This is a genomic window from Phytobacter palmae (genome assembly GCF_039409775.1).
GTDB lineage: Bacteria > Pseudomonadota > Gammaproteobacteria > Enterobacterales > Enterobacteriaceae > Phytobacter > Phytobacter palmae.
Genome location: NZ_JBCIVJ010000011.1, coordinates 1 through 187,614, shown reverse-complemented (window position 1 = coordinate 187,614; position 187,614 = coordinate 1). Strand labels below are relative to the sequence as shown.

177 protein-coding genes, 3 tRNA genes, 1 other RNA gene and 4 pseudogenes are annotated in these 187,614 nt (G+C 52.0%); 82 read left to right on the top strand and 103 right to left on the bottom strand.

All coding sequences use genetic code 11. The features are described 5' to 3' along the window. Positions 1-139 precede the first annotated feature (139 nt). From AAIG39_RS15165 to AAIG39_RS15125, 9 genes and pseudogenes are all read right to left on the bottom strand, one after another. Positions 140-1,630, bottom strand: a complete 1,491-nt coding sequence (locus AAIG39_RS15165; protein ID WP_343194196.1) for a glycosyltransferase family 2 protein — start codon at positions 1,628-1,630, stop codon at positions 140-142. Positions 1,631-1,645: 15 nt separating this feature from the next. Continuing rightward, entirely contained in the window at positions 1,646-2,815 is a 1,170-nt protein-coding gene (locus tag AAIG39_RS15160) for a nucleotide sugar dehydrogenase (RefSeq protein ID WP_343194195.1), read from the bottom strand. 555 nt (positions 2,816-3,370) lie between these two features. After that, positions 3,371-4,468, bottom strand: a complete 1,098-nt coding sequence (gene glf / locus AAIG39_RS15155; protein ID WP_343194194.1) for a UDP-galactopyranose mutase — start codon at positions 4,466-4,468, stop codon at positions 3,371-3,373. A 20-nt stretch (positions 4,469-4,488) separates the two neighbouring features. Then, complete coding sequence (locus tag AAIG39_RS15150) at positions 4,489-6,501, bottom strand: glycosyltransferase family 2 protein (protein ID WP_343194193.1); 2,013 nt, start codon at positions 6,499-6,501, stop codon at positions 4,489-4,491. Between the two features lie 48 nt (positions 6,502-6,549). Next, positions 6,550-8,325 (bottom strand): O-methyltransferase, encoded by a 1,776-nt coding sequence (locus AAIG39_RS15145; RefSeq protein WP_343194192.1) that lies wholly within the window; start codon positions 8,323-8,325, stop codon positions 6,550-6,552. A 3-nt stretch (positions 8,326-8,328) separates the two neighbouring features. After that, positions 8,329-9,942: a hypothetical protein gene (locus AAIG39_RS15140; protein WP_343194191.1), complete on the bottom strand. Its 1,614-nt coding sequence runs from the start codon at positions 9,940-9,942 to the stop codon at positions 8,329-8,331. A 407-nt stretch (positions 9,943-10,349) separates the two neighbouring features. Then, a complete protein-coding gene (locus tag AAIG39_RS15135; protein ID WP_343194190.1) occupies positions 10,350-11,015 on the bottom strand; it encodes an ABC transporter ATP-binding protein in 666 nt (221 codons plus the stop codon). After that, positions 11,012-11,788 (bottom strand): ABC transporter permease, encoded by a 777-nt coding sequence (locus AAIG39_RS15130; RefSeq protein WP_343194199.1) that lies wholly within the window; start codon positions 11,786-11,788, stop codon positions 11,012-11,014. Before AAIG39_RS15130 ends, AAIG39_RS15135 begins: the two co-directional genes overlap by 4 nt. An 853-nt stretch (positions 11,789-12,641) precedes the next feature. Further along, positions 12,642-12,821: pseudogene (locus AAIG39_RS15125) on the bottom strand (uracil-DNA glycosylase family protein); the annotation flags it as partial. Positions 12,822-12,947: 126 nt separating this feature from the next. On the opposite strand from AAIG39_RS15125, the gene AAIG39_RS15120 reads away from it, so the two are divergent. Continuing rightward, positions 12,948-13,023, top strand: a tRNA-Ile gene (locus AAIG39_RS15120). 331 nt (positions 13,024-13,354) lie between these two features. Here AAIG39_RS15120 and AAIG39_RS15115 read toward each other — a convergent pair. The 4 genes and pseudogenes from AAIG39_RS15115 to AAIG39_RS15100 all read right to left on the bottom strand — a co-directional run bounded on the left by AAIG39_RS15115 (position 13,355) and on the right by AAIG39_RS15100 (position 14,509). Next, positions 13,355-13,543 (bottom strand): hypothetical protein, encoded by a 189-nt coding sequence (locus AAIG39_RS15115; protein WP_343194189.1) that lies wholly within the window; start codon positions 13,541-13,543, stop codon positions 13,355-13,357. A gap of 13 nt (positions 13,544-13,556) precedes the next feature. After that, positions 13,557-14,036, bottom strand: a pseudogene (locus AAIG39_RS15110) (phage tail protein); the annotation flags it as partial. Continuing rightward, a pseudogene (locus AAIG39_RS15105) lies at positions 14,030-14,218 on the bottom strand (hypothetical protein); the annotation flags it as partial. The pseudogenes AAIG39_RS15110 and AAIG39_RS15105, both read right to left, overlap by 7 nt. 135 nt (positions 14,219-14,353) lie before the next feature. Beyond that, on the bottom strand, positions 14,354-14,509 hold the full coding sequence (locus AAIG39_RS15100) for a hypothetical protein (protein WP_343194188.1): 156 nt from the start codon (positions 14,507-14,509) through the stop codon (positions 14,354-14,356). A gap of 142 nt (positions 14,510-14,651) precedes the next feature. Between AAIG39_RS15100 and ygjG the strand changes: the two genes are divergently transcribed. Continuing rightward, positions 14,652-16,031, top strand: a complete 1,380-nt coding sequence (gene ygjG / locus AAIG39_RS15095; RefSeq protein ID WP_249572810.1) for a putrescine aminotransferase — start codon at positions 14,652-14,654, stop codon at positions 16,029-16,031. 1,054 nt (positions 16,032-17,085) lie between these two features. Here the strand turns inward: ygjG and lsrG are convergent. The 6 genes from lsrG to lsrA are packed head-to-tail and all read right to left on the bottom strand — an operon-like array spanning position 17,086 to position 22,805. Then, the gene (lsrG, locus tag AAIG39_RS15090) at positions 17,086-17,379 is read right to left on the bottom strand and encodes a (4S)-4-hydroxy-5-phosphonooxypentane-2,3-dione isomerase (protein ID WP_103278185.1); all 294 of its coding nucleotides are present in this window, start codon (positions 17,377-17,379) and stop codon (positions 17,086-17,088) included. After that, positions 17,376-18,263: a 3-hydroxy-5-phosphonooxypentane-2,4-dione thiolase gene (lsrF, locus tag AAIG39_RS15085; RefSeq protein WP_047373046.1), complete on the bottom strand. Its 888-nt coding sequence runs from the start codon at positions 18,261-18,263 to the stop codon at positions 17,376-17,378. The genes lsrG and lsrF overlap by 4 nt, the downstream gene beginning before the upstream one ends. Before the next feature lie 12 nt (positions 18,264-18,275). Then, positions 18,276-19,289 (bottom strand): autoinducer 2 ABC transporter substrate-binding protein LsrB, encoded by a 1,014-nt coding sequence (lsrB, locus tag AAIG39_RS15080; RefSeq protein ID WP_283776165.1) that lies wholly within the window; start codon positions 19,287-19,289, stop codon positions 18,276-18,278. 16 nt (positions 19,290-19,305) lie between these two features. Continuing rightward, entirely contained in the window at positions 19,306-20,283 is a 978-nt protein-coding gene (lsrD, locus tag AAIG39_RS15075) for an autoinducer 2 ABC transporter permease LsrD (protein ID WP_249572811.1), read from the bottom strand. Continuing rightward, positions 20,284-21,318 (bottom strand): autoinducer 2 ABC transporter permease LsrC, encoded by a 1,035-nt coding sequence (gene lsrC / locus AAIG39_RS15070; protein ID WP_343194187.1) that lies wholly within the window; start codon positions 21,316-21,318, stop codon positions 20,284-20,286. Beyond that, positions 21,315-22,805 carry an autoinducer 2 ABC transporter ATP-binding protein LsrA gene (gene lsrA / locus AAIG39_RS15065; RefSeq protein ID WP_103278189.1) on the bottom strand — a complete coding sequence of 497 codons (1,491 nt, stop codon included), beginning with the start codon at positions 22,803-22,805 and terminating at the stop codon, positions 21,315-21,317. Before lsrA ends, lsrC begins: the two co-directional genes overlap by 4 nt. A 216-nt stretch (positions 22,806-23,021) precedes the next feature. Between lsrA and lsrR the strand changes: the two genes are divergently transcribed. From lsrR to AAIG39_RS15050, 3 genes are all read left to right on the top strand, one after another. After that, positions 23,022-23,993 (top strand): transcriptional regulator LsrR, encoded by a 972-nt coding sequence (lsrR, locus tag AAIG39_RS15060; protein WP_249572813.1) that lies wholly within the window; start codon positions 23,022-23,024, stop codon positions 23,991-23,993. Between the two features lie 43 nt (positions 23,994-24,036). Then, entirely contained in the window at positions 24,037-25,623 is a 1,587-nt protein-coding gene (gene lsrK / locus AAIG39_RS15055; protein WP_343194186.1) for an autoinducer-2 kinase, read from the top strand. Positions 25,624-25,912: 289 nt separating this feature from the next. Beyond that, entirely contained in the window at positions 25,913-27,934 is a 2,022-nt protein-coding gene (locus AAIG39_RS15050) for an oxidoreductase (protein WP_343194185.1), read from the top strand. Positions 27,935-28,048: 114 nt separating this feature from the next. Here AAIG39_RS15050 and rlmG read toward each other — a convergent pair whose 3' ends face one another. Then, a complete protein-coding gene (gene rlmG, locus AAIG39_RS15045) occupies positions 28,049-29,179 on the bottom strand; it encodes a 23S rRNA (guanine(1835)-N(2))-methyltransferase RlmG (RefSeq protein WP_249572816.1) in 1,131 nt (376 codons plus the stop codon). Positions 29,180-29,248: 69 nt separating this feature from the next. Here rlmG and AAIG39_RS15040 point away from each other — a divergent pair, with 69 nt between their 5' ends. Next, positions 29,249-29,746 carry a M48 metallopeptidase family protein gene (locus tag AAIG39_RS15040; RefSeq protein WP_343194184.1) on the top strand — a complete coding sequence of 166 codons (498 nt, stop codon included), beginning with the start codon at positions 29,249-29,251 and terminating at the stop codon, positions 29,744-29,746. A 451-nt stretch (positions 29,747-30,197) separates the two neighbouring features. On the opposite strand, the gene AAIG39_RS15035 is transcribed toward AAIG39_RS15040, so the two are convergent. Both AAIG39_RS15035 and AAIG39_RS15030 read right to left on the bottom strand, forming a co-directional pair. Beyond that, positions 30,198-31,382, bottom strand: a complete 1,185-nt coding sequence (locus tag AAIG39_RS15035) for an aminotransferase-like domain-containing protein (RefSeq protein WP_047373036.1) — start codon at positions 31,380-31,382, stop codon at positions 30,198-30,200. Positions 31,383-31,939: 557 nt separating this feature from the next. Next, on the bottom strand, positions 31,940-33,319 hold the full coding sequence (locus tag AAIG39_RS15030; protein ID WP_343194183.1) for an amino acid permease: 1,380 nt from the start codon (positions 33,317-33,319) through the stop codon (positions 31,940-31,942). A gap of 335 nt (positions 33,320-33,654) precedes the next feature. On the opposite strand from AAIG39_RS15030, the gene AAIG39_RS15025 reads away from it, so the two are divergent. From AAIG39_RS15025 to AAIG39_RS15015, 3 genes are all read left to right on the top strand, one after another. Further along, positions 33,655-34,134 carry an Lrp/AsnC family transcriptional regulator gene (locus tag AAIG39_RS15025; RefSeq protein WP_047373024.1) on the top strand — a complete coding sequence of 160 codons (480 nt, stop codon included), beginning with the start codon at positions 33,655-33,657 and terminating at the stop codon, positions 34,132-34,134. 251 nt (positions 34,135-34,385) lie between these two features. Next, on the top strand, positions 34,386-35,000 hold the full coding sequence (locus AAIG39_RS15020; RefSeq protein WP_249572819.1) for a YitT family protein: 615 nt from the start codon (positions 34,386-34,388) through the stop codon (positions 34,998-35,000). 38 nt (positions 35,001-35,038) lie between these two features. Further along, complete coding sequence (locus tag AAIG39_RS15015; protein ID WP_249572820.1) at positions 35,039-36,232, top strand: amino acid aminotransferase; 1,194 nt, start codon at positions 35,039-35,041, stop codon at positions 36,230-36,232. Positions 36,233-36,236: 4 nt separating this feature from the next. Here AAIG39_RS15015 and AAIG39_RS15010 read toward each other — a convergent pair whose 3' ends face one another. The 6 genes from AAIG39_RS15010 to AAIG39_RS14985 all read right to left on the bottom strand — a co-directional run bounded on the left by AAIG39_RS15010 (position 36,237) and on the right by AAIG39_RS14985 (position 42,462). After that, the gene (locus tag AAIG39_RS15010) at positions 36,237-38,561 is read right to left on the bottom strand and encodes a molybdopterin-dependent oxidoreductase (protein WP_343194182.1); all 2,325 of its coding nucleotides are present in this window, start codon (positions 38,559-38,561) and stop codon (positions 36,237-36,239) included. 159 nt (positions 38,562-38,720) lie between these two features. Next, positions 38,721-39,482, bottom strand: a complete 762-nt coding sequence (locus AAIG39_RS15005) for an SDR family NAD(P)-dependent oxidoreductase (RefSeq protein WP_249572822.1) — start codon at positions 39,480-39,482, stop codon at positions 38,721-38,723. A gap of 3 nt (positions 39,483-39,485) precedes the next feature. Next, the gene (locus AAIG39_RS15000; protein WP_343194181.1) at positions 39,486-39,941 is read right to left on the bottom strand and encodes an S-ribosylhomocysteine lyase; all 456 of its coding nucleotides are present in this window, start codon (positions 39,939-39,941) and stop codon (positions 39,486-39,488) included. A gap of 31 nt (positions 39,942-39,972) precedes the next feature. Then, positions 39,973-40,641, bottom strand: a complete 669-nt coding sequence (locus tag AAIG39_RS14995) for a methionine ABC transporter permease (RefSeq protein ID WP_249572823.1) — start codon at positions 40,639-40,641, stop codon at positions 39,973-39,975. After that, a complete protein-coding gene (locus AAIG39_RS14990) occupies positions 40,634-41,647 on the bottom strand; it encodes a methionine ABC transporter ATP-binding protein (protein WP_249572824.1) in 1,014 nt (337 codons plus the stop codon). The genes AAIG39_RS14995 and AAIG39_RS14990 overlap by 8 nt, the downstream gene beginning before the upstream one ends. 8 nt (positions 41,648-41,655) lie before the next feature. Further along, the gene (locus AAIG39_RS14985) at positions 41,656-42,462 is read right to left on the bottom strand and encodes a MetQ/NlpA family ABC transporter substrate-binding protein (RefSeq protein ID WP_343194180.1); all 807 of its coding nucleotides are present in this window, start codon (positions 42,460-42,462) and stop codon (positions 41,656-41,658) included. Positions 42,463-42,682: 220 nt separating this feature from the next. On the opposite strand from AAIG39_RS14985, the gene AAIG39_RS14980 reads away from it, so the two are divergent. The 4 genes from AAIG39_RS14980 to sstT all read left to right on the top strand — a co-directional run bounded on the left by AAIG39_RS14980 (position 42,683) and on the right by sstT (position 47,759). Continuing rightward, a complete protein-coding gene (locus AAIG39_RS14980) occupies positions 42,683-43,858 on the top strand; it encodes an aminotransferase class I/II-fold pyridoxal phosphate-dependent enzyme (protein ID WP_343194179.1) in 1,176 nt (391 codons plus the stop codon). A 110-nt stretch (positions 43,859-43,968) separates the two neighbouring features. Then, complete coding sequence (locus AAIG39_RS14975; RefSeq protein ID WP_343194178.1) at positions 43,969-44,967, top strand: Gfo/Idh/MocA family protein; 999 nt, start codon at positions 43,969-43,971, stop codon at positions 44,965-44,967. Between the two features lie 401 nt (positions 44,968-45,368). Next, positions 45,369-46,337 (top strand): TerC family protein, encoded by a 969-nt coding sequence (locus tag AAIG39_RS14970; RefSeq protein WP_090083158.1) that lies wholly within the window; start codon positions 45,369-45,371, stop codon positions 46,335-46,337. 177 nt (positions 46,338-46,514) lie between these two features. Next, positions 46,515-47,759 (top strand): serine/threonine transporter SstT, encoded by a 1,245-nt coding sequence (gene sstT, locus AAIG39_RS14965; protein ID WP_343194177.1) that lies wholly within the window; start codon positions 46,515-46,517, stop codon positions 47,757-47,759. Here sstT and AAIG39_RS14960 read toward each other — a convergent pair. The 3 genes from AAIG39_RS14960 to uxaC form a co-directional block, all read right to left on the bottom strand. Next, the gene (locus AAIG39_RS14960; RefSeq protein ID WP_090083155.1) at positions 47,756-48,310 is read right to left on the bottom strand and encodes a YgjV family protein; all 555 of its coding nucleotides are present in this window, start codon (positions 48,308-48,310) and stop codon (positions 47,756-47,758) included. The genes sstT and AAIG39_RS14960 overlap by 4 nt on opposite strands. An 88-nt stretch (positions 48,311-48,398) precedes the next feature. Then, positions 48,399-49,886: a UxaA family hydrolase gene (locus AAIG39_RS14955; protein ID WP_090083153.1), complete on the bottom strand. Its 1,488-nt coding sequence runs from the start codon at positions 49,884-49,886 to the stop codon at positions 48,399-48,401. 17 nt (positions 49,887-49,903) lie between these two features. After that, positions 49,904-51,316, bottom strand: a complete 1,413-nt coding sequence (gene uxaC, locus AAIG39_RS14950) for a glucuronate isomerase (RefSeq protein ID WP_090083151.1) — start codon at positions 51,314-51,316, stop codon at positions 49,904-49,906. A gap of 456 nt (positions 51,317-51,772) precedes the next feature. Between uxaC and AAIG39_RS14945 the strand changes: the two genes are divergently transcribed. After that, complete coding sequence (locus tag AAIG39_RS14945) at positions 51,773-53,074, top strand: MFS transporter (RefSeq protein ID WP_343194176.1); 1,302 nt, start codon at positions 51,773-51,775, stop codon at positions 53,072-53,074. Positions 53,075-53,210: 136 nt separating this feature from the next. Next, complete coding sequence (gene exuR / locus AAIG39_RS14940) at positions 53,211-53,987, top strand: transcriptional regulator ExuR (RefSeq protein ID WP_047373008.1); 777 nt, start codon at positions 53,211-53,213, stop codon at positions 53,985-53,987. A 209-nt stretch (positions 53,988-54,196) separates the two neighbouring features. On the opposite strand, the gene AAIG39_RS14935 is transcribed toward exuR, so the two are convergent. After that, on the bottom strand, positions 54,197-54,325 hold the full coding sequence (locus AAIG39_RS14935) for a hypothetical protein (RefSeq protein ID WP_283776166.1): 129 nt from the start codon (positions 54,323-54,325) through the stop codon (positions 54,197-54,199). 3 nt (positions 54,326-54,328) lie between these two features. On the opposite strand from AAIG39_RS14935, the gene yqjA reads away from it, so the two are divergent. The 9 genes from yqjA to AAIG39_RS14890 all read left to right on the top strand — a co-directional run bounded on the left by yqjA (position 54,329) and on the right by AAIG39_RS14890 (position 59,065). Then, positions 54,329-54,994, top strand: coding sequence for a DedA family general envelope maintenance protein YqjA (gene yqjA, locus AAIG39_RS14930; RefSeq protein WP_090083148.1), 666 nt, complete (start codon positions 54,329-54,331; stop codon positions 54,992-54,994). Then, the gene (mzrA, locus tag AAIG39_RS14925; protein ID WP_249572831.1) at positions 54,994-55,377 is read left to right on the top strand and encodes an EnvZ/OmpR regulon moderator MzrA; all 384 of its coding nucleotides are present in this window, start codon (positions 54,994-54,996) and stop codon (positions 55,375-55,377) included. Before yqjA ends, mzrA begins: the two co-directional genes overlap by 1 nt. 145 nt (positions 55,378-55,522) lie before the next feature. Further along, positions 55,523-55,891, top strand: a complete 369-nt coding sequence (locus tag AAIG39_RS14920; protein ID WP_090083145.1) for a DUF1090 domain-containing protein — start codon at positions 55,523-55,525, stop codon at positions 55,889-55,891. A gap of 39 nt (positions 55,892-55,930) precedes the next feature. Next, positions 55,931-56,236, top strand: a complete 306-nt coding sequence (locus AAIG39_RS14915) for an ElaB/YgaM/YqjD family protein (RefSeq protein ID WP_039077519.1) — start codon at positions 55,931-55,933, stop codon at positions 56,234-56,236. A gap of 2 nt (positions 56,237-56,238) precedes the next feature. Beyond that, complete coding sequence (locus AAIG39_RS14910) at positions 56,239-56,637, top strand: phage holin family protein (RefSeq protein WP_090083143.1); 399 nt, start codon at positions 56,239-56,241, stop codon at positions 56,635-56,637. After that, positions 56,634-56,924 carry a YqjK-like family protein gene (locus AAIG39_RS14905; RefSeq protein ID WP_090083142.1) on the top strand — a complete coding sequence of 97 codons (291 nt, stop codon included), beginning with the start codon at positions 56,634-56,636 and terminating at the stop codon, positions 56,922-56,924. The genes AAIG39_RS14910 and AAIG39_RS14905 overlap by 4 nt, the downstream gene beginning before the upstream one ends. 211 nt (positions 56,925-57,135) lie before the next feature. Then, positions 57,136-57,528, top strand: coding sequence for a DoxX family protein (locus AAIG39_RS14900; protein ID WP_090083141.1), 393 nt, complete (start codon positions 57,136-57,138; stop codon positions 57,526-57,528). 73 nt (positions 57,529-57,601) lie between these two features. Then, complete coding sequence (locus AAIG39_RS14895; protein ID WP_090083139.1) at positions 57,602-58,588, top strand: glutathione S-transferase family protein; 987 nt, start codon at positions 57,602-57,604, stop codon at positions 58,586-58,588. 114 nt (positions 58,589-58,702) lie between these two features. Next, positions 58,703-59,065, top strand: a complete 363-nt coding sequence (locus AAIG39_RS14890) for a DUF805 domain-containing protein (RefSeq protein ID WP_090083137.1) — start codon at positions 58,703-58,705, stop codon at positions 59,063-59,065. A gap of 15 nt (positions 59,066-59,080) precedes the next feature. On the opposite strand, the gene yhaJ is transcribed toward AAIG39_RS14890, so the two are convergent. Next, positions 59,081-59,977, bottom strand: a complete 897-nt coding sequence (gene yhaJ, locus AAIG39_RS14885) for a DNA-binding transcriptional regulator YhaJ (protein WP_039077513.1) — start codon at positions 59,975-59,977, stop codon at positions 59,081-59,083. 106 nt (positions 59,978-60,083) lie between these two features. Between yhaJ and AAIG39_RS14880 the strand changes: the two genes are divergently transcribed. Together AAIG39_RS14880 and AAIG39_RS14875 are read left to right on the top strand one after the other, a co-directional pair. Then, positions 60,084-60,785 carry a pirin family protein gene (locus AAIG39_RS14880; RefSeq protein ID WP_090083134.1) on the top strand — a complete coding sequence of 234 codons (702 nt, stop codon included), beginning with the start codon at positions 60,084-60,086 and terminating at the stop codon, positions 60,783-60,785. A 27-nt stretch (positions 60,786-60,812) separates the two neighbouring features. Beyond that, positions 60,813-60,980, top strand: a complete 168-nt coding sequence (locus tag AAIG39_RS14875; protein WP_425503325.1) for a hypothetical protein — start codon at positions 60,813-60,815, stop codon at positions 60,978-60,980. 52 nt (positions 60,981-61,032) lie between these two features. Here AAIG39_RS14875 and AAIG39_RS14870 read toward each other — a convergent pair whose 3' ends face one another. The 6 genes from AAIG39_RS14870 to AAIG39_RS14845 form a co-directional block, all read right to left on the bottom strand. Next, a complete protein-coding gene (locus tag AAIG39_RS14870; protein WP_090083132.1) occupies positions 61,033-61,443 on the bottom strand; it encodes a YybH family protein in 411 nt (136 codons plus the stop codon). Positions 61,444-61,600: 157 nt separating this feature from the next. After that, positions 61,601-61,982: RNase P RNA component class A (rnpB, locus tag AAIG39_RS14865), an RNA gene on the bottom strand. Positions 61,983-62,014: 32 nt separating this feature from the next. Beyond that, positions 62,015-63,160: a glycerate 2-kinase gene (gene garK, locus AAIG39_RS14860; RefSeq protein ID WP_249569751.1), complete on the bottom strand. Its 1,146-nt coding sequence runs from the start codon at positions 63,158-63,160 to the stop codon at positions 62,015-62,017. Positions 63,161-63,289: 129 nt separating this feature from the next. Beyond that, entirely contained in the window at positions 63,290-64,180 is an 891-nt protein-coding gene (gene garR, locus AAIG39_RS14855; protein ID WP_090083129.1) for a 2-hydroxy-3-oxopropionate reductase, read from the bottom strand. A gap of 35 nt (positions 64,181-64,215) precedes the next feature. Further along, on the bottom strand, positions 64,216-64,986 hold the full coding sequence (garL, locus tag AAIG39_RS14850; RefSeq protein ID WP_090083127.1) for a 2-dehydro-3-deoxyglucarate aldolase: 771 nt from the start codon (positions 64,984-64,986) through the stop codon (positions 64,216-64,218). Between the two features lie 29 nt (positions 64,987-65,015). Continuing rightward, positions 65,016-66,350 carry an MFS transporter gene (locus AAIG39_RS14845; protein WP_090083125.1) on the bottom strand — a complete coding sequence of 445 codons (1,335 nt, stop codon included), beginning with the start codon at positions 66,348-66,350 and terminating at the stop codon, positions 65,016-65,018. 423 nt (positions 66,351-66,773) lie between these two features. Here AAIG39_RS14845 and garD point away from each other — a divergent pair, with 423 nt between their 5' ends. Both garD and AAIG39_RS14835 read left to right on the top strand, forming a co-directional pair. Further along, complete coding sequence (gene garD / locus AAIG39_RS14840) at positions 66,774-68,345, top strand: galactarate dehydratase (protein ID WP_090083123.1); 1,572 nt, start codon at positions 66,774-66,776, stop codon at positions 68,343-68,345. Between the two features lie 132 nt (positions 68,346-68,477). Then, entirely contained in the window at positions 68,478-68,660 is a 183-nt protein-coding gene (locus AAIG39_RS14835; protein WP_343194175.1) for a class II fructose-bisphosphate aldolase, read from the top strand. 312 nt (positions 68,661-68,972) lie between these two features. Here AAIG39_RS14835 and rsmI read toward each other — a convergent pair whose 3' ends face one another. Then, positions 68,973-69,839 carry a 16S rRNA (cytidine(1402)-2'-O)-methyltransferase gene (gene rsmI, locus AAIG39_RS14830; RefSeq protein ID WP_343194174.1) on the bottom strand — a complete coding sequence of 289 codons (867 nt, stop codon included), beginning with the start codon at positions 69,837-69,839 and terminating at the stop codon, positions 68,973-68,975. A 62-nt stretch (positions 69,840-69,901) separates the two neighbouring features. Here rsmI and AAIG39_RS14825 point away from each other — a divergent pair, with 62 nt between their 5' ends. The 4 genes from AAIG39_RS14825 to dolP are packed head-to-tail and all read left to right on the top strand — an operon-like array spanning position 69,902 to position 73,595. Then, a complete protein-coding gene (locus tag AAIG39_RS14825) occupies positions 69,902-72,043 on the top strand; it encodes a penicillin-binding protein activator (RefSeq protein ID WP_343194173.1) in 2,142 nt (713 codons plus the stop codon). Beyond that, a complete protein-coding gene (locus AAIG39_RS14820) occupies positions 72,001-72,396 on the top strand; it encodes a YraN family protein (protein ID WP_090083116.1) in 396 nt (131 codons plus the stop codon). The genes AAIG39_RS14825 and AAIG39_RS14820 overlap by 43 nt, the downstream gene beginning before the upstream one ends. 23 nt (positions 72,397-72,419) lie before the next feature. Beyond that, complete coding sequence (gene diaA / locus AAIG39_RS14815) at positions 72,420-73,010, top strand: DnaA initiator-associating protein DiaA (RefSeq protein ID WP_039077495.1); 591 nt, start codon at positions 72,420-72,422, stop codon at positions 73,008-73,010. Between the two features lie 9 nt (positions 73,011-73,019). Continuing rightward, positions 73,020-73,595, top strand: coding sequence for a division/outer membrane stress-associated lipid-binding lipoprotein (gene dolP / locus AAIG39_RS14810; RefSeq protein ID WP_047372980.1), 576 nt, complete (start codon positions 73,020-73,022; stop codon positions 73,593-73,595). Positions 73,596-73,655: 60 nt separating this feature from the next. Here dolP and AAIG39_RS14805 read toward each other — a convergent pair whose 3' ends face one another. Both AAIG39_RS14805 and AAIG39_RS14800 read right to left on the bottom strand, forming a co-directional pair. Next, a complete protein-coding gene (locus AAIG39_RS14805; RefSeq protein WP_090083114.1) occupies positions 73,656-74,693 on the bottom strand; it encodes a permease in 1,038 nt (345 codons plus the stop codon). Between the two features lie 74 nt (positions 74,694-74,767). After that, on the bottom strand, positions 74,768-75,406 hold the full coding sequence (locus tag AAIG39_RS14800) for an NAD(P)H-binding protein (protein WP_090083113.1): 639 nt from the start codon (positions 75,404-75,406) through the stop codon (positions 74,768-74,770). 118 nt (positions 75,407-75,524) lie between these two features. On the opposite strand from AAIG39_RS14800, the gene AAIG39_RS14795 reads away from it, so the two are divergent. Continuing rightward, complete coding sequence (locus tag AAIG39_RS14795) at positions 75,525-76,043, top strand: type 1 glutamine amidotransferase domain-containing protein (protein WP_343194172.1); 519 nt, start codon at positions 75,525-75,527, stop codon at positions 76,041-76,043. Here AAIG39_RS14795 and AAIG39_RS14790 read toward each other — a convergent pair. Further along, the gene (locus AAIG39_RS14790; RefSeq protein WP_343194171.1) at positions 76,023-76,466 is read right to left on the bottom strand and encodes a YhbP family protein; all 444 of its coding nucleotides are present in this window, start codon (positions 76,464-76,466) and stop codon (positions 76,023-76,025) included. The genes AAIG39_RS14795 and AAIG39_RS14790 overlap by 21 nt on opposite strands. 53 nt (positions 76,467-76,519) lie before the next feature. Between AAIG39_RS14790 and AAIG39_RS14785 the strand changes: the two genes are divergently transcribed. Then, positions 76,520-76,822 carry a GIY-YIG nuclease family protein gene (locus tag AAIG39_RS14785; RefSeq protein ID WP_249569757.1) on the top strand — a complete coding sequence of 101 codons (303 nt, stop codon included), beginning with the start codon at positions 76,520-76,522 and terminating at the stop codon, positions 76,820-76,822. Here AAIG39_RS14785 and AAIG39_RS14780 read toward each other — a convergent pair. Continuing rightward, positions 76,809-77,312 (bottom strand): GNAT family N-acetyltransferase, encoded by a 504-nt coding sequence (locus tag AAIG39_RS14780; RefSeq protein ID WP_090083106.1) that lies wholly within the window; start codon positions 77,310-77,312, stop codon positions 76,809-76,811. The genes AAIG39_RS14785 and AAIG39_RS14780 overlap by 14 nt on opposite strands. Further along, positions 77,306-77,830, bottom strand: a complete 525-nt coding sequence (gene ubiT / locus AAIG39_RS14775; protein WP_343194170.1) for a ubiquinone anaerobic biosynthesis accessory factor UbiT — start codon at positions 77,828-77,830, stop codon at positions 77,306-77,308. The genes AAIG39_RS14780 and ubiT overlap by 7 nt, the downstream gene beginning before the upstream one ends. Before the next feature lie 240 nt (positions 77,831-78,070). Between ubiT and ubiU the strand changes: the two genes are divergently transcribed. The 3 genes from ubiU (at position 78,071) to AAIG39_RS14760 (ending at position 81,104) form a co-directional block, all read left to right on the top strand. Next, positions 78,071-79,066, top strand: a complete 996-nt coding sequence (gene ubiU / locus AAIG39_RS14770; protein WP_343194169.1) for a ubiquinone anaerobic biosynthesis protein UbiU — start codon at positions 78,071-78,073, stop codon at positions 79,064-79,066. A gap of 8 nt (positions 79,067-79,074) precedes the next feature. After that, positions 79,075-79,953, top strand: coding sequence for a U32 family peptidase (locus tag AAIG39_RS14765; RefSeq protein WP_249569758.1), 879 nt, complete (start codon positions 79,075-79,077; stop codon positions 79,951-79,953). Positions 79,954-80,096: 143 nt separating this feature from the next. Further along, positions 80,097-81,104: a luciferase-like monooxygenase gene (locus tag AAIG39_RS14760; protein WP_090083100.1), complete on the top strand. Its 1,008-nt coding sequence runs from the start codon at positions 80,097-80,099 to the stop codon at positions 81,102-81,104. Positions 81,105-81,193: 89 nt separating this feature from the next. On the opposite strand, the gene mtr is transcribed toward AAIG39_RS14760, so the two are convergent. The 12 genes from mtr to AAIG39_RS14700 form a co-directional block, all read right to left on the bottom strand. After that, the gene (mtr, locus tag AAIG39_RS14755; RefSeq protein ID WP_343194168.1) at positions 81,194-82,438 is read right to left on the bottom strand and encodes a tryptophan permease; all 1,245 of its coding nucleotides are present in this window, start codon (positions 82,436-82,438) and stop codon (positions 81,194-81,196) included. 136 nt (positions 82,439-82,574) lie between these two features. Further along, entirely contained in the window at positions 82,575-84,494 is a 1,920-nt protein-coding gene (locus AAIG39_RS14750; RefSeq protein ID WP_090083096.1) for a DEAD/DEAH family ATP-dependent RNA helicase, read from the bottom strand. Then, positions 84,487-84,567, bottom strand: a complete 81-nt coding sequence (yrbN, locus tag AAIG39_RS14745) for a protein YrbN (RefSeq protein WP_139223035.1) — start codon at positions 84,565-84,567, stop codon at positions 84,487-84,489. The genes AAIG39_RS14750 and yrbN overlap by 8 nt, the downstream gene beginning before the upstream one ends. A gap of 107 nt (positions 84,568-84,674) precedes the next feature. After that, positions 84,675-85,559: a lipoprotein NlpI gene (gene nlpI, locus AAIG39_RS14740; protein WP_039077482.1), complete on the bottom strand. Its 885-nt coding sequence runs from the start codon at positions 85,557-85,559 to the stop codon at positions 84,675-84,677. Between the two features lie 108 nt (positions 85,560-85,667). After that, complete coding sequence (gene pnp, locus AAIG39_RS14735) at positions 85,668-87,803, bottom strand: polyribonucleotide nucleotidyltransferase (RefSeq protein WP_249569760.1); 2,136 nt, start codon at positions 87,801-87,803, stop codon at positions 85,668-85,670. 250 nt (positions 87,804-88,053) lie between these two features. After that, positions 88,054-88,323, bottom strand: a complete 270-nt coding sequence (gene rpsO, locus AAIG39_RS14730) for a 30S ribosomal protein S15 (protein ID WP_004385056.1) — start codon at positions 88,321-88,323, stop codon at positions 88,054-88,056. Positions 88,324-88,467: 144 nt separating this feature from the next. Then, positions 88,468-89,415: a tRNA pseudouridine(55) synthase TruB gene (gene truB, locus AAIG39_RS14725; RefSeq protein WP_343194167.1), complete on the bottom strand. Its 948-nt coding sequence runs from the start codon at positions 89,413-89,415 to the stop codon at positions 88,468-88,470. Further along, positions 89,415-89,816 (bottom strand): 30S ribosome-binding factor RbfA, encoded by a 402-nt coding sequence (gene rbfA, locus AAIG39_RS14720; RefSeq protein WP_047372964.1) that lies wholly within the window; start codon positions 89,814-89,816, stop codon positions 89,415-89,417. Before rbfA ends, truB begins: the two co-directional genes overlap by 1 nt. Before the next feature lie 102 nt (positions 89,817-89,918). Beyond that, positions 89,919-92,633: a translation initiation factor IF-2 gene (gene infB, locus AAIG39_RS14715; protein ID WP_090083091.1), complete on the bottom strand. Its 2,715-nt coding sequence runs from the start codon at positions 92,631-92,633 to the stop codon at positions 89,919-89,921. Between the two features lie 24 nt (positions 92,634-92,657). After that, positions 92,658-94,145 (bottom strand): transcription termination factor NusA, encoded by a 1,488-nt coding sequence (nusA, locus tag AAIG39_RS14710; protein ID WP_090083090.1) that lies wholly within the window; start codon positions 94,143-94,145, stop codon positions 92,658-92,660. Positions 94,146-94,173: 28 nt separating this feature from the next. After that, a complete protein-coding gene (gene rimP, locus AAIG39_RS14705) occupies positions 94,174-94,626 on the bottom strand; it encodes a ribosome maturation factor RimP (RefSeq protein ID WP_047373469.1) in 453 nt (150 codons plus the stop codon). Positions 94,627-94,834: 208 nt separating this feature from the next. Further along, positions 94,835-94,911: transfer RNA gene (locus tag AAIG39_RS14700), tRNA-Met, on the bottom strand. A 379-nt stretch (positions 94,912-95,290) separates the two neighbouring features. On the opposite strand from AAIG39_RS14700, the gene argG reads away from it, so the two are divergent. Continuing rightward, a complete protein-coding gene (argG, locus tag AAIG39_RS14695; protein WP_039077476.1) occupies positions 95,291-96,634 on the top strand; it encodes an argininosuccinate synthase in 1,344 nt (447 codons plus the stop codon). A gap of 177 nt (positions 96,635-96,811) precedes the next feature. Here argG and AAIG39_RS14690 read toward each other — a convergent pair. The 6 genes from AAIG39_RS14690 to rlmE form a co-directional block, all read right to left on the bottom strand. Continuing rightward, positions 96,812-96,898 (bottom strand) — tRNA-Leu (locus AAIG39_RS14690). A gap of 11 nt (positions 96,899-96,909) precedes the next feature. Beyond that, positions 96,910-97,242: a preprotein translocase subunit SecG gene (gene secG / locus AAIG39_RS14685; protein WP_047372960.1), complete on the bottom strand. Its 333-nt coding sequence runs from the start codon at positions 97,240-97,242 to the stop codon at positions 96,910-96,912. Positions 97,243-97,468: 226 nt separating this feature from the next. Beyond that, complete coding sequence (glmM, locus tag AAIG39_RS14680) at positions 97,469-98,806, bottom strand: phosphoglucosamine mutase (RefSeq protein WP_047372959.1); 1,338 nt, start codon at positions 98,804-98,806, stop codon at positions 97,469-97,471. Further along, positions 98,799-99,653, bottom strand: a complete 855-nt coding sequence (gene folP / locus AAIG39_RS14675) for a dihydropteroate synthase (protein WP_090083087.1) — start codon at positions 99,651-99,653, stop codon at positions 98,799-98,801. The genes glmM and folP overlap by 8 nt, the downstream gene beginning before the upstream one ends. A gap of 100 nt (positions 99,654-99,753) precedes the next feature. Beyond that, on the bottom strand, positions 99,754-101,685 hold the full coding sequence (ftsH, locus tag AAIG39_RS14670) for an ATP-dependent zinc metalloprotease FtsH (RefSeq protein ID WP_343194166.1): 1,932 nt from the start codon (positions 101,683-101,685) through the stop codon (positions 99,754-99,756). Between the two features lie 55 nt (positions 101,686-101,740). Next, positions 101,741-102,370: a 23S rRNA (uridine(2552)-2'-O)-methyltransferase RlmE gene (rlmE, locus tag AAIG39_RS14665; protein ID WP_039077471.1), complete on the bottom strand. Its 630-nt coding sequence runs from the start codon at positions 102,368-102,370 to the stop codon at positions 101,741-101,743. Between the two features lie 121 nt (positions 102,371-102,491). Here rlmE and yhbY point away from each other — a divergent pair, with 121 nt between their 5' ends. After that, on the top strand, positions 102,492-102,785 hold the full coding sequence (gene yhbY / locus AAIG39_RS14660) for a ribosome assembly RNA-binding protein YhbY (RefSeq protein WP_090083086.1): 294 nt from the start codon (positions 102,492-102,494) through the stop codon (positions 102,783-102,785). Between the two features lie 153 nt (positions 102,786-102,938). Here yhbY and greA read toward each other — a convergent pair whose 3' ends face one another. Next, complete coding sequence (gene greA, locus AAIG39_RS14655; RefSeq protein WP_047372956.1) at positions 102,939-103,415, bottom strand: transcription elongation factor GreA; 477 nt, start codon at positions 103,413-103,415, stop codon at positions 102,939-102,941. A 249-nt stretch (positions 103,416-103,664) separates the two neighbouring features. Here greA and dacB point away from each other — a divergent pair, with 249 nt between their 5' ends. Then, positions 103,665-105,098 (top strand): serine-type D-Ala-D-Ala carboxypeptidase, encoded by a 1,434-nt coding sequence (gene dacB / locus AAIG39_RS14650; RefSeq protein ID WP_343194165.1) that lies wholly within the window; start codon positions 103,665-103,667, stop codon positions 105,096-105,098. Positions 105,099-105,183: 85 nt separating this feature from the next. Here dacB and cgtA read toward each other — a convergent pair whose 3' ends face one another. From cgtA to rplU, 4 genes are all read right to left on the bottom strand, one after another. Continuing rightward, positions 105,184-106,350: an Obg family GTPase CgtA gene (gene cgtA, locus AAIG39_RS14645; protein ID WP_090083081.1), complete on the bottom strand. Its 1,167-nt coding sequence runs from the start codon at positions 106,348-106,350 to the stop codon at positions 105,184-105,186. A gap of 15 nt (positions 106,351-106,365) precedes the next feature. Beyond that, positions 106,366-107,331, bottom strand: a complete 966-nt coding sequence (locus AAIG39_RS14640; protein ID WP_343194164.1) for a DMT family transporter — start codon at positions 107,329-107,331, stop codon at positions 106,366-106,368. A 95-nt stretch (positions 107,332-107,426) separates the two neighbouring features. Beyond that, positions 107,427-107,684, bottom strand: coding sequence for a 50S ribosomal protein L27 (gene rpmA / locus AAIG39_RS14635; protein WP_003861831.1), 258 nt, complete (start codon positions 107,682-107,684; stop codon positions 107,427-107,429). A 20-nt stretch (positions 107,685-107,704) separates the two neighbouring features. Next, entirely contained in the window at positions 107,705-108,016 is a 312-nt protein-coding gene (gene rplU, locus AAIG39_RS14630; protein WP_003025032.1) for a 50S ribosomal protein L21, read from the bottom strand. A gap of 258 nt (positions 108,017-108,274) precedes the next feature. Between rplU and ispB the strand changes: the two genes are divergently transcribed. Continuing rightward, a complete protein-coding gene (ispB, locus tag AAIG39_RS14625; RefSeq protein ID WP_047372952.1) occupies positions 108,275-109,246 on the top strand; it encodes an octaprenyl diphosphate synthase in 972 nt (323 codons plus the stop codon). A gap of 209 nt (positions 109,247-109,455) precedes the next feature. After that, positions 109,456-109,728 (top strand): DNA-binding transcriptional regulator SfsB, encoded by a 273-nt coding sequence (gene sfsB, locus AAIG39_RS14620; RefSeq protein ID WP_090083077.1) that lies wholly within the window; start codon positions 109,456-109,458, stop codon positions 109,726-109,728. A 54-nt stretch (positions 109,729-109,782) separates the two neighbouring features. Here the strand turns inward: sfsB and murA are convergent, their stop codons facing one another. The 7 genes from murA to mlaF form a co-directional block, all read right to left on the bottom strand. Further along, a complete protein-coding gene (murA, locus tag AAIG39_RS14615) occupies positions 109,783-111,042 on the bottom strand; it encodes a UDP-N-acetylglucosamine 1-carboxyvinyltransferase (protein WP_343194163.1) in 1,260 nt (419 codons plus the stop codon). Between the two features lie 53 nt (positions 111,043-111,095). Beyond that, positions 111,096-111,350 carry a BolA family iron metabolism protein IbaG gene (ibaG, locus tag AAIG39_RS14610; protein ID WP_090083072.1) on the bottom strand — a complete coding sequence of 85 codons (255 nt, stop codon included), beginning with the start codon at positions 111,348-111,350 and terminating at the stop codon, positions 111,096-111,098. Positions 111,351-111,476: 126 nt separating this feature from the next. After that, positions 111,477-111,770: a lipid asymmetry maintenance protein MlaB gene (gene mlaB / locus AAIG39_RS14605; RefSeq protein WP_343194162.1), complete on the bottom strand. Its 294-nt coding sequence runs from the start codon at positions 111,768-111,770 to the stop codon at positions 111,477-111,479. Next, a complete protein-coding gene (gene mlaC / locus AAIG39_RS14600; protein ID WP_090083066.1) occupies positions 111,770-112,405 on the bottom strand; it encodes a phospholipid-binding protein MlaC in 636 nt (211 codons plus the stop codon). Before mlaC ends, mlaB begins: the two co-directional genes overlap by 1 nt. Before the next feature lie 16 nt (positions 112,406-112,421). Next, positions 112,422-112,973, bottom strand: a complete 552-nt coding sequence (gene mlaD, locus AAIG39_RS14595; RefSeq protein WP_090083063.1) for an outer membrane lipid asymmetry maintenance protein MlaD — start codon at positions 112,971-112,973, stop codon at positions 112,422-112,424. A 4-nt stretch (positions 112,974-112,977) separates the two neighbouring features. Next, a complete protein-coding gene (gene mlaE, locus AAIG39_RS14590) occupies positions 112,978-113,760 on the bottom strand; it encodes a lipid asymmetry maintenance ABC transporter permease subunit MlaE (protein ID WP_039077458.1) in 783 nt (260 codons plus the stop codon). Between the two features lie 7 nt (positions 113,761-113,767). Continuing rightward, the gene (gene mlaF / locus AAIG39_RS14585) at positions 113,768-114,580 is read right to left on the bottom strand and encodes a phospholipid ABC transporter ATP-binding protein MlaF (protein ID WP_090083060.1); all 813 of its coding nucleotides are present in this window, start codon (positions 114,578-114,580) and stop codon (positions 113,768-113,770) included. A gap of 232 nt (positions 114,581-114,812) precedes the next feature. On the opposite strand from mlaF, the gene AAIG39_RS14580 reads away from it, so the two are divergent. The 11 genes from AAIG39_RS14580 to npr all read left to right on the top strand — a co-directional run bounded on the left by AAIG39_RS14580 (position 114,813) and on the right by npr (position 122,738). Continuing rightward, the gene (locus AAIG39_RS14580; protein ID WP_090083058.1) at positions 114,813-115,790 is read left to right on the top strand and encodes a calcium/sodium antiporter; all 978 of its coding nucleotides are present in this window, start codon (positions 114,813-114,815) and stop codon (positions 115,788-115,790) included. Positions 115,791-115,804: 14 nt separating this feature from the next. Then, the gene (kdsD, locus tag AAIG39_RS14575; protein WP_047372942.1) at positions 115,805-116,791 is read left to right on the top strand and encodes an arabinose-5-phosphate isomerase KdsD; all 987 of its coding nucleotides are present in this window, start codon (positions 115,805-115,807) and stop codon (positions 116,789-116,791) included. Between the two features lie 14 nt (positions 116,792-116,805). After that, positions 116,806-117,372 (top strand): 3-deoxy-manno-octulosonate-8-phosphatase KdsC, encoded by a 567-nt coding sequence (gene kdsC / locus AAIG39_RS14570; protein ID WP_090083056.1) that lies wholly within the window; start codon positions 116,806-116,808, stop codon positions 117,370-117,372. Next, positions 117,369-117,944 (top strand): LPS export ABC transporter periplasmic protein LptC, encoded by a 576-nt coding sequence (gene lptC, locus AAIG39_RS14565; protein WP_090083055.1) that lies wholly within the window; start codon positions 117,369-117,371, stop codon positions 117,942-117,944. Before kdsC ends, lptC begins: the two co-directional genes overlap by 4 nt. Next, a complete protein-coding gene (gene lptA, locus AAIG39_RS14560) occupies positions 117,913-118,473 on the top strand; it encodes a lipopolysaccharide ABC transporter substrate-binding protein LptA (RefSeq protein WP_090083053.1) in 561 nt (186 codons plus the stop codon). Before lptC ends, lptA begins: the two co-directional genes overlap by 32 nt. 6 nt (positions 118,474-118,479) lie before the next feature. Next, the gene (gene lptB, locus AAIG39_RS14555; protein WP_039077451.1) at positions 118,480-119,205 is read left to right on the top strand and encodes an LPS export ABC transporter ATP-binding protein; all 726 of its coding nucleotides are present in this window, start codon (positions 118,480-118,482) and stop codon (positions 119,203-119,205) included. Between the two features lie 48 nt (positions 119,206-119,253). Further along, a complete protein-coding gene (gene rpoN / locus AAIG39_RS14550) occupies positions 119,254-120,687 on the top strand; it encodes an RNA polymerase factor sigma-54 (RefSeq protein ID WP_090083052.1) in 1,434 nt (477 codons plus the stop codon). 22 nt (positions 120,688-120,709) lie between these two features. After that, positions 120,710-120,997 (top strand): ribosome hibernation promoting factor, encoded by a 288-nt coding sequence (gene hpf, locus AAIG39_RS14545; protein WP_039077449.1) that lies wholly within the window; start codon positions 120,710-120,712, stop codon positions 120,995-120,997. A gap of 80 nt (positions 120,998-121,077) precedes the next feature. Further along, positions 121,078-121,569, top strand: coding sequence for a PTS IIA-like nitrogen regulatory protein PtsN (ptsN, locus tag AAIG39_RS14540; RefSeq protein ID WP_039077448.1), 492 nt, complete (start codon positions 121,078-121,080; stop codon positions 121,567-121,569). Positions 121,570-121,614: 45 nt separating this feature from the next. Continuing rightward, positions 121,615-122,469, top strand: a complete 855-nt coding sequence (rapZ, locus tag AAIG39_RS14535) for an RNase adapter RapZ (RefSeq protein ID WP_039077447.1) — start codon at positions 121,615-121,617, stop codon at positions 122,467-122,469. Beyond that, positions 122,466-122,738: a PTS phosphocarrier protein NPr gene (gene npr / locus AAIG39_RS14530; protein ID WP_039077446.1), complete on the top strand. Its 273-nt coding sequence runs from the start codon at positions 122,466-122,468 to the stop codon at positions 122,736-122,738. Before rapZ ends, npr begins: the two co-directional genes overlap by 4 nt. Positions 122,739-122,781: 43 nt before the next feature. Here npr and mtgA read toward each other — a convergent pair whose 3' ends face one another. The 4 genes from mtgA to mnmL form a co-directional block, all read right to left on the bottom strand. Then, positions 122,782-123,486 carry a monofunctional biosynthetic peptidoglycan transglycosylase gene (gene mtgA, locus AAIG39_RS14525; protein ID WP_425503331.1) on the bottom strand — a complete coding sequence of 235 codons (705 nt, stop codon included), beginning with the start codon at positions 123,484-123,486 and terminating at the stop codon, positions 122,782-122,784. Between the two features lie 20 nt (positions 123,487-123,506). Beyond that, entirely contained in the window at positions 123,507-124,160 is a 654-nt protein-coding gene (elbB, locus tag AAIG39_RS14520; RefSeq protein WP_343194161.1) for an isoprenoid biosynthesis glyoxalase ElbB, read from the bottom strand. A 228-nt stretch (positions 124,161-124,388) separates the two neighbouring features. Further along, positions 124,389-126,728 carry an aerobic respiration two-component sensor histidine kinase ArcB gene (gene arcB, locus AAIG39_RS14515; RefSeq protein WP_343194160.1) on the bottom strand — a complete coding sequence of 780 codons (2,340 nt, stop codon included), beginning with the start codon at positions 126,726-126,728 and terminating at the stop codon, positions 124,389-124,391. Between the two features lie 88 nt (positions 126,729-126,816). Continuing rightward, complete coding sequence (gene mnmL, locus AAIG39_RS14510) at positions 126,817-127,740, bottom strand: tRNA modification radical SAM protein MnmL/YtqA (protein ID WP_343194159.1); 924 nt, start codon at positions 127,738-127,740, stop codon at positions 126,817-126,819. A gap of 677 nt (positions 127,741-128,417) precedes the next feature. On the opposite strand from mnmL, the gene gltB reads away from it, so the two are divergent. Together gltB and gltD are read left to right on the top strand one after the other, a co-directional pair. Continuing rightward, positions 128,418-132,878 carry a glutamate synthase large subunit gene (gltB, locus tag AAIG39_RS14505; RefSeq protein WP_139223027.1) on the top strand — a complete coding sequence of 1,487 codons (4,461 nt, stop codon included), beginning with the start codon at positions 128,418-128,420 and terminating at the stop codon, positions 132,876-132,878. A gap of 9 nt (positions 132,879-132,887) precedes the next feature. Continuing rightward, positions 132,888-134,306: a glutamate synthase subunit GltD gene (gene gltD, locus AAIG39_RS14500; protein WP_090083045.1), complete on the top strand. Its 1,419-nt coding sequence runs from the start codon at positions 132,888-132,890 to the stop codon at positions 134,304-134,306. Between the two features lie 100 nt (positions 134,307-134,406). Here the strand turns inward: gltD and AAIG39_RS14495 are convergent, their stop codons facing one another. Genes AAIG39_RS14495 through AAIG39_RS14475 form a run of 5 tightly spaced genes read right to left on the bottom strand, consistent with a single transcriptional unit; the run spans position 134,407 to position 140,564 of the window. Continuing rightward, positions 134,407-136,473, bottom strand: coding sequence for an FAD-binding protein (locus AAIG39_RS14495; protein WP_343194158.1), 2,067 nt, complete (start codon positions 136,471-136,473; stop codon positions 134,407-134,409). A gap of 11 nt (positions 136,474-136,484) precedes the next feature. Then, on the bottom strand, positions 136,485-137,708 hold the full coding sequence (locus AAIG39_RS14490) for an MFS transporter (protein WP_090083042.1): 1,224 nt from the start codon (positions 137,706-137,708) through the stop codon (positions 136,485-136,487). A gap of 57 nt (positions 137,709-137,765) precedes the next feature. Further along, complete coding sequence (locus AAIG39_RS14485; protein WP_343194157.1) at positions 137,766-138,599, bottom strand: sugar phosphate isomerase/epimerase family protein; 834 nt, start codon at positions 138,597-138,599, stop codon at positions 137,766-137,768. A 9-nt stretch (positions 138,600-138,608) separates the two neighbouring features. Further along, positions 138,609-139,760 (bottom strand): Gfo/Idh/MocA family protein, encoded by a 1,152-nt coding sequence (locus AAIG39_RS14480; RefSeq protein ID WP_090083039.1) that lies wholly within the window; start codon positions 139,758-139,760, stop codon positions 138,609-138,611. A gap of 15 nt (positions 139,761-139,775) precedes the next feature. Next, positions 139,776-140,564: a 3-ketoacyl-ACP reductase gene (locus AAIG39_RS14475; RefSeq protein ID WP_343194156.1), complete on the bottom strand. Its 789-nt coding sequence runs from the start codon at positions 140,562-140,564 to the stop codon at positions 139,776-139,778. Between the two features lie 165 nt (positions 140,565-140,729). Between AAIG39_RS14475 and AAIG39_RS14470 the strand changes: the two genes are divergently transcribed. Then, a complete protein-coding gene (locus AAIG39_RS14470) occupies positions 140,730-141,380 on the top strand; it encodes a TetR/AcrR family transcriptional regulator (RefSeq protein ID WP_090083036.1) in 651 nt (216 codons plus the stop codon). Between the two features lie 32 nt (positions 141,381-141,412). Here the strand turns inward: AAIG39_RS14470 and sspB are convergent, their stop codons facing one another. The 5 genes from sspB to zapE all read right to left on the bottom strand — a co-directional run bounded on the left by sspB (position 141,413) and on the right by zapE (position 145,110). Then, a complete protein-coding gene (gene sspB / locus AAIG39_RS14465; protein WP_090083035.1) occupies positions 141,413-141,910 on the bottom strand; it encodes a ClpXP protease specificity-enhancing factor in 498 nt (165 codons plus the stop codon). A 4-nt stretch (positions 141,911-141,914) separates the two neighbouring features. Beyond that, entirely contained in the window at positions 141,915-142,553 is a 639-nt protein-coding gene (gene sspA / locus AAIG39_RS14460) for a stringent starvation protein SspA (protein WP_039077427.1), read from the bottom strand. A 313-nt stretch (positions 142,554-142,866) separates the two neighbouring features. Beyond that, positions 142,867-143,259, bottom strand: coding sequence for a 30S ribosomal protein S9 (gene rpsI / locus AAIG39_RS14455; protein ID WP_002437466.1), 393 nt, complete (start codon positions 143,257-143,259; stop codon positions 142,867-142,869). 15 nt (positions 143,260-143,274) lie between these two features. Continuing rightward, complete coding sequence (gene rplM / locus AAIG39_RS14450) at positions 143,275-143,703, bottom strand: 50S ribosomal protein L13 (protein WP_013364512.1); 429 nt, start codon at positions 143,701-143,703, stop codon at positions 143,275-143,277. Between the two features lie 282 nt (positions 143,704-143,985). Next, positions 143,986-145,110: a cell division protein ZapE gene (zapE, locus tag AAIG39_RS14445; RefSeq protein WP_343194155.1), complete on the bottom strand. Its 1,125-nt coding sequence runs from the start codon at positions 145,108-145,110 to the stop codon at positions 143,986-143,988. Positions 145,111-145,299: 189 nt separating this feature from the next. On the opposite strand from zapE, the gene zapG reads away from it, so the two are divergent. The 3 genes from zapG (at position 145,300) to degS (ending at position 148,397) form a co-directional block, all read left to right on the top strand. Beyond that, a complete protein-coding gene (gene zapG / locus AAIG39_RS14440; protein WP_039077425.1) occupies positions 145,300-145,698 on the top strand; it encodes a Z-ring associated protein ZapG in 399 nt (132 codons plus the stop codon). A gap of 170 nt (positions 145,699-145,868) precedes the next feature. Continuing rightward, complete coding sequence (gene degQ / locus AAIG39_RS14435; RefSeq protein ID WP_090083030.1) at positions 145,869-147,239, top strand: serine endoprotease DegQ; 1,371 nt, start codon at positions 145,869-145,871, stop codon at positions 147,237-147,239. A gap of 90 nt (positions 147,240-147,329) precedes the next feature. Next, complete coding sequence (gene degS, locus AAIG39_RS14430; RefSeq protein ID WP_090083537.1) at positions 147,330-148,397, top strand: outer membrane-stress sensor serine endopeptidase DegS; 1,068 nt, start codon at positions 147,330-147,332, stop codon at positions 148,395-148,397. A gap of 86 nt (positions 148,398-148,483) precedes the next feature. Here degS and mdh read toward each other — a convergent pair whose 3' ends face one another. Continuing rightward, positions 148,484-149,422, bottom strand: coding sequence for a malate dehydrogenase (mdh, locus tag AAIG39_RS14425; protein WP_343194198.1), 939 nt, complete (start codon positions 149,420-149,422; stop codon positions 148,484-148,486). Positions 149,423-149,827: 405 nt separating this feature from the next. On the opposite strand from mdh, the gene argR reads away from it, so the two are divergent. The 3 genes from argR (at position 149,828) to yhcN (AAIG39_RS14410) (ending at position 151,281) form a co-directional block, all read left to right on the top strand. After that, a complete protein-coding gene (gene argR / locus AAIG39_RS14420) occupies positions 149,828-150,298 on the top strand; it encodes a transcriptional regulator ArgR (RefSeq protein WP_039077422.1) in 471 nt (156 codons plus the stop codon). Positions 150,299-150,658: 360 nt separating this feature from the next. Next, entirely contained in the window at positions 150,659-150,922 is a 264-nt protein-coding gene (yhcN, locus tag AAIG39_RS14415) for a peroxide/acid stress response protein YhcN (protein WP_090083027.1), read from the top strand. A 95-nt stretch (positions 150,923-151,017) separates the two neighbouring features. Beyond that, positions 151,018-151,281 carry a peroxide/acid stress response protein YhcN gene (gene yhcN, locus AAIG39_RS14410; protein ID WP_090083025.1) on the top strand — a complete coding sequence of 88 codons (264 nt, stop codon included), beginning with the start codon at positions 151,018-151,020 and terminating at the stop codon, positions 151,279-151,281. A gap of 61 nt (positions 151,282-151,342) precedes the next feature. On the opposite strand, the gene AAIG39_RS14405 is transcribed toward yhcN (AAIG39_RS14410), so the two are convergent. From AAIG39_RS14405 to aaeX, 5 genes are all read right to left on the bottom strand, one after another. Further along, positions 151,343-151,609 carry a barstar family protein gene (locus AAIG39_RS14405; RefSeq protein WP_090083023.1) on the bottom strand — a complete coding sequence of 89 codons (267 nt, stop codon included), beginning with the start codon at positions 151,607-151,609 and terminating at the stop codon, positions 151,343-151,345. Between the two features lie 45 nt (positions 151,610-151,654). After that, on the bottom strand, positions 151,655-153,109 hold the full coding sequence (locus tag AAIG39_RS14400; protein WP_090083022.1) for an NAD-dependent succinate-semialdehyde dehydrogenase: 1,455 nt from the start codon (positions 153,107-153,109) through the stop codon (positions 151,655-151,657). 83 nt (positions 153,110-153,192) lie between these two features. Beyond that, positions 153,193-155,160, bottom strand: a complete 1,968-nt coding sequence (gene aaeB, locus AAIG39_RS14395; protein ID WP_343194154.1) for a p-hydroxybenzoic acid efflux pump subunit AaeB — start codon at positions 155,158-155,160, stop codon at positions 153,193-153,195. A 5-nt stretch (positions 155,161-155,165) separates the two neighbouring features. Beyond that, a complete protein-coding gene (gene aaeA / locus AAIG39_RS14390; RefSeq protein ID WP_343194153.1) occupies positions 155,166-156,098 on the bottom strand; it encodes a p-hydroxybenzoic acid efflux pump subunit AaeA in 933 nt (310 codons plus the stop codon). Between the two features lie 7 nt (positions 156,099-156,105). Continuing rightward, on the bottom strand, positions 156,106-156,309 hold the full coding sequence (gene aaeX / locus AAIG39_RS14385; RefSeq protein WP_039077415.1) for a p-hydroxybenzoic acid efflux pump operon protein AaeX: 204 nt from the start codon (positions 156,307-156,309) through the stop codon (positions 156,106-156,108). Between the two features lie 173 nt (positions 156,310-156,482). Between aaeX and aaeR the strand changes: the two genes are divergently transcribed. Further along, a complete protein-coding gene (aaeR, locus tag AAIG39_RS14380; RefSeq protein ID WP_090083017.1) occupies positions 156,483-157,406 on the top strand; it encodes an HTH-type transcriptional activator AaeR in 924 nt (307 codons plus the stop codon). 84 nt (positions 157,407-157,490) lie between these two features. On the opposite strand, the gene tldD is transcribed toward aaeR, so the two are convergent. From tldD to csrD, 8 genes are all read right to left on the bottom strand, one after another. Next, a complete protein-coding gene (gene tldD, locus AAIG39_RS14375) occupies positions 157,491-158,936 on the bottom strand; it encodes a metalloprotease TldD (protein WP_090083015.1) in 1,446 nt (481 codons plus the stop codon). An 85-nt stretch (positions 158,937-159,021) separates the two neighbouring features. Continuing rightward, entirely contained in the window at positions 159,022-162,831 is a 3,810-nt protein-coding gene (gene yhdP / locus AAIG39_RS14370) for an AsmA2 domain-containing protein YhdP (protein ID WP_343194152.1), read from the bottom strand. Positions 162,832-162,872: 41 nt separating this feature from the next. Then, the gene (gene rng, locus AAIG39_RS14365; RefSeq protein WP_047372905.1) at positions 162,873-164,342 is read right to left on the bottom strand and encodes a ribonuclease G; all 1,470 of its coding nucleotides are present in this window, start codon (positions 164,340-164,342) and stop codon (positions 162,873-162,875) included. Next, the gene (locus tag AAIG39_RS14360) at positions 164,332-164,925 is read right to left on the bottom strand and encodes a Maf family protein (protein WP_343194151.1); all 594 of its coding nucleotides are present in this window, start codon (positions 164,923-164,925) and stop codon (positions 164,332-164,334) included. Before AAIG39_RS14360 ends, rng begins: the two co-directional genes overlap by 11 nt. 8 nt (positions 164,926-164,933) lie before the next feature. Continuing rightward, entirely contained in the window at positions 164,934-165,422 is a 489-nt protein-coding gene (mreD, locus tag AAIG39_RS14355; RefSeq protein WP_039077409.1) for a rod shape-determining protein MreD, read from the bottom strand. Further along, the gene (gene mreC / locus AAIG39_RS14350) at positions 165,422-166,426 is read right to left on the bottom strand and encodes a rod shape-determining protein MreC (protein WP_047372903.1); all 1,005 of its coding nucleotides are present in this window, start codon (positions 166,424-166,426) and stop codon (positions 165,422-165,424) included. The genes mreD and mreC overlap by 1 nt, the downstream gene beginning before the upstream one ends. Positions 166,427-166,491: 65 nt before the next feature. After that, complete coding sequence (gene mreB, locus AAIG39_RS14345) at positions 166,492-167,535, bottom strand: rod shape-determining protein MreB (RefSeq protein WP_000913396.1); 1,044 nt, start codon at positions 167,533-167,535, stop codon at positions 166,492-166,494. Between the two features lie 309 nt (positions 167,536-167,844). Further along, positions 167,845-169,785, bottom strand: coding sequence for an RNase E specificity factor CsrD (gene csrD, locus AAIG39_RS14340; protein ID WP_343194150.1), 1,941 nt, complete (start codon positions 169,783-169,785; stop codon positions 167,845-167,847). Between the two features lie 281 nt (positions 169,786-170,066). On the opposite strand from csrD, the gene msrP reads away from it, so the two are divergent. The 19 genes and pseudogenes from msrP (at position 170,067) to AAIG39_RS14245 (ending at position 187,455) form a co-directional block, all read left to right on the top strand. Next, positions 170,067-171,068 carry a protein-methionine-sulfoxide reductase catalytic subunit MsrP gene (gene msrP / locus AAIG39_RS14335; RefSeq protein WP_343194149.1) on the top strand — a complete coding sequence of 334 codons (1,002 nt, stop codon included), beginning with the start codon at positions 170,067-170,069 and terminating at the stop codon, positions 171,066-171,068. Then, positions 171,069-171,668: a protein-methionine-sulfoxide reductase heme-binding subunit MsrQ gene (gene msrQ / locus AAIG39_RS14330; RefSeq protein WP_090083005.1), complete on the top strand. Its 600-nt coding sequence runs from the start codon at positions 171,069-171,071 to the stop codon at positions 171,666-171,668. Between the two features lie 235 nt (positions 171,669-171,903). Beyond that, positions 171,904-172,153 (top strand): annotated as a pseudogene (locus AAIG39_RS14325) (type II 3-dehydroquinate dehydratase). 21 nt (positions 172,154-172,174) lie between these two features. Beyond that, the gene (gene accB, locus AAIG39_RS14320) at positions 172,175-172,651 is read left to right on the top strand and encodes an acetyl-CoA carboxylase biotin carboxyl carrier protein (protein WP_039077404.1); all 477 of its coding nucleotides are present in this window, start codon (positions 172,175-172,177) and stop codon (positions 172,649-172,651) included. Positions 172,652-172,661: 10 nt separating this feature from the next. Further along, the gene (accC, locus tag AAIG39_RS14315; RefSeq protein ID WP_090083004.1) at positions 172,662-174,011 is read left to right on the top strand and encodes an acetyl-CoA carboxylase biotin carboxylase subunit; all 1,350 of its coding nucleotides are present in this window, start codon (positions 172,662-172,664) and stop codon (positions 174,009-174,011) included. A gap of 114 nt (positions 174,012-174,125) precedes the next feature. Beyond that, positions 174,126-174,368, top strand: a complete 243-nt coding sequence (locus AAIG39_RS14310) for a YhdT family protein (protein WP_249569788.1) — start codon at positions 174,126-174,128, stop codon at positions 174,366-174,368. Beyond that, positions 174,358-175,809: a sodium/pantothenate symporter gene (gene panF, locus AAIG39_RS14305; RefSeq protein ID WP_343194148.1), complete on the top strand. Its 1,452-nt coding sequence runs from the start codon at positions 174,358-174,360 to the stop codon at positions 175,807-175,809. The genes AAIG39_RS14310 and panF overlap by 11 nt, the downstream gene beginning before the upstream one ends. An 11-nt stretch (positions 175,810-175,820) precedes the next feature. Then, positions 175,821-176,702 carry a 50S ribosomal protein L11 methyltransferase gene (gene prmA / locus AAIG39_RS14300; protein WP_343194147.1) on the top strand — a complete coding sequence of 294 codons (882 nt, stop codon included), beginning with the start codon at positions 175,821-175,823 and terminating at the stop codon, positions 176,700-176,702. 358 nt (positions 176,703-177,060) lie between these two features. Further along, positions 177,061-178,026, top strand: a complete 966-nt coding sequence (gene dusB / locus AAIG39_RS14295; protein WP_090082998.1) for a tRNA dihydrouridine synthase DusB — start codon at positions 177,061-177,063, stop codon at positions 178,024-178,026. Positions 178,027-178,049: 23 nt separating this feature from the next. Then, positions 178,050-178,346: a DNA-binding transcriptional regulator Fis gene (gene fis / locus AAIG39_RS14290; RefSeq protein WP_000462905.1), complete on the top strand. Its 297-nt coding sequence runs from the start codon at positions 178,050-178,052 to the stop codon at positions 178,344-178,346. A gap of 254 nt (positions 178,347-178,600) precedes the next feature. After that, a complete protein-coding gene (locus AAIG39_RS14285; protein ID WP_343194197.1) occupies positions 178,601-178,858 on the top strand; it encodes a BPSL0067 family protein in 258 nt (85 codons plus the stop codon). Next, positions 178,845-179,213 (top strand): STY0301 family protein, encoded by a 369-nt coding sequence (locus tag AAIG39_RS14280; protein ID WP_343194146.1) that lies wholly within the window; start codon positions 178,845-178,847, stop codon positions 179,211-179,213. Before AAIG39_RS14285 ends, AAIG39_RS14280 begins: the two co-directional genes overlap by 14 nt. A gap of 632 nt (positions 179,214-179,845) precedes the next feature. Continuing rightward, complete coding sequence (locus tag AAIG39_RS14275; RefSeq protein WP_039077398.1) at positions 179,846-180,010, top strand: DUF2556 family protein; 165 nt, start codon at positions 179,846-179,848, stop codon at positions 180,008-180,010. A gap of 142 nt (positions 180,011-180,152) precedes the next feature. Next, positions 180,153-182,231 (top strand): putative bifunctional diguanylate cyclase/phosphodiesterase, encoded by a 2,079-nt coding sequence (locus tag AAIG39_RS14270; protein ID WP_343194145.1) that lies wholly within the window; start codon positions 180,153-180,155, stop codon positions 182,229-182,231. 368 nt (positions 182,232-182,599) lie between these two features. Further along, complete coding sequence (locus tag AAIG39_RS14265) at positions 182,600-182,821, top strand: putative periplasmic lipoprotein (protein WP_085005561.1); 222 nt, start codon at positions 182,600-182,602, stop codon at positions 182,819-182,821. A gap of 477 nt (positions 182,822-183,298) precedes the next feature. Next, on the top strand, positions 183,299-184,324 hold the full coding sequence (locus AAIG39_RS14260; RefSeq protein WP_039077394.1) for an amino acid ABC transporter substrate-binding protein: 1,026 nt from the start codon (positions 183,299-183,301) through the stop codon (positions 184,322-184,324). A gap of 70 nt (positions 184,325-184,394) precedes the next feature. Further along, positions 184,395-185,576, top strand: coding sequence for an amino acid ABC transporter permease (locus tag AAIG39_RS14255; protein WP_343194144.1), 1,182 nt, complete (start codon positions 184,395-184,397; stop codon positions 185,574-185,576). A gap of 9 nt (positions 185,577-185,585) precedes the next feature. Beyond that, entirely contained in the window at positions 185,586-186,689 is a 1,104-nt protein-coding gene (locus tag AAIG39_RS14250; RefSeq protein ID WP_090082992.1) for an amino acid ABC transporter permease, read from the top strand. Between the two features lie 7 nt (positions 186,690-186,696). Continuing rightward, positions 186,697-187,455: an amino acid ABC transporter ATP-binding protein gene (locus tag AAIG39_RS14245; RefSeq protein ID WP_039077391.1), complete on the top strand. Its 759-nt coding sequence runs from the start codon at positions 186,697-186,699 to the stop codon at positions 187,453-187,455. The last annotated feature ends 159 nt before the right edge of the window (positions 187,456-187,614 follow it).

Genomic DNA, 187,614 nt, shown 5'->3' with positions numbered 1-187,614 from the left:
ACACCCAAATAAGGTGTGAGATTTTTCAAATAACAGTGCTGAGTGGGTAACCAGAGTCTTCATTAGCAGAAATGTCTCTCGATCTCTTTCCAATATCGGTACCGAGTGAAATCAGAGATCCGGGCCTTTTGATTTGGCGTCAAACTTTTTCACAATCAGACAAACTGCAACATTCACTGAGTTCCAGTACTTGTTGGCAATCACCTAGCGCAACGGGATCAACTTGTAAGTTTATCGGCACGTCAAAGGGGCGGGGTACAATAAACGGCATAGAGATATCAATATATGGCCTATCGCCAGAAGCAAGACAATCAATGTGCCACTGTGACCATGCTTCCCAATATTTCTGCCGCTGTGGTGAAATCCCGGTTTGCATATAACCAGTTGAGGCAGCTGTCATTAAAGAGTCAGAACGATGGCTACCAAGAGTCAGAGGCTCATTGACCTTCTTAATCGCATTGGCGCCGAATATCAACTTCAAACGAGCCAAAAATTCACTATCGGCTCCGGTTTTAACACAATCCCATGCTCCTGCCTCACGTATTACCACTTCTCGCCGGAAGAGAGGAGAGGATGGGTTAAGACGTGCCAGTGGATAAATTTGACGCGCATAGTAAACACCATCATCCTGCATACGAACCCAATTGGAGACGGTACAGATGATCGTTGAATCAGCCAGCAAAGGGGCCAGTTGCCGACTTAATTTTTCAGGATGTGACCAGTCGTCTGAATCGTGGCAAGTGACAAACTCTCCTTGAGCATGCATCAGTCCAATTCGCTTGGCAGCGTAGGTCCCCACATTCCGCGGTAATCTCAACAGCCTAATACGGTTATCTTGTCGAGCTAGCTTCTCCAGTCTCTCAAAAGTGTCATCATTACTTGCATCGTCCACAATAATTAATTCTAACGACTTATAGCTCTGAGCCAACAATGAAGCAATAGCAGCTTCAGCCCGCTTCCCAGTGTTGAAAGTAGTCATCAACACAGATATCAGTGGACCCGTTTGGCTCTCTGACTCCTCGGCAACCCGAACATTGAGGGGGGAAGGTGCAAATAAGGGATCATTTAAGCTCAAAGGAGGAAGATCAAACGCTGCCAGATAAATATTAAGCCGCTGTAGCTGAATTCCTGAATCTCCGCCAAAAGCATTGGCTTGTAGTAGCAGTAACTCAGGCTCATGCTTAATAACATTGACTGGGAGCGACTCAATCAGGCTACGAGCCTGAGCAATGTGCCCATCTCGTAAAAGTAGAGCCACATGCAATGCTGGAGAGACATCCGGAAAGTCATCGATTAACATTAACGCGGTTTGCGGCATAAATGGAGCCAATCCATTTATCAGTGCCTTTCTTTGCTGAGCCTGTATGTATTGACTCTGGAAGGAAGTCACTACCGACTGAGCTGCATCAATTTCACCAGTGGCAGCAAGTGATACTGCTTTGGCTAACGTGGATTGCCAGCATGAGGGCTTCACTGGCAGTTGACTCACTGATTGGTACATGCCTAATCGATACATAGCTATTAATTTTTTATCGATTTCTAGCCTGAATTTCCGATGGGCTACCCATGCAAGCGCATGAACATAACGTTTCTGTCGATAGCACCTCAAAAATCGAAGGTAATTCAGCATGATAGCCACCTCATCTTAAGCGTCAGTACCAAAAAGATCACGAGTGTAGACTTTTGCCTGAACGTCTTTCAGATCGGGAAAAATACGATTGGTCACAATCACATCAGCCTGTTGTTTGAAAGCATCTACATCACATACTATTCGAGAACCAAAGAAACATTCTTCCTTTAATGCAGGCTCATACACAATGACTTCAATGCCTTTAGCCTTGAGACGCTTCATCACCCCCTGGATACTGCTGGCACGGAAATTATCGCTACCTGCTTTCATGATCAGGCGGTAAATACCCACGATTTTGGGGTTTCTACGCAATATATCATCAGCCACAAAATCTTTGCGCGTCGAATTGGCGTCCACGATTGCACGAATTAAACTCTGTGGAACTTCACGATAATTCGCCAATAATTGCTTAGTATCTTTTGGCAGGCAGTAGCCACCATAACCGAAGGAAGGATTATTATAGTGCTTACCAATGCGAGGATCCAAACCTACACCCTCGATGATCTGACGAGTATCTAAGCCATGGATAGCAGCGTAAGTATCTAATTCATTAAAATAGGCGACCCGCATAGCGAGGTAGGTATTAGCAAAAAGTTTAATAGCTTCAGCTTCGGTGCTATTAGTGAGCAGCACCGGAATATCCTTCCGAACAGCTCCTTCACATAACAGATCAGAAAAAACTTTAGCCCTTTCACTTTTTTCGCCAACAACAATACGTGATGGATAAAGATTGTCATGTAGTGCCTTGCCTTCTCGCAGAAATTCTGGCGAAAACATTAAATTCTCGCATCCAAGTTCTTGTTTGAGACGTTCTGTAAAACCTACTGGCACGGTAGATTTAATAACCATAACAGCATTAGGATTGATATTCATCACATCACGAACAACTGCTTCTACCGAGCGAGTGTTAAAATAATTCGTGACTGGATCATAATCAGTGGGTGTTGCAATAATGACAAAATCAGCATTCTGATACGCTTCATACTTATCAAGCGTAGCTCGCAAATTTAGTGGTCGGTGGGTAAGGTATTCTTGAATTTCAGCATCGACAATAGGAGAAACTCTATCATTAATTAACCGCACCTTTTCCTTGTCAATATCCAATGCCGTTACATAATGATTTTGCGCAAGGAGAACAGAATTCGAGAGACCAACATAACCTGTACCAGCAATAGCAATATTCATAATTATAAAACTCACTGATTTTACTTGAAAACTTCTGATAAAGTAACAATCACTAAAAAACCTTTGTCAGAAAACATTTATTCCATTCAAAAAGATATATACCATCCCAGTCGACACCAATTTCAATAACAGAGGCCAGTATTTCTATAATTAAATAAAATTACCCAATGTACTTTCTTGATAAAATAAAACCAGTTCAAAAAGTAGTATTATTTAATAATCTTATATTATTGTAAATTTATTTGCACCACTCCAGACATGGTTGACTATGGCAATAGATTTATTTAAAAATCACCATCTTATAACAATGAGAGTATTCCAACATTAGAATTTTTCATGTGCTTCCTTCTATTTTTCACACTTAGATTATTATCAATTCACTATCGAAAGATTATATCTTCATAAATTTCCACAACACCGCCCTGGGTTCCTTTGAACTCCACTTCTAGGCCATCAATTTGAGGATTTAAAATCTCTTCACCATTACTGCACAAAAGCTTATAGATAAAGTTACCCAAGGCTATCTCCTGTTAAATATTACTAATAATATTTTTATTAAATTTGATTTTCAAATTTGTTGAAGGCAGAGTTAATGACTTGATGCATATCATAGTAACGATATTCAGCCAAACGACCGCCAAAAATAACATTAGTTTCGAGTTTAGCCATATCTTCATACTTCTTGAAGATAGCCATATTGACTTCATCACCAATAGGGTAATAAGGTGTTTTTTCTCTTGACCAGGTATCAGGAATTTCTTTAGTAACTATAGTCACATTTTGATCTGCGCTATTTTGATCGAAATGTTTGTGCTCAATTATTCTTGTCCAGGGTACATCAGCAGAGTTGTAGTTAACAACAGCATTACCTTGATAGTTATCACGTTGTATAGTTTCTGTTTCAAATCTTAACGAACGGTATTCGAGTTCACCATGTTGGAAACCATAGTATTCGTCAATCTTTCCGGTAAACACAACTTTCTCAGCTAAAGAGTCCCAATATTCTTTATCTGCAAAATAATCAACATTAGTCTTCACCTCTATACCTTCCAGCATATTTTCGAACATAGCCGTATAACCGCCGATCGGAATACCCTGATACTTATCATAAAAGTAATTATTGTCCCATGACATTCTTACAGGCAAGCGTTTGATTATTGTTGGAGGCAATTCTTTAGGATCTTTTTGCCATTGTTTTTTTGTATAGTCACGTATCAGCGTATTATAAATATCCTCACCGACCAACGTAAGGGCCTGTTCTTCAAGATTCAACGGCTCCCTATCTAATTTCAATCGTTGGGATTCTATTTTTTCAATAGCTTCTTCCGGAGTAGTTACCCCCCACATTGCATTAAATGTGTACATGCTAAATGGCAAAGAAAATGCTTTTCCGTTGTTAATAGCGATAGGGCGATTTACAAAGTTATTAAACTGAGCAAAACGATTAACAAACTGCCATATATTTTCATCATTGCAATGAAAAATATGTGGACCAAATACATGTTTATGAATGCCATTAGTGTTTTCAGTATAGCAGTTACCCGCTATATGGGCGCGCTTATCAATAATAAGACATTTTTTTCCCGCATCAGTAGCCAACCGCGCGAAAGTACTACCGAATAAACCTGCACCGACAATCAAATAATTGTACATCAAAATGTTCCTTTTCTTACTTACTTTGAAAGATTAGCTAAAAATTCTTTTTTATATTTTAAAAACACTTCTTGGTGTTCATCAGGAATTTTATCCTTAGCCCACTCAATTAATCCTGTACTAAATTCCTCCCACTGCATTTTAATTTCAGAGAACTCAGGATACTGCATAATCCTTTCTTGTGTATAACGAAGAGCTTCAAACACCATGAGACGCCGACTATCAGAAATATTTGTAATTTGGTCACGTTTTGAGAATTTTCTATGAGTACAGACTTCCTGGTCGCTATAGGAAATATTTTTTGCCGCAATAATACTATGCCAATGATATGGGATATCATTATGAACAACTGTTGGGCCAAAAAATATGTTTTCATCATGCAGCAAATCTGTTTTAACTATCCTATTCCATGGGTAATTTATCAAAGCCGCAACCCGGCTTTTGAGCGACGCTCCGCTATCACTTTGTGAGAATGAATCCCATAGTTTAGCATCAGCATTGAACATGCCACGTGATGAGTTTTCTTCAAAGAACTCGATACGGTATCGCATAAAGAATAAATCTGCATTCTTAGCCGTAGCTTTTTTCACTGCGGCTTCTAATGCACTCGCATCAATAACATCATCGGCATCAAGGAAGAATGTGTAACGGCCAGTACAAAGAGGGATAACAGAGTTACGTGCACGTCCCGCACCTTTGTTTCCCTGTTTATAGAATTGGATATTATTGTGTTTTTTAGCATAACTCTGGCAAATTTCTGCCGTCTTATCGCTAGAACCATCATCAATGATGAGAATATCGAAACTTAATCCTGTGATTTTTAACACCGAATTGATGCTATCCGCAATAAGATCTTCGCAGTTATAAACAGGTATTACGATAGTTAAATCAAGGTGTGGATAACATTGATTGTATTCATTAAATCTTTTGGTAAAATTACTTCTAAGATTAACCGGAGATAGCACGTTACTTGTTTTGCAGTAAATATCATAAAGCCTACGCTTGATAATATTTTTCGTCATCAAATCCGGTTGATTATCGGCAATCCAACCCGTCCTATAACAATAATCATAGAACTCGTCGAAAACCGATTGCGTTTTGATAGTCTTCTGCATTAAAAAGTTTGCAGTAGTATTAAGGTGAGACGAAATTGCTGCTAGTTTGTAGGAGGAAGAACCCATAGTTTGTCCTTCCCTGGCCATTCGATGGTAGCTAATTACATGATCTATAACAACTACACGTTCAGCTTCTGATAGAACGAACCAGTGTAACGGATTATCTTCGTAAAAATAATCGCCTTCAGGATATCTAATATTTTTACCACGGATAAAACTAGTGAGATACAGTTTTCGCCATGGAACCGGGGACATTTTAAAAAGTTCAGGACAGGATGAACCCGACGTTATCTCATCTAACGGTATATTAGCCCATTTACTTTTATCATATGAAGGGCTAACAACTCGGTTATTTTCGTCGAAGGTTTTAAAATCACCAATAACTAATTCAGCATTTAGTTTCTCTGCTGCTGAAACTAATTTTTCAAAAGCATCATTAACAACCCAGTCATCACTGTCAACAAATCCAATGTATTTGCCTTTAGCTGCATCAATACCAATATTACTTGGGATCCCAGCTCCACCGAGCGTATTGAAATTCAAGTCAATAAACTTAATTCGTTGGTCAACGCCTTGATACATCTCAATAATATTTTTACCATTATCGGTCGAGGCATCGTTAACTATGATTAACTCAAAATCGTCCATCGTCTGAGATAACACAGAAAGAATGCTAGCATCTAAATAAGGGCCAACATTAAAAACAGGCATAACTATTGAGAGTAATGGTTGCTTATTATCTTTAAGCGATTTTTTTTCAGCCAAATTATCAAAAGTAACACCAAGTTTTTCGATTCGTTCAATATTAAATTTGGCGTGTGCGTAAAGAGGGCTGTCATGAGGTATTTTATTATATTCAAGCAAAGCCAACTTGTAATTGCCGTTTTTAAAATACTTATTCCCGTTAGATAAACTCACTTTTCTTCCTTCGTAAATTCTGATAATTGCGATATACTATTAAGACTATTAACTGTTTGTAATTAAATAAAACATTCCTTTTTCATTTTTAATAAATTCGTCGACAAAAGAAATGCCGTTCTGGTTCCAAAGGTCTATCCATAATTTAGCTGATTCCATTTCCTCAGGTCTGTATGCATCATCTAAAACCCAATGAATCTCATGCTGCTTAGTAAGATCAATCAAGAATGTTGCAACTGGATATCGAGCGTGTGCACAAGTATCACCCGGAGGCCCGTCAACTAAGACAAGGATTTTTTTCTTTTCACCATGCAATACTTGTGCTAGCTGTTTAATATTAGCAGCGCAGTCGTAATAGAAATAATCGCCTGTAGTATCACTCCATTCTTTAATTGGCGTCAGGCAGAGCTCGACTAAATTATCGACGTTGTGAATAGATAACTGTCTCTGTGTTCTCAAAAAATAGTCTTCGTGGTGTTCAAATGTAATAATACGCTTAGAATCATTACTATTATTTATATTTAGCGCCTTCAACGCTTTAGCCATCAAAAGCGTTGAAGTGCCGCTACCAAACTCAATAATAGCATCATATTGCTGCTCTTTTATTTTTTCCAAAAGGAACAATCCAATGTCGGCACTTATCGGCCATCCGTGAAAACCCGCAATCCCTTCACCCGTTGTCAAATAACTTTGAATAGTGATAAAAGATTCTATTTGCCGAACAGTATTTCCGAGTCTATTAATAAGTTCTCTTTTCAAAACGTTCGGCCATTCTTTATGACGTTGTTCTTGTTGTCGAGATTGCTCACCTATTGCAGCTTGTACTTTCTCTACTAATTGATATTGTTTCTCTTGCTCAGAAATAATTTTTGATATCAAATCATTAATATCATTTTGATGGTTTAGTTTTTCAAGTGACGCGATGATCTGCTCAATACTCGATTGCTGTTTATTTCGAGCGGTCTCATTCAATGTTTCTATTTTCGACAACGTCAGAGTCTGCTTCGCACACTCTTCTTTCAGTTGTTGGATTTCTTGTTGCTGGATCTGAGACTTAATGCTAGCTAGTTTTAATGCATACTCCTCAGTCAGTGACTTCATCTCATTTTTTGTATGAAGTAACTGAAGATTAAGCTGTTTAATTTCGTGATCCTGCGCAGAACGTTTACCAGCGTGATCTCTGACATAAATCGCATATGCCAGGCTCGGATGACGCTCTGGTAGGAGCTGCAGGCGTCGCATACCAGCTCCTTGCATAATTAAATCGACCTGAGCAACACTTGCAGACACGGGTTCATCCTGGAGCAGTACTCGTACAACTGCCATGTCTAACTGATCAATTTCATTCTTAGCATTTTTAAGCAACAGTGCTGCTGGCAAACAATCTATCACTAACCAGTTAACAGCAGAGCTACTTGCCTGAAAAAGGTCTTTAAGCGTAACACCATCGTTCACTGGCTCAGTGTAGGTACTATACAGATTTGGCCACACTGACTTAAGTTGAGTGGGCTCCAGTAACCCACTCTCCCATGGGTTACTGGCCTGGTAAAAATGAGAAGATACTTCATCATCTGAGACAACAATCCCTTTATGGAGATGCCATCCATTATTTAAAGAAACGTTTTTCTGTAAATGTTGAAATTGTTTCTCTTCACCTTCCCACAACCAAATTGGCCGAATTTCTCGTTGAGCAAGCCATTCGACCCATGGGCCTTGACCAGTACCGGCACCAATAACAATGGCACCAGTGACAGGATATTCGGTATTAAGTACATCTAACCACGTAGAGGCCGGAAATTGATTTTCTAAGTTTAGGCTTTTCATTAATTATCCCCTACGTTGATGTCTGTATTGCCGCACTGAACGATACAAGGCAAATGGCAACTTTATCCATCTGAAAAGCGAACCTTCACTGGAAATAAGATCTTGTCCAAGTCGATATGAAAGATGATTTTTTACACGTTCAGCCTCATGGGCATCGCGGTAAACAGATATTGGAGGGAGATTATTCTCTGGCTGAGTAGTGTTTTGCTGATGCCATGCTTTACGCTCTGTAGCTAACGCTTGAGGCATTCCTAACCAGCCAGTCAAAGAGCGGGAGCGTTTTATCATAATGGCGCCTAACCGGTAACCAAGCTCCTGTTTGATGCGCTCAGCAGCACCATAATATACTGGGGCTTGCTGCTTTTTGAGTTTCTGGTTTTCAAGGAAAAAACGTTCTAATTCTTCCTGCACCTGATGTACTTGTGTCAGAAGTTGCTTATTCTCTTGTTGAAGTTTATCAATTTTTTTTCCCTGCTCATCAATTTTTTTACGCTGTGTTGCGTTGAAAGCTTTGGCCTCTGATAATTGTTGAATATTAAGGCTCTCTAACTCCTGTCTTTGAAGATACTGACTCTCAAGCTCCTCTTGAACCTGGTGTAATTGCGATAACATCAATTCACCTTCATTCAACTGCTTAGTTATAGAGAGTCCCAACGTTTCGTTAATACATAAATAGGCTTGATGCAGACCCGAGGCCAACTCAGCATTCATCTGGCGCTGTTGAATCATTTTTTCCAGGACCTTGCCAGGATTCAATGCTTCATTAAATTCTTCCTGCATAGGGAGATTGGCCACAGACTGTAATTCTGCATAGAGGTGCTGACATGCCGGATAATCAGAAAGCAATTGTTCTAATAAGTAATTCTCAACATCATTTCCCTCCAGAATTTGTTGAGTTTCTTTAGTATCTAAACCAGCCAGGCTAGTGAGTTCTGTCAAGTTTTGTAATGAAAAATTTGGATTATTGCTTAATGCTAAATATGAATTTTCACTATCTGCAACGACATCACCAACGTCTTCAATGTCACTCCCAGAAGTTGATAATAACTGCGCAGTTAATAAAGGTTGAAGCTGTTGCAAACACGCATCTGCGTTTCGTTTTACCTGCTGAGCATTAACCAAAACGCAACGATTTCGGTTTCGCAGGAAAAATGCTAAAAGAGCCCCATTGTACGCTTTCCAATTATTAATATGATGTTCAATAGTTGTACTGGAGAGAGTATTTCTTTTCACTGTCGCGTTGAAAAGCGCTTGTTTAGGCTCATCGTATACGAGAACGAAAGTCAGCCCATCATCTAGTTGGCGCCAATATTCTAAAGAATAAATTGACTGGGGATCCGACCAGCCCCATAACTTCTGTTCCAAATTACCCAGCATCAAATCTAAAGCCATCCCGTGCCAAACAGGAGCAACCCGCATAGGTTTGATTTCATCTTCTAACGTTATGCTCAAAATATCAGGCACCTGATGAATTTTACATAAAGTTGCGGTGATATCCTGTGGAGATAATGCTTCACGTCGGGAAGGTTGTGGAGATGCCATTCCTCTTTCTTGCAAAATGTTTTCCACTTCCTGATAACCCGAATTTGGGTGTCCCACAATAAGTATACGATTCACTGAGGCTCCTAAATCAACGTGTAGCAATGCTGTATTCTGTTTAAGGTGAAAGAGTCATCTTATTGACTCTTATAATTTTTTACGCGTAAATGAAATATAAATATTAGCGATAGCAGTATAAAATATTTGGTGGCTCAGAAAGGAAGGTTTTGGTATATTTGCAAAAGTATAAAACAATGATTCGGCTCAGACAGTTATTATATGATAATATTTATATCTAAAACGAAGCATATGAAATACTCCATTATCATAAACCCCAGATTGTTATAAGAACACCGTTAATACTGATAAAAACATTGAATAAATAACACCCATACGCAAATCAGTATTCAGTAGTTAAAGAAACATACTATATACAAATTGCATAGGTAGAGAAGGATCTAATGTCTACATACATACCAATTTAACTAAAGGCATTCATCTGACTTATAACATTTAATTGCTTCCGTTACCGATTCAAAACACCTCACGATGTTCCCCCTACCAACAAAAAGGGCATAGTCACAATATTTTTCCAAAGAACTAAGATTGTGTGAGACCATAAGGAAATTTGATTCTTCATGCCGTGCGTTAAATAGATCCTCACATTTTTTCTTGAATTTAGCATCCCCAACTGCAGTAATTTCGTCCACTAAATAATAATCAAATTTAAATGCCATGCTCAACCCAAAACCTAACCTTGATTTCATACCCGAGGAGTAGGTTTTTATCGGCATATCAAAATATTTTCCCAGCTCAGCAAACTCCTCGACGAAGGCAACTTTTTCTTTAATCTCATTTCTGTTTGCATAAAGCCTGGCAACAAACTTAACATTCTCCCGCCCAGTAAGACTCCCTTGAAAGCCACCGGCTAACCCCACTGGCCACGAGATAGTTTTATCTGTTGTGATACTGCCACTATCGGGCCTATCAATTCCGCCTATCATTCTTAGCAAAGTTGATTTTCCTGCCCCATTGCGGCCAATCAGTGCAACACTTTTTCCGGAGGGTAATTCAACATTGAGATTTTTGAATACATAGTGCCGCCCTTGAGGCGTACGATAGGACTTAGTAATGTTATTTATTTTTATCATGAAGTTAGCATTGCCTCCTCACGATTGCGGTATAAAGCTAAGCCAATAAAAAAAACGATAAGAGTAATCATCGCTAAGTAATTTAGGCTCACGCCTTTACTCTCATACCCCTGAAAAACTGCTTCCCGACTTAATTCAACAGCATGAACAAGGGGGTTCCAAAGTAAATATGGCCAATAGTCTTTAGGAATCGAGTGAAGAGGAAACATAATGCAAGAAATAAAATACAAAGGTTTTATCATAATGGGCAAAAACTTTTCCGTCTCCGGAAAAATTTTACCTAAGACCATAAAAATCAAACCAATTCCACATGACAGAATAACGAGTAACAACCAACATACAACCAGTGTAATAAACCCGTTAATACTAAAGTTTTCTCCTGCCAACCCTACACCAGTCATTAACAAAATATATACAACAACGCAAATTAACGTTTCAAGTATAGCGCGGGCAATAATGGTATCGATTGGTTTAACAGGTCTGTAATTAAATAAACCCTGATTTGCCTCAATAGCACCAACAGACCGAGTTGCAATATTACTAAAAAGGAAATACGGGATTATACCATTTAGCAGAAAAACAGGATAAGAAATATCAGGCATTGTACGATGCATAATAAATCCAAAAATCGTCAATAAAATCAACAAATGCGCTGCTGGCTCCAGTATCGCCCACAGGTACCCCAAACGGTACTTGCCAAAGCGAGTCTTAATCTCACGCAGGAACAGGGCTTTCACAGCCGCTTGCTGTACTTCTAAACCACTTCTGGCCATTGGTGATGTCACCTTGATGTCATGAGGCACGCTACCGCCCCTGGCTCTAGCTACCAGAATGCTCGGGCGTACCATATGAGACAAGCCATACAATTAGCTTGCTAATAGTTTTAGCGGGCGACAAATCGCCTTTCGGGTTTGAATTTGTTTGTAGGAAGGTAAAGAAGAAAAATGTAAATATTATGGGTATCTTCCTGATGCAAACTTCCTGAAACTCCAAATCGGCTATAAATGTAGCGGTCTATCAAGACAAATCCTACAAGTTAAAATCTATCAATGTGAAGATATTAATTTATAAACTCTATGGCTAGAATTATCTTGTTACCCCATCATTTAAAACAACACTATATCAGCCGATTAGATACGTTTTGTGTTGTTAGACTTGAATGCAGGTCCACCCTGTATTAGTGCTGTTTGTATTATTTATATGCGAAATACTTTGTATCATTCCTTCCTTTTTTTTTCAATGTGGAAGCATTTATACTCCAAAAACAGGTAGTGCTCAGGCTAGAAGACAAACACTGTTAACATCCTATTTTCAAAGACAATTAGCCGATTTATTCAACGATTAGCGCCCGTATTTCTCTTTCTCTGGATTATCCAGAACAATCTTTATTCATTAATACCAGTGATGTTTTACGACAAAATTCACGCTATAGCACCTCATCATTAGCACGCCATCCAGCCCACTCTACATTTTCACGAACTTCTCAGAGGTTGCTCTGCCCATCCCGCCGAGGGCTTGGAAGTCCCCCTGACTTACGTCGCTTCAATGGTGAAATTTTGTCTCCCTCACAGAGCCCGAACATACTAAATGTTTGCCAAAAGACGTTTTTGCCTAAAATGGCAGTGCTAATAAATGGCGCTCTTCATCAGGACGCAATAACCGGTCAGTAAAGCCCGCCTGGTGAATGACTTTCCAGAACCGGTTTCCCGGATGTGCAAAGAGGAAACCAGTATGTGCAGAAGACTTGCCCGGATTAATGCTGCAGAAAACGACGGGTAATGCTGGTGCGAGAATGTCGTGGATCATCTCTTTCCCCTGATGCTGGATGTGAGACTTAAGTATAAAGGATTGAAAATGCGTTGTTTATAAAACAGGCAGATGAAATGTTGATGCTGGATTGCCTGGACAAGTTACTTTATAATTCCCCGCCACGGCCCCTTAGCTCAGTGGTTAGAGCAGGCGACTCATAATCGCTTGGTCGCTGGTTCAAACCCAGCAGGGGCCACCAAATTCAAGGACTTACGTTAATAGCGTAAGTCCTTTCTTTTTGGGGGTCCCGTGGGGGTCCGATGAGGAAGTAATCTCAGGTATGAGATCGTTTGGTCCTTCTCATCTAAAAAAAATACGCTGATAACGGATTATTGACGTGCTGTACAGGGGGTGTGCGCCACTGGCGCAGTGAGTTGCAAATTAGCAACACGGTTATTTGAGCACGCCAAAACGGGCGGCGCAAAATTGCGCCGGGGTGCGATACCCAATATCCGGGTGACGGTAGCGACATCTCCCCAAAGATGGGGGGGGGAGCTATCTACGGGGGCACTATGCCCCCAGAGAATGGCTTATCGGCGGGGTGGTGGCTTGCGCCAGTGGTATTCGGGTGCGGTCATTCGCTGGCGGTACCGTTCTTTAGCAGACAGAGCGCTGTTAAGGCGAGTACGGATGATTAATTGCTCCTGTCCGTTCAATGCATAGCCCTGCTGACGCGCCATTTCGATAAGAACTGTTTCTGCAATCTGCCGTTTGAGCATATCCCTACCCTTATCAACGCATGCGTTTGATTTCTACTGCCAGTTGCCTTTTCAGGGCTTCCCTCATCTCCCGCGGCATGTTCTGTTCCATCTGCCGGGAAAGCTGATCACGAAAAGCTGTAGTGAGCGGCGTAGCCAGGGGAATACTCACTACCTCTACAGGGTAACGGCTCTTTGCGGTTCTGCGTAGCACGTGCCAGCGACCATTCTTAAGCTGCTGAATGAAAGCACCAGGAAAGCGGAAAGGCCCGATTTGAAGCACGCTATTTGCGCCTTTGACGTCCCGCTTACGCCGGGACATACGCACACTGGCCACGCCAAGCTTGATAGCAGGGAGATTGCCGCGATTGACCTGAATACGGGCCTTTGGGTTTGCCGCCGTCGCGTTTTTGATCCGCACGCGCTGTTTCACCAGTTTGCGAGGTACACGAGTATCTTTTGCTACAGTGGAAATTGCTTTGCTTGCTGCCCTCGCCGCAACCCGGTTTTCGGCATATCCGGGTGGCGTACCAGGTTGTGCGGCTGGCCGATCAGCTCGTCCAGATCAAAGCCGCTTACCTGCGAGAAGGTGTCATTAGCGTGGGTGATATAGCTTTGCAAATCGGTGGTCGACATCAGAGTGGTGTCAGCGTCAAGGGGATATTCCCGTTGCGTGACAAACGGCGGAGCAGACATGATTAGCATCCTTTGCAAGTTATTCGACTGTTAAAAATTTTATCGAATGTTATTTCGGCGATAATGAATTTATCTTTAGTTGTTAAATTTGATTTAGATCGCAATTTGCGATTAAACCGCACTATTTGTATGTTTTTAAGTTGCTGATTTATATAGTAACCAACTGAAACTACCAAGAATTCCTGATTTATCACTGCGCAAAAATGAGGCAATAAGCGCACCACCACGGTGCATTTTGCATAAATAATGCTCAACGCCTGTTTTCTTTTCCTCTATTTCAGAACGTAACAAAGGGTAAGTTCCGGGATCTAATCTCGTAGAACTGCGTTTTTCCCTGGCGTTTATCCCGATTTTCGTTTGCGGCTTCGATGTGGCGCAATCCCTGCAATACTTAAATCAGTATCATGTGATACGCGAGCCCCGGGAGCATATTTTGAACAGATTACCTTCCAGCGCATCGGCTCTGGCCTGCAGCGCACACGCACTGAACCTCATAGAGAAACGAAAGCTTGATCATGAGGAGATGAAAGAACTTAACCGAGAGGTACGGGAATACTTTAAAGAGCATGTAAATCCGGGGTTTTTAGAGTATCGAAAATCTGTTACTGCCGGCGGGGATTACGGAGCCGTAGAATGGCAAGCGGGAAGTCTGAATACGCTTGTCGACACCCAGGGACAGGAGTTTTTAGATTGTCTGGGTGGGTTTGGTATCTTCAATGTGGGGCACCGTAATCCAGTAGTGGTTTCCGCCGTACAGAATCAACTCGCAAAACAACCTCTGCATAGCCAGGAGCTTCTCGACCCACTGCGGGCGATGCTGGCAAAAACACTGGCGGCATTAGCCCCAGGCAAACTCAAATACAGCTTCTTTAGCAACAGCGGCACGGAATCCGTCGAAGCGGCGTTAAAGCTCGCCAAAGCGTATCAGTCGCCACGTGGCAAATTCACTTTTGTCGCTACCAGCGGCGCGTTCCACGGTAAATCCCTGGGGGCGTTATCTGCGACGGCGAAATCGACCTTCCGTAAGCCGTTTATGCCGTTACTGCCGGGCTTCCGTCATGTGCCGTTTGGCGATATCGAGGCCATGCGTACCCTGCTTAGCGAATGTCATAAAACAGGCGATGATGTCGCGGCGGTGATCCTTGAGCCTATTCAGGGTGAAGGCGGCGTGATCCTGCCACCGCTGGGCTATCTGCCAGCCGTGCGTAAGCTATGTGATGAATTTGGCGCGCTGCTTATCTTTGATGAAGTGCAGACCGGGATGGGGCGTACGGGCAAAATGTTCGCCTGCGAACATGAGAACGTCCAGCCGGACATTTTGTGTCTGGCGAAAGCCCTCGGCGGCGGCGTGATGCCGATCGGTGCTACGATCGCTACCGAAGAGGTCTTCTCTGTCCTGTTTGATAATCCTTTCCTGCATACCACCACATTTGGCGGTAACCCGCTGGCCTGTGCGGCCGCGCTGGCAACCATCAATGTGCTGCTGGAAGAGAACCTCCCGGCACAGGCTGAGCAGAAAGGTGACATGCTGCTGGACGGCTTCCGCCTGCTGGCGCGGGAATACCCGGATCTGGTACAGGATGCGCGCGGCAGAGGGATGCTGATGGCTATTGAGTTTGTGGATAACGAAATCGGCTACACGTTTGCGAGCGAAATGTTCCGCCAGCGTGTACTGGTTGCCGGGACACTCAATAATTCGAAAACCATTCGTATCGAACCACCGCTTACGCTGACAATTGAGCAGTGCGAACAGGTGCTCACAGCCGCTCGCACCGCGCTGGCAGCGATGCGCGTGGCGGTGGAAGAAGCGTAAAAGCAGACTGTGCCGCCTTCTCCCCCTCACCCTTGCCCTCTCCCTCCAGGGAGAGGGTAAAAAGCAGCCCCAGCCCGCTCGCTCGATTCCCTCGCCCCTCTGGGGAGAGGGGAAAAGCTGCCCCAGCCCGCTTGCTCGATTCCTTCGCCCCTCCAGGGAGAGGGTGAAAAGCAGCCCCAGCCCGCTCGCTCGATTCCTTCGCCCCTCAAGGGAGAGGGGAAAAGCTGCCCCAGCCCGCTTGCTCGATTCCCTCGCCTCTCAAGGGAGAGGGGTAAAAGCTACCCCAGCCCGCTCGATCAATTCCCTCGCCCCTCTGGGGAGAGGGTTAGGGTGAGGGGAAACAGGCGGCAGCGAGGCTTGTTCCGTTCACCTCCAGTCCTGCTGAACATGCCGAATCCGTCACTCGTGAACGTGCTAAGGGGGCTTGCCGCCGCCCCCTTAGCCATCCCCGCGGCCCCGCACGGAAATCGGTGCTTCGCACTGCGCTCACCTCCCGACCCTCAGCCTGCGGTCGGTTTGACTCGCCGTCCTGGCTCGACAAACCTCTGCCCGCCCTCCCTGGCGGCCAGCCCTTGTCTTCCGGCCTCCGGCTCGCCGATTTCAGCGGGGACACACCCCTCGCTGAAAGTCCGGAACAAAATGAAAAAAGGAATGGCTGTAGGGTTTCTTTCAGGAAGCAGCAGGGGCGTTTCATATTTAATGCACTTTCTGGCAGCGAGGGTTTTCTGGTCCGGCTGAAAATAGATGAGGCGTTGACGGCTGACCGGGGCCGCCCGCAGGGACGCGGGCGGAGGGGATAGCCTGCAAGGACGCAGGCGGGTCCCCGACCCGACAGTCAGACGACATAAGCATCATGGACCGCGCCAGCGGCGATTTTCCTTGCCGGGAGCCTGGGTTGCAAGGGAGGCGGCGGCGAGCCTCCCTTGCACGTTCACGGGTGATGAAAATGCAGAGATCCAGCGAATTTAAGGTGAACGGAACAATCTCCTCACGTCACATATTCCCCCCTCAGCCCTTTGGGTTGAAGGGGAACAATGCGCACCACCCCAAACCGCTACTCCGGCATTAGCCCCACAAACGTCCGTTTTTTACGCGGCTCCGACATCAGATCCTCCAGTTTCTCCACGCAGGCCAGGTAATGTGGCGTCTTTTTGTGTGCCAGCACGGCGGCCTCGTCCTTATAAGCTTCGTAGATAAAAAACCGCGTCTTCACTTTCGGATCCTGCAACACATCAAAACGCAGATTTCCCGGCTCCTTCACTGCCCCCTCGTGATTGGCGCGAAATACCTCAAGAAACTCATCAATCTTGTCCGGCTTGATGTTAATCTCCACCAGCGTCACATTCATTGTTGCTCTCCCTGTTTCTCTTCCTGCCAGAACTGATACGCCTCACGGGCGCTCATATTCTCGTGTACCACTTTTTTTACCGCTTTGAGCATAGCGAGCGGTGCGCTGGACTGGAAAATATTGCGCCCCATGTCCACGCCGGACGCCCCCTGGTCGATGGCGCGAAAACACATCTCTAATGCCTCCAGTTCAGGCAATTTCTTACCACCGGCAATCACAATCGGCACCGGGCAACTGGCGGTCACTTTCTCAAACCCCTCTTCGACAAAGTAGGTTTTGACGAACTGCGCCCCCATCTCGGCGGCAATACGGCTGGCCAGTGAAAAATAGCGCGCATCCCGCGCCATCTCTTTACCGACGCCGGTGACCGCAAGCGTAGGTACACCGTATCGGTTCCCGGCATCCACCAGTTTAATGATGTTATTGATCGACTGATGTTCATGCTCGCTGCCGATATAGACCTGGGCCGCCACCGCACAGACATTGAGGCGCAGGGCATCCTCCATCGCTACCGCCACGCACTCGTTCGACAGCTCGGTCAGAATGGAATTACCACCTGACGCTCTCAGCACCACCGGTTTATTCGTGGCGGGCGGCACCTGGCTTCGCAGCACCCCACGGGTACACATCAGCACATCCGTTTCGCCAAACAACGGCGCAATGGATAAATCAATGCGCTCAAGCCCGGTGGTCGGCCCCTGAAAGTAGCCGTGGTCAAACGCCAGCATCACCGTGCGGTTGCTTTTCGGGTTAAAAATCCGTGAGAGCCGCGACTGCATTCCCCAGTCCAGCGCCCCACAACCTTTGAGCGTAAACGGCACATTTTTTTGCGGCCGGTCGAGGCCAAAATCTTTGCCATCTTTAATGTCATCTAAATCCGCCATCGTTTCCTCCCGTCAGAAGTCGTATTTACCAATGTTCTCTTTGGTGAACACCACGCGTTCCGGCAGCAGCACGATCCCGTTGCCTTTCGCTTCATACTGATAACCCTGCACGCTGTTTGGCTCGACTTTAAGCGTGCCGATATCTTTCACGTCGACGCTGTCGCCAATATTAAGATCGCCTTTTTTCAGCAGATGTTCGGCGACATTCACCGAAATTTTCCCTTGTTGCACCACATCCCACAGGCCAAAGGCTTTCACCGTGCCACGCTCCACATACGGGCGCATGACGTTCGGCGTACTAAAGCCGACAATCGCCACCCCTTCCCGTTTCAGGTTCTCCGCCGCCTGCGCTGCCGCTGGTAGGGCATTGGCATCCGGTGCGATGATCGCGTCCAGATCCGGGTACGCTTTTAAAATCCCTTCGGCGGTTTGCAGGGATTTGGTCGCATCGTTATAGCCAAACTGAGTGGTGACGATTTGCCACTGGGGATGATCTTTCTCGATTTTGGCTTTCGCCTCTTTCACCCACTGGTTCTGGTCAGTGACGGTGGGGCTGGAATAGAAGAACGCCACTTTGGCATTCGGTTTGGTCACCTGCTTGCCCGCCATATCCACCAACAGGCCACCCAGTTGCTCCGGCGTCCCCTGATTGATGTAGATGCTGCGACACTCAGGCTTGGTATCAGAATCCCAGGTCAGCACTTTCACACCGCGCTGCATCGCGCGTTTCAGCGCCGGGCATAACCCGTCCGGCGAAACGGCGGAGACAATAATGGCCTTATAGCCCTGGTTGACGAAGTTATTGATGAGCTGAACCTGGCCTGACACGCTCGGTTCGGTCGGACCGTCATAGGTCACCTCCACCCCCAGGTCTTTGCCCGCCTCTTTCGCGCCGTTGCCGCCGCTGGTAAAGAAGCCCACCCCAACCAGTTTGGGAATAAAAGCGATACGGTCAGCCGCCTGTGCGGCCATGACGCTACCCACCAGCGCCAGCGCGCTCAGTTGCACTATCAGTTTTGTCTTCATCTCATGCTCCAAAAGATTAACGCGAGAGAACCCGACGCCAGGTCATACGCACCCATTCCCGGTGCAGACTCAGCGAACGCCCCATCACCACCACCACCAACAGCGCCCCTGACAACGCGCTCGACACCTGGTTGGGGATGCCGACCATCTGTAACCCCTGCTGTAAATACCCCACCAGCAACGCTGCCAGTGCAGTACCCAACACCGAACCTGAACCGCCATAAATATTGGCGCCGCCCAGTACTGCGGCGGTAAGCGCAGGCATCAGCAAATCGCGCCCCAAATCAGAACGCGCTGAACCGTAATAAGAGACCAGCACCACGGCGGCAATGGCTGATGCCACCCCGACCAGCCCGTAAAGGGCGTAAGGCATTCCGTTCACCGACAGCGCTGCATACCGTGCTGCGCGCGGGTTCTGCCCCAGGAGAAAGAGATGGCGGCCAAAACGCGCCCGGTGCGTAATCAGCCAGAAAAACAGGGTGATCAGCGCAAACAGCACCAGCGGTACGGGTAGCCCCAGCAAAGTGAGATTGGCAAAGGCGGTAAAGCTATCCGGGAAACCGCTGATGCCTTCATAACCCGTCGCGCCTGCCATGCCAGAAAGCAACAGCGCGCCGCCGCCATAGAGGTACAGCGTGCCGAGTGTGATGACCAACGGGCTGATGCCGGTGTAGTGAATCAGCGCTGCGTTGACCAGCCCGCACAGCAACCCCAACAGCAGGGTCAGCACAATGGCGATGCTCATCGGCCAGCCCGCCTGCATCATCACCCCCAGCGCAATGGCGCACAGACCGATGGTCGAACCAAGCGAGATATCGATGCCGCCGCTGATGATCACCAGCGTCAACGGCAGGGCCACAATGCCGATGCAGATAAAGTCACTGGTGCTGAACAGCAGCATATTGACGTCCAGCATCCGCGGGTTCAGCGCGCCAAAAAGCAGGATCTCCAGCACCAGTAACAGCAGCAGCGCAAATTCCCAGTTGAGCTTCATTTACGCCACCTCTTTGTTTTTACGTTTGGGAAAGGGAGCCACGTTTTTGCTCCCCTTATTGCCGGGCATAAAGCGGCTGTATTTCAGTTGCCGTTGATGGCGGGCCAGCGCCTGGCGTAAACGTCCATCCAGCACCAGCACACCGAGCAACACCAGGCCGGCGATAAAGTCATTCCACCAGGCCGGGAGCTTAAAGAGCACCAGCACGGTGTCGATTTGGGTGAGGAAAAAGGCCCCCAGGAAAGCACCAATAAGCGTCCCCGTCCCGCCGAGCAACGAAATACCGCCGAGCACACAGGCGGCGATGGCTTTCATCTCCAGCCCGCTGCCGGTCTGGTTCGGCACAAAGCCAATCTGCGAGGCAAAGACAATCCCGGCGCAGGCCGCCAGTACGCCGTTCAGGGTGAACGCCAGCATCCGCGTGCGGTTTACCGCCACGCCGAGCTGGCGGGCGGCGGCGAGATTATCCCCCACCGCATAGAAGTCGCGGCCAAACGCCGTGCGTGCCAGCATCCAGGTTCCTGCGCCGAGCATCAGCAGCACCAGCCAGCCTAAGGGTGACACCCCGGTCGCCCCCGCCACAGAGAGGGATTTCAGGCTGGCGGGTAACCCTTCAATCCATTTGCCGCCCGTCCACAGCAGCATCGCCCCGCGATACAGCCCGAGCGTACCCAGCGTTGCCACAATCGCCGGAATTTTCAGCCCTACCACAAGCAGGCCGTTAAAGGCGCCGGCCAGGGCGCCAATCGCCAGGGAGAAAAGCATGGCGACAGGCAGACTGTAGCTGCTGTTCAGCGCCACCCCGACGGCAATGGCGCACAGCCCCACTGTAGAGCCCACCGACACATCAATATTGCGGGTCAGCATCACCAGCGTTGCGCCGAGCGCCAGCAACATCAGGATCTGGCTACTGGCGAAAATCATCCCCACCGTTTGCAGGCTGAAAAAGGAAGGGTTCAGCGCCACCAGCACCACAAACAGCGCCAGGATAGCCAGAAACGCGCTGAGCTCACGATTTTTCAGTAACGTTTTCATGCCTGTCCTCCGCCGAAAGCCAGCGTCATCATGCGATCCACACTCACCGCGTGACGCGGCAGTTCCCCGCTAAGTCGCCCCTGGTGCATCACCAGCACCCTGTCGGCCAGCCCCGGAAACTCATCCAGATCGCTTGAGATCATCAGCACCGCCACGTTTTGTGCCGCCACGCTTTTGATCAATTGATAGATATCCGCCCGCGCCGCTACATCCACGCCGCGCGTCGGCTCATCGACAATCAGCAACAGCGGGTTAGCCTCCATACAGCGCGCCAGCAATACTTTTTGCTGATTCCCGCCGGAAAGGGTGCGGACAATCTGATCCGCATGATTCAGCTTGATGCCCAGCGCCCGGTGATAACGCTCTACCACCGCCGCTTCACGTTTGCGCTGCTGCCAGAGCGAGGGTTCATTCAGGGCGACCGTGTTCCAGCGTACCGGGGCATCCAGGAACAACCCCGAGACCTGGCGGTCCTCCGGCAGATAGACCAGCCCACGCGCCAGGCGAGCGCGGGTAGAATCGCCATTGATTTCACGATTCTCCAGCCAGATGCGTCCGGCACGCACCGGGCGCAGGCCGTAAAGGGTTTCGGCAAATTCAGTACGCCCGGAGCCGACCAGCCCTGCCAGACCGACGATCTCCCCGGCGTGGATCTCAAGGCTGAGATCGATAAACCCTTCCCCCGTCAGCGCATCTACCCGCAGTACGGGGAAATCCTGCGGCTGAGTGCGACGATTACCCGGCAGCGCCAGCCACAATTTTTGCGTATCGCTTAAGTTTTTTTCGCGGCTCGCGGGCGTCATGGCGGTAATCAGGGCGTTGTCATCGAGACTGGCGATTTCGCCGCTCAGCACCACCGCTCCGTCGCGCATTACCGAGACATGGCTTGCCAGAGCACGGATTTCCGGCAATTTATGGGAGATAAAAACAATACCGACACCCAGCTCTTGCAGGGCGCGGATCTGGCGAAACAGGCGATCGGTTTCGCCCGGCGTAAGAGAGGCGGTGGGTTCATCAAGGATCAGGATCTTCGCATCGCGCATCAGGCCGCGTAAGATCTCCACCATTTGCTGGTCGGCGACTTCCAGCGTACTGGCGGCCGCCTGCAGGTTAAGCTGGCAGTTAAGCTGCTGCAGTTTCTCTGTCAGTTGCGCGTCGTGTTGCGCGCTGCGCGGCAGACGAAACAGGATATTCTCCCGCACGCTCAGGTTGGGAAACAGCATCGGTTCCTGCGGGACCAGATAAATACCAAGCTGATGCGCCTGATTCGGCTTAAGGCGCGCAAACGCCTTGCCGCAAACGAAAAGTTCACCGCTGTCTGGCGTTTCCACCCCGGCGATAATTTTCATCAGCGTTGATTTTCCCGCGCCATTCCCCCCCATCAGCGCATGGACCTGGCCTGAATATAGCGTGAAATCAATACCTTTCAGGACCGTTACGCCTGAAAATTGTTTATTGATGCCTCGCGCTTCAATCAGTGGATTCATTGCAGCCCCGCTATTGAACAAATGATTTTTTATTTCAATAATGTTCAAAAGCGTAGACGGTGAACTATATTTACAACCGTGCAATGATCACACTTTTATGTATTTGGATCTCTCTATTCCAACAGCGACATCAAAAGATCTGTTTTGCCAGGCGGCTCACACTTTCACCCCAGGCAAGCACGAACATATGATCTAAATTTTTATAAGAGTTCAGATATGAGCGAAAAAAGAATATCAGAAGAAGGACGCTTTGCAGGTCTGGCGCTGGCAGAAGAAGAACTGGTGGCCCGTGTGGCCTGGTGTTACTACCACGACGGCCTGACGCAGAACGATATCGGAGAGCGCCTGGGTTTACCGCGCCTCAAAATTTCTCGCCTGCTGGAGAAGGGGCGTCAGTCCGGGGTGATCCGCGTACAGATTAACTCCCGCTATGAAGGGTGCCTGGCGCTGGAAACGGAGCTGCAACGGCAGTTTGGCTTACGTCTGACCCGTGTGCTGCCTGCATTGAATACCCCGCCAATGAGCGTGCGGCTCGGGATTGGCGCCGCACAGTCATTGATGGGGGTCCTGGAGCCAGGCCAGCTTCTGGCGGTGGGATTTGGCGAAACCACGATGAGTTGTCTGCAGCATCTGAGCGGGTTTATCAGTTCGCAGCAAATTCGCCTGGTGACGTTATCCGGCGGCGTCGGCCCCTATATGACCGGGATTGGTCAACTTGATGCCGCCTGTAGCGTCAGCATGATCCCCGCGCCACTGCGCGTCTCGTCGCCGGAGGTGGCGGAGATCCTGAAACGGGAATCGAGCGTACGGGACGTGATCCTCGCCGCCACCGCCGCCGACGTTGCCGTGGTGGGTATCGGGTCAGTAAATCAGAAACGCGACGCCACGATCCTGCGCTCGGGCTATATCAGCGAAGGTGAACAGTTGATGTTTGCCCGCAAAGGCGCAGTGGGCGACATCCTCGGCTACTTCTTACAGGCCAACGGTGAGCGGGTCGAAGGGCTGGAGATTCACCGGGAATTACTTGGCGTCACCCTGGATGAGCTGGCGCAATTGCCGACCATCATCGGTGCCGCCGGAGGCGTGGAAAAGGCAGACGCGATTTATGCCGCACTCAAAGGTCGTCGTATCAATGGCCTGGTGACGGAAGAAACAACAGCACGCGCGGTTCTGGCACTGGCGCAATAACGCGCCGCTTGCCGCGCTGCGCTGATAACAGCGAGGCAAGCCCATGAGTTACCTTTTAGCGTTAGATGCAGGGACCGGCAGCATACGTGCAGTGATCTTCGATTTAACCGGAAGACAGGTCGCCGTCGGCCAGGCGGAATGGAAACACCTGAGCGTGGAAAACGTGCCGGGCTCCATGGAGTTCGATCTCGCGACCAACTGGCAACTGGCCTGCCAGTGCATTCGCCAGGCGCTGGAGCGCGCGGGTCTTTCCGGTGCGAATATCAAATCCATCGCCTGCTGTTCCATGCGCGAAGGCATCGTGCTGTACGACCAGTACGGTGACGCCATCTGGGCCTGCGCTAACGTCGACGCCCGCGCCAGCCGGGAAGTCGCCGAACTCAAAGAGATCCACAATGATCAGTTTGAATCCGAAGTCTATGACGTCTCCGGGCAGACGCTGGCCCTGAGCGCCATGCCACGCCTGCTGTGGCTGGCGCATCATCGCCCGGATATCTATCGCAACGCGGCCACGATCACCATGATCAGCGACTGGCTGGCGGCGCGCCTTTCCGGCTGGCTGGCGGTCGATCCTTCCAACGCTGGCACGACCGGCATGCTCGATCTGTTTACCCGTGACTGGCGGCCGTCCCTGTTGGATATGGCCGGACTGCGCGCCGATATTCTCTCGCCGGTCAAAGAGACCGGCAGCGTGCTGGGCGAAGTGACCAAAGAGGCGGCGCAGGAAAGCGGCTTGCGCGAGGGCACCCCTGTCATTATGGGCGGCGGCGATGTGCAACTGGGTTGTCTTGGGCTCGGGGTGGTCCGCCCCGGGCAGACGGCGGTGCTGGGCGGGACATTCTGGCAACAGGTGGTCAACTTGCCACAGGTGCGAACCGACCCGGAGATGAATATTCGCGTGAACCCGCATGTGATCCCTGGCATGGCGCAGGCGGAGTCGATCAGTTTCTTTACCGGCTTAACCATGCGCTGGTTCCGTGACGCCTTCTGCGCGGAAGAAAAATTGATTGCCGAGCGTATGGGCATGGACACGTATAGCCTGCTGGAAGAGATGGCTGCTCGCGTCCCGGCGGGCTCCCACGGCGTGATGCCGATCTTTTCCGATGCGATGCATTTCAAACAGTGGTACCACGCGGCGCCGTCGTTTATTAACCTCTCCATCGACCCGGAAAAATGCAATAAAGCAACGTTGTTCCGCGCGCTGGAAGAGAATGCCGCCATTGTCTCAGCCTGTAACCTGGCACAGATTTCCCGCTTTTCCGGCGTGAAGTTCGACAGTCTGGTGTTTGCGGGCGGCGGTTCAAAAGGGGCGCTGTGGAGCCAGATTTTAAGCGACGTCACAGGCCTGCCTGTACGCGTGCCGGAAGTCAAAGAGGCCACCGCGCTGGGCTGCGCCATTGCCGCAGGCGTCGGGGCAGGTCTGTACGACGATATGGCAGCGACCGGTGAGCGGTTGGTGAAATGGAGCCGGGAGTTCACGCCGAACCCGCAGCACCGTGAGCTGTATGACGAGATGATGCAGAAATGGCAGGCCGTGTATGCCGATCAGCTCGGCCTGGTGGACAGCGGACTGACAACGTCCATGTGGCAGGCTCCGGGGTTGGTACGCGACACTCGCCCCTCACCCTAACCCTCTCCCCATAGGGGAGAGGGGACTGCTCCGTGCGGCCTTTCCCCCCCTCGCCCCTGTGGGGAGAGGGGACTGCTCCGTGCGGCCTTTCCCCCTCGCCCCTTTGGGGAGAGGGGGACTGCTCCGTGCGGCCTTTCCCCCTCGCCCCTTTGGGGAGAGGGCCGGGGTGAGGGGAAACCAATCTTTGAATCCCATCACAATCATCGCATTCCCGTTTTCCACTTTCCCCCGCAACGGCTAAATTACAACTCATCCGACCACATAACAAAAAATTAACACTGGAAGCAATATGAGCCATTACCCCTCGTTGTTTGCCCCCCTGGAGCTGGGTTTTACCACGTTAAAGAACCGCGTTTTAATGGGATCAATGCACACCGGCCTGGAAGAGCGCCCCGACGGCGCGGACAGGCTGGCGGCCTTCTATGCCGAACGCGCGCGTCATGGCGTGGCGCTGATTGTCACCGGCGGCGTAGCGCCGGCGCTCTCAGGGGTAACGATGCAGGGCGGCGCAGTGCTTAATGATGAGAATCAGCTTCCTCATCACCGCCTGATAACCGATGCCGTGCATCAGGAAGGGGGCAAAATCGCCCTGCAAATTTTGCATACCGGGCGTTACAGCTATCAGCCGAATCTGGTGGCGCCGTCCGCCATTCAGGCGCCGATTAACCGTTTTACCCCGCACGCTTTACGCCACGATGAAATCCTCGCCCTGATTGACGACTTCGCCCGCTGCGCGCATCTGGCACAGCAGGCAGGCTATGACGGCGTCGAAGTGATGGGCTCAGAAGGCTATCTGATTAACGAGTTTCTCGCCGCGCGTACCAACCAGCGGGAAGACGAATGGGGCGGCGATTACGCCCGGCGGATGCGCTTCGCCGTGGAAGTGGTCAGGGCGGTGCGTGAACGGGTTGGCCGGGAGTTTATTATTATCTATCGCCTGTCGATGCTCGATCTTGTAGAAGGTGGCGGCATTTTCGCGGAAACCGTCCAACTGGCGAGGGCCATTGAAGCGGCGGGCGCGACTCTCATCAACACCGGTATCGGCTGGCACGAAGCCCGTGTCCCGACCATTGCCACTCCGGTGCCGCGCGCGGCATTCAGTTGGGTCACCCGCAAGCTGAAAGGCAAAGTCGGCATCCCGCTGGTTACCACCAACCGCATTAACGATCCGCAGGTAGCAGACGATATTCTCTCCCGGGGCGATGCTGATATGGTGTCCATGGCACGCCCGTTCCTTGCCGATGCAGAGATCCTCTCCAAAGCGCAAAACGGCCGGGCCGATGAGATCAACACCTGCATCGGCTGCAATCAGGCCTGCCTCGATCAGATTTTCGTGGGCAAAGTGACCTCTTGCCTGGTGAACCCGCGGGCCTGCCACGAAACAAAAATGCCGCTCACCCCTGCCACCCGCCCAAAAACGCTGGCCGTGATTGGCGCCGGTCCTGCCGGACTGGCCTTTGCCGTCAACGCCGCTGCGCGTGGTCATCGCGTGACGCTGTTTGATGCGGCCGCCGAGATTGGCGGTCAGTTCAATATCGCCAAACAGATCCCCGGCAAAGAGGAGTTTTACGAAACCCTGCGCTACTACCGCAAAATGATCGACATTACCGGCGTAACGCTGCGGCTCAATCAGTTTGTGCAGCCCACCATGCTGGACGCCTTTAACGAGGTGATCCTCGCCAGCGGCATTGTGCCGCGCACGCCTGAGATCGAGGGGATCGCCCATCCGAAAGTGCTGAGCTACCTGGACGTTTTACGCGATAAAGTGCCGGTCGGCGAGAAGGTGGCAATTATCGGTTGTGGGGGAATTGGTTTTGATACTGCGATGTATCTCAGCCAGCCGGGCGAGTCCACCAGCCAGAATATCGCGGAATTTTGCGTGGAATGGGGGATCGATACCAGCCTCAACCAGGTGGGCGGCCTGCGCCCGGAAGGGCCACAGTTGCCGAAAAGCCCGCGTAAGATCGTGATGCTTCAGCGTAAAGCCAGCAAACCGGGTGAAGGTCTGGGTAAAACCACCGGCTGGATCCACCGGGCTACCCTGCTGGCGCGCGGGGTGAAAATGATCCCGTCAGTCAGTTATCAGAAGATCGACGATGAGGGTCTGCATGTATTGATCGGCGACGAACCGCAATTGCTGGCGGTGGACAATGTGATCCTCTGTGCGGGTCAGGAGCCGCGACGCGAGCTGGCGGAGCCGCTACGAGCAGCGGGAAAAACGGTGCATTTGATTGGCGGCTGTGATGTGGCAATGGAACTTGATGCCCGTCGGGCGATAGCCCAGGGCACGACGTTAGCGCTGACGATTTGATGTGTTATGACGACCCGGATGGCGGCGCAAGCGCCTTATCCGGGCCAGGGGTTGTTTTCCGGTATTCGGGCGCGCTTTTGTAGCCCCGGTAAGCGCAGCGCCACCGGGGGAAAATCAGCGCTGTTTGCGCAATTTCACTGCTTTTAGCACCACGAACTTACCGTTAGATGCCACGTTGCTGCAGTTACTAAAAATCTTCTTAAGCTTACGGAAGTAATCAAGATGACGGTTGCCGACCACGATTAATTCGCCGCCGTATTTCAGGCTGCGGCGCGCATCGTGGAACATCTGCCAGGCGATATGATCGGTGATGGCGCTTTGCTGATGGAACGGCGGGTTGCACAACACCACATCAAAACGGTCCGGCTCAATACCGGACAGCCCGTTATTGACCATAAACTCACTGCGCGCCAGCGCGTCCGGCATGTTACGTTCCACATTCAGGCGGCTGGAGGCCACGGCCATATGGGATTCGTCGGTAAACAGCACGCGCGCCTGCGGGTTCTGCGCCAGCAGTTGCAGACCAATCACGCCGTTACCACAGCCGAGATCGACCATCTCCCCTTCCACGTTTTCCGGCAAATGCTTGAGGAAAAGACGCGCGCCAATGTCCAGCCCGCTGCGTGAAAAGACATTCGCATGGTTATGGATGGTCCAGTCCGTTCCCTCTAATTGCCAGTCATAGGTCTGCGGCGCATCGGCCACAGCCGGGGCAGTAAAGGTACAGTAGATCAGGCGTGCTTTCTTCCACGCCAGCGACGTGGTGGTCGGGCCGAGGTATTTTTCAAACAACGCCATGGTGGAGTTATGAATATCACGCGCTTTGGCACCGGCGATAATCTGCGTTTGCGGGGTCACGACGCGGCGCAACGCGCAAAGCTGTTGCTCCAGCAGCGCAAGCTGTTTGGGTACTTTAATCAGCACACGCGCAGGGGCAGCCGGCAGTTCGCTCAGGCTATCCAGGAAAGTCACGGCGTCATCGTCCATCCCGTTCAGACGCAGGTTATGGCGGGTAGCCTGCTCCGCGATAAACGAGTCATTCACGCTGACAGGACGATATTCCGCCAGGGCACAGGCCAACGCGCCGAAGCTATCGTTAAAGATGAGCGTCGTGCCTTCGGTCTCATTTACCTGATTTAGCAGATATTCATCTGCCGCATCCCACGCCTGTAACGACGCTTCTTCGGCATTGGGTGGGAAACGCTCTAATGCAAATGACTGTCCAATTAACTCAACCTGGCCCATCGACCCTCCGGGGTGCTAGAATTCGCGCGTTTTATCGCTTAATTATCCGGAGTTGTAAACCCCTTAAACATGACAACACTCACTTATTTGCAGGGTTACTCCGAAACACTGCTGGCGCAGGTACAAACACTGATTACGCAAAACCGACTGGGCGAGGTTTTACGCAAGCGCTACCCCGATACACACGACATCACGACCGATAAAGCGCTCTATGTTTATACGCAGGATTTTAAAAATCAGTTTTTGCGTAACGCACCACAAATCAACAAAGTCGCTTATGACAGCAAAATCCACGTCCTGAAAAACGCATTAGGGCTGCATACCGCCGTGTCGCGCGTGCAGGGAGGTAAGCTTAAAGCAAAAGCAGAAATCCGCGTCGCTACCGTTTTTCGCCAGGCGCCGGAAGCCTTTCTGCGAATGATTGTGGTGCACGAACTGGCACACCTGAAAGAGAAAGAACATAACAAAGCGTTTTATCAATTATGTTGTCATATGGAACCTCAGTACCATCAACTGGAATTTGATATGCGTTTGTGGCTTTTATGTAAAGACGAAGGGTGGCTTTGAGATGAGATTAAATAAACCATCAACAATGAATAAATAATTCCAGTGATTTATTCTACATTTATTAATGTGCGATCCCAGTCACTAATAGCGCAATGAATTTATCTTTAAACAACCACATAAAGATATGCGTAACTAACGGCAATATAAGTCTTTATTTAGAATAAGTTGCATGTTCACTCGCCAGAAGGCATTCGGATAAACATCCAGAACGTTATTTATTTTGATTTTGAATCATATGATTCAACATTTGAATTTGACGCAGAGGCACAATAAAATCATTATGCAGAAATACTTTTACAGCTTGTTGTAGAAGTATTCTCGAAGCATTTAGATGATTGGTTTAATACATATTCGCACTCAGGCACATGAATCATTTGTCAGTGGATATGGACATAAACCCTTTACTCACCATGTATCCCTTGTGGGATACATGGTTTTTTTATGTCTGAACTTATTCAAGAGAGGCTTTAAGGCGGGCAACGGCTTTTCTCAGGTTTTCATCTGCCACTGACACGTAAGACATACGCAACGTCGACGCATCCGGGTTATCCGCATAGAAGAACTCGCCCGGCACATAGACCACGCCGTTTGCCAGCGTCTTTTTCAGCCAGTCAGTGGTGTTCTTTTGATATTTAAATTTAGCCCACAGGAACATCCCACCCTGCGGACGGTGAAAGGTCAAATGCTCGCCTAACTCGCGTTCAATCTCTTCACATAACACCTGACATTTATCTTTATAAGAGGCACGGATAATTTTTAACTGATCTGGCAGGCGCCCCGTCTGCAAATAGTGATAAGCCAGCGACTGCGAGAGTGAACTGGTATGCAAATCCGTGGCCTGTTTCAGGGTCACAATCTGTTTCTTAATCCACTCTGGCGCGACAACCCAACCCACGCGCGCACCCGGCGCCAGGATTTTAGAGAACGTCGAGGTGTAAATAACGTTTTCGCTGTTATCGATCTCTTTCGCCCATGCGGTTAATGGCTTGAACAGTTTGTCAGTGAAATTAATTTCGCTATAAGGATCATCTTCGATAATGACAAAGTTATAGCGTTTGGACAGTTCAACCAGCTTTTTGCGACGCTCATCAGAAAGTGTGACTCCGCCAGGATTGCCGAAGGTCGGCACAATATAAACGGCTTTGATGGTGGTGGTTTTAACCAGCTCTTCCAGCTCATCAACCTTCATGCCTTCACCGTCTGTGCCCACAGACGCAAGCTGCGCTTCCGCCAAATGGAAGACCTGCAATGCGGCCAGGTAGGTGGGTCTTTCCACAACAATGACATCACCCGGGTTAATCAGTACGCGGGCGAGCATATCCAGAGACTGCTGAGAACCCGAGGTAATCACGACGTCGTCAGGGTGGCAGGTAATCAGACGCTGTTTCAGAAGCTGGCAGATCGCCTCACGCAAATCCGGGCTGCCTTCGCTCAGACCGTATTGAAAAGCATCTTTCCAGGAAACAGATAACACTTTATCCATCGCCATCTGGAGCCCTTCGCGATCGAAGAGATCAGGGTTAGGAATGCCCCCGCCAAGAGAGATAACCCCTTCCATTTTGCTGTGTTTTAATAATTCGCGGATGGCAGATGACTGCACGTTTTTGACTTTCTCGGAGATTCTCTCGTCTGACATTACCTTAACCTTTGTTTTGCCGTTCGTTCTTATTATGGTGCGATAGTTTTCATGCTAAGCAATTCCGTTATACAGCAATAAAAACAGGCCGTAAACGGAGCCGCCCGCTCGCTCGTTTCATTTATACTATGCCAGTATTTTTATTTTTTCTGGTTTAATGTTCCGAACATGACGCTAAATATTAATTAAACAGATATCTATGACCGGCAAGTGTCCATAATTTCCTCTGATCATCGTGCGATGATTTTAAAACAATGCAGAAGGCTCATCTGCGATAAACCATCCCCCCAGCATTATTATTTGAATTACGGCCCATCTCTTGTGATGGCGGAGTAACTGTTTTTATACACAGTTAATGTACACACAAGGTCGAGACAAATGAAAAGAGGAAGATACTGCCTTTCTGTTGCGGTTTTTATCCTGCTCAGGAAAGGCAATCAGAGAGGTATGTTCCAACGCACGGGCACAGGGTGGATAGAGGGTTATTCCAAATACGGCTGGTGACGCTTCTCACCCCATTTCGTCTCATCGCCGGAGCATTGCTCCGGCGCGATGGTTTAGCCCTGATTGACTTCCGCTACCAGAACGGCGGCGCGTTTTTTCTTCCACATATAGCCTGCGCCAAGCACCAGCAGCCATGCCGGGATCAGACATACGGAGATGCGGATCCCCGACGTCATAAACATCACCACCAGGATCGCCGCCAGAAACAACAGACAAAGAACGTTAGTCAGCGGATAACCCAGGCTTTGAAAGGCAGTGGTTTTCCCGGCTTTCTGCATGGCGAGACGGAATTTCAGATGGGTGATACAGATCATCGCCCAGTTGATCACCAATGCAGCAACCACTAATGCCATCAGCAATTCAAAGGCTTTGCCCGGCATCACATAGTTGATCAATACACACAGCGCCGTGGCCACAGCGGAAACGCCCAGTGCGGTCAGCGGGATCCCCCGGCGGTTTACCTTGAGCAGCGAACGTGGTGCGTTACCCTGCTGCGCCAGGCCAAACAGCATGCGGCTATTGCAGTAAACACAGCTGTTATAAACCGACAGCGCGGCGGAGAGCACGACGAGGTTGAGGGCGTTAGCGACGATGTTGCTGTCCAGCGCATGGAAGATCAGGACAAACGGGCTACCCCCTTCCACGACATTTTTCCATGGATAGAGGGACAGCAAAACGGCCAGCGACCCCACATAAAACAGCAGAATACGGTAGATGACCTGATTGGTGGCTTTGGGAATGCTTGTTTGCGGATCGTCGGCCTCTGCCGCGGTGATGCCCACCAGCTCCAGACCGCCAAAGGAGAACATGATCACCGCCATTGCCATGACCAGACCACTGATGCCATTCGGGAAGAATCCGCCATCCTGCCATAGATTCGCCACCGATGCGTCCGGACCACCGTTGCCGCTAAACAGCAGATAACCGCCAAAAACAATCATACTGATGATGGCGGCGACTTTAATAATGGAGAACCAGAACTCCATCTCGCCGTACACTTTGACGTTCGTCAGGTTGATGGCGTTAATCGCCACAAAGAAAATGGCCGCCGACACCCACGTGGGCACATCCGGCCACCAGTACTGAATATAAATCCCGACCGCCGTCAGTTCCGCCATGCTCACCAGCACATACAGCACCCAGTAATTCCAGCCGGACATAAACCCGGCAAAAGGCCCCCAGTAGCGATTGGCAAAATGGCTGAAAGACCCCGCCACCGGCTCCTCAACTACCATTTCGCCGAGCTGGCGCATGATGAAAAAGGCAATCAGCCCGGCAATCGCATACCCCAATAGTACGGACGGCCCGGCCATGCGAATCGTCTGTGCAATGCCCAAAAACAGCCCGGTGCCTACGGCCCCGCCGAGCGCAATCAACTGGATGTGGCGGTTTTTTAACCCGCGTTTTAATTCGTTATCGTGTTGTGCTGCCATCTCTGACCTCTCCCCTGTCTGTAAAAGTCACCACCGGCCTGAGCAACTTTCAGGCCAGCCAGTGGGGAGAGAACGACAATCGCAGGCTAACTCACTGAATAAGCGAACAATATAAATTTTCATGCAGATTCACACTTTGTGAGAATCGGTTGAATGTTCAGCAGTTTCGCGCATTAACGATGCCAATCACGCACGACTTATGAGAAAAGTGACTTTCGCATGCATGAAAACGAACCGTTTTAGTGCAATGGGAAAAAGCGCAGCGCCGTCAGGCTTCCCGCCATCAAAAAAGCTGTTAGTCTGGTAGCCACTCTTTCGTTCCGGTATTGGCGCACATGTATAACATCGACGACTTTGATCTGAAAATCCTCACCCTGTTACAGGCCAATGGCCGTTTAACCAACCAGGAACTGAGCGATCTCATCGGCCTTTCTGCTTCTCAGTGTTCACGGCGTCGTATCGCGCTGGAGCAGGCGCAACTGATTCTCGGTTACCATGCGCGGCTCGCGCCGGACGCCGCCGGACGTGAAATGCTGGGGCTGATTGAAGTGCGTCTTTTAAACCACACGCAGGAGTATGTAGAAAGTTTCCACCAGATGATAAGCGAAGTGGACGCGATTCTCGATGCCTGGAAAACCACCGGTGACGCCGATTACCTGCTCCGGGTTGCCGTGCCGGATTTGCCAGGCCTGAGTCATTTAATCAGCCATATTCTGGCGCAAAACAAAGGGGTTGCGCATTTGAAGACCTCCGTTGTCCTTAACCGCCTGAAAGAAAATGGCCAGTTGATGCCTGACAGCGGTTTGCTGCCCTGATACAGGGCAGCGCGCCTTATTTTGGTGCAACCAACCGGTTGATTAATGTATAGAATGAGAAAATATCACACACATCACCCGCACATCGGCATATAAACGCACAAAATACGCACGCTTCTCTTTTCGCCATATCAATATGTTAGGGATATGGCCGCCTGTTTTTTCCCCATTCAGTTATGCCGTAAAGCGGATCTGGTGTGGTTTTTGCAGGATATTTCTTATCTTTAGCAATGGTTGAATCGTACTTTCTTATGGATAACGTCCTGACTCCCAATAAACTTGCTCATACCTGGCTGGAAGATGCGCTGGCGCTGCTGTTCGGTACGCTAATGATCTCTTTTGGCGTGATTATGTTTCGCCAGGCGGGCGCGCTCACTGGCGGTACGGCGGGTATCGCTTTTCTGATCCATTACGCGACTCACCTGCCGTTTGGCGTGGCGTTCTTTTTGATCAACCTGCCGTTTTACTGGCTCTCTGTTCGCCGGATGGGGATGCAGTTCACGCTGAAAACCTTCTGCGCCGTGGCGCTGGTGTCGTTGTTCTCGGATCTGCACGGGCGCTTTATCCATTTCGATCAGCTTAACCCCTACTACGCCACACTCTTTGGCAACATCATGGTCGGCATCGGCTTTGTGGTGCTGTTCCGCCATAAAGCGAGCCTCGGCGGCGTAAATATTCTGGCGCTCTATCTGCAGGATAAAAGCGGCATCCGCGCCGGTAAATTCCAGATGGTGGTCGATGCCTGCATCGTGACCGCATCGCTGTTCTTCGTGAGCCTGCCGATGCTGGCGGCCTCCATTGCGGGTGCCGTGATTCTGAATTCCATTATTGCCATGAACCACCGCCCGGGACGCTATGCGGTGTAATGGATTGACCTCTGACAGTAATTTCAGGAGTAGTGACTGTGTTCCAGAACGTTGACGCCTACGCGGGCGACCCTATCCTGTCGTTGATGGAGACTTTCCATCAGGACAAACGCGCTGACAAAGTGAATCTCAGCATCGGGCTGTATTATGACGAGCAGGCCATCATTCCTTGCCTTAAGGCCGTTCAGGAAGCTGAGACCCGCCTGCAGAGTCAGCCACACAAAGCCAGCCTCTATCTGCCGATGGAAGGTTTTGCGCCTTATCGCAGCGCCATTCAGACACTGCTGTTTGGCAACAACCATCCGGCGCTGAACGCCGGGCGTATCGCCACTATCCAGACGCTGGGCGGTTCCGGTGCGCTGAAAGTGGGCGCCGATTTCCTGAAACGCTACTTCCCGGACTCCGACGTATGGGTCAGCGATCCGACCTGGGAAAACCACATCGCTATTTTTGCCGGTGCCGGATTTAACGTACACACTTACCCGTATTTCGATAACGCCACGCGTGGTGTCGATTTCAGCGGCATGCTCAGCACCTTAAAACAGCTACCGCCGCGCAGTATCGTGCTGCTGCACCCGTGCTGTCATAACCCGACGGGTGCGGATCTGACGAATGGGCAGTGGGATGAAGTGATTGAAGTCCTGATTTCCCGCGAACTGATCCCGTTCCTCGACATCGCCTATCAGGGCTTTGGCGCGGGCCTGGAAGATGACGCCTACGCCATTCGCGCGATTGCCAGCACCGGCCTGCCTGCGCTGGTCAGCAATTCATTTTCTAAAATCTTCTCCCTGTACGGTGAGCGCGTAGGCGGGCTGTCCGTGGTGTGTGAAGATGCCGATGCCGCCGGACGCGTGCTGGGCCAGTTAAAAGCCACCGTACGTCGCAACTACTCCAGCCCGCCGAACTTTGGCGCGCAGGTGGTTTCTATGGTGCTCAACGATCCAGAGCTGAACGCCCTGTGGCGTGCCGAAGTGGACGCCATGCGCACCCGCATCAGCGAAATGCGCCAGGCCCTTGTGGATGTGCTTAAAAACGCTCTGCCGGATCACGACTTTATCTACCTGCTGACCCAGCGCGGCATGTTCAGCTACACCGGGTTCAGCGCCGAACAGGTGGATAAACTGCGTGAAGCCTTTGGGGTCTACCTGATTGCCAGCGGCCGTGTCTGCGTGGCGGGCCTTAACCACAGCAATATCGCACGCGTAGCCTCAGCCTTCGCCGCCGTGCAGTAAGGTATCACGCCTGTTTTTGTTGCCCGAGCGTGACAAAAACAGGCGGTTCCCAGGCCGTTACCGCTGGCAACCTCCCCTCAAATTTCGCAATCTCCACCCGGCAACTCTGCGCGCTACATCCCTGTCCCAGACGCGAACTGCCGCGATCCTCGGTTAACACATTGGGATTACCGTGTTTATCCAGTGGCTGCTCATCTTCTGTATTCTCTGGATCATACCAGGCGCCGGTGGACATCTGCACCACGCCGGGCCGTATAGCCTCACTCAATTTCACCCCGGCCAGTAATGCGCCTCGCGTATTGAACACTTTCACCACATCGCCATCGTGAATACCGCGCGCGGCAGCATCGCGCGGATGCATCCACAGTGGCTCACGTCCGTCAATTTTGCTCTCGTGACTTACGCTACCGTGGTCGTACTGGCTGTGCAGGCGGGTACGCGGCTGGCTGGAGAGCAAATGCAGCGGCCATTCCCGGGCAACAGACTGCTGATATTGCGCCTCCGGCTCGTGCCAGTACGGGTGTCCCGGACACTCTTCGTAGCCAAAATCGGCAATCGTCTGCGAAAAAAGCTCTATCTTGCCGGAAGGGGTGGAAAGGGGCGCCTTGCGCGGGTCGTCACGAAAATCCTTAAGCAGGATTTGCGGCTCTTCAGGACGGATAAATTCCAGCACGCCCTGTTGCCAGAAATCATCGAACGTCGGGAGTGCGATCCCGTCGGCCTCGGCGCGCGGGCGCGACTGCTCATACATAACCTGTAGCCAGGCCCTGACGTCCTGTCCTTCGGTGTAAGCCTCGCCAAACCCGAGACGGGCAGCCAGTCCGCTGAAAATAGCATAGTCATCGCGGGCATCGGCAAACGGCGCAATGTGCTGACGCATGGCGATCATAAAGCCGTCGTTGCTGGCGCTCCCGATGTCCTCGCGCTCAAGCGAGGTGGTGGCGGGCAGCACAATGTCGGCGAATTTCGCCTGCGCCGTCCAGAACGGCTCGTGGACCACAATGGTTTCCGGACGCCGCCAGGCGCGTACCAGCCTGTTGAGATCCTGATGGTGATGAAAGACATTGCCGCCCGCCCAGTAGACAAAGCGAATGTCCGGGTAAAAGTGGGTCTGCCCGTCAAATTGATAGGGTTCGCCGGGGTGCAGCAGCATGTCGGCGAAACGGGCGACCGGGATTTTGCCCTCAACCGGATTGCGCCCCTGGGGCAAACGCGGGCCGGAAAAGACGCGCCGGTCAGCTCCCGCCAGGTTGGTCGAGGCATAGCCAAAACCCAGTCCACCGCCGGGCGTGCCAATCTGTCCCAACAGCGCCGTCAACGCCACCGTCGCCCAGAAGGTCTGTTCTCCCTGACGGGCACGCTGAACCGACCAGGCTATGTTAATCATCGTGCGATGCCGTGCCATCTCATGGGCCAGATGACGGATCGCCCCGGCGGCAAGCCCGGTTCTGGGTTCTGCCCATTCCGGGCTTTTTACCACACCGTCATTCCGGCCAAAGAGATAATCCCGGTACGGTGCGAACCCCACCGTGTGGCTGTCAACAAACGCCCGGTCATATAACCCGTCGGCAATCAGCACCTGGCAGAGCGCCAGCAGTAGCGCTGTGTCGCTACCCGGGATAACGGCCAGCCAATCGGCATCCGGTACAGCAGAGAGATCGTTTTTTACCGGACTGATATTGATAAAGCGGGTGCCGTTACGGCGCAAGGTCTGCAACCAGTGTTGCAGGGCATGATCGTTGGCCCCGCCGCCGTTCACCTGCGCATTACGCAGCGGCAAGCCACCAATGGCGACAAATAACTCGCAGTGCTCCGCCAGCACCGGCCAGTGGGTATGCTGACGTTGCAAGGTGTCGAGATCGCCGAGAATATGCGGCAAAATGCGCTCTCCGGCGGCGATACTGTAGGTATTGGTGCTGCCGGTATAGCCGCCAAAGAAATTGAGAAAGCGGTGCAGTTGGCTTTGCGCGTGATGAAAGCGTCCGGCGCTCGACCAGCCATAAGAGCCGCCGTAAATCGCCGCATTACCCTGCTCGCGTTTCACCCTGGTGAGTTCATCGGCCACCAGCGTCAACGCCTGCTCCCAACTCACTTCGACAAAAGGTTCACGTCCACGCCCTTCGCGTGAGGCGGCGCCCCCTTTGAGAAACCCTTCCCGCACCGCCGGACGACGAACGCGTGAGGTTCCCTGCACCGCCCCCGGGAGCGATTGCCCGATACGCGACGGGTTGCTGTCCCAGTCCACCGGACTAACAGCGGTCAGTTTGCCGTTATCGGTGGTCACCCGGTAGGTTCCCCAGTGCATTACCGCAAGTTGATCAGGTTTCATTGTGATACCTCAGAAATGAAACCTGCCCATCAGGCGTTATTGTTGCAGGCAGTTTGGACACGGACAGCGCGCAACAACCGGAGCGTACACGTAGTACGTGAGGATTGTGAGCACTGCCCAGGTCCAAAATGGCAAATAAAATAGCCTGATGGGCAGGTTTTAGTGCATCGTCATCCCACCGGTCACATTAATCGCCTGCCCGGTCATATAGGCCGCCAGCGGACTGGCAAGAAACGCCACCACGCCAGCCACCTCTTCTGGTTGCGCCGTGCGCCCCAGCAAAACCTGTGAACAGTCTTCGGCATAGATGGCTTCCGGCGTCATACCACGTAATTCTGCGCCTTCCCGGCGCTCGCGCCACTTCATCTCTGTCTCGACAATGCCGGGGCACACCGCGTTCACCAGGATGTTGTCACGGGCGAGCTCAATGGCCATCACTTTAGTCAGGCCGAGGACCGCATGTTTAGACGCCACATACTGCCCCATTAGCCGATAGCCATTTTTGCCCGCCTGCGAGGCGATATTGATGATGCGGCCACCGCTTTTGGCTTTCATTAGCGGTATGGCCGCCTCCGCCAGGTAACCAATGCTTTTGACGTTGACGTCCAGAATGCGCTGCCAGTCGGCATCGCTCATCTGCGTTACCGTACTCATCGCCGAGACGCCGCAGCTATTGACCAGGATGTCCACCCCACCGAAAGTCTCCACCGCGGCGCCAATGAGCTGATGGGCCTGTTCGCGAGAGGAAACATCGGTACGTAGCACTAGCTGGCGCAGTGTCTGCTCCCGCGCTCTGGCGGCGATATCGCCTACCACTACATTTGCGCCGCCGCGATGTAGCAGTTCTGCAATGGCTTTACCAATCCCCTGCAGGCCACCGGTCACGACGGCAGTCTGGCCGCTAAAATCGAGGGCAATCATCGCTTATTCCCGAAACGGGTCGTCGCTGATACCGGCATCCAGCACCAGCTTCGCGTATTCCTGGGCCGAGAACAGTGAGTGATCGCGATAGTTGCCGCAGGCAAGCGGCGTGACCGCAGGCACATCTGTTGCGGTAAGCACACGCTGCAAGACCCGTGTCAGCGCTGCTGCGATGTGTTTCGGATCGTGCTCATCCCACAGGATCAGATAGAAACCGGTACGGCAACCCATCGGTGAAATATCGATAACACCTTCCAGCTCTTCACGCAGACCAAACGCCAGCAGGTGTTCCAGGGTGTGCAGCGCAGCGGTGGGAATGGCATCTGAATTGGGTTGCAGGAAACGTAAATCAAACTTCTGCACCACACTGCCAAGCCGGTGGCGCTCATAACCGGCTACGCGGACATACGGGGCTTTGACTTTGGTATGGTCGAGGGTAAAGCTCTCTACAACTGGCATATTGCTCTCCTGAATAGATGAAATAGCAGCCTCACTCGCGGCGAATACGGCGAGCAACGCGGGTTCCGAGGGTCTGGATAAGCTGAACGATGACAATCAGCACCAGCGCGGTGACCAGCGTGGCGAAAGCATCAAAGCGCTGGTAACCGTAGGTAATGGCTAAATCGCCGATCCCGCCGCCGCCCACGGTTCCGGCCATGGCGGTCGCGCCCAGCAGGCCAATGGTGGCGGTAGTAAGGGCCAAAATCAGAGATGACGCCGCTTCCGGCAACATAAAGTGCCAGATGGTCTGTAAGGCGGTAGCGCCCATGGCATCGGCGGCCTCAAGGATCCCCTCATCCACTTCCAGCAGCGAGCTTTCGACCAGCCGGGAAATATAGGGCGCAATAAAAACAATCAGCGGCACAATCGCCCCCGCCGTACCGATGGTGGTGCCCACCACCAGACGGGTAAAAGGCAGAATGGTGATCAGCAAAATGATAAACGGCAGCGAGCGGACAACATTGATTGTCGGGTTCAGAACCTGATGCACAAACCGGTTGGGCAGAATGCCGCCAGGACGGCAAACGACCAGCACAATGCCCAGCGGGATGCCGAGCAGTGAACCGAAACCCAGCGAAACGGCGATCATCACCAGGGTGTCGTGCAATGCCAGCAGGAATTGATCGCCGGTGACGGCTGTGTCAATAAACTCAAACATGGGTGATTTTCACTCCTGCATCGCGAAGGTGGGCAATGGCGTTGTCGGTTTGCTCTGCCTCGCCGAGAATCTGCACGATCATGAACCCCAGAATCCGCCCCTGAACGTCGGACATGCTGGCAAAGAGAATATTCACCTCGATGGCATAGTCCTTGATGATGCGGTTGATGATGGGCTGCTGCGCCGTTTCGCCAACAAACTCGAGACGCAGAGCCTGCGCGCCATTGTCCCGCTGTAGCACCGAGGAAACGCGCTCCGGCAGCTTGTCGTGAATCACCGACTGCACGAAGCTGGCGGTGACCGGATGTTGCGGCTGGGCAAACACGTTAAAGACCTCTCCCTGCTCCACAATGCTGCCGTTCTGCATTACCGCAACCTTGTTACAGATCTTCTGAATAACCGACATTTCGTGCGTGATCAGCACGATGGTGATGCCATAGCGGCGGTTGATCTCCTGCAACAACAGTAAGATCTGCACCGTGGTATGGGGATCCAGCGCCGATGTCGCTTCATCACACAATAAAACGGATGGATTGGTCGCCAGCGCGCGGGCAATACCGACACGCTGTTTTTGCCCGCCCGATAACTCGTTCGGAAAGCTATGCAGTTTGTCGCTGAGATTGACAAACTCCAGCAGCTCCGTCACCCGTGCCTGAATAAATGCCTTATCACGCCCCTGCAAAATGAGCGGAATGGCGATGTTGTGGAAAACCGTTTTCGAATTCAGCAAATTAAAGTTCTGAAAGATCATGCCAATATCTTTCTTGATCGCTCGCAGACGTTTACCGCTAAATTCCTGCAATACTTCGCCATTAATCACCACCTCTCCCTGGCCTGGCGATTCGAGACGATTGATTAAACGTAGCAAGGTACTTTTCCCTGCACCGCTATAACCAATAATCCCGAAAATATCGCCCTTAGCAATACTAAGGTTAATGTCCTTTAATGCCAGAACCGGATTTCCATTTCGTGAGAATGTTTTGCTGACATGGCGAAACTCAATCATTGGATTGCTCATTTCAAATAATCAGGCTGCAAGTAACCGTTATATTGCTCGTGAGTCAAAATATAATTTTTGAAATCAGCAGAGTGGTACCCGGCAACAATATCTTTAGCAAACTGCGCGTCTTTATTTTTACCGGCAATGGTCACGACGTTAATAAACTGGCTTACCGGGGTTTCAAGCTGTAATGCCGAATTGAGCTTCAGACCGCTGGATACGGCAAAGTTTCCCTGAATCAAACCGTAATCTACATCCGGCAGCGCACGGACCTGCTGCGCGTTATCCATCTCTTTGAGGACAATTTTATACGGATTTTCGAGGATGTTGCGCTGTGAGAAGGTGGCCGGATCGCTGTCTGGTTTGAGTTTTACCCAGCCGAGGCTTTGGAGCACTAACAGAGCCCGGTATTCATTAGGCGGTTGATTAGGAACAGAAATCACGGTGCCTGCCGCCGGGGTTTTCAGCGCTTTGATTTTGCCGCCATACAGTCCCATTGGCGGTGTCGGCACCTGCACGATACCAATGTTGTCGATACCCAGGCGTTCATTCACCGATTTCAAATATACCGGGTGCTGCATGATATTGGCTTCAATGTTGCCACGGGCAACCGCATCGTTTACCTGAATACCATCGCTGAAATCTTTATATTCGACTTTATAGCCTTTTTTAATCAGAAATGGTGCGAAACCCTTTTCAAATTGTTCTTTATAAGGCCCGGGATTAAAACCGACACGAATAATATTATCCTGCGCCGCAGCCAGAAATGAAGATGATGACAATAAAGCAAAGACGAAACCTAATACAACTGGCTTGTTCATTACGCATTTTCCCTGTTGGTGTGCAAGTAAAATCGATTAAATCACAGCCGACCGTGCGTTGTAAGCCATAGTACCGAATTTCATTTTGCTTTTTTCGCATAAATATAATCAGGAAATTCATATCCACAAATTAGAAATCAATAGCTAATTTTGTTGCTTAGACAATGCAGAAAAATAAATTAAAGATGGAAACATATTAATAAATAAATCCGAGAAACCCATGCCTGATTTTAACGCCTCACCGCTGGTCGATGCGCTGGAAGAGAATTTATTCAGTGTACTGGAAAAACTGGCAGCCCAGGTGAACACGCCTGATTTACCGCTGATCGATCTCTCGAGCGGCAGCCCGGATCAACCCACGCCGCCGGAAGTGGTCGCTTCGCTGCAGGCTGCGATTGAGAGAAGTGAGAACCACGGGTATCCCTCATTCTGGGGCAAGCCACAGGTCCGCCAGGCCATAGCCGATTTTTATCTGCGCCATTACGGCGTGGCGCTCGATCCCGACAGCGAAGTGGCGGTATTCCAGGGGTCCCATATCGGGGTAGGCGGGATCCCTCGCGCAGTCCTCAGCCCAGGGCAATATCTGATTTCTACCGACCCCTGCTATCCCATTTACCGCTCGGCGGCATTGCAGTCTCAGGCCTGTTTTTACGGTCTGCCACTTCGTGCGGAGAATCAGTTCCTGCCTGATTTCAATGAGGTACCGGACCACGTTGCGGATAATGCCGGGCTGATTGTGCTCAACTATCCACATAACCCGACGGGTGCGCTGGCCACACCGGAGCTGTTCGCCAGCGCGTTGCGCTTCGCCCGGCGTTATCACGTGCCGATCCTGCATGATTTTGCCTATGCCGCCATTGGCAGCGATACCACAGACACTCCGCTGAGCCTCTTCTCACAACTTGACGCGAAAGCGTGGGGAGTAGAGACGTATACCTTCTCGAAGACCTTTAATATGGCGGGCTGGCGCTTTGGCTTTGTGGTCGGCAACGCCTCGATCATTCGGGCATTTAAAAAATTGCACACTCACAGCTACAGTACGGTGTTTGGCGCGATTCAGGATGCGGCGGTCACGGCGCTCGCCCTCCCCTCTGAACGTTTAGCGCAATTGGTCTCGGTCTACCACCAGCGTCGTGAACGCGTGTTACAGCGCCTGGCGGCGCTACGCTGGCCGGTACGCGAAACGCAAGGGACTTTTTTCCTCTGGCTTGCGGTACCGCCTGCGTTTAACTCGCAGCAATTTGCCCACTTGTTGTTACAAGAGGCGCATGTACTGGTCGCGCCTGGCACAGGCTTTGGGCAAGGTGGAGAAGGTTTTGTCCGCATTAGCCTGACGGCGGGAGAAGAGGCATTGCAAAGCGCGCTGGATCGCATTGCCGGGCTGAATCTTTTTTAACAAAAAGAGTGACGTGCGAGACGTCTTCCATAACCGGGAGATGAACCTTTTTTCCTCTGCGCCCATCATGCTACATTGCCAGACAGTGCTCAGTTAAAGGAACTCGCTTAATGATACGTTTTGCTGTCATTGGCACAAACTGGATCACACGCCAGTTTGTCGATGCCGCCCATGAAACGGGCAAATATAAACTCACGGCGGTGTACTCCCGCAGCCTCGAACAGGCGCAGGATTTCTCCCGGGATTATCCTGTCGAACATCTTTTTACCTCGCTGGAGGCCATGGCGCAAAGCGATGAGATTGATGCAGTTTATATTGCCAGCCCCAACTCGCTGCATTTTCCGCAAACCCGACTCTTTCTCAGCCATAAAAAACATGTCATTTGCGAAAAGCCGCTGGCGTCGAACCTGCACGAAGTGGAAGAGGCGATTGCCTGTGCCAGAGAGCATCAGGTCGTCCTGTTCGAAGCCTTTAAAACCGCCAGCCTTCCCAATTTTGTGCTGCTGAAACAGTCGCTTGCGAAAGCAGGCAAACTGCGCAAAGCGTTTCTCAACTACTGCCAGTACTCCTCGCGCTACCAGCGTTACCTGGATGGCGAAAACCCGAACACATTTAATCCGGCCTTCTCTAACGGCTCGATTATGGATATCGGTTTTTATGTTCTGGCCGCCTCTGTTGCGCTCTGGGGCGAACCGAAGGGCGTGCAGGCCACCGCCAGCCTGCTGGAAAGCGGTGTCGATGCTCACGGCGTGGTCGTACTCGACTATGGCGATTTTAGCGTCACGCTGCAACATTCCAAAGTAAGCGACTCGGTACTGCCAAGCGAAATTCAGGACGAAGCCGGTTCGCTGGTTATCGAAAAGATTTCCGAATGCCAGAAACTCTCTTTCGTGCCGCGTGGCGGTAAAGCGCAGGAGCTGACGCAGCCGCAACATATCAACACCATGCTGTACGAGGCGGAAACCTTCGCCAGTCTTGTCGAGCAAAACGAAGTCAATCATGCGGGTCTGGCGGTCAGTCGTATTACCGCGCAATTGTTGACGGAAATCCGCCGTCAAACAGGGGTAGTATTCCCGGCAGATGATGTAAGCGTGGAGCTGCCAGCGTAAAGGTATGTAAAACAGATGTTACAGATCATTGACGAGGAGAATGGTCTGTCATATTTTGTTACGAGCAAAGGGGAGTAACTTCGTTGCCGGTGGGTCGTCATTACGATGCGTCTACCCTAAAAATTTCGTGTTGCAGGAAAATGGCAAGTAAGAGAGCCACGAAGAACTTACATAAGTGGGTGATTCGGGTGAACGAATGTAGCCAACGCGCCTGCGGTTCGAAATATGACGGGTATAAGCATCCGGTCGCCGGGCGTCATTAACGTGACGTAAGTGAGACCTTGCCGAAAGGCGAGGATCCAATTGCACCTAAGCATGCGGCTGACGTCTTTCGACGTTAGCCGTTTTTGTTTATACCCGTCATCATCAAAGTTGACGGGCAAGGTGCTGAGGAACCTCACATGAATACAGTCGGAACACCGCTACTCTGGGGCGGCTTCGCCGTTGTTGTCGTTATCATGCTGGCTATCGACCTCCTGCTTCAGGGGCGACGTGGCGCACACACGATGTCCATGAAACAGGCGGCCGTCTGGTCTCTGGTCTGGGTTAGTCTTTCTCTCTTGTTCAACGCTGCTTTCTGGTGGTACCTGGTGCAAAACGAGGGCCGCGCTGTTGCCGACACCCAGGCGCTGGCGTTCCTGACCGGTTATCTGATTGAAAAAGCGCTGGCTGTGGATAACGTCTTTGTCTGGCTGATGCTGTTCAGCTACTTCTCGGTTCCCGCTGCGCTACAACGCCGCGTGCTGATCTACGGCGTGCTCGGTGCGATCGTTCTGCGTACCATCATGATCTTCGCTGGCAGCTGGCTTATCTCCCAGTTCGAATGGCTATTGTATGTCTTTGGCGCATTCCTGTTGTTTACCGGCGTGAAAATGGCGCTGGCAAAAGAGGATGAAGGCGGTATTGGCGACAAACCCCTGGTCCGCTGGTTACGCAGCCATCTGCGTATGACGGACAAGATCGAAAACGAGCACTTCTTTGTGCGCAAGAATGGCCTGCTGTTTGCCACGCCGCTGCTGCTGGTGCTAATTCTGGTTGAACTAAGCGATGTGATATTTGCGGTCGACAGCATTCCGGCGATTTTTGCGGTCACTACCGACCCGTTTATCGTGCTGACGTCTAACCTGTTTGCGATCCTGGGCCTGCGTGCGATGTACTTCCTGCTGGCGGGTGTGGCAGAACGCTTCTCCATGCTGAAATATGGTCTGTCGGTGATACTGGTGTTTATCGGTATCAAAATGCTGATTGTTGATTTCTTCCATATCCCGATTGCCATATCGCTTGGCGTCGTAGGCGGAATTCTGGTGGTAACGCTGTTGATTAACACGTGGGTTAACCACCGCAACGACAAACATAAGCTCTCTGAATAAAGTATTTAAGAGGGCAGTTAACGCTCCCCTGCTCCGCCCTCTCTGAAGAGAGGGCGTTTTTCTGAATTTTCTCCTGCCAGTGCCTGAAACCGCCCTCTGAAACGCGAATTCTTTATACTCGACCGTTACACCTTTTGGTGCAACACCGATGGAACGCCAAAAAAACAAGGAGAACAGATGCAAATACAACCTAATACGACATGGTTGCAACGCATGATGCGCGGCAATATCGTCAAACAAATTCTCGCCGGACTGGTGCTGGGCATATTGTTGAGCTGGCTTTCGCCTGATACCGCTCTCGCCACTGGCATGCTGGGCACACTGTTTGTCGGTGCGCTAAAGGCCGTGGCCCCGGTTCTGGTATTGTTTCTGGTGATGGCCTCGGTGGCTAACCACCGACAGGGGCAAAAAATCAGCATTCGCCCTATTCTGCTGCTCTACTTAATCGGCACCTTCTCAGCAGCGGTGACCGCGGTGATTATCAGTTTTCTGTTCCCTTCCACCCTGCATCTGGTAGCAGGCGCGACCGATGTTGTCGCGCCTTCCGGTATTATTGGCGTACTGGAAGAACTGCTGAGGAATATCGTCGCAAACCCGTTTGATGCGCTGATTAAAGGGAATTATATCGGGATCCTGGTTTGGGCAGTTGGCCTCGGCTTCGCCCTGCGCCACAGTAGCGATGCCAGCAAAAACCTGCTTAACGATCTGTCCAGTGCGGTGGCGTTTATGGTTACGTTAGTTATTCGCTTTGCGCCGCTGGGTATTTTTGGTCTTGTGGCATCAACACTGGCGGCAACGGGCTTTGGCGCGCTCTGGAACTACGCACAACTGCTGATTGTCCTGGTCGGTTGTATGTTACTGGTAGCGCTGGTGATCAACCCGTTACTGGTATGGGTGAAGATTCGCCGTAATCCCTACCCACTTGTTTTTATCTGCTTGCGTGAAAGCGGCGTGACCGCTTTTTTTACCCGTAGCTCGGCGGCAAATATCCCGGTAAATATGGCGTTGTGCGAAAAACTCGGGCTTGATAAAGACACCTATTCCGTATCGATCCCCCTGGGGGCGACGGTCAATATGGCAGGCGCGGCGATCACCATTACCGTGCTCTCGCTGGCAGCAGTACATACACTGGGAGTGACCGTGGATATACCCACGGCGGTGCTCTTAAGCATAGTGGCTTCGCTCTGTGCCTGCGGTGCATCCGGGGTGGCGGGCGGCTCGCTGCTGCTTATTCCACTGGCCTGTAACTTATTCGGCATTTCAGCCGATGTTGCCATGCAGGTCGTCGCGGTCGGCTTTATTATTGGCGTCGTGCAGGACTCCTGCGAGACCGCCATCAACTCCTCAACCGATGTGCTATTTACCGCGGCCGCCTGCCTGTCAGACGCCGAGCGCACGTCGTTAAAGCCTCTGCGCGATTAACGCGGAGAAGTACTCTCTTTTTGCAACGCGGTTTCGACTTTAAACGGGTCGATGCCGCGTTTTTGCATCCGCCAGAAACGGATAATATTCAGGCCATTCACCACGAGGAAGCTGCCTTCTATCAGAGTGCCGCCAATCGATCCCAGCCACAGATTATGCGTGACCCAGCAGGCGGTTGAACACCACATGACGCAGCGCACAGAAAGCCCTTTGCAGCGAAACAACGCCCAGGTGCTGGCAACCGTACCAATGATCGGCAGCAGTTCAACCGGGTGGTGTAATTTGATCAAACCAAAAAAAAGCGTCAGCGCAATAAAGACGGCCATAACCCATAGTTTGCGGGTATACATAGAGATAACGGTACGTATGGCATTAAGTTCTGCACTCATGCCAGCAGGCAGTGCGCCCATCAGAAAAAAATGCGCGCCGATCGTGGCGCTATAGAGAGAAAGCTGGAGTTTGAAACGTTTTTCGTCGCGGTTAATAAACGTGGTAATACCGATAAGAAAAGCAAGTACACCAACGCCCTGGGCTAACCAATACGCGCTCATGGAAGATCCTTGTTAATGACACAAAAAGAAACGACGCTTCACAATGTGAAACGTCGTTTTATATTAACAAAATGTCAAATCTTTTGCTTTATAAAGTTACGCCGCTCTTGAAGATAGCCAGCTCGCGGAACTCGTTACGTTCATTGCAGGTCTGCTTACCGTTGGCAAAATCCACGATCGCATCCACGAACTCGCTCAGCAGTTGCGGCATGGTTTTCCCGTGAATAAGCTGGCCCGCATCGAAATCGATCCAGTGTTTCTTCTTCGCCGCCAGTTCGCTGTTGGTCGCGATTTTTACTGTCGGAACAAAACCGCCATAAGGGGTACCACGACCGGTACTGAACAGCACCATGTGGCAACCCGCTCCCGCCAGTGCGCTGGTTGCAACAGCATCGTTACCCGGCGCACTCAACAGGTTGAGCCCGTGGGTTTTCAGGCGTTCGCCGTAACGCAGCACGTCCACCACCTGGCTGGCCCCCGCCTTTTGTGTACAGCCAAGCGATTTTTCTTCCAGCGTCGTGATTCCACCAGCTTTGTTACCCGGCGATGGGTTTTCGTAGATCGGCTGGTTATGCGCGATAAAGTACTGTTTGAAATCGTTCACCATGGTGACCGTCTTCTCAAAAGTCTCTTCGTCGCGGCAATGACTCATCAGAATCTGTTCTGCACCGAACATTTCCGGCACTTCGGTTAATACAGTGGTACCGCCGTTACCGATAATGTAATCAGAAAAACGTCCCAGCATCGGGTTCGCAGTGATCCCGGAAAGTCCGTCAGACCCCCCACACTCCAGACCAAACTTGAGCTCGCCCAGTTTGCCTGGCTCACGCTTGTCGTGGCGCATCGCTTCGTACAATTCGTACAGATGTTCAATGCCCGCTTCCACTTCGTCGTCCTGGTGTTGGCAGATCATAAAGTGGACGCGGGATGGATCGTATTCGCCCAGCGTTTCGCGAAACGCATCAACCTGGTTGTTTTCGCAACCCAGACCAATGACCAGCACCGCCCCCGCATTCGGGTGACGTACCATATTTTGCAGCATGGTACGGGTGTTGATATGGTCATCGCCCAGTTGTGAGCAACCATAGGTGTGGCTAAACAGGTGCACGCCGTCGATATCTTCGGCATTGTGCGTCTCTTTCAGAAAACGGGTCTGGATTTGGCGGGCGATGCCGTTAACACAGCCTACCGTCGGCAGGATCCACAATTCGTTGCGAACCCCGACCTCTCCGTTTGCACGGCGGTAGATCTGCACATCACGATCGGCCGCCGGTGCATTTTCATCAATAAGATCAGGTTGATAGCTATACTCATCCAAATCGCTCAGGTTGGTACGCACGTTGTGAGAATGGATATGTTCGCCTGCGGCGATATCCGTTGTGGCATGGCCGATAGGAAGGCCATACTTAATAACATTCTCACCCGTCGGGATGGGCTGCAGAGCAAATTTATGTCCGCGTACCACCGCCTGACGAAGCAGAATCTCGTGACCCTCAACAACAACTTCTGTGCCTTCGGCGAGATCCGCCAGCGCTACCGCGACATTATCCAGCGAGTGGATCTTGATGTATTGCATATCAACCTCAAACGGCCTTAGTTCAGTTCAATCGCGAAGTAGTCACGCGCATTGTTAAAGCAGATATTTTTCACCATCTCGCCCAGCAGCTGGATATCAGCCGGAGCTTCACCCGCGTGCACCCAGCGGCCAATCATCTGGCACAGAATGCGACGGAAATATTCGTGACGGGTATAAGACAGGAAGCTACGGCTGTCGGTCAGCATGCCCACAAAGCGGCTCAGCAGACCGAGCTGCGCCAGTTGGGTCATCTGACGTTCCATACCGTCTTTCTGATCGTTGAACCACCAGCCGGAACCAAACTGCATCTTGCCTGGCATACCTTCGCCCTGGAAGTTGCCGATCATGGTGCCCAGCACTTCGTTATCACGCGGGTTCAGGCAGTACAGGATGGTTTTCGGCAGCAGGTTTTCTTCGTTCTGCTTGCTGAGTAATTTCGACAACTCTTCCGCCAGCGGACGGTCGTTGATGGAGTCGAAGCCCACGTCTGGCCCCAATAACTTGAACTGACGCAGGTTGTTATTACGCAATGCACCAATGTGATACTGCTGTACCCAGCCACGACGGGCATATTCCGCGCCGAGGAATACCAGAACGGCAGTTTTGAACTGCGCGACTTCATGCTGGCTCAATGCCTCACCGGACAGACGACGTGCGAGGATGCTGTCCAGTTCCGCGTCGCTTGCTTCGGCGAAGAGCACAACGTCAAGCGCGTGATCCGACACTTTACAACCATGTGCTTCAAAGTGATCCAGGCGTTTAGTCAGCGCCGTTTGCAGATCGGCAAAGCGACGGATGTCGGTGTCAGAAACTTCACCCAGCTTGCTCATGTAGTCGTTAAACGTGGCCAGTTCAATGTTGAAGGCTTTATCCGGACGCCAGCTTGGCAGCACTTTGATAGTGAAAGTAGTGTCTTTGGCAACCGCAGCGTGATGCTCCAGAGAGTCGATCGGATCGTCAGTGGTACCAACCATCTTCACATTCATCTGCTGCATGATACCGCGGGCAGTAAATTTATCCTGTGCCAGCAATTCATTGCCCAGATTCCAGATTTCATCCGCTGTGGACGGAGAAAGCAGCTTACCTGTAATACCAAATGGGCGACGAAGCTCTAAATGGGTCCAGTGGTATAACGGGTTGCCAATAGTATGCGGTACGGTTGCGGCCCAGGCGTCAAACTTCTCACGATCACTTGCATCACCGGTACACAGGCGCTCCGGTACACCATTGGTGCGCATTGCGCGCCATTTGTAGTGATCGCCTTTTAACCAGATGTCATACAGGTTTTTGAAGCGGTAGTTATCCGCGATCTGCTGCGGCGGCAAGTGGCAATGAAAGTCAAAAATCGGCTGATCTTTCGCGTAGTCATGGTACAGGCGGCGTGCAAATTCGGTATCTAACAGAAAATCTTCGGTCATAAACGGGGTCATTATCGTCTTCCTCTAAACGAGTGCGTCTGATGCTTACCTTAATGCTGACAAAGTTATCACACCAATTTCCAGTGGCCGAAGACTTTTTCGTGAGTTAGATCAATAAACGATGACAAATATTTACAAGATTGCGCATCAAAATCACCGCCAGACCGCGCCAGTACTGGTCTGGTGCCGCAAAGTTAAAAACCACACAAAGAAAAACACTTTTGTGATGTCACTCACCTTTTGAAGTTGTATGACAAGTTATCTTTCTGCCGTCGAATACATCAGCCGACGGAATGCATTGCCGGTGATTAAGTCATCGGTCTTTACGGTACGGATACCGAATTGAGCACGTTGAATAGCAAGGTTCGGGTCGTTCCGGTTTTTACCGGTTACGCCCTCCGTTTCCACCTCCCGACCGCAACCGGCAGGTGACCGCGCTGGCGGAATTAACATAACGATGAGGTTTACATGCGTAAAATTAAAGGGTTACGTTGGTACATGATAGCTCTGGTGACGATTGGCACCGTGCTGGGTTACTTGACGCGTAACACGATTGCTGCGGCAGCGCCTACGCTGATGCAAGAGCTGAATATCTCCACACAGCAATACTCCTATATTATTGCGGCTTACTCGGCTGCTTATACCATCATGCAGCCGGTCGCAGGTTATATCCTGGACATCCTGGGTACCAAGGTCGGCTACGCAGTTTTCGCCGTAACCTGGGCTATCTTCTGTGGCGCAACGGCGCTGGCAGGCAACTGGGGTGGCCTGGCGCTGGCGCGCGGTGCTGTTGGTGCGGCAGAGGCTGCAATGATTCCGGCAGGCCTGAAAGCGGCTTCTGAATGGTTCCCGGCGAAAGAACGTTCTATCGCAGTAGGCTACTTCAACGTTGGTTCTTCTATTGGCGCAATGATTGCGCCGCCGCTGGTAGTGTGGGCAATCGTCATGCACAGCTGGCAGTTGGCGTTCATTATCTCTGGTGTATTGAGTTTCGCCTGGGCAATGGCATGGTTGGTGTTCTACAAACACCCGCGCGACCAGAAAAAACTGACTGAAGAAGAACGCGAATACATCATTGGCGGTCAGGAAGCGCAACACCAGACCTTTAATGGCAAAAAAATGTCCGTCCTGCAGATTCTGGGCACCCGTCAGTTCTGGGGTATCGCGCTGCCGCGTTTCCTGGCAGAACCAGCATGGGGTACGTTCAACGCCTGGATCCCACTGTTCATGTTCAAAGTCTACGGCTTTAACCTGAAAGAAATCGCGATGTTCGCCTGGATGCCAATGCTGTTCGCTGACCTGGGTTGTATCGTCGGTGGTTACCTGCCGCCGCTGTTCCAGCGCTGGTTCGGTGTGAACCTGATTGTTTCCCGTAAAATGGTTGTGACCATGGGGGCGCTGTTAATGATCGGCCCGGGTATGATCGGTCTGTTCACCAGCCCGTATGTAGCAATCGGCCTGCTGTGTATTGGTGGTTTTGCTCACCAGTCTCTGTCTGGCGCGCTGATTACGCTCTCTTCTGACGTGTTCGGTCGTAATGAAGTGGCAACCGCAAACGGTCTGACCGGTATGGCGGCGTGGACAGCAAGTACCATGTTTGCTCTGGTGGTAGGCGCGTTGGCTGACACCATCGGCTTTAGCCCGCTGTTCGCCGTGCTGGCGCTGTTCGACCTGCTCGGTGCGGTGGTTATCTGGACGGTGCTGAAAAGTAAATCCGCCAGTGAATTAGAGCAGGAAAATGCGGTCGGCGGTACCGCAACACAAAGCTAGTATACGTCTTATCTGTACTACTGTTTCTCAAAAGCCGCCCACCGTTTCGGGCGGCTTTTTCTTGCCGGATTGTGGTGAGAATGACGTAAAAGTGGTATAACAAATCTACTAATGCCTTATCTTGCCTGGAGCGCATATGGAAATCACTGAATCACGTCGTTTGTACCAGCAACTTGCCGCCGAGCTGAAAAGCCGGATCGAGCAGGGTGTCTATCTTGTGGGTGACAAACTTCCCGCCGAGCGCTTTATTGCAGACGAAAAAAGCGTCAGCCGGACCGTGGTTCGTGAAGCAATCATCATGCTGGAAGTCGAAGGTTATGTTGAGGTCCGTAAAGGGTCAGGCATCCATGTTATTTCTAATCAGCCTCGTCATACCCAGGCCCCTGACGAATCGCTGGAATTTGCCAACTACGGCCCGTTCGAGCTTCTGCAGGCGCGTCAGCTGATTGAAAGCAATATTGCTGAATTTGCCGCAACCCAGGTAACCAAGCAAGACATCATGAAGCTGATGGAAATCCAGGAAAACGCGCGTAAAGAGAAGTGCTTCCGCGATTCTGAATGGGATTTACAATTTCATGTGCAGGTTGCCCTGGCGACACAGAACAGCGCGCTGGCGGCAATTGTCGAAAAAATGTGGACCCAGCGTGTTCACAACCCGTACTGGAAAAAACTGCACGACCATATCGACCTGCGCACCGTGGATAACTGGTGTGATGATCATGACCAAATACTGAAGGCGTTGATTCGCAAGGACCCGCATGCGGCTAAAGTCGCAATGTGGCAGCATCTGGAAAATACGAAACAGATGTTGTTTAACGAAACCAGCGATGATTTCGAGTTCAATGCAGACCGCTATCTGTTTGCGGAAAACCCCGTTGTTCACCTTGATACCGTAGCAAGTGGCGTAAAATAATGCTTTTCTCTGTCAGGCGCACAGCAGTCATGCGCCTGGCCACTTAAGGGTCAGTAAAAAGTATAGAGTGTCAGCCTTTGTAAATACCCTCGCCACCCCTCCTTTCGACAAGCAAAATCATTTTCTGACAAAGCGTAATTTCTCTGCCGCAGAACTATGGCATTTGTTACAATTGGACGCACTTTGCCACTGCGTGAGTTAGCGCTTGCTCACAGCGTTGTTACCAGAATAGTCAGGCTGCTGAATGCGCCACGAGCGACCATAATGTCACTATCAATAATGTCGCCGTGCTGTTTTACAGGTAATCGACGTGCCGTAAACCGATGTACCAGGAACATTGAATGGAACTTTTAAGCCAACTACTGCACGCCCTCTGGAGCCAGGATTTTGAAACGCTGGCAAATCCATCCATGATCGGCATGCTCTACTTTGTGTTGTTTGTCATCTTATTTCTTGAGAATGGCCTGCTTCCGGCCGCTTTTCTCCCTGGCGACAGTCTGTTGGTGCTGGTCGGTGTTTTGATTGCAAAAGGGGCTATGGGCTATCCCCAGACCATTTTGTTATTAACGGCGGCCGCCAGTCTGGGCTGTTGGCTGAGCTATATTCAGGGCCGATGGCTGGGAAATACGCGAACCGTACAAAATTGGTTGTCGCATCTTCCGGCACATTATCATCAGCGTGCGCATCATCTTTTCCATAAACATGGTCTCTCAGCGTTGCTGATTGGGCGTTTTATTGCATTTGTTCGCACCCTGTTACCAACTATTGCCGGAATTTCGGGTCTTAGTAGCGCTCGCTTCCAGTTTTTCAATTGGATGAGCGGCTTACTGTGGGTGCTGATTCTGACGACACTGGGTTATTTATTGGGTATAACGCCGGTGTTTCGTAAATATGAAGACGCATTGATGTCTTGTTTGATGCTGCTTCCCGTTGTTCTGCTGGTGGTTGGCCTGGTAGGCACACTGGTGGTGCTGTGGAAGAAAAAATACGGTAATCGGGGTCAATAATGGAATCGCAACGTCCCTTCCTGCGCTGGTTGTTTATGGGCATCGCCGCGACGGTGCTGTTCAGCGTACTCTTTTTCGGTTGGGTGACACTGCAGAACCGCGAATCTACGCTGGCAATACGCCCAATAGCGCAAAATACAAGTGTGCCGGATGGTTTTTCCATTTGGCATCATCTGGACGCAAATGGCATCCATTTCAAGAGCATTACGCCGCTAAACGACACGCTATTAATCAAATTTGAATCCAGCGCTCAGAGCGCTGCAGCAAAGGAAGTGCTGGACAGAACACTACCCCACGGCTACATCGTCGCGTTGCAGGATGACGACAACCAGACCTCTGCCTGGCTTTCGCGTTTACGCGATACCACCCATCGATTCGGCTGATCCTCCAGGATTCTGAATCTTTTCACCTACTTTGGTGCTTTAGCCGTTAACGTTCTATGCTTGAGTTAATGGAACCAAAGTCCACGTTATGTCACTGGATGCTGACGAGCGTTGTTTCGCCAGCCAACAATGGAAGGTTTCGACTATGAAATACCGCATCGCACTGGCGCTAGCCCTACTATCTGTAAGCGCGATGTCTCAGGCCGCCTCCCCTTGTCAGGAGAAGGAGCAGGAAATTGCGCGTGAAATCAGCTATGCCGAAAAGCACAACAATCAGAGTCGGGTTGACGGGCTAAACAAGGCACTGCACGAGGTTCGCACCACCTGTTCCGACAGTAAATTGCGTGCGGAGCATCAGCGCAAAATTGCCAGACAGAAAGACGAGGTTGCCGAACGTCGCGACGATCTCGCCAAAGCGAAACAAAAAGGCGATGCGGACAAAATAAGTAAACGCGAGCACAAGCTGAAAGAGGCCGAGACAGAACTTAAGGCGCTTGAAGCGCGTGACTACTGATTTTGATGGAAGTTAACACTCACTCACCTGGAGAGAATTATGTCTAAAGAGGCAAATACAGAACATCTGCGCGCTGAGTTGAAATCCCTGGCGGATACCCTTGAGGAAGTACTGAGCACCTCCGGGGACAAATCCAAAGAAGAGTTGAGCAAACTGCGCAGCAAAGCCGAAAAAGCCTTGCAGGAGAGCCGCTATCGCCTGGGCGAAACGGGTGATGCAATTGCCCGTCAGACCCGGGAAGCCGCTGCAAGAACCGACGAGTATGTACGTGAAAACCCATGGGCCAGCGTGGGCATTGGCGCGGCGATCGGCGTCGTGCTGGGCGTGCTCCTGACGCGTCGCTGATTATGGCGGATTCACGACACGCGCAAGGACCGGGCAAAAGCGTCCTGGGTATCGGGCAGCGCATTGTTTCCATTATGGTTGAAATGGTGGAAACGCGGCTCCGCCTGGCGGTGGTCGAACTGGAAGAGGAAAAAGCAAACCTTTTCCAGTTGCTCCTGATGGTAGGACTGACCATGCTATTCGCCGCATTCGGCCTTATGAGTCTGATGGTGCTGATTATCTGGGCCATCGACCCGCAATACCGGCTCAACGCCATGATCGCCACAACGGTGGTGTTACTGGTACTGGCGTTGATTGGCGGTATCTGGACCCTACGTAAAGCCCGCGAATCCACAATCTTGCGCCACACGCGCCAGGAACTGGCTAATGACCGCCAGTTGCTGGAAGAGGACAAACCATGAGTCACAAGGCCGAGCGTCTCAAGCGTAAAGCCCTGCTGCTCAGTCAAATTCAGCAGCAACGGCTGGATTTGACCGCTGCTCGCCGTGACTGGCTGGAAGCCACCGGTGCTTATGATCGCGGCTGGAATACCTTTCTGAGCCTGCGGTCCTGGGCGCTGGTTGGCAGCAGCTTCATGGCGGTGTGGTCGGTGCGCCACCCGAATATACTGATGCGCTGGGCGAAGCGCGGACTGGGTCTGTGGAGCGTCTGGCGGCTGGTAAAATCCACGCTTGATCAACAACGGTAATTCCTTCCCCGGCGGCACCGTGCTGTCCGGGGTAGCGACCTTTTTCACGCTAACTCCTTCAGTATCTTTGAAAAATTTCGACAGTTTTCCTTGCTAACAATCTTTTCCCGCCCCGTTTAATATCCTCTCCATCGACAGCAACCATGCGGCCAGCGCCCGTGATTGCCGAACTTTTCCCTTAAAAAGACATTGTGGTTCCCTGGAGAGAAAGATGAAAAAATTAGAAGATGTTGGTGTACTGGTAGCGCGTATCCTGATGCCAATCCTGTTCATTACCGCAGGCTGGGGCAAAATCACCGGTTATGCTGGCACTCAGCAGTATATGGAAGCCATGGGTGTCCCGGGCTTTATGCTGCCGCTGGTTATCCTGCTTGAGTTCGGCGGCGGTCTGGCTATTCTGTTCGGTTTTCTGACTCGTACCACTGCGCTGTTTACCGCAGGCTTCACCCTGCTGACCGCGTTTATCTTCCACAGCAATTTTGCGGAAGGCATGAACTCCCTGATGTTTATGAAAAACCTGAGCATCGCTGGTGGCTTCCTGCTGCTGGCTATTACCGGTCCGGGCGCATTCAGCATTGACCGCGTACTGAATAAAAAGTGGTAAGCGCTCTATACTGATAAAGAGACATGAAGCGAGGAGACATCTCCTCGCTTTTGCCATCTAAGGAGAATGCATCATGGGACAACTTATTGACGGCGTCTGGCATGACACCTGGTATGATACCAAATCAACCGGTGGTCGATTCCAGCGCTCAGTATCAGCATTTCGTAACTGGCTCACTGCCGATGGCGCACCGGGTCCGTCTGGCGAAGGCGGCTTTGCGGCGGAAAAAGAGAGATACCACCTGTATGTCTCTCTCGCCTGTCCCTGGGCGCACCGCACGCTCATCATGCGCACGCTAAAAGGCCTTGAGGATTTCTTACCGGTTTCCGTAGTGAACCCGCTGATGCTGGAAAACGGCTGGACCTTTGACGACACTTTTCCGGCGGCGACAGGCGACTCGCTCTATCAGCATGAATTTCTCTATCAGCTTTACCTTCATGCCGATCCGCATTACACCGGACGCGTAACCGTCCCGGTGCTGTGGGACAAAAAAAATCACACCATTGTCAGTAATGAATCAGCTGAAATCATTCGCATGTTCAATACAGCGTTTGATGCGCAGGGTGCGCGTGCCGGTGACTACTACCCGCCAGCATTGCGGGCGCAGATTGACGAGTTGAATAGCTGGATCTATGACAACGTCAATAACGGCGTCTATAAGGCCGGTTTCGCCACCAGCCAGGAGGCGTACGATGAGGCTGTCAACAAGCTCTTCGAATCTCTTGCCCGGCTGGAACAAATCCTTGGGCAGCATCGCTACCTGACAGGCGATCAGCTAACCGAAGCGGACATCCGCCTGTGGACAACGCTTATCCGTTTCGATCCGGTATACGTGACCCACTTTAAGTGCGATAAGCATCGCATCAGCGACTATCTCAATCTTTATGGCTTCCTGCGGGATATCTATCAGATGCCAGGCATAGCGGAAACGGTCAATTTTGACCATATCCGTACCCACTACTACCGCAGCCACAAAACCATCAATCCGACTGGAATTATCTCCATCGGCCCGTGGCAGGATCTTAACGAACCTCACGGTCGGGACGTCCGTTTCGCTTAATATTCTCGGGTGCAGCCGCTGCGCCCGAAAATATTTTACGCATCCTTTTTTCCCCGTCTATTCTTACATTGATCACTGAGAAAACAATGTATTGTGCGTCTTTCGAGGTAGAGAATGGACTGGTATTTCAACGTGCTGACCCGCTATGTCCACTTTCGCGGCCGCGCGCATCGCCGGGAGTTCTGGATGTTTATGTTGGTCAACATCATTCTCTATGGCGTGCTTGCCGTGGTGGATAATATTTCAGGCTGGCGTGCTGGTAGCATTGGCCTGTTAAGCCTGATCTACGCTCTGCTGGTTTTCCTGCCATCCCTTGCCGTTCAGTCGCGTCGATTGCACGATACCAATCGCACCGCCAAATGGCTGTGGTTGTGGTGCTTACCCGTGCTGGGTTGGTTGATGCTGTTGGCTTTCTGGAGCCAGCACGGCACCCCCGAAGAAAACCGCTTCGGCCCGGAGCCAAAAGCGTTTCCTTAAGGGACTGCCAGGGAATTATTTACCGGAGAAGAGTTTCGGGATTTCGCGCAGACACCAGGCTTTTGCTTCACCCATGCTGTCACGCCGCCATGCCATGATAATGTCGACTTCGCTGGTATATTCCGGGCTGACGACGCGCAAACGCCCTTCTGCAATATCCTGCTCAACCAGCGGATAAGGCATTGTTGCTACACCCAGTCCCGCCAGTAACGCCTGACGCTTATCCTCAATCGTACTGACCGTCAGACGCGGCTGTTTGTCCAGTAACTGCACCGTCAGGACCGGACGCTCACGCGCGGTATCCGCAACCGCCACACCGCGATATTTCACTCGTGTCACCTCAGACAGCGGTTCCGGTTCGTGGTGAATCGGATGGTCTGGTGCTGCGACATAGACGTTCAGAACCTTATACAGCTTGCGAGAGTTAATTTCCGACGAAGAGCGGAAATGCATATCCGGCGCAATCACAATGTCCGCTCGCCCCTGCTCCAGCCGCTCCCAGGCACCGGCAAGCACTTCGGTAATGATCGAGAGCTGCGTGTTGGCTTTCGCCGCCAGTTTATCAACAAGCGGGAAAAGCTCGGGGGTCGGCACCAGTGCTTCGGTGACCAGGGTCAAATGCGTTTCCCAGCCGCGTGCCAGCGCTTCGGCATCGGTAGTCAGTTTGTCAGCCGCTTCGAGCAAAACACGACCGCGTTCGAGCAGCATGCGGCCAACATTAGTAAACTTCGTTCTGTGACCAGAGCGGTCAAACAGAACAACGTCCAGCTCTTCTTCCAGTTTCTGCATCGTGTAACTGAGTGCGGAAGGTACCCGCCCCAGTTCATCTGCTGCGGCGGCAAAGCTACCGCGACGGTCAATTGCGTCCATGACGCGTAACGCTTCCAGCGTAAGTGCCCTATCTTTCGCCATTTTTGTTCTCATTCAGGAAATTTGAACATACCGGGCAGAATATCTGGCTAACAATGCAGCGTCCATACCTTTACCATTGTTTTAGTGTAAAGAGAGGTCAAGAATTATGATTACTACCAGAACAGCCAAACAATGTGGACAAGCGGACTTCGGCTGGCTGCAGGCCCGCTACACCTTTTCCTTTGGACATTACTTTGACCCGAAACTTTTGGGCTACGCCTCCCTGCGCGTACTGAACCAGGAAGTACTGGCACCCGGTGCATCATTCCAGCCGCGTACCTATCCAAAAGTAGATATTCTGAACCTGATTCTGGAAGGCGAAGCCGAGTATCGCGACAGCGAAGGTAACCATATTCAGGCCAAAACGGGCGAAGCATTGCTCATTGCGACTCAGCCAGGCATTAGCTATAGCGAACATAATCTGAGTAAAGATAAGCCGCTGACACGTATGCAATTGTGGCTTGATGCCTGCCCGGAACGTGAAAATCCGACGGTGCAAAAAGTGACGATTGCCGATCAGGCTCGCCAGTTGCTGGCCTCTCCGGACGGTAGCCAGGACAGTCTGCAATTACGTCAGCAGGTGTGGTTACACCATATCGAGCTGGAAAAAGGTGAAGAGCTTACGTTTCAACTGCATGGGCCACGCGCCTACCTGCAGTCGATTCACGGTACGGTACACGCAGTCACCCCGTGCGAATCGCGGGAAGCGCTCACCTGCGGTGACGGCGCTTTTATTCGTGATGAGGCTAACATAACGTTAGTCGCCGATACGCCGTTGCGCGCTTTACTGATAGATTTACCCGTGTAAGCGCGTGAGTTTTTACGGAGTACGACGGTGAAGAAAAAGAGTGTTCAATACAGAACGTCAAAGCATATACCCACACAGCAATCTACCCCGGCAGAATCGCCGCAATCTTTTGATTACGACGACATGCTGACAGAACTGGAAGCTATCGTCGCCGATGCGGAGCAACGGCTGGCGCAAGAAGACGAAGCAGCGTAACAGAAGCCCTGGTATAAAATCCGGGGCTTTTTTTGAGGCGCTTCCGATAAAATTAGCCTGATGGTAAGTCGTTATCCAGTAAATCGGTGCCGTAAGAATTATCGATCGTGCATAACCATCCCTGCGACACGGTGTAGCGAAAAACATATGTCGCGCGACGGGTTGTCTCGACTGTGCCCCCTTTGCCGTCCGGATAACGCAGCAGGGTTTCCATGATGACCAGCGCGTTATCGGCACCTTCAATGACCTGCACCTCCCCCTGTTCTACCACCAGGCTCCCCTGGAAATAGTCAGCAATGGCCATGAAAGCTTTACGAATGTTCTCTTTTCCTTTGGCAATCATTCCTGGCTTGATGACCAGCGCGGCATCGTCCGCGTAAAACGTCATCAGGGTATCGTAATCTTTCGCTGAAATCGCCCTGTCGCAGGCTTCGATAATTGTCCGAACGGGATGTGAACTCATGTTCAATGCGTCCTGGGAATATGTTCCAGGAGTCAGTAGAGCATTGTCAGCGGAAGTTGCAATAGCGAGGCACAGGTAGCTACCGGAAATGAGAGTGTGCAGGAGTGTGAAGTCACAGAAAAGCAAAAACCCGCCGGAGCGGGTTTTTACCTGAAAAGATCGAAACTGACCGATAAGCCGGGTTCTGTCGTGGACAGTCATTCATCTAGGCCAGCAATCGCTCACTGGCTCAAGCAGCCTACCCGGGTTCAGTACGGGCCGTACCTTATGAACCCCTATTTGGCCTTGCTCCGGGTGGAGTTTACCGTGCCGCGAACTGTTACCAGCCGCGCGGTGCGCTCTTACCGCACCCTTTCACCCTTACCTGATCCCACTTACGTGGGCCATCGGCGGTTTGCTCTCTGTTGCACTGGTCGTAGGCTGTTACACCCCCCAGGCGTTACCTGGCACCCTGCCCTATGGAGCCCGGACTTTCCTCCCCTCCGTCTGTCTCCCCCGAAGGAGGACAACGACGAAGCGGCGACTGTCTGGTCAGCTTCGGCGCGCAGTATAGAGGGTTTGCGCGACGATGTCACCCCTCAGCAGACATGCCAACCTGTAAGGTGGCCGCAATATTACGGGATGCGCGATAAATATTGTCAAACGCACCACGGAACGCCTCTTCCAGCGTACCAATACTGGTCAGAACACTGAACACCGCATCAATACCATACTGATGCACAATACCAACATCCCGCGTCAGACTTCCGGCAATACCGATAACCGGCTTATGGTATTTTTTTGCCACATGGGCCACGCCCACAGGCACTTTACCGTGAATACTCTGGCTGTCGATACGGCCTTCACCGGTAACTACCAGGGTACAGTCATGGATATGTTCTTCCAGATTCAACGCCTGGGTTACGATTTCGATGCCGCTACGCAACTCCGCCCCCAGGAATGCCATTAACGCTGCGCCCATACCGCCCGCCGCACCGGCTCCCGGCACATTTTTCACATCAATATGCAGCGATTTTTTAATCACCCCGGCGTAATGGGCAAGGTTACGGTCCAGCTCGACAATCAACTCTTCCGTCGCGCCTTTTTGTGGTCCAAAGATACGCGATGCGCCCTTTTCGCCCGTCAGCGGATTAGTTACATCGCAGGCAACACGAATAGTGCAGCCAGCAAGACGCGGATCGAGCCTGGAGACATCAATAGCGTTCAGGCTTATCAGGCTGCCGCCACCGTTGCCAATTTCGGTACCATTGGCATCGCACAGTCTCGCGCCAAGCGCCTGTACCATACCCGCACCGCCGTCATTCGTTGCGCTACCGCCGATGCCGATAATGATATTTTTTGCCCCATGATCCAGCGCGTGCAAAATAAGTTCCCCGGTGCCGCGTGAAGTGGTGATCAGAGGGTTTCGTAATTCAGGGGGGACAAGTGCCAGACCGCTGGCAGCAGCCATTTCGATAAAGGCTGTTTTACCGTCGCCGGACATCCCCCAACGCGCATTAACATTTTCGCCTAAAGGACCAGTCACGCGCGCCGTGTGCACAGAACCTTTTGTAGCGGCAATCATGGCTTCAACCGTTCCCTCACCGCCATCTGCGACCGGAACTGAAACGTATTGAGCATCCGGGAAAATTTCCCGAAATCCTTTTTCTATCGCCTGCGCTACTTCGGTAGCAGAAAGGCTTTCTTTATAAGAGTCTGGGGCGATTACGATTTTCATAGTTGATTAGCCTGACATTGCCGCGCAAGGCATTGATTGCACCTCACAGGTCGTACCCGTCACCGTGGTTTTCGACCTGCAAGATGTTGATGCTTAAGAAATTCAGGGCGCGCTCCCGCACCCTTCTTATTAGCGAGAGATTTCTACTTTCGCCAGTTTTTCATAGTAGCACGCGAGAGCGCTGTGGTCGTCATTACCGTGACCATCAGCACGCAGTGCCTGCATCATTTCCATTACTGCGGCAGTCAGCGGCAACTGCGCACCTACGCCATGAGAGGTATCCAGGGCGTTGGACAGGTCTTTGATATGCAGATCGATACGGAAACCAGGTTTAAAATTGCGGTTCAGAACCATCGGTGCTTTTGCTTCCAGCACGGTGCTGCCAGCCAGACCGCCGCGGATTGCCTGGAATACCAGTTCTGGATTAACGCCCGCTTTCGTTGCCAGCGTCAGCGCTTCGGACATTGCCGCAATGTTCAGCGCCACGATGACCTGGTTAGCCAGTTTGGTCACATTACCCGCGCCGATATCGCCGGTGTGAACAACAGATCCCGCCATGGCTTTCAGCAGATCGTAGTATTTGTCGAACAGCGCTTTGTCGCCGCCAACCATTACGGACAGGGTGCCGTCGATAGCTTTCGGTTCACCGCCACTTACCGGCGCGTCCAGCATTTCGATACCTTTTGCTTTCAGACCTTCGCTGATTTCACGGCTGGCCAGCGGAGCAATCGAGCTCATATCGATCAGAACAGTACCCGGTTTTGCGCCTTCAATGATGCCACCTTCGCCCAGCGCAACTTCTTTCACGTGCGGGGAGTTCGGCAGCATGGTGATGATCACATCACACTGTTCTGCAATAGCTTTTGCGCTGGTGGCGGCTTCTGCACCAGCGGCGATCAGTTCAGCGACCACATCTGCATTGCGGTCGGAGACCACCAGTGAGTAACCTGCTTTAATGAGGTTTTTACTCATTGGTTTACCCATGATGCCAAGGCCAATGAAACCAACTTTCATCGTCATAATTGCGTCTCTCTCTTTATCCAGTGGTGGTTTGATTATTTTTTAAAGGTATCAGCCAGTTTCTGCGTACCCGCACGGAACACGCCCAGATCGCTGCCAACAGCAACGATGGTCGCTCCCCATTCCAGATAGCGACGGGCATCTGCTTCAACAGGCGCCAGGATACCGCTCGGTTTGCCGTGCGCTTTTGCACGCGCAAAAATATGTTCGATGGTGCGCTGTACTTCCGGGTGCCCGGCGTTGCCGATATAACCCAGAGTTGCCGCAAGGTCGCTTGGACCAACGAATACGCCGTCAACGCCGTCGGTTTTGAGGATAGCGTCGAGGTTATCCACGCCCTCCTGGCTTTCGATCTGCACGATGATGGTGATGTTTTTGTTCGACTGTGCGAAGTAATCCGGTACGGTGCCGAACATATTGGCGCGGTGAGACACGGACACGCCGCGGATCCCTTCTGGCGGGTAACGGGTTGCCGCAACGGCGTTTGCTGCTTCTTCTGCCGTTTCAACGAACGGGACGAGGAAATTGTAGAAACCGATATCCAGCAGACGCTTGATCACAACCGGATCGTTCGTCGGGATACGTACCACCGGTGCGCTGGCGCTACCTTTCAGTGCCATCAACTGCGGTACAAAAGAGAGCACGTCATTCGGGGCGTGTTCACCGTCCAACAGCAGCCAGTCAAAACCTGCCAGGCCCAGAACCTCAGTGCTGATATGACTACCCAGCGCCGACCAACAACCGATCTGAACCTGATTTGCCGCCAGAGCAGCTTTAAATTTGTTCGGGAAGATATCGTTACTCATCTTTTGCACCTTAATTTTTAAGCCGTTGCTTACTTTTTCAATTCCATACGTTTGATGTCGCCCACCACAAACAGGTAGCAAACCATCATCATCAGGGCCGAGCAGCCGACAAAAATCAGCGCCCCGTTGAACGAATGCAACTCTTTGACCATGTACCCAATCACCAGCGGGGTCACAATCGATGCCACATTTCCGAACACGTTAAACACGCCGCCGCACAGACCGACAATTTCTTTCGGTGCGATATCGGAGATAACCGGCCAGCCTAACGCGCCAAAACCTTTACCGAAGAATGCCAGGGCCATCAATGCGATAACCAGTACGGTGTTGTCGGTGTAGTTACACAGAATGATGCTGGAAGCCAACAACATCCCAACAACGATGGGGAATTTACGCGCCATGGTCAAAGTGCAACCACGCTTAATCAGGTAGTCCGAGAAGAGACCGCCCAGCACTCCACCACCAAAGCCACACAGGGCGGGAATGGACGCGACAAAACCCACTTTCAAAATTGACATGCCCTTATCCTGCACCAGGTAAATCGGAAACCAGGTCAGGAAAAACCATGTGATGGTGTTCAGGAAATATTGACCAAAGAACACGCCAAGCATCATACGGCTGGATAACAGTTGCCTGATGTAATCCAGTTTCGGGCCGGATTGCTTATCGCTGTCGGTTTTTTTGTGGTCCATATCGACCACCGCGCCGTTAGCAGAAATATAATCCAGCTCTTCGCGGGTCATACGCGGATGGTCGGTTGGGTTATGGATGTACTTAACCCAGGCTGCCGTCAGCACAAAACCAATCACGCCCATGACAGTGAAGACATGTTCCCAGCCCCATGCGAAGGTCAGCCAACCCAGTAGCGGGGAGAACAGTGCGAGCGAAAAATACTGCGCCGCGTTAAAAATCGCCGAAGCGGTACCGCGCTCTTTTGCCGGGAACCAGGCCGCCACAATACGGGCGTTTGCCGGGAAAGAAGGTGCTTCGGAGAAGCCCAGCATAAAGCGCATGATAAACATCGAGACCCCAGCCCATGCGAGCGGGAACACGTCGACAAAACCTTGCAAGAAGGTAAAAAGCGACCAAAAGAACAGGCTCCAGGTATACACCTTTTTCGAGCCATAGCGGTCAAGTAACCAGCCGCCTGGGATCTGCATCAGCAGGTACGCCCAGCCAAACGCAGAAAAAATGTAACCCATCGATACCGAGTCAAGATGCAACTCTTTCGCGACATCGGTCCCCGCAATGGAGAGCGTGGCGCGGTCCGCGTAGTTAACTGCTGTGACAATAAATATAATGAGCAGAATTAAATAGCGAGTTGGTATTCCCCTTTTTACCTCAATTGAACTTTGCACAGACATATCATTTCCTCGGGTGCTGCTTAGATTTTAAAATATATTTTTCTTGATATGTAATTTACCCGACATATAAAAAGAAACTCTCGAAGAATAATATCGGGAAATAGCATGTTTATATTTTATTACCGCACAGTATAATCACCGCCAATCGGTCGCGCACTGGCGGTTTGCTCAATTTTAACGTGGGCCAGTAAGATTATTTTGAGCATATGCACACATAGCTGGGCGCTGATGCACAGATCTGGTAATTCGAATCCTTATAGGGCACCTAACCACGAAGATAAGTGATTTAGATCACATTTTGATCTTGAAACTCCTGACATTCTTATTCCATCAAATGATTTTTGTATTTCTGATAATTAAAGAACATCCCCTCTTTATTTTTTTGAGTAATGCATCGTATCGTTAGCTGGAGATTACTTGATAATGGCCGACATTGAAATTAGACAGCAGTCGCCTACGGCGTTTTATATTAAAGTACACGACACCGATAATGTCGCTATCATCGTTAATGACAATGGATTAAAAGCGGGCACCCGTTTTCCGGATGGTCTCGAATTAATTGAGCATATCCCGCAAGGCCATAAAGTTGCGCTGGTAGATATTCCTCATCACGGGGAAATCATCCGGTACGGTGAAGTTATCGGTTATGCAGTACGTGATATTGCGCGCGGCAGCTGGATTGACGAATCCACCGTCGAATTACCGAAAGCGCCGCCATTGAATACACTGCCCCTGGCGACGAAAGTGCCAGAACCATTGCCGCCGCTGGAAGGTTATACCTTCGAAGGTTATCGCAACGCCGATGGCAGCGTCGGTACCAAAAATCTCCTCGGCATCACCACCAGCGTGCATTGTGTGGCGGGGGTGGTCGACTATGTGGTGAAAATTATTGAACGCGACCTGCTACCGAAGTACCCGAATGTGGATGGCGTGGTCGGCCTGAACCATCTGTACGGCTGTGGCGTCGCCATTAACGCACCGGCAGCCGTTGTGCCTATCCGTACCATTCACAACATCGCGCTGAACCCCAACTTTGGCGGTGAAGTGATGGTGATCGGTCTGGGCTGTGAAAAACTGCAACCTGAGCGCCTGCTCCAGGGTACAGAAGATGTGAAATCGATTCCGGTAGACGATGCCAGTATTGTCCGTCTGCAGGATGAACATCATGTCGGTTTCAAATCTATGGTTGACGATATTTTGCAGGTTGCAGTTCGTCATCTGGAAAAACTGAACCAACGCCAGCGCGAAACCTGCCCGGCTTCTGAACTGGTTGTCGGCATGCAGTGTGGTGGTAGCGACGCCTTCTCCGGTGTGACCGCAAATCCGGCAGTTGGTTATGCCTCTGACCTGCTTATACGTTGCGGTGGCACGGTCATGTTCTCCGAAGTGACCGAAGTGCGTGATGCCATTCACCTCCTTACGCCGCGTGCCATCAATGAAGAAGTGGGCAAGCGCCTGCTGGAAGAGATGGCCTGGTATGACAACTACCTTGATATGGGGCAAACGGACCGTAGTGCTAACCCATCTCCGGGGAATAAAAAGGGCGGTCTGGCAAACGTAGTGGAAAAAGCGCTGGGCTCGATTGCGAAATCGGGTAAGAGCGCCATTTCCGAAGTGCTTTCGCCCGGTCAACGCCCGACCAAACGTGGTCTGATTTATGCGGCAACGCCAGCCAGTGACTTTGTCTGCGGCACGCAACAGGTGGCTTCCGGTATCACCGTTCAGGTATTCACCACCGGACGTGGTACGCCGTACGGCCTGATGGCGGTGCCGGTCATCAAGATGGCGACCCGTACTGAACTGGCAAACCGTTGGTATGATTTGATGGATATCAACGCAGGGACTATCGCAACGGGCGAAGAGACTATCGAGGAGGTGGGCTGGAAGCTGTTCCACTTTATCCTTGATGTCGCAAGCGGCCGCAAGAAAACCTTTTCTGATCAATGGGGTTTGCACAACCAACTGGCTGTGTTTAACCCGGCTCCGGTGACCTGATTCATCAATATACCTCAACGTTTAGCATGGCTTCGGCCATGCTTTTTTTTATTGTTTTTTCGTCTCCATAAACTTTCGAAAACCTCCTTTCTGAGAGAACAAACGAAAGGTTTCAGAGACAGAAAGTACATTATGTCGACGACAGGGGGACTTAACAAAGCGCAGCAAAAAGGTCACGCCACTCTGACATTCAAGATCCACAATTTTGAAATGTTACTGGTGGTGGTAGATACCGCAGCGGAATCGCATTCCCCTCTTATTATTGCGGACACGCCGGGAAGTATCTGTAGTTGCAGAGCATCAGTGCCGATCTGATGTTTGTGGGCCGGATGGCACTGATACTACCAACGGCATTACCAATTCGATTAGCGGCGTGATGGCGGTACCGCACGCCTGCAAGTTCAGTCGCTACAGGGTTTAATCAGGTGTTGCCGCTGAAGATAGCGAGAAGGATAAAGCAGTGCTGAATAAGTTGGGTAAGAAAGTTGTGATTGTTTAGCGCACCCGCTGCGCTAACCGTAACGAAAACAGCCATGGTATGAATAACATGGCTGCCTCGGTGGAAAGATCGGGGTACGTCAAAAGAAAATCGCCCGGATATAACCCTGCTATGCCCAGGCAGAAAAGCTACGCCTCGCCCTGCTGCTCCAGCGCGTATTTATAGAGCGCGTTTTTCTTCACGCCGTGGATTTCCGCAGCCAGCGCAGCGGCTTTTTTCAGGGGAAGTTCAGCCTGCAGCAATGCCAGCGTGCGCAGCGCATCGGCGGGTAAGGCATCTTCCTGTGCCTTGTGGCCTTCAACGATCAGCACCATCTCGCCCTTGCGGCGGTTTTCGTCCTCTTTCACCCATGCCAGCAACTCCCCTACCGGCGCGCCATAAATCGACTCCCAGGTTTTGGTCAGCTCGCGGGCCAGCACCACGTAACGTGATTCGCCCAGCACAGTGACGATATCCTCCAGGCTTTCCAGCAGGCGATGCGTTGATTCATAAAAAATGAGCGTACGCGGTTCTGTCTCCAGCGATTTTAAGGTGTCGCGACGCCCTTTCGATTTCGCCGGCAGAAACCCCTCGTAACAAAAACGATCGGACGGTAACCCCGCCGCACTTAATGCTGCTATTGCGGCACACGGACCCGGTAGTGGAACCACACGGATGCCCGCTTCACGGCAGGTGCGTACAAGGTGGTAGCCAGGGTCGTTAATCAGCGGCGTGCCGGCATCGGAGACCAGCGCGATGTTTTGCCCCTCTTTTAGATTCGCCACCAGCGTGTCGGCCTTTTGTTGCTCATTATGGTCGTGCAGGGCAAACAGACGGGCATTAATGGCAAAATGGGAAAGCAGCAGCCCGGTGTGGCGCGTATCCTCGGCAGCGATAAGATCGACATCCTGCAATACGGTGAGCGCACGCTGGGTAATATCACCCAAATTGCCGATGGGCGTTGGGACAATGTAGAGCTGGCCCTGATAATTGTCCGCAGATTCGTGTTGTTTCATTGTTTGATCCGTATTGCCGATTTAATATTGAGCATTGCGTAAAAAATATCACTGGATACAGTATGCTACCGTCAACATTTCTACGTTCGAAAGCCATGCGCTGCCTGCCTGTCGTGCTGGCCGCTCTGCTGTTCGCAGGCTGCGGCACACACTCGGCCGATCAAAGCGCCGCGCACCTGGAAGGCAACGCTCAGGCTGATTCGGGTTTCTATCTGCACCAGATGCAGCAAAGCTCAGATGATAGCAAGACCAACTGGCAATTACTCGCCATTCGTGCACTGCTGAAAGAGGGCAGGACCCAGCAGGCCAGTGAATTGTTGGCTCAATTACCCCATGAGTTAAATGACGAGCAGCGCGCTGAACAGACCTTGCTGAGCGCAGAACTCAAACTAACGCAACAAGACTACGCAGGGGCGCAGGCACTGCTGACCAATGTCGATCCGAAAGGATTTAGTCAGAATCAGCAGGCGCGTTACTGGCAGGATGTGATCACCGCAAACCAGAATAAACCATCCCCGACACTGCTACGTGCCCTTATTGCACAGCAACCGCTGCTGACTGCGGCACCGGACAAACAAAAGAATATCGATGCGACCTGGCAGGCGCTCTCTTCCCTGACGCCCGATCAGGCCAAAGCCGTTCAGCCGGGTCAGGATGAAACGGTGCTGCAAGGATGGCTTGATTTACAACGCGTATGGTCCGATAACCGCAACGATCCGAACATGCTGAAAGCGGGTATTGCCGACTGGCAGAAACGCTTCCCGCAGAATCCAGGCGCCGTTCTGTTACCGAGCCAACTGGCGAATGTGCAAAACTTCCGCCCGGCATCTGTCAATCAAATCGCCCTGCTACTGCCGTTAAATGGCCAGGCTGCTGTCTTTAGTCGCGCTATCCAGCAGGGTTTTGAGGCAGCGAAAAACGGCATTACCCCTGTTTCTGGCCCGGCAGTGCCTGTCCAGGTGGCACAGGCAGCGACGATGGCGACCACAGCGGATGTTGTCAGCCCTGCACAAACCAATGTTAGCGATCTGACCACGCCGCAGCCAGCGCCAGCGGCTGGCGCACCGGTAACGGCTCCGGCTCCAGCACAGGCACAGGCACAGGCAGACCAGACGCAACAGACTTCACCTGCTGAGCAACCCACCCAGACGCCCGCAGAGCAAACCGATCCGGCCGCCCCGGCAGGGCAACCGGTAAATACCCCTGCCGTTGCCAGCACCCCGGCAAACCCGAACGCTGTGCTGAAAGTGTATGACACCAGTTCACTGCCACTTGACCAGGTGTTGAGCCAGGTTCAGAAAGAGGGTGCGAGCATTGTTGTCGGGCCGCTCCTGAAAAATCACGTCGAAGAACTGATGCGTAGCCAGACGCCTCTGAACGTGCTTGCGTTGAATCAGCCAGAGAAAGTCGAAAACCGTCCGAATATCTGTTACTTCGCCCTCTCCCCGGAAGATGAAGCCCGCGATGCGGCGCGTCATATTTATCAGCAAGGCCGTCATGCACCACTGCTTCTGCTACCGCGCAGCTCACTTGGCGACCGCGTCGCCAATGCTTTCGCCCAGGAGTGGCAAAAACTGGGCGGCGGTATTGTGCTGCAGCAAAAATTCGGCTCGACGACAGAGCTACGCATGGGAATAAACAGCGGTTCCGGTATTGCGATGACGGGCAGTCCTGTCGCGGCCAGCCTGCCGCAGCAGCAGGGTGTGACCATCGGCGGGTTGAATATTCCGGCTCCGCCAACCGAAGCGCAGATCACTGGCGGCGGCAATATTGATGCGGTCTATATCGTCGCGACACAGGATGAAATCGCCCTTATCAAGCCGATGATCGCTATGCGTACCGGCAGCCAGAGCGGTATCGTGCTCTATGCCAGCTCTCGTAGCGCTCAGGGTGGTTCGGGCCCGGACTTCCGTCTGGAGATGGAAGGCTTGCAGTTCAGCGAAATCCCGATGCTCGCAGGCAGCAATCCGGCACTGATGCAACAGGCTTTGATGCACACCAATAATGACTACTCACTGGCGCGCCTGTATGCGATGGGCGCAGATGCCTGGACGCTGGCAAACCACTTCTCGCAAATGCGTCAGGTGCCAGGATTTGAAATTAATGGTAACACTGGCGATTTGACCGCCACTCAGGAATGCGTGATTAACAGGAAGTTGTCATGGCTCAAATACCAGCAGGGGCAAATCGTCCCCGCCAGTTGACCCGTAAGCAGACCGGTGATGCCTGGGAGCTTCAGGCGCGCCGCTGGCTTGAGCGCAAGGGAATGCGCTTTCTTGCCGCTAATGTGCGCGAGCGTGGCGGTGAGATAGACTTGATTATGCAGGACAAGTCGACAACGGTGTTTGTGGAGGTGCGCTATCGCAAATCGTCATTTTTCGGCGGTGCTGCGGCCAGTGTCACCGCCAGCAAGCAACGTAAATTACTGCATGCCGCCCGTTTGTGGCTGGCCCGGCACAATGGGAGTTTTGATACTGTGGATTGCCGGTTCGATGTGGTAGCCTTCACCGAAAATGAGGTTGAGTGGATACAAAATGCCTTTAACGACCACTCATAATGACTGAATGATAGGGATTACCCGTGCTTGATAGAATTAAAGTTTGCTTTACAGAAAGCATTCAGACGCAGATTGCGGCGGCAGAAGCGCTGCCAGACGCAATTTCACGCGCCGCCATGACCATGGTCCATTCCCTGCTTAATGGCAACAAAATCCTCTGTTGTGGCAATGGGACTTCCGCCGCCAATGCACAGCATTTTGCTGCCAGTATGATTAATCGTTTTGAAACGGAACGTCCAAGTTTACCTGCCATTGCACTTAATACCGATAATGTGGTCTTAACAGCCATCGCAAACGATCGTTTACATGACGAAATTTATGCCAAGCAGGTCCGGGCTCTTGGACATGCAGGCGATATATTGCTGGCGATTTCCACCCGTGGGAACAGCCGCGATATTGTCAAAGCCGTTGAAGCCGCAGTAACGCGTGACATGAGTATCGTAGCGCTTACCGGGTATGACGGTGGCGAACTGGCCGGTTTGTTGGGGCCGCAGGATGTCGAAATACGTATTCCTTCCCACCGCAGCGCACGCATACAGGAGATGCATATGCTGACGGTAAATTGTTTGTGCGACCTGATTGATAACACGCTTTTCCCTCACCAGGATGATTAAGGAGTACATATGAAGGCATTTACGCCCCTCGCAGTCCTTATTTCCGCACTGCTGCTACAAGGCTGTGTAGGCGCAGTGGTGGTCGGTTCAGCTGCTGTCGGCACCAAAGCAGCAACCGATCCACGTACGGTCGGCACTCAGGTGGATGACGGTACTCTGGAACTACGCGTTAATAGCGCGCTGTCTAAAGACGAACAAATTAAAAAGCAGGCTCGCATAAACGTCACCGCTTATCAGGGGAAAGTACTGCTGGTGGGTCAGGCCCCTACTACCGAACTCGCGTCACGAGCTAAGCAAATCGCAATGGGCGTAGACGGTGCCACGGAGGTCTATAACGAAATTCGCCAGGGTCAGCCAATTGGGATGGGCACGGCGGCCAGTGATACCTGGATCACCTCCAAAGTACGTACGCAGTTGCTCAGTAGCGACCAGGTGAAATCGTCCAATGTGAAAGTCACTACGGAGAATGGCGAAGTGTTCTTGCTGGGTCTGGTGACCGACCGTGAAGGCAGAGCCGCTGCGGATATTGCCAGCCGCGTCAGCGGTGTGAAACATGTCACCACCGCGTTTACAATGATTAAATAGCGTTGATGGCCCTCCCCGGCAGGTGTATGCCGGGGAGAGTCGGTTTACGCTGTGCCTAAATTAAAACAGTGCCAGTATGCCGGTAATCACCCCACCGAATGCCACCAGCCCCCCTGTTAGCCACAACGCTTTCGCCGGAAAAGATTTCCGCAGCATTATCAGAGACGGCAGACTGACCGCAGGAAGCGTCATCAGTAGCGCCATTGCCGGTGCTGCCCCCATCCCCGCCAGCATCATTGTTTGCACAATCGGAATCTCGGCCGCCGTTGGGATCACGAACAGGCAACCGGCTATCGCCATTGCTACTACCCACATCAGCGAATTATCAATCGCACCATCTGCATGCGGAAACAGCCAGACACGCGCCGCGCCAAGTACCAGCACCGCCAGAATATAAACCGGGATTGTGCTCCAGAATAACGCCCACAGCGCCTTTCCCCAACGGGCAAAAAAGTGCCCTTCCGGCTCAGGCAACGAAAGATCGACCGGTGCCGTCTGCTGGACATCGTCTTTGACCAGATACTGCACCAGCGTCGCCACGCCAATCACTATCACTAACCCGGCAATCAGTCGCATCGCGACAAAATGCCAGCCCAGCACAAAACCCATAAAAACCAGGGTTGCCGGGTTAAGCAGTGGGTTGCCCATCCAGAACGCCAGCGCGCCGCCCATAGAGACCTGCTGACGACGCATTCCCGCAGCAACGGGCGCAGCACAACATGAGCACATCATGCCGGGCAGAGAAAACAGCGTACCAAACAGTGTCCCGCTCAATCGCTGTTGCCCCAGGGTACGAATGAGCCAGTTTCGCGGAATAAGCACCTGAATTAACGAACCCAGCAAAACACCCAGCACCGCCGCTTTCCAGACGGCCAGGAAGTAGACCAGGGCATAGTCGAGAGCCGCCTGAAATGGGCTGGCATCGGCCTGAGCGAGAATGGATTTACCAATACTGTGTGTCTGTGCGGCGGTGAAAGCTTTTCCGTAATAGGGTTGCCACTTCACATACCAGAGACCAATGATCACGACGAGAAAAAAGAGAGCGGGTTTCCACCATTGCACAGGTGTCGCCGCCCGAGATGAAGACTGACCAGTCATACCATTCTCCGGGGGATAAATGCAGAATTAATTACCCCGCGAATAGTACTCCTGGGCTATTTATTTGAAAATGATTAATCACTTGCCATTGCGCGCAGCCGGGCAGAGGAGAGGATCTCCACCCGCTCCGGGGAAGGGGAAAAGGCTGCTTTCAGCATCGCGCTGGCCACATCCTGCGCATCAATGGATTTCCAGTTCCCCGGCATGATGCGAAACAGCGGGGCCAACAGTGATTCGTTAACACGACGTTTTTCGCGATCTCCCACCAGCATTGACGGACGGACAATAGTCAAACGCTCCCATTCTTGCTTCATCAGCGCATTTTCCATCTCACCTTTCACCCGATTATAGAAAAAAGGCGAACGCGCACTGGCACCCAGCGAACTCACCACCAACATATGCCGCGCCCCCAGACGTAACCCTGTTAACGCCGTATCGACCACCAGCGTGAAATCAGCGTGTACAAAAGCTTCTTTACTGCCCGCTTCCCGCCGTGTCGTTCCCAGGCAGCAAAAAACGATATCAACGGGCTCCGTCACCATGGAGAGCGCATCACTTAACTGCGGATCATGAGGATTGAACACGCCAGAAATCGGCTCTAATGGCCGACGCGTGGGGGCTGCAATGGCACTAACGCGGGCGTCATTCACCAGCATCCGTAGTAAGATCCCGCCAACCAACCCGGTCGCACCCGTTATCAATACCCGACTCATACCCTCTCCTTTTGCAGAATAGTCTGTCTTGCAATGTCATCGCCCTGAACCAGGCTTAGTAGTCCTGATAGTCATTATTGTTGAAAATGACCAGCCTGAGCTGAATAACGGAGGATACATGAGCAAGAAAATTGCAGTCTTGATCACCGACGAGTTTGAAGATTCAGAATTTACGTCTCCGGCCGAGGAGTTTCGTAAAGCAGGCCACGAAGTGGTCACGATAGAGAAGCAGGCAGGTAAGACAGTGACAGGTAAGCAAGGTGAGGCCAGCGTTACCATCGACAAAGCAATTGATGATGTCCGGCCCGCCGATTTTGATGCCCTGCTTCTGCCAGGCGGACATTCGCCAGACTCTCTGCGTGGCGACAACCGTTTCGTGACCTTTACCCGCGATTTTATCAATAGCGGTAAACCTGTGTTTGCAATCTGCCACGGGCCGCAGCTGTTAATCAGCGCCGATGCTCTGCGCGGCAGAAAGTTAACGGCGGTGAAACCAATCGTGATAGATGTGAAAAACGCGGGGGGCGAATTCTACGACCAGGAAGTGGTGGTTGATAATAACCAACTGGTCACCAGTCGAACTCCGGATGATCTTCCCGCGTTTAACCGCGAAGCGCTACGGCTTTTGGGTGCCTGAGTCACGTATCCAGTGAAGCTTTTTACCAAAGCCCAGTGTGTTATCGGTGAATTTCAGTTCGGTGAGGCGAATTTCCCACATCGGCGCCAATAAGACACGGGCAACAGGAAAGCGTCGGTTGTACTGCGCACGCGGACCGGCGCTTTCCGCCTCCTCAAGACGCCGTATCTCCCCGGTAAATTGTACGCCGCGAATAAGTGCGACCGTCTTCGGTTGCCCATTCACAGTTCCGGCAACATTTGCCTGCAAACCGGTCATTTGCGAATGGCGCGTATGATCCTCACTCAGCAGATAAAATGCGACCTTCTGCGGATCATAGATATAAAAGGCATTCGCACACCACAGTCCCCCCCTGTTGGCCACACACCAGGTCACAACATGCTGCTTCGCCAGCCAGCGACTAATGGCCGCAAGAGTTTCCATTTCTCTTCATCCTCGTGTTATTTTTCTTTCACATTAGCACAATGAATGACGTTATGACGCTCTGGTCTCTTTATCTCATCCGCACTGCGGACAACCGTCTTTATACCGGTATTACCACCGATGTGGCGCGTCGTTTTATGCAGCATCAGAACGGCAAAGGGGCAAAAGCATTACGGGGAAGAGGCGAACTTACGCTGGCATTTTCCGCGCCAGTAGGAGAGCGCTCGCTGGCGCTGCGTATGGAATATCGTATTAAACAACTGACAAAACGCCAGAAGGAGCGCCTCGTTGCCGGAGATGGCACCTTTGAAGCGCTGTTAGAAAACCTGGTACCGCAGCCGATTAAAAGCGATTAAAGTGTTCGTGGTATTCCACCAGCCCTTTCACGCGGCTTAACGCGTCGTCTGCCAGCGGATGGAGCTGAAAAGCATTTTCGCTATCTGGCCAACGACAATGCAGACCGAACTTCGCCGCAGGCTCAAAGCCTAAACGACCGAAGAAGTCAGGATCCCCCAGCGTCACCACGGCGGCATAGCCAAACTCATTCAGTGAGTCCAGCCCTTCGTATACCAGCTGGCGCGCAAGGCCTTGGCTGCGATACGCTTCATCGACGGCCAACGGCGCAAGGCCGACCCACTGTAAATCCTCGCCCTGCACGGCAACCGGACTGAATGCGACATAACCGATGACCTGACCTTCATCATCCGTTGCGACAAGCCCAAGCGTAATTAAGCCGTCTTCGCGCAGATCGTGTACCAGAGTTGCTTCGCGCTCATCCGCAAAAGTGCGGCGCAAAAGCGCGTCGATTCCCGGTGCATCAATCCCAATTTCTACTCGAATCAGCATGGTTCACCTACAGAAGATTGTGGCGTTGAGGTCGGCGTTTGCAGCCCGGCTTCAACAAAATCCGCCAGTTGCAGCAGCATGACGCGAAGTGCTTTTGGCATCTGCTCCAGCTCAATGGCGTCCATCAGGTTTTTCACATACAACCCAAGTTCCGTGTCGCCTTCAATGACCAGTCTGCGTTGAAAGAACAGCGTATCCGGATCCTGTTTACGTGCAGCAATCATCAGCAGATCGCTGGCATCCGCGCTGAAACTGACATCAGCTACGGCAGACTCTCGCACGATCAATCGTGAATTTTCAACCGAGGTATACCACGTCAGGCCAATATCACGTACCTGAATACTTAACCAGCGGCCTTCAAGAAACTCTAGCTCCCCGTCCGCCCGCGCCTGCTGGAACTGCCAACACAAGACCTGTTCCAGAACCTGCCGTTTAATGGCGAAAGGCGTCAGCTTAATCGGCACGCTCAACAAAGACGGGCCTGAGTGCACAAGACGTGAGCGCAGTTTTTCCAACACGAGCATTACTCCCTGAAAAGAAAATTCCTTCTATTTTGCCATATCAGATAAACGACATGGCGGCGTAAATCAACAATTACGTAAGAAGAATGCCTCGATTATTGATGTCACCAATACACAATTAACTGCCTCAAATCAAAAATTGTCGCTACCAGGTTAACTAAAATCCCAGTTCGTTAACAATTTAGCGCCCCTCGTGGGTTGCCAGGGCCAATACAGCCCCTGATTTCAGGATAAATTATGGAGTTGCTCTGCCCTGCCGGAAATCTTCCGGCACTCAAAGCGGCCATCGAAAACGGTGCCGATGCCGTCTATATCGGCCTGAAAGATGATACCAATGCCCGCCACTTTGCCGGTCTCAATTTTACGGAAAAGAAACTGCAGGAAGCGGTCAGCTTTGTGCATCAGCACCGACGCAAATTGCATATCGCCATTAATACTTTCGCGCATCCGGATGGCTACCAACGCTGGGAGCGCGCTGTAGATATGGCGGCGCAAATCGGTGCGGATGCGTTGATTCTCGCCGACCTGGCCATGCTGGAATATGCGGCAGTTCGTTATCCCCATATTGAACGCCACGTTTCTGTTCAGGCGTCGGCAACTAATGAAGAGGCCATTCGCTTCTATCATCGCCATTTTGATGTAGCCCGCGTTGTCCTGCCCCGCGTCTTATCGATTCATCAGGTTAAACAATTAGCCCGCACCACGCCCGTGCCGCTGGAAGTGTTTGCCTTTGGCAGCCTGTGCATCATGGCCGAAGGGCGTTGCTATCTCTCTTCTTACCTGACGGGTGAGTCGCCAAATACCGTGGGCGCCTGCTCTCCGGCACGTTTTGTGCGCTGGCAGCAAACCCCGCAGGGACTGGAATCACGCCTCAATGAAGTCCTGATCGACCGTTACCAGGACGGTGAAAACGCGGGTTACCCGACGCTGTGTAAAGGCCGCTATCTGGTCGATGGCGAGCGTTACCACGCGCTGGAAGAACCCACCAGCCTGAACACGCTGGAATTATTGCCTGAACTACTGGCGGCCAATATTGCCTCGGTGAAAATTGAGGGGCGTCAGCGCAGCCCGGCCTATGTGAGCCAGGTAGCCAAAGTCTGGCGGCAAGCCATTGACCGTTGTATTGCCGATCCACAGAACTTCGTACCGCAACCCGCCTGGATGAACACGCTGGGCGCGATGTCAGAAGGTACGCAGACCACACTTGGCGCTTACCATCGCAAATGGCAGTAGGAAACACGATGAAATATTCACTTGGACCGGTGCTCTGGTACTGGTCAAAAGAGACGTTAGAGGCGTTTTACCAGCAGGCCGCAACCAGCAGTGCGGATGTGATTTACCTTGGTGAAGCGGTATGCAGCAAGCGTCGCGCCACCAAAGCAGGCGACTGGCTGGATATGGCGAAACAACTTGCCGATAGCGGTAAACAGGTTGTGCTCTCGACTCTCGCGCTGGTGCAAGCCTCGTCTGAGCTTAACGAGCTCAAACGCTATGTCGATAATGGTAATTTCCTGCTGGAGGCCAGCGATCTCGGCGTAGTAAACCTGTGTGCCGAGCGCAAACTGCCCTTCGTCGCGGGACATGCGTTGAACTGCTACAACGCAGTTACGCTGCGTCTGTTACTTAAACAGGGGATGATACGCTGGTGCATGCCGGTAGAGCTCTCCCGCGACTGGCTCATCAACTTGCTCGATCAGTGCGAAACGCTGGGTATTCGCAACCAGTTTGAAGTAGAAGTGCTGAGTTACGGGCATCTGCCGTTGGCCTATTCTGCGCGCTGCTTTACCGCACGTTCGGAAGACAGGCCGAAAGATGAGTGTGAAACCTGCTGCATTAAGTATCCCAATGGACGTCGCATGCTATCGCAGGAAAATCAGCAGGTGTTTGTGCTTAATGGCATCCAGACCATGAGTGGTTACGTTTACAACCTGGGCAATGAACTCAAGTCGATGGCAGGTATCGTGGACATGGTACGTTTATCTCCCATGGGTGAGGATACTTTCGCCATGCTCGACGCCTTTCGCGCCAACGAAAATGGGCAAGCGCCATTGCCGCTGAGCGCAAACAGCGACTGCAACGGTTACTGGAGACGCCTGCCAGGTCTGGAGCTACAGGCCTGAGAAACCGCTCACTTTGTTAACAACAGTCATCAGATTTTAATGCACTATTAAAGGTGCAGCTTTTCTGGCCGACGCGTCCCGAATGCGCCAGGCTGGAAGAAGACCTTCAATCTGATGACAATGCTGTAGCAAAGTGAGCCGTTATGACTGACAAAACGATTGCCTTCTCGGTGCTGGATCTTGCACCGATCCCACAGGGCGCTTCTGCCAAAGAGGCCTTCGCCCATTCCCTTGATCTTGCCAGGCTTGCTGAGAAGCGTGGATATCACCGCTTCTGGCTGGCTGAGCACCACAATATGGTGGGTATCGCCAGTGCGGCGACATCCGTCTTGATTGGTTATCTGGCGGCCAATACCACCTCTCTGCATCTGGGGTCCGGCGGTGTCATGCTGCCAAACCATGCTCCGCTGGTGATTGCTGAACAATTCGGCACGCTAAATACGCTCTATCCGGGCCGTATTGATTTGGGGATCGGGCGTGCTCCAGGTAGCGATCAACCGACGATGCGGGCACTGCGTCGCCATATGAGCGGCGATGTGGATAATTTTCCGCGCGATGTCGCTGAACTGGTGGACTGGTTTGATGCCAATGACCCAAATCCGCACGTTCGCCCGGTTCCGGGTTATGGCGAGAAAATTCCGGTATGGCTACTTGGTTCCAGTCTTTATAGTGCCCAACTGGCGGCACAGCTTGGCCTGCCGTTTGCGTTTGCCTCCCACTTTGCACCAGACATGTTATTCCAGGCGTTGCATCTGTATCGCACCCAATTCAGGCCTTCCGCGCGACTGGAAAAACCGTATGCCATGGTGTGTATCAATATTGTTGCAGCAGACAGTAACCGCGATGCGGAATTCCTGTTTACCTCCATGCAGCAGGCATTCGTGAAATTGCGTCGTGGGGAAACCGGCCAGTTGCCCCCGCCAATTCAAAATATGGATCAGTTCTGGTCGCCGTCAGAGCAATACGGTGTACAGCAGGCGCTGGGGATGTCACTGGTGGGCGATAAGGCGAAAGTGCGTCACGGACTGGAGTCTGTACTGCGTGAAACCCAGGCCGATGAGATCATGGTTAACGGGCAAATCTTCGATCATCAGGCGCGATTGTATTCGTTTGATTTAGCGATGCAGGTGAAAGAGGAACTGTTGGGCTAGATTTTCCCGGATGCAGTAGGGTTTTGCGCTTTACCCGGGCTATCTATCATGTAGCCCGGCTAAGCAGAGTGCCAGCCGGGACAGGAGCATTAGCGATAAACCGGCAACATATCAAAGCTCGACAGCATATGCACCAGCGCATTGCCCACGCCAAACACGAGGATCAACGCAATCATTGGCTTGCCGCCCCAGACGCGAAAACGTGGGCTGCCAAAACGTTTACGCGATGCGCTGGCCAGCAAAGCTGGCACTATTGCCGCCCAGATCGTCGCAGCCAGCCCCGCATAGCCAATCGCATAAAGAAAGCCATTGGGCCATAACAAACCACCAGCAATCGGTGGCAGAAATGTCAGCAGCGCCGTCTTAAAACGCCCCTGCGCCGAATCATCAAAGCCGAACAGATCTGCCAGATAATCAAACAGACCCAGAGTCACACCAAGGAAAGAACTCGCCACCGCAAAATTGGAGAAGACCACCAGCAACAGATCCAGGCTACGGCTGTTCAGCACGCCGCTTAACCCCTGTACCAGCACATCAATATTGCCCCCCTTCTGCGCGATACCGATAAACTCGGGGCGTGGGATATTTCCCATGGTGCCCAACAGCCATACCATATACAGAGCCAGCGCCAGCAGCGTGCCATATACCAGGCAACGCGCGATAGTGCGCGGATCTTTACCATAGAACTTCATCAGGCTTGGCACGTTGCCATGGTAGCCAAACGACGCCAGACAAAAAGGCAGGGTCATCAGCAAATACGGTGTATAAGATGCGTTGCTTTCCGCCACGTTGAACAAGGTCGCAGGCTTAACATGTCCCAGCAAACTGCCGAAGGTCAGGAAGAAAGTGATGACTTTCGCCCCCAGCACAATCGCCGTCATCCGGCTTACTGCGCGCGTAGAGAGCCAGACGATAAACGCAACCAGCAACGCAAATCCAAGACCTGCCAGGCGAGGAGGGACATTTAACGACAGCTCAGCAAAGGTGTGGTGCAGAATGGAACCGCTCGCTGAAATATAAGCGTAGGTCAGGATATAGAGTACAAAAGCGATGGAGAGACCGTTAATCACATTCCAGCCGTTGCCCAGCAAATCTTTAGTAATGGTATCGAAGCTGGCACCAATGCGGTAATTGAGGTTCGCTTCCAGAATCATTAGCCCGGAATGCAACATACAAAACCAGGTGAACACCAGCGCCGCTATCGACCAAAAGAACCACGCACCTGACATGACAACTGGCAGTGAGAACATTCCTGCGCCAATAACCGTACCGCCAATAATCACCACACCAGCAAGCAACGAAGGAGTCGCTTGTGTGGTTGTCAGTGTTGCCATGTTTCTTCTCCAGTAAGGTAAAATACCGATGCATTGTACCAGTACAAGAGTACACAACAGATAAAAGAAACCCCGATGTTTTGCATCGGGGTTGTATCAATTACTTTACGAAGTGTAAAGCTGACTTACTGGGCGATTATGCGTCACCGAAACGACGACGGCTGCTGGTGCCTTCTTCGCGGTCACGACGCGGAGCGCGACGTTCACCACTGAAGTTACGGCCTTCACCACGACCGCCTTCACGACGTTCGCCACCGAAGCTGCGACCACCTTCACGACGTTCGCCACCACCGAAGCTGCGGCCACCTTCGCGACGCTCACCGTTACCACGGCGCTCACCACGTTCAGGACGAGGCTGAGCATCGCCCAGCAGCTGCATGTTCATCGGCTTGTTCAGGATGCGGGTGCGAGTAAAGTGCTGCAGAACTTCGCCCGGCATGCCTTTTGGCAGCTCGATGGTAGAGTGGGATGCGAACAGCTTGATGTTACCGATGTAACGGCTGCTGATATCGCCTTCGTTAGCGATCGCGCCAACGATGTGACGAACTTCAACGCCATCATCACGACCCACTTCAATGCGGTACAGCTCCATGTCACCCGCGTCGCGACGTTCACGACGTGGACGATCTTCACCGTTACGGTCGCCACGCGGAGCACGATCGTTGCGGTCGCCACGGCGCTCAAAGCGATCATCACGGTCGCGGAATTCACGACGCGGACGACGTTCGATAACCGGATCCGGCGGCAGAATCAGCGGACGTTCGCCCTGTGCCATTTTCAGCAGTGCTGCGGCCAGTGTTTCGATATCCAGCTCTTCTTCCGGCTGCATTTTAGCCAGCAGAGCGCGGTACTGATCCAGATCGCTGCTTTCCAGTTGCTGCTGTACTTTCGCGGCGAATTTTTCCAGACGGCGTTTACCCAGCAACTCAGCATTCGGCAGTTCAACTTCCGGAATGGTCAGTTTCATGGTGCGTTCGATGTTACGCAGCAGACGACGTTCGCGGTTCTCAACGAACAGCAATGCACGACCAGCACGACCAGCACGACCGGTACGGCCGATACGGTGAACGTAAGACTCGGAATCCATCGGGATGTCATAGTTCACAACCAGGCTGATACGCTCAACATCCAGCCCACGTGCTGCCACGTCGGTTGCAATCAGGATATCCAGACGACCGTCTTTCAGACGCTCCAGAGTCTGCTCACGCAGGGCCTGGTTCATGTCGCCGTTCAGCGCAGCGCTGTTATAACCGCTACGCTCCAGCGCTTCTGCCACTTCCAGGGTCGCATTCTTGGTGCGAACGAAAATGATCGCCGCATCAAAATCTTCTGCTTCCAGGAAACGTACCAGCGCTTCGTTTTTACGCATGCCGTACACCGTCCAGTAGCTCTGGCTGATGTCCGGGCGCGTGGTCACGCTGGACTGAATGCGCACTTCCTGCGGCTCTTTCATAAAGCGGCGGGTGATGCGGCGAATCGCTTCCGGCATGGTTGCAGAGAACAGTGCGGTCTGATGACCGTCCGGGATCTCTGCCATGATGGTTTCAACGTCTTCGATGAAGCCCATACGCAGCATTTCATCGGCTTCGTCCAGTACCAGACCGCTCAGTTTAGAGAGATCCAGCGTACCGCGTTTCAGGTGGTCAAGCAGACGACCCGGGGTACCCACAACAATCTGTGGCCCCTGGCGCAGTGCGCGTAACTGCACGTCATAACGCTGGCCGCCATAAAGAGCAACCACGTTCACGCCGCGCATATGTTTAGAGAAATCCGTCATGGCTTCGGCAACCTGAACCGCCAGTTCGCGGGTCGGCGCCAGCACCAGAATTTGCGGTGCTTTCAGCTCAGGATCAAGATTGTTCAACAGCGGTAATGAAAACGCTGCGGTTTTGCCGCTACCCGTCTGGGCCATACCCAGAACGTCGCGACCGCCCAGCAGATGCGGAATGCACTCTGCCTGAATTGGAGATGGTTTTTCGTAACCCAGATCGTTAAGGGCTTCAAGGATAGGAGCCTTCAGGCCCAGATCTGCAAAAGTGGTTTCGAATTCAGCCATGTAGTACGTGTGCCTCGATATTAATGGCGGCCAGTCTACATAACTTATCGTGAAAATTTTCGGTAATTTTCATTAAAAGTGTGAACCGGCTCAAAGTAGGTGTATTAACGAACAACAACGCCCTCACCCGCGAAGGTGATGGCAATCAAGATAATGATTACGGGCTGATGTGTACGTCAGCTATTGCTGGTCCGATTCTGCCAGGTCATCTTGCTCCTGGCCCAAGAGCGCTAATTCCAACAATGCATAACGGTGCTCAACAAAATTATGAACGTTGTTAGCCACCGCTAATTTGAACAGAGCCGCAGCGCTGTCCTTTTCCCCCAGACTTAGGTAGTACTTACCTAAATAGAAGTTGGTTTCACTGAGATGCTCAGCGAGCGAGGTGTTATCCGTTGCGTCTGCCTTCAGGCGGTTCATTAGCTCTTGTTCGCTAATATCGCCAAGGTAGAACTCGACAATGTTCCATCCCCATTGCTCTTTGCCCGATTTTTCGAAGCGTTGTTTCAGCGCTTCTTTAGCCTGCTTCTCATCGAGCTTCCGCTCAACGATGTAAAGCCACAGACTCCGGAAAGGGTCATTGGGATCGTCTTGATAAAACGCCAGCAGATCATCTTGCGCTAACTTATCGCGACCGCCGTAATATAATGCGATACCGCGATTCAAGTGCGCGTAGTTGTAAGTTGGATCAAGCTCAAGTACAGAATCAAACGCTTCATAGGCAGCATCAAAATTGCCTGCCTGCGTTAAATAAATGCCTAAGTAATTGAATACTTCGGGCATATCAGGTCGGATAGCCAGCGCTTGTGAAAAATCATTTCGCGCCAGTGCTCTCAAACCAAGACTATCATACAATACTCCGCGCTCATATAAAAGCTGTGCGCGTTCATCATCGGATAAAGCCCGACTGGCAAGAATTTGTTCCATGCGCGCCAGAATCACTTCTTGCTGCAAAGTCGGTTGCAATGGCACCGCGAGGACTTCGCTCTTACGCCAGGCAGAGTTGCTGCATCCTGCCAGCGTTAAAGCTGTCGCAACGAAACACCAGCGCAAAAAAGGCTTCATTTCCCACTCCCGAAGACAACAATTGGATGAACGTCCTGTCCCCCGGCTGCAAACACGGCGTCCTGCCAGATAAATAACCCTCCGCTTACGCGGAGGGCAAACACCATTTTACTCGCCCTGCTCTGCTTGCGGCGCTTCCGGCGCTGCTTCAGGCTGAGTTTGTTCAGTGGCTTCTTTAATACTCAGACGAATACGGCCCTGGCGATCAACTTCCAGAACTTTCACCGGAACTTCCTGACCCATCTGCAGGTAGTCGGTCACTTTCTCAACACGCTTGTCAGCGATCTGAGAGATGTGAACCAGACCTTCTTTCCCGCCGCCAATGGCAACAAACGCGCCAAAGTCGACAATGCGAGTTACTTTACCGTTATAGACACGGCCGACTTCGATTTCCGCAGTGATCTCTTCGATACGACGGATAGCATGTTTTGCTTTATCGCCATCGGTCGCGGCAATTTTAACGGTACCGTCATCTTCGATTTCGATGGTAGTGCCGGTCTCTTCGGTCAACGCACGGATAACAGAGCCACCTTTACCGATGACGTCTTTGATTTTGTCCGGATTGATCTTAATGGTGTGGATACGCGGTGCGAATTCAGAGATATCGCCGCGCGGCGCGTTGATCGCCTGTTCCATTACGCTCAGGATGTGCAGACGAGCACCTTTCGCCTGATTCAGCGCAACCTGCATGATCTCTTTGGTGATGCCTTCAATTTTGATATCCATCTGCAGTGCAGAGATACCATCGCGGGAACCCGCAACTTTGAAGTCCATATCGCCCAAGTGATCTTCATCGCCCAGAATGTCAGAAAGAACAACGAAGTTGTCGCCTTCTTTCACCAGACCCATCGCGATACCCGCAACGGCCGCTTTGATCGGCACGCCAGCGTCCATCAGCGCCAGAGAAGCACCGCACACGGAAGCCATGGAAGAAGAACCGTTGGATTCGGTGATTTCAGATACCACGCGAACGGTATACGGGAATTTTTCCATTTCAGGCATAACAGCCAGCACGCCGCGTTTCGCCAGACGACCGTGACCAATTTCACGACGTTTCGGCGAGCCGACCATACCGGTTTCCCCTACAGAATACGGAGGGAAGTTATAGTGGAACAGGAAGGTATCAGTGCGCTCACCCATCAGTTCATCAATGATCTGGGCATCGCGGGCAGTACCGAGCGTTGCAGTCACCAGAGCCTGAGTTTCACCACGGGTAAACAGCGCGGAACCGTGAGTACGCGGCAATACGCCAGTACGCACATCCAGACCACGGATCATGTCTTTTTCGCGACCATCGATACGCGGTTCGCCAGCCAGTACGCGGCTACGAACAACATTTTTCTCGATAGCATGCAGAATGTCGCCCAGCTCGTTAGCGTCCAGGGTTTCATCTTCTGCAACCAGCGCAGCAATAACGTCAGATTTAATGACATCAACCTGAGCATAACGCTCTTGTTTGTCAGTGATACGGTAAGCATCGCTCAGACGCGCTTCTGCCAGAGCAGCAACGCGCGCGTTCAGCGCTTCGTTGACGGCTTCCGGCTGCCAGTCCCAACGCGGTTTGCCCGCTTCTTTTACCAGATCATTGATGGCCTGGATAACAACCTGCTGCTGTTCGTGGCCAAATACGACCGCGCCCAGCATCTGGTCTTCGCTCAGCAATTCAGCTTCGGACTCAACCATCAGTACCGCACCTTCGGTACCTGCTACAACCAGATCCAGCTTACTGGATTTCAGTTCTTCCTGAGTCGGGTTAAGTACGTATTGATCGTTAATGTAACCCACGCGCGCTGCGCCAATCGGGCCATTGAACGGAATACCTGACAGAGACAGTGCTGCGGAAGCACCAATCATAGAAACGATATCCGGGTTAACCTGCGGGTTAACGGAAACCACGGTTGCAATAACCTGAACTTCGTTAACGAAGCCTTCGGGGAACAGAGGACGAACCGGGCGGTCAATCAGACGCGCGATCAGGGTTTCGCCTTCGCTTGGACGGCCTTCACGACGGAAGAAGCCACCCGGAATTTTACCAGCAGCGTAGGTACGCTCTTGATAGTTAACCGTTAACGGGAAGAAATCCTGACCCGGTTTAGCTTTTTTAGCACCCACAACGGTAACAAATACCGCAGTGTCATCCATGCTAACCATAACAGCCGCTGTCGCCTGACGCGCCATCATGCCGGTTTCCAGCGTAACGGTATGTTGGCCGTACTGGAACTTACGAACGATCGGATTAAGCAAAATATTATCCTTTCTTAATCTTAATGAATGACAGCAAACCTCAGGAATGCTGTCGTTTAAACCCGATCTTCCTGCATCCTCGCGACTAATGACAACCCTAACCCCGCTCTTGTGGGTAAAGCCTCTCATTAGCCGCGCGAACCTCTGCAACGAAGATCATTTATAACAACAATACATTATTGTACTGTCAATTACTGCCGTCTGGTTGAAAAAAGGGGCCTTACGGCCCCTTTCTTGAAACTCGCAAGAATTAGCGACGCAGACCCAGACGCTCGATCAGCGCGGTGTAGCGTGCAACATCTTTACGTTTCAGGTAGTCGAGCAGTTTACGACGCTGAGAAACCATACGCAGCAGACCACGACGGCTGTGGTGATCTTTTTTGTGCTCTGCAAAGTGGCCCTGCAGGTGGTTGATCTGTGCAGTCAGCAGTGCAACCTGAACTTCAGTAGAACCGCTGTCGTTTTCGCCACGACCAAACTCAGAAACGATTTTTGCTTTAGCTTCAACGCTTAGAGACATTTTGTACTCCAGTGATAAAAAAATGAAAGGGTGCCGATCTCTAATTCAGCAACCCCGGAATTAATACCAGATATTGTTAAACAATTGACCCGGCATTAAGCGCCAATATTCTACTCTCAGTGGCTGGTTATCGCAAGATGAGGCTTAGGCTGGCGGGTACTCAACCACCAGTCGACGCGGAGCAACACGCCCTTCGTCATCCATTTCACCCATACCGATAAATTTGGCCTCTTCACCTTCGGTAACACGCACCAGCCCCTCATGGGGCGTACCGGTGGTTCGCACAGGATTACCGTTGCGAAAGTACACTGATGAGGCCAGCGGAAGGTTAACAACCGGATAATCAGCTGCCGGGCTATCCATAGGCATTAACAACGGATCAAGTAATTGGGCCGCAGGAATATCACGCTGCCCGGCTTGCGCAACCAGGTCATGTAGTTGTTCCAGCGTGACCATTCGCTCGGCAGGATATTTACTGACCGCCAGGCGACGCAGATATATCACATGTGCGCCGCAGCCCAGTTTCTCGCCCAGATCATCAATAATTGTGCGAATGTAAGTGCCTTTCGAGCAGTGAACTTCCAGTTCCAGTTCATCGCTTTCGTGACGTATGAACAACAGTTCATAAACCGTAATTGGCCGCGCTTCTCGCGGGACCTCAATACCCTGGCGCGCGTACTCATACAGCTTTTTGCCCTGATATTTCAGTGCAGAGTACATCGAGGGTATCTGTTCGGTATTGCCACGGAAGGTATCCAACGCTGCGGCCAGTTGCTCAGCATTAAAATTGATCGGGCGTTCTTCGACAATTTGGCCATCGGCATCGGACGTATCTGTGCGCAGGCCCAGCTTCGCAATTACGCGGTAACGTTTGTCTGAATCCAGCAGATACTGAGAGAACTTTGTCGCCTCTCCCAAACAAATCGGTAACATACCCGTGGCCAGAGGATCCAATGCGCCGGTGTGCCCGGCGCGATTGGCATTAAAAAGACGTTTAACTTTTTGCAGTACATCATTGCTGGAGGCGCCTTGCGGTTTATCCAGCAACAGCACGCCATGCACATCGCGACCGCGACGACGAGGACGACTCATCAGTCCTCCTTGCTGTCGTCCGGGTTTACACGACGCTCTTCGTCATGTTTCACCACGCTGGTAACGAGGTTGGACATGCGCATCCCTTCTACCAGTGAGTTATCGTAGAAGAAGGTCAGTTCCGGCACGATACGCAGGCGCATAGCTTTGCCGAGCAGCGTACGGATGAAACCGGATGCTTCCTGAAGCGCTTTGATGCCCGCTTTAACAGCGGCTTCATCTTTGTCGTTCAGGAAAGTAACGAACACTTTGGCATAGGCCAGATCGCGAGAGACTTCAACGCCCGATACGGTGGTCATCATACCAACGCGAGGGTCTTTAATTTCGCGCTGCAGGATGATGGCGATTTCTTTCTGCATCTCCTGGGCTACGCGTTGTGGGCGACCAAATTCTTTCGCCATAATAAATTCTCCAGACAAAAAAGGGGCTAAAGCCCCTTTTTAAAATTATTGCCGGGTGGCGCGAGGCGATCCCGGCCTACTTATGGACTTATCCCAACGGGATTAGTCGATGCTGCGTTGGATCTCGATAATTTCGAACACTTCGATCATATCGCCAACGCGAACGTCGTTGTAGTTCTTCACGCCGATACCACACTCCATGCCGTTACGGACTTCGTTAACGTCATCTTTGAAGCGGCGCAGGGATTCCAGCTCGCCTTCATAGATAACCACGTTGTCACGCAGAACGCGGATTGGGTTATGACGTTTAATCGTACCTTCCGTAACCATACAGCCCGCGATCGCACCGAATTTCGGTGATTTGAACACATCGCGAACTTCTGCCAGACCAATGATCTGCTGTTTCAGCTCCGGAGACAGCATGCCGCTCATTGCTGCTTTCACTTCGTCGATCAGATTATAGATGACGGAGTAGTAACGCAGATCCAGACCTTCGGCTTCGATCACACGGCGCGCAGAGGCGTCAGCACGAACGTTAAAGCCAACCAGGATGGCGTTCGAAGCCGTGGCCAGCGTAGCATCGGTTTCGGTGATACCACCGACACCAGAACCTACAATCTTCACTTTCACTTCGTCGGTAGACAGTTTCAGCAGAGAATCGGTGATTGCTTCCACAGAGCCCTGAACATCCGCTTTCAGAACGACGTTCACTTCGTGAACTTCACCTTCGGTCATGTTGGCGAACATATTTTCCAGTTTGGATTTCTGCTGACGCGCCAGTTTGACTTCGCGGAATTTACCCTGACGATACAGAGCAACTTCACGAGCTTTCTTCTCGTCACGAACAACAGTCGCCTCATCACCCGCTGCCGGAACACCAGACAGGCCGAGGATTTCAACCGGAATAGACGGACCCGCTTCGGTAACTTCACGACCGAGCTCATCACGCATCGCACGTACGCGGCCATATTCAAAGCCACACAGAACGATATCGCCTTTATGCAGAGTACCTTCGCGTACCAGCACCGAAGCAACCGGGCCACGACCTTTATCCAGGAAGGATTCAATCACAACACCGCTCGCCATACCGGTACGGATAGCTTTCAGCTCAAGAACCTCTGCCTGAAGCAGGATGGCATCAAGCAGTTCGTCGATACCGGTACCCGCTTTTGCTGATACATGAACGAACTGGCTTTCGCCGCCCCACTCTTCCGGCATAACACCGTACTGGGACAATTCATTCTTAACGCGATCCGGATCCGCTTCTGGCTTATCGATCTTGTTAACTGCAACAACAACCGGTACCTGCGCCGCTTTAGCGTGCTGGATAGCTTCGATTGTTTGCGGCATCACGCCATCGTCAGCTGCTACAACCAGAACCACGATATCCGTTGCCTGCGCACCACGTGCACGCATTGCGGTAAACGCGGCGTGGCCCGGGGTATCCAGGAAGGTGATCATGCCGTTTTCGGTTTCAACGTGGTATGCACCGATGTGCTGGGTGATACCACCCGCTTCGCCTGATGCTACTTTCGTTGAACGAATGTAATCCAGCAGAGAGGTTTTACCGTGATCAACGTGTCCCATGATGGTCACGACCGGTGCGCGCGGTTCTGCCGCAGCACCTGTGTCACGGTCGCTCATTACCGCTTCTTCCAGTTCGTTTTCACGACGGAGGATAACTTTGTGGCCCATCTCTTCGGCTACAAGCTGCGCGGTTTCCTGGTCGATGACCTGGTTGATGGTGGCCATTGCACCCAGTTTCATCATCGCTTTGATGACCTGAGAACCTTTCACCGCCATTTTGTTAGCCAGCTCGCCAACAGTCAGCGTTTCACCAATCACAACGTCACGGTTAACCGCCTGCACAGGCTTCTGGAAGCTCTGTTGCAGCGCAGAACCTTTACGCTGTTTGCCGCCTTTACCGCCGCGAATGGCAGCACGGGCTTCTTCACGATCGGCTTTGCTTTCGGCATGCTTGTTGCCTTTTTTCGCTGGGCGTGCCGCTTTCGCATTACGACCACGACCACGACCACCTTCAACTTCGCGGTCGCTATCGTCCTCAGCCTGGCGTGCATGGCGAGAAGTGGTTACATGATAGTCGCTGCTTTCTTCTTCTTTATCGCTGCTGGCATTCCAACGGGATTCGTTTTCCTCAGCCATGCGACGAGCTTCTTCCGCTACGCGACGCGCATTTTCTTCCAGCTTACGACGAGCCTCCTCTTCCGCTTTGCGCTTAAGTTCTTGCGCTTCAGCTTCACGGCGGGCTTTTTCACCCTGGGCTGTCCTGGTCATTTCGTCAGATTGTTGGTTGCTCACTTTGCTATTTTCCGCAGCTTCACGTTTTGCTTTATCAGCAGATTCGCGTTTGGCTTTTTCATCCGCTTCACGCTTCGCTCTTTCTTCGGCATCACGTTTGGCTTGTTCCTCGGCTTCGCGCTTAGCAGCTTCCTCTGCTTCACGACGGGCCTTCTCCTCCGCTTCACGCTTCGCCTCTTCTTCCGCTGCGAGACGTTCTGCCTCTTGTGGATCGCGTTTTACAAAGGTGCGCTTTTTACGGACTTCGATCTGCACCGATTTACTTTTCCCACCGGTGCCCTGAATACTTAATGTGCTGCGCGTCTTGCGCTGCAACGTCAGCTTGTCAGGACCTGAGCCATGTTCACGGTTCAGATGCGCTAACAGCGTCTGCTTTTCTTGTGCCGTCACTGAGTCTTCAGCGGACTTGCGGATCCCTGCATCAGCAAATTGCTGTACCAGGCGGTCCACAGAGGTCTGAATCTCAGCGGCCAGCGTTTTTACGGTTACATCTGTCATGCTGTTCCTTCCTGCTACAGTTTATTACGCTTCGCCACCAAACCAGCAAATATTACGTGCGGCCATGATGAGCTCCCCGGCTTTCTCGTCGGTCAAACCGTCGATATCGCTCAGGTCATCTACGCCCTGATCGGCGAGATCTTCCAGCGTACAAACACCGCGGGCTGCCAGTTTAAACGCCAATGCACGATCCAAACCTTCCAGGTTCAGCAGGTCTTCAGCCGGTTCTTTATTACCGATGCTTTCTTCCTGCGCCAGGGCCAGAGTAGTCAGGGCATTTTTCGCGCGTTCACGCAGGGCTTCAACGGTATCTTCATCCAGCCCGTCGATTTCCAGCAGCTCTTTCATTGGCACATATGCCAGTTCTTCCAGCGTAGAGAAACCTTCTTCAACCAGAACAGTGGCGAAGTCTTCGTCAATGTCGAGGTGGCGAGTGAAGGTGTCGATCGCCGCATGGGCTTCTGCCTGATGCTTCGCCTGCAGGTCTTCAACGGTCATCACGTTGAGTTCCCAGCCGCTCAGCTGTGAAGCCAGACGAACGTTCTGGCCATTACGGCCAATTGCCTGAGCCAGGTTACCGGCTTCAACGGCGATATCCATGGTGTGCTTGTCTTCATCAACAACGATAGAAGCAACATCAGCAGGTGCCATGGCGTTAATAACGAACTGCGCCGGGTTATCATCCCACAGGACAATATCGATTCGCTCACCGCCCAGTTCGGTTGATACAGCCTGAACACGCGCGCCACGCATCCCTACACACGCACCGACCGGATCGATACGTTTGTCGTTGGTTTTTACCGCGATTTTCGCACGGGAACCTGGATCGCGAGCAGCCGCTTTAATTTCAATGACTTCTTCGCCAATTTCCGGTACTTCAATGCGGAACAGTTCGATCAGCATCTCAGGTTTGGAACGCGTCACGAACAGCTGTGCACCACGCGCTTCGGGACGTACAGCGTAGAGCACACCGCGAATACGGTCGCCGGGACGGAAGTTTTCACGCGGAAGCATATCTTCGCGCAAAATTACGGCTTCGGCATTGCTACCCAGATCAAGCGTGATGTTATCGCGGTTCACTTTCTTCACCACACCAGTGATGATTTCGCCTTCATGCTCACGAAACTGGTCAACAACCATCGCACGTTCAGCTTCGCGCACTTTCTGCACGATAACCTGTTTTGCCGTCTGGGTGGTAATACGGTCAAAGGTGACAGATTCAATCTGGTCTTCAACAAAATCACCCACATTCATGCTTTCGTCTTCGAAGCGAGCCGCTTCCAGCGTGATTTCTCGCGTCGGCTGGGTAACTTCTTCGACCACAACCCAACGGCGGAACGTATCGAAATCACCGCTCTTACGATCGATCTCTACGCGAACATCAATTTCTTGCTCGTATTTTTTCTTGGTTGCTGTAGCCAGAGCACTTTCCAGCGCTTCGAAGATTTTTTCACGCGGCAGCGCTTTTTCGTTAGAAACAGCTTCAACAACAGCCAAAATTTCTTTATTCATCGGGGGCCTTTCACCTCAATCCAGACTGTTAAAAGTGGGGGACCAGGTTCGCTTTCTGAATGTTGCTCAATGCGAACACTTCATCTTTACCTTCGACCGTAACGGTGATCATCTCGCCATCGACACCTTTGATAACGCCTTGCCATTTACGACGGTTCTGTACCGCCATACGCAAGACCAGCGACACCTCTTCACCCGTAAAACGCGCATAGTGTTCCGCTGTAAATAAGGGACGATCAAGGCCTGGTGAGGACACTTCCAGGTTATAAGCGACGGTAATAGGATCTTCAACATCCATCACCGCGCTGACCTGATGGCTGACATCGGCACAATCATCAACATTGATGCCATCTTCACTATCAATATAGATGCGCAGTGTAGATGTGCGACCACGCACAAATTCAATACCAACCAGCTCGTAGCCCAGTGCTTCAACCGGTGCTGTGATCATCTCTGTTAATTTTTGCTCTAATGTGGACAAGCCCACCCCCAAGACATAAAAAAAGGGCGTAAAGCCCAGTTATTCCGTAGTCAGATAACAAAAAACCCCGATAAATCGGGGCTTTAAATAACTGAACCCTATAGCCGCAACTGCGGCCTGGAGAACCTTCCGGGAGTATTTTTTTCAAATCCAGCGACGAAGGCGTTAAGTCTTCATAGTATATTTGAAAAAGAACACTTAGGGAAAGTGGTTGCGGGGGCCGGATTTGAACCGACGACCTTCGGGTTATGAGCCCGACGAGCTACCAGGCTGCTCCACCCCGCGCCTGAAACGTGGCAAATTCTACTCGGTTAGCAGAAGATTTGCAAATGATGCTGGGATTTGGTACCGAAGACGGGACGTATAATCTGCATTCATTATATTGATAAACATAACTATCTGTCAACCCTGACAAGTTTGCATTTTATGCGCCTGGACTTGTATTATCATTCGCAATGGCGGATGCGTTTTCAGAGGGCATTCACGGTCATTATTGCGATGAAAATTGCACTCTTCTCTTCCTGTCATCGCCAAAAGATGTTTAAATGAAAACTCATTTATTTTGCATAACCATTCACTCCCGAAACAACAGAGAATGGTATTAAACATCATGGCGTGGCTGTTAAGTCTCTCACCATAGGTATATAAAGCAGGGATTTATTTTATGACGACGATTCTCAAGCATCTTCCGGTTGGTCAACGTATTGGTATCGCCTTCTCCGGGGGCCTGGATACCAGCGCGGCATTGCTGTGGATGCGCAAAAAAGGGGCCGTTCCTTACGCATACACTGCGAATCTGGGTCAACCGGACGAGGACGACTATGACGCAATTCCTCGTCGTGCGAAGGAATATGGCGCGGAGAATGCCCGCCTGATCGACTGTCGCAAGCAGCTGGTTGCCGAAGGCATTGCCGCTATTCAGTGCGGCGCGTTTCATAATACAACGGGTGGACTGACCTACTTTAACACTACGCCGCTTGGTCGCGCAGTGACCGGTACGATGCTCGTTGCAGCAATGAAAGAAGATGGTGTTAACATCTGGGGCGATGGCAGTACCTATAAAGGTAATGATATTGAGCGCTTCTATCGTTATGGCCTGTTAACCAATGCCGAACTGAAAATTTATAAACCCTGGCTGGACACCGACTTTATTGATGAGCTGGGCGGTCGTCAGGAAATGTCCGAATTCATGATCGCCTGTGGTTTCGATTACAAAATGTCTGTGGAAAAAGCGTACTCCACTGACTCGAACATGCTCGGCGCAACGCATGAAGCGAAAGATCTCGAATTCCTGAACTCCAGCGTGAAAATCGTTAACCCGATCATGGGTGTGAAGTTCTGGGATGAAAATGTAAAAATCCCGGCGGAAGAAGTGACCGTACGTTTTGAACAAGGCCATCCGGTTGCTCTTAACGGTAAAACATTTAGCGATGATGTTGAGCTAATGATGGAAGCCAACCGGATCGGTGGTCGTCACGGTCTGGGAATGAGCGATCAGATTGAAAACCGTATTATTGAAGCGAAAAGCCGCGGTATCTATGAAGCACCGGGGATGGCACTCCTGCATATTGCGTATGAGCGCCTGCTGACCGGTATTCACAACGAAGATACTATCGAGCAATATCATGCACATGGGCGTCAGTTGGGACGTTTGCTCTATCAGGGTCGCTGGTTCGATTCTCAGGCCTTGATGCTGCGTGATGGTCTGCAACGTTGGGTAGCAAGCCAAATCACCGGTGAAGTCACGCTGGAACTGCGTCGTGGCAACGATTACTCCATCCTGAACACCGTGTCTGACAACCTGACTTATAAACCAGAGCGTCTGACCATGGAGAAAGGTGATTCTGTCTTCTCTCCGGATGATCGTATTGGCCAGTTGACCATGCGTAATCTGGACATCACCGATACACGTGAAAAACTGTTTGGTTATGCACAGTCTGGCCTGCTTTCCGCCTCCTCTGCGACGGGTCTGCCGCAGGTTGAGAATCTGGAAAACAAAGCTAAATAAGCGCTGACAGAAAAGGAAATGAGAAAAGCCGCGAAAGCGGCTTTTTTATGCAATAACATTTATGCAAGAACATCAGCCGCAGCGAAGTTCCACCCAGGCTGTGCCACGTACTGGCTTGAGAACTGCCTTTTCTACAGACGAAAAAAAAGACGCCTTTGGCGTCTTTTTTCGGAAAATTGGTACCGAGGATGGGACTCGAACCCACAAGCCCGTTAGGGCACTACCACCTCAAGGTAGCGTGTCTACCAATTCCACCACCTCGGTACGACGACTTCTTATTTCGGGATATCGCTGCTCGGCTGCGCCGGAGCTGCTGGCTGAGTCTGCTCAGTATGAGCTGGGGCACTCAGTCTTTCCCATTCACTTCCTTTATTGGTTTTGTTGGTATTGATGTTACCGAGCACCAGACTGATGATGAAGAACAGTGTCGCTAACACAGCAGTCATACGGGTCATGAAGTTACCAGAACCACTTGAACCGAACAACGTTGCAGAAGCGCCTGCGCCAAATGAGGCTCCCATATCAGCGCCTTTACCTTGCTGCAGCATGATTAAACCAACAAGGCCAATTGCCACAATAAGGAAAACAACTAAAAGAGCTTCGTACATAATCAACCTGTTCCTTGCGGGGTTGCCGCATGCCAATGCTTCAAACCAATAAAAGTGGGGTTGCTAATGTTTCCCACTGAAGCGGGTGTGAATACTAACCAAAGCGAATCACCTTCGCAAGGGCATTTTAAGCGCATTTTATCAAGTGAGGAAAAAAACAGCAAAAACGGAGACGTCGTGCATTAAAAAGGCAGCAAACGCCGCCTTTTTAGACACTTAATGACTGTTACACAGCTTTAACCGCATCTGCGATACGGTTAGCAAACGCAACAACGTGCTCTTCAACCTCGCCTTCCACCATGACGCGAATCAACGGTTCAGTTCCGGATTTACGCAACAGTACGCGGCCACGATTGCCCAACGCCGCTTCAACCTCAGCGGTTACGCTTTTAACCTGCTCATCTTCAAGCGGATCAATATCGCTGGAGGTATAGCGCACATTCACCAGTATCTGAGGGAACATGGTCATCCCGCTGCACAAATCATGCAAGCTCATGTGATTACGCACCATGGCCGCCACAACCTGCAGGCCCGCTACAATGCCATCGCCGGTCGTCGTTTTATCCAGCAAAATGACGTGGCCAGAGTTCTCTGCGCCAAGGCGCCAGCCCTTTTCCTGCAATTTTTCGAGGACGTAGCGGTCACCCACTTTCGCACGCGCAAACGGAATACCGAGCTGTTTTAATGCCAGTTCCAGCCCCATGTTACTCATCAGCGTCCCTACCGCGCCGCCGCGTAATTGCCCCTGACGCAAGGCTTCGCGCGCAATGATGTAGAGAATTTGGTCGCCATCGACTTTGTTGCCTTCATGGTCAACCATGATCACACGATCACCGTCACCATCAAAAGCAATACCTAAATCCGCTTTTTCACTCAAAACACGTTGCTGCAATGCCCGGACATCCGTTGCACCACAGTTTTCATTGATGTTGACACCATCAGGCTCGCAGCCCATCGCGATCACTTTCGCACCCAGTTCACGGAAAACACTCGGGGCAATGTGGTAGGTTGCGCCATTCGCGCAGTCAACGACGATTTTAAGCGTGTTCAGGCTGAGCTCGTTGGGGAATGTCGCTTTGCAAAATTCGATATAACGGCCTGCGGCATCCACGATACGGCTGGCTTTACCCAGCTCAGCTGAATCCACGCAGGTCAGTTCTTTTTCCATCTCAGCTTCAATGGCTTCTTCTACCGCGTCCGGCAGCTTTGTACCGTCTATAGAAAAGAACTTGATACCGTTGTCATAGAAAGGATTATGCGATGCTGAGATTACAATTCCCGCTTCTGCACGAAACGTACGGGTAAGGTATGCCACTGCGGGAGTAGGCATCGGCCCGGTAAAAGAGGCAGATAAACCCGCAGCGGCGAGACCAGCTTCGAGTGCAGACTCCAGCATATAGCCGGAAATGCGGGTATCTTTGCCAATAATAATTTTGCGTGAGCCATGGCGAGCCAGCACCTTACCAGCCGCCCAGCCTAGTTTAAGAACAAAGTCTGGGGTAATTGGCGCATCACCAACGCGACCACGGATGCCATCGGTGCCAAAATATTTACGATTACTCATAGCGTTTGTTTTCCTTCGCTGACGCTGACAGTGTGGCTTCCACCACCCGCATGGCTTCAACCGTTTCTTTTACATCGTGGACACGAATAATGTGTGCGCCTTGCATGGCGGCAATTACCGCACATGCCAGGCTACCACTCAATCTTTCGTTGGGGCCAACATTCAGTAACTGGCCAACCATCGATTTACGCGACATTCCTACCAACAGAGGCAGGTTAAAATGATGAAACTCCGCCAGGCGGGCGAGGAGCGCGTAGTTGTGCGTGAGATTCTTACCGAAACCAAATCCGGGGTCGAGTAACAATTTCTCTTTTGGGATACCAGCGCGTTCGCAGCGCGCAATATGATTTATAAAGAAGCTATTCACATCCGTAAATACGTCATCATACTTAGGCGCTTCCTGCATCGTTTTTGGCTGGCCCTGCATATGCATCAGGCAAACAGGCAAACCTGTTTCTGCCGCGGCTTCAAGCGCGCCAGGTTCAGTCAGCGAGCGGATGTCATTGATGATATGAGCCCCCACCCGGGCCGATTCACGGATTACTTCGGGCTTAGAGGTGTCGACAGAAATCCATACTTCAAAGCGCTGTGCTATCGCTTCCACAACAGGAATAACACGGTCCAGTTCTTCCTCAACGCTGACCTCTGCGGCACCAGGGCGGGTAGATTCACCACCGACATCCACTATCGTTGCGCCGGCATTAATCATCAGATTGGCATGTCTGACCGCCTCGACCAACGTATTATGCGTTCCGCCATCTGAAAAAGAATCCGGCGTCACATTGAGAATCCCCATCACATGCGGATGAGAAAGATCGAGGATGGTACCCTGAGCATGCAATTTCATGACGTAAAACCTTTTTGAATATTTGATTGTGCAAAAAAGAAAAACCCCGGAGCAAGCCCCAGGGTTTCAGCAAAAGAACACATCATCGACAATAGAAAACTTACTTATCGCCCAACTGTTCAGACATCGTGTTACCCGGGTTCGGCGTACGCGGTTCGTCTACCGGACGCGGCGCACGAGGAGTACCATTGCTGTCAGAATTGTTAGTACCAGGATCTTCCCAGCCAGCTGGCGGACGCACATCACGGCGAGCCATCAGGTCATCGATTTGCGGCGCATCAATAGTTTCATATTTCATCAACGCGTCTTTCATCGCATGCAGGATATCCATGTTTTCGTTCAGGATCTGACGTGCACGATTGTAGTTACGCTCAATCAATGCTTTCACTTCCTGATCGATAATCCGTGCGGTTTCATCAGACATGTGTTTCGCTTTTGCTACGCTACGGCCAAGGAATACTTCGCCTTCTTCTTCTGCGTACAGCAATGGACCAAGTTTGTCTGAATAACCCCACTGGGTCACCATGTTACGCGCCAGGTTTGTTGCCACTTTGATGTCGTTCGACGCACCAGTAGAAACCTGCTCAGCACCGTAAATGATCTCTTCTGCGAGGCGGCCACCATACAGGGTGGAGATCTGGCTTTCCAGCTTCTGACGGCTGGCACTGATCGCGTCACCTTCCGGCAGGAAGAACGTCACGCCAAGTGCACGACCACGCGGAATAATGGTGACTTTATGTACCGGATCGTGTGCTGGTACCAGACGACCAATAATCGCATGACCTGCTTCATGATAAGCGGTGGATTCTTTCTGCGCTTCCGTCATCACCATGGAGCGACGTTCCGCACCCATCATGATTTTATCTTTCGCTTTCTCGAACTCAACCATCGAGACGACGCGCTTGTTGCCGCGTGCAGCAAACAGCGCCGCTTCGTTCACCAGGTTCGCCAGATCAGCACCGGAGAAGCCGGGCGTACCACGCGCGATAATTGCCGCATCAATATCCGGAGAGAGCGGTACGCGACGCATATGCACTTTCAGTATTTGCTCACGACCGCGAACATCCGGCAGACCAACCACGACCTGACGGTCAAAGCGGCCCGGACGCAACAGCGCAGGATCAAGAACGTCCGGACGGTTCGTCGCAGCAATAACGATGATACCTTCATTACCTTCGAAACCATCCATCTCAACCAGCATCTGGTTCAGCGTCTGTTCGCGTTCATCATGACCGCCACCCAGGCCCGCCCCACGCTGGCGACCAACTGCGTCGATTTCATCAATAAAGATAATGCACGGTGCCGCTTTTTTGGCTTGTTCAAACATGTCGCGCACACGGGATGCGCCGACACCAACGAACATTTCCACAAAGTCAGAACCGGAAATTGTAAAGAATGGGACTTTCGCTTCACCCGCGATAGCTTTCGCAAGCAGCGTTTTACCGGTACCCGGAGGGCCTACCATCAGAACGCCTTTCGGGATTTTACCCCCCAGCTTCTGGAAACGGCTCGGTTCGCGCAGGTATTCAACCAGTTCACCCACCTCTTCTTTTGCTTCGTCGCAACCCGCAACATCCGCAAAAGTCGTTTTAATCTGATCTTCGGTGAGCATACGCGCCTTGCTCTTGCCAAACGACATGGCACCTTTGCCACCGCCGCCCTGCATCTGGCGCATAAAGAATATCCAGACCCCAATCAGCAACAGCATCGGGAACCAGGAAATAAAGATCGAAGCCAGCAGGCTAGGTTCTTCCGGCGGCTCGCCAACCACTTTGACATTTTTAGTCAGCAGGTTATCAAGCAGTTTCGGATCGTTCACCGGGATGTAAGTCGTGTAACGGTTACTATCTTTCTTGGTAACGTTGATCTCACGTCCGTTGATACGCGCTTCGCGAACCTGGTCCTGGTTGACCTCCTGCAGGAAGGTAGAATAATCCACCTTACGGCCATTAGACTCGCTGGGCCCAAAGCTCTGGAATACTGACATCAGCACAACGGCAATGATCAGCCAGAGTATTAGGTTTTTCGCCATGTCACTCAAGGGATTAACCTCATATTACAACTGTGTTAAAAACAGCGTCAGGTTACTATAGTTTTCGCCCGGTCGCTACAATGTACACTTCTCGTGAACGGGCACGGGAAGAGTCCGGCTTACGAACTTTCACTTTCGTAAACAGAGAGCGAATTTCCCTAAGGTACTCATCGAAACCTTCGCCCTGAAAGACTTTCACAACAAAACCACCACCAGGCGCTAACACATCCCGGCACATCTGCAGCGCCAGTTCCACCAGGTACATGGAGCGGGGAATATCAACTGCTGGGGTTCCGCTCATGTTTGGTGCCATATCTGACATGACAACCTGTACTTTACTGTCCCCGACTCGATCCAGTAATGCTTTCAGAACTAATTCATCACGAAAGTCACCCTGAAGAAAGTCCACACCAACGATTGGATCCATAGGTAAAAGATCACACGCGATGATACGGCCTGTGCCTCCGATCTGCGTGACCGCATATTGCGACCAGCCACCGGGAGCGGCGCCGAGATCGACAACCGTCATTCCCGGCTTAAAAAGTTTGTCACTTTGCTGTATTTCATCAAGTTTAAACCAGGCACGGGAACGCAACCCTTTTTTCTGCGCCTGTTGAACATATTTATCGCTAAAGTGTTCCTGAAGCCAGCGACTCGAGCTGGCAGAACGCTTCTTACCTGTCATTTCACATTCCGTCTGGGTTCATCGTATTCAGCAACGTAAAATTACACGCGGCGATTTGGTGATATATGGGAGATGGCGGTAGAATGACCCGTTTTCAATCCCAACGTAAGCAAAATATACGATGAATCTGAGTACTAAACAAAAACAGCACCTGAAAGGTCTGGCACATCCGCTCAAGCCGGTAGTTATGCTTGGCAATAATGGTTTGACCGAAGGGGTACTGGCCGAGATCGAACAAGCGTTAGAGCACCATGAACTTATCAAGGTTAAAATCGCTACCGAAGACCGCGAGACTAAGTCCTTGATCGTGGAAGCTATTGTACGCGAAACCGGCGCCTGTAACGTACAGGTCATCGGTAAAACGCTGGTGCTTTATCGTCCTGCTAAAGAGCGCAAAATCTCGCTGCCGCGCTAAGAATATCCTTAATTGAACACAAAATCTGTGTAAAACGAGGGGTTTTCGCTAACAGACGAGCAAAATGCCATGCTCATTGAGTTGTTAAAAGGCCGCAGTGCGGCCTTTTTCTTTTCTTTACAATACGTCAACAAGTGCGGTTAACGAAACTATTCAGAGATATTCCACTTTGATAATTTCGAATTCGACATCACCGCCCGGTGTACGAATCACTACGACATCGTCTTGTTCTTTACCGATCAAACCACGCGCTATCGGTGAATTTACGGAGATCAGATTTTGCTTAAAGTCAGCTTCGTCGTCACCCACAATGCGGTAGGTTTGCTCTTCTTCGGTATCCAGATTAAGAACACTAACCGTACTACCAAAAATCACACGCCCATTATTCGGCATTTTAGAGATATCGATAACCTGTGCATTAGACAGTTTTGCTTCGATATCTTTGATGCGGCCTTCACAAAAGCCTTGCTGTTCGCGGGCTGCATGGTATTCCGCATTTTCTTTCAGGTCACCATGCTCACGCGCTTCTGCAATCGCGGCGATAATTTCAGGACGGCGCACTGATTTCAAAAAATCCAGCTCTTCGCGCAGTTTTTCGGCACCACGTAAGGTCATCGGAATAGCTTGCATTTGTTATACCTCTTAAACTTTCCTGTAAGGAGCAGTCTCCCGCCCCGGCTGCTATGTCTGCCCGGATTCAGGCGCATAACCCCCGACCAGAAGCAAAAGAAAACTGACCCGGAGACAAAGCCCCAGGTCAGCAACAATTTTTCAATTTGATACGTATTTTACCCGGAAGTTCACTATGGGTCATCGTTTACTTTCCGGGTCGATGCGCCGTAGTATGACGGCTTGTTTCCAGGTTGTTAGCGCGAGATTATGCGATTTCCCAGATTTATCATCGGATTGACTACAAGTATAGCCCTGAATGTTCAGGCCGCGAATGTCGATGAGTACATAAACCAGTTACCGGACGGCGCAAACCTCGCCCTCATGGTGCAAAAGGTGGGTGCACAGGAACCGGACATCGATTATCACGGCAAGCAAATGGCTTTACCGGCGAGTACGCAAAAAGTCATTACTGCGCTGGCGGCTTTATTACAGCTTGGTCCTGATTTCCGCTTCACCACGACGCTGGAGAGTAAAGGTACGGTTGCCGATGGCGTATTGAAAGGCGACTTAGTGGCAAGATTTGGCGGAGATCCGACGCTAAAACGTCAAAATATTCGTAATATGGTCGCGATCCTGAAAAAATCTGGGGTGCAAAAAATCGAGGGTAATATTCTTATCGATACCTCGATTTTTGCCAGCCATGACAAAGCCCCCGGCTGGCCATGGAACGACATGACCCAATGCTTTAGCGCCCCGCCAGCAGCAGCCATTATTGATCGCAACTGCTTCTCTGTTTCGCTATACAGTGCGCAGAAACCCGGAGACCTTGCCTACATACGCGTCGCATCGTACTACCCCGTGACTATGTTCAGTCAGGTCCGTACGCTGGCGCGCGGCTCATCCGAAGGGCAATACTGCGAGCTGGATGTTGTCCCTGGCGATTTAAACCGTTTCACGCTAACCGGCTGCCTGCCACAACGCACAGATCCGCTACCGCTGGCTTTTGCCATTCAGGACGGAGCCAGCTATGCCGGGGCCATAATCAAGGCAGAACTCAAAGATGCAGGCATTACCTATACCGGGACCCTGCTACGCCAGACTCAAGTCAACGAACCTGGTACGGTTATCGCCAGTACGCAATCGGCCCCTTTACACGATTTGCTAAAAACCATGCTGAAAAAATCGGACAACATGATTGCCGATACTGTTTTCCGTATGATCGGCCATGCCCGCTTTGGCGTACCGGGAACCTGGCGCGCCGGTTCTGATGCAGTTCGACAAATTCTGCGTCAGCAAGCCGGTGTCGATATCGGAAACACGATTATTGCGGATGGCTCCGGTCTGTCACGCCATAATCTGATCGCTCCTGCCACCATGATGCAGGTACTCCAGTATATTGCCCAGCACGACAACGAGCTCAACTACATCTCTATGTTGCCGCTTGCAGGCTATGATGGCTCATTACAATATCGCGCGGGTTTGCATGAGGCAGGTGTAGACGGCAAGGTGTCCGCCAAAACAGGTTCATTGCAAGGCGTTTACAACCTGGCCGGCTTTATCACTACCGCGAGCGGGCAGCGAATGGCCTTCGTACAATATTTGTCGGGTTATGCGGTAGAACCCGCCGATCAGCGTAACCGTCGTATTCCACTGGTTCGCTTTGAAAGCCGCCTGTACAAAGATATCTACCAGAACAATTAATAAAAAAGCCGGGCAGCGTTAACGCATTCCCGGCTCAGTGTGCCTGCTATCCCCTCAGATGATCGTCTGCGGGGGAGTCGCAGAATCAGTGCTTATAGATGAACTCAACGCCTTCTTCGTCATCTTCGTCCCAGTCGTCATCGTCCAGGTCGTCGTCTTCAGCCTCTTCAAGTTGCTGACGGTGGTAATCGTCCCACATAAACTCGACTTTCTCTGGCTGCTTCTCTTCTTGCGCCGGCGTGATCGGGTTTTCGATGATAAAGGTCATCACATCCCAGCAAAGATCCTTAACACCTTGCTGGCTGGCCGCGGAGATAAGGTAATACTTATCGTCCCAGCCCAATGCTTCAGCGATCTCTTTGGCTTTGGCTTCCGCTGTAGCTTTGTCCATCAGGTCAATCTTATTGAAGACCAGCCAGCGCGGTTTAGCCGCCAGTTTTTCACTGTATTTTTCCAGCTCGCCAATGATGATCCGCGCGTTATCGACCGGATCAGATCCGTCAATTGGATCGATATCGATCAGGTGCAGCAGTACGCGACAGCGCTCAAGGTGTTTGAGGAAACGAATACCGAGGCCTGCGCCTTCGGATGCCCCTTCGATCAGCCCGGGGATGTCTGCTACCACAAAGCTCTTTTCGTTATCCATACGCACGACGCCGAGGCTTGGAACCAGCGTGGTAAACGGATAGTCAGCCACTTTAGGTTTTGCTGCAGAGACTGCGCGGATGAAAGTAGATTTGCCCGCATTCGGCATACCCAGCATCCCTACATCCGCCAGCAGCATCAGCTCCAGCATGAGGTCGCGTTTATCACCCGGCGTACCCATCGTCTTCTGACGCGGCGTACGGTTAACGGATGATTTGAAACGGGTATTACCCAAACCATGCCAGCCGCCTTTCGCCACCATCAGACGCTGGCCGTGTTTGGTCATATCGCCCATGGTTTCGCCAGTGCCCTGGTCAATCACGCGCGTACCCACCGGCACTTTCACCGTCACATCTTTACCGCGCTTACCGGTGCAGTCACGGCTTTGACCATTCTGCCCACGTTCAGCGCGGAATGATTTTTCAAAGCGGTAGTCAATCAGGGTGTTCAGGTTCTCGTCTGCTTCCAGCCAGACGTCGCCACCGTCACCACCGTCGCCGCCATCGGGGCCACCATTGGGAATGTATTTTTCGCGACGGAAGCTTACGCAACCGTTACCACCGTCACCCGCTACGACCAGGATGACCGCTTCATCAACAAACTTCATTTTACTCTCCGTAACTCATTCGCCTGAGCGGGGCAAAGTGACAATCACTTCACGCTTGCGCCAGCGTCCCCAAAGACGATGGCCAATGGCGGAATACATTGCTCCCGCAACCACGACAAACGCACCGAGATAACCGATAAGGTTTAACATCGGTCTGGCGAAAACATCGGGCCAGGCCATTGATAATAAATCTGAAAACAACAGCGTAAACAGCGGCGTCAGGGTGATGAGCGCGCTGACTTGCGCGGCCTGCCAGCGCGCCATTGCTTCCGCCAGTGCGCCATAGCCAACCAGCGTATTCAGTCCACAGAAAAACAGGCACGCAAGTTGCCAGTTGCTGAACTGGAAAATCACTCCAGGCCTGGCCAGCGGCAGTAACGCTATCGTACATAAAGTGTACAGCAAAAAGAGGATCTGTTGTGAAGCCAGACGCCTCAATAATACTTTTTGTGCGACACCATAACTGACCCAAACTGTTGCCGCGCCGACACCGAAAATCACACCCCAGGTGTAATCCGTCAGCCGGGTAAAAATCTCAACCAGACTGGTGTTGAAGAACATCACCAGACCGCAGAGCAGCATGCCCGCGCCAACAATCTGTGTACCACGCATTTTCTCCTTGAGGATGAATACGCTGGCAACCATCATACCGACCGGTGAAAGCTGACCAATCACCTGCGACGCCGTGGGGCTAAGGTATTGCAGGGAAGAGCTGAACAGGATGAAGTTACCGAACAGGCCGCCCGTCGCGATAGCCAGCAGTATCAGCCAGCGTGGCTTACGAAAAATGCGCAGCGGTGGAAGCTTGCCTTTGACGGCCAGGATGGCCCCCAGACCAATACTCGCCATCAAAAAGCGATAAAACACCACCGTCGGGGGTTCCATCACCGTCAGCACCTGCTTCATTGCAATTGGCAGTGCTCCCCAACACATTGCTGTGGTGAGCGCCAAAAGAATACCAATGCCAGCCTGCTGCTTCATGCCCGTTTTCCCTACAGAAAGTTTTCCGGACTTCTAATGTAAAAAGCCCCGCAACAGGGTGCGGGGCTTTTATCCGTTACCGGACCACGAAAAACTTACTCAGCAACGATGCTGATGTATTTACGGTTGTTCGGGCCTTTAACTTCAAATTTCACTTTACCGTCTGCTTTAGCAAACAGAGTGTGGTCACGACCGCAACCTACGTTAGTACCAGCGTGGAATTTGGTGCCACGTTGACGAACGATGATGCTACCCGCCAGAACGGATTCGCCACCGAAACGCTTAACGCCCAGGCGTTTAGCTTCTGAGTCGCGACCGTTACGAGTTGAGCCGCCAGCCTTTTTATGTGCCATTTAAATCTACTCCTCAGGTCTTAGGCGCTGATGCCAGTGATTTTCACATCAGTGAACCACTGACGATGGCCCTGTTGCTTACGATAGTGTTTACGACGACGAAACTTAACGATTTTAACTTTCTCGCCACGACCGTGAGCAACAACTTCAGCTTTGATTACGCCGCCATCAACGAAAGGAACGCCGATTTTGACTTCTTCACCGTTTGCGATCATCAGAACTTCAGCGAATTCAACAGATTCGCCAGTTGCGATGTCCAGCTTTTCCAGGCGAACGGTCTGACCTTCGCTTACTCGGTGTTGTTTACCACCACTTTGGAAAACCGCGTACATAAAAAACTCCGCTTCCGCGCACATCATCGTGTGATTCAGAGTGCGCTATAAATATTCACAATAGGGCGCGAATATTACGCAAAACGCGAGCCTTTGACAAGTGCGATCGTCATTCCATGCAGAAAAAAAACACAATGCGTAGGGTAACGTTTATCTGGCGCGTTTTTTCAGTACAATCAACAATACTATTCTAACCCGTAACCCTTCGTTATCCCATTTTGATATGTGGTAAACAGGACTGAAAGCCCGGCTTTTGCGATGAATTTAGAAAAAATCAATGAGTTAACCGCGCAAGATATGGCGGGTGTTAATGCGACAATCCTGCAACAGCTCAACTCTGATGTTCAGCTAATCAACCAGTTGGGTTATTACATTGTTAGCGGCGGCGGTAAACGTATCCGTCCAATGATTGCCGTACTGGCAGCGCGTGCCGTTGGCTACGAAGGCAACGCGCATGTCACCATCGCTGCATTAATCGAATTTATCCACACTGCGACGCTGCTCCACGACGATGTTGTGGATGAATCAGATATGCGCCGCGGTAAAGCCACCGCTAACGCCGCCTTTGGTAACGCGGCCAGCGTGCTGGTCGGTGATTTTATTTACACCCGCGCCTTTCAGATGATGACCAGTCTTGGCTCGCTGAAAGTACTGGAAGTCATGTCCGAAGCGGTGAATGTAATAGCCGAAGGTGAGGTTCTGCAGTTGATGAACGTCAATGACCCGAACATCACCGAAGAGAACTATATGCGCGTGATTTACAGCAAGACTGCGCGCCTGTTTGAAGCGGCTGCGCAGTGCTCTGGCTTGCTGGCAGGTTGCAGCGACGCGCAAGAAAAAGGGTTGCAGGATTATGGCCGCTACCTGGGCACTGCCTTCCAGCTGATTGACGATTTGCTGGACTACAGTGCGGATGGCGAAACGCTGGGCAAAAATACCGGTGATGACCTCAACGAAGGTAAACCGACTCTCCCCTTACTGCATGCGATGCACAATGGCACCGCAGAGCAGGCGCAGATGATTCGAGAAGCCATCGAGCAGGGCAACGGACGACATCTTCTGGAACCTGTTCTGGAAGCTATGGCAGCCTGTGGTTCGCTGGAATGGACGCGTCGTCGCGCAGAGGAAGAGGCGGATAAAGCTATTGCTGCTCTGCAGGTTCTTCCTGATTCCCCGTGGCGTGAAGCGCTCATCGGTCTCGCCCATATTGCGGTCCAGCGCGATCACTAACTCTTTCACTTTCCCGTCAAGCACGGGAAAGTGCCAATAAGTTCTTATAATAATCACAAATTTTACCACCACCCTTGACTTGCTCCCCTGGTAAATTCTTAAATGCTTTCATTTTACATGAACTTTTTAGAGCAAAAGCTCTTATATGCGTATAGTAAGCATTCTTTATATTGCCATAGTATTTTAATGGTTTTCACCAGGGAGGAAGTATGGAAAACAAATTTATCGACTGGCACCCGGCGGATATCATTGCCGGATTGCATAAAAAAGGGACGTCACTGGCCGCAGAATCGCGTAAGTGCGGTTTAAGCTCATCTACGCTTGCAAATGCGCTGACACGCTCATGGCCGAAAGGAGAACTTATCATTGCTCGCGCGCTCGATACCGATCCCTGGGTGATATGGCCATCACGTTATCATGATCCCATAACCCATGAATTTATCGACAGAACCAGCATGATGCGGCAAAGGAAGCCAAAATAAACATGATGACCCCCTTCCCGCAGGCGAGTTGGGGGTTTTCAGGTAAAGGAGAGATTATTCGCCTTTTACGCGTTCAATATGAGCGCCCAGCGCACTCAGCTTGTCTTCAATGCGTTCATAACCACGATCGATGTGGTAAATTCGATCCACGATTGTAGTTCCTTCCGCGATACAACCTGCCAGCACAAGGCTTGCAGATGCACGCAGGTCGGTCGCCATCACTTGTGCGCCGGAGAGTTTTTCGACACCGTGGCAAATTGCGGTATTGCTTTCAATTTCCGCATGCGCACCCATACGAATCAATTCAGGAATATGCATAAAACGGTTTTCGAAGATCGTCTCGGTGATCACACCCGTGCCTTCTGCAACGAGGTTAAGCAGCGTGAATTGTGCCTGCATATCTGTCGGAAAAGCCGGATGCGGCGCTGTGCGCACATTAACGGCTTTCGGACGTTTACCATGCATGTCCAGGCTTACCCAATCTTCACCCACTTCGATTTCCGCACCAGCTTCACGCAGCTTGGCCAGCACGGCGTCCAGCGTATCGGGTTTCGCGTTACGGCATACAATTTTGCCGCCTGAGATTGCAGCAGCCACGAGGAAGGTGCCAGTTTCAATACGGTCCGGCAGTACACGATAAACGCCGCCACCGAGACGCTCTACGCCTTCAATGGTGACACGGTCGGTACCCTGGCCGCTAATTTTCGCACCCAGCGTATTGAGGAAGTTTGCAGTATCAACGATTTCCGGCTCACGCGCGGCGTTTTCAATAATGGTGGTGCCTTCTGCCAGCGTTGCCGCCGTCATGATGGTTACTGTCGCGCCTACGCTGACTTTATCCATTACGATATGCGCGCCTTTCAGACGACCATTAACGCTCGCTTTGACATAACCTTCTTCCAGCTTAATTTCCGCGCCAAGCTGTTCCAGACCAGTAATGTGCAGATCCACCGGACGCGCGCCAATTGCGCAGCCACCCGGTAAGGAAACCTGCCCCTGGCCAAAACGCGCGACCAGCGGTCCCAGCGCCCAGATAGAGGCACGCATGGTTTTGACCAGATCGTAAGGTGCGCAGAAAACGTTAACCTTGCTGGCATCGATCCAGACTGACCCGTTGCGTTCAACACTGGTACCCAACTGGCTCAGCAGCTTCATGGTGGTATCAATGTCTTTCAGCTTCGGAACGTTGCGGATCTCTACCGGTTCTTCTGCCAGCAGTGCGGCAAAAAGGATGGGTAACGCGGCGTTTTTAGCACCTGAAATTGTGACTTCGCCCTGGAGCCGGGTTGGCCCCTGTACACGAAACTTATCCATTCATCTGATCTCTGTTAAGAATTCACACGCGCTGCGGGCGTAATACCCGTAGCTCAAAAACCGTTTAGTTTGCGATCGCGTGCCCACTCTTGCGGGGTATACGCTTTGATCGAGAGAGCGTGAATGCGGTTGTCCGCTATATATTCCGCTAATGGGCCATACACGGCCTGCTGTTTTTTGACCCGGCTCATGCCGTCAAAAACCTCACCCACAGCAATAACCTGAAAGTGACTGCCGTCGCCAGTGACGTGGGCTTCCTGGAGAGAGAGTGCGTTCATCAGCACTGCCTGAATTTCATGATTTTCCATGGGTGTTAATTTCATCTGATTGTGAAAACAGCCCCACATCTTAGAGGAAAGTGAGGCGGTCTTAAATAAGCAAAAAGCCTCGTTGGTATACCAAACGAGGCTTTAAAGAGTAACGTACTGAAAAATTTAGCGAGGCAATACGTCCGCAGGTAAATTATATAATGCTGCAAGCGTCTGCAGATTCTCGCTGATCCCTTCAAGTGAAACCTGGTGGCCCTGACTTTTCCCCTGAGCAATCAGGTGAATTAATAAGGCCACGCCTGCAGTGTCAACGCGCGATACAGCGCGCAGATCGATAAGGGTTGTCCCTTTCATTGCGTCCTGCCGGGCGTTCCACAGAGGATTGAGCACATCCTGATCGAGCTCGCCCTGTAGTATCAGCCGTTCACCTTCACGCACCCAACTTAATTGCGGTGTCATTATTTCTTCTCATCCAGAGTAATTTTCTGGTGAGAAATGGACTGCAACTGTGCAGTCAGGCCATCGATACCTTTGGTACGCAGCAGATCGCTCCACTCATTTTGTTTAGTGGTGATCATGCTCACCCCTTCGGCAATCATGTCATATGCCTGCCAGTTACCGGACTGCGTGTTTTTGCGCCACTGAAAATCCAGACGCACGGGCGGGCGGCCGTTTGGATCGATAATGGTCACACGGATCGGTACGATCGTGGCATCACCCAGCGGCTGCTCCGGGGCAATCTCGTATGTCTGGCCGTGGTACAATGCCAGCGCCTGGCCATAGGCCTGTTTCAGGTATTCACGGAATGCAGCGAAGTAGGCTTCTCGCTGCGCTGGCGTTGCGTCTTTATAGTAACGCCCCAGCACCAGAGCACCGGCATATTTAACCTGGACGTATGGCAGTAATTCTTGATCAACCACATCACGCAAGTAATCAGGATTCGCGCGAATCTTCGGCTGCTCGTTTTTGAGGCGATCAAACGTTTTCTTTGCTGCTTCCTGCATTGCTTTGTACGGATTGGTTTGTTCCGCCGCGTTGGCCAGTCCAAGTGGCGCAATAACCAGCATGGCAACCATTAATAGACGTTTAAACATGCGTCAACTCTCCTCGTTAATTCGTCTTACCAGCAGACGGTGCGCTGGAAGTATCATCCTGCGGTTTTGACTGCGCATCGCCAGAATTCTTATTGTCACTGCCTTTACTGTTGTAAAGGAATTGTCCGATCAGGTCCTCAAGAACCATAGCGGATTTAGTATCCTGGATTGTGCTGCCTTCTTTAAGCATAGAAGTTCCCAGTTCAGGATCCTCAAAACCCACATTCAAAGCCAAATATTGCTCCCCCAGCAAACCTGACGTACGAATGGCCAGTGAGCTTGTATCAGGAATCTGGTTATAACGCTCTTCGATATCCAGCGCGACGCGCGGCAGATAAGTTTTCGGATCGAGTTCGATATCCGCAACACGGCCGACCACCACGCCACCAATACGAACTGGCGAGCGAGCTTTCAGGCCGCCAATGTTGTCGAAGGTTGCGTACACGCGATACGTCGGCTCGGTACGCATAGAGGCGACATCGGCCGCTTTCAGGCAGATAAACAGCCCCGCCAGCAGTGCCAGTAACAGAAAAATGCCTACCCAAATTTCACTTTTTTTCGTTTGCATGAACTCAATTCCCAAACATCAATGCGGTGAGCACAAAATCCAGACCAAGAACGGCCAGCGAAGAGTGCACAACGGTACGCGTCGTCGCCCGACTGATCCCGGCGGAAGTCGGGATTGCGTCATAGCCATTAAATAAAGCAATCCAGGTTACGGTGATGGCAAAGACAACGCTCTTAATCAGGCAGTTCACAAGATCCAGTCGCCAGTCGACAGCGTTTTGCATCGCCGACCAGAAGAACCCTGAGTCGATTCCTTTCCAGTTCACACCCACCAGCGAGCCGCCCCAGATACCTACCGCAACGAAGATAATCGTCAGCAATGGTAAGGAGATCACTCCCGCCCAAAAGCGAGGCGAAATTACGCGCCGTAGTGGGTCAACAGCCATCATTTCAAGACTTGAAAGTTGTTCAGTCGCGCGCATCAGGCCAATTTCCGCAGTCAGTGCAGAACCCGCACGCCCTGCATAAAGCAGCGCAGCGACAACGGGCCCCAGTTCACGCAACAAGGAGAGCGCCACCAGCATTCCCAGGCTGGTTTCCGCGCTATAGGTCGTAAGCACCAGATAGCCCTGCAAGCCAAGCACCATGCCGATAAAAACGCCGGACACGATAATAATGAGCATCGACAGGACACCCACATTATAGAGTTGGCGCACCAGCAACGGCGCATGTTTGCCAAATTCCGGCTTACCGACCAGCGCGTTGAAGAGCATTAAACCAGCGCGGCCAAACGTCGCGATCGTCTTGATCCCGCGATGTCCAAGCGACGCCAGTGCATGTAACAACATGAGTGGCTTAACTCCCTGTCTCAAATAAATCGGATTGATATTGACCTGCGGGATAGCGGAACGGAACGGGGCCGTCAGCAATGCCGTCGAGGAACTGACGGACACGAGGGTCGGCGTTTTCTTGCAAGCCTTGCGCGCTGCCCTGCGCCACAATCTTACGGTCTGCAACAATATACGCATAGTCGGCGATGCTCAGCACTTCCGGCACATCATGGGAGACGACAACACAGGTCACGCCCAGTGCACTATTCAGTTCAGAGATAAGCTTCACCAGCACACCCATGGTGATAGGATCCTGGCCGACAAAAGGTTCGTCGAACATGATTAAATCAGGTTCCAGCGCGATAGCCCTTGCCAGCGCCGCGCGGCGCGCCATCCCGCCAGAGAGTTCGGAAGGCATGAGTTTTGCTGCACCACGCAGCCCTACCGCCTCCAGTTTCATCATGACCGTACTTTTCAGCAACGCGGCCGGTAAGTTCGTATGTTCGCGCAACGGATAGGCCACATTATCGAACACAGTCATGTCAGTAAATAATGCGCCGGACTGGAACAACATGCTCATGCGTTTGCGAACGGTAAACAGCCGGGAGCGACTCATTCCGGGGATATTCTCACCGTCGAAGAGGATTTCACCCGCGTCCGGCGGTATCTGTCCGCCAATAAGACGCAGCAATGTTGTTTTACCAATCCCGGACGGCCCCATAATGGCGGTGATTTTACCGCGTGGCACTGTCAGCGAGATATTGTCGAAAATACGCCGATTTCCACGGGAGAAACTCACACCACGGATATCGACCAGATTCGCCACAGTCTGGCTCATTCATTCTTCCTTATAAGCCTTGATAGGGTCTAAGCATGACGCCGGATAACAGCAAGAACCCACCATTTTTACAGAATATTACCCGTATGAGTTAGCGAAAGCTGGCATTTGTTTTACTTTTGAGCCGCATAAAGTCAAAATTAAGAATTCTCTACGCCGCTTGAAATTCCCGGTTTTCCCCGGCAATCGCAGCCTGCGGACCGGCAGATTATACCTCAAGAAAGGACTTTAGATGCTTTTAGCGACGGCGCTATTAATTATTGGTTTACTGTTAGTGGTATACAGCGCTGACCGATTGGTATTCGCCGCCTCGATTTTATGTCGCAGTTTGGGTGTTCCACCGTTGCTCATTGGGATGACAGTGGTGAGTATCGGCGCCTCTCTTCCGGAGATGATTGTCTCTGTTGCGGCCTCCATGCACGGCCAGATTGATCTGGCCATTGGTACGGCCCTCGGCTCTAACATCACCAATATTTTGTTGATCCTTGGACTCGCTGCGCTTCTGCATCCATTTACCGTCCATTCCGATATCCTGCGCCGTGAATTGCCGCTAATGTTAATAACCAGTTTGCTGGCAGGGTTGGTACTGTTTGACGGGCAACTGACCTGGCTGGATGGCCTGTTTTTACTTCTGCTGGCAGTGCTATGGCTGGTATACATTGTTAAAATCGCCCGTCTGGCTGAGCTGCAAGGTAGTGATACGCTAACACGTGAGCAAGTTGCAGAGTTGCCGCGTGGCGGTAGCCTGTCAGTGGCATTCTTGTGGCTCGGGGTAGCACTCATCGTTATGCCGATGTCAACGCGCATGGTAGTAGACAACGCAACGGTGGTTGCAAACCATTTCGCGATGAGTGAATTAACAATCGGCCTGACGATGATTGCCATCGTAACGGGCCTGCCGGAACTGGCAACTGCCATTGCCGGGGCACGTAAAGGAGAAGACGATATTGCGATCGGTAATATCATCGGCTCGAATATTTTCAACATCACGCTGGTGCTGGGTTTACCCGCGCTGATCGCGCCAGGTCATTTCAATAGCCTGGCTTTTACGCGAGATTACGGCGTGATGTTACTGGTCAGCGTCATTTTTGCCCTCACCTGCTGGCGGCGTAAGCAGCAGACAGGCAGAGGAACTGGCGCATTACTATTAGGCGGTTTTATCACCTGGTTAGTACTACTGTACTGGGTTACGCCGCGTCTGACAGGATAATTGGACACACATTTATGTCGCATATCGATCTGCAACCGGGCTTCGACTTTCAGCAGGCTGGCCGGGACGTTTTGCAAATTGAACGTGAAGGCCTTGCCCAGCTTGATCAATATATTAATCAGGACTTTGCACAGGCCTGCGAAAAGATTTTCTACTGCAGCGGCAAAGTCGTCGTCATGGGGATGGGGAAATCGGGTCATATTGGTCGAAAAATGGCCGCAACATTCGCCAGTACCGGCACCTCTTCTTTCTTTGTTCATCCTGGAGAGGCGGCACATGGCGATCTGGGCATGGTCGGTTCGCAGGACGTGGTTATTGCACTGTCGAACTCAGGTGAATCGAATGAGATCCTGGCATTGATCCCGGTGCTCAAGCGACTAAAAGTATTCCTGATCTGTATGACAAGCCGTCCTGATAGCAGTATGGGTCGTGCGGCTGATATTCATCTGTGCGTGAAAGTACCGCAGGAGGCCTGTCCATTAGGATTAGCACCGACCTCAAGCACTACTGCCGCATTGGTAATGGGAGATGCGCTGGCAGTCGCGCTGTTGAAAGCACGGGGTTTTACAGCAGAGGATTTTGCGCTTTCACACCCTGGTGGCGCACTTGGGCGTAAGCTCCTGCTGCGGGTCAATGACATCATGCATACCGGCGATGAAATTCCGCATGTGAGTAAAGACGCCACGCTGCGCGACGCTCTGCTCGAAATCACGCGCAAGAATTTAGGCCTGACGGTTATTTGCGACGATCTGATGAAGATCGAGGGCATTTTTACCGATGGCGATTTGCGCCGCGTATTCGATATGGGCGCAGATGTACGTAGTTTAGGCATTGCTGAGGTAATGACGCCAGGAGGCATCCGCGTGCGTCCCGGCACACTGGCGGTGGACGCGCTTAATCTGATGCAGTCCCGCCACATCACCTCTGTTTTGGTTGCCGATGGCGACCAGTTGCTGGGTGTGGTACATATGCATGATTTGCTGCGCGCGGGCGTGGTGTGAAAAAGGATCGAAGAATGAGTAATGTTGGAGCGTCGCTTGCGACATGCTACGGACCCGTCAGTACGCAGGTAATGGCAAAGGCAGAAGAGATTAAGCTGTTAATACTTGATGTAGATGGTGTTTTATCCGATGGATCTATCTACATGGGTAATAATGGTGAAGAGTTGAAAGCGTTCAACGTCCGCGATGGTTACGGTATTCGCTGCGCATTAACATCCGATATTGAGGTTGCCATTATTACGGGCCGAAAAGCTAAACTGATGGAAGACCGCTGCGAAACGCTGGGCATCACGCACCTCTATCAGGGGCAATCAGATAAGTTGTTAGCCTATCGCGATTTATTGACCAGGCTTTCGCTGGTGCCGGAACAAGTTGCGTATGTCGGAGACGATCTCATCGACTGGCCTGTGATGGCAGAAATTGGTTTAAGCGTGGCGGTGGCCGATGCGCATCCGTTGCTCATTCCCCGGGCGGATTATGTCACCCGTACTGCAGGTGGGCGTGGCGCAGTGCGTGAAGTGTGTGATTTATTATTGCTGGCGCAAGGCAAGCTTGATGAGGCCAAAGGGCAATCAATATGAGTAAAACCAGACGTTGGGTCATCATTGTGCTGTCACTGGTCGCACTGATACTGATTGGGGTGAACCTGGCCGATCGCGAACAGAGTGATCAAGTTACCGTTAATAATACTGACCCAACGTATAAAAGCGAGCATACCGATACGGTAGTCTACAGTCCGGAAGGTGCGTTGAACTATCGGCTGATAGCACAGCATGTTGAATATTATTCTGCCGACGCTATCACCTGGTTTACCCAGCCAGTGCTGACGACTTTCGACAAAGATAAAATTCCTGAATGGTCCATCAAAGCCGATAAAGCGAAGCTGACCAATGACCGAATGCTTTATCTTTATGGGCATGTTGAGGTAAACGCCCTGACTGCGGACGCTCAGTTGCGAAAAATTACAACGGATAACGCCCAGATAAACCTGATCACGCAGGATGTCGCCTCTGATGATCAAGTCACGTTATACGGAACAACATTTAATTCCACCGGCCTGAAAATGCGCGGCAATTTACGCAGCAAAAACGCCGAGCTTATTGAAAAGGTTAGAAGCTCCTATGAAATTCAGAACAAACAAACTCAGCCTTAATTTCGCCCTGGCCAGTGTTCTTTTTGCCGCCAGTCTTCCGGCACTTGCGGTAACCGGCGATACCGAGCAACCTATCCATATCGACTCCGATCAACAGTCGCTGGATATGCAAGGGAATGTGGTGACCTTCACTGGCAATGTTGTCGTAACGCAGGGCACCATCAAAATCAACGCCGACAAGGTAGTGGTCACTCGTCCAGGCGGCCAGCAAGGTAAAGAGATCATTGATGGCTACGGTAATCCTGCCACCTTTTATCAGATGCAGGATAACGGCAAACCAGTAAAAGGCCACGCTTCCCAGATGCACTATGAACTGGAAAAAGATTTCGTGGTCCTGACTGGCAACGCCTACCTTGAACAGCTTGATAGCAACATCACGGGCGACAAAATTACCTATCTGGTGAAAGAGCAGAAAATGCAGGCTTTCAGTGATAAAGGCAAACGCGTGACGACGGTTCTGGTGCCGTCCCAGTTGCAGGATAAGAGCAACAATCAAACCCCGGCTCCGGCGCAAAAAAAGAGTAACTAATTCGTTATGGCAACATTAACTGCAAAGAATCTCGCCAAGGCCTACAAAGGCCGCCGTGTGGTAGAAGATGTCAGTCTGACAGTCAATTCAGGCGAAATTGTCGGGCTGCTCGGTCCTAACGGTGCAGGTAAAACCACAACGTTCTACATGGTCGTCGGTATCGTGTCGCGTGATGCGGGCAATATCATCATCGACGATGAAGATATCAGTCTGCTGCCGCTGCATGCCCGGGCACGTCGCGGTATCGGCTATTTGCCGCAGGAAGCCTCTATTTTCAGGCGCCTGAGCGTATTTGATAATCTCATGGCGGTATTGCAAATTCGCGATGATCTCACATCCGAACAGCGTGTGGATCGGGCGAACGAGTTGATGGAAGAGTTCCATATTGAACACCTGCGCGACAATATGGGGCAGGCGCTTTCTGGCGGTGAACGCCGTCGTGTCGAAATCGCTCGCGCGCTGGCGGCAAACCCTAAATTCATCCTGCTGGATGAACCTTTTGCCGGCGTTGACCCAATATCGGTAATTGATATCAAACGCATCATTGAACACCTGCGTGATAGCGGACTTGGCGTGTTGATTACCGATCACAACGTTCGCGAAACCCTGGCGGTGTGTGAACGTGCTTATATTGTCAGCCAGGGGCATTTGATCGCGCACGGTACGCCTCAGCAAATCCTTGAAGACGAACATGTTAAGCGCGTATATCTTGGGGAAGACTTCAGACTCTGATAGGGTAGGGTTTATTGACGTGTTTAGTCGGAGAGTACTGCTCTGAATATGAAGCAAGGTTTGCAATTAAGGCTCAGCCAACAGCTAGCCATGACGCCACAGTTGCAACAGGCTATCCGCCTGCTGCAACTGTCCACGTTGGAACTTCAGCAAGAACTCCAGCAAGCTCTGGAAAGTAACCCATTGCTTGAGCAAACCGATCTTCACGAAGAAGTGGACGCGCAACAGTCCCAGGATAACGAAGGCCTGGATACCGTCGACGCGCTCGAGCAAAAAGAGATGCCCGAAGAGTTGCCCCTGGACGCCAGTTGGGATGAAATCTATACCGCTGGCACCCCTTCCGGCAGCAGCACCGATTATCTTGACGATGAACTGCCCATTTATCAGGGGGAGACCACCCAGTCGTTACAGGATTACCTGATGTGGCAGGTGGAACTCACCCCCTTCTCAGACACCGATCGCGCCATTGCGACCTCTATTGTCGATGCTGTTGATGACACGGGTTATCTCACCGTTCCGCTGGAAGACATTCTGGAGAGCATGGGCGATGAAGAGATCGGTCTGGATGAAGTTGAAGCGGTACTGAAACGTATTCAGCGTTTCGATCCGGTCGGCGTCGCGGCCAGAGATCTGCGCGATTGCCTGTTGATCCAGCTCTCTCAGTTTGCCAAAGAGACGCCCTGGTGTGAGGAGGCGCGTTTAATCATCAGCGATCATCTGGATCTGCTCGCAAATCATGACTTCCGTACGCTGATGCGCGTAACTCGTCTGAAAGAAGAGGTGTTGAAAGAGGCGGTCAATTTGATCCAGTCTCTTGACCCACGTCCGGGCCAGTCAATCCAGACCGGCGAGCCCGAATATGTCATCCCTGACGTCCTGGTGCGTAAGCACAATGGGCGCTGGACGGTCGAACTCAACTCCGACAGCATCCCTCGTTTGCAAATCAACCAGCACTACGCCGCAATGTGCGGTGGTGCACGTAACGATGCAGACAGCCAGTTTATCCGTAGCAATCTGCAGGAAGCGAAATGGCTGATCAAAAGCCTTGAGAGTCGCAATGACACCCTGTTAAGGGTGAGCCGCTGTATTGTTGAACAGCAGCAGGCGTTTTTCGAGCAAGGCGAAGAATTTATGAAACCGATGGTGCTGGCCGATATCGCTCAGGCCGTCGAGATGCATGAATCCACGATTTCCCGTGTCACGACCCAAAAATATCTGCACAGTCCGCGTGGCATCTTTGAGCTTAAATATTTCTTCTCCAGTCATGTGAATACCGAAGGCGGCGGCGAAGCCTCGTCGACGGCTATCCGCGCACTGGTGAAGAAATTAATTGCCGCAGAGAATCCTGCGAAGCCGTTGAGTGACAGTAAGCTGACTACCATGCTCTCTGATCAGGGTATTATGGTAGCGCGGCGAACCGTTGCGAAGTATCGAGAGTCTTTATCCATTCCGCCGTCTAATCAGCGTAAACAGCTGGTGTGACCTAACCGATAAGGAAGACACTATGCAGCTTAACATCACAGGACATAACGTCGAAATAACCGAGGCCCTGCGCGAATTCGTCACCGCGAAATTTGCCAAACTCGAACAGTATTTCGAAAGGATCAATCAGGTCTATGTTGTGTTGAAAGTGGAGAAAGTGACTCATATCTCGGACGCAACCCTGCATGTAAACGGGGGAGAGATTCATGCCAGTGCGGAAGGACAAGACATGTATGCTGCCATCGACGGTTTAATTGATAAACTGGCGCGGCAACTTACGAAACATAAAGATAAACTGAAACAACACTAATTGTCCGGGCACTCGTCTGGCGCGTATCACCCTGCCGCAACCCGGCAGGGTGTCTGCACTGGCGACGCTTAGGTGAAATTATGATGAATAACGATTCCGCTCTTCAATTGAGCAATGTCCTTAACCAGGAATGTACCCGTAGTGGTGTTCACTGCCAGAGCAAGAAACGTGCACTGGAAATAATCAGTGAACTGGCTGCAAAGCAGTTGAGCCTGCCACCACAAGTGGTCTTCGAAGCGATCCTGACGCGTGAGAAAATGGGCAGTACCGGCATTGGTAACGGTATCGCCATCCCTCACGGAAAACTCGAAGAAGATACCCTTCGTGCCGTTGGTGTTTTTGTGCAACTGGAAACACCCATCGCCTTTGATGCCATTGATAACCAGCCAGTCGATCTGCTCTTCGCGCTTCTGGTTCCTGCCGATCAGACCAAAACCCACCTGCATACGCTTTCACTGGTGGCCAAGCGTCTGGCGGACAAAACCATCTGTCGCCGCCTGCGCTCCGCACAAAGCGATGAGGAGTTGTACCAGATCATCACGCTGACAGAAGGCGAAAATGACGATGCGTAACGCAACAGACTCCCTTTTGTCACTGGTTCTGAGGAGAATTGGCCCATGGTCCTGATGATCGTTAGTGGTCGTTCGGGCTCAGGTAAGTCAGTGGCCCTGCGCGCCCTGGAAGATATGGGATTTTACTGCGTCGATAACCTGCCGGTCGTCCTGTTACCGGAGCTGGCAAGGACACTGGCTGACCGCCAGACCTCTGCCGCCGTCAGTATCGATGTACGTAATATGCCGGAATCGCCGGAAATTTTTGAGCAGGCAATGAGCAGCCTGCCGGATTATTTCTCACCGCAACTGCTGTTCCTGGATGCCGATCGCAACACGTTGATCCGCCGCTACAGCGACACGCGTCGTCTGCACCCCCTTTCCAGCAAAAACCTGTCGCTGGAAAGCGCCATTGATGAAGAGAGCAATCTGCTGGAGCCACTGCGCTCACGCGCCGACCTCATCGTCGATACATCGGAAATGTCCGTTCATGAACTCGCCGAGATGCTCCGCACCCGACTGTTGGGTAAACGCGAGCGTGAACTGACGATGGTCTTCGAGTCCTTTGGCTTTAAGCATGGTATCCCTATTGATGCCGATTACGTGTTTGACGTTCGCTTCTTGCCTAACCCGCACTGGGATCCGAAATTACGCCCGATGACCGGGCTGGACAAACCGGTTGCCGCCTTCCTTGACAGACATACGGAAGTGCACAATTTTATTTACCAGACCCGCAGTTATCTCGAACTGTGGTTACCGATGCTGGAAACCAATAATCGTAGCTATTTAACGGTAGCGATTGGGTGTACCGGCGGTAAACACCGCTCCGTCTATGTTGCTGAACAACTTGCAGACTATTTCCGCTCGCGCGGTAAAAATGTTCAGTCTCGTCATCGTACGCTGGAAAAACGGAAAACATGACCGTAAAACAAACTGTTGAAATCACCAATAAGCTGGGTATGCACGCGCGCCCGGCGATGAAACTGTTTGAACTGGTTCAGGGTTTTGATGCTGAGGTACTGCTTCGTAACGATGAAGGCACCGAAGCCGAGGCCAATAGCGTGATTGCGCTACTTATGCTGGACTCCGCCAAGGGCCGGCAAATTGAGATAGAAGCGACAGGCCCACAGGAAGAAGAAGCGCTGGCGGCTGTCATTGCGCTCTTTATCGCCGGGTTTGACGAAGACTGACAGCGCGCGTTTTCCCTCTCCTGATCCTGACGGAGAGGGAGCATCAATGCAGTTTATTGCGCTCCAGGAATTCCTCTCCTCCAAGCTGACGCATCTGGCGCATAATCCATGCCTGTCGGCTGCGCACATACCCTGACGGCGCATCAGCGCGAAAACGTAGCGGATTTGGTAAGACTGCTGCCAGCAGTGCCGCCTCAGCCATCGTCAACTTACTGGCGGGTTTATGAAAATAACGCTGCGAAGCCGCTTCTACACCAAATATGCCATCGCCAAATTCAGCAATATTCAGATAAACGGTCAGAATACGTCGCTTGGTCCAGATCGCCTCCGTTACCAGCGTTAAACCAGCTTCGAAACCTTTACGTACCCAATTTTTGCCGTCCCAGAGCAGTAGGTTTTTAATGGTCTGCTGGGAAATGGTCGATGCACCACGAATACGATTCTCATGCTGCTCATTGTGCGATAAGGCTTTTTCAATCGCACCAAAATCAAGTCCCCAGTGGTCAGGGAAACGCTGATCTTCAGCGGCAATCACCGCCAGCGCCGCCCAGGGTGAAATCTCGTCCATACCCACCCAGTCCGAATGAGCAACATAGCCGAAATCCCCTGTCAGCCAGGCTCCCACCTGGCGTTCGACCATCACTGCTGAAAACGGCACCGGCATAAAACTGAACAGAAGAATACCGCCGCCCCAGAAAATCCCCAGCGCCAGAACCAAACGGAGCAATAGCTTTTTGATTTTCGCCATTAACGGGCGACGCAACCCTCTCATTCAGCCAGCACCAGCACGCGAGAGACCAGTTTTTCGATCCCTGTAGCCGCCTGCGCAATATTCTGCGCAAGCATGTACGCCGGTGTAGTCACCACCTTGTTATCCTCATCGACCACAATATCGTCGACGGGACAAGGCACATGTTCAGCCCCCATATCTTCAAGGACTTCCGCCGTATCGATATCCGTTCCAATCGTCAGACGCAGCGGGAAATCAAAGATTTTTGGCAGCATCGCAGGCGCAATACACATAAAGCCGAGCGGTTTCCCCGCCTGATGCATCTCCAGGACCAGTCGTTTCAGATCCGGGTCGACCAGACATTCACTACCGAGACTTGCAAAGCTGCTCAAATTTTTCGCTGCGCCAAATCCGCCAGGCACAATCAGCGCATCCAGATCGTTTATTGATGCCTGCGCGATCGGAAGGATCGCGCCGCGTGCAATGCGGGCCGCTTCGATCAGCACGTTTCTACTTTCACTCATCGGCTCACCCGTGAGATGATTAATGACATCGGTCTGGCGCTTATCCGGCGCAAAGCATACTGCCTCAGCGCCTTCGCGGGCGATCGCCAGCAGGGTAATCACCGCTTCGTGGATTTCCGATCCGTCATAAACGCCTGATCCGCTGAGAACAACACCGATTTTTTTCATTTTGCTCATCCTTTATGCAACGTACTCGGGATAATTAAATATTTTGATAAGGGCGTTATGCTTCACACATTTCACTGATTGATGTAACAAATACTTTAAGATTTGCTATCTTATGTGCGTGCAGTTCAAATTTTCCCGACTGCGCCCTTGATAAAAATATAATTTTACGGCGCAGCCACGATTTCCCTGGTGTTGGCGCAGTATTCGCGCACCCCGGTTAATCCGGGGTCATTTTTTTCCAGCGGTTGCCACCCACGCTTTTAATACATCGACATCGTGCTGCCACTCTTGCTTCATCTCTTCAACCCATTCGCCGACGTTATCCCACCAGGCAGGCAGATCGGGTGACTGAATTTGTTGACCAAGCTGTTGCAGATGACGAAGGCCGACCGATCCCGCAGCGCCCTTGATCTTATGCCCCTCTTCGACGATCCCTTTTTGATCCCGTGCGGTAAGGTTAGACTCCAGAACGCTCAGATAGCCCGGCATCATTTTCTCAAACACCGCCAGCCCATCGGTAATAAGCTTCGGCCCGACCAGATCGATATACTGCTCAAGCATCGGGATATCCAGCAGGTTCTGTGATTTTTGACCATTGGTATGAGACATTGCATCTTGCTCCTCTTCTTCGCCCGCATCCCAAAATTTCTTAATCATGGCAGTCAATGCCGGGACCGCCAGCGGCTTGCTTAAGACATCGTCCATCCCTGCATCCAGATACTCTTGTTTATCTTTGAGCACGTTGGCAGTAAGCGCCACCAGCGGCGGTAAATCATCGCGGGCAAACTGGCTGGTGAGAATGCGCGAGATGTCCAGCCCGGTCATATCCGGCAACTGAATATCAAGCAGTACCAGATCGTATTCGCCGGGTTTAAACATCTCCAGCGCGGCTTTGCCGGTCATCGCAACATCCACGCTACTGCCCAGTTTTTCCAGTACGGAACGGGCAACAATCACGTTAAGCTCTATGTCTTCCACCAAAAGCACATGCAGCGCTGGCAGCGGCATATCATCGTCTTCAAACGCATCTTCCACTTCCTCCGCTACCGCAGGCGCGTGTACGGTCAGGGTGAAGAGCGAACCTTTGCCAGGCTGGCTGGTAACGACAATGTCACCGCCCATGTTTTTCGCCAGACGACGTGATACGGCGAGACCAATCCCCGTACCGGTAGCAGGCTTGCCGCCATGGCTGTCTTTCACCTGGTAATACATGGCGAAAATTTTATCCAGCTCTTCGCGAGGAATGCCAATTCCGGAATCTTCGACCTCAAAGTGCAGCATATCGCCTTCGTCATAGCGCACACGGACGGTGACTTGTCCCTCACGGGTAAATTTGACGGCGTTGCTGATAAGGTTCCAGAGAATCTGCCGCAACCGTGTGCCGTCAGTGACCACCTTATGCGGTAACGGCAACGTAGGTTCCATGACGAAACGCAAACCTTTCTGGTGCGCCTGCAGGCCGGAAAGGTTTTCAAGGTCAGCAAGGAAGCTGGTGAAATCCACCGGCTGATTGTCGAGCTGGACTTTACGACGTTCCATTTTATCCATGTCGATAATATCGTTGAAGATATTACCCAGAGTGACAGCAGAGACATGGATGGTTTTCAGGTATTTTTCCTGCTCGGCCGTTAAGTCGGTGTCCAGCAGAATACGGCTCAGCCCGACGATGCCATTAAGCGGGGTACGCAGTTCGTGGCTGATAGTTGAGATAAAGGTGGTTTTATCGCGGCTGGCACGCTCCAGAGCATCCTGATAGCGCTTACGCTCGGTAATATCACGCCCGAACCCCATCAAGCCGTGGCGCTTTCCTACACGGTCATAGTAGGGCACCTTACGGATTTCAAAACAGGCTTTGCGTCCATCCGGATAATCCAGCCACTGCTCATAGGTCAGCGAAACATTGTGACGAAAAACTTTCTCATCGGTCTCGATGACCTTCTCCGCCGCTTCCGGCGCGTAGACATCCTGTGGTTTGAGGTTAATCAACTGCTTCTCGCTTTTGCCCGTCAGCAGTTCCATCGCCCGGTTACAGCCGGAAAATTCTTTATCTTCATTGCGATAGAAAACGAGGTCCGGCGAGGCATCGAGGAAAGAGCGTAAAAATGTGGATTGCTGTTCCAGCTGAATCTGCGTCTGCTCGCGCTCCTGCATCTCCACTTTAAGCTGCTCAAACGTCGCCTGACGTTCAGCTTCAGCTTTCTCGCGATCCGCCATCTCCTGGTTAAGCCGGGTGATATTGTCTTTAAGCTGAATATTAAGTTTGAGGTCGCGCTCACGCATCTCTTCCAGCTTGTCCACCAGCCGCGAAAGCCGCTGACGTGACTCTTCAAGCTGCTCGACGACCACCGATAAGAAATAGACCGCCCAGGGGGTAATCAACAAGCCAAAAAAGATAGAGCGAATGACGTCGATGCTCGCCACCTGCCCCTGCAATACCATTGTTACCGCCATTTGCACGACGATAGCCAGCACCACCAGAGCCAGGGCAAGTAACAGGGAGAAACGAACCAGCCCGAGCTTCATCATCAGGTCGACGTAATACTGCGCCAGTAAACGGATTTGCTTCATAGCGATTTCCTTAAACAATTCCGCTCAATAATACCCAATTCTGAGCAACACGTTGAAGGTTGTGCGAAAAATGCGGTCCAGGCAACCGTTACGGCTGGCTCCACGGGCGAGCCAGTGCGGAACCTTGCACACCATGAGCAGTAAGATAGCGATCCAGTTCAACCATTCCCGTCCAGCGATTTTCGCACCACAACGGCGCCAGAAGCGTCGGGCGGCGAGCGCTGGCAGAAATGCGATGGTAAATCACCTCCGGTGGTGTCGCGCGAATCATCTCCCCGGCGGTGACAGTATAGTCTTCCAGTTCAATTCCTTGCAGACGCCCCGCCTGCCAGGCTTTTGCCATAATGCTGCCCTTCACAATATGCAGAGGATGCAGCTTGATACCGTCTACGCCTGTCTCTACCACGCGATGGAGCGTTTGCAGACATTCTGACTGCCCTTCCCCCGGCAGGCCAACGATAAGGTGACTACATACTTTCAACCCGCGTTCGCGGGCCTGGCGGGTGGTTTGCTGATAACAGGCGAAATCGTGCCCACGGTTAATACGGCGCAGTGTTTTATCGTGTGCGGTTTGCAATCCCAGTTCGAGCCAGACTTCATAGCCTTGATATTTATACTCGCTCAGTAAATCCAGCACCGCCTCGGGTACGCAATCCGGGCGTGTGCCGACGCACAGGCCAACAATACTGGCCTGGCTTATTGCCTGTTGATACATGGAACGCAGCACCTGTACTTCAGCCCAGGTGCTGGTATAAGCCTGAAAATAGGCGAGATAACGTTTCGCACGATTCACCAGATTAGCCTGATGCGCCAGCTGTTCGGCAATCGAGTGGTGCTGCTGCGCCTCATCGGCGAAGGAAGCAACATTACAGAATGTGCAGCCGCCCCGGCCAATAGTTCCATCGCGGTTCGGGCAGCTAAAACCGCCGTGGAGCGTTAATTTATGAACCTTTTGTCCATAACGACGGGCAAGATCCCCACCAAACATATTGACTAATTTTTGTAACTGCATAATCTGACAGGCCGTGCCTTTGAAAAGGGCCAAGCCTGCCATTTTTAGCTTTCGACGGCGATGATGTGGATCAATCGCCCGGCAAGGCTTTTATTCATTGCATAAACAGTCAAGATTACCGCCGTTTCATTCACTTCTCCGGCAATTACTTTTCCTTATGTTCAGGCGATATTTTGCAGAAATACTGTCATAAATGAAAAACAGTGTGTTCCTGCGCCTGTAGGTACATTACTAGAATAATATTCTGAAATTCATATTTCCTTTAGTAGGGTAGCGCATTAACAACGCTTCCCTATAGTGAGTCAGATCACATTACTCTGCCGCTCAGCGCTGGGCTTATTGATTGTAAATAAGGTTAAATTCATTTAATTATCAATATATTAAATAAGCTTTAGCACATTATTAGATAAATAAGCCTGGCATTTGACCTGTGTACGGATTCCCGATAAGTTGGGAATCCGCTGGAAGCTTTCTGGATGAGTGGTCTGCTCATCATATTTATGCAGTTATTGAGATTCCCTCTTAAGCAAGTCCTCAACACTTGTGTACCGATGCGAAAAGGAAATTAAAGAGGGCGACATGCGAGGCTTTATTAGCCCCGTCGCCATGCTCTTGCTGTGCCCGCGCGCAATCGGTATCGGATGGGAATCCCGCAGAGCCTGGGGAGGTTCACTGATATGTTGTACGATAAATCCCTTGAGAGGGATAACTGTGGTTTCGGCCTGATCGCCCACATAGAAGGCGAACCTAGCCACAAGGTAGTGCGTACCGCTATTCACGCACTGGCCCGTATGCAGCACCGTGGCGCAATCCTCGCTGATGGTAAAACCGGCGACGGCTGCGGCTTACTGCTGCAAAAACCCGATCGTTTCTTCCGTATCGTTGCGGAAGAGCGCGGCTGGCGTTTAGCCAAAAACTATGCCGTTGGTATGCTGTTCCTGAATAAGGATCCTGAAAAAGCCAGCGCATCGCGCCGTATTGTAGAAGAAGAACTTCAACGTGAAACCCTGTCTATTGTCGGCTGGCGCGATGTGCCAACCAACGAAGGGGTGCTCGGTGAAATCGCCCTCTCCTCGCTGCCACGTATTGAGCAAATTTTTGTTAACGCCCCGGCTGGCTGGCGCCCGCGTGATATGGAGCGCCGTCTGTTTATTGCCCGCCGTCGCATTGAAAAGCGTCTGCAGGAAGATAAAGAGTTCTACGTTTGTAGCCTCTCTAACCTGGTGAACATCTATAAAGGTCTGTGTATGCCGGCTGACCTGCCGCGCTTCTACCTGGACCTGGCGGACCTGCGTCTGGAATCGGCCATTTGCCTTTTCCACCAGCGCTTCTCCACCAATACCGTACCGCGCTGGCCACTGGCACAGCCGTTCCGCTATCTGGCGCATAACGGTGAAATCAACACCATCACCGGTAACCGTCAGTGGGCGCGTGCGCGTACCTATAAATTCCAGACCCCTCTAATCCCGGATCTGCATGATGCCGCGCCGTTCGTCAACGAAACCGGTTCTGACTCCAGCTCCATGGATAACATGCTCGAACTGCTGCTGGCAGGCGGGATGGATATCGTGCGCGCCATGCGCCTGCTGGTACCGCCAGCCTGGCAGAACAACCCGGATATGGACCCGGACCTGCGCGCATTCTTCGACTTTAACTCCATGCATATGGAACCATGGGATGGCCCGGCGGGTATCGTAATGTCCGATGGTCGTTTTGCGGCCTGTAACCTCGACCGTAACGGCCTGCGTCCGGCACGCTATGTCATTACCAAAGACAAGCTGATCACCTGTGCCTCAGAAGTCGGTATCTGGGATTATCAGCCTGACGAAGTGGTCGAAAAAGGCCGCGTCGGTCCAGGTGAACTGATGGTTATCGATACCCGTGGCGGTCGCATTTTGCACTCTGCTGAGACCGATGACGATCTGAAAAGCCGCCACCCCTATAAAGAGTGGATGGAGAAAAACGTCCGCCGTCTGGTGCCCTTTGAAGATCTGTCAGATGATCAGGTTGGTACCCGTGAAATGGACGACGACCTGCTGGCAAGCTATCAGAAGCAGTTTAACTACAGCTTCGAAGAGCTGGACACGGTTATCCGTGTACTCGGTGAAAACGGCCAGGAAGCGGTCGGCTCTATGGGTGATGATACCCCGTTTGCCGTGCTCTCCAGCCAGCCGCGTATCATTTACGATTACTTCCGCCAGCAGTTCGCGCAGGTGACGAACCCGCCAATCGATCCGTTGCGTGAAGCACATGTGATGTCGCTGGCCACCAGTATCGGTCGTGAGATGAATGTCTTCTGTGAAGCGGAAGGCCAGGCGCACCGCCTGAGTTTCAAATCACCGATTCTGCTGTACTCCGATTTCACTCAGCTCACCACCATGAAAGAGGAGCACTATCGCGCGGATGTGCTGGATATCACCTTCGATGTGACCGAAACCTCACTGGAAGAGACGGTGCGAGCGCTGTGCGACAAAGCAGAGCAGATGGTGCGTAACGGCACCGTGTTGCTGGTGCTGTCTGACCGTAACATCGCCAAAAACCGCCTGCCGGTTCCGGCACCGATGGCAGTCGGGGCTGTCCAGACCCGTCTGGTTGAGAAAAGCCTGCGCTGCGATGCCAACATCATCGTAGAAACCGCCAGCGCCCGCGACCCGCACCACTTCGCAGTGCTGCTGGGCTTCGGCGCCACCGCCATTTATCCGTACCTGGCCTACGAAACGCTGGCGAAACTGGTCGACACCAAAGCCATTGAGAAGAATTACCGCACAGTGATGCTGAACTACCGCAACGGCATCAACAAAGGGCTGTACAAGATTATGTCCAAAATGGGCATTTCGACGATTGCCTCTTACCGTTGCTCAAAACTGTTCGAAGCTGTCGGTCTGCATGAAGAGGTCTCCGAACTCTGCTTCCAGGGCGTAGTCAGCCGTATCAGCGGCGCAGGTTTTGCTGACTTCCAGCAGGATCTGCTGAACCTCTCCAAACGTGCCTGGCTGGCGCGTAAACCGCTTGAGGCGGGTGGTCTGCTGAAATACGTGCATGGCGGTGAATATCACGCCTATAACCCGGACGTGGTGCGTACATTGCAACAAGCCGTTCAGAGCGGGGAATATAAAGACTACCAGGAGTACGCGAAGCTGGTAAATGAGCGCCCGGCGGCCACCCTGCGTGACCTGCTGGCCATCACGCCGAACGGCGAAACAGTCAGCATCAACGACGTCGAACCCGCAAGCGAACTGTTTAAGCGCTTTGATACTGCGGCAATGTCCATCGGTGCGCTGAGTCCGGAAGCACATGAAGCGCTGGCAGAAGCCATGAACAGCCTCGGTGGCTTCTCCAACTCCGGTGAAGGCGGCGAAGACCCGGCACGCTACGGCACCAACAAAGTGTCGCGCATCAAACAGGTCGCTTCCGGTCGCTTCGGCGTCACCCCGGCGTATCTGGTCAATGCTGATGTGATTCAGATTAAAGTCGCTCAGGGTGCGAAACCAGGTGAAGGCGGTCAGTTACCGGGAGATAAAGTCACCCCGTACATCGCTAAACTGCGCTATTCCGTACCAGGCGTGACGCTGATTTCCCCGCCGCCGCACCACGATATCTACTCTATCGAGGATCTGGCGCAACTGATTTTCGACCTGAAACAGGTCAACCCAAAAGCGATGATCTCCGTGAAGCTGGTTTCCGAACCGGGCGTCGGCACCATCGCGACCGGTGTGGCAAAAGCCTATGCGGATCTCATCACCATCGCCGGTTACGATGGCGGTACCGGTGCGAGCCCGCTGTCATCGGTAAAATATGCAGGCTGCCCGTGGGAGCTGGGCCTGGTGGAAACCCAACAGGCGCTGGTGGCCAACGGTCTGCGCCACAAAATTCGTTTACAAACGGATGGCGGTCTGAAAACCGGACAGGACATCATCAAAGCGGCAATCCTCGGCGCCGAGAGCTTCGGCTTTGGTACCGGCCCGATGGTGGCGCTGGGCTGTAAATACCTGCGTATTTGCCACCTGAACAACTGCGCAACCGGCGTAGCAACTCAGGATGAAAAACTGCGTAAAAACCACTACCACGGTCTGCCGTTCAAAGTGACCAATTACTTTGAATTTATCGCCCGCGAAACCCGCGAGCTGATGGCGCAACTGGGCGTTAAACGCCTGGTGGACTTGATTGGCCGTACCGACTTGCTCAAAGAGCTGGACGGATTTACCGCCAAACAACAGAAGCTGGATCTGTCGAAACTGCTGGAAACCGCCGAGCCGCATCCAGGCAAAGCGCTGTACTGCACGGAAAACAATCCGCCATTCGACAACGGCGTACTGAATGCGCAGTTGTTGCAACAGGCAAAACCGTTTGTTGACGAACGCCAGAGCAAAACTTTCTGGTTTGATATTCGCAACACGGACCGTTCTGTCGGTGCATCTCTGTCTGGCTACATTGCGCAGACGCATGGCGATCAGGGTCTGGCGGCAGACCCGATTACAGTCCATTTTAGCGGCACAGCAGGCCAGAGTTTTGGCGTCTGGAACGCTGGTGGCGTTGAGCTGTACCTGACTGGCGATGCCAACGACTATGTAGGCAAGGGTATGGCAGGCGGCTTAGTCGCGGTACGTCCGCCGGTAGGCTCTGCCTATCGTAGCCACGAAGCCAGCATTATCGGTAACACCTGCCTGTATGGCGCAACCGGTGGTCGTCTGTATGCCGCAGGCCGTGCGGGTGAACGTTTCGGCGTGCGTAACTCCGGCGCGATTACTGTCGTGGAAGGCATCGGTGATAACGGTTGTGAATACATGACCGGTGGTATCGTCTGTATCCTCGGTAAAACAGGCGTAAACTTTGGCGCCGGGATGACAGGCGGTTTTGCCTATGTCCTGGATGAAGACGGTGAGTTCCGCAAACGTGTGAACCCGGAACTGGTGGAAGTGTTGAGCGTCGATGACCTCGCCATCCACGAAGAGCATCTGCGCGGTCTGATTACCGAGCATGTGCATCATACCGGTTCTTCTCGCGGTGAAGAGATTCTGGCTAACTGGCCGGCCTTCTCAGCGAAATTCGCGCTGGTTAAACCGAAGTCCAGTGATGTGAAAGCACTGTTAGGTCATCGTAGTCGTAGCGCAGCAGAGCTGCGTGTGCAGGCGCAGTAAGGGGCAGCAATGAGTCAGAACGTATACCAGTTTATCGACTTACAGCGCGTGGATCCGCCAAAGAAACCGCTGAAGATCCGTAAGATTGAATTTATTGAAATCTACGAGCCATTTTCGGAAGGCCAGGCCAAGGCGCAGGCAGATCGCTGTCTCTCCTGTGGCAACCCGTACTGCGAATGGAAATGTCCGGTCCATAACTACATCCCGAACTGGCTGAAACTGGCCAACGAAGGGCGTATTTTTGAGGCCGCTGAGCTGTCTCACCAGACCAACACCTTGCCGGAAGTCTGCGGGCGCGTTTGCCCGCAGGACCGCCTGTGTGAAGGTTCCTGTACACTGAATGATGAGTTCGGCGCGGTCACCATCGGTAACATCGAGCGCTACATCAACGATAAAGCGTTCGAGATGGGCTGGCGTCCGGATATGACTGGCGTGAAGCAGACAGACAAACGTGTGGCAATTATCGGTGCAGGTCCGGCAGGCCTGGCATGTGCCGACGTGCTGACCCGCAATGGCGTCAAAGCCGTGGTGTTTGACCGTCATCCGGAAATCGGCGGTCTGCTGACCTTCGGCATCCCGGCCTTTAAGCTGGAAAAAGAGGTGATGACTCGCCGTCGCGAAATTTTCACCGGCATGGGCATTGAGTTCAGGTTGAATACCGAAGTCGGTCGGGACGTACAACTTGATGACCTGCTCCAGGATTATGATGCGGTGTTCCTTGGCGTGGGGACTTATCAATCCATGCGTGGCGGTCTGGAAAACGAAGATGCTAATGGCGTGTTCGATGCCCTGCCGTTCCTTATCGCGAATACCAAACAACTGATGGGCTTTGGTGAATCGGCTGATGAACCTTTCATCAGTATGGAAGGCAAACGCGTTGTTGTGCTGGGCGGTGGCGATACCGCGATGGACTGCGTACGCACATCTGTACGTCAGGGCGCCACCAGCGTGATTTGTGCTTACCGCCGTGATGAAGAAAACATGCCGGGTTCAAAACGCGAAGTGAAAAACGCGCGCGAAGAGGGTGTGGAATTCCAGTTCAACGTGCAACCATTGGGTGTCGAAGTGAACGCCAACGGTAAAGTCTGCGGCGTGAAGATGGCGCGTACCGAAATGGGTGCGCCAGATGCCAAAGGTCGTCGTCGTGCGGAAATCGTTGCGGGCTCCGAACATGTGGTGCCAGCCGATGCCGTCGTGATGGCGTTTGGTTTCCGTCCGCACAGTATGGAATGGCTGGCTAAACACAGCGTCGAGCTGGATTCGCAGGGACGCATCATCGCGCCGGAAGGTAGCGAGAACGCGTTCCAGACCAGCAACCCGAAAATCTTTGCCGGTGGCGATATTGTTCGCGGTTCCGACCTGGTAGTCACAGCCATCGCCGAAGGCCGTAAAGCAGCAGACGGCATCCTTAACTGGCTTGAAGTATAAGGAATTTCCCGGGTAGCGTTTCGCTTGCCCGGGCTCCCGTAATAATATTGCCCGGATCAGGCGTGACGCCGCATCCGGGCAACGTTTTTACAGACAAATACTAACGTCGGTAGATCCCATCCGTCAGATAATCCGGCCAGTTCTTTTCAAAGAAGAGAGTCGAGAGATCATCAAGCGTGCGTAATGGCCGCTGTTCGACAACAAACCCGCCGTTGCGCCATGTCACCTGGATTTGTTCCTGCCGGTGCTCCGCCTTTTCAGAGATGAAACGATACTCAGACAATACGCCTTCGCGCGTTTGCGGAGCGACGTCTCCCTGCGCCGAGCACAACATCCGTGCACCTCGACTTCCGCCGCCGCGGGCAATATAACTTTCCAGCGCCACCAGTAACGCCTCTGATGCCAGAGCCATCTGGCGCCACTGGAGGCTAAACGCAGTCTGGTTAGGATGAGTTATTGCCACCCCATTTTGCGCAATACGTTGATTGAGTCGCCGGGCCGCCTGAACGGCGGCAGGTACCTGCGCGGCATCGCAAATAAATCCGGCGCGCTCACTCATGCGCTGCTGGATTTCGTCGCGAATATCGTCAATCCGCAACGCCTGAGGATGGCTGCTATCACGCTGGATCTGCTGCAGGAGTTCAGCCGTTTCGCTGGCAAAAAGAGAGTGCGGGGCGGCACGCGGCGTCGCCGCGATATGCTTCGCGCAGCGCAGCCCAAAAACCTGACCGGCATTGAGCGCAGCACCACCGGGGCGCGTCACCCCGTGGGTGCCCGCCGCTTCGCCAATCGCATAGCAGCCACTTAACGACGAATGGCCCCATATATCCACCGCAATCCCGCCATTCATATGCTGATGGTTAACATTAAACGGCAGCGGCTGTGTTGTCAGGTCATGACCATGATGCTTATAAAGCTCAATGGCCAGTGGATTCATCCGCTGCAGACGCGCAACAGGCAGCTCCAGACAGGCATCGTTATTGTGCAGATAGCGGTAAACATCCTCATCCAGATTGCCAGTGGCGAATGGTTCATCGCCCGGCACCGGCAATGGATTGCGATTAAAATCCATGTAGATTGTGCGTCCGGCCTGCGACTCACGGTAGATCGCCAAATCCACCAGGCTGGAGCCAAAATCCAGCATCCGCGTGGCGTGAATCGGCCATTGGTAGCCTTTACGGAAGATATTTGAGGCCAGTTCTCGCGTGGTGCGATAGTAACGGGCAAGGAAGTTATGCTCCTGGCCTTGCTCATCCACCGAATAGATATAGGGCATGCTTTGCACATAGGTGCCAGAAAGATTCCAGGGGAACTCATCGCGCCGCGTACCGATACCAAACTGATGCTCCGTCAGGTTTACCGTCGCGATCCCCGCTTCCAGCGCCAGCCCCAGCGAGCCAAAGCACCGTTTCGGATAGACGCTGTCGCGGAACAGTTCACCTGGCCCTCCGGCCGCCAGAACCACCGTCGAGCTACGCATCAGGCATAGCCCCCACGGATTATCCTCCTGCCGAGCGCCTTTCACGATAGCCAATACGCCAGCGACACGGCGCGTCTCTCCTTCACCTTCGGTAAGCAGGCGCACTGTCGTCGCATGATCGACAAACGGTACTCCCAGCAGCACCGCCTCTTCCGCCAGCACTTTGACCATCAGGCGGGAGGTACGTGGTCCACAGCTGGTGGCGCGGCCCACTTCATCGTGATCGGTCTGATAGCGCAATACAGCGCCATAACGGTCCTCCGGCAAGGGAAGCCCCATACTTTTCAGGCCGATAAAGGCTTCCACCGAACCGACCGCTTCTACATACGCAGTGTCAGCATCCATCGCGCCACCCGCGCCGATAGCACTGGCGAGGGAGATAAAATTATCGCCCCGGAAACTGGTCGAAGCGGTATGCAGGGTCTGTTTATCAGAGCCAGAACAGGCCGATGTTCCCCAAAACAGGGTTTGTGTCGCCACCAGAACATCCACTTTGCGCCGACGCAACTCCACCGCAGCCCGCAGTCCGGCTGCGCCACTACCAATCACTAACGCCTCGCTGTGGTAGACCGGTATACGATACCCCTCCACCTCCAGCGTCTGTTGCGGTTGCGCCATCCTGACGTGACGCGGCATGGACACATTCGTAAGCGCTTCCAGGATCGATTGCGGGATCGCTGTGGTCATGTTTTACCTCGTTAAACGCGTGATGAAAGCCCGGACATTTCTATCTCTTTCACTGCCCTGGGCGCTTTACGCACTCCCAACAGCAGTACCGAACTGACGACCATCACGCAGGCTGCGACGAACCAGACGGCAGACATGGAATATTTATCCGCGAAATAGCCCGCCAGGACGGGTGAGATCCCACCGGCCGTCATGCCAATATTCATCACAAAGCCAATGGCGGAGCCGCGAAGCTGCGGCGGCACCAGTTCGGCGGTAAATGAGAGGACCAGCGGAGTGATCGGATAACCCAGCAGCCCCAGGAACAGCACCAGGATCACCACGGCGAAGACCGGCAGTTGCAGCACCATCGCCGCCATCAACAGGCTGCTGGCCAGAGTAATACCAATCAACACAGCACGTTTACGCGAGAAGTCGCCCCGGTCACACAGGCGCCCAAGCAGGAAGCCGCCCAGCGCGCCGGTCAGCCCCAGCAGGCTGGCAATCGTCCCTGCGGTACTGATTGGCAACTGTTTCACGTTCATCAGGAAGGTCGGCGCCCACAGCAGCACAATCCACCAGCCGCTCAACAGCAGGAAATAATAGAATGCCATCAGCATTACGGACTGGTTGCGGAACAGCTGTTTTAACGGCACTTTTTCTTTTGTTGTGGCAACAACAACTTTTTTCGGCTCGTTTTTCACCATGACGGCGTAAGCCAGCGCAACCAGCAGGCCAAGCGCCCCGGCCACATAGAACACGACGCGCCAACCATATACCGGGCCGAGCATCGCACCGAGCCAGGTACCGAAGAAGCCGCCAATCGGATATCCCATCCAGTAAAGTGACATCACCGTCGTGCGCTGTTTTTCGGTGGTAACGTTGGCCACTTCCAGCGATGCGGCGGGCCAGAAAACCCCCTCGCCGATACCGGTCATTACGCGGTAAAAGATCAGTGACGTCAGACTACCCGCCACCCCCGTCAGGATCGTGGCGAGGGAGAACATCACTAAGCCAAGAATGAGTACCGGTTTGCCGCTGAGTTTGTCGGCAATGATCCCGGAAATAAACAAGAAGCCAATGAAACCATAAAAGAAAGAACTCATCAGGATCCCGGACTGGGCTCTACCGAGCCCAAAATCCGTCGCGATAAGTCCAATGGCGGAGGAGACGGTCATCCGGTCGACGGAGTACATCATGTAGCCCAGGCCACACAGCACCGACACCAGTATCATCTTTTTTGTATCTGTATTCATAATTTCCTCGACTAACCTGGTAAGACTGACGAGACATCAGATACAGCCAAAATCTGATTAACAATGCGTCAAATGACGCGCTTTGCAGGTAGCGAGCACCGTATCCGGGTCACGTTGCCACCAGTTGTGTTCAGAGAAAATCTCCACTTCATGCGCCCCCTGGTACCCCAGAGCCTCCACCGCCTGACGAGCTGCGCGAATGTCGATCACGCCATCTCCCATCATGCCGCGATCCAGCAGCAGATGCTGTGTCGGCACCAGCCAGTCGCAGATATGGAAACCCAGGATACGTTTCCGTCCGGCACGTTCGATCTGCTGAAAGAACTTCGGATCCCACCAGGTGTGATAGAGATCGACGGCCATCCCTAATCCGTCATCGCCCAGCTCATCACACAGGTCATTGGCCTGTTCCAGCGTATTGACGCAGGCACGGTCCGCTGCATACATCGGGTGCAGCGGCTCAATCGCCAGTGGCATGCCTGCCTTACGCGAATACTCAAGCAGGCGTCCCAGACCATCCCGCACCTGACTGCGAGCGCCGGCGATATTTTTCGAATCACCCGGCAAGCCACCTACCACCAGCACCAGACAGGCGGCATTCACAGCCAGTGCTTCATCCACCGCCCGGCGGTTATCGTCATCCGCCGCACGGCGTGCCGCCTCATCAATACCGGGGAACATCCCGCCCCGGCAATAGCCGCTGACGGTCAGTTCATTACTGCGAATCAACTGCGCGGTGCGTTCCAGGCCCAGCGCCTGAACCTGATCGCGCCATGGCGAGATACCGCGAATTTCATGGCGGGCGCAGCCATCAATGATCTTATCCAGCGTCCACTGCTTACGGACGGTGGCGGTATTCAGCGATAAACGCCGTGGATCGGGCTGTTGCATACGGCCTCCTTAGCGCGCCAGTGACGGAACATCGACCCAGCGGCGCTCTTTCCAGCTTTGTAGCGCCAGTTCAACCAGTTGCACTCCTTTTGCCCCTTCCAGCAGATTCCAGCGGAAGTCGATTTCACCATGAACGTGGCGCAAAAAGAGTTCCCACTGCACTTTGAAGGCGTTGTCATAGATGGTGGTATCGGGTACTGGCGCCCAGTCTTCGAAAAAGTCATGTGTCTGGCGAACATCCGGGTTCCAGATCGGTTTCGGGGTGTTCACGCGTGATTGCGTCAGGCAGTCGGTCAGGCCGGCTACCGCAGAACCGTTAACGCCGTCCACCTGGAAAGTCACCAGATCATCACGGCGCACACGGACGCACCAGGAGCTGTTGATCTGCACGATGGTGCCATTATGCAGCTCGAAGGTGGCGTAGGCGGCATCATCAGCGGTGGCTTTATAGGCGTTCCCCTGCTCATCAAAACGTTCAGGTATATGGGTCGCGCCCAGGCAACTGATACTTTTGATTTCGCCAAACAGGTTGTCGACGACATAACGCCAGTGGCAGATCATATCGAGGATAATGCCGCCGCCATCTTCCTGCCGATAGTTCCAGGACGGGCGCTGGGTCGGCTGCAAGTCGCCTTCAAACACCCAGTAGCCAAATTCACCGCGTACCGATAAGACCTGACCAAAGAAGCCTGCCTGGTTGAGCATCTGTAGTTTGCGCAGCCCCGGCAACCACAGTTTGTCCTGTACGACGCCGTGGCAAACGCCCTGCTGCTCTGCGTAGTGATAAAGTTCGACGGCCTCAGACAGGCTGACTGCTACCGGTTTTTCGCAGTAAATGTGTTTACCAGCGGCGATGGCTTTTTTCAGTAATCCCGGGCGCGCCTGCGTCGTGGCGGCATCAAAAAAGATGGTATCGTTCGGGTTAGCCAGCGCCGCATCCAAATCCGTCCCCCAACGACTGATACCGGTTTGTTTCGCCAGTGCGGCGATTTTTTCTTCATTTCGGCCAATCAGGATTGGGTCAGGCATTAGTCTGTCGCCGTTCGCCAGCTCAACGCCGCCTTGTTCACGAATTGCCACGATGGAGCGGATCAGATGCTGATTTTTACCCATCCGCCCGGTTACGCCATGCATGATGATGCCAACGGAAATTGTTGCCATTGCTGTGCCTCGTAATTAAAAGTGGGATTTGTTCAGGCCGCCGTCGACATCAATAATCTGACCGACAGTGAAAGGTAAGTTGCCGTTTGCCAGCGCATCGACGACCACGGCAATGTCCGTCGGCTGACCCCAGCGTTTCATCGGCACCAGACCGCCGCCGATCAACTGGTCATATTTCGGTTTCACACCGCTGGTCATGTCAGTTTCGATGATACCAGGGCGAATTTCATAAACACCGATGCCTTCTTCCGCCAGGCGCAGTGCAAAGAGTTGCGTCACCATGCTGGCGGCTGCTTTTGATACGCAATATTCGCCACGGGAAATCGACAGGCTGTGGGCGCTGCAAGAAGTAATATTTATGATTGAGCGATGCTGGTCGCTTAATTCGCCCTGCCGGAGCATGACGCGCGCGGCTTTCTGGCAAAAAAAGAACATTGCCCGGGTATTAACGTCCTGGCAGAACTGGTAATTTTCCGGCGTAACCTCCAGCAGATCACCGCGCTGTTTTGCCGCCGTCCCGGCGTTGTTGACGACGCAATCCAGCCGCCCCCAGCGTTGTAAAATGGTGTCCAGCATCCCTTGCTGGAGATTTAAATCTGAAACATCCCCAGGTAACGCCAGAGCTTCGATGCCAAATTGTTCTAATTCCGCTACCATGGCTTGTTGTCGGGTGCGACCTTCTTCGTTATCGCGTCCGTTAATTGCGACGTGAAACCCGGCTCTGGCAAGCGCCAACGCGCATGCTTTACCAATTCCCCGAGTCGAGCCTGTCACTAATGCTACCGGACGTTGCGAATGGATCATGAGCATACTCCCTGATGAGTGCTAAAGATTTCAACTAATCAGTTGAAACTATGAAAGCAGTATAGAAAGAGAGAAAAATTAAATTCATGATCGACTTCTCAAAATCAACCAACTGGTTGATTTATTTAAAACTACAATTAAAACAATAAATTGAATGGAGGATCTATGAAAGGGGAAGCCAGAATAAAGCGCAGGCATGATCCAGATCTCACAAAAAGCCTGATCCTTGATGCGGCTAAAAAGGAGTTCGCTGAGAAGGGTTTTGACGGGGCGAGGATTGATCAGATCGCCGCGACGGCAAACGTGAACAAGCAGCTGATTTACTATTACTTCGAGAACAAGGATACGCTGTTTACCCATGTGTTGCAGGTCGCATACCAGGATATCCGTACCAAAGAGGCAGCACTGGAGCTGGATCATCTGCCTGCCCGCGACGCGGTACTTGAACTGATGGATTTTACCTGGCGCTACTACCTTGAGAACCCGGAGTTTATCCAGTTGCTCAACAGTGAAAACCAGCTCAAGGCACGCCACCTTAAGGAAGTGGATACGATTGTCCCCATCAACAGCAGCTGGCTTTCAATAACTCAGCGCATTCTGGAACGCGGTCAGCAGGATGGGACGATCCGCCCAGGTATTGATGCGATGCAGCTAAACATCACAATGTCAGCGCTGGGATTTTTCTATCTGATTAACCAGTCGACGTTGTCGATCATCTATCAGCAGGATCTTAAGCGTCCGGAAGCGCTGGCCACAAGGCGGAAGGTCATGCGCGAAACGATCGCCTGTTGGCTGGCGCCGGGGTTGCTATCATAAAAAAAGCAGGGTCGATTGACCCTGCTTTTATGTTACTTCACAACACGCAGCGATGGACGTCCGCCGCGTGGTGGGGGATCATCATCCGGATCGTTATCGTCCGTATGATCGGGTTTGTCGCCATCAATAACCGACATCACCGTCTCACTGTCCGGCTGAGAGGTTTCGTCGTCGTCATTCACCGTGGTTACGTCTTCATCATAAGCCGTTTCAGGCTCAAACATCGTACCCGCGCCATTTTCACGGGCGTAGATGGCAAGAACGGCGGCCAGCGGCACAGCCACCTGACGCGGAACGCCGCCAAAGCGCGCGTTAAAACGCACTTCGTCATTCGCCAGTTCAAGATTACCCACGGCTCGCGGCGCAATGTTCAACACGATTTGCCCGTCACGCGCATACTCCATGGGCACGCGCACACCCGGCAACGTTACGTCCACGACCAGATGCGGGGTGAGTTGGTTATCGAGCAACCACTCATAGAAGGCCCGCAACAGGTAAGGACGGCGCGGTGTCAGTTGCGACAAGTCCATTCGATTAACCCCGGCCCAGGCGCATTTCGCGCTCGGCTTCTGTCAGAGACGCGAGGAATGAATCGCGCTCGAAAACACGGGTCATGTAGCCTTTCAGCTCTTTCGAGCCAGCGCCGCTGAGTTCAATACCCAGAATCGGCAAACGCCACAGCAACGGTGCCAGGTAGCAATCCACCAGGCTGAATTCATCACTCAGGAAGTACGGCTTCTGACCGAATACCGGAGCAATCTGCATCAGCTCTTCACGCAGCTGACGGCGGGCGTTATCGGCCTGCGCCCCGCTGCTGGACATGATCACTTCCATCAGCGAGTACCAGTCTTTCTCAATGCGATGCATGTAAAGACGGCTTTCACCACGCGCAACCGGATAAACCGGCATCAGCGGCGGATGAGGGAAACGCTCATCCAGGTATTCCATGATAATGCGTGATTCCCACAGAGTGAGTTCACGATCGACAAGGGTCGGTACGCTTTGATTCGGGTTGAGGTCAATCAGATCCTGAGGAGGATTATCCTTTTCCACGTGCTCAATTTCGAAGCTGACACCCTTTTCTGCCAGCACGATACGGACCTGATGGCTATAGATGTCAACAGGACCAGAAAACAGCGTCATTACCGAACGTTTGTTGGCAGCGACAGCCATGAAAACCTCCAGGTATATTCAGTATTTTTACTGCTACCAGTCTTACTTTGACCGGCGAGATGTTAGTAAGCCACCCACGCGCACAGTCACTCTCGTTTAAAAATCAAACAAAAAATGAACAATCCCAGGCATTTGGGCAGAAAATTGGATGATAGTTTACCAGATTTTGCGGGCTTTGTGGTGAGGGGATTCTGGAAATGCTGAAAAAGAAGAGAGAATCAACCCATTGCTGTGGATAACGTGATTTTTATCCATAAAAAAACCCGGTAGAAACCGGGTTTTTCGCCAATCGTTCTGCTTTCGCAGAAAGCAATTAACGTTTGGAGTACTGCGGACGGCGACGTGCTTTACGCAGGCCGACTTTCTTACGTTCAACCTGACGAGCGTCACGAGTGACGAAGCCAGCTTTACGCAGTTCAGAACGCAGTGACTCGTCGTACTCCATCAGAGCGCGGGTGATACCGTGACGGATCGCACCAGCCTGACCAGAGATACCACCACCTTTAACAGTGATGTACAGATCCAGTTTCTCAACCATGTCGACCAGTTCCAGCGGCTGACGAACTACCATGCGGGCAGTTTCACGACCGAAGTACTGTTCCAGAGAACGCTGGTTGATTACGATTTTACCGTTGCCCGGTTTGATGAACACGCGAGCGGCGGAGCTTTTGCGGCGACCAGTGCCGTAGTATTGATTTTCAGCCATTGCCTATAATCCCGATTAGATGTCAAGAACTTGCGGTTGCTGTGCCGCGTGGTTGTGCTCGTTGCCAGCGTAAACTTTCAGTTTACGGTACATAGCACGACCCAGCGGGCCTTTTGGCAGCATGCCTTTAACCGCGATTTCAATCACACGCTCAGGACGGCGGGCAATCATCTCTTCAAAGGTCGCTTCTTTGATACCACCGATGTGGCCGGTGTGGTGGTAGTACATTTTGTCTTCGCGCTTGTTGCCAGTTACAGCAACTTTTTCTGCGTTCAGAACGATGATGTAGTCACCAGTATCAACGTGCGGAGTGTATTCCGCTTTATGCTTACCGCGCAGGCGACGTGCCAGTTCAGTAGCCAGACGGCCCAGAGTTTTACCTGTCGCGTCAACAACATACCAGTCGCGTTGTACGGTTTCTGGTTTAGCTGTAAAAGTTTTCATTAAAAGCTTACCCAAATAATAAGTTACACGTTGGTGAACACCCAAACGTTTAGTCAGTTGAGGTTCACACGACATTGTCCAGCAAACCTACCCCTTCGAATAGCCTATGCCGGCGCAGAGAAAGTTTTGGGAAAAAAACCTTCTTGTAACGTGGGGTCGCAGGATTATAGAGAAGTCGGGGTCAAAGATCGACCCCTATTTGTGATTTGGATAGGGGTTTTTCAGGGTTTGGGAATATGCGCTCTGATACCCTCGCCCCCTCTGCCAGGGGGAGAGTGACATTTATGGCATATGCTGACGCTTGAGGTACTCTTCGCTCTGCATCTCCTGCAGACGCGACAGGCAGCGCTGGAACTCGAACTTCAGCCGCTCGCCCTGGTAAATCTCGAACAGCGGAACCGCCGCGCTCACCACCAGCTTCACATGCCGCTCGTAGAATTCATCCACCAGCGCGATAAAACGCCGCGCTTCATTCTCCATCAGCGTTGTCATGACGGGGACCTCAAACAGCATTACGGTGTGATACAGACGAGAGAGCGCAATATAGTCGTGTTGACTACGGGCATCCACACACAGCGTGGCGAACGACACCGCCAGCGTCTGATTTTCCACCCCCAGCGTCACCAGCGGACGGTGATTGACTTCTAATACCGGAGAATGAGTACGTTTTGCCCCTGCCAGCGCTTGCCAGAGTTTATCCATCTGCTGCTGCGTCTCTTCATTTAAGGGCGAAAGCCACAGGTGTGCCTGGGTCAGGGTGCGCAGACGATAATCCACACCTGCATCGACATTCATCACATCGCAGTGCTGCTTGATGGCATCAATAGCCGGCAAAAAGCGCGACCGTTGCAACCCGTTACGATAAAGTTCGTCCGGTGGAATATTCGAGGTGGCGACCAGCGTAATCCCTCTGGCGAAAAGTGCCTTCATTAACCCGCCGAGCAACATGGCGTCGGTGATATCCGACACGAAAAATTCATCAAAACAGAGCACATCGGTTTCAGCTTTGAAACGGTCGGCGACAATCTCCAGCGGGTCACTATGCCCCTGTAGTTGGGTTAGCTCCTCATGCACACGCAGCATAAAACGGTGGAAATGCAGACGCTGTTTCCGCGCCCCCGGCAGGCTTTGATAAAAAAGATCCATCAGCCAGGTTTTACCGCGCCCGACGCCCCCCCACATATAAAGGCCGCGGATGGGAGTCTGCGTGGCGGGCTCACGCTTGCCCAACAATTTGCCAAATCTCGCCATCAATCCACCGCTTTGCGGGGCGGATTGTTCTTTGGTCACAATCTGCTGGTAAATGAGATCAAGACGGCTAACAGCTTCTTTTTGCACATCATCCGGTTGATGGCTACCCTCGTTGAGGGCATTGAGGTAACGCGATGTCGGGGTAAGGCTCTGCATGGTGTTATCGTTATTCCTTGAAAATCGATCCTGCCCACAGGGTTGGCGAAAAAAAGGTCGTTCTACCCTACGCGATGCCGCGTCGGGATTCCACTTCTGCGCGAATAGCGGTTATAGTGGCATAATCAGGCGCAGGCAAGGAGCTTGCAGCTATTACCCTACGGAACCATAAGACAATGGGAGAAGTACATGACCTGGGAATACGCGCTAATTGGGTTAGTCGTCGGCGTCATCATTGGTGCTGTGGCCATGCGTTTTGGAAACCGGAAATTACGCCAGCAACAGGCAATGCAGTACGAGCTGGAAAAAAATAAAGCAGAACTTGAAGAGTACCGTGAAGAGCTGGTCAATCACTTCGCTCGCAGCGCAGAACTTCTCGATAATATGGCGCATGATTACCGCCAGCTTTATCAGCACATGGCAAAAAGCTCCAGCAGCTTACTGCCGGAAATGTCTGCTGAGGAGAACCCTTTCCGTAACCGTCTGGCGGAGTCCGAAGCGGGCAACGATCAGGCGCCGGTGCAGATTCCTCGCGATTATTCCGAAGGTGCCTCCGGCCTGCTGCGCGGCAATGCAAACCGCAAATAATCACTATATTTCCGCATTTTTAACGGGCGCACAGGTTGCGCCCGTCTTGTCTATATAATCACAGCTATTATTTAGTTATTAACCTCATTGTTACCCGATTGAAATTTCAATAACATCAAACTGTTTTGCATCGTTTTCCCTTTCACTTTAGGTTGCGAGAGCCAGCATCAATGAAGAAACAAACCCAGCTGTTGAGTGCGTTAGCGTTAAGTGTCGGGTTATCTCTCTCGGCACCCATCCAGACTATGGCTGCGATGCCATCACAGGTTCCAGGCCAGGGAGCGGTTCCCAGCCTCGCGCCAGTGCTGGAAAAAGTTTTACCTGCCGTGGTGAGCGTGCAGGTGGAAGGTACAGCGGTACAAGGACAAAAAGTCCCTGATGAACTGAAAAAATATTTTGGCGACGAACTGCCCGAACAGCAGCAGGCTCAGCCTTTTGAGGGGTTGGGTTCCGGGGTCATTATCGATGCTGCAAAAGGTTACGTGCTGACGAATAACCACGTCATTAACCAGGCGCAAAAAATCAATGTCCAGCTCAATGATGGTCGCGAGTTTGAGGCCAAACTGATTGGCGGCGACGATCAAAGCGACATTGCGCTGTTGCAGCTACAAAACCCCAGTAACCTGACGCAAATCACTATCGCCGATTCCGATAAATTAAGGGTGGGTGACTTTGTCGTGGCAGTCGGAAACCCATTCGGACTGGGGCAAACAGCGACATCCGGGATTGTTTCTGCGCTGGGTCGAAGCGGACTTAATCTCGAAGGGCTGGAAAACTTTATCCAGACAGATGCCTCCATAAATCGTGGTAACTCCGGCGGCGCACTGCTGAACCTGAACGGTGAGCTTATTGGTATCAACACCGCAATCCTTGCACCGAGCGGCGGCAGCGTCGGTATCGGTTTTGCCATACCCAGTAATATGGCACAAACTCTCTCTCGCCAGTTGATTCAGTTCGGCGAAATCAAACGCGGTCTGCTGGGTATTAAAGGTACGGAGATGAGTGCTGATATTGCCAAAGCCTTTAACCTGAATGTGCAACGCGGCGCCTTTGTCAGCGAGGTATTACCAAACTCAGGCTCAGCGAAAGCAGGCATTAAATCTGGCGACGTGATTGTCAGCCTTAATGACAAGCCGCTGAATAGCTTTGCCGAGCTGCGTTCGCGCATTGCAACGACGGAACCGGGCGCAAAAGTGAAGTTAGGCATCCTGCGTGATGGCAAACCGCAGGATGTTGAAGTGACGCTGGATAAAAGCACTTCATCTTCCGCCAGCGCGGAACTGATCTCCCCGGCACTGCAGGGCGCCTCGTTGAGTGATGGTCAACTCAAAGACGGGACAAAAGGTATCAACATTGAGAACGTCGAAAAAGGCAGCGCGGCCGCTCAGGCAGGCCTGCGTAAGGATGATGTCATTATTGGCATTAACCGTACACAGGTACAGTCCATTGCCGAGCTGCGCAAGATCCTTGAAACTAAACCGTCAGTAATTGCCCTGCAAATCATCCGTGGCAATGAAACACTCTATTTATTACTACGTTAAGCAAATGCGATCCCGGATATCACCGCTACATGTGATGTCCGGAAAACTCGTGCTATGCTGCTGCGACTCCCTAATGACGACGCCCGCATCATGTTTTTGAAGCTCCTACGCTCGGTGGCAATTGGTTTGATGGTTGGTGGCATTATCCTCGCCGCCCTGCCTTCGCTACGCCAGCATAATCCGCTAACCACAACGCAATTTGACAGTACCGATGAAACGCCCGCGAGCTATAATCCGGCGGTTCGCCGCGCTGCGCCCGCAGTGGTCTATGTCTATAACCGCAGTATGAATACGTCATCGCATAATCGCCTGGAAATCCGTACCCTCGGTTCCGGTGTGATCATGGACCAACGCGGCTATATCGTTACGAATAAACATGTTATCAACGATGCGGATCAGATTATCGTTGCCTTGCAGGATGGCCGCGTTTTTGAAGCGCTGCTGGTAGGTTCAGACTCCCTTACTGATCTGGCAGTACTGAAAATTAACGCCACAGGCGGACTGCCGGTCATTCCGATCAATCCACATCGTGTACCGCACATTGGTGATGTGGTATTGGCGATTGGTAACCCATATAACCTGGGGCAAACCATTACCCAGGGGATCATCAGCGCCACCGGGCGAATTGGGCTGAACCCTACCGGCCGACAAAATTTTCTGCAAACAGATGCCTCTATCAACCACGGTAACTCCGGCGGTGCGCTGGTGAACTCGCTGGGGGAGTTAATGGGGATCAACACACTCTCCTTCGACAAGAGCAATGATGGCGAGACGCCGGAAGGCATTGGCTTCGCTATCCCCTTCCAGCTCGCGACGAAAATCATGGATAAGTTGATTCGCGATGGTCGGGTGATCCGTGGCTATATCGGCATCGGCGGGAGAGAAATCGCCCCCATGCATACCCAGAGCGGCGGTATCGATCAGATTCAGGGAATTGTGGTCAATGAAGTCTCGCCTGATGGTCCGGCAGCCCGGGCAGGTATTCAGGTAAATGATGTTATTGTCAGCGTAAATGGTAAGCCTGCGGTCTCTGCTCTGGAAACCATGGACCAGGTCGCGGAAATCCGTCCTGGCTCAGAAATCCCGGTAGAAGTGATGCGTGATGATAAGAAACTGAAATTGCAGGTCACAATCCAGGAATATCCTGCGACCAACTAACAGCAGTAAAAAACCGGAGTCCAATGAACTCCGGTTTTTTTTGCGCATCTCTGGAGGCAAACGGCGCACCAGACGACGGCGGCTATTTACTTATTAACGAAATCTTCGCCGAGTTGAATATCTTTTTTCAGGGTTTCCAGCATCCCTTCCAGCGCCTGCTGTTCAAAGGCGCTTAATTTTCCAATCGCCTGGCGTTCTTCAATACCATTTTTACCTAACAGCAGCGGCTGAGAGAAGAAGCGGGCATATTGGCCATCACCTTCAACATAGGCGCATTCAACCACGCCTTTTTCGCCCTGCAACGCACGCACCAGTGACAGGCCAAAGCGTGCGGCAGCCTGGCCCATGGAGAGTGTTGCAGACCCGCCACCTGCTTTCGCTTCGACCACCTCAGTGCCCGCGTTCTGAATACGTTTTGTCAGATCGGCAATTTCCTGCTCAGAGAAGCTGACACCCGGGATTTGCGACAACAATGGCAGAATAGTAACGCCCGAATGTCCGCCCACGACCGGCACTTCAACCTCGCCCGGCTCCTTACCTTTCAGCTCAGCCACGAAGGTATTAGAACGAATGATATCCAGTGTCGTTACACCGAACAGTTTATTTTTGTCATACACACCGGCTTTTTTCAGCACCTCTGCCGCAATCGCCACCGTAGTGTTAACCGGGTTAGTGATTACGCCAATACAAGCTTTAGGGCAGGTTTTTGCAATTTGCGCGACCAGGTTTTTCACAATGCCGGCATTCACATTAAAGAGATCGGAGCGGTCCATACCCGGTTTACGCGCGACGCCAGCGGAAATCAGAACCACATCCGCACCGTGCAGAGCGGGCGTTGCGTCTTCTCCAGAAAAGCCTTTAATTTTTACATCTGTAGGAATATGGCTGAGGTCAACAGCAACCCCAGGGGTTACAGGAGCGATGTCATAGAGAGAGAGTTCTGAACCTGAAGGCAGTTGTGTTTTAAGTAGTAGAGCTAACGCCTGGCCGATGCCGCCAGCTGCGCCGAGGACTGCAACTTTCATCATAAACTCCTTATTATGGTTAGCTAAATATTTTGTTACTCCATTGCGGCGACCTTAATTCACCCTGATAATTATGGCAACGAACCAGCCAAAATTCTGCGGCATGGCACGCTTTTAAAATATTATAATGGGCATTTGTGACCGTCAGACCGGCAAACCAAGCAACTAACATTGAGAGTTTACAATATAGCGCTGATATCCATCTAAACAATATCATTTCAGTAACATTTATTTTACTTTTGCTTGAATTTGCGACACATGACACAGTGGGTTCCCATAACGTAATTTGATAAAATTCTCGCAAACAATAAGAAAATTTGAGTTATTTCCATAGCAGATTATTTGCATAAAAATTCATCCATGTGCATAATAATGTAGTTTTCACGGCCTTAATACGGGTGACTTATGCGAAGCTCGGCAAAACAAGAAGAATTAGTTAAAGCGTTTAAAGCGCTGCTTAAAGAAGAGAAATTTAGTTCTCAGGGAGAGATTGTTCTGGCCTTACAAGAACAGGGCTTTGACAATATCAATCAGTCTAAAGTGTCCCGTATGCTGACTAAATTCGGTGCTGTGCGTACGCGCAACGCCAAAATGGAGATGGTTTACTGTTTGCCTGTCGAAATGGGCGTCCCAACCACCTCCAGCCCGCTCAAAAATCTGGTTCTTGATATCGATTACAACGATGCCGTCGTTGTGATTCATACAAGCCCAGGCGCTGCGCAGTTGATTGCACGCTTACTGGACTCGCTGGGCAAAGCAGAAGGTATTCTGGGCACCATTGCCGGTGACGATACCATTTTCACTACCCCGGCAAGCGGCTTCACGGTCAAAGAGCTTTACGAAGCTATTCTTGTACTTTTCGAACAAGAGCTTTAATTCATTCCCCCCGGTTTCGTGCCGGGGAAGAACGTCTCTGTCGGGCTCCTCTCTCTTCCTCCCTTGTTTTTAACACAATGTGCGAATTTCCTTCGCATTCCATTCACGCAATGAATGTTTTCGCACAAAAAATCAAAATCACGCATTTCATTGATTTTCATAGATAAAAAAATCAAAGAAGATTATGAACCCCCGTTTTTTATGCCTTTTTGACTATAAAAAAAGGTTTCTTTACCACTTACTTACAATGGCAATAATTAGCTCAGTATTAATTTTACACGTTATTAGTGTATACTTGATTTTGTGATGAGGGTCACGAAACAAAGCCCTCAGGAATTACGATTCGACGAGGTAAACATTATGAAAATCAAATCAACTGTAGCAACTCTCAGCATCCTTTCTGTTCTGTCATTTGGCGCATTTGCGGCGAGCTCTATTGATGCTGACCAGGCGCAAAACCGCCAGTCATTAGGCACCGTCTCAGTCGGCGGCGTTGCATCATCCCCCATGGATATGCGTGCAGAACTGAACAAAAAAGCGGATGAGCAGGGTGCGTCTTCTTATCGCATCATCGAAGCACGTACAGGCGATAGCTGGCACGCCACTGCTGAGCTGTATAAATAATTAACCGACTACCCTATGTCATCATCGCTCAACGGCACCAGGAATAAAAATAGCGGTATAAACCTTCTCGCCGTTGAGTATTGAGGAGAAAGACAATGAAACGTAACGTAATCATCGCAGCCCTTGGTTTAGCTTCACTGATCTCATTTGGCGCCAGCGCAGCTACCCAACTGTCCGATAATCAAACGCAAAATATGCAGGCCATGGGCTCCATTTCGGTTTCCCAGACCGCAAGCTCTCCAATGAGCATCCGTGATGAACTGTCTGCGAAGGCGGATGCGGCTGGTGCGAAAGCCTATCGCGTGACCGAGCTCCAGGAAGGTGATACCTGGCACGCAACGGCGGAACTCTACAAATAAACCCTCGTCGTCTACTCCGACGACTTGCCCCCGCCTGTCGGGGGCTTTTTTATGGGCTGCATTAACGCACGTTAAAACGCAACTGGCCTTCCAGCTCTTCCTCTGCTTCATCAAACAATAGAATTAGCGCGCCGAAACGACGCCGCTGCGTTTCGTTAAGATGAATGAACTCAATTTCAACCGGCAATGGCAACTTTTCCGTGACCACTATCCATAATGAATCCAGATCGGTAATGCTGACTCCTTCGAGAGCAAACCGGCGGGAAAATTCACGATAGAACGTATTTTGAGTGTCTATTTCAGCAAAATCGAAGGTAGAGATATTCATTATCCGCCATCCAGACCTGTCGGGTGGCTTACGCCACCCGTTGCATTACAAGCCCCCAAGATGCAGGGTTTTGACTTCCATAAACTCTTCAAGCCCCAGAACGGAGCCTTCCCGCCCGAGGCCGGACTCTTTTACGCCGCCAAATGGGCCAAGTTCAGTGGATACCGCACATTCATTAATACCAATCATCCCACTTTCAATTGCCTGGGAGACGCGAAATACGCGGGATAAGTTTTGGGTGTAAAAATAGGCTGCCAGGCCAAATGGCGTTGCGTTAGCGCGCTGGATGACTTCATCTTCGGTCGTAAAGCGAAAACAGGCGGCAACCGGGCCAAAAGTCTCTTCATTCGCCAGCTTCATGCCATCGCTGCAATCACCCAGCACAGTGGGTTGCCAGAAATTTCCCCCCAGCATGTGCGCTTTACCCCCTGCCAGAATCTTCGCCCCCTTAGCGACGGCATCTTCAACGTGTTCACGCACTTTCTCCACCGCAGACGCTTCAATAAGCGGGCCGACGACTACGCCGTCGTCAAGACCGTTCCCGACCTTGAGGGCATTAACCGCCTCTGCCAGTTTCTGGGTGAAGGTGTCATATACCGATTCATGAATATAGAAACGGTTTACGCTCACACATACTTGCCCGGCATTACGGAATTTGTTGGCAATGGCTCCTTTGACCGCCGCATCAATATCGGCGTCTTCAAAGACGATATAAGGCGCGTTACCCCCGAGTTCCATCGAGACTTTCTTCATGGTTTCCGCCGCGTTACGCATCAACGTTTTGCCCACGGCGGTAGATCCGGTAAAGGAAATTTTGCGCACATCATGGCTCGCCATGATCGCGTCGCTGATCTCCGATGTATTCCCGGCAACCGCATTTAGCACACCGTCGGGTACACCCGCTTTTTTGGCCAGCGCCAGGAGCGCAAAAGCACTCAGCGGCGTGTTATTGGCAGGTTTAATCACCCCCGTACATCCTGCGGCTAACGCAGGTCCCAGCTTACGGGTCAACATTGCCATCGGGAAGTTCCAGGGGGTTATCGCTGCCACCACGCCTATCGGTTCGCGGGTGGCAAAAATACGCGATCCGGGTTTTATCGGCGGAATAATTTCGCCATTAGCACGTTTCGCTTGCTCGGCGAACCATTGGATAAAGCTTGCAGCATATTCCACCTCACCTTCGGCTTCTTTTAACGGCTTGCCCTGCTCGGTGGTCATAAGCCTTCCCAGCCAGCTTTTGTTTTCAATAATCAATTCGTACCAGCGATAAAGGATGGCAGAACGCTCTTTTGCAGTTTTCGCACGCCAGGCAGGAAAAGCCCTCGTCGCTGCGGCGATAGCGGCTTCGGTCTCTTTTTTGCCGGCTTTCGCGACTTTTACAATAACCTCGCCAGTTGCCGGGTTCAGTACGTCAAATGTCGTGTCCAACGATTTCCAGACACCATCGACAAGATAGCCAGTCTGGAACAGTTCGCTGTCCTGCAATGCCTGCGTTGTCATTTGTCCTCCTGATCTGTGATTAACAAAAGCTCCTGTAAAGTATAGCCATAAAAAAACCGACGCTTCTGGCGTCGGTTTCGGCTCTAGCTGCTGGTTAGCGCATGCTGATATTTGTGTAGCATCCCGGTAAGTCGTTTTACCGGTTCTGTCACCTGTGGCGGCGCATCCCAGTGGTGTAATTTCTCCTGATAGACCTCCAGCTCCTCCAGCAACTGCGAGAAATAACGCCGTCGTTTACTGTCCGAACCAGCAGATATGACACTATCTGCCGTACGGCGAAGCTGTCGATGGAATGCAGAGAGATCATCATTCACCGGCACAGGCGCATCACGTAAACGCTGATGAGCGATGATTAATGTCAGCGCCAGGCGGAATTTCGCCACATCGCCAGGAAATTTATTCAACAATAAAAATAGCTGCTGGTAGAGCGCAGGCAGATGGTTCTCTTTCCGTCGCGCGCTGTTGGTTGTCATCGCCGAGACGGCCGCCGAGACAAACTGGTTGAGCAACATACGTCCGGTTCGTGCCTGCGAATTATCCCGCACCAGCAAAATGACGATCAGCGCCAGCCCACAGCCGATAATTTGCCCAAGCGCATTATCAAGAAATTGACTGAATTTAAAGGTCATCGGGTTATCAAGCACAATGATGTTGATGGTACTTGCCAGCGCCCCCAACGATCCCAGCCGCCGTTTCTGCACCTCGACACCGGCAAAAAAAGCCAGCACAGCCAGGCTGATACAGAGCAACAGCATGCTCTGCTGCGTCGAGGGAATAATAAACAGAAAATAGAGCGCACCGACCGGCAGGGCGACCAACGTACCTATCAGAAAATCCATGGCCACCATTTTCGGATTTGGCAGACGCATTGCCAGCGACGTCACCACAGCGATCATCACCATGGTTCCACTACCGGAAGTCCAGCCACTCCACAACCAGAACAAAGTTCCTAACCCGCAGGATAAGGTGGTACGCCAGAAGTTGACCATCGCATGATGGCGCTCCGCCGACGCCGGTTTTATGACCACTTCACCACGGAGAACCTCTTCTTCCGTCGCACTGATTTTGGTGTTGCTCACCACGCCGCGTTTGAGCAGTAGATACCGCGTTGCCGCACCGACCCAGCTGTAAATGGTGACAGGTGTTTCTCGTTCACCGGTCCAGGCAATCACCCGGCGCATCCGCTTCATTTGTCTGTGAACATCCTGGACGGTTTCTACAGGTTCATCAAAAAGCTCACGAAACGTGTCGGTAATCAGCTCGGGGCGCGTATTCTGGATCAGATACGTTTCACACGCCTGGGTAATCAGCGTCAGCGACAAGGTATTGATCGCAGTCAGACGACGGTTGGCACGCCCCCAGCGCGAGGACTCAATTTTAAGATTGCTGCGCATACCTTCAAGGGCAGTCGTGCGACGCACCAGCGCTCCCCATGCTTTATCCACACTTTCGGGATCGCCATGTTTAATGCACATCTGCATTAACTGGTATTGGGCCACCAGCAGGCTATCCAGCTCGCGGTCAATCTCGCGTTTGATCGAACGGGGAGAAAACAGCAAATCTGCCGCGATGGCGCAGACGATACCGATTACGATTTCACTGCAACGCTCAACGGCAAACTGGGGTGCCAGTAGCGGCTCGCTCTGGATCGTTACAACAATGATCAGCGCCGTATAGCCCGCCAGCCCCCAGGCATAAGAGTTCTCCACCCGGACGAGCGAAGAAAGCCAGGTACAAAACCCCGCCCAGATACAACACACCGCCAACATTAAGAATGGAGCGCGGATCATGGCGATAATGATGGTCAGAGCGGCGATACTACCAATAAAGGTACCGATAATACGCAGCATACCGCGATAACGAATTGCGCCCGACCAGGGTTCTCCCCCGGCAGCAAAAGCCGGTCCTGCCGCCACAATCGCTGCCGTCAACACCGCCCAGCGCGGTGTTTCCAGTTGAAAGTGAAAGCCGACGAACAGTGCCAGTACGATAGCGCACGCGAGTTTTAGCGCGAAGCGAACGTGGTAGCTGGCGATGGAAAACATAGCCATAATGATTAACCAAACTCACGCAGGCGATGAGCCAGTTTGCGGAAGAAAGAGTCGTGGCTCTCATCGCGATCGGTTTGACCTGTTACCACAACCGTGGCCGTCGTGCCTGCAGGCCAAAGATTTCCCTGCTGCTCATCCAGGCGAATACGTACCGGCACGCGTTGCGCCAGACGTACCCATTCAAGGTTCGAGTCAATCGTCGCCATACCTTTACTGTCATTGCTGCTGCTGGCGTTGGTCACACCGGCGGCCACACTCTCCACCGTGCCTTTCAGAACGCGGTTGCTGCCCAGCGGGGTAATTTCAGCGCGGAAGCCCGGATGAACGCCTTCGAGCTTGGTCTCTTCCATATAGGCCTGAACATAGAAGGAGTTCTGTTTGACCAACGCGACGGCAGTTGAACCACGGGTAATGAACTCACCGGCATAAACATTCAGATTGGTAATCCAGCCATCGGCCGGGGCGCGAATCACGGTACGTTCCAGATCCAGTTTTGCCAGATCACGAGTGGCCTGCGCTTTTGCCAACTGATGTAATACTGTCTGCAGAACGTTGTTGGCCTGCTCTATTTCTTCGCGGGACATCGCCTGAACGCCAAGCTGGTTACGGCGGCCCGCCTCACGGCGCTTTTCGCTTTCCAGCGCCTGATAGTAAGCGACATCGGCTTCGGCCTCTTCCAGCGCTTTCTGATAACGCGGCTGATCGATGGTAAACAGCACCTGGTCTTTTTTTACCAGTTGGTTATCGTGGACGCTGACTTCGGTAATTAAGCCGGCAACGTCAGGAGCGATAGCGACCACATCGGCACTAAAGCGCGCATCGCGTGTCCAGGGGGATTCGGTGTAGTACACCCATGCACGGAAAATAGCGATAAAAGCCAGGATAACCAGCGCCAGGGTGATGGCGGTACGAAAGAGATTTCTTGTTAGTGTTTTCACTTCTACCTCAAACAAACAGACGCGACAGCAGGTAAAACAAGCAGCAGTAGAGCGCGGTATTGAACAACGCCGGATGCCAGACAAAATCGTAGATCCCGGTCGGGATCAGCATGCGGCGCACCAGCCAGAAGATCGCCAGTGACAAAAGCAATTCAAAAAAAATCGGTGGGAACGACAGACCGAACACCACGATAACGGGAAACAGACTCATGTTGACCTTGATTAGAGAGAATGCAGGCGACAATATTTCTTATACGCACCGCAGCGGAGCAGGAAGCAAGGCGAGATCGGCACGTTAATTATTCAGCAAATAGTATATTAACGTAACTGTTATGCTGTTATCTATATTATGTGATCTAAATCACTTTTAAGCCAGAGTGAATAATGGAACGACTGAAACGCATGTCGGTATTCGCCAAAGTGGTGGAACAAGGTTCATTTACTGCCGCGGCACGGCAATTACAAATGAGCGTGTCATCCATCAGTCAAACGGTGGCGAAGCTGGAAGATGAACTACAGGTAAAGCTGTTAAACCGCAGTACACGAAGCCTTGGGCTTACCGAAGCCGGGAAAATTTACTATCAGGGTTGCCGACGCATGCTGCACGAAGTGCAGGATGTGCATGAACAGCTTTATGCCTTTAATAACACGCCCATTGGAACATTGCGCATTGGTTGTTCTTCAACCATGGCGCAGAATGTTCTCGCACAGATGACCGCCGCGATGCTGAAAGAGTACCCCGGTTTATCGGTCAATCTGGTGACAGGCATTCCTGCGCCGGACCTCATTGCCGACGGGTTGGATGTGGTCATCCGGGTGGGCGCATTGCAGGATTCGAGCCTGTTTTCGCGGCGCCTGGGGGCGATGCCGATGGTCGTCTGCGCGGCCAAAAGTTATCTGGCGCAATATGGTATTCCGGAAAAACCCACGGATCTGGTGAACCATTCATGGCTGGAATACAGCGTCAGGCCCGATAATGAATTTGAGCTGATAGCTCCGGAAGGTATTTCCACTCGCCTTATCCCCCAGGGCCGCTTTGTAACCAACGATCCAATGACCATGACGCGCTGGCTTACCGCCGGGGCCGGGATCGCCTATGTACCATTGATGTGGGCGATCAATGAGATCAATAACGGGACGCTGGAGATCTTGTTTAGCCGCTATCAGTCCGATCCACGTCCGGTCTGGGCGCTCTATACGGAAAAAGACAAACTGCCGCTAAAGGTGCAGGTCTGTATTAACTATCTGACGGATTATTTTACCGAGGTCGCAAAGCTGTATCAGGGGATGCAGGGGCGGGGGTTGTGAACCCGGTTGCGGCATAAATGCCTTAACCGGGCTACATGGACATAGCCCGGTTAAGCGCTGACGCTCCCGGGCCACTCATAATAATTATGCCGTACCGCCGACGGTCAGGTTGTCCACTTTCAGCGTCGGTTGACCAACGCCCACCGGCAGGCTCTGGCCTTCTTTACCGCAGACACCCACGCCGTTATCCAGTTTCAGGTCATTACCCACCATGGAAATCTGCTGCATGGCTTCAATGCCCGAACCAATCAGGGTCGCCCCTTTCACCGGCTTCGTGACCTTCCCTTTCTCAATCAGGTAGGCCTCAGAGGTAGAGAACACGAACTTACCCGAGGTGATATCTACCTGGCCGCCGCCAAAGTTCGGCGCATAAATACCAAACTCGACCGATTCAATGATCTCCTGGGGCGTCGATTTCCCTGCCAGCATATAGGTGTTGGTCATACGCGGCATCGGCAGATGCGCGTATGACTCGCGGCGTCCGTTACCGGTTGGTGCAACGCCCATCAGACGGGCATTTAACTTATCCTGCATGTAGCCTTTCAGCACACCGTTTTCAATCAGCACATTGTACTGACCCGGTGTACCTTCATCGTCGATAGAGACGGAACCACGGCGATCGGCAATGGTGCCATCATCCACAACAGTACAAAGTTCCGATGCTACCAGCTCGCCCATGTGGCCACTGAATACTGACGTGCCGCGGCGGTTAAAGTCGCCTTCCAGGCCGTGTCCGACCGCTTCATGCAGCAATACGCCCGGCCAGCCTGCCCCCAGTACCACGGGCAGTGTTCCGGCAGGCGCCGCAACGGCAGAAAGATTCACCAACGCCATGCGCACCGCTTCTTTTGCCCAGGCATCGGCACGTACATCACCGTCGACATCCTTGAGGAACCAGTCATAGCCAAAACGACCACCGCCACCGCTGGAACCGCGCTCACGTTTGCCGTCATCTTCTACCTGCACACTCACCGAGAGGCGAACCAGCGGGCGAACATCCGCCGCCAGCGTACCGTCCGTCGCGGCAACCAGAATTAATTCATACACGCCCGTCAGACTGGCAGAGACTTCCTGCACGCGTTTATCCGCCGCACGGGCCACTTTGTCCACACGGCGCAAAATATCCAGCTTCTCTTCGCGGCTCATACTTTGCAATGGATCAATGCTGGCATAGAGTCCCTGATGCTCAACGGCGCCAAGCGTTTGCACACGGCCATCGCCCGCCTCACGCACGATGGTGCGGGCCGCCTGCGCACTCTGCTCAAGTGCCAGCAGACTGATTTGGTCAGCGTAGGCAAACCCGGTTTTTTCGCCACTTACCGCCCGTACACCAACGCCCTGGTCGATATTGTATGATCCGTCTTTGATGATACTGTCTTCCAGCACCCAGGATTCGTGATAGCTCGACTGAAAATAGAGATCACCGTAGTCGAGTCGGCGCTCGGTCAATTGACCAAGGATGGAAAATAGATCCTGATGATTCAGCCCATTTGCTGCCAGCAATTGTTCACTTACCAGGTTCAGACTCATCGTTTGCTACTCGTCGTTGCCGCCACATCGGGCAATAATAAAGTGTGATATAAGGAGCTTGAGGCAATTCGCCGACGCCGTCAAATCATTGCTTTTTATCTGTACGCGGCTGGCGTAAGACTTCATTGATTTGTGGTTTGTCTACCGGACCGGTGATGCGATAACGCAAAATGGAGACTTTATTCCACAACGGCCCCAAAACTTTACTGGCGGCAAACACCGCCGCACCGACAATCGGATTGACGGCAAAGGCTGCCGCAACACCTACCGTTGCTGAAATTTCCGGGGCGACAACCGCCTCGACATCTAATTGACGCTGTACCAGATCCACCGACCCTTTCATCGCAATATCAGCTTCCAGGCCGTCCACCAGCGTATCGTCAGTATGCAAAACACCATCTTTGATCCATGCCGCACTGCGGATAGAGTCAAAATAGAACCCTTCACTGCTGAACGTGTCGCTGAAATCGAAACGAAGCTTGCGCAGCAACGCGTCGACACTAAACAGGCGCAGCAGTTGCCCTGCGTGCCCGGTGCTGATATCGGTAATATCACCTTTGCCGAGACGGGTACGCAGAATACCGTTAAGCGACTCTTCCTGCGGCTGCCATGGCGCGCTACGCCAGTGTAAATCATAGTTCACATCAAACGGCGCATTGCGCAGTGGTGTTGAAATTCCAAAGAAATTCATCGCCGAATCGATTTTGTCGCCGTGAAGGGTGCCTTTGAGTGAGGTCCGTTCACCGCCGGTTTTATTGACCCACTCGCCATCGGCAGTGAGACGGGCAAAACCACTGTCTATCAGACCATTAGCCAGCGACAGGGTATCTCCGTTGATTGCGAAATCACCCTCGATACGGCCATATTTTTGGCCCCACAGCCAGCACTCTGCACAACGCAGTTGCAGATCCGGCCAGCCGGTGAAATCCACCTGCATCTTGCCGCGCAGCAACGTTGACGGCGAAGAGATATCGTTGTCATCCGATGCCGTCGCAGACGGGTTGTAGTAAAGGTAGCGAATCGCAGCCTGCCACGGTGCGTTATCCTGCAACGTAAACGTCCCGTTGATTTCACGTCCTTGCGCTTCGACAACTGACCCTGAGGCCTGTGGCTGCGAGACAATACTCAGGTTGTTCCATTGCTGGCCTGCCAGGGTAAGTGCCGGAGTACGCAGCGTAACACTGGCCGGGAAGGCCGTTGTATTGCTGACATTGTTGGCAACCCCCTGCCGCAACAGACCCAGCCACTGCGCGCCATTCATTGGCGGTAGATTCAGCTCAAGGCCGGCCTGTTCAGGCAGTGGTGGCATTGTGCGGCTATCTGAGGTCCAGATTGCCCTGTCGAGGGTGAGTTTCTGGTTGAGTAACCAGCGACTGTTGAAATGGTTGTTATTGCCCGCGCTGCCAGTCAGATCGAAACTGCGCAGATTACCTTCAACATTCACCTTCACCGGCAACGCCTTCCCCGCAGGCTTATCAAGCGGCGGCGGCAGACGACTGGCGATACCCGTCAAGTCACCATCAATACTAACGTTATATTTCGCCCCGGCGCTGTGCGGCAGTTCGATGTCCACTTTGCCTTTCCAGCCCATACTGCCGCTCACCGCATCACTGACTTGCTGCGGCATTACACCCGTTTTCGCCGGTTGCCAGTTGCCATTGAGATTCACCGCCACCTGATAAGCTTTCGTCCCTTCGGTGGTAGTAAAATCAATATTCACAGGCTGGTTAAACCACATAGCCTGCAGTGGCTCGCTTTTGAGATTGCCGTTAACAAAGCTGAACCCGCCCCGCAGATCTTTCACCGTACTGTTAAGCGGTTTGATGAACAGGTTATTGTGGTTGAGAACGACATCGCCTTTTGCGGTTGTCATCTCGCCGTCGAGCGGTATATCAAGATGTAAGCGAGCACTCACATCACCATCCAACTGGAGTTCATCAAGAGCTGTAGAAAGCGTATCTTTCAGTGGCGTATCTTTAAAATAGGGGCCAACCGCTTTCCCCGGCCCGTTGATATCGGCATCAATCAGCAATTTCTCTTTGAGGTAATCCGGAATGACAGCCGTCAGATTTGTGGCTTTGACGCCGCCTAATGCCACTTCATCTGCCTTCATCCACAGTCCGTCATTGATGAAATCGAGTTGAATATCGAAATTTTTCAGCGCCGGCCAGTCTGGCTGAAAGGCAAAGGTGGCATTACGTAACAGCACCAGCACCTCGAACTGCCCTTCATTGTGCTTATATGGAAATAGCCGCGGGTTACCGCCATAGACCAGCGTTGCGTTGTCAGCCTGGCCGCCCTGAATGGCCGCGCTAAGGTAATCCACTAGCGCTTTGCCCATCAGATTTTCCGGGAAGTAACGCCATGCCTGACCGCCATCGGTAACATTAATACCCGCCAGAATACCCAGCCACGGCTCGTCGCCTGCCGGCTGAAGGTAGCGGAAATTCCCCCTGGCGTGTATTGCATTCGCCTGCACGTCGATATCATGTCCATCGATCTGCAGACCGCGTTCATCGTTTTGCCAGGCAAGGGTCGCTACCCCTTTTTCTATTTCCAGCGGCGCACGGAAAACCGTGGCATAAGGCATTTTCGCCTTTGCCATTTCGACAGTAACGCGCCCATTTTCAACGCTGCCGGATAACGTACCGGAAAGGTTCTCAACGCCCGGCAGCAGTTCCCACTGCTTCCAGGAGATGTCTTTCCATCTTGCCTGAAAGCGCGTTTTTTCCGTCGCCTGTAGTGGAATATCCAGCGCCAGGTTTTCCAGCAACCCTTCCGGCGCCATAATCCGCCAAACTTTCCCCAGCTCTGGAGAAATTTTTTCGGCAATCGGCAGCATACCGTCAAGAGCATTCAGATCGAGACGACTGGCCCGGACGCGTAATTCATCACTGCGCTGACCGGTTGCCTCTCCCGTTTCCCGGGCAGGCACCCACGCAAAGGAGAGCGAGCCTTGCGGCCACGGGTTGCCATCCATAGTGATGCGTGTTGCAGGAATATCAAACTGCCAGCCCTGTTGCTGACGCAAGACGTGCGCGGTCAGGTTATCGACCAGGAGATGATGCGTGTCGTTGTCGCCCTGCCAGCTGGCGCCGCCCTTTTTAAGCCAGACATCACCACTTTCCACAACACCTTTATTCAGGGTCATCCAGCCTTCAAGACTAAAACGGGCGCTATCCAGCGCAACGTTGTCCTGCATCCATTTGTTAAGCCAGGGCTTAACGTCGATGTCGTCTGCCTGTAGCCACAGCCGCCCATTATTGAGGATGCCTCTGTCATCGCGCAGATCCATTCTTACCTGCATAACGCCGTGTTGCCCGGTCAGGCTGGACAGACTCACCTGGCCTTCTGCGCGGTGCCGGTCATTACTGTTAAGCCAGGTCAATTGCGGGATTGCGAGTTCGGCGCGCTGGCCGGAGAGAGTCAAAAAGCTCAGTCGACTGTCGCGCAGATCGAAGTGATCGAACTGGCGAAGGAACAGGTCGCTGATGCGATCTGTTTCGATCGCATTATCATCATCATTGCGCTGCAACGGGGTATTTGTGCGCACAGCTAACTGATAAAACGTGAGATCGCGGAACTGCCAGCGCATTTGTAGCAGGCTTTGCCACACGTCCAGCGCCAGGGTGACGCGTTTAACGGACAGATCGCCGCCATCTTTGAGGGTGGCTTTAACATCACGAACGTCGAGGATAGGGCCGAAATTTTCCCAACTGGCGTTCAGATGACTCGCATCAACCGCAATCCCTGTTTGTGCCTGAATTTTCGCCAGGATTTCCGGGCGCCAGCTATCCAGATGGGGCAGGACAAGGCGCAGCCCACTTACCAGCAGCGCCACTATCACTACCAGCGTCGCCCCTGTAAGCAGCAATATCCCCGGCAATCGCCTCACGCACCTCTCCTTGTCAACAAACGTCTGGACGTAATCGTCTTTTACATCATCACCACATCAAACTGCTCCTGATTATAGAGCGGCTCAATTTGCACTTTAACTTGCTTACCGACAAAGATTTCGACCTCAGCCAGCGCATGGGACTCTTCCCCTTTCAGGGTTTCCGCCACAGCAGGAGAAGCATAGACCAGGAAACGATCCGAGTCGTAAGCATGGTGTACGCGAACAATCTCGCGCATGATTTCGTAGCAGACGGTTTCCACCGTTTTTACTGTGCCTCTTCCATGGCAGGTGGGGCATTCATTACAGAGAACATGCTCCACACTTTCACGCGTGCGTTTACGGGTCATCTCAACCAGACCGAGTTGAGAGAAACCATTTATGCTGGTCTTCACACGGTCCTTACTCAACGCTTGTTCCAGTGAGTGCAGGACGCGGCGGCGGTGGTCATCATTATTCATATCAATGAAATCAATAATGATAATGCCGCCGAGATTACGTAAACGCAGCTGGCGAGCAATAGCCTGTGTGGCCTCAATATTGGTATTGAAAATGGTATCATCAAGGTTACGGTGGCCAACAAACGCCCCGGTGTTGATATCCACCGTCGTCATCGCTTCGGTCTGGTCGATAACCAGATAGCCGCCGGATTTCAGTTCCACTTTTCTTTCCAGCGCGCGCTGAATTTCATTCTCAACGTCATAGAGATCAAATATCGGCTGGCGACCACTGTAGTGTTCAATCATGCTGGTCATTTCCGGCATGTATTCCGCAGTGAACTCCAGCAACATCTCATAGGTCAGACGTGAGTCAACGCGGATCCGGTCGAGTTGAGCATCGGCAAAGTCACGTAGGACACGCTGCGCCAGTGCCAGTTCGCCGTAGAGCTTGCACCGGGTCTGCTGACGCTTTTTGCGCTCCATTACCTTCGTCCACACCCGCTTGAGGTAGGCAGCGTCAGCGGCGAGATCTTCATTGCATACCCCTTCTGCCGCCGTGCGAATAATGAAGCCGCCCTGCTCATCACAATACTCAGAAACAACCTGCTTGAGTCGCTCGCGTTCAGCCTCGCTTTCGATACGCTGAGAAACCCCGACGTGTGACGCGCCTGGCATGAAGACCAGATAGCGAGAAGGTAAGGTGATGTCTGTGGTCAGGCGAGCGCCTTTGGTTCCCAGCGGATCCTTCACCACCTGAACCATCAGATCTTGCCCCTGACGTACCAGTTCAGAGATATCACGAACGGTGAAATTCTTCTGCTCTTCCCCCGCCACACATTCGGTGTGAGGCATAATGTCCGAGGCGTGAAGAAACGCGGCCTTATCCAGACCAATATCTACAAAAGCCGCCTGCATACCAGGCAGTACGCGACTGACCCGACCCTTGTAGATATTGCCTACAATCCCGCGTCGCGCTTCACGTTCGATGTGAATCTCTTGCAGGATACCGCCATCGATGTAGGCCACGCGTGTTTCCGATGGCGTAATGTTGACTAACAATTCAGCCGTCATGATTGTCTCTTCCCTCGCGCAATGCGTTAAAGTTGCTCAACAGTTCCCAGGTCTCTACCAGCGGTAAACCCACCACAGCGTGATAACTCCCGTTTATTTTCCTGACAAAACAGCCACCCAGCCCCTGAATTCCATACGCGCCTGCTTTGTCCATCGGCTCACCGCTGGCAACATAGGTAGCAATATCATCATCAGAAAGGGCCCGGAATGTCACCTCGGTTGTCACCAGACAATCCAGCAGGTGTTGGCTATCCGCCAGCGCGACGGCCGTCATCACCTGATGGGTCTGACCAGAGAGCTGTCGCAGCATTTTAGCAGCATGCGAGGAGTCTTTCGGTTTTTCAAGCACTTCACCATTAAATATGACAATGGTGTCTGCCCCCAGCACCGGTAAATCGCGGGAAACCATCGCTACGCCTGCGAGCGCCTTTTCCCTTGCCAGTCGAACAACATAATGTTGGGCGCTTTCTTGCGCCTGACGTTGCTCTTCAATACCGGGAATAATTCGCTCGAAGGTGACGCCCAGTTGAGTGAGCAATTCCTGACGGCGCGGAGAACCAGAGGCAAGCCAAATCGATGTCATAGAAACCTTTATTGCACGGCAAACTGCTGGCGAATTTTACGCATAAGCAGGAAAAGCCATGGCCAAAGCACGCCATTAACGAAGCTACTCCAGAAAATCTCTGGTTTGAAGGAGACATTAATGACCAGAAACTCAGCCCAGAAGACGATGACTTCTGTTGCCAGCGACAATACCATCACCACCAGCGCCTGTTGCCACAGCGCCAGGTTGCGGAACAGTTGAAATTTAAGCGCAACCAGATAAGCGATAATGCTCAGAGACAACGCACGTACGCCCAGCGTGGATCCGCTAATGAGATCCAGTATGGCACCCATAACGAAACCTGTGCCGACATTTACGCGATGCGGTAGCGCCAGAATCCAGTAAAGCAGGATAAGCAATACCCAGTTTGGCCGGTAGACAAGAATGTCATCCGGCCAGGGCATAATTTGAAGCAACAATGCGATAAGAAACGAGAGCCAGATAACCCAGCGCCCCTGGCTACGGTAACTTGCCACTATTGGCCTCCCCGGGTACCCTGAGAAGGTGATGGTGGCCCGGCAATACCGGTTGCAGGTGCAGGAATAGGCGCAGGTGGCCCCATCGCATCTGGTGCAGGCAACACTTGCGGCATCATCTGCATCAGGCGTTCGTTAGCCACGCGGTGTACTTCTTCCGGCGTCATTGGATTCGTACCGTTACGATCGGCTCCCCACAGCAATAATAAATAGCGCAGACGCTGCAAGCCTGCGGTAGGACGCGCCTGAATAACGGTGTACGCCCGCTGCGTGTCGAGTTTTACGGAGGAGACCACCCCAACAGGATAACCTTCAGGGAAACGCCCACCCAGACCGGAAGTTACCAGCACATCGCCTACCCGAATATCGGTATTTGCTGGCAAATGCTCCAGTTGCAGATCGTCAGTACAGCCATTGCCTGCGGCAATAACACGAATATCGTTACGCAGTACCTGAATCGGCAGCGCATGAGTCGCATCACAAATCAACAGCACCCGGCTGGTCAATTTGGCCACCGCGACAACCTGACCTACCACGCCTTTATCGCTGATTACCGGCTGGCCTTCATAAACACCGTTTACGCTGCCCTTGTCGATAACAACCTGATCGCTATACGGATCGTTGACCGTTGAGATAACCTGAGTGACCATTTTCTGTTCGTCCTGACGCAGCGGCGAACCCAGCAGCTCACGCAGTCGCGCGTTCTCCTGTTTATATTGCCCTAACATCAGCAGCTCGCTGTTTTTCAGCAGCAGCTCCTGACGCAATGCCCGGTTTTCAAGCTCAAGTTGATCGCGCGACGAGATCGTTTGTGAAACGCTATCTAATAATTCGCGAGGACCATTGGAAATAAAATAGAAAGGACTGACGGCAGTATCCATGTACGTTCGAATTTGACTGAACGTACCGAGGCGGCTGTCGGCAATAATGACTCCGAGCGCCACTACCACCGCCAGGAAAAGGCGAATCTGTAGCGACGGGCCACGGCTAAAAATTGGCTTCATAGGCTTTGCGTATTCTCAGGCCAGACAAATACGGGGCGATATCTTCGCCCCGAATCTGAATCAGACTATTCTTCGCTGAACAAATCGCCGCCGTGCATATCGATCATTTCCAGCGCCTTGCCGCCGCCACGCGCTACGCAAGTCAGTGGATCTTCTGCAACTACGACAGGAATACCTGTCTCTTCCATTAACAGGCGGTCAAGGTTGCGCAGCAACGCGCCACCACCGGTCAGAACCATACCGCGCTCAGAAATATCGGACGCCAGTTCTGGCGGGCACTGTTCCAGCGCAACCATCACCGCACTCACGATACCGGTCAACGGTTCCTGCAGCGCTTCCAGAATCTCGTTAGAGTTCAGGGTGAAACCGCGAGGAACACCTTCCGCCAGATTACGACCGCGCACTTCGATTTCGCGCACTTCGTCACCCGGGTAGGCAGAACCGATTTCGTGTTTAATACGTTCAGCGGTCGCTTCACCGATCAGAGAGCCGTAGTTACGACGCACGTAGTTAATAATCGCTTCATCGAAACGGTCGCCACCGATGCGTACAGAGGAGGAGTACACGACGCCGTTCAGAGAGATAACGGCAACTTCTGTAGTACCGCCACCGATATCCACCACCATTGAACCGGTTGCTTCGGACACCGGCAGACCCGCACCAATTGCAGCGGCCATCGGCTCTTCGATCAGGAACACTTCACGCGCACCTGCGCCCTGCGCGGATTCACGAATAGCACGGCGCTCAACCTGGGTCGCACCAACCGGTACACACACCAGCACGCGTGGGCTTGGGCGCATAAAGCTGTTGCTGTGCACTTGTTTGATGAAGTGCTGGAGCATTTTTTCAGTCACGAAGAAGTCAGCGATAACACCGTCTTTCATTGGACGAATCGCAGCAATATTGCCCGGCGTACGGCCCAGCATCTGCTTCGCATCATGACCTACCGCGGCCACGCTTTTCGGTGAACCAGCACGATCCTGACGAATGGCCACAACGGAAGGCTCATTCAATACGATGCCTTGTCCTTTTACATAAATGAGGGTATTCGCGGTACCCAGGTCAATGGACAAGTCATTGGAAAACATGCCACGAAATTTTTTCAACATACTAAGGGATAATCCTGAAAGCTGGGGCGGAAAACAAAATCCGCTTACTTTACCAACCACACGCAGCAGCGACAAGGCGCAAAAATCATCTGCTACGGTGAAAATTAGTGCAGTTTGTTTCCTTTGTTACAAACAACCTGACTCCTTCAGGAGTAAACAATGGCGGGAGCAATCCTTACCCTGCGTTTGCAACCTGTCAAAGGTTAAAACTAGCGTTCGCGCTGTGGCAATCTGGCGGGCAGGCAAGCACACCCCCATACGTACGATACAGCGCGCGTTATTCTACGTGAAAACGGCTTAAACGGCAGTTCAAACCGAGTATCTTTGCGAATATTTTTTCACATTGGTGTCAAGCGGCAGGGAGGAAGCAAAAAAATCTCCCTGACCACCTGAAACGCCACGTTCAATCAGCGTCTGCCACTCACCACGCGAACGAACGCCAGTGGCGAAAACGCGCGTATGCGTACCTTTGCAGGCCTCCACAAGGCTTTGCACCAGTAGCTGATTTTCCGTGCGTTTCTCAATGTTCCGGACAATCCCAGGATGAAGTTTTAGCAATTCAACGTCCAGCGCTTTAATCCAGCTGGTACTGACCAGGGTGAGACCCGCCTGCGTGACAGCAACTCGCGAGCCTAACGCATTAATTAACCGCACCACCGGTTGTAACCGGCTGATATGTTGACAAACATCAGCCTCGGCAAGTTCAAAAATAATCCGTCGACGCTGCGATTTTTCACATTGCATTAAGGTATCGCGCAGCCAACGCTGAAAACGTGGCCGAATCAGCGACTCCACCGTCACCTGCATGGCGAGGTTTTCCTCCGGCCAGTAACGTAAATAAGGAATGAGACGTCCAATTTGCAGGCGGTCATACTCCTCAGACAGGCCAAACTGCAGCACCATAGGCATATATTCCGCAGAAATAACCTCCTGGTCGCCATCATATATGCGGCACATCAGTTCGCGATGGTGAACAATCCCTTCGCGATTCACTGCAGGCTTCTGGTAGACCCGTGGGCCGCCACGACTAAGCATTTGCTCAATTAGCGTGCGCCAGCGAACGTTGCCGCGCCCCTGCTCAGGCAGCGTATCGTCGTAAACTGACCAGCTATTCCCCCCTTGCAGTACCGCATTACGGGTCGCCGCTTCGGCATGTTCCATGACTTGCTCCGTCGACTGGCCGCTGCGCCAGGCGCAAATACCAATATGCATCATATCTTCATGATCGAGCATCTTGCTGGGTTGCAGGCCGTCTACCGCTTTGAGAATCTGTCCGGCGATACTTTCCGCTTCTTTCAAGGTGCGGTGTGGTAACAGCACGGTAAAATCACTGCGGTGGTAGCGCGCAAGCAGCGCACCGGGATAACGCATAATAAATGTCGATAACAGGTTAATGAGCATAAACAGATGCTCTTCGACGGCGGGACGCCCCCAGCTATCGCGCAATAATTCAAAATCAGGTAGCCGGATCATCATTACAACGCCGTGCGCACCTACTTTCTCCTGATCCTCAAGCAGCGTAGCCAGTTGATTATCAAAGAACAGACGGTTATTGAGACCGGTTTTGGTATCCTGCGCGGCATAGGAGCGAATCAGCGTGTCAATATGGCTGCGTTGGTCACTGGCAAACTGGATTTCTGAAAGCAACACATCCAGCGCGCTGCTGGCGCGGGATGGCCATTCATAAACAGAACCACGCGCCTGCGCTCCGCGCTCCCCATTAAGAATACGGGTAGAGCGAAGTTCGAGTAACTCCTGACCCGAGAGTTGTCGGCGCAGCCAGCGTACGGAGAGGAAAATAATCAGGACCATAAAGCCGATCGCCAGTGTCAACGGCACGGTGGTCATAAGCGAACGGAAATAGTTAGCCATCGGGTCCTGGTAGACCAGCGTCATGGTCATGCCAGGGTTTTTAAGGGAGTTAATCTCTAATTCACGATACTGGTAATTACTGCCGGCCGGACGATAACTGCTTTTGCGGGTGTGCTGCAGAACAGTTTTTTTTCCCTGACGGACCTCAATACCTACAATGTCCACTGGCACCATCAATTCATCAAGATGAGATGAGATGGCAGAGGGGGACATAAAAATCAAACGGGTATCAACCACCGCCGCAACCGCTTCTACGCGGTTCGCCACCTTAGACTGAATGGCGTTATAAAAACTCAGCGAGCAGCCAACCAGGGTAACAAATATTGCCAGCCCGGTTAGTAGCGTCACAAAAGCTGAGAATTTCGTCGTTAATCGCATCCTTGTGTTAACTCCGTAGTGTAAAAGAACGAGACGCGGCAAACCCGGAAAAAACAAAGTAAGCGCTAACCAGAAAATGAGCCTGGCATACTAGCAGGCCTGACGCCGCTGGCAATCAGTATTGCATACAACTATGCGAGTATAGTCCTCAGAATTTTTTTGCCAATCGTCCAGGGGAGCAAAGGCTACCCACGGTAAGTAAACCACCAGATTTCAATTTTTCGTGATAATCCCCCGACCGCATATTCGCCGTGCTACAAGTATTGAAAAGGGGGAAGATTATGCAAAAGAAAAAACTTACTGAATCCGATGTCACCGCCGAATCCGTATTTATGCTGCGACGTCGCCAGATCCTGAAAACGCTGGGCATCAGTGCCGCTGCACTGAGTCTGTCTCCCACTGCGCGCGCCGATCTACTTGACTGGTTTAAAGGAAACGATCGGCCTAAAGCAACTTCTGGCAAACCCTTGCAGTTTAGCAAACCAGAGCAGTGGCAAAACGCGCTGACCCTGACTCCGGAAGATAAAGTAACGGGCTATAACAATTTCTATGAGTTTGGACTGGATAAAGCCGATCCCGCAGCCAACGCGGGAAGCATGAAAACCAATCCATGGACTCTAAAAATTGACGGCGAAGTTGCCAAACCCCTTACGCTCGATTATCACGCGCTTACCACACGTTTCCCGCTGGAGGAGCGAATCTACCGCATGCGCTGTGTTGAGGCCTGGTCGATGGTGATTCCATGGACGGGCTTCCCACTGCATAAACTGCTGTCCCTGGTCGAACCTACCAGCAACGCAAAATATGTGGCATTTCAAACGCTTTATGCACCTGACGAGATGCCAGGTCAGAAGGATCGCTTCATTGGCGGCGGCCTGGAATATCCCTACGTAGAAGGGTTACGTATAGATGAAGCCATGCATCCCCTCACCCTATTGTCAGTTGGCGTTTATGGGAAAGCGTTGCCACCCCAAAATGGGGCACCGATCCGCCTGACCGTTCCGTGGAAATACGGCTTTAAGGGAATTAAATCGATAGTCAGCATCAAGCTAACGAAAGAACGTCCCCCTACTACCTGGAATCTTGCTGCGCCAAATGAGTATGGTTTTTTTGCTAACGTGAATCCGCATGTCGACCATCCTCGCTGGTCACAAGCGACCGAACGCTTTATCGGCTCCGGCGGTGTGCTGGATGTAAAACGCCAGCCTACGCTTCTCTTTAATGGCTATGCGGACGAAGTGGCGTCCCTTTATCGTGGTTTGGATCTGCGGGAGAACTTTTGAGTGCGTTTAACAGCAAAACAGGTGGTCTGGCTTAAAGTATTACTGCACCTGGCAGGTTTTTTGCCGTTTGTCTGGTTGTTTTGGGCATCGTCGCAGGGGTATTTTAGTGCCGACCCGGCAAAAGATATTCAACATTTTACCGGCAGAATGGCGCTGAAATTTTTACTGGCAGGCTTGCTGGTTGCGCCACTGGCGCGCTACGCTAAACAACCGTTGCTTATTCGCACCCGTCGTTTACTTGGACTATGGTGTTTTGCGTGGGCAACATTGCACCTGACCAGTTACGCACTGCTGGAGCTGGGCATCAACAATCTGGCGCTGCTTGGCCAGGAGCTGATAACGCGCCCGTATTTAATGTTAGGAATTGTGAGCTGGTTTATCCTGTTGGCACTGGCAGCCACATCTACCCAATGGGCGCAGCGAAAAATGGGCAAAAGATGGCAACTATTGCATAATTTCGTCTATCTGGTCGCGATCCTGGCCCCCATCCATTATCTGTGGTCCGTGAAGATTTTATCGCCATTACCCCTCCTTTATGCAGTTGCTGCATTCGTGCTTTTAGCGTGGCGATACAAGAAGTTCCGCCAGTGGTGGCGCTAAAGTTTCGATATGTGCAGTCCTCCGCAATTCCATTATCAATCGCAGGGTTAAAAACCAAATGCGGTTGATAATCTTCCCTGATAAGACCAGTATTTAGCTGCTAAATGCTACGAAATAGTTATAATGTGCGACTTTGGTTTTGCCCGGCGGGCTTTTTAAGGTCCAAAAAGGTGACAACCACGCAATGAAGGTATATTTTGTTTTTTACCGGAAAATTGCAGGAGATAGCAGCACGATGGCTGGTAAGTTGCGCATTTTGCTTTTAAACGGCCCCAATCTTAACATGCCGGGAGCACGCAAGTCGGAAACCTATGGCACCCTTCGACTTTACTGAGTTCACTCAGGGCAATACGCATGCGCACGAACCATCTCGCCATCATTCCTGGCTCTCCGAAATCGCTACTGGCGTGGTCTTCGGACCTGATGCTGGCAGTTGTACATACGCTTTACAGACGGCGGTAAAACGCCTGTCACAATCAAACTAAACAAGAGTACGGAACCCACTCATGGATATTCGTAAGATTAAAAAACTGATCGAACTGGTTGAAGAATCAGGCATCGCTGAACTGGAAATTTCTGAAGGCGAAGAGTCTGTACGCATCAGCCGCGCACCGGTGAACACGGGCTTCCCGGTGATGCAGCAAGCTTATGCGGCTCCGGTTATGCAGCAGCCAGCCCCTGCGCTTTCTGGCGCAGTCGCTCCCGCAGCTCCGGCTACGGCAGCAGAACCTGCGGCTGCGCAAATCAGTGGTCACATCGTACGTTCCCCGATGGTCGGGACCTTCTACCGCACGCCGAGCCCGGACGCAAAAGCGTTCTGTGAAGTCGGCCAGAAAGTCAATGTAGGCGATACCCTGTGCATCGTTGAAGCCATGAAAATGATGAACCAGATCGAAGCCGACAAAGCGGGCGTAGTGAAAGCCATTCTGGTTGAAAGTGGCCAGCCGGTAGAGTTTGACGAGCCGCTGGTCGTCATCGAATAACGAGGCGCACATGCTGGATAAAATTGTCATCGCTAACCGCGGCGAGATTGCACTGCGTATTCTTCGTGCCTGTAAAGAACTGGGCATCAAGACCGTCGCTGTGCATTCGACTGCGGATCGCGATTTAAAACACGTACTCCTGGCGGATGAGACGGTCTGTATCGGACCGGCGCCGTCCGTAAAAAGCTATCTGAACATCCCGGCTATCATCAGCGCGGCGGAGATCACCGGCGCGGTGGCGATTCACCCCGGTTATGGTTTCCTCTCAGAGAACGCCAACTTTGCCGAGCAGGTTGAGCAGTCCGGCTTTATCTTCATCGGACCGAAAGCAGACACCATTCGCCTGATGGGCGACAAAGTGTCGGCGATTACTGCCATGAAGAAAGCGGGCGTACCGACCGTACCGGGCTCAGACGGCCCGCTGGGCGACGATATGGACGTAAACCGCGCGCATGCCAAACGCATTGGCTACCCGGTTATCATCAAGGCGTCCGGCGGCGGCGGCGGTCGCGGTATGCGCGTGGTTCGCGGTGACGCTGAACTGGCGCAGTCCATTGCCATGACCAAAGCTGAAGCCAAAGCGGCGTTCAACAATGACATGGTGTACATGGAAAAATACCTGGAAAATCCTCGTCACATCGAGATCCAGGTACTGGCAGACGGCCAGGGCAACGCCATTTATCTGGCCGAACGCGACTGCTCCATGCAGCGTCGTCACCAGAAAGTTGTCGAAGAGGCGCCGGCTCCGGGCATCACCCCGGAACTGCGCCGCTATATCGGCGAGCGTTGCGCCAAAGCCTGTGTGGATATCGGCTACCGTGGGGCAGGTACGTTTGAGTTCCTGTTCGAAAACGGTGAGTTCTATTTCATTGAAATGAACACCCGTATCCAGGTGGAACATCCGGTGACCGAAATGATCACTGGCGTGGATCTGATCAAAGAGCAGTTGCGTATCGCTGCCGGTCAGCCACTGTCCATCAAACAGGAAGAAGTTGTGGTGAAAGGCCATGCGGTGGAATGCCGTATCAACGCCGAAGATCCGAATACCTTCCTGCCGAGTCCGGGTAAAATCACCCGTTTCCACGCGCCAGGCGGTTTTGGCGTGCGCTGGGAATCGCACATTTACGCCGGTTACACTGTGCCGCCGTACTATGACTCAATGATCGGCAAGTTGATTTGCTTTGGTGAGAACCGTGATGTGGCAATTGCGCGTATGAAAAATGCGTTGCAGGAGCTGATCATTGACGGCATCAAAACCAACGTAGATCTGCAGATGCGCATCATGAGTGATGAGAAATTCCAGCAGGGTGGCACTAATATCCACTATCTGGAAAAGAAACTCGGTCTGAACGAAAAGTAAGACCTGGTGATGTATCTATGCGAAAGGCCGGAGTTCCGGCCTTTTTTATTTAAGAGGATCATGGAGTATCCATAAGGTACAATCCCCGCTTTCTTTATCCACATGGGACACAAAATGGACAAGCGTTTTGTTCAGGCCCACAAAGAAGCGCGCTGGGCGCTGTGGCTGACCCTCCTCTACCTCATCGCATGGTTAGTAACTGCTTACTTACCAGATTCAATGATGGGGTTTACCGGCTTACCACACTGGTTTGAAATAGCCTGCCTGTTAACGCCGCTGGTGTTTATTCTGCTGTGCTGGGCGATGGTACGCTTTATCTTCCGCGATATCTCACTGGAGGATAACGATGCGGCTTGAAGTCATTATTCCTCTGATTGCCTATATGCTGATTGTCTTAGGTTTGTCGGTCTACGCTATGCGTCAACGTACATCCGGAACCTTTCTGACCGAGTATTTTCTTGGCAGTCGTTCGATGGGAGGGCTGGTGCTGGCGATGACGCTCACCACCTCCTATATCAGCGCCAGCTCTTTTATTGGCGGCCCGGGAGCAGCCTATAAATACGGCTTGGGTTGGGTGCTGCTGGCCATGATTCAGGTACCTACCATCTGGCTATCACTGGGCATACTCGGTAAAAAATTTGCGATTCTCGCCCGCCGCTACAACGCCATCACGCTTAACGATATGCTGCTGGCGCGCTATCAAAGCCGCACCGTAGTGTGGATCGCCAGTATCAGCCTGCTGGTCGCGTTTGTGGGGGCCATTGCCGTACAATTTATCGGCGGTGCTCGCCTGCTGGAAACCGCCGCCGGTATTGAGTATGAATCCGGGCTGCTGATATTCGGGATCAGTATCGCGCTCTACACAGCATTTGGCGGTTTTCGTGCCAGTGTACTGAATGACACCATGCAAGGAATGGTGATGCTGGTCGGCACTATTGTCTTACTGGTCGGCGTGGTCCATGCCGCAGGGGGCTTACACAGTGCCGTAGATAAGTTACAGCATATCGATCCGAAGCTGGTCACGCCGCAGGGGGGCGATGACATTCTTTCCCCCGCGTTTATGGCGTCGTTCTGGGTGTTAGTCTGTTTCGGCGTAATTGGCCTTCCCCACACCGCTGTTCGCTGCATCTCCTATAAAGACAGCAAAGCCGTACATCGGGGCATTATCATCGGTACCATTGTGGTGACCCTTCTGATGCTGGGCATGCATCTGGCCGGAGCCCTGGGACGCGCGGTGCTGCCTGATTTGAAAGTACCTGACCTGGTTATCCCAACGCTGATGGTTGAAGTGCTGCCGCCGTTTGCCGCCGGGTTATTCCTGGCCGCGCCAATGGCGGCAATTATGTCGAACGTTAACGCCCATCTTTTGCAGGCGTCCGCTACGATCATTAAAGATCTCTGGCTGAACACGCGCCCGGAACAACTACGTAATGAGCAGCGTCTGAAACGCATCTCCATGATCATCACCCTGGTGCTCGGTATTTTAATGATGCTTGCCGCATGGCGACCACCAGAGATGATCATCTGGCTGAACCTGCTGGCGTTTGGTGGGCTGGAAGCCGTGTTCCTGTGGCCACTGGTGCTGGGGCTTTACTGGGAACGAGCAAACGCGGCAGGCGCGCTAAGCGCCATGATAGTCGGCGGCGTGCTTTATGCCGTACTTGCAACGTTTAAGATTCAGTACCTGGGCTTCCATCCGATTGTGCCTTCGTTGCTGTTAAGTTTACTGGCGTTTGTGGTCGGGAACCGTTTCGGTCAACCCGTCTCACAGACCGCTACGATTTCTCCTGATAAATAAAGAGTTTTGCCATGCCGTGGATCCAACTAAAACTGAATACAACCGGCGCTAACGCCGAAGATCTGAGCGATGCGCTGATGGAAGCCGGTTCGGTCTCCATCACCTTTCAGGACACGCATGACACGCCGGTCTTCGAACCGCTGCCGGGTGAGACGCGCCTGTGGGGTGATACCGATGTTATTGGCCTGTTCGATGCCGAAACCGACATGAATGAGGTAGTGGCGATCCTTGAGCAACATCCGCTGCTGGTTGCAGGTTTCGCACACAAAATTGAACAGCTCGAAGATAAAGACTGGGAGCGTGAATGGATGGATAACTTCCACCCGATGCGCTTTGGCGAACGCCTCTGGATCTGCCCGAGCTGGCGCGATGTGCCGGACAAAAACGCGGTAAACGTGATGCTCGATCCGGGCCTGGCGTTCGGTACGGGCACGCATCCGACCACTTCGTTGTGTCTGCAGTGGCTTGATGGTCTGGATTTAGCGGGTAAAACCGTGATCGACTTCGGCTGCGGTTCCGGCATTCTGGCGATTGCCGCGCTGAAACTGGGGGCGGAGAAAGCGATCGGTATTGATATCGACCCGCAGGCTATTCAGGCGAGCCGTGACAACGCAGAGCGCAACGGCGTCTCTGAGCGTCTGGAACTGTATCTCCCACATGAGCAGCCAGACGCAATGCAGGCGGACGTGGTGGTCGCCAATATTCTGGCAGGCCCTTTGCGCGAGCTTGCCCCGCTTATCAGCGTACTGCCGGTCTCAGGAGGCCTGCTCGGCCTTTCCGGCATCCTCGCCAGCCAGGCCGAAAGCGTATGTGAAGCCTATCGTGATACCTTCACACTCGATGACGTAGTGGAAAAAGAAGAATGGTGCCGCATTACCGGGCAGAAAAAGTAAGCCGATTGCATGGCAATGAGACCGTGAAGCATTCAGCAACATAATGCTCCATAGGGTGAAAATGGGAGTCTGATCTCATTTTCACCCTCTTTTTTGACGATTAAAACAGCAAAATATGCCGCTGAATCAGGGTTCTCATGAAGAAAAACAGAGAAGTTTGACGAATTTATATTTGCTCACAAATTCACCATCAATATATAACCCAATGATTTTAAATCATTAATATTTTCAACAGCCGCCTTACGCTGTGATTCATTGATCTGCGACAGTGGATTGGTCAAAGTTTGGCCTTTCATCTCGTGCGAAAAATGCGTAATATACGCCGCCTTGCAGTCACAGTATGGTCATTTCTTAACTCATGCGCATCGGACACTACCAGCTCAGAAATCGACTGATCGCAGCGCCAATGGCTGGCATTACTGACAGACCATTTCGGACGTTGTGCTACGAGATGGGGGCCGGATTAACGGTATCCGAGATGATGTCCTCCAACCCGCAGGTTTGGGAGAGTGACAAGTCAAGACTGCGGATGGTGCATATTGATGAGCCCGGTATTCGTACCGTGCAAATTGCCGGTAGTGACCCGGAAGAAATGGCGGAAGCCGCACGTATCAATGTAGAAAGCGGCGCCCAGATTATTGATATCAATATGGGCTGCCCGGCAAAGAAAGTGAATCGCAAGCTTGCGGGCTCTGCCCTGCTGCAATACCCGGACCTGGTGAAGTCTATCCTGAGCGCGGTAGTGGAAGCAGTGGAAGTGCCTGTCACGCTTAAGATTCGCACTGGCTGGGCTCCGGAACACCGTAACTGCGTAGAAATTGCCCAACTGGCTGAAGACTGTGGCATTCAGGCTCTGACCATACATGGACGCACCCGCGCCTGTTTGTTCAACGGAGACGCTGAGTACGACAGCATTCGGGCAGTTAAGCAGAAGGTTTCCATTCCGATTATCGCGAATGGTGACATCACTGACCCGCTTAAAGCCAGAGCTGTACTCGACTATACGGGGGCTGATGCCCTGATGATAGGCCGTGCAGCTCAGGGAAGACCCTGGATCTTTCGGGAAATCCAGCATTATCTGGACACTGGGGAGCTGCTCGCCCCACTGCCTTTGGCAGAGGTTAAGCGCTTGCTTTGCGCGCATGTTCGGGAATTGCATGACTTTTATGGTCAGGCAAAAGGGTACCGAATTGCACGTAAACACGTCTCCTGGTATCTCCAGGAGCACGCTCCAAATGACCAGTTTCGGCGCACATTCAACGCCATAGAGGATGCCAGCGAACAGCTGGAGGCGTTGGAGGCATACTTCGAAAATCTTGCGTAATGAAATAAAGAGCTGACAGAACTATGTTCGAACAACGCGTAAATTCTGACGTACTGACCGTTTCTACCGTTAACTCTCAGGATCAGGTAACTCAAAAGCCCCTGCGTGACTCGGTTAAACAGGCACTGAAGAACTATTTTGCTCAACTGAACGGTCAGGATGTTAATGACCTGTATGAGCTGGTACTGGCTGAGGTTGAACAGCCACTGTTGGACATGGTGATGCAATACACCCGCGGCAACCAAACCCGCGCTGCCCTGATGATGGGTATCAACCGTGGTACGCTGCGTAAGAAACTGAAAAAATACGGCATGAACTGATAATCATCAGCTAAGTGACTGTTTAAAAAGGCGCTACTCGGCATGGGATAGCGCCTTTTTTATTGAACTGACTACACCACTGATTACATATAACTACACCGAACGATAACGTGAGATATCTACGGGCTGTACAGGGATGGGCGCCAACGGCGCAGTGAGTTGCGAATTAGCAATGCGGTTAACTATGCGCGTTAGCCCTCTGGCCGCGAACGGCAGCATGGCGACGCGGCGTACTGGTTAAAGGAAATACATAGATTACCCCGGGCACAGCAATAGCAACGTTTGATGCCTATGGTCGATACGGAAATCACACAGACGGCAGATCCCACGCAGCAATTTACCCCGGGCAAGATGCAAATGGGATTCAGGTTCTGGATCAGTGGATGGGACACAGTACCGATAAGCGAGGCGAAAAAGTAATAACACCTCACTCTGTCAGTCAGCGAACAATCCGCTTCACTCAGCAACTGCGCCCCGAAAACGTCGGAGGGAATTACTATGTCGTGGAGTAAAACATTAATTTTAGGTAGCGTGGCCTTACTTTTTTCCAGTTCTGTTTTTGCCGAAAAAGTAAACTGCCCGCCTGTTTTAAAAGAAGGCAACAAAAAACACCGAATGAATTTAGTTGATGTTTTCGTCGGGCCGCCAGAAGAAAGGGCTTCATTATTGCCGGATACGGATGAAGAACTGGTATGGACACTTAAGGACTCACAGGATTATGCGAAGGAGCATAACACGTCCGTATTTCTTGTTTGCCAGTACAAAGAAACACATAAAACTGCCACTGTAAAGGTACCCGCAACAGCACAGAAATGCTCTGCGTGGTATGGATACAGCAAAGAAGAGTTTTACGCCTCCTGCGAATAACCCCATCTTATTGCCAGATAGTGCCCTGCCGGTGTTTCTGGCAAGTCCTTTCCTACAGAAACGATAAATGCGTAAATTACAGGGCCACCAGCACCGCCATGAAGAAGGATTATCTCCGGGGCGCAGGCTTGCGTCATCGATATTCCGGAGCGGTCATGCGCTGGCGGTGACGCGCCTTTGCGGCAAGCGTTCCGGCCACACGGCAACGTATAAAATTTTCAGCAGGGCTTTCCCAGCCCAACATTTTTCTTAGTGACGTATCGCTCAGTTTGTTCGTACCACCAGCGATAAAAACCTCAGTTCATTCATAACACTGACTACCCCATTGACCACTCATCTCAATGTTACCCCATGACCGACAATGTACACAGGTGAGCAATAAAAGGTAATTAATCTTTTTATTTCATGAAGATGAATATCAATAAACTGGCACGAACCATAAAAACGTAGGTTCTGAATATATGGCATGAACTGATAGCCATCAGAGACTGCTGATTAAAAGGCGCGGACCGGCATGGGGACGCGCTTTTTTTCGCCGGGATTCCGCCAAAAAACTTATCTTTCCTCAACTCCTGCCGATAACATTTTCGTGTATATTCCCAACGAATGGTTGCACGAAAAGGATATGCGGGATGATTCGAAAGTATTTTTGGCTGGTTATTTTTGCCCTTTCTGTCCTGTTGCTGGATGCATTGATCATGCAGTGGATCGAATTCCTGACAACAGAGGTAGATAAATGCCGAAACATGGATTCCGTCAATCCTCTCAAGCTGGTGAACTGTGCTGATTTAAATTAGCTGTTTTCCCATCCGGCCTCTTGCTTCGTGCAAGCAGAGAAACCGTTTTGAGTCGTCCATTTGCAATGATAATGTCACCACCTTTTTTGTCTTCTCAAGTGTAGTTACGCATAAGACCTTTTGTGAATGAGTTGATGACATCATGCTGGTTAGCCAATACGACCAAATCCTTGTTGCTGTTTCTTTTATTGTCGCCATTCTGGCTTCCTATACTGCGCTAAATATGGCAGGTCGAGTGTCCACCAGCTCAGGATCTTCATCATGGGTGTGGTTGACCGGCGGCGGTGTAGCAATGGGCATCGGTATCTGGGCCATGCATTTTATCGGCATGCTGGCGATGGATATCTCAATGCACCTGAGCTATGACCCATTATTGACGGCGCTCTCCATGCTCATCGCCATCGGCGCCTCATGGTTCGCACTCTGGTTAGTCAGCGGCAATGAACTGACGATGCTGCATCTTCTGCCCGGTTCCTTTGTGATGGGTATGGGGATCGTTGCTATGCACTATACGGGCATGGCAGCACTGAAAGTAGAACCCGCTATTATCTGGGATATGTTCTGGGTCGCCGTCTCGGTCATCATTGCGTTAACCGCCTCTTTTGCCGCGCTCTGGCTAACTTTCCGTCTTCGCCATGAAGCCGCTCAGGTAGCATTAATGCGCTTTGGTGCGGCTATTTTGATGGGGCTCGCCATTGCCGGTATGCATTACAGTGGCATGATGGCTGCGCAATTCCCTGACCAGGAACCAATGAGTCACCATGGTGTTAATGGTAGTTGGCTGGCCGTACTGGTCAGTGTCGTGGCATTTTCCATCCTCGGCATCACCCTCCTCGTTTCCATGCTGGATGCACGCCTGCAGGCGCGAACATCTCAACTGGCTTCTTCACTGGCAGAAGCAAACCGTGAACTTGCCCAACTGGCGCTACACGATACCCTAACGCGCCTGCCTAACCGCGTACTGCTGGAAGACCGTCTGGATCAGGCGATAAATAAAGCCAGACGTGAAGGGTCTTTCTTCGCTCTGATGTTTATGGACCTTGACGGCTTTAAAACCGTTAACGACGCCTATGGGCACGATGTGGGCGATAAATTGCTGGTTGCCGTAACTGAACGCCTCAGACAGCAGCTCAACGGACAATATACGCTGGCTCGTATGGGCGGTGACGAATTCGTCCTGTTAACAGAAGTATGCGCCCCTGATGAAGCAGCGGCGCTTGCAGGCTCGCTGGTACGCGTTATCGACAAACCGTTTAATATCGATCCCTATGACATGATGGTCACCCTGAGCGTTGGCATCGCTCTCTATCCGCACGATGGTAAAAATGAGCGTGAACTGATGTTTAACGCGGACGCTGCGATGTATCACACCAAACATATGGGGCGAAACGGCTATCACTTCTTCCAGCCCTCCATGAACACCCTTGCGCAGACGCAGTTACAGCTGATGAACGACCTGTGGCTGGCAACAGAACGTAAAGAGTTCCGCCTGGTTTATCAGCCCAAATTCCAGGCACCAGCAGGACCAATCATCGGCTTTGAAGCCCTGCTCCGCTGGCAGCATCCAAAACGCGGGATGCTCTCTCCGGATATCTTTTTACCGTTGGCAGAAAAGACCGGCCTGATTGTCCCACTTGGAAACTGGGTCATTGATGAAGCGTGTCGCCAGTTAAGCGAATGGCGCGAGCAGGGTAATATCGACTGGTCGGTAGCGGTCAACTTATCAACACTGCAATTTGAACAGCCATCGCTGGTTCAGACCATCATGGATAGTCTGCAAAAGCATGGGGTGCCACCTGACACGCTAATTCTGGAAGTTACCGAAACCACGGCGATGACCAACCCTGACGAGAGTGTTCGTGTCTTGACGGAGCTTACCGATGCAGGCGTGCAGGCGTCTATTGACGACTTTGGTACCGGCTATTCCAGCTTGCTCTATCTCAAGCGGCTTCCCGCATGTGAACTAAAAATTGATCGCGCTTTTGTCAGAGAACTCAGCAGCGATGGCGACGATGCGACTATCGTCTCGGCTATCATCGCGCTGGCGAAAACGTTAAATTTGAAGGTGGTGGCGGAAGGGGTTGAAACCGCAGAACAGCAAGCCTTTTTGACTGAGTTGGGATGCAATACCTTACAAGGTTATCTTCTGGGTCGCCCGGTCACGCCTGAAATTATCAGTTCTCAGGGAAATACCTTGTGCCAACAGGAACCTGTTTTTTAAATATCAACAGAATAGATAAGTAAGGGTGTTGAATTTCACACCCTCTTATAAAAATGCCTGTCAGTATTTTTAATCTTTTCTGTTATTGCTATTTACATAATCTTCATTAAAATCATTGGCTCATCGCAGATAACAAACCTGAAATTTTTATATTCTGTTATCAAAACTTTCGCAGCCTCTTTTGCACTTCCTTTTTTTCTGCATAATTCGGTGGAATATCGTTATTCTCTCCATGATGTTTACACTACTCATACTTTGAGATTATTGAACGAAGCATTCTTAATATTCGCGATGTTAAAATAGCGTATCGATTCTGCACTGGTATCGTTATTTGATACCGGGGATCGGAACTATTTAGAGGTAACATCATGAAAAGATTAATTTCCGTTGTTCTGCTTACCGCTACCCTGGCAGGCTGTGCGCATGACTCTCCTTGCGTCCCTGTGTATGACGACCAGGGCCGTCTGGTCCATACCAATACCTGCGTAAAAGGAACAACTCAGGATAACTGGGAAACCGCAGGTGCGATTGCCGGAGGGGCTGCAGCACTGGCAGGCTTAACGCTGGGTATCGTCGCGTTAACTAAATAACGGGTCCAAAGCGCGGCTATGCCGCGCTTTGCTTTATTACAGTGCACCTCTTTTTATCGGCGTAAATTTTTAGCATCAAAAATGAGCAAACTATTTAAATAATTCTGCAGTTCCGCATGATTTCCCACCACATTTTTGATTATTTCATCCCTGCTCGTGACATGTTTCACAAAGTAATACGTTTAACTTCCTTGCTTATATTAACCCAGGAAACTTATTTGTTAGCAGAATTGGCTAAGTGAAAGTTTTTTGCTCTGTTTTGTGGCGCAGGTTGGAATTTTGCACCATAGCAGGGCGTTGCGGTTATTTTTTCCTGTCTACACTCTCCATATTGCGCTCGCGGCTCGCATTTTTCCGCGTTCGCAAAAACTGGCACTACCTTTGCTTTAAAGAGTATGGCCAAAGCCACAGACAGGTTTTAGGCGTTTCCCGGACGCCTCCATATAACGATAATTTTTTCGCCACACAGGATGCATTATGAAAAAGATGATGATTGCCAGCCTGGCAGCTGCCGGCGTGCTGTTTGCCGTTGCTAATCAAGCCCATGCTGGCACAACTCTGGATGCCGTTAAGAAGAAAGGTTTTGTACAGTGCGGTATCAGTGACGGTCTCCCTGGCTTCTCTTACGCAGATGCAAACGGTAAATTTACCGGTATCGATGTAGATGTATGCCGTGGCGTTGCTGCGGCCGTATTTGGCGATGACACGAAAGTAAAATACACCCCGCTGACCGCTAAAGAGCGTTTCACTGCGCTGCAATCCGGCGAGGTAGATATTCTTTCCCGTAACACAACCTGGACCTCTTCACGCGATGCAGGCATGGGTATGTCATTTACTGGCGTAACCTATTACGACGGTATCGGCTTCCTGACCCACAACAAAGCAGGCCTGAAAAGCGCCAAAGAGCTGGATGGCGCAACCGTATGTATTCAGGCGGGTACCGATACCGAACTTAACGTGGCGGATTACTTTAAATCCAACAATATGAAATACACGCCGGTAACCTTTGACCGTTCTGATGAATCCGCAAAAGCGCTGGAATCAGGTCGTTGCGATACACTGGCATCTGACCAGTCCCAGCTGTACGCGCTGCGCATTAAGCTGAGCAACCCGGCTGAATGGATCGTTCTGCCAGAAGTTATCTCCAAAGAGCCGCTGGGCCCGGTCGTTCGTCGCGGTGATGAAGATTGGTTCTCCATCGTACGCTGGACGCTGTTTGCCATGCTGAACGCAGAAGAGATGGGCATTAACTCGAAAAACGTTGACGAGAAAGCGGCTAAACCGGCAACGCCAGACATGGCGCATCTGTTGGGCACCGAAGGTGATTTTGGTAAAGACCTGAAGCTCGACAACAAATGGGCCTACAACATCATCAAGAAAGTGGGCAACTACTCTGAAATCTTTGAACGTAACGTCGGTGCTGACAGCGCGCTGAAAATCAAACGTGGCCAGAACAATCTCTGGAACAACGGCGGCATCCAGTACGCTCCGCCAGTACGTTAAGACGTAAGCGCTGTAACGGGCGCTGCACATGCGGCGCCCACTCCAGAGTCATGGTTACCGAGGTTTTCTTATGTCCCAACGCCGCCCAACCGTTAAAGGATCGCTCTCCTTTTCAAACCCTGCGGTTCGTGCCTGGCTGTTTCAAATTATCGCTATTCTTGCTGTTATCAGCATCGCGATCTATTTGATACACAATACTATTACCAACCTGAACAGTCGTGGCATTACCTCTGGTTTTGCTTTTCTCGACCGCGCTGCCGGCTTTGGCATTGTTCAGCACCTTATCGACTACGAACAGGGTGACACTTATGGCCGGGTTTTCTTTGTAGGCCTGCTCAACACTTTACTGGTATCTGCGCTGTGCATTGTTTTTGCGTCATTTATCGGCTTCTTCCTTGGGCTCTGCCGTCTTTCAGAAAACTGGCTGCTGCGTAAACTTTCTACGATTTATATCGAGACGTTCCGAAATATTCCCCCACTGCTGCAAATCTTCTTCTGGTATTTCGCCGTACTGCGTAATTTACCTGGCCCACGTCAGGCTATTGGCGCTATGGATTTGCTTTTTCTCAGTAACAGGGGGCTCTATATCCCATCACCTCAACTGGGCGAAGGACTATGGGCATTTATCGGCACGATTGTTCTCGCACTGGCTATCAGCATCGGTCTGTATCGCTTCAACAAAGCACATCACATTAAAACCGGCCAGCTACGTCGCACATGGCCAACGGCACTGGGGTTGATCATTGGGCTCCCGTTGCTGGCACATTGGGTATTTGGTGCGGCGCTTCACTGGGAAATCCCGCATTTGCGTGGTTTCAACTTCCAGGGTGGCATGGTGTTAATTCCGGAACTGGCCGCACTGACAATTGCCCTGTCAGTTTACACCTCAGCATTTATTGCCGAGATTATACGCGCAGGCATTCAGTCTGTTCCCCACGGCCAACATGAGGCGGCACGTTCGCTTGGTTTGCCCAATCCGGTGACATTGCGTCAGGTCATCATTCCTCAGGCGCTGCGTGTCATTATTCCACCGCTGACCAGCCAGTATTTGAACATTGCAAAAAACTCGTCTCTGGCAGCCGCAATTGGTTATCCGGATATGGTGTCGTTGTTCGCCGGTACGGTACTCAACCAAACAGGCCAGGCCATCGAAACTATAGCGATAACTATGTCGGTTTATCTGATTATCAGCCTGTCGATTTCGTTGCTTATGAATATCTATAACCGCCGTATTGCATTAATTGAGCGCTAAGGACATCTGATGACAAAAGCTATTCTGTCTCAATCTACGCGCCAGACCCGTGCAGGAAGCAGCGGTATTGTGCTGTGGATAAAGAAAAACTTATTTTCAAGCTGGCTGAACGCGCTGCTGACGCTCTTCTGTCTGTGGCTGATGTGGGAATTGATTCCGCCGCTGCTGAACTGGGCCCTTTTTCAGGCTAACTGGATAGGATCGACACGCGCGGACTGTACCAAAGCGGGTGCGTGCTGGGTGTTTATTCATGAGCGTTTTGGTCAGTTCATGTATGGCCTCTATCCGCATGAGCAACGCTGGCGCATTAACCTCGCCTTGATTGTCGGACTCCTTTCTATCGTACCGATGTTCTGGAAAAAGCTACCGAGTCGTGGTCGCTATATCGCTTGCTGGGCCGTGGCCTATCCTCTCGTGGTGTGGTGGCTGATGTACGGTGGTTTTTTGGGACTCGATCGCGTGGAAACGCGCCAGTGGGGCGGGTTAACGCTGACGTTGATCATCGCCTCTGTGGGTATCGCTGGCGCTTTACCTCTGGGCATATTGCTGGCGCTCGGGCGTCGCTCAAAAATGCCGGTGGTGCGGGTATTGTCAGTGATTTTTATCGAGTTCTGGCGTGGCGTACCGTTGATCACCGTACTGTTCATGTCCTCAGTCATGCTGCCGCTGTTTATGGCGGAAGGCACAAATATCGATAAATTGATTCGCGCACTGGTCGGGGTGATTCTGTTTCAGTCCGCCTACGTCGCCGAAGTCGTGCGTGGCGGTTTACAGGCTCTGCCAAAAGGGCAATACGAAGCTGCCGAGTCACTGGCGCTGGGATACTGGAAAACACAAGGGCTGGTGATTTTACCGCAGGCCTTAAAATTGGTTATTCCGGGTCTGGTAAATACCATCATCGCGCTGTTTAAAGATACCAGCCTCGTGATCATTATCGGTCTGTTTGATCTTTTCAGTAGCGTCCAGCAGGCAACGGTTGACCCAGCCTGGCTCGGTATGTCGACCGAGGGTTATGTGTTTGCCGCGTTAGTTTACTGGATTTTCTGTTTTAGCATGTCGCGCTATAGCCAGCATCTGGAGAAGCGCTTCAATACCGGGCGTTCAGCGCATTGAGGAAATTATGAGTCAAATTACTATGCAACCTGCCGATGCGATGATTACGCTCGAAGATGTGAATAAGTGGTACGGGCAATTTCACGTACTTAAAGATATTAACCTTAAGGTTAAACAAGGGGAACGTATCGTTCTGTGCGGACCTTCTGGCTCAGGAAAATCCACCACCATTCGCTGCATTAATCATCTGGAAGAACATCAGCAGGGCCGTATCGTGGTAGATGGCATCGAGTTAAACGAAGATATCCGTAATATAGAAAAGGTTCGCCAGGAAGTCGGTATGGTATTTCAGCACTTCAATCTTTTCCCGCATCTGACGGTACTGCAGAACTGTACGCTGGCACCAATCTGGGTGAGGAAGATGCCGAAGAAGGAAGCCGAAGCGCTGGCAATGCACTATCTGGAGCGTGTTCGCATCGCTGAGCACGCCCATAAATTCCCGGGGCAAATTTCTGGTGGTCAGCAGCAGCGTGTTGCTATCGCCCGCTCACTCTGTATGAAACCGAAAATTATGCTCTTCGATGAACCGACCTCTGCGCTTGACCCCGAAATGGTGAAAGAAGTACTGGATACCATGATTGGTCTGGCAGAATCAGGCATGACAATGCTGTGCGTAACACATGAAATGGGTTTTGCGCGTACCGTTGCGGACCGGGTGATCTTTATGGATCGCGGTGAAATCGTTGAGCAGGCACCGCCGCAGGAGTTTTTCGCGAATCCTAAGTCTGAGCGCACCCGTGCTTTTCTGTCGCAGGTTATCCACTGACATTAATCATAGAAATGCAAAAGGCCATCCGCAAGGATGGCCTTTTTTATTGATGCAGTTTCAGAAGCCTGGAGTGAAGAAGCGCTGCATATTCACAATAAATCTATGTCATAAACAAAAGGCCCAGTCTTTCGACTGAGCCTTTTGTTTTAATTGATG

Coding starts and splice junctions, on each gene's coding strand:
- AAIG39_RS14990 (WP_249572824.1), bottom strand. CDS start 41,647: ATGATTGAGTTTCGCCATGTCAGCAAAACATTCTCACGAAATGGAAAT.
- rplU (WP_003025032.1), bottom strand. CDS start 108,016: ATGTACGCGGTTTTCCAAAGTGGTGGTAAACAACACCGAGTAAGCGAA.
- AAIG39_RS14795 (WP_343194172.1), top strand. CDS start 75,525: ATGAGCAAGAAAATTGCAGTCTTGATCACCGACGAGTTTGAAGATTCA.
- gltD (WP_090083045.1), top strand. CDS start 132,888: ATGAGTCAGAACGTATACCAGTTTATCGACTTACAGCGCGTGGATCCG.
- rng (WP_047372905.1), bottom strand. CDS start 164,342: ATGACGGCTGAATTGTTAGTCAACATTACGCCATCGGAAACACGCGTG.
- AAIG39_RS14760 (WP_090083100.1), top strand. CDS start 80,097: ATGACTGACAAAACGATTGCCTTCTCGGTGCTGGATCTTGCACCGATC.
- AAIG39_RS14405 (WP_090083023.1), bottom strand. CDS start 151,609: ATGAATATCTCTACCTTCGATTTTGCTGAAATAGACACTCAAAATACG.
- mdh (WP_343194198.1), bottom strand. CDS start 149,422: ATGAAAGTTGCAGTCCTCGGCGCAGCTGGCGGCATCGGCCAGGCGTTA.
- AAIG39_RS14895 (WP_090083139.1), top strand. CDS start 57,602: ATGGGACAACTTATTGACGGCGTCTGGCATGACACCTGGTATGATACC.
- mzrA (WP_249572831.1), top strand. CDS start 54,994: ATGGAATCGCAACGTCCCTTCCTGCGCTGGTTGTTTATGGGCATCGCC.
- nlpI (WP_039077482.1), bottom strand. CDS start 85,559: ATGAAGCCTTTTTTGCGCTGGTGTTTCGTTGCGACAGCTTTAACGCTG.
- AAIG39_RS14260 (WP_039077394.1), top strand. CDS start 183,299: ATGAAAAAGATGATGATTGCCAGCCTGGCAGCTGCCGGCGTGCTGTTT.
- dacB (WP_343194165.1), top strand. CDS start 103,665: ATGCGATTTCCCAGATTTATCATCGGATTGACTACAAGTATAGCCCTG.
- mlaE (WP_039077458.1), bottom strand. CDS start 113,760: ATGTTGTTACATGCACTGGCGTCGCTTGGACATCGCGGGATCAAGACG.
- AAIG39_RS14960 (WP_090083155.1), bottom strand. CDS start 48,310: ATGAGCGCGTATTGGTTAGCCCAGGGCGTTGGTGTACTTGCTTTTCTT.
- mtr (WP_343194168.1), bottom strand. CDS start 82,438: ATGGCAACACTGACAACCACACAAGCGACTCCTTCGTTGCTTGCTGGT.
- AAIG39_RS15130 (WP_343194199.1), bottom strand. CDS start 11,788: ATGGCCAGAAGTGGTTTAGAAGTACAGCAAGCGGCTGTGAAAGCCCTG.
- lptA (WP_090083053.1), top strand. CDS start 117,913: ATGAAATTCAGAACAAACAAACTCAGCCTTAATTTCGCCCTGGCCAGT.
- rpsI (WP_002437466.1), bottom strand. CDS start 143,259: ATGGCTGAAAATCAATACTACGGCACTGGTCGCCGCAAAAGCTCCGCC.
- AAIG39_RS14880 (WP_090083134.1), top strand. CDS start 60,084: ATGATTACTACCAGAACAGCCAAACAATGTGGACAAGCGGACTTCGGC.
- mlaC (WP_090083066.1), bottom strand. CDS start 112,405: ATGTTTAAACGTCTATTAATGGTTGCCATGCTGGTTATTGCGCCACTT.
- AAIG39_RS15160 (WP_343194195.1), bottom strand. CDS start 2,815: ATGAATATTGCTATTGCTGGTACAGGTTATGTTGGTCTCTCGAATTCT.
- AAIG39_RS14955 (WP_090083153.1), bottom strand. CDS start 49,886: ATGCAATACATCAAGATCCACTCGCTGGATAATGTCGCGGTAGCGCTG.
- rapZ (WP_039077447.1), top strand. CDS start 121,615: ATGGTCCTGATGATCGTTAGTGGTCGTTCGGGCTCAGGTAAGTCAGTG.
- mlaB (WP_343194162.1), bottom strand. CDS start 111,770: ATGACACCGCAATTAAGTTGGGTGCGTGAAGGTGAACGGCTGATACTA.
- npr (WP_039077446.1), top strand. CDS start 122,466: ATGACCGTAAAACAAACTGTTGAAATCACCAATAAGCTGGGTATGCAC.
- accB (WP_039077404.1), top strand. CDS start 172,175: ATGGATATTCGTAAGATTAAAAAACTGATCGAACTGGTTGAAGAATCA.
- tldD (WP_090083015.1), bottom strand. CDS start 158,936: ATGAGTCTGAACCTGGTAAGTGAACAATTGCTGGCAGCAAATGGGCTG.
- AAIG39_RS14750 (WP_090083096.1), bottom strand. CDS start 84,494: ATGGCTGAATTCGAAACCACTTTTGCAGATCTGGGCCTGAAGGCTCCT.
- argR (WP_039077422.1), top strand. CDS start 149,828: ATGCGAAGCTCGGCAAAACAAGAAGAATTAGTTAAAGCGTTTAAAGCG.
- AAIG39_RS14915 (WP_039077519.1), top strand. CDS start 55,931: ATGTCTAAAGAGGCAAATACAGAACATCTGCGCGCTGAGTTGAAATCC.
- rbfA (WP_047372964.1), bottom strand. CDS start 89,816: ATGGCGAAAGAATTTGGTCGCCCACAACGCGTAGCCCAGGAGATGCAG.
- ftsH (WP_343194166.1), bottom strand. CDS start 101,685: ATGGCGAAAAACCTAATACTCTGGCTGATCATTGCCGTTGTGCTGATG.
- argG (WP_039077476.1), top strand. CDS start 95,291: ATGACGACGATTCTCAAGCATCTTCCGGTTGGTCAACGTATTGGTATC.
- dolP (WP_047372980.1), top strand. CDS start 73,020: ATGAAGGCATTTACGCCCCTCGCAGTCCTTATTTCCGCACTGCTGCTA.
- uxaC (WP_090083151.1), bottom strand. CDS start 51,316: ATGACCCCGTTTATGACCGAAGATTTTCTGTTAGATACCGAATTTGCA.
- AAIG39_RS14580 (WP_090083058.1), top strand. CDS start 114,813: ATGCTTTTAGCGACGGCGCTATTAATTATTGGTTTACTGTTAGTGGTA.
- AAIG39_RS14920 (WP_090083145.1), top strand. CDS start 55,523: ATGAAATACCGCATCGCACTGGCGCTAGCCCTACTATCTGTAAGCGCG.
- yqjA (WP_090083148.1), top strand. CDS start 54,329: ATGGAACTTTTAAGCCAACTACTGCACGCCCTCTGGAGCCAGGATTTT.
- AAIG39_RS14280 (WP_343194146.1), top strand. CDS start 178,845: ATGTCGTGGAGTAAAACATTAATTTTAGGTAGCGTGGCCTTACTTTTT.
- mreC (WP_047372903.1), bottom strand. CDS start 166,426: ATGAAGCCAATTTTTAGCCGTGGCCCGTCGCTACAGATTCGCCTTTTC.
- AAIG39_RS14310 (WP_249569788.1), top strand. CDS start 174,126: ATGGACAAGCGTTTTGTTCAGGCCCACAAAGAAGCGCGCTGGGCGCTG.
- sstT (WP_343194177.1), top strand. CDS start 46,515: ATGCAAATACAACCTAATACGACATGGTTGCAACGCATGATGCGCGGC.
- AAIG39_RS14485 (WP_343194157.1), bottom strand. CDS start 138,599: ATGCAACAGCCCGATCCACGGCGTTTATCGCTGAATACCGCCACCGTC.
- lptB (WP_039077451.1), top strand. CDS start 118,480: ATGGCAACATTAACTGCAAAGAATCTCGCCAAGGCCTACAAAGGCCGC.
- AAIG39_RS14945 (WP_343194176.1), top strand. CDS start 51,773: ATGCGTAAAATTAAAGGGTTACGTTGGTACATGATAGCTCTGGTGACG.
- AAIG39_RS14360 (WP_343194151.1), bottom strand. CDS start 164,925: ATGACATCGATTTGGCTTGCCTCTGGTTCTCCGCGCCGTCAGGAATTG.
- AAIG39_RS15040 (WP_343194184.1), top strand. CDS start 29,249: ATGACAACACTCACTTATTTGCAGGGTTACTCCGAAACACTGCTGGCG.
- ubiU (WP_343194169.1), top strand. CDS start 78,071: ATGGAGTTGCTCTGCCCTGCCGGAAATCTTCCGGCACTCAAAGCGGCC.
- AAIG39_RS14985 (WP_343194180.1), bottom strand. CDS start 42,462: ATGAACAAGCCAGTTGTATTAGGTTTCGTCTTTGCTTTATTGTCATCA.
- aaeB (WP_343194154.1), bottom strand. CDS start 155,160: ATGGCTATGTTTTCCATCGCCAGCTACCACGTTCGCTTCGCGCTAAAA.
- AAIG39_RS14275 (WP_039077398.1), top strand. CDS start 179,846: ATGATTCGAAAGTATTTTTGGCTGGTTATTTTTGCCCTTTCTGTCCTG.
- rpmA (WP_003861831.1), bottom strand. CDS start 107,684: ATGGCACATAAAAAGGCTGGCGGCTCAACTCGTAACGGTCGCGACTCA.
- mnmL (WP_343194159.1), bottom strand. CDS start 127,740: ATGCAGTTACAAAAATTAGTCAATATGTTTGGTGGGGATCTTGCCCGT.
- mlaF (WP_090083060.1), bottom strand. CDS start 114,580: ATGAGCCAGACTGTGGCGAATCTGGTCGATATCCGTGGTGTGAGTTTC.
- lsrG (WP_103278185.1), bottom strand. CDS start 17,379: ATGAATGTGACGCTGGTGGAGATTAACATCAAGCCGGACAAGATTGAT.
- AAIG39_RS14910 (WP_090083143.1), top strand. CDS start 56,239: ATGGCGGATTCACGACACGCGCAAGGACCGGGCAAAAGCGTCCTGGGT.
- zapE (WP_343194155.1), bottom strand. CDS start 145,110: ATGCAGAGCCTTACCCCGACATCGCGTTACCTCAATGCCCTCAACGAG.
- mtgA (WP_425503331.1), bottom strand. CDS start 123,486: ATGGCGAAAATCAAAAAGCTATTGCTCCGTTTGGTTCTGGCGCTGGGG.
- AAIG39_RS14935 (WP_283776166.1), bottom strand. CDS start 54,325: ATGTTCCTGGTACATCGGTTTACGGCACGTCGATTACCTGTAAAACAG.
- fis (WP_000462905.1), top strand. CDS start 178,050: ATGTTCGAACAACGCGTAAATTCTGACGTACTGACCGTTTCTACCGTT.
- AAIG39_RS14270 (WP_343194145.1), top strand. CDS start 180,153: ATGCTGGTTAGCCAATACGACCAAATCCTTGTTGCTGTTTCTTTTATT.
- gltB (WP_139223027.1), top strand. CDS start 128,418: ATGTTGTACGATAAATCCCTTGAGAGGGATAACTGTGGTTTCGGCCTG.
- mlaD (WP_090083063.1), bottom strand. CDS start 112,973: ATGCAAACGAAAAAAAGTGAAATTTGGGTAGGCATTTTTCTGTTACTG.
- AAIG39_RS15020 (WP_249572819.1), top strand. CDS start 34,386: ATGGATAACGTCCTGACTCCCAATAAACTTGCTCATACCTGGCTGGAA.
- AAIG39_RS14490 (WP_090083042.1), bottom strand. CDS start 137,708: ATGAATACAGATACAAAAAAGATGATACTGGTGTCGGTGCTGTGTGGC.
- sspB (WP_090083035.1), bottom strand. CDS start 141,910: ATGGACTTGTCGCAACTGACACCGCGCCGTCCTTACCTGTTGCGGGCC.
- AAIG39_RS14800 (WP_090083113.1), bottom strand. CDS start 75,406: ATGAGTCGGGTATTGATAACGGGTGCGACCGGGTTGGTTGGCGGGATC.
- ispB (WP_047372952.1), top strand. CDS start 108,275: ATGAATTTAGAAAAAATCAATGAGTTAACCGCGCAAGATATGGCGGGT.
- AAIG39_RS14255 (WP_343194144.1), top strand. CDS start 184,395: ATGTCCCAACGCCGCCCAACCGTTAAAGGATCGCTCTCCTTTTCAAAC.
- AAIG39_RS14495 (WP_343194158.1), bottom strand. CDS start 136,473: ATGACCACAGCGATCCCGCAATCGATCCTGGAAGCGCTTACGAATGTG.
- AAIG39_RS14470 (WP_090083036.1), top strand. CDS start 140,730: ATGAAAGGGGAAGCCAGAATAAAGCGCAGGCATGATCCAGATCTCACA.
- AAIG39_RS14400 (WP_090083022.1), bottom strand. CDS start 153,109: ATGACAACGCAGGCATTGCAGGACAGCGAACTGTTCCAGACTGGCTAT.
- garK (WP_249569751.1), bottom strand. CDS start 63,160: ATGAAAATCGTAATCGCCCCAGACTCTTATAAAGAAAGCCTTTCTGCT.
- AAIG39_RS14970 (WP_090083158.1), top strand. CDS start 45,369: ATGAATACAGTCGGAACACCGCTACTCTGGGGCGGCTTCGCCGTTGTT.
- AAIG39_RS14835 (WP_343194175.1), top strand. CDS start 68,478: ATGTCGACGACAGGGGGACTTAACAAAGCGCAGCAAAAAGGTCACGCC.
- lsrC (WP_343194187.1), bottom strand. CDS start 21,318: ATGAAAACGTTACTGAAAAATCGTGAGCTCAGCGCGTTTCTGGCTATC.
- AAIG39_RS14980 (WP_343194179.1), top strand. CDS start 42,683: ATGCCTGATTTTAACGCCTCACCGCTGGTCGATGCGCTGGAAGAGAAT.
- elbB (WP_343194161.1), bottom strand. CDS start 124,160: ATGAAAAAAATCGGTGTTGTTCTCAGCGGATCAGGCGTTTATGACGGA.
- greA (WP_047372956.1), bottom strand. CDS start 103,415: ATGCAAGCTATTCCGATGACCTTACGTGGTGCCGAAAAACTGCGCGAA.
- glf (WP_343194194.1), bottom strand. CDS start 4,468: ATGTACAATTATTTGATTGTCGGTGCAGGTTTATTCGGTAGTACTTTC.
- folP (WP_090083087.1), bottom strand. CDS start 99,653: ATGAAATTGCATGCTCAGGGTACCATCCTCGATCTTTCTCATCCGCAT.
- aaeX (WP_039077415.1), bottom strand. CDS start 156,309: ATGAGTCTGTTTCCCGTTATCGTGGTGTTCGGTCTGTCGTTCCCACCG.
- rpsO (WP_004385056.1), bottom strand. CDS start 88,323: ATGTCTCTAAGCGTTGAAGCTAAAGCAAAAATCGTTTCTGAGTTTGGT.
- mreB (WP_000913396.1), bottom strand. CDS start 167,535: ATGTTGAAAAAATTTCGTGGCATGTTTTCCAATGACTTGTCCATTGAC.
- AAIG39_RS14245 (WP_039077391.1), top strand. CDS start 186,697: ATGAGTCAAATTACTATGCAACCTGCCGATGCGATGATTACGCTCGAA.
- panF (WP_343194148.1), top strand. CDS start 174,358: ATGCGGCTTGAAGTCATTATTCCTCTGATTGCCTATATGCTGATTGTC.
- ibaG (WP_090083072.1), bottom strand. CDS start 111,350: ATGGAAAATCATGAAATTCAGGCAGTGCTGATGAACGCACTCTCTCTC.
- AAIG39_RS14780 (WP_090083106.1), bottom strand. CDS start 77,312: ATGCTGATTCGAGTAGAAATTGGGATTGATGCACCGGGAATCGACGCG.
- AAIG39_RS15025 (WP_047373024.1), top strand. CDS start 33,655: ATGTATAACATCGACGACTTTGATCTGAAAATCCTCACCCTGTTACAG.
- accC (WP_090083004.1), top strand. CDS start 172,662: ATGCTGGATAAAATTGTCATCGCTAACCGCGGCGAGATTGCACTGCGT.
- sfsB (WP_090083077.1), top strand. CDS start 109,456: ATGGAAAACAAATTTATCGACTGGCACCCGGCGGATATCATTGCCGGA.
- AAIG39_RS14820 (WP_090083116.1), top strand. CDS start 72,001: ATGGCTCAAATACCAGCAGGGGCAAATCGTCCCCGCCAGTTGACCCGT.
- yhaJ (WP_039077513.1), bottom strand. CDS start 59,977: ATGGCGAAAGATAGGGCACTTACGCTGGAAGCGTTACGCGTCATGGAC.
- garR (WP_090083129.1), bottom strand. CDS start 64,180: ATGACGATGAAAGTTGGTTTCATTGGCCTTGGCATCATGGGTAAACCA.
- cgtA (WP_090083081.1), bottom strand. CDS start 106,350: ATGAAGTTTGTTGATGAAGCGGTCATCCTGGTCGTAGCGGGTGACGGT.
- AAIG39_RS14825 (WP_343194173.1), top strand. CDS start 69,902: ATGCTACCGTCAACATTTCTACGTTCGAAAGCCATGCGCTGCCTGCCT.
- hpf (WP_039077449.1), top strand. CDS start 120,710: ATGCAGCTTAACATCACAGGACATAACGTCGAAATAACCGAGGCCCTG.
- rlmG (WP_249572816.1), bottom strand. CDS start 29,179: ATGGGCCAGGTTGAGTTAATTGGACAGTCATTTGCATTAGAGCGTTTC.
- AAIG39_RS14845 (WP_090083125.1), bottom strand. CDS start 66,350: ATGTCTGTGCAAAGTTCAATTGAGGTAAAAAGGGGAATACCAACTCGC.
- yrbN (WP_139223035.1), bottom strand. CDS start 84,567: ATGAAAATTACCGAAAATTTTCACGATAAGTTATGTAGACTGGCCGCC.
- arcB (WP_343194160.1), bottom strand. CDS start 126,728: ATGAAGCAAATCCGTTTACTGGCGCAGTATTACGTCGACCTGATGATG.
- AAIG39_RS14265 (WP_085005561.1), top strand. CDS start 182,600: ATGAAAAGATTAATTTCCGTTGTTCTGCTTACCGCTACCCTGGCAGGC.
- yhcN (WP_090083025.1), top strand. CDS start 151,018: ATGAAACGTAACGTAATCATCGCAGCCCTTGGTTTAGCTTCACTGATC.
- AAIG39_RS15050 (WP_343194185.1), top strand. CDS start 25,913: ATGAGCCATTACCCCTCGTTGTTTGCCCCCCTGGAGCTGGGTTTTACC.
- lptC (WP_090083055.1), top strand. CDS start 117,369: ATGAGTAAAACCAGACGTTGGGTCATCATTGTGCTGTCACTGGTCGCA.
- AAIG39_RS15145 (WP_343194192.1), bottom strand. CDS start 8,325: ATGAAAAGCCTAAACTTAGAAAATCAATTTCCGGCCTCTACGTGGTTA.
- glmM (WP_047372959.1), bottom strand. CDS start 98,806: ATGAGTAATCGTAAATATTTTGGCACCGATGGCATCCGTGGTCGCGTT.
- AAIG39_RS14785 (WP_249569757.1), top strand. CDS start 76,520: ATGACGCTCTGGTCTCTTTATCTCATCCGCACTGCGGACAACCGTCTT.
- lsrK (WP_343194186.1), top strand. CDS start 24,037: ATGAGTTACCTTTTAGCGTTAGATGCAGGGACCGGCAGCATACGTGCA.
- AAIG39_RS14480 (WP_090083039.1), bottom strand. CDS start 139,760: ATGGCAACAATTTCCGTTGGCATCATCATGCATGGCGTAACCGGGCGG.
- AAIG39_RS14765 (WP_249569758.1), top strand. CDS start 79,075: ATGAAATATTCACTTGGACCGGTGCTCTGGTACTGGTCAAAAGAGACG.
- AAIG39_RS14975 (WP_343194178.1), top strand. CDS start 43,969: ATGATACGTTTTGCTGTCATTGGCACAAACTGGATCACACGCCAGTTT.
- sspA (WP_039077427.1), bottom strand. CDS start 142,553: ATGGCTGTCGCTGCCAACAAACGTTCGGTAATGACGCTGTTTTCTGGT.
- secG (WP_047372960.1), bottom strand. CDS start 97,242: ATGTACGAAGCTCTTTTAGTTGTTTTCCTTATTGTGGCAATTGGCCTT.
- yhbY (WP_090083086.1), top strand. CDS start 102,492: ATGAATCTGAGTACTAAACAAAAACAGCACCTGAAAGGTCTGGCACAT.
- AAIG39_RS14790 (WP_343194171.1), bottom strand. CDS start 76,466: ATGGAAACTCTTGCGGCCATTAGTCGCTGGCTGGCGAAGCAGCATGTT.
- AAIG39_RS15005 (WP_249572822.1), bottom strand. CDS start 39,482: ATGATTGCCCTCGATTTTAGCGGCCAGACTGCCGTCGTGACCGGTGGC.
- nusA (WP_090083090.1), bottom strand. CDS start 94,145: ATGAATAAAGAAATTTTGGCTGTTGTTGAAGCTGTTTCTAACGAAAAA.
- AAIG39_RS14995 (WP_249572823.1), bottom strand. CDS start 40,641: ATGTTTGAGTTTATTGACACAGCCGTCACCGGCGATCAATTCCTGCTG.
- AAIG39_RS14900 (WP_090083141.1), top strand. CDS start 57,136: ATGAAAAAATTAGAAGATGTTGGTGTACTGGTAGCGCGTATCCTGATG.
- rplM (WP_013364512.1), bottom strand. CDS start 143,703: ATGAAAACTTTTACAGCTAAACCAGAAACCGTACAACGCGACTGGTAT.
- rsmI (WP_343194174.1), bottom strand. CDS start 69,839: ATGAAACAACACGAATCTGCGGACAATTATCAGGGCCAGCTCTACATT.
- csrD (WP_343194150.1), bottom strand. CDS start 169,785: ATGCGATTAACGACGAAATTCTCAGCTTTTGTGACGCTACTAACCGGG.
- murA (WP_343194163.1), bottom strand. CDS start 111,042: ATGGATAAGTTTCGTGTACAGGGGCCAACCCGGCTCCAGGGCGAAGTC.
- AAIG39_RS14475 (WP_343194156.1), bottom strand. CDS start 140,564: ATGATCCATTCGCAACGTCCGGTAGCATTAGTGACAGGCTCGACTCGG.
- exuR (WP_047373008.1), top strand. CDS start 53,211: ATGGAAATCACTGAATCACGTCGTTTGTACCAGCAACTTGCCGCCGAG.
- dusB (WP_090082998.1), top strand. CDS start 177,061: ATGCGCATCGGACACTACCAGCTCAGAAATCGACTGATCGCAGCGCCA.
- lsrF (WP_047373046.1), bottom strand. CDS start 18,263: ATGGCGGATTTAGATGACATTAAAGATGGCAAAGATTTTGGCCTCGAC.
- AAIG39_RS14870 (WP_090083132.1), bottom strand. CDS start 61,443: ATGAGTTCACATCCCGTTCGGACAATTATCGAAGCCTGCGACAGGGCG.
- degS (WP_090083537.1), top strand. CDS start 147,330: ATGTTTTTGAAGCTCCTACGCTCGGTGGCAATTGGTTTGATGGTTGGT.
- lsrA (WP_103278189.1), bottom strand. CDS start 22,805: ATGAATCCACTGATTGAAGCGCGAGGCATCAATAAACAATTTTCAGGC.
- AAIG39_RS15030 (WP_343194183.1), bottom strand. CDS start 33,319: ATGGCAGCACAACACGATAACGAATTAAAACGCGGGTTAAAAAACCGC.
- AAIG39_RS14890 (WP_090083137.1), top strand. CDS start 58,703: ATGGACTGGTATTTCAACGTGCTGACCCGCTATGTCCACTTTCGCGGC.
- degQ (WP_090083030.1), top strand. CDS start 145,869: ATGAAGAAACAAACCCAGCTGTTGAGTGCGTTAGCGTTAAGTGTCGGG.
- garL (WP_090083127.1), bottom strand. CDS start 64,986: ATGAGTAACGATATCTTCCCGAACAAATTTAAAGCTGCTCTGGCGGCA.
- AAIG39_RS15135 (WP_343194190.1), bottom strand. CDS start 11,015: ATGATAAAAATAAATAACATTACTAAGTCCTATCGTACGCCTCAAGGG.
- garD (WP_090083123.1), top strand. CDS start 66,774: ATGGCCGACATTGAAATTAGACAGCAGTCGCCTACGGCGTTTTATATT.
- yhcN (WP_090083027.1), top strand. CDS start 150,659: ATGAAAATCAAATCAACTGTAGCAACTCTCAGCATCCTTTCTGTTCTG.
- lsrB (WP_283776165.1), bottom strand. CDS start 19,289: ATGAAGACAAAACTGATAGTGCAACTGAGCGCGCTGGCGCTGGTGGGT.
- msrP (WP_343194149.1), top strand. CDS start 170,067: ATGCAAAAGAAAAAACTTACTGAATCCGATGTCACCGCCGAATCCGTA.
- AAIG39_RS15115 (WP_343194189.1), bottom strand. CDS start 13,543: ATGCTCAAACGGCAGATTGCAGAAACAGTTCTTATCGAAATGGCGCGT.
- lsrD (WP_249572811.1), bottom strand. CDS start 20,283: ATGAAGCTCAACTGGGAATTTGCGCTGCTGCTGTTACTGGTGCTGGAG.
- lsrR (WP_249572813.1), top strand. CDS start 23,022: ATGAGCGAAAAAAGAATATCAGAAGAAGGACGCTTTGCAGGTCTGGCG.
- AAIG39_RS14905 (WP_090083142.1), top strand. CDS start 56,634: ATGAGTCACAAGGCCGAGCGTCTCAAGCGTAAAGCCCTGCTGCTCAGT.
- AAIG39_RS15165 (WP_343194196.1), bottom strand. CDS start 1,630: ATGCTGAATTACCTTCGATTTTTGAGGTGCTATCGACAGAAACGTTAT.
- zapG (WP_039077425.1), top strand. CDS start 145,300: ATGACCTGGGAATACGCGCTAATTGGGTTAGTCGTCGGCGTCATCATT.
- rpoN (WP_090083052.1), top strand. CDS start 119,254: ATGAAGCAAGGTTTGCAATTAAGGCTCAGCCAACAGCTAGCCATGACG.
- kdsD (WP_047372942.1), top strand. CDS start 115,805: ATGTCGCATATCGATCTGCAACCGGGCTTCGACTTTCAGCAGGCTGGC.
- AAIG39_RS14805 (WP_090083114.1), bottom strand. CDS start 74,693: ATGACTGGTCAGTCTTCATCTCGGGCGGCGACACCTGTGCAATGGTGG.
- AAIG39_RS15000 (WP_343194181.1), bottom strand. CDS start 39,941: ATGCCAGTTGTAGAGAGCTTTACCCTCGACCATACCAAAGTCAAAGCC.
- aaeR (WP_090083017.1), top strand. CDS start 156,483: ATGGAACGACTGAAACGCATGTCGGTATTCGCCAAAGTGGTGGAACAA.
- truB (WP_343194167.1), bottom strand. CDS start 89,415: ATGAGTCGTCCTCGTCGTCGCGGTCGCGATGTGCATGGCGTGCTGTTG.
- AAIG39_RS14250 (WP_090082992.1), top strand. CDS start 185,586: ATGACAAAAGCTATTCTGTCTCAATCTACGCGCCAGACCCGTGCAGGA.
- prmA (WP_343194147.1), top strand. CDS start 175,821: ATGCCGTGGATCCAACTAAAACTGAATACAACCGGCGCTAACGCCGAA.
- ptsN (WP_039077448.1), top strand. CDS start 121,078: ATGATGAATAACGATTCCGCTCTTCAATTGAGCAATGTCCTTAACCAG.
- infB (WP_090083091.1), bottom strand. CDS start 92,633: ATGACAGATGTAACCGTAAAAACGCTGGCCGCTGAGATTCAGACCTCT.
- AAIG39_RS15010 (WP_343194182.1), bottom strand. CDS start 38,561: ATGAAACCTGATCAACTTGCGGTAATGCACTGGGGAACCTACCGGGTG.
- AAIG39_RS15035 (WP_047373036.1), bottom strand. CDS start 31,382: ATGTCAGACGAGAGAATCTCCGAGAAAGTCAAAAACGTGCAGTCATCT.
- rlmE (WP_039077471.1), bottom strand. CDS start 102,370: ATGACAGGTAAGAAGCGTTCTGCCAGCTCGAGTCGCTGGCTTCAGGAA.
- AAIG39_RS14640 (WP_343194164.1), bottom strand. CDS start 107,331: ATGAAGCAGCAGGCTGGCATTGGTATTCTTTTGGCGCTCACCACAGCA.
- kdsC (WP_090083056.1), top strand. CDS start 116,806: ATGAGTAATGTTGGAGCGTCGCTTGCGACATGCTACGGACCCGTCAGT.